The 230,686-nt window shown below is 37.6% G+C and carries 191 protein-coding genes, 1 tRNA gene and 8 pseudogenes (2 of these 200 cut by a window edge); 107 read left to right on the forward strand and 93 right to left on the reverse strand.

What is annotated here, in order from left to right; genetic code table 11:
- On the forward strand, positions 1–5,662 hold the 3' portion of the coding sequence (locus IPL24_14095) for a hypothetical protein (GenBank protein MBK8364743.1). The gene continues 1,193 nt to the left of window position 1, outside the view; the window shows 5,662 of its 6,855 coding nt (coding positions 1,194–6,855); its start codon lies off the left edge, out of view; it ends in the stop codon at positions 5,660–5,662.
- Positions 5,663–5,716: 54 nt separating this feature from the next.
- Here IPL24_14095 and IPL24_14100 read toward each other — a convergent pair whose 3' ends face one another.
- Together IPL24_14100 and IPL24_14105 are read right to left on the reverse strand one after the other, a co-directional pair.
- Positions 5,717–6,133 (reverse strand): hypothetical protein, encoded by a 417-nt coding sequence (locus IPL24_14100; GenBank protein MBK8364744.1) that lies wholly within the window; start codon positions 6,131–6,133, stop codon positions 5,717–5,719.
- The gene (locus tag IPL24_14105) at positions 6,121–6,807 is read right to left on the reverse strand and encodes a hypothetical protein (protein MBK8364745.1); all 687 of its coding nucleotides are present in this window, start codon (positions 6,805–6,807) and stop codon (positions 6,121–6,123) included. Before IPL24_14105 ends, IPL24_14100 begins: the two co-directional genes overlap by 13 nt.
- Positions 6,808–7,021: 214 nt before the next feature.
- Here IPL24_14105 and IPL24_14110 point away from each other — a divergent pair.
- From IPL24_14110 to IPL24_14125, 4 genes and pseudogenes are all read left to right on the forward strand, one after another.
- Positions 7,022–8,613, forward strand: a pseudogene (locus IPL24_14110) (DEAD/DEAH box helicase family protein).
- A 234-nt stretch (positions 8,614–8,847) separates the two neighbouring features.
- Positions 8,848–9,144: a hypothetical protein gene (locus tag IPL24_14115; protein ID MBK8364746.1), complete on the forward strand. Its 297-nt coding sequence runs from the start codon at positions 8,848–8,850 to the stop codon at positions 9,142–9,144.
- A 4-nt stretch (positions 9,145–9,148) separates the two neighbouring features.
- Positions 9,149–9,538, forward strand: coding sequence for a hypothetical protein (locus IPL24_14120; GenBank protein ID MBK8364747.1), 390 nt, complete (start codon positions 9,149–9,151; stop codon positions 9,536–9,538).
- Between the two features lie 2 nt (positions 9,539–9,540).
- Positions 9,541–10,437 carry a hypothetical protein gene (locus tag IPL24_14125; protein ID MBK8364748.1) on the forward strand — a complete coding sequence of 299 codons (897 nt, stop codon included), beginning with the start codon at positions 9,541–9,543 and terminating at the stop codon, positions 10,435–10,437.
- 243 nt (positions 10,438–10,680) lie between these two features.
- Here the strand turns inward: IPL24_14125 and IPL24_14130 are convergent, their stop codons facing one another.
- On the reverse strand, positions 10,681–10,887 hold the full coding sequence (locus IPL24_14130) for an RNA-binding S4 domain-containing protein (GenBank protein ID MBK8364749.1): 207 nt from the start codon (positions 10,885–10,887) through the stop codon (positions 10,681–10,683).
- 31 nt (positions 10,888–10,918) lie between these two features.
- Between IPL24_14130 and IPL24_14135 the strand changes: the two genes are divergently transcribed.
- From IPL24_14135 to IPL24_14155, 5 genes and pseudogenes are all read left to right on the forward strand, one after another.
- Positions 10,919–11,215, forward strand: coding sequence for a DUF493 family protein (locus IPL24_14135; protein MBK8364750.1), 297 nt, complete (start codon positions 10,919–10,921; stop codon positions 11,213–11,215).
- A gap of 185 nt (positions 11,216–11,400) precedes the next feature.
- Complete coding sequence (locus IPL24_14140) at positions 11,401–14,199, forward strand: T9SS type A sorting domain-containing protein (protein ID MBK8364751.1); 2,799 nt, start codon at positions 11,401–11,403, stop codon at positions 14,197–14,199.
- Between the two features lie 46 nt (positions 14,200–14,245).
- Positions 14,246–15,303, forward strand: a pseudogene (locus tag IPL24_14145) (DNA topoisomerase IB).
- A gap of 95 nt (positions 15,304–15,398) precedes the next feature.
- A complete protein-coding gene (locus IPL24_14150; protein ID MBK8364752.1) occupies positions 15,399–17,438 on the forward strand; it encodes a TonB-dependent receptor in 2,040 nt (679 codons plus the stop codon).
- A gap of 449 nt (positions 17,439–17,887) precedes the next feature.
- Positions 17,888–20,212: an SBBP repeat-containing protein gene (locus IPL24_14155; GenBank protein ID MBK8364753.1), complete on the forward strand. Its 2,325-nt coding sequence runs from the start codon at positions 17,888–17,890 to the stop codon at positions 20,210–20,212.
- 220 nt (positions 20,213–20,432) lie between these two features.
- Here the strand turns inward: IPL24_14155 and IPL24_14160 are convergent, their stop codons facing one another.
- The 5 genes from IPL24_14160 to IPL24_14180 all read right to left on the reverse strand — a co-directional run bounded on the left by IPL24_14160 (position 20,433) and on the right by IPL24_14180 (position 28,268).
- Positions 20,433–24,275, reverse strand: a complete 3,843-nt coding sequence (locus IPL24_14160) for a T9SS type A sorting domain-containing protein (GenBank protein MBK8364754.1) — start codon at positions 24,273–24,275, stop codon at positions 20,433–20,435.
- Positions 24,276–24,345: 70 nt separating this feature from the next.
- Positions 24,346–25,239 (reverse strand): exopolyphosphatase, encoded by an 894-nt coding sequence (locus tag IPL24_14165; GenBank protein MBK8364755.1) that lies wholly within the window; start codon positions 25,237–25,239, stop codon positions 24,346–24,348.
- A 70-nt stretch (positions 25,240–25,309) separates the two neighbouring features.
- Positions 25,310–27,430 (reverse strand): polyphosphate kinase 1, encoded by a 2,121-nt coding sequence (gene ppk1 / locus IPL24_14170; protein MBK8364756.1) that lies wholly within the window; start codon positions 27,428–27,430, stop codon positions 25,310–25,312.
- Positions 27,431–27,443: 13 nt separating this feature from the next.
- On the reverse strand, positions 27,444–27,683 hold the full coding sequence (locus tag IPL24_14175) for a hypothetical protein (GenBank protein ID MBK8364757.1): 240 nt from the start codon (positions 27,681–27,683) through the stop codon (positions 27,444–27,446).
- Positions 27,684–27,770: 87 nt separating this feature from the next.
- Entirely contained in the window at positions 27,771–28,268 is a 498-nt protein-coding gene (locus IPL24_14180) for a histidine phosphatase family protein (protein ID MBK8364758.1), read from the reverse strand.
- Positions 28,269–28,335: 67 nt separating this feature from the next.
- Here IPL24_14180 and IPL24_14185 point away from each other — a divergent pair, with 67 nt between their 5' ends.
- The 8 genes from IPL24_14185 (at position 28,336) to IPL24_14220 (ending at position 37,514) form a co-directional block, all read left to right on the forward strand.
- The gene (locus IPL24_14185) at positions 28,336–28,971 is read left to right on the forward strand and encodes a YgjV family protein (GenBank protein ID MBK8364759.1); all 636 of its coding nucleotides are present in this window, start codon (positions 28,336–28,338) and stop codon (positions 28,969–28,971) included.
- 723 nt (positions 28,972–29,694) lie between these two features.
- Entirely contained in the window at positions 29,695–30,345 is a 651-nt protein-coding gene (locus IPL24_14190) for a hypothetical protein (GenBank protein MBK8364760.1), read from the forward strand.
- Positions 30,342–30,707 carry a hypothetical protein gene (locus IPL24_14195; protein MBK8364761.1) on the forward strand — a complete coding sequence of 122 codons (366 nt, stop codon included), beginning with the start codon at positions 30,342–30,344 and terminating at the stop codon, positions 30,705–30,707. The genes IPL24_14190 and IPL24_14195 overlap by 4 nt, the downstream gene beginning before the upstream one ends.
- A 13-nt stretch (positions 30,708–30,720) precedes the next feature.
- Positions 30,721–31,731: a histidine kinase gene (locus IPL24_14200; protein ID MBK8364762.1), complete on the forward strand. Its 1,011-nt coding sequence runs from the start codon at positions 30,721–30,723 to the stop codon at positions 31,729–31,731.
- A gap of 15 nt (positions 31,732–31,746) precedes the next feature.
- Positions 31,747–32,514, forward strand: a complete 768-nt coding sequence (locus IPL24_14205) for a response regulator transcription factor (GenBank protein ID MBK8364763.1) — start codon at positions 31,747–31,749, stop codon at positions 32,512–32,514.
- 348 nt (positions 32,515–32,862) lie between these two features.
- Positions 32,863–35,871 carry a proprotein convertase P-domain-containing protein gene (locus IPL24_14210; GenBank protein MBK8364764.1) on the forward strand — a complete coding sequence of 1,003 codons (3,009 nt, stop codon included), beginning with the start codon at positions 32,863–32,865 and terminating at the stop codon, positions 35,869–35,871.
- Positions 35,872–36,017: 146 nt separating this feature from the next.
- Positions 36,018–37,256: a DEAD/DEAH box helicase gene (locus tag IPL24_14215; protein ID MBK8364765.1), complete on the forward strand. Its 1,239-nt coding sequence runs from the start codon at positions 36,018–36,020 to the stop codon at positions 37,254–37,256.
- A gap of 12 nt (positions 37,257–37,268) precedes the next feature.
- Positions 37,269–37,514, forward strand: a complete 246-nt coding sequence (locus IPL24_14220; protein ID MBK8364766.1) for a DUF1456 family protein — start codon at positions 37,269–37,271, stop codon at positions 37,512–37,514.
- A gap of 69 nt (positions 37,515–37,583) precedes the next feature.
- On the opposite strand, the gene IPL24_14225 is transcribed toward IPL24_14220, so the two are convergent.
- The 4 genes from IPL24_14225 to IPL24_14240 all read right to left on the reverse strand — a co-directional run bounded on the left by IPL24_14225 (position 37,584) and on the right by IPL24_14240 (position 42,266).
- The gene (locus IPL24_14225) at positions 37,584–38,828 is read right to left on the reverse strand and encodes a T9SS type A sorting domain-containing protein (GenBank protein ID MBK8364767.1); all 1,245 of its coding nucleotides are present in this window, start codon (positions 38,826–38,828) and stop codon (positions 37,584–37,586) included.
- Between the two features lie 88 nt (positions 38,829–38,916).
- Positions 38,917–39,645, reverse strand: coding sequence for a response regulator (locus IPL24_14230; GenBank protein MBK8364768.1), 729 nt, complete (start codon positions 39,643–39,645; stop codon positions 38,917–38,919).
- Positions 39,638–40,651 (reverse strand): histidine kinase, encoded by a 1,014-nt coding sequence (locus IPL24_14235; protein MBK8364769.1) that lies wholly within the window; start codon positions 40,649–40,651, stop codon positions 39,638–39,640. The genes IPL24_14230 and IPL24_14235 overlap by 8 nt, the downstream gene beginning before the upstream one ends.
- A 115-nt stretch (positions 40,652–40,766) precedes the next feature.
- Entirely contained in the window at positions 40,767–42,266 is a 1,500-nt protein-coding gene (locus IPL24_14240) for a glycosyltransferase family 39 protein (GenBank protein ID MBK8364770.1), read from the reverse strand.
- 68 nt (positions 42,267–42,334) lie between these two features.
- Between IPL24_14240 and IPL24_14245 the strand changes: the two genes are divergently transcribed.
- Positions 42,335–43,750 carry a T9SS type A sorting domain-containing protein gene (locus IPL24_14245; GenBank protein ID MBK8364771.1) on the forward strand — a complete coding sequence of 472 codons (1,416 nt, stop codon included), beginning with the start codon at positions 42,335–42,337 and terminating at the stop codon, positions 43,748–43,750.
- A 7-nt stretch (positions 43,751–43,757) separates the two neighbouring features.
- On the opposite strand, the gene IPL24_14250 is transcribed toward IPL24_14245, so the two are convergent.
- The 7 genes and pseudogenes from IPL24_14250 to IPL24_14280 all read right to left on the reverse strand — a co-directional run bounded on the left by IPL24_14250 (position 43,758) and on the right by IPL24_14280 (position 50,075).
- On the reverse strand, positions 43,758–44,225 hold the full coding sequence (locus IPL24_14250; GenBank protein ID MBK8364772.1) for a hypothetical protein: 468 nt from the start codon (positions 44,223–44,225) through the stop codon (positions 43,758–43,760).
- Between the two features lie 89 nt (positions 44,226–44,314).
- A complete protein-coding gene (locus IPL24_14255; GenBank protein ID MBK8364773.1) occupies positions 44,315–44,515 on the reverse strand; it encodes a dihydroneopterin aldolase in 201 nt (66 codons plus the stop codon).
- 8 nt (positions 44,516–44,523) lie between these two features.
- Positions 44,524–44,664, reverse strand: a complete 141-nt coding sequence (locus IPL24_14260) for a hypothetical protein (GenBank protein MBK8364774.1) — start codon at positions 44,662–44,664, stop codon at positions 44,524–44,526.
- Between the two features lie 23 nt (positions 44,665–44,687).
- Positions 44,688–46,359 (reverse strand): annotated as a pseudogene (locus tag IPL24_14265) (glutamine--tRNA ligase/YqeY domain fusion protein).
- Positions 46,360–46,361: 2 nt separating this feature from the next.
- Positions 46,362–47,930 (reverse strand): glutamate--tRNA ligase, encoded by a 1,569-nt coding sequence (locus tag IPL24_14270; protein MBK8364775.1) that lies wholly within the window; start codon positions 47,928–47,930, stop codon positions 46,362–46,364.
- A gap of 423 nt (positions 47,931–48,353) precedes the next feature.
- Complete coding sequence (locus tag IPL24_14275; GenBank protein MBK8364776.1) at positions 48,354–49,226, reverse strand: class I SAM-dependent methyltransferase; 873 nt, start codon at positions 49,224–49,226, stop codon at positions 48,354–48,356.
- 117 nt (positions 49,227–49,343) lie between these two features.
- Entirely contained in the window at positions 49,344–50,075 is a 732-nt protein-coding gene (locus tag IPL24_14280) for a hypothetical protein (GenBank protein ID MBK8364777.1), read from the reverse strand.
- Positions 50,076–50,277: 202 nt separating this feature from the next.
- Between IPL24_14280 and IPL24_14285 the strand changes: the two genes are divergently transcribed.
- The 7 genes from IPL24_14285 to ybeY all read left to right on the forward strand — a co-directional run bounded on the left by IPL24_14285 (position 50,278) and on the right by ybeY (position 58,145).
- Positions 50,278–51,456, forward strand: coding sequence for a hypothetical protein (locus tag IPL24_14285; protein ID MBK8364778.1), 1,179 nt, complete (start codon positions 50,278–50,280; stop codon positions 51,454–51,456).
- Between the two features lie 134 nt (positions 51,457–51,590).
- Positions 51,591–52,217 carry a T9SS type A sorting domain-containing protein gene (locus tag IPL24_14290; protein MBK8364779.1) on the forward strand — a complete coding sequence of 209 codons (627 nt, stop codon included), beginning with the start codon at positions 51,591–51,593 and terminating at the stop codon, positions 52,215–52,217.
- Between the two features lie 281 nt (positions 52,218–52,498).
- Complete coding sequence (locus tag IPL24_14295) at positions 52,499–55,648, forward strand: hypothetical protein (protein MBK8364780.1); 3,150 nt, start codon at positions 52,499–52,501, stop codon at positions 55,646–55,648.
- 7 nt (positions 55,649–55,655) lie between these two features.
- On the forward strand, positions 55,656–56,069 hold the full coding sequence (locus IPL24_14300; protein ID MBK8364781.1) for an ATP-binding protein: 414 nt from the start codon (positions 55,656–55,658) through the stop codon (positions 56,067–56,069).
- A 368-nt stretch (positions 56,070–56,437) separates the two neighbouring features.
- Positions 56,438–57,010, forward strand: a complete 573-nt coding sequence (locus tag IPL24_14305; GenBank protein ID MBK8364782.1) for a transposase — start codon at positions 56,438–56,440, stop codon at positions 57,008–57,010.
- 28 nt (positions 57,011–57,038) lie between these two features.
- Positions 57,039–57,347, forward strand: a complete 309-nt coding sequence (locus tag IPL24_14310; protein MBK8364783.1) for a ribonuclease E inhibitor RraB — start codon at positions 57,039–57,041, stop codon at positions 57,345–57,347.
- A 369-nt stretch (positions 57,348–57,716) separates the two neighbouring features.
- Positions 57,717–58,145 (forward strand): rRNA maturation RNase YbeY, encoded by a 429-nt coding sequence (gene ybeY / locus IPL24_14315; GenBank protein MBK8364784.1) that lies wholly within the window; start codon positions 57,717–57,719, stop codon positions 58,143–58,145.
- A gap of 2 nt (positions 58,146–58,147) precedes the next feature.
- Here the strand turns inward: ybeY and IPL24_14320 are convergent, their stop codons facing one another.
- Both IPL24_14320 and IPL24_14325 read right to left on the reverse strand, forming a co-directional pair.
- Complete coding sequence (locus IPL24_14320) at positions 58,148–58,648, reverse strand: hypothetical protein (GenBank protein MBK8364785.1); 501 nt, start codon at positions 58,646–58,648, stop codon at positions 58,148–58,150.
- The gene (locus tag IPL24_14325) at positions 58,648–59,127 is read right to left on the reverse strand and encodes a hypothetical protein (GenBank protein ID MBK8364786.1); all 480 of its coding nucleotides are present in this window, start codon (positions 59,125–59,127) and stop codon (positions 58,648–58,650) included. The genes IPL24_14320 and IPL24_14325 overlap by 1 nt, the downstream gene beginning before the upstream one ends.
- An 81-nt stretch (positions 59,128–59,208) precedes the next feature.
- Here IPL24_14325 and IPL24_14330 point away from each other — a divergent pair, with 81 nt between their 5' ends.
- A complete protein-coding gene (locus tag IPL24_14330) occupies positions 59,209–59,376 on the forward strand; it encodes a hypothetical protein (protein MBK8364787.1) in 168 nt (55 codons plus the stop codon).
- Between the two features lie 52 nt (positions 59,377–59,428).
- Here IPL24_14330 and purD read toward each other — a convergent pair whose 3' ends face one another.
- Both purD and IPL24_14340 read right to left on the reverse strand, forming a co-directional pair.
- Positions 59,429–60,727, reverse strand: coding sequence for a phosphoribosylamine--glycine ligase (gene purD, locus IPL24_14335; protein ID MBK8364788.1), 1,299 nt, complete (start codon positions 60,725–60,727; stop codon positions 59,429–59,431).
- Between the two features lie 11 nt (positions 60,728–60,738).
- Positions 60,739–62,280: an acyl-CoA carboxylase subunit beta gene (locus IPL24_14340; protein ID MBK8364789.1), complete on the reverse strand. Its 1,542-nt coding sequence runs from the start codon at positions 62,278–62,280 to the stop codon at positions 60,739–60,741.
- A gap of 197 nt (positions 62,281–62,477) precedes the next feature.
- Between IPL24_14340 and trpS the strand changes: the two genes are divergently transcribed.
- A complete protein-coding gene (gene trpS, locus IPL24_14345; GenBank protein MBK8364790.1) occupies positions 62,478–63,479 on the forward strand; it encodes a tryptophan--tRNA ligase in 1,002 nt (333 codons plus the stop codon).
- 38 nt (positions 63,480–63,517) lie between these two features.
- On the opposite strand, the gene IPL24_14350 is transcribed toward trpS, so the two are convergent.
- Together IPL24_14350 and IPL24_14355 are read right to left on the reverse strand one after the other, a co-directional pair.
- Entirely contained in the window at positions 63,518–64,411 is an 894-nt protein-coding gene (locus IPL24_14350) for a DUF3179 domain-containing protein (GenBank protein MBK8364791.1), read from the reverse strand.
- Positions 64,412–64,511: 100 nt separating this feature from the next.
- Positions 64,512–64,769 (reverse strand): hypothetical protein, encoded by a 258-nt coding sequence (locus IPL24_14355; GenBank protein MBK8364792.1) that lies wholly within the window; start codon positions 64,767–64,769, stop codon positions 64,512–64,514.
- A gap of 423 nt (positions 64,770–65,192) precedes the next feature.
- Here IPL24_14355 and IPL24_14360 point away from each other — a divergent pair, with 423 nt between their 5' ends.
- The 10 genes from IPL24_14360 (at position 65,193) to IPL24_14405 (ending at position 72,396) form a co-directional block, all read left to right on the forward strand.
- Complete coding sequence (locus IPL24_14360; protein MBK8364793.1) at positions 65,193–65,789, forward strand: YceI family protein; 597 nt, start codon at positions 65,193–65,195, stop codon at positions 65,787–65,789.
- A 51-nt stretch (positions 65,790–65,840) separates the two neighbouring features.
- Positions 65,841–66,137, forward strand: a complete 297-nt coding sequence (locus IPL24_14365; protein MBK8364794.1) for a hypothetical protein — start codon at positions 65,841–65,843, stop codon at positions 66,135–66,137.
- 5 nt (positions 66,138–66,142) lie between these two features.
- A complete protein-coding gene (locus IPL24_14370; GenBank protein MBK8364795.1) occupies positions 66,143–66,547 on the forward strand; it encodes an OsmC family protein in 405 nt (134 codons plus the stop codon).
- A gap of 292 nt (positions 66,548–66,839) precedes the next feature.
- Positions 66,840–67,031, forward strand: a complete 192-nt coding sequence (locus tag IPL24_14375) for a CDGSH iron-sulfur domain-containing protein (GenBank protein ID MBK8364796.1) — start codon at positions 66,840–66,842, stop codon at positions 67,029–67,031.
- Between the two features lie 3 nt (positions 67,032–67,034).
- Complete coding sequence (locus IPL24_14380) at positions 67,035–67,628, forward strand: nitroreductase family protein (protein ID MBK8364797.1); 594 nt, start codon at positions 67,035–67,037, stop codon at positions 67,626–67,628.
- A gap of 12 nt (positions 67,629–67,640) precedes the next feature.
- Entirely contained in the window at positions 67,641–68,351 is a 711-nt protein-coding gene (locus IPL24_14385; protein ID MBK8364798.1) for a pirin family protein, read from the forward strand.
- 7 nt (positions 68,352–68,358) lie between these two features.
- A complete protein-coding gene (locus IPL24_14390) occupies positions 68,359–68,808 on the forward strand; it encodes a MarR family transcriptional regulator (GenBank protein MBK8364799.1) in 450 nt (149 codons plus the stop codon).
- Between the two features lie 363 nt (positions 68,809–69,171).
- Complete coding sequence (locus tag IPL24_14395) at positions 69,172–70,239, forward strand: SPOR domain-containing protein (protein MBK8364800.1); 1,068 nt, start codon at positions 69,172–69,174, stop codon at positions 70,237–70,239.
- A 79-nt stretch (positions 70,240–70,318) separates the two neighbouring features.
- A complete protein-coding gene (gene rpoN, locus IPL24_14400; protein ID MBK8364801.1) occupies positions 70,319–71,791 on the forward strand; it encodes an RNA polymerase factor sigma-54 in 1,473 nt (490 codons plus the stop codon).
- Positions 71,788–72,396 (forward strand): hypothetical protein, encoded by a 609-nt coding sequence (locus tag IPL24_14405; GenBank protein ID MBK8364802.1) that lies wholly within the window; start codon positions 71,788–71,790, stop codon positions 72,394–72,396. Before rpoN ends, IPL24_14405 begins: the two co-directional genes overlap by 4 nt.
- 109 nt (positions 72,397–72,505) lie before the next feature.
- On the opposite strand, the gene IPL24_14410 is transcribed toward IPL24_14405, so the two are convergent.
- From IPL24_14410 to IPL24_14420, 3 genes are all read right to left on the reverse strand, one after another.
- On the reverse strand, positions 72,506–73,204 hold the full coding sequence (locus tag IPL24_14410) for a PorT family protein (protein ID MBK8364803.1): 699 nt from the start codon (positions 73,202–73,204) through the stop codon (positions 72,506–72,508).
- Between the two features lie 190 nt (positions 73,205–73,394).
- A tRNA-Ile gene (locus tag IPL24_14415) sits at positions 73,395–73,468 on the reverse strand.
- A 209-nt stretch (positions 73,469–73,677) separates the two neighbouring features.
- On the reverse strand, positions 73,678–76,104 hold the full coding sequence (locus IPL24_14420) for a TonB-dependent receptor (protein ID MBK8364804.1): 2,427 nt from the start codon (positions 76,102–76,104) through the stop codon (positions 73,678–73,680).
- 102 nt (positions 76,105–76,206) lie between these two features.
- Here IPL24_14420 and IPL24_14425 point away from each other — a divergent pair, with 102 nt between their 5' ends.
- Positions 76,207–77,076, forward strand: coding sequence for an SdiA-regulated domain-containing protein (locus tag IPL24_14425; protein MBK8364805.1), 870 nt, complete (start codon positions 76,207–76,209; stop codon positions 77,074–77,076).
- A 411-nt stretch (positions 77,077–77,487) separates the two neighbouring features.
- Complete coding sequence (locus tag IPL24_14430) at positions 77,488–78,105, forward strand: HAD family phosphatase (protein MBK8364806.1); 618 nt, start codon at positions 77,488–77,490, stop codon at positions 78,103–78,105.
- Positions 78,106–78,202: 97 nt separating this feature from the next.
- Here IPL24_14430 and mce read toward each other — a convergent pair whose 3' ends face one another.
- Together mce and IPL24_14440 are read right to left on the reverse strand one after the other, a co-directional pair.
- Positions 78,203–78,610: a methylmalonyl-CoA epimerase gene (gene mce / locus IPL24_14435; protein MBK8364807.1), complete on the reverse strand. Its 408-nt coding sequence runs from the start codon at positions 78,608–78,610 to the stop codon at positions 78,203–78,205.
- Between the two features lie 9 nt (positions 78,611–78,619).
- Positions 78,620–80,650 (reverse strand): PAS domain S-box protein, encoded by a 2,031-nt coding sequence (locus IPL24_14440; GenBank protein MBK8364808.1) that lies wholly within the window; start codon positions 80,648–80,650, stop codon positions 78,620–78,622.
- Between the two features lie 713 nt (positions 80,651–81,363).
- Between IPL24_14440 and IPL24_14445 the strand changes: the two genes are divergently transcribed.
- Both IPL24_14445 and IPL24_14450 read left to right on the forward strand, forming a co-directional pair.
- Complete coding sequence (locus IPL24_14445; GenBank protein ID MBK8364809.1) at positions 81,364–82,380, forward strand: dipeptide epimerase; 1,017 nt, start codon at positions 81,364–81,366, stop codon at positions 82,378–82,380.
- 112 nt (positions 82,381–82,492) lie between these two features.
- Positions 82,493–83,224, forward strand: a complete 732-nt coding sequence (locus IPL24_14450; GenBank protein ID MBK8364810.1) for an endonuclease — start codon at positions 82,493–82,495, stop codon at positions 83,222–83,224.
- 2 nt (positions 83,225–83,226) lie between these two features.
- Here IPL24_14450 and IPL24_14455 read toward each other — a convergent pair whose 3' ends face one another.
- From IPL24_14455 to aspS, 4 genes are all read right to left on the reverse strand, one after another.
- Entirely contained in the window at positions 83,227–83,664 is a 438-nt protein-coding gene (locus IPL24_14455) for a DUF2721 domain-containing protein (GenBank protein MBK8364811.1), read from the reverse strand.
- A gap of 224 nt (positions 83,665–83,888) precedes the next feature.
- Complete coding sequence (gene pbpC, locus IPL24_14460; protein MBK8364812.1) at positions 83,889–86,222, reverse strand: penicillin-binding protein 1C; 2,334 nt, start codon at positions 86,220–86,222, stop codon at positions 83,889–83,891.
- 94 nt (positions 86,223–86,316) lie between these two features.
- Complete coding sequence (locus IPL24_14465; protein ID MBK8364813.1) at positions 86,317–91,737, reverse strand: alpha-2-macroglobulin family protein; 5,421 nt, start codon at positions 91,735–91,737, stop codon at positions 86,317–86,319.
- 337 nt (positions 91,738–92,074) lie between these two features.
- A complete protein-coding gene (gene aspS / locus IPL24_14470) occupies positions 92,075–93,826 on the reverse strand; it encodes an aspartate--tRNA ligase (protein MBK8364814.1) in 1,752 nt (583 codons plus the stop codon).
- Between the two features lie 209 nt (positions 93,827–94,035).
- On the opposite strand from aspS, the gene IPL24_14475 reads away from it, so the two are divergent.
- Positions 94,036–94,479: a nucleoside deaminase gene (locus IPL24_14475; GenBank protein MBK8364815.1), complete on the forward strand. Its 444-nt coding sequence runs from the start codon at positions 94,036–94,038 to the stop codon at positions 94,477–94,479.
- Positions 94,480–94,871: 392 nt separating this feature from the next.
- Positions 94,872–96,140: a T9SS type A sorting domain-containing protein gene (locus tag IPL24_14480; GenBank protein MBK8364816.1), complete on the forward strand. Its 1,269-nt coding sequence runs from the start codon at positions 94,872–94,874 to the stop codon at positions 96,138–96,140.
- Between the two features lie 95 nt (positions 96,141–96,235).
- Here the strand turns inward: IPL24_14480 and IPL24_14485 are convergent, their stop codons facing one another.
- From IPL24_14485 to IPL24_14495, 3 genes are all read right to left on the reverse strand, one after another.
- Positions 96,236–96,670: a response regulator gene (locus tag IPL24_14485; GenBank protein MBK8364817.1), complete on the reverse strand. Its 435-nt coding sequence runs from the start codon at positions 96,668–96,670 to the stop codon at positions 96,236–96,238.
- Between the two features lie 270 nt (positions 96,671–96,940).
- Positions 96,941–97,342 carry a response regulator gene (locus IPL24_14490; GenBank protein ID MBK8364818.1) on the reverse strand — a complete coding sequence of 134 codons (402 nt, stop codon included), beginning with the start codon at positions 97,340–97,342 and terminating at the stop codon, positions 96,941–96,943.
- A 420-nt stretch (positions 97,343–97,762) separates the two neighbouring features.
- Entirely contained in the window at positions 97,763–98,128 is a 366-nt protein-coding gene (locus IPL24_14495) for a gliding motility-associated C-terminal domain-containing protein (GenBank protein MBK8364819.1), read from the reverse strand.
- Positions 98,129–98,334: 206 nt separating this feature from the next.
- Here IPL24_14495 and IPL24_14500 point away from each other — a divergent pair, with 206 nt between their 5' ends.
- Positions 98,335–98,757, forward strand: a complete 423-nt coding sequence (locus IPL24_14500; GenBank protein MBK8364820.1) for a BrxA/BrxB family bacilliredoxin — start codon at positions 98,335–98,337, stop codon at positions 98,755–98,757.
- Positions 98,758–98,906: 149 nt separating this feature from the next.
- On the opposite strand, the gene IPL24_14505 is transcribed toward IPL24_14500, so the two are convergent.
- Positions 98,907–99,566, reverse strand: coding sequence for a 1-acyl-sn-glycerol-3-phosphate acyltransferase (locus IPL24_14505; GenBank protein MBK8364821.1), 660 nt, complete (start codon positions 99,564–99,566; stop codon positions 98,907–98,909).
- Positions 99,567–99,839: 273 nt separating this feature from the next.
- Here IPL24_14505 and IPL24_14510 point away from each other — a divergent pair, with 273 nt between their 5' ends.
- From IPL24_14510 to accC, 6 genes are all read left to right on the forward strand, one after another.
- Entirely contained in the window at positions 99,840–100,367 is a 528-nt protein-coding gene (locus tag IPL24_14510; GenBank protein MBK8364822.1) for a DUF177 domain-containing protein, read from the forward strand.
- Between the two features lie 46 nt (positions 100,368–100,413).
- Positions 100,414–100,602, forward strand: a complete 189-nt coding sequence (gene rpmF / locus IPL24_14515) for a 50S ribosomal protein L32 (protein ID MBK8364823.1) — start codon at positions 100,414–100,416, stop codon at positions 100,600–100,602.
- Between the two features lie 185 nt (positions 100,603–100,787).
- A complete protein-coding gene (gene plsX / locus IPL24_14520) occupies positions 100,788–101,738 on the forward strand; it encodes a phosphate acyltransferase PlsX (protein ID MBK8364824.1) in 951 nt (316 codons plus the stop codon).
- A 272-nt stretch (positions 101,739–102,010) separates the two neighbouring features.
- Complete coding sequence (locus IPL24_14525; protein ID MBK8364825.1) at positions 102,011–103,000, forward strand: ketoacyl-ACP synthase III; 990 nt, start codon at positions 102,011–102,013, stop codon at positions 102,998–103,000.
- Between the two features lie 301 nt (positions 103,001–103,301).
- Positions 103,302–103,790 (forward strand): acetyl-CoA carboxylase biotin carboxyl carrier protein, encoded by a 489-nt coding sequence (gene accB / locus IPL24_14530; protein MBK8364826.1) that lies wholly within the window; start codon positions 103,302–103,304, stop codon positions 103,788–103,790.
- A gap of 93 nt (positions 103,791–103,883) precedes the next feature.
- Positions 103,884–105,224: an acetyl-CoA carboxylase biotin carboxylase subunit gene (gene accC / locus IPL24_14535; protein ID MBK8364827.1), complete on the forward strand. Its 1,341-nt coding sequence runs from the start codon at positions 103,884–103,886 to the stop codon at positions 105,222–105,224.
- A 173-nt stretch (positions 105,225–105,397) separates the two neighbouring features.
- On the opposite strand, the gene IPL24_14540 is transcribed toward accC, so the two are convergent.
- From IPL24_14540 to IPL24_14550, 3 genes are all read right to left on the reverse strand, one after another.
- Complete coding sequence (locus IPL24_14540) at positions 105,398–107,254, reverse strand: sulfatase-like hydrolase/transferase (GenBank protein ID MBK8364828.1); 1,857 nt, start codon at positions 107,252–107,254, stop codon at positions 105,398–105,400.
- Between the two features lie 31 nt (positions 107,255–107,285).
- Entirely contained in the window at positions 107,286–109,592 is a 2,307-nt protein-coding gene (locus IPL24_14545; protein MBK8364829.1) for a T9SS type A sorting domain-containing protein, read from the reverse strand.
- A 218-nt stretch (positions 109,593–109,810) separates the two neighbouring features.
- Positions 109,811–111,730, reverse strand: a complete 1,920-nt coding sequence (locus IPL24_14550; protein ID MBK8364830.1) for a 1-deoxy-D-xylulose-5-phosphate synthase — start codon at positions 111,728–111,730, stop codon at positions 109,811–109,813.
- Positions 111,731–112,020: 290 nt separating this feature from the next.
- Here IPL24_14550 and IPL24_14555 point away from each other — a divergent pair, with 290 nt between their 5' ends.
- The 3 genes from IPL24_14555 to IPL24_14565 all read left to right on the forward strand — a co-directional run bounded on the left by IPL24_14555 (position 112,021) and on the right by IPL24_14565 (position 116,281).
- Positions 112,021–112,542 carry an ORF6N domain-containing protein gene (locus tag IPL24_14555; protein ID MBK8364831.1) on the forward strand — a complete coding sequence of 174 codons (522 nt, stop codon included), beginning with the start codon at positions 112,021–112,023 and terminating at the stop codon, positions 112,540–112,542.
- Positions 112,543–112,880: 338 nt separating this feature from the next.
- Positions 112,881–114,263 carry an asparagine--tRNA ligase gene (gene asnS / locus IPL24_14560; protein MBK8364832.1) on the forward strand — a complete coding sequence of 461 codons (1,383 nt, stop codon included), beginning with the start codon at positions 112,881–112,883 and terminating at the stop codon, positions 114,261–114,263.
- A gap of 167 nt (positions 114,264–114,430) precedes the next feature.
- Positions 114,431–116,281, forward strand: a complete 1,851-nt coding sequence (locus IPL24_14565) for a T9SS type A sorting domain-containing protein (protein MBK8364833.1) — start codon at positions 114,431–114,433, stop codon at positions 116,279–116,281.
- Positions 116,282–116,541: 260 nt separating this feature from the next.
- On the opposite strand, the pseudogene IPL24_14570 reads toward IPL24_14565, so the two are convergent.
- From IPL24_14570 to IPL24_14580, 3 genes and pseudogenes are all read right to left on the reverse strand, one after another.
- Positions 116,542–117,524, reverse strand: a pseudogene (locus tag IPL24_14570) (M28 family peptidase).
- A gap of 129 nt (positions 117,525–117,653) precedes the next feature.
- A pseudogene (locus tag IPL24_14575) lies at positions 117,654–119,140 on the reverse strand (cysteine--tRNA ligase).
- A 124-nt stretch (positions 119,141–119,264) separates the two neighbouring features.
- Positions 119,265–120,218, reverse strand: a complete 954-nt coding sequence (locus IPL24_14580; GenBank protein ID MBK8364834.1) for an NAD-dependent epimerase/dehydratase family protein — start codon at positions 120,216–120,218, stop codon at positions 119,265–119,267.
- Between the two features lie 123 nt (positions 120,219–120,341).
- Here IPL24_14580 and IPL24_14585 point away from each other — a divergent pair, with 123 nt between their 5' ends.
- The 7 genes from IPL24_14585 to IPL24_14615 all read left to right on the forward strand — a co-directional run bounded on the left by IPL24_14585 (position 120,342) and on the right by IPL24_14615 (position 130,296).
- Positions 120,342–121,775: a glycosyltransferase family 39 protein gene (locus tag IPL24_14585; protein ID MBK8364835.1), complete on the forward strand. Its 1,434-nt coding sequence runs from the start codon at positions 120,342–120,344 to the stop codon at positions 121,773–121,775.
- Entirely contained in the window at positions 121,772–122,917 is a 1,146-nt protein-coding gene (locus IPL24_14590) for a glycosyltransferase family 9 protein (protein MBK8364836.1), read from the forward strand. The genes IPL24_14585 and IPL24_14590 overlap by 4 nt, the downstream gene beginning before the upstream one ends.
- Before the next feature lie 275 nt (positions 122,918–123,192).
- Positions 123,193–125,553 (forward strand): T9SS type A sorting domain-containing protein, encoded by a 2,361-nt coding sequence (locus IPL24_14595; GenBank protein ID MBK8364837.1) that lies wholly within the window; start codon positions 123,193–123,195, stop codon positions 125,551–125,553.
- Positions 125,553–126,278: a DNA repair protein RecO gene (gene recO / locus IPL24_14600; protein MBK8364838.1), complete on the forward strand. Its 726-nt coding sequence runs from the start codon at positions 125,553–125,555 to the stop codon at positions 126,276–126,278. Before IPL24_14595 ends, recO begins: the two co-directional genes overlap by 1 nt.
- A 317-nt stretch (positions 126,279–126,595) precedes the next feature.
- Positions 126,596–128,650, forward strand: coding sequence for a T9SS type A sorting domain-containing protein (locus IPL24_14605; GenBank protein MBK8364839.1), 2,055 nt, complete (start codon positions 126,596–126,598; stop codon positions 128,648–128,650).
- A 283-nt stretch (positions 128,651–128,933) separates the two neighbouring features.
- On the forward strand, positions 128,934–130,001 hold the full coding sequence (locus IPL24_14610) for a fatty acid desaturase (GenBank protein MBK8364840.1): 1,068 nt from the start codon (positions 128,934–128,936) through the stop codon (positions 129,999–130,001).
- A 16-nt stretch (positions 130,002–130,017) separates the two neighbouring features.
- Entirely contained in the window at positions 130,018–130,296 is a 279-nt protein-coding gene (locus IPL24_14615) for a hypothetical protein (GenBank protein MBK8364841.1), read from the forward strand.
- Between the two features lie 293 nt (positions 130,297–130,589).
- Here IPL24_14615 and IPL24_14620 read toward each other — a convergent pair whose 3' ends face one another.
- The gene (locus IPL24_14620; GenBank protein ID MBK8364842.1) at positions 130,590–131,645 is read right to left on the reverse strand and encodes a flippase-like domain-containing protein; all 1,056 of its coding nucleotides are present in this window, start codon (positions 131,643–131,645) and stop codon (positions 130,590–130,592) included.
- Between the two features lie 14 nt (positions 131,646–131,659).
- On the reverse strand, positions 131,660–132,412 hold the full coding sequence (locus tag IPL24_14625; GenBank protein ID MBK8364843.1) for a segregation/condensation protein A: 753 nt from the start codon (positions 132,410–132,412) through the stop codon (positions 131,660–131,662).
- Between the two features lie 285 nt (positions 132,413–132,697).
- Between IPL24_14625 and IPL24_14630 the strand changes: the two genes are divergently transcribed.
- From IPL24_14630 to IPL24_14640, 3 genes are read left to right on the forward strand one after another with little or no spacing between them, the layout of a single operon-like run.
- A complete protein-coding gene (locus tag IPL24_14630; GenBank protein ID MBK8364844.1) occupies positions 132,698–133,507 on the forward strand; it encodes an MBL fold metallo-hydrolase in 810 nt (269 codons plus the stop codon).
- A complete protein-coding gene (locus IPL24_14635; GenBank protein ID MBK8364845.1) occupies positions 133,483–133,791 on the forward strand; it encodes a hypothetical protein in 309 nt (102 codons plus the stop codon). The genes IPL24_14630 and IPL24_14635 overlap by 25 nt, the downstream gene beginning before the upstream one ends.
- Positions 133,792–133,837: 46 nt before the next feature.
- Positions 133,838–134,266, forward strand: a complete 429-nt coding sequence (locus tag IPL24_14640; protein MBK8364846.1) for an SRPBCC domain-containing protein — start codon at positions 133,838–133,840, stop codon at positions 134,264–134,266.
- Positions 134,267–134,284: 18 nt separating this feature from the next.
- Here the strand turns inward: IPL24_14640 and IPL24_14645 are convergent, their stop codons facing one another.
- Complete coding sequence (locus IPL24_14645; GenBank protein MBK8364847.1) at positions 134,285–134,740, reverse strand: damage-inducible protein DinB; 456 nt, start codon at positions 134,738–134,740, stop codon at positions 134,285–134,287.
- A gap of 327 nt (positions 134,741–135,067) precedes the next feature.
- On the opposite strand from IPL24_14645, the gene IPL24_14650 reads away from it, so the two are divergent.
- Both IPL24_14650 and IPL24_14655 read left to right on the forward strand, forming a co-directional pair.
- Entirely contained in the window at positions 135,068–138,523 is a 3,456-nt protein-coding gene (locus IPL24_14650) for a PAS domain S-box protein (GenBank protein ID MBK8364848.1), read from the forward strand.
- An 8-nt stretch (positions 138,524–138,531) separates the two neighbouring features.
- Positions 138,532–138,918, forward strand: a complete 387-nt coding sequence (locus IPL24_14655) for a response regulator (GenBank protein ID MBK8364849.1) — start codon at positions 138,532–138,534, stop codon at positions 138,916–138,918.
- A gap of 165 nt (positions 138,919–139,083) precedes the next feature.
- Here the strand turns inward: IPL24_14655 and IPL24_14660 are convergent, their stop codons facing one another.
- On the reverse strand, positions 139,084–139,524 hold the full coding sequence (locus IPL24_14660) for a VOC family protein (protein MBK8364850.1): 441 nt from the start codon (positions 139,522–139,524) through the stop codon (positions 139,084–139,086).
- Between the two features lie 271 nt (positions 139,525–139,795).
- Between IPL24_14660 and IPL24_14665 the strand changes: the two genes are divergently transcribed.
- The gene (locus IPL24_14665) at positions 139,796–140,371 is read left to right on the forward strand and encodes a DUF4142 domain-containing protein (GenBank protein ID MBK8364851.1); all 576 of its coding nucleotides are present in this window, start codon (positions 139,796–139,798) and stop codon (positions 140,369–140,371) included.
- Between the two features lie 87 nt (positions 140,372–140,458).
- Here the strand turns inward: IPL24_14665 and IPL24_14670 are convergent, their stop codons facing one another.
- From IPL24_14670 to IPL24_14680, 3 genes are all read right to left on the reverse strand, one after another.
- Positions 140,459–140,836 carry a hypothetical protein gene (locus IPL24_14670; protein ID MBK8364852.1) on the reverse strand — a complete coding sequence of 126 codons (378 nt, stop codon included), beginning with the start codon at positions 140,834–140,836 and terminating at the stop codon, positions 140,459–140,461.
- Positions 140,837–140,932: 96 nt separating this feature from the next.
- Positions 140,933–141,349: a DUF3788 domain-containing protein gene (locus IPL24_14675; protein MBK8364853.1), complete on the reverse strand. Its 417-nt coding sequence runs from the start codon at positions 141,347–141,349 to the stop codon at positions 140,933–140,935.
- Positions 141,346–142,299 (reverse strand): hypothetical protein, encoded by a 954-nt coding sequence (locus tag IPL24_14680; GenBank protein MBK8364854.1) that lies wholly within the window; start codon positions 142,297–142,299, stop codon positions 141,346–141,348. The genes IPL24_14675 and IPL24_14680 overlap by 4 nt, the downstream gene beginning before the upstream one ends.
- Before the next feature lie 380 nt (positions 142,300–142,679).
- Here IPL24_14680 and IPL24_14685 point away from each other — a divergent pair, with 380 nt between their 5' ends.
- Positions 142,680–143,717 (forward strand): T9SS type A sorting domain-containing protein, encoded by a 1,038-nt coding sequence (locus IPL24_14685; protein ID MBK8364855.1) that lies wholly within the window; start codon positions 142,680–142,682, stop codon positions 143,715–143,717.
- Between the two features lie 22 nt (positions 143,718–143,739).
- On the opposite strand, the gene IPL24_14690 is transcribed toward IPL24_14685, so the two are convergent.
- Positions 143,740–144,222 (reverse strand): DinB family protein, encoded by a 483-nt coding sequence (locus IPL24_14690; GenBank protein MBK8364856.1) that lies wholly within the window; start codon positions 144,220–144,222, stop codon positions 143,740–143,742.
- Positions 144,223–144,423: 201 nt separating this feature from the next.
- Positions 144,424–144,966: a hypothetical protein gene (locus IPL24_14695; protein ID MBK8364857.1), complete on the reverse strand. Its 543-nt coding sequence runs from the start codon at positions 144,964–144,966 to the stop codon at positions 144,424–144,426.
- 759 nt (positions 144,967–145,725) lie between these two features.
- On the opposite strand from IPL24_14695, the gene IPL24_14700 reads away from it, so the two are divergent.
- The 7 genes and pseudogenes from IPL24_14700 to IPL24_14730 all read left to right on the forward strand — a co-directional run bounded on the left by IPL24_14700 (position 145,726) and on the right by IPL24_14730 (position 150,503).
- A complete protein-coding gene (locus IPL24_14700; protein ID MBK8364858.1) occupies positions 145,726–146,079 on the forward strand; it encodes a hypothetical protein in 354 nt (117 codons plus the stop codon).
- A 236-nt stretch (positions 146,080–146,315) separates the two neighbouring features.
- Positions 146,316–146,969, forward strand: a complete 654-nt coding sequence (locus IPL24_14705) for a DMT family transporter (GenBank protein ID MBK8364859.1) — start codon at positions 146,316–146,318, stop codon at positions 146,967–146,969.
- Between the two features lie 35 nt (positions 146,970–147,004).
- Positions 147,005–147,772, forward strand: coding sequence for a DUF1732 domain-containing protein (locus tag IPL24_14710; GenBank protein MBK8364860.1), 768 nt, complete (start codon positions 147,005–147,007; stop codon positions 147,770–147,772).
- A complete protein-coding gene (locus IPL24_14715) occupies positions 147,685–147,876 on the forward strand; it encodes a DUF1732 domain-containing protein (protein MBK8364861.1) in 192 nt (63 codons plus the stop codon). The genes IPL24_14710 and IPL24_14715 overlap by 88 nt, the downstream gene beginning before the upstream one ends.
- Positions 147,876–148,466, forward strand: coding sequence for a guanylate kinase (gmk, locus tag IPL24_14720; GenBank protein ID MBK8364862.1), 591 nt, complete (start codon positions 147,876–147,878; stop codon positions 148,464–148,466). Before IPL24_14715 ends, gmk begins: the two co-directional genes overlap by 1 nt.
- A gap of 142 nt (positions 148,467–148,608) precedes the next feature.
- Positions 148,609–149,181, forward strand: coding sequence for a nicotinate-nucleotide adenylyltransferase (locus IPL24_14725; GenBank protein ID MBK8364863.1), 573 nt, complete (start codon positions 148,609–148,611; stop codon positions 149,179–149,181).
- Between the two features lie 169 nt (positions 149,182–149,350).
- Positions 149,351–150,503: pseudogene (locus IPL24_14730) on the forward strand (cystathionine gamma-synthase).
- A 40-nt stretch (positions 150,504–150,543) separates the two neighbouring features.
- Here the strand turns inward: IPL24_14730 and IPL24_14735 are convergent.
- The gene (locus tag IPL24_14735; protein ID MBK8364864.1) at positions 150,544–151,155 is read right to left on the reverse strand and encodes a transposase; all 612 of its coding nucleotides are present in this window, start codon (positions 151,153–151,155) and stop codon (positions 150,544–150,546) included.
- Positions 151,156–151,621: 466 nt separating this feature from the next.
- On the opposite strand from IPL24_14735, the gene IPL24_14740 reads away from it, so the two are divergent.
- The 3 genes from IPL24_14740 to IPL24_14750 all read left to right on the forward strand — a co-directional run bounded on the left by IPL24_14740 (position 151,622) and on the right by IPL24_14750 (position 156,751).
- Entirely contained in the window at positions 151,622–153,664 is a 2,043-nt protein-coding gene (locus tag IPL24_14740) for a T9SS type A sorting domain-containing protein (protein MBK8364865.1), read from the forward strand.
- 177 nt (positions 153,665–153,841) lie between these two features.
- On the forward strand, positions 153,842–155,878 hold the full coding sequence (locus tag IPL24_14745; protein MBK8364866.1) for a T9SS type A sorting domain-containing protein: 2,037 nt from the start codon (positions 153,842–153,844) through the stop codon (positions 155,876–155,878).
- Positions 155,879–156,067: 189 nt separating this feature from the next.
- A complete protein-coding gene (locus IPL24_14750; GenBank protein ID MBK8364867.1) occupies positions 156,068–156,751 on the forward strand; it encodes a hypothetical protein in 684 nt (227 codons plus the stop codon).
- Positions 156,752–156,834: 83 nt separating this feature from the next.
- Here the strand turns inward: IPL24_14750 and polA are convergent, their stop codons facing one another.
- Together polA and IPL24_14760 are read right to left on the reverse strand one after the other, a co-directional pair.
- On the reverse strand, positions 156,835–159,657 hold the full coding sequence (polA, locus tag IPL24_14755) for a DNA polymerase I (protein MBK8364868.1): 2,823 nt from the start codon (positions 159,655–159,657) through the stop codon (positions 156,835–156,837).
- Positions 159,658–160,190: 533 nt separating this feature from the next.
- Positions 160,191–160,679 (reverse strand): YkgJ family cysteine cluster protein, encoded by a 489-nt coding sequence (locus IPL24_14760; protein MBK8364869.1) that lies wholly within the window; start codon positions 160,677–160,679, stop codon positions 160,191–160,193.
- A 235-nt stretch (positions 160,680–160,914) separates the two neighbouring features.
- Between IPL24_14760 and IPL24_14765 the strand changes: the two genes are divergently transcribed.
- Both IPL24_14765 and IPL24_14770 read left to right on the forward strand, forming a co-directional pair.
- Positions 160,915–161,436, forward strand: coding sequence for a DUF1761 domain-containing protein (locus IPL24_14765; GenBank protein MBK8364870.1), 522 nt, complete (start codon positions 160,915–160,917; stop codon positions 161,434–161,436).
- A gap of 121 nt (positions 161,437–161,557) precedes the next feature.
- Positions 161,558–162,316: a hypothetical protein gene (locus tag IPL24_14770; GenBank protein ID MBK8364871.1), complete on the forward strand. Its 759-nt coding sequence runs from the start codon at positions 161,558–161,560 to the stop codon at positions 162,314–162,316.
- 10 nt (positions 162,317–162,326) lie between these two features.
- Here the strand turns inward: IPL24_14770 and IPL24_14775 are convergent, their stop codons facing one another.
- Positions 162,327–162,503, reverse strand: a complete 177-nt coding sequence (locus IPL24_14775; GenBank protein MBK8364872.1) for a hypothetical protein — start codon at positions 162,501–162,503, stop codon at positions 162,327–162,329.
- 865 nt (positions 162,504–163,368) lie between these two features.
- Here IPL24_14775 and IPL24_14780 point away from each other — a divergent pair.
- The 4 genes from IPL24_14780 (at position 163,369) to IPL24_14795 (ending at position 173,102) form a co-directional block, all read left to right on the forward strand.
- Positions 163,369–165,495 (forward strand): elongation factor G, encoded by a 2,127-nt coding sequence (locus IPL24_14780; protein MBK8364873.1) that lies wholly within the window; start codon positions 163,369–163,371, stop codon positions 165,493–165,495.
- Positions 165,496–166,047: 552 nt separating this feature from the next.
- Positions 166,048–170,319 carry a T9SS type A sorting domain-containing protein gene (locus IPL24_14785; protein MBK8364874.1) on the forward strand — a complete coding sequence of 1,424 codons (4,272 nt, stop codon included), beginning with the start codon at positions 166,048–166,050 and terminating at the stop codon, positions 170,317–170,319.
- An 87-nt stretch (positions 170,320–170,406) separates the two neighbouring features.
- A complete protein-coding gene (locus IPL24_14790; GenBank protein ID MBK8364875.1) occupies positions 170,407–172,029 on the forward strand; it encodes a hypothetical protein in 1,623 nt (540 codons plus the stop codon).
- Positions 172,030–172,346: 317 nt separating this feature from the next.
- The gene (locus IPL24_14795) at positions 172,347–173,102 is read left to right on the forward strand and encodes a T9SS type A sorting domain-containing protein (protein MBK8364876.1); all 756 of its coding nucleotides are present in this window, start codon (positions 172,347–172,349) and stop codon (positions 173,100–173,102) included.
- Between the two features lie 112 nt (positions 173,103–173,214).
- Here the strand turns inward: IPL24_14795 and purQ are convergent, their stop codons facing one another.
- The 5 genes from purQ to IPL24_14820 form a co-directional block, all read right to left on the reverse strand.
- Positions 173,215–173,910 (reverse strand): phosphoribosylformylglycinamidine synthase subunit PurQ, encoded by a 696-nt coding sequence (purQ, locus tag IPL24_14800; GenBank protein MBK8364877.1) that lies wholly within the window; start codon positions 173,908–173,910, stop codon positions 173,215–173,217.
- A 91-nt stretch (positions 173,911–174,001) separates the two neighbouring features.
- On the reverse strand, positions 174,002–174,514 hold the full coding sequence (locus IPL24_14805) for an RNA polymerase sigma factor (protein ID MBK8364878.1): 513 nt from the start codon (positions 174,512–174,514) through the stop codon (positions 174,002–174,004).
- Positions 174,515–174,861: 347 nt separating this feature from the next.
- A complete protein-coding gene (locus IPL24_14810; protein MBK8364879.1) occupies positions 174,862–175,734 on the reverse strand; it encodes a MerR family transcriptional regulator in 873 nt (290 codons plus the stop codon).
- Positions 175,735–175,861: 127 nt separating this feature from the next.
- Positions 175,862–176,215, reverse strand: coding sequence for a hypothetical protein (locus IPL24_14815; protein ID MBK8364880.1), 354 nt, complete (start codon positions 176,213–176,215; stop codon positions 175,862–175,864).
- Positions 176,215–176,535, reverse strand: a complete 321-nt coding sequence (locus tag IPL24_14820; GenBank protein ID MBK8364881.1) for a (2Fe-2S) ferredoxin domain-containing protein — start codon at positions 176,533–176,535, stop codon at positions 176,215–176,217. Before IPL24_14820 ends, IPL24_14815 begins: the two co-directional genes overlap by 1 nt.
- A 56-nt stretch (positions 176,536–176,591) precedes the next feature.
- On the opposite strand from IPL24_14820, the gene IPL24_14825 reads away from it, so the two are divergent.
- A complete protein-coding gene (locus IPL24_14825) occupies positions 176,592–177,101 on the forward strand; it encodes a DUF421 domain-containing protein (GenBank protein MBK8364882.1) in 510 nt (169 codons plus the stop codon).
- Positions 177,102–177,583: 482 nt separating this feature from the next.
- Here IPL24_14825 and IPL24_14830 read toward each other — a convergent pair whose 3' ends face one another.
- The 9 genes from IPL24_14830 to IPL24_14870 form a co-directional block, all read right to left on the reverse strand.
- Positions 177,584–180,787 carry a PKD domain-containing protein gene (locus IPL24_14830; protein ID MBK8364883.1) on the reverse strand — a complete coding sequence of 1,068 codons (3,204 nt, stop codon included), beginning with the start codon at positions 180,785–180,787 and terminating at the stop codon, positions 177,584–177,586.
- Positions 180,788–180,867: 80 nt separating this feature from the next.
- Positions 180,868–181,434, reverse strand: coding sequence for a MarC family protein (locus IPL24_14835; GenBank protein ID MBK8364884.1), 567 nt, complete (start codon positions 181,432–181,434; stop codon positions 180,868–180,870).
- 84 nt (positions 181,435–181,518) lie between these two features.
- Positions 181,519–182,400: an ATP synthase F1 subunit gamma gene (atpG, locus tag IPL24_14840; GenBank protein MBK8364885.1), complete on the reverse strand. Its 882-nt coding sequence runs from the start codon at positions 182,398–182,400 to the stop codon at positions 181,519–181,521.
- A 48-nt stretch (positions 182,401–182,448) separates the two neighbouring features.
- Positions 182,449–184,029: a F0F1 ATP synthase subunit alpha gene (locus tag IPL24_14845; protein MBK8364886.1), complete on the reverse strand. Its 1,581-nt coding sequence runs from the start codon at positions 184,027–184,029 to the stop codon at positions 182,449–182,451.
- A 100-nt stretch (positions 184,030–184,129) separates the two neighbouring features.
- A complete protein-coding gene (atpH, locus tag IPL24_14850) occupies positions 184,130–184,687 on the reverse strand; it encodes an ATP synthase F1 subunit delta (GenBank protein ID MBK8364887.1) in 558 nt (185 codons plus the stop codon).
- A 36-nt stretch (positions 184,688–184,723) separates the two neighbouring features.
- On the reverse strand, positions 184,724–185,218 hold the full coding sequence (locus IPL24_14855) for a F0F1 ATP synthase subunit B (GenBank protein MBK8364888.1): 495 nt from the start codon (positions 185,216–185,218) through the stop codon (positions 184,724–184,726).
- 107 nt (positions 185,219–185,325) lie between these two features.
- The gene (gene atpE / locus IPL24_14860) at positions 185,326–185,583 is read right to left on the reverse strand and encodes an ATP synthase F0 subunit C (GenBank protein MBK8364889.1); all 258 of its coding nucleotides are present in this window, start codon (positions 185,581–185,583) and stop codon (positions 185,326–185,328) included.
- Between the two features lie 29 nt (positions 185,584–185,612).
- A complete protein-coding gene (gene atpB / locus IPL24_14865; GenBank protein ID MBK8364890.1) occupies positions 185,613–186,731 on the reverse strand; it encodes a F0F1 ATP synthase subunit A in 1,119 nt (372 codons plus the stop codon).
- 262 nt (positions 186,732–186,993) lie between these two features.
- Positions 186,994–188,253, reverse strand: a complete 1,260-nt coding sequence (locus tag IPL24_14870; GenBank protein ID MBK8364891.1) for a T9SS type A sorting domain-containing protein — start codon at positions 188,251–188,253, stop codon at positions 186,994–186,996.
- A gap of 157 nt (positions 188,254–188,410) precedes the next feature.
- On the opposite strand from IPL24_14870, the gene IPL24_14875 reads away from it, so the two are divergent.
- The 3 genes from IPL24_14875 (at position 188,411) to IPL24_14885 (ending at position 189,991) form a co-directional block, all read left to right on the forward strand.
- Positions 188,411–188,566 (forward strand): lmo0937 family membrane protein, encoded by a 156-nt coding sequence (locus tag IPL24_14875; GenBank protein MBK8364892.1) that lies wholly within the window; start codon positions 188,411–188,413, stop codon positions 188,564–188,566.
- Positions 188,567–188,596: 30 nt separating this feature from the next.
- Positions 188,597–188,887, forward strand: coding sequence for a YtxH domain-containing protein (locus tag IPL24_14880; GenBank protein MBK8364893.1), 291 nt, complete (start codon positions 188,597–188,599; stop codon positions 188,885–188,887).
- 282 nt (positions 188,888–189,169) lie between these two features.
- A complete protein-coding gene (locus IPL24_14885) occupies positions 189,170–189,991 on the forward strand; it encodes a phytanoyl-CoA dioxygenase family protein (GenBank protein MBK8364894.1) in 822 nt (273 codons plus the stop codon).
- A gap of 10 nt (positions 189,992–190,001) precedes the next feature.
- Here the strand turns inward: IPL24_14885 and IPL24_14890 are convergent, their stop codons facing one another.
- The 10 genes from IPL24_14890 to IPL24_14935 all read right to left on the reverse strand — a co-directional run bounded on the left by IPL24_14890 (position 190,002) and on the right by IPL24_14935 (position 196,657).
- A complete protein-coding gene (locus tag IPL24_14890) occupies positions 190,002–190,118 on the reverse strand; it encodes a T9SS type A sorting domain-containing protein (GenBank protein MBK8364895.1) in 117 nt (38 codons plus the stop codon).
- A complete protein-coding gene (locus IPL24_14895) occupies positions 190,115–190,270 on the reverse strand; it encodes a hypothetical protein (GenBank protein ID MBK8364896.1) in 156 nt (51 codons plus the stop codon). Before IPL24_14895 ends, IPL24_14890 begins: the two co-directional genes overlap by 4 nt.
- 73 nt (positions 190,271–190,343) lie before the next feature.
- Positions 190,344–191,609 (reverse strand): hypothetical protein, encoded by a 1,266-nt coding sequence (locus IPL24_14900; protein MBK8364897.1) that lies wholly within the window; start codon positions 191,607–191,609, stop codon positions 190,344–190,346.
- 126 nt (positions 191,610–191,735) lie between these two features.
- Positions 191,736–192,341 (reverse strand): outer membrane beta-barrel protein, encoded by a 606-nt coding sequence (locus tag IPL24_14905; protein ID MBK8364898.1) that lies wholly within the window; start codon positions 192,339–192,341, stop codon positions 191,736–191,738.
- Between the two features lie 165 nt (positions 192,342–192,506).
- Entirely contained in the window at positions 192,507–192,866 is a 360-nt protein-coding gene (locus IPL24_14910) for a hypothetical protein (GenBank protein ID MBK8364899.1), read from the reverse strand.
- Between the two features lie 67 nt (positions 192,867–192,933).
- Complete coding sequence (locus IPL24_14915) at positions 192,934–193,170, reverse strand: AtpZ/AtpI family protein (GenBank protein MBK8364900.1); 237 nt, start codon at positions 193,168–193,170, stop codon at positions 192,934–192,936.
- Complete coding sequence (locus IPL24_14920; protein ID MBK8364901.1) at positions 193,127–193,534, reverse strand: polymer-forming cytoskeletal protein; 408 nt, start codon at positions 193,532–193,534, stop codon at positions 193,127–193,129. The genes IPL24_14915 and IPL24_14920 overlap by 44 nt, the downstream gene beginning before the upstream one ends.
- A 188-nt stretch (positions 193,535–193,722) precedes the next feature.
- On the reverse strand, positions 193,723–193,920 hold the full coding sequence (locus tag IPL24_14925) for a KTSC domain-containing protein (protein ID MBK8364902.1): 198 nt from the start codon (positions 193,918–193,920) through the stop codon (positions 193,723–193,725).
- A 44-nt stretch (positions 193,921–193,964) separates the two neighbouring features.
- The gene (locus IPL24_14930) at positions 193,965–196,256 is read right to left on the reverse strand and encodes a tetratricopeptide repeat protein (GenBank protein MBK8364903.1); all 2,292 of its coding nucleotides are present in this window, start codon (positions 196,254–196,256) and stop codon (positions 193,965–193,967) included.
- Positions 196,202–196,657, reverse strand: a complete 456-nt coding sequence (locus IPL24_14935) for a hypothetical protein (GenBank protein MBK8364904.1) — start codon at positions 196,655–196,657, stop codon at positions 196,202–196,204. The genes IPL24_14930 and IPL24_14935 overlap by 55 nt, the downstream gene beginning before the upstream one ends.
- A gap of 321 nt (positions 196,658–196,978) precedes the next feature.
- On the opposite strand from IPL24_14935, the gene IPL24_14940 reads away from it, so the two are divergent.
- The 6 genes and pseudogenes from IPL24_14940 to IPL24_14965 all read left to right on the forward strand — a co-directional run bounded on the left by IPL24_14940 (position 196,979) and on the right by IPL24_14965 (position 204,181).
- Positions 196,979–197,842 carry a M23 family metallopeptidase gene (locus IPL24_14940; GenBank protein ID MBK8364905.1) on the forward strand — a complete coding sequence of 288 codons (864 nt, stop codon included), beginning with the start codon at positions 196,979–196,981 and terminating at the stop codon, positions 197,840–197,842.
- Between the two features lie 14 nt (positions 197,843–197,856).
- Positions 197,857–199,346, forward strand: a pseudogene (locus IPL24_14945) (GH3 auxin-responsive promoter family protein).
- 69 nt (positions 199,347–199,415) lie between these two features.
- On the forward strand, positions 199,416–199,919 hold the full coding sequence (locus IPL24_14950) for an ORF6N domain-containing protein (protein MBK8364906.1): 504 nt from the start codon (positions 199,416–199,418) through the stop codon (positions 199,917–199,919).
- A gap of 150 nt (positions 199,920–200,069) precedes the next feature.
- Positions 200,070–202,088 (forward strand): T9SS type A sorting domain-containing protein, encoded by a 2,019-nt coding sequence (locus IPL24_14955; GenBank protein ID MBK8364907.1) that lies wholly within the window; start codon positions 200,070–200,072, stop codon positions 202,086–202,088.
- A gap of 15 nt (positions 202,089–202,103) precedes the next feature.
- Positions 202,104–202,838 (forward strand): hypothetical protein, encoded by a 735-nt coding sequence (locus IPL24_14960; protein ID MBK8364908.1) that lies wholly within the window; start codon positions 202,104–202,106, stop codon positions 202,836–202,838.
- Between the two features lie 155 nt (positions 202,839–202,993).
- Positions 202,994–204,181 (forward strand): T9SS type A sorting domain-containing protein, encoded by a 1,188-nt coding sequence (locus tag IPL24_14965; protein ID MBK8364909.1) that lies wholly within the window; start codon positions 202,994–202,996, stop codon positions 204,179–204,181.
- A gap of 133 nt (positions 204,182–204,314) precedes the next feature.
- Here the strand turns inward: IPL24_14965 and IPL24_14970 are convergent, their stop codons facing one another.
- Positions 204,315–205,337: a hypothetical protein gene (locus IPL24_14970; protein MBK8364910.1), complete on the reverse strand. Its 1,023-nt coding sequence runs from the start codon at positions 205,335–205,337 to the stop codon at positions 204,315–204,317.
- A 279-nt stretch (positions 205,338–205,616) separates the two neighbouring features.
- Between IPL24_14970 and recQ the strand changes: the two are divergent.
- The 8 genes and pseudogenes from recQ (at position 205,617) to IPL24_15010 (ending at position 213,155) form a co-directional block, all read left to right on the forward strand.
- A pseudogene (recQ, locus tag IPL24_14975) lies at positions 205,617–207,804 on the forward strand (DNA helicase RecQ).
- 172 nt (positions 207,805–207,976) lie between these two features.
- The gene (locus IPL24_14980) at positions 207,977–208,390 is read left to right on the forward strand and encodes a hypothetical protein (protein MBK8364911.1); all 414 of its coding nucleotides are present in this window, start codon (positions 207,977–207,979) and stop codon (positions 208,388–208,390) included.
- A 164-nt stretch (positions 208,391–208,554) separates the two neighbouring features.
- Positions 208,555–208,836, forward strand: a complete 282-nt coding sequence (locus IPL24_14985) for a hypothetical protein (GenBank protein ID MBK8364912.1) — start codon at positions 208,555–208,557, stop codon at positions 208,834–208,836.
- 152 nt (positions 208,837–208,988) lie between these two features.
- A complete protein-coding gene (locus IPL24_14990; GenBank protein ID MBK8364913.1) occupies positions 208,989–210,170 on the forward strand; it encodes a 1-deoxy-D-xylulose-5-phosphate reductoisomerase in 1,182 nt (393 codons plus the stop codon).
- A 128-nt stretch (positions 210,171–210,298) separates the two neighbouring features.
- Positions 210,299–211,621 carry an RIP metalloprotease RseP gene (rseP, locus tag IPL24_14995; GenBank protein ID MBK8364914.1) on the forward strand — a complete coding sequence of 441 codons (1,323 nt, stop codon included), beginning with the start codon at positions 210,299–210,301 and terminating at the stop codon, positions 211,619–211,621.
- A gap of 158 nt (positions 211,622–211,779) precedes the next feature.
- A complete protein-coding gene (locus IPL24_15000; protein ID MBK8364915.1) occupies positions 211,780–212,001 on the forward strand; it encodes a DUF433 domain-containing protein in 222 nt (73 codons plus the stop codon).
- Positions 212,002–212,346 (forward strand): DUF5615 family PIN-like protein, encoded by a 345-nt coding sequence (locus IPL24_15005; GenBank protein ID MBK8364916.1) that lies wholly within the window; start codon positions 212,002–212,004, stop codon positions 212,344–212,346. It begins immediately after the preceding gene.
- A gap of 74 nt (positions 212,347–212,420) precedes the next feature.
- A complete protein-coding gene (locus IPL24_15010) occupies positions 212,421–213,155 on the forward strand; it encodes a hypothetical protein (GenBank protein ID MBK8364917.1) in 735 nt (244 codons plus the stop codon).
- Between the two features lie 182 nt (positions 213,156–213,337).
- On the opposite strand, the gene IPL24_15015 is transcribed toward IPL24_15010, so the two are convergent.
- Positions 213,338–215,611, reverse strand: a complete 2,274-nt coding sequence (locus IPL24_15015) for a T9SS type A sorting domain-containing protein (protein ID MBK8364918.1) — start codon at positions 215,609–215,611, stop codon at positions 213,338–213,340.
- Between the two features lie 302 nt (positions 215,612–215,913).
- Here IPL24_15015 and IPL24_15020 point away from each other — a divergent pair, with 302 nt between their 5' ends.
- A complete protein-coding gene (locus IPL24_15020; GenBank protein MBK8364919.1) occupies positions 215,914–216,090 on the forward strand; it encodes a hypothetical protein in 177 nt (58 codons plus the stop codon).
- 615 nt (positions 216,091–216,705) lie between these two features.
- Here IPL24_15020 and IPL24_15025 read toward each other — a convergent pair.
- From IPL24_15025 to IPL24_15040, 4 genes are all read right to left on the reverse strand, one after another.
- Positions 216,706–218,247, reverse strand: coding sequence for a T9SS type A sorting domain-containing protein (locus IPL24_15025; protein MBK8364920.1), 1,542 nt, complete (start codon positions 218,245–218,247; stop codon positions 216,706–216,708).
- A gap of 75 nt (positions 218,248–218,322) precedes the next feature.
- Positions 218,323–218,604, reverse strand: a complete 282-nt coding sequence (locus tag IPL24_15030; protein ID MBK8364921.1) for a hypothetical protein — start codon at positions 218,602–218,604, stop codon at positions 218,323–218,325.
- A gap of 88 nt (positions 218,605–218,692) precedes the next feature.
- Complete coding sequence (locus tag IPL24_15035; protein MBK8364922.1) at positions 218,693–219,625, reverse strand: hypothetical protein; 933 nt, start codon at positions 219,623–219,625, stop codon at positions 218,693–218,695.
- Positions 219,589–219,867 carry a hypothetical protein gene (locus IPL24_15040; GenBank protein ID MBK8364923.1) on the reverse strand — a complete coding sequence of 93 codons (279 nt, stop codon included), beginning with the start codon at positions 219,865–219,867 and terminating at the stop codon, positions 219,589–219,591. Before IPL24_15040 ends, IPL24_15035 begins: the two co-directional genes overlap by 37 nt.
- A gap of 300 nt (positions 219,868–220,167) precedes the next feature.
- Here IPL24_15040 and IPL24_15045 point away from each other — a divergent pair, with 300 nt between their 5' ends.
- Positions 220,168–221,967 (forward strand): aldehyde dehydrogenase family protein, encoded by a 1,800-nt coding sequence (locus IPL24_15045; GenBank protein MBK8364924.1) that lies wholly within the window; start codon positions 220,168–220,170, stop codon positions 221,965–221,967.
- Here IPL24_15045 and IPL24_15050 read toward each other — a convergent pair.
- Entirely contained in the window at positions 221,883–222,962 is a 1,080-nt protein-coding gene (locus IPL24_15050) for a T9SS type A sorting domain-containing protein (protein MBK8364925.1), read from the reverse strand. The genes IPL24_15045 and IPL24_15050 overlap by 85 nt on opposite strands.
- A 49-nt stretch (positions 222,963–223,011) precedes the next feature.
- Entirely contained in the window at positions 223,012–224,157 is a 1,146-nt protein-coding gene (locus tag IPL24_15055) for a hypothetical protein (GenBank protein ID MBK8364926.1), read from the reverse strand.
- Positions 224,158–224,609: 452 nt separating this feature from the next.
- On the opposite strand from IPL24_15055, the gene IPL24_15060 reads away from it, so the two are divergent.
- Both IPL24_15060 and IPL24_15065 read left to right on the forward strand, forming a co-directional pair.
- Entirely contained in the window at positions 224,610–225,812 is a 1,203-nt protein-coding gene (locus tag IPL24_15060; protein MBK8364927.1) for a TlpA family protein disulfide reductase, read from the forward strand.
- 211 nt (positions 225,813–226,023) lie between these two features.
- Entirely contained in the window at positions 226,024–226,908 is an 885-nt protein-coding gene (locus tag IPL24_15065) for a lysophospholipid acyltransferase family protein (protein ID MBK8364928.1), read from the forward strand.
- 16 nt (positions 226,909–226,924) lie between these two features.
- Here the strand turns inward: IPL24_15065 and IPL24_15070 are convergent, their stop codons facing one another.
- The 4 genes from IPL24_15070 to IPL24_15085 all read right to left on the reverse strand — a co-directional run bounded on the left by IPL24_15070 (position 226,925) and on the right by IPL24_15085 (position 230,079).
- A complete protein-coding gene (locus IPL24_15070; protein MBK8364929.1) occupies positions 226,925–228,478 on the reverse strand; it encodes a WG repeat-containing protein in 1,554 nt (517 codons plus the stop codon).
- 72 nt (positions 228,479–228,550) lie between these two features.
- A complete protein-coding gene (locus tag IPL24_15075) occupies positions 228,551–229,036 on the reverse strand; it encodes a hypothetical protein (protein MBK8364930.1) in 486 nt (161 codons plus the stop codon).
- A 66-nt stretch (positions 229,037–229,102) separates the two neighbouring features.
- The gene (locus IPL24_15080; protein ID MBK8364931.1) at positions 229,103–229,660 is read right to left on the reverse strand and encodes a lysophospholipid acyltransferase family protein; all 558 of its coding nucleotides are present in this window, start codon (positions 229,658–229,660) and stop codon (positions 229,103–229,105) included.
- A complete protein-coding gene (locus IPL24_15085; protein MBK8364932.1) occupies positions 229,660–230,079 on the reverse strand; it encodes an AAA family ATPase in 420 nt (139 codons plus the stop codon). The genes IPL24_15080 and IPL24_15085 overlap by 1 nt, the downstream gene beginning before the upstream one ends.
- A gap of 135 nt (positions 230,080–230,214) precedes the next feature.
- Between IPL24_15085 and IPL24_15090 the strand changes: the two genes are divergently transcribed.
- On the forward strand, positions 230,215–230,686 hold the 5' portion of the coding sequence (locus tag IPL24_15090) for an NAD(P)H-dependent oxidoreductase (GenBank protein MBK8364933.1). The gene runs 104 nt beyond the window's last position; the window shows 472 of its 576 coding nt (coding positions 1–472); the start codon lies at positions 230,215–230,217; its stop codon lies off the right edge, out of view.

A 230,686-nucleotide genomic window follows, 5' to 3' on the forward strand; every position in this document is an offset into this window, starting at 1 on the left:
TACAACCTCATTATTTGTTAAATTGACTGATCTGTTTGTTATTCAAGTCGGAGGTCGCGCGACCGGCTCAATGATCAAAGCAAGTGATGGACTATTTTATGGCCTTTCACAAGGTGGCGGTAATAATTTAAGTGGAACTTTGTATAGCTATAATCCTTCAAGTAATGTTTTATTAAAACTAGTGGATCTTCCGGCAAATTCAAATCCCGAAGGAGCTTTGGTTCAGGCTCCTGATGGTAAGTTGTATGGTATGACCAGAGGAGGAGGTTCAGGTGGTTTCGGAAGTATTTTTAGTTACGATATTTCTACAGCTACTTTTACTATTTTACATAATATGGCAAATGCTACTGGACGTACGCCAAGTGGCAGCCTAATAGTAGGCAATGATGGTAATCTTTATGGAATGACAACCTATGGTGGTGCAACTGGCGATGGAGTTATCTTTAAATTTGTTATTTCAACATCTACATATATTAAGCTCGCCGATCTTAATTCCTCAATTAATGGAGAAAGACCATATGGTAATTTACTTAAAGCCTCCAATGGATTGATGTATGGATTGAACATATTAGGTGGAGCAAATAATTTTGGAGTCTTATTTGAATTTAATCCTACAACAAATGTGCTGACAAAAAAACTGGACTTTGGTGGTACTATAGGCGCACAACCCTGGGGAAGTCTGATTCAGGCTACTAACGGACTTTTGTATGGTTTGACAACTATAGGCGGTGTATTAAATGGCGGTACTATTTTCAGTTACAATACTTCTACAAATACGGGAACGAAAATTCATGATTTCTCAAATATATTACCCTCAGGAAATACTCCATACGGAACTCTTTTTCAATCTGCAAACGGAAAACTTTATGGCGCAACACGAATTGGTGGAACAAATAACTTAGGAACTGTTTTTTCATACGATATAAATACTGCTACATTTACAAAAATTCATGACAACGCAACTTTTGATGGTATAAACTCTTTACATGCAGCATTCATAGAAACTGGTATGAGTCTTGCCGTTGGCACAATACCAACCTATTTATGCGAAGGAAGCACTATAAATATTCCTGTTGAAACCAGTGACTTGTTTAACGCAGGAAATGTTTTTACTGCACAACTCAGTAATTCATCCGGAAGTTTTGCAAGCCCAACCACCATTGGTACACTAACATCGCAAACAGCAGGAAATATTTCTGCAACTATTCCAACCGGATTATCGAACTCCGGATATAGAATCAGAATCGTTTCTTCAAGTCCTGCGATTACTACTGCAAACAGTCCTTCGCTGATCATAAGACCATTTAATAAAACAATCTTCTTCGAACAAATGGGAATTGTTGCGGGAACAACTACCACAAGTGCACACGAAACTGCAAATGGTTTTGATAACGATGGTCTCACAATGACCGGAAGTGCTGATGTAAGGGTCACTGTTCCTTCCAACGGTTACTCACAAGCATCCGGAAATGCAAATGTGTTTTTTAATATTACTTCTGGACTTAATTTTCAAATTAGCGGAATAAATACTACCGGACAAACCGGACTAGAGTTAAGTTTTGGAATTTACAAAAGCAGCACTCTCTCAATTGCTGACCTTCTAATTGTTGAAGTCAGTTCTGATGGAGTCAGCTATCAACCTCTTACATATACTTTACCAATAGGACCCGGAACCAATGTATGGCAACATCGTACTGCAACAGGGGTAATTCCTGCAACTGCCAATTTAAGGATTCGATTCCGTCAAAGTGCTGTCATTCCAACGAATCAATATAGAATAGATGATATAAGGTTATCAGCTGATAATTTAAATCCTTCTATTACTGCTGCTACCCCAACTTTCGTCTGTAACTTTAGCACTTTATCACTTTTTGCTCCGACCAATCAATCTTATTTATGGTCCAATGGTTCTACTATTCAAAATATAGTTGTATCAACTGCCGGAATATATAATTGTACAATGACAAGTTTCAATGGATGTTCAGCAACTTCAAACAGTATAAATGTTAATGACAGTACACCTTCTCAATTTTCTGTTACCGGTGGCGGTACTTATTGTTCAAGTCCCGGAACAGGATCATTAATTGGAATGAGTTCATCACAGGTCGGTTACAATTATCAACTTTACCTAGGAATTACTCCAGTGGGTGCTCCTGTGGCAGGGACTGGAAGCTCATTGAGTTTCGGATTAAAAACTGCTACAGGAAATTATTCTGTTATTTCTACCTACGGCACTTCAACGTGTACAAGAAATATGCTTAACACTGTTAATGTTGGTGTTGCCACTTCATCAACGTACTACGCAGATACAGATGGCGATGGATTCGGAAATCCCGCTGCTCCAATACAATTATGCGCACCTACTGTAGGCTATTCATTAAACAATACAGATTGCAACGATACAGCAGCTGTTGCATATCCTGGGGCAACAGAGATCTGTAATGGCATAGACGATGATTGCGATAACTATATTGATGAAGGATGCGGTGCACCGATATATTGTATCGGGCCAAGCGCTTCTTATATAGCACCATCAGGTCCATCGTATGTCAATCAATTCTCTCCCTTTCCAACACTTAATGCTGCCGTCACTTTTCTGAATTCATTTGCTCCTACTTCACATGTGATCTTTGAATTACAAAATGATTATACAAGTACAGGAGAAGCTTTTCCTATTATTATTAATTACCAGGGAAATGCTTCAGCGACTGCTGTTTTCAGACCAAGAAGCGATGTTTCAACCATGTTGACAATTTCAGGAGTTGGTGTAGGTGTTACCTCCGGATTAATTGAGTTTACGGGAGCTGACTATGTAACATTTGACGGATCTCCAGGAGGTGTGCAAGGAAATATTTCATACTTGAGGGTTCGCAATACAACTAACGGAAATGCAAATGCAAATTTTCATTTAAAAAGCGATGCTACACACAACACAATTAATGCCATTACAATTGAAGGTGGGAACAATTCATACCATTGCATCTTGTTAGGTTCTTCACTGGGAACTACAGGTAATGATTTTAATATTATCCGAAACAATGTCATCAGTAACAGGAGCGATGGAAGTCCCTTTCCACCTGAGATTGCCGTTCATTCTTCAGGTGCTGGCAACGGTGCTGCAGCGAACAGCGATAATGAGATTATAAATAATAAAATTGTAAATATCAGCGATGGAATAAAAATTGAGTTATTTGGAAATGAGGGTAACTGGAATATCAGCAATAATCATATCTATTTTACAAACAATTCTCTTACTACAAAAATCTCGGAGGCAATTTCTGTTTCCAGTATTGGAAACCTCACGGCAACAATTTCTTCGAATTATATCGGCGGAACAGCTCCATTTGCGGCAGGAGCACCGATGATAGAAACCAGTGGGACAATCGGAACAGGAAGCATCTATGTCCGAATATTAAACGCAACTACTAAATCTACTATATCCGGGAATGTTATTAAAAACATGCAAAGACCTAGTGTAGGTGGTGGGTCATTTACAGGGATTGTTGTGGAATCCTGCCCAACAGATATTATTGATAATGTCATAGGAGATCCAAATGTTTTGAATGATCTCTCATTTGGTGATAGTTGCGACATTTTATTCAAGGGAATAAACTATACTTCAGCGCAAGACTTAATGAATATCTCAATTTCAGGAAACAAATTGAGCAATTTACTTTTCAGTAGAACAGGTTCGACATCGAGATCGTTTCTGGGAATATATTATTCGAATCCCTTTCAAACATCCACAACATCAATCATCTCAAACAATCTTATCAATTCTATCGATTATAGAAGCCAAGGGAATGTCACATGTATTACTGCCGAAAGTTTGGAAAATGCAGCTCTGCCGTTAGTTTTTTCTGCAAATGTTATCGAGAATATAAAGATGTCAAATGTAGATGCCGGTTCATTCAAAGGCATTTTCTGCGAAAAAGCAAATGTTTCAATTATTGGAAACAGAATAGGTAGTTTTACAAATCCTGATGACATTTCTATTGCTTCGGCAACAACACATTATGGAATTTCATTGAACTTTAATTTCGAAGGGAACGGTTTAATTCAATATGATACTATTGCAAACTTTACTCTTACGAATACATCAGCTTCAAATAAATTTATTGGAATTTATGCAAGAATAAAAGGTTCACTAATTAATGAAGTCTCAAGTAATGTTGTAAAAAACATCTCATCGCATGCAATTGGTTCCGGAAATATTTATTCTAATTCTTCTGATTTCAATATTAATGGAATCTTGTATTTAAGTTTAGGCACCTCGGGCTTATCTGTTTCTAAAAATTCAATTTCAGGATTGAAAGCAGTTACGACTTCATCTCTGTCAAATACTGGAATCTCAGCGATCAGTATTTTGAGAAATTCGGCACCGTTGTTAAATGTTAATGGCAACAGCATTCATTCACTTACTAACACTTGCACTAGCACATCTTCATTTCCCATGATTTTCGGGATCAGATTTACCGGAATACAATCAAATTCGACCACATTGATTAATAATATGATCTCACTTAACAACGGCACGAATACTAATGCGGTTGACATCTATGGAATTTATGATGATGTTGCATATAGTGTTCAAAACGGAAATTCTAAAAACTACTATTACAATTCAGTTTCAATTTCAGGATCTAATTCAAATACAGCACGTTCATCTGCTTTCTGGCAAAGCAATAATGATGTTATTATCAGTTTAAAGAATAATATTTTCCATAATACCAGATCAGGAACAGGCAGTCACTTTGCAATTGTTAACGAATCCGGAAGCATAGGTGCATGGACTTCCAGCTCTTCAGATTACAATGACTTGTATACTTCAAACAGTAATAGTTTAGGTGCATTTCCATTGAATTCAACCTTAACTTTTGCAGGATGGAAATCAGTATCGGGAGGTGACAGTCACTCACAAAATGTTGCCGTAAATTTTGTTAACAACACTAACGATTTACACTTACTTGCTTCAGGAAATTGCACTCTTGAAGGTTCAGGTATTGCAATCAGTGGACAGACACTCGACTTCGATGGACAAAGCCGCAATATATCCACTCCGGATATTGGTGCAGATGAATTTACCGGTATATGTGCAACATTGGTTAATCTGAAAGCTTTCATTCAGGGGTTTTATATTAGCGCAGGTTCAATGCGTAAGACAATAGATCCAATTGCTGTTTCTACAAATTGTGATAGTGTGGTCCTACAGCTTGCACAAGCAACTCCACCTTACACCATCTTATTCACCGACACTGCGATTCTTCAAACAAATGGTGATGCACAATTCTCTTTTCCGTCTTCAGTTTCAGGAAATAATTATTACCTGGTCTTGAAACATAGAAATGCATTGAAAATCTGGAGTGCAAATTCAGTAACACTTGCAAATGGTTTCAGTTACGATTTTACTACTGCTGCGAATAAAGCATATGGTTCAAATCAGGCACTTCTTCAAACTGGAATATTTGGATTGTACAGCGGCGATGTTAACCAGGATGGATCAATTAACAATAGTGATTATACGTCGATTGAAAATATAACTCAGAATATAATCAACGGTTATTATCCTCAGGACCTTACAGGAGATCATCAAATTGAAAGTTCTGATTTTAGTTTAATTGAGAACAACGCTCAACTATTACTGAACATCGCTCATCCATAAACTCCAAAAAAATAATATTCGAATGAATTAATTTTTTTATTGAAAAAGTTCACATCATGGAACAAAAATAGAATACGAACGGGATTTCTTGGAGAGATCTCCATTAGCTGCCTTTAGCCCAAAACTAAATTCATATGAATTGTTATTCGAAACATTGATGTCAAAAAAGTAACTTCTTTGATTTGATGCTAAAGTATATGCAATATCACCATGAATTGAATGTTCGTACACAACAACGTTTTTAATTATTGACGGGTCTTTGAAAAGCTCTTCTCTAATGTGGAAATAACCTTTCACAAAAGGGAATGAAGAACTGGCTGTCGAAGCAACCAAGCTATCAACAATAAATATTTCCTCTCCGGAATTCACATCCAAAGGATTATATATCACTTCACTAAGACGGTCCTTTGTGCAGGATGAAACGATCATTGCACTCATAAAAACCAACCAGTATTTTTTTAGAATTTCCATACGATTTTTGCCATTGGTTGATTGAAGCCGTAAGAACCGAAACCGAAATTGACTAGTACCGGAGATTCATGATATTGTATTTTTTCCAACCTCTTCTTATGGAGAATAGTTTCATAAATACCAAATGCTATTACACCAACAGAAACAATTTTAAGAGTATTATCTGAAATCCGAAGAGCTTCATATCTGTCTTTATCCTTTTCGTAAGCTAATTTATATTCTGAAAGCTTATCAGGTGAAATTGCATTCTCATAAGCTGTTTTATTAACGATAGCTTTATCGTATGCATTGTTCATCATTCCGCTCATAAGGAAGTGACTTGCTACTGATGCTACTACGTAGGCAGAAGTGCCAAATAGATAACCTTTGTATATACCCAACTCCTTTTTATAAACCTTGTATTTATTAGTGTACTGCAATTTTTTTTTAAAATACAAAGTTGTATCACCGGAAATCTTGATTGTATCAATTGTCATTTCATGATTCGGTGCCCAGCATTTCAAAATATAATTTCCCGAATTAACTTTTAATAATGCCGCTTGTCGAATATGAGTTGTGTCAAGTAAAATAACTACATCGTTACAATTCGTCACAACCTTTAAATAACTCTCAGATCTTACCGGTTTTATCAGAATTAAAATTAAAAATACAATTAAACAACACTGTTTAAACATTCAAATTCGCTTTAGATGATATAACCGTAATGATAATAAAATTATCCTTGCTACAAAAAAATTTTAATTGATATACAATTGGCAAAACTTGTCAATGTCATAACATTATTGCTAAATTTGTGCCTTTCAGATAACTTTCTGACCATTTTGATCAAAAGAAACGTTGATCAGATGTCAAAATTCAATTAATTGTCCCGAAATCACATCAAATTACTTGGATAACTCGCATTCACTTGAAAATCCGGATCAAAGTTTCGGCAAGAAACTCTATGCCTACCAACATACGGCTATCGAAGAGATTCTGAAAAGAATCAAAGAGCATCCAACCAATTATAATTTACTCTATCAGCTTCCCACGGGTGGCGGTAAAACAGTTATCTTTTCTGAGATAGCAAGAAGATATATTGAGATCACAGGCAAAAAGTTTTGATCCTGACTCACCGGATCTAGCTTTGCGGACAAACTCATACTATGTTAAATGAGTTTGGTGTAAAGAATAAAGTGATCAACAGCGCTGTTAAGGAATTACCGGTTCCTAATGATTACATGTGTTTTGTTGCAATGGTGGAAACACTGAACAACCGTTTAAGAGATAAAATCCTTGACATTGATGACGTGGGATTGATGATCGTCGATGAGGCGCATTATAATTCATTCGGAAAACTATTCAAGTTTTACGACAAAGGTGTTGTACTTGGCGTTACTGCAACTCCGTTAAGTTCCAATATCAATTTGCCGATGAAAGATAACTATGATGAACTTATCGTAGGCGAATCCATTTCTTCTTTGATCGAAATGGGATTTCTTTCACGTGCTATCACTTACAGTTATCATGTCGGCTTAACTTCTCTGAAAGTCGGCATCAACGGAGATTATACAGTCAGTTCAAGTGAACGACTTTATAATAATCACGCAATGCAGGACAAGTTGCTTAGTGCATATCAGGAACAAAGCTTAGGTAAAAAAACACTTATCTTCAACAATGGTATCGATACGTCTAAACATGTTTATGCAACATTCAAGCAAGCAGGTTTTGATATCCGTCATCTCGACAACACTCATAACCCTCGTGAGCGAAGAGAAATTCTTCAATGGTTCCGGGAAAAACCGGATGCAATCCTGACATCAGTAAGTATCCTTACTACAGGATTTGACGAACCCACTGTAGAAAGTATTATTTTGAATCGCGCGACGAAATCATTAACACTATATTTCCAGATGATCGGTCGTGGCTCACGTGTTCTACCAAATAAAAAAGAGTTTAATGTCATTGATCTTGGAAACAACCTGAGTCGTTTTGGTTTATGGGAAGCAGAAGTGAACTGGATGAATATTTTCCGTTCACCTGAACTTTATCTTGAAGGAATATTAACCGATGAAGAAATTGAACTGGCTTATAAATATATAATGCCGGAAGAATTGCGCAAACGATTCAGTAATTCTGCAGACATCGATTTTGATGTTAAGAAAGAACACGAAGATGCATTGAATCACCATCATCGTCCAAGAGTTGTTATCGAAAAATCAATAGCACAACACTTGAAGATGTGCATTGAGAACAGCACGAATTTAAACGAGGCTTTAGCACTGGCTGAAATCCTGAAAGAAGAAATCGATTATCGCGTCAGAGTTTATGCCCGCTGCTTAAGTAAAACTTCTGAAAGCTATGTAAAATGGTTGCAGGATGAGTATAAAAGAAATCTGAAAGCAGGACTTTTCATGAACAACATCAAACCTGCAGATCAAAAGGGAATTGAAACAGAAACCGGTTCTGATTCTGCCGGCTCAGAAAATGAAATTGAATAACAAATTCAAAATGCGCCGGCATTCTATTCAACATGATTGTTATCAGCTAAACGGCATTATTCACAAATCGCACATACTTATGGTCTACTTTTGACTTAGAGCATCTATTACTGTCCAGTTTCCGGAGACTGTTCATTTACTATGCTCTTCGAAATTCTAAATGAAAAAATAATTCTTGTAACATTTTCCTCAATTTTAATACTTCCCTTTTTTTCTTGTCTGCACAAAAATGATTTGTCAACATTAAAGGAAGTCTCATTTGCAAATGACATTCATCCAATACTCGCTGCAAATTGCACACAGAGCAATTGTCATAGTAACAATGGAGGAGAATTCCCGCTAGTGACATACGAAGAAGTTATGAGTGGCGGTGAAATAAAAGCCGGAGATGCACATGGCAGCAACTTATATCAAACTATCAGTAATCATGGGTTTGTAGATGCAATGCCGCCAGATCCACTTCCACCTTTATCTACAGATCAGATAAAACTCGTTTATATCTGGATCGAACAGGGAGCAAAAAATAATTAACTAAATGAAATACATCTTCTCCCTGTTAATATTGATCTTGCTTCATAGTTGCTATTATGATAATGCAGATGAACTGAATCCCGGAACAGAACCTTGCGACACAACCGGTGTCGTTTCTTTTTCAGCAGACATACTTCCCATTATGCTGCACAATTGTGGGAGTCAGAATGACGCCTGTCATTCATCAACGGGTTCACAAAGCAATTATGGACTTGATAGTTACTCCTCTGTTATTTCAACTATCAATTCCAGCGGCACCTTTATTAAAACAATTACTCACGATCCGACAATTAGTTCCTCTAAATGGATGCCACTTAATTCTAATGCTAAGATCTCTGAATGCAATATTCAAAAAATACACGCCTGGTTGAACAGAGGACTTCCTAATAATTAATTATGAAAATAATATTTCGACAAATCTTATTAATTCTGAACTTACTTTTGATTGGCATAGTAGCTCATAGTCAGGATATCAATGATTCAATATTTTACACTACAAACAACAGATCAAACCTGACAATTTCAACTTTCAAGGCTACGAGATTGATAGATCAACATACAATTGAAGTACTTGGAAAAAGAACCCTTGATTTCAGAATCTCACATCGGTTTGGACCGATCAACAGCAAGGCATATAATGCATGGGGAATTGATGGTCCGGCAAACATACATTTAGGTTTAGAATATAGTTTTGACGGAAGATTAATGATCGGAATTGGAAGAACATCCTATGAAAAAATGACGAATGCATTCTTAAAATATAAATGGTTTAGGCAAACTGATGATAACAAAATGCCTTTAACTATTACTTTGTTTACCGGAATTTACAGAACAGCGCTCAAAGTTGACAACAGCCCTACATCAGGTTTTAATAAATATCAATATAGCGCAGACAGACTATCATATTGCTTTGAAATAATTGCTGCAAGAAAATTCAATAGTAATTTTTCCCTTCAGATTAACCCGTGGTTTGTCCATTACAACTTAGTGGACAATATTAATGACAGAAATGATTGTTTCGGTGTTTCCGGTGCAGCTAGATTTAAGTTCACTAAACGTTCAGCCATTACAATAGAATATGCTTACAGAATAAACAACTATTCGATTGAAGTAAAATATTTTGATAGCATGTCAATAGGTTATGAACTTGAAACCGGCGGGCATGTATTTCAAATACATCTTACAAATAGTTTTGGAATAACTGAAAATCAATTTTTAACCCATACAGATTCCAAATGGAATGATATGGGAATAAGACTTGGATTTAATATTTCGAGAGTATTCAGCTTATAACTAATAGCGAATTATTAATAATTGATTTTAATTGCATTGTCCGAGAAGGTAGTATACAACAACAAAAATCAGTATTGTACTGAAACACCCTCCGCCTAATTTTTTTGCACTATAACCTGCTATAAGGCCTTTGAATAATCCGTTCATAGTTGTGAGTTTTTAGAAAGTTAAATAAAAAGCATGCCTCTTTTTTTTACGAATAGTGAGTAACCTGGTATCACCAAGCCGGGTCCGGACACCCCGTTAGTTCACAAGAACCGTTTGCCCATCAAATTCAACCTTGGTTCCTTTCCGGATCTTATTTCTTTTGCGTAATTCCACCTCGCCGTTAACTTTCACTTCACCATTTTCAATTGCAGCATTTGCATCTGCACCTGATTCACACCAGTGAAGTAATTTTAACAACTGATTCAGGTGAATATTATCACCGGTGATCTCAAATTCTTCCATTTCATTTTGTTTACACAAAAATAAGAACAAAATGATTCATTATCTTTATGCCATGGAAATAAACGAACAATTCGACAACCTTCGGAATGAACTTAACAAAACCAAAACCTGGCCAATTGTCTATATGTTTAAATTTATTATTCCTGCTGACAATAAAAAGCAGGCTTTGGTGGAATCGAAATTTTCTGATGAATCAGTAATCACCAAAAAAGAATCAGCAAATGGAAAATACCTGAGTATTACTATTAAAGAAGTCATGCTTGATGCTGACTCAATCATCAACAAATATCTCGAAATGCAGGAGATCGACGGCCTGATTTCTTTATGAAAACCGTTTTCAAGAGGAACTGTTCAAAAATTCACCCTCCGATTAAGGATGTTCGCCATTAACATCTCTTAAATGAAACCATTTTTTTGCGGAATGTCATATAACACTATAACTTTGATTTTCCCGTTTACGATTCCTTCTTCTAAAAAAGGGATCTGAATACAAAGTGCTGTAAATAAATTACAATGTACTCCTCATTTAAAAATTACTTTTTCCGCATCGTTTTTGTTTTTATCGCACTGAATTTTTCTGCATCATTTTGCCAAGGCAATACCGGCGGCTGCGAAAATGATTCTACCATTGTTCATTTATTTACCAGAAACAATAGTGGTGATGTAAGTCATTCCATAACGATTTCATTATTCGACAGGGATTCCGGAATTGTTCAAAACTGTCAACAACAGCAAGCAGTCAATAGCGTCTGGTCAAATACAATTTGCCAAACTGATTTCTGGGAAAGGACCGACACAGTAGAAAATGCAAATGGTGATGTAATAGAGTTAATAACATCTAGAGGAAGTACGATCGGATGGACCAATAAACTTTCAAGAACTTTTAACTATACTATTTCCGGAAAACTAAGCCAGGAAACTTCAAGGATATGGAATGGCTCTTCATGGGATAGCACTAACTATAAATCCTATGGATATGACAGCCAGGACCAACTAATACTTACACAATCTTTCACTATAAATTCCGGAATCTGGAACAAAATTAATTTAGTTGAAATAAATTACTTATCCGGACAAATTCAATCCAAGAGATACGCAAGTGGAAATGCAATGAATAGTTGGGAGAATGATTCACTTTTCAATTTTAATTACTCGGGTTCAATCCGAAGTTCAGCGCAACTTAGTTACTGGGATACAATAAACTCGTCTTGGTTATTTTATGGACTACTTAACTACTCCATGTTATCAAACGACTGGAGTATTCATATTGACAAGACAAATTCAAAATTATTGAATGGAAATCTGGTCTATGATTCTCTTGCATACGAAATTGATTCTTCAGAAAATATTGTTTTTACTTTCAACAAGATTTTTACTCTTGCTCATCCTGCTCCAAGCGATTACTACGAATTTTACACTTATTCTGAAGACAAAGACAAAGTGGATAACGCATACATTACAAAAAGAACTGTAAGCGGCGATTACTTCATGGAAATTTCCACACCCGGTGATACGATGATCGCAGACTTCAGTCGTGATGTTGTAAATGAATTGTTTTACAATACTACATTGCAATTAACCGGAACAGAATATCACGGCGGGTGTACAAATCCGTGTGGAGGTGATTCGCAATATCTTTATGACTCTACAGGATTTTTAACAAACTACAATCACTATCGCTGGACAATGGTTTCGGATGATTATTATTATGATAGCTATTCGCATTATAACAACTCAACGCCAACTATAATCATACCTGAATGGGAGAAAAATATTGCAACATGTGATTCATCGGCATATCAGCCTAATCTGGTCATTGCAGGTGGATGTGCACCTTATCACATTCAATGGTTCCCTGCAACAGGTCTATCAAGTGACACGATTCTCAATCCTTCCATTTTTATAACCGACACAGTGGAGTATACAATTATGCTGACCGACAATAATGGAATTTCAGACACAGCAACGTTTTCGGTATTACCATTGATCACATCACCAGAATTATTGGTCGACTCGAGTGGCTGCCCGGGAAGTGTTACGCTTACTCTGCCTTATAATTTGAATAATTCGTACGCCTGGTATAAAGATAATTTAAGAATCGTATTACCGGATACAAATCAGATCGTAGTGACTGATGCCGGTGAATATTTTGCAATTTCATATGCAAGTCACGGTAGCCAGTACAGTAATTCAGTTTACTGTTCTATGCGATCTGACACATTCAGAATCACTATTCCAACGGCAATCAGACATTTTGAAGAAATCGATCTTTGCAATGGCTCAGCTTACATTTTACCGGATGGAAACATTGTTGAATTAGCGGGAACTTATATTTCAAATTTGGTGAATAGTGCAGGTTGTGATTCAATAATTGAAACAATTGTCCATGTAATTGACCTTCCGGTCATGACCACTGCAATAGATCCGATCTTATGTTACGGCGATTCAGCAGAAATTACAGTCTCAGCATCAGGAGGCATGCTACCATATAATGGAACCGGAACTTATAAATATCCTGCAGGCACTTTTGTCATCACTGTGACTGATTCAATAGGTTGCAAAGACATAGATACTTTATCTATCACAGAGCCATCTGAATTGATAGCTGATGCAGGAACACCACTCTACCTTTGTACTGCAGGACAAGTTTTATTAGGAGGAACGCCTACTGCTTATGGAGGAACTGGAAATCTTCAATACCTTTGGACACCCGGCGCTCTTTTAATTTCAGATATAGATTCAAACCCGATTGCAGCAGTATCCTTATCTACCATTTATCATGTTGTAGCAACTGATGCCAATGGATGTACTGCTTTTTCTGATGTATTGATTGAGATCAGCGATCTCATTGAACCTGTAATTACCCGTAACGGAAACATGCTTTATGCAAATTCAAATGCACATAACTACGAATGGTTTTATAATGGCATTTTAATCTTGTCAGGGAATTTTCCAAGTATCAATGCAACCCAGGATGGCGATTACGGTGTCCGCGTGTATGATAACGAAGGTTGTAATCTTACTTCTTCACTATTTACATACCTGCTGAATTCCACTCATTCAGTTTCACAAAATTCAACTTTCAGCATTTTTCCAAATCCTGCGAATGAAGTATTTTATATCGAACAAAAAGCTGCAACTTCTCAAAGTACACTCCGGATCTTTGACATAACAGGAAAAATTATTTTAACTGCTCCTTTGACCGAAACAATCATGAAAATTGATATTTCGAAGTTACCGGGCGGATTATATACAATTTCTGTTTCAAATGAAGCAACAATTTTTTATGATCAATTGATCATCGGTAAATAGTGGCTATTTAAATTTACTGGCACTGTTTTTAATTTCATATCCGAATATGAAGACTTCCGGACTATTTTATGATCATAAAGGATCAGCAAAAGCAGCACAACTTAGTTACATTAATGACAAGACTGAAGGAATTCAAAGGATATCCGATAAATCCGGATTTAAATATACTTATAAAGGCAAACCACTTACCACAAAATCAGAACTCGAAAGAATTAAAAAGCTGGCAATTCCTCCTGCATGGCAAAATGTATGGATCTGTAAATCTCCGAATGGCCATATTCAGGCAACCGGTTATGATGTTAAACACAGAAAGCAATACCGTTATCATTCAAACTGGAATTCAATTCGAAATGAAACGAAATTCCAACATATGCTTGACTTTGGAAAATCTCTTCCGAAATTACGAAGCAAACTTCGGTCTGATCTTTCACAAAAAACATTAACAAGCAGCAAAGTCATTGCAACTATTATAACTTTGATGGAACAAACGTACATCCGTATCGGAAACGAAAGCTATGAGAAGCAGAATGGATCACATGGAATGACAACATTAAAAGATCGCCATGTTAAGATCAGTTCCGGATCAATGACGTTTTGCTTTAAAGGCAAAAAGGGAATTCAGCACACGATAAAACTCAACAATAAAAGGATTGCTAAGATCGTCAAGCAATGTCGTGATATTCCGGGGAAAGAACTCTTTCAATATCTTGACGAAAAAGGGAAACATCATAAGGTTGATTCCGGAATGGTCAATTCATACATCCACGAAGCTACGGGAGGAGATTTTTCAGCAAAAGATTTCAGAACCTGGGCCGGAACATTACACGCTCTTGAAGCCTTGAAAAAATCGGTGTTGCACCTTCTCTTACGGTAGCAAAGAAAAATATAGTAGAGGCTTTGGATTTTGTAAGTGAAAAACTAGGTAACACACGAACCGTTTGCAAGAAATACTATGTTAATCCTGTTGTTTTGGAATTATATGAAAACAACAAACTGCTTGAATTAACAAAGAAAAATGTTTCACTTAAAAATGTCGCTACAAAATTAAGTGGTGAAGAAGCAATAATGCTTAATATTCTGAAAGTTAAAAGTGCAGCTTCCTAAATTTTTTAATCAAATAATTAAATATTAATTTTAACCATGCCAATGATATTAATTCAAACATAGTACTCGGATTTCATTAAACAAAATAAATAAAATTGTACAAAATCTTCATTCATCTTTTACTTTTTGCAACAAACATCTATGGACAAGACACAATTATATCATCCAATCTAAAAGAGATTGTAATAACTTCTTACTTCAAACCGGAAGAACAATTTTATCAACCGGTTTCATCCGCTGTCATTGATAGTGTTGATCTTTACAATTCACGTGACCAGTCACTCATCCCCGTGGCTAATTTGAAAGCCGGAATCCGAATGGAAGAAAGATCTCCGGGTAGTTATCGATTTTCTGTCAGAGGTAGTTTGTTAAGGTCTCCATTTGGTATCAGGAATGTAAAGTTCTATCTCAACGAATTTCCATTAACAGATGCCGGTGGTAATACTTATTTCAATTTGTTTGACCACACACTTTTTACCGGGATTGAAATTCTGAAAGGTCCGGATGGAAGTATTTTCGGTGCTAATTCAGGCGGAGTTACCAGATTATTACTTGCTCCCCCTTCAGATACCTTAGCTCTGCAACTGAAACTCAGTAGCGGCTCTTTCGGCGAAGCATATCAATCAGTCAGAGCTAACCTGATCAAAGGCAAACACAGACTTACTATTTTTGAAAGCTATCGCAGGAATGATGGTTACAGAATGAATAGTGCTCTGAAAAAATTCAATGCTATGATCTACGATAATGTTAATCTGTCGGAAAAATTATCTCTTGATGCTTTTGGATTTTTTTCTAACCTCAACTATAGAACACCCGGCGGTTTAACAATGCTTCAGGCCGAAAATGATCCAAGACAGGCAAGACCCCGAACAGCTACTCTTCCTTCAGCGAGAGATCAACACTCAGGAATAGAAAACAGAACCGGTTGGGGAGGTGCGCAATTAAAATATAAAATTAATCAACGATTCACTTTTTTAATTGACGCAAGTACAACTTACACAGATTTCAAAAATCCTTTTATCACTAATTATGAAACAAGAATAGAAAGCGGTGCAAACGGAAGATCATGGTTCATGGCAGAAAACAAAAATGTAAATTTGTTCAGATACAAACTGGTTGCAGGAATTGAATTCTCAAAATTACAATCAAACATAAATAATTTTGAAAACAATTCAGGGAATAGGGGTTCATTGATCTCATCAGACAAGATCACCAATCAATATCTGGTGCTTTTCGGTTCAGCACATATATTTATTGGCGATAAAATCGGCGGACAAATCAGTGTGAGCCAAAATCAGAATTCAGCAATCATTAGAAGTATTTTTCCAGACGAAATAGATCAGGAGATAAAATACAAAGCTCAACTGATGCCTAAATTTTCCCTTTCATATTCACCGAAAAGTTTTTTAATTGTTCGCGGTGTCCTTTCAAAAGGCTATTCAGTTCCAACAACTGCTGAACTCAGGCCATCAGGAAATATTATCAATACAGATCTTCAACCGGAAACGGGATGGAATCATGAAGCCGGTATCAGGGTTAAAACAAAAAATAAATTTTTCTATACTGACATTTCTGTTTTTAAATATGTTCTGTCAAATACTATTTCCCGAAGAACTTTGTCAGATGATACTGAGTTTTTTCTTAATAGCGGAAAGACTTCACAGAAAGGATTAGAAGTTCAAACAAATTTTAATTTCTCAGTCTCTGATGAAAATTTTATTTCATTAAACATTGGTAATGGAATTACACTCTATGATTTCCGATTTGTAGATTTTATTTCAGGAGAAACTGACCTGACAGGAAAAAAACTAACAGGTGTTCCTGAAAAGACAATTTCTTCTTCATTAGAAATATCTAAAAAAGAGAAATGGAATTTTTCAATTTCACACTTTTTCACAGGTAAAATTTTACTGAACGATCTAAACTCTGATTCATCCCCTGAATGCAATCTGTTAAACTTCAAAGCAGAAAAATATTTTAAAGGAAAAACTTTTTTATGGACAATTTATTTTCAACTTGAAAATGTCACAAACGAATTTTACAGTTCAGGTTATGATCTGAATGCTTTTGGCGGAAGATATTATAACCCTGCACCGGGGCGAAGTTTCTATGCAGGAATCAGTATTGAATATTGACAGGAATAATTAAAAATGAATAGTGGGGCTTTGACAGAAAACAGTTTCCAAAATTGAACGAGGTTTAATTGCTTTTTGGAGGAATTGTGGAATTTTAAAAAGAGAAAATCAATTTTAACAACAATCTCCCATACATCATGGGTTTTAAATGAACTAATAATTCAATTGGCTTGAATTACCCGAATAATCCTGAAATTGGCCATCAATTCGAATCCCCTGAACATCACTAAACATAGTACTTACAGGGATTCTGACATTGCACAACATTTAGTTAATATCAGCCGTCAATAAAGTTAAAATGATCCTGCGACCTTTAACTTCTGACTGTAATCCTTGAAATCAGAATAGAAACGAATTTTGCTCATAAATAAGCTAGAATTCAGACTAAAAACTGCATGAAAGGCATATAATTTTAAGTCTCCAATACAAACATTATTAAAACAAACACAATGCAAATCCGCACATGTCGATTAATATTATTACTTGTATTATTCGCCTCGGTAATTTCAAATGCCCAATCATTTCAATGGGCTAAGTCCATACAAAGTGAAGGTTTCGATGAAGGCTACGATCTTGTAACCGATCCTGACGGGAATACATATATAGCAGGAATGCTGGAATATGATACAGATTTCGGCAATGGAATAATTTTGTCATCCGCAGGAGTGCATGACATTTTTCTGGCTAAATATAGTTCAACCGGACGATTGGTTTGGGCAAAGAGAGCCGGAGGTAAAGGCGGTGACAAAATACAATCAATTGCTTTGGATGGTCTTGGTAATATTTTTACTGTAGGAGAATTTGAAGATACATCTTACTGGGAGACGATCATGAAAAGAACTCCCGGTCCTGAAGTAAATAATATGTTTATTGCTAAATACGATACTACCGGTTCTGTAACCTGGGTTAGAACACTGTCTACAACAGGTGTACAACATTCCCGGGGATACGGGGTTTCTTGCGATCCACAGGGAAATGTATATGCATGTGGTGGAACTCAAGGCGATACTTATTCCGAAGGAAATTATTTGTTTACTTCTGAAGGTGATTATGATGCCACTGTTGTAAAATTTGATGCGAATGGAAATTATGTGTGGGGGCGCAGTATGGGTGGATCCGAAAGTGATAAAGCCTATGGTGTTGCAAGCGATAATAACGGTTTCGTTTATGTTACAGGTTATTTTGTTGGTCACGCAGATTTTTCTTCAAGTGTAGATCTGAATGGTAATGGACACACAGAAATATTTCTTACGAAACTGAATGCAACCAGCGGAAGTTTACAGTGGGCAAAGATGGCCGGAGATACCGGATTTGATCGCGCCAGAGATGTAATGGTAAATGTCAATGGAGATATTATCATTACCGGCGAATTTCAGACAGGGTACTTTGGAAGTAATCAGGCATTCTCCCGGGGCAATCAGGATATGTTTCTTGCAGCCTACAATAGCAATGGCGACAATCTATGGGTTGTTGACGGTGGTGGTGAAGAAGATGATATCGGCCGTGGTTTAGCTCACGATAATGCAGGAAATATTATTGTGGTCGGAGATTATGCTGTCGCAGGAATTTTTTCACCAGATACAATTTATGGCATTGGCTTTGCATATCTTTTTATCGCTGCCTACTCTTCTGATGGCTCCAATTTAAACTGGATTCGTTCAGCAGGCGGACTCGATAGTGACAGAGGTAAGGGAGTAGGTGTCGATAATGCAGATAATATATATGTCTGTGGAGAATTTATTGATTCAATACGGTTTGGAAATTCAAATACTATTGGAGATTCGCTATTAGATGTATACCTCACTAAAATTTCTACTTCATCAAGTTTTTGTTCAACACAATTATCTGTTTCCAGTAATAATAAATGTACAGGACAATGTGATGGTGTTGCAGTTGCCTCGGTAATTGGGCAAGGTCCGTTCACATATTTATGGTCAACAGTTCCTGCACAGAATTCGGATACAGCGACAGGTTTATGCGCAGGCACCTATGAGGTTATGACAACTGATGCTAACGGTTGTGTTGCAACTGCATTTGTAACTCTTAACGATCCTTTGCCACTCGTACTCACTGCAACTCCATCTGATGCATTATGCGCAGGAGCATGTACAGGAACAGCAAATGCTTCAGCAACAGGTGAAAGTCCGTTTCAATATTCATGGAATACATCACCTGTTCAAACCGGTGAAAATGCAACCGGTCTATGTGCAGGAAATTACGATGTCACAGTAATTGACAGCCTTGGTTGTACTACTACATCCAATGTTTCAATTGGAGAACCTCAACCACTTCAAATGAGTGCAAGTGTTACGAACTCTACATGTATAGGTTGTGCGGATGGCAGCATTGATGTGACTGTAAATGGCGGAACTCCAACTTATAGTTATATGTGGGACATAGGTGAAACAACACAAGACCTTTCAATTTTACTTGCAGGTTCATATGAACTTTGTGTAACTGATGATAATGGTTGCACTACATGCGACACCTATTTTGTTCTTGATGCAGGAACTTCTGTTGAAAATATTACCGGACAGAATTTCTCAATTTATCCGAATCCAATTGCAGATTTTGCAACTATAAAAATTAATACAAAAGGAACAGAACCATCGCATCTGAAAATATTTTCATCCGTCGGACAAGTAGTTTTTGAAACTAAATTTAACGGCAATGAATATCTGTTTTCTGCTAAAGGATTAAGCAATGGAGTCTACTTCGTTCAGATTTTGAATTCTCAATCGATTGGGAAAATGGTTCCGATTATGATTGAATAAAGTCTTTAAATATGCTTTACATAAGCGACATTCTTTTTGAATGTCGCTTTTTTTATGTCTATAAATATTTGTCTAACCTAGCTTTAGGTTACATCTATAGCAGGAAATATTTCAATAACATTTTGTAAAATTTAAAAAATACTTAGGACGCGATCACATTATATGTTTCATCAAAAACTAAATCGTAATTGTTTGATCCCTTCGATAGTTAGATTGAAACTTAGTTTTTAATGACAGGGAACACTTTGTTTATCTTTCCTTCAATTTTCAGAAAGTACAATCCAACAGTAAGTTCTTCCAATGAGACTCTTGTATTTATTCCTTGCATCCGACCATCCAGCAATGTTTGACCAAGATTATTCACAATTAAATATCGTGCATCTTTAATTCCATTTTCAACTGATATTACAATTTCCGATCGAGCTGGATTAGGATATACAACTATCAATTGATCTTTTATATCAAGTACCATCGTTGGGTCTTGCAAAATTGTCAGGTTGTCACATCTGATGCAACCCAAGAGATCTGTTACACATATCTGATAAAATCCAGGTGGAAGTCCTGTTATAGAATCACCTGTAATTATTCCTTGCGGTGGATCAATTGAAATAGTGTATGAGCCAACCGGTTCATCTACATTCAGTAAAAAACTTCCATTACTACAGGCAATACATGAAGTGTGCCTGACATCTGTAGTAAAATTCATACTATCAGTTTCTATAACAAAATTAGAAATAGAATTACATCCCGTGCTATCAATCACAGAAATGGAATGATTTCCACTACATAAACCACTTACAGAAGAAGTTGTTGCGCCGTTGCTCCATAAATATTCAAATGGCGGAGTTCCTGTAGCAACAACATTGGCACTACCAATGCATGATCCGATACAAACCTGAGATGTTGAATTGATTAAATTTATAGTACAAGAAATAGCATTGATACTATTTGAATATTGGTAACAGGTACCAAAATTTAAGATCCGCAAAGTATACTCTCCTGATATAAGTGGAAAATAATAATTGTTCATTGCACCTGTTATCGGAACACCATTAAACAACCACTGATAACCGGTACCTTGAACAAATGGTCCATCATAAAATAGCATTCCGTTCAATGAATCAATAGAAAAGACAATTGAGTTAATGCCATTATAAGTATAGATACAATCGGTCTCACAGCCATCAGGTAAAATTATTTTACAATAATAATTGCCTGCCAATGTGATATTTACTCTATAAGAATTTCCACTATACCATGTTGAATTGTATTGCCACGAATAATTAGCACCGACAATTTCCGGCGCTTCAAGGAAAACAGAATCACAATTTCCCGAATGAACTAATACCAGATCCATATCCGAACGAGACATGGTTGGGATCACCTGAAAATCTGACGACTGTTCACAACCATTGACATCGGTTTCAAATAGTGTATACTGATCAGGATAAACAATATTTACAAGTGTATCTGTGCTAAATGTATTCTGATCTACTTCCCAACGATATGTACTTCCCGGATTTGAATTAACCCAATATGTTCCTACACCTGTTTGGCAAAACCCAGTTGTAGGTTCAAGGAAAATATGCGGACCAGGAATGACCTGATTAAAATAGAAAGTATCTGGTTCTGTTGTAATAAGACAATTATTCGAATCAAGATAAATAACCTGACAGATTGAAGAAGCGGTCAAATTATAAGCTCGTGCACCGGAGTTCACTGTATCTCCATTAACGATCCATTTCTGCACCATTGCTGTTGAATAATTTAACTGTACAGTTTCAATATTGCTTTGACAAAATGGTAAGGTTGCTTCTGAAATTGTAGAAGGTACGACTTGATACACAAAAAAATTAACCTGATCTGTTGCAACCTGCCCTTGACTGTCTGTTACAGTAAGTGTAAACGTTCTGTTCGAAGTAGCATTCGCAATCTTCGCTCTGCCATTTCCCAAATTGACAACGCCGGAACTCCAGGAATATGTAAACGGGGCAACACCTCCTATAAAAGGATTAAGAATTCCTATAAGAACATCAGTGCTACCATAGCAAGCCCAGACATCTGCTCCTGCTGACACATTTAATATTGATGGATCAATATAGACAGTATCAGAAAATGTAGGGCAAGAAACAAAAGTTGAAACTATATAAGAATAATTACCGGCAATTGTCGGAATAAAATAACCTTGCGTCGCTCCGGCAATTGCAACCCCATCCAGGTACCATTGAATTGGTGTCACATTCGGAGAAGAAATTAAACCATTATTTGTAATTAATACAGTGCTTGTTGGAACAAATGTATGTTCAAACACCGATATGTTACTTTCGTTTGAACATCCGTCTGCATTTAAAACTTCAACTTCGTAGGTTCCTGAATTACTAACTGTAATTGATTGTGTCGTTTCTCCACTCAATAACCACAAATATGAATCAGCACTTGAACAAGTGAGAATTAAACTATCGCCTTCGCAAATGTCGAGTGGACCTGAGGCCGTGATAAAAGGTGTGGGATTTTGATGAACAACCAATTGACTTATTGATGATGTATCACTTCCGCATCCACTGGTTGCAACTAAAAAATAATCCCCTTGCTGATTCCCCGAATATAATTGTATTAGATTTTCATTTTGCGATGACAATAGTAAGCTTCCTCTGTACCATTGATACGACACGCCATTTTCATGGATGGAATACAAAACCACATTTTCTCCCATGCAAAGATTGACAACACTATCTGCACTTTGATAAACAATAGGAAGCGAACCGGAAATCTCTACATGAATTTGAGGGGTAGTAACTACCCAACCATCCGGTCTGGTAATTGTCACTTGAAAATATCCAGATGAATCTACTAAAACACTAGTAGTGGTATCTCCTGTATTCCATAGATAAGTACTGCCGGGACAACTATCGACTGATAAAACATTTGAAAGACCTGCACAAGAAATAGTATCACCAAACAGTTCTGCATAATAATAATTAAAAGTCTGATCACTAATGAATCCACCCATAGTTTCAGTGTGAATATAAACAGCACTTAAAACACCGTTTGAATAGTGGTAAGAACCATTTCCAGGTCCACCTGGCGAAGGGTCTGATTCCCATGAAAGTATATTACCTAATGAATCGTTAACCTGTGAGTAGGAACCCATTTCTGATGACCAAACAAGAGTGGGTGTATAGTATGCATAATATGATTCCCTATATGATAAATAGCCATAGGCATCTACATCGGTAAATTCATCATGCTCATAAAGCCATTGAGACATATCCCAAGTAAGAGTATAATGGTGAATTTGTTTGTTTAAAATTCCATAAGTATAAACTTCCATCTGGTAATTCTCCCATACACCAAGAGTTTTTTTCATTGTATAACTTGTATCAAGCAATGAATTAGAATTGAAATGAAAATACTCCACCATAGTTGAATCCCAGATTCCGGTGATAAATTTCATTGAATAGTTTTCAATCTTTTGTCCGGAAACATTGTATACTTTGTCTTCTCTTAAAGAGTCGTTCCACGAAGTGCCACTCCAACTTTGAATTATAACACTAATATCATTGCTGTTCAAATCATAACTGTGAAGCGCCTTATAGATCTGACTCGGATAGATCGAGAAATGAACTGTACTAAGTAAATTATTTTGCAGATCATAAACATTGGTATCTGATTGAAAAATGTACCATCCAGCATTGAAATTACTTCGTGTTTCTGTCAATTTATTTCCTGAAACATCGTAACTATATTCATATTTATAAATAGTTGGATTAGGAAATTGAATTGAACTCTTTGAAATATGATAGATCAGACTATCATTTGAATCATATTGAAAAGAATCAATTGCACTGACAACCCAGAACGCACCCGGCTCACTTTGGCCTGCATAAGTTATGTCGAGTACTTTTCCTGTGGAAGAATAATGTGTAACCTTCTGCCTGTATGAAGTATAAAAAATGTCATCTACGTCGGTTTCTTGTTCAATGACCACCGAATCACATTGAGAAAATGCTTTTGAAGAAATAAAATTAATTATAAAAAGGGTAAAAAGAATATTAATTCTCATGGAAGTTAAGGTTAAAATTATTAGTTCAATAAATGTAAACAATAATTTTAATACTTCCGGTCAGGAAATTTCAGATTCCGGTCAAAGATGCATTTACGCTTCCAAAATGCAACTCATGCACAATCCCATCTGATAATCCGAATTGCGGGACGATGATCTCTGCAGCATTAGCAGCTTTCATCTGACTCAAATAGATCTTCGCTGCAGGGACGATCACATCAGCTCTGTCAGGATTCAAGCCCCAGATTTCCATACGGTCGTCGAGTGTCTGATCTTTCATTTGGCCGTAGAGTTCTTTCAGTTTTTCAAAGGGCCATGATTTGCTTTTTCGGCCAATCATTTTAAAGATCTTATTTATATTTCCTCCGGATCCGATGGCTGTGATCGGCTGATGAAATGCAGTATTGCTACGCGTCCATTCCTTCATTTCGTCCCAGATCTCTTTATTGACTTTTCCTTCCAGCCAGCGAATTGTTCCAATGTTGAAAGAATTTGATGCAACAATCTTCATTTTATCAAATATGGTCAGCTCTGTGCTTCCGCCACCAACATCAATATATAAGTACGAATGATCATTACTTAAAAATTCTTCAACATGATTTGAATAGATCAACTCAGCTTCTTCTTTTCCGGAAATGATTTCTATTTCCAGTCCACAAGACTTTTTTACTTTATCTAAAAGCTCTTTGCCATTTCCGGCTTCGCGCATTGAAGCTGTTGCACATGCACGATAGGAAATAGGTTGAAAAACATCTATGAGTAATTTAAAAGCTTGCATTGTTTTCATAAAATCAGCAGACTTCTTCTCGCCGATTTTTCCGGTACGAAAAACATCTTCTCCTAAACGTAAAGGGATTCTTACAAGCTCCGACTTTTTAAAATGGACAACTCCATGCTCATTGACAGCATTACAAAGTAAAAGCCTGACTGCATTTGAGCCAATATCAATTGCAGCATATTTCATTACCCTATTCCCCATTTCCATTTTATAAAACTACATTAAAAAACGAAACACACGCATTAAAAAAACCAATTCACTTCCTGACTTTTACACTTTTAACGTTCACCTTCTGTGGCAATGAAGCAAGTTGTGATTGTGACCTCATACTTAAGATCCATTTGAAAATTTCATCCTGAGCCTTAAATGAACGGCCATTTCGTCTTTGATACTCATTTAATTTGTCTTTCGAATGAATTCTCGCTTTAGTATTATCTGTGAATTGAATTGTAACATATTTCATTAACTGAGATTGCAAATCGGCATCATATACAGGAACTGCCACTTCTGATCTGAAATCAAGATTTCTATTCATCCAATCGCCGGATGATAAATAATATTTCGAATCTCCGCCATGACAAAAGATAAAGATTCGGCTATGCTCCAGGAATTTATCGACAATGCTGATGGCTTCAATATTTTCACTTAATCCGGGAACACCGGGAATCAATGAACAAATTCCACGAACGATCAACCTGATCTTTACTCCGGCAGAACTTGCTTCATAAAGTTTTTCAATCATATCCTGATCAACGAGGCTATTCATCTTTAATATCATCCAGGCCTCTTCACCTTGTTGTGCATTCTCAATCTCTTTGTTGATCAGTGACACAAAACGCTTTCTGGTATTGAATGGCGAAACGATCAAATGTTTGAAGTGTCCCGTTTTGTAATTATTTTTATAGAAAGCAAAAAGTTTCTCGACTTCACGTGTTATCGATTTATCTGCTGTCAGCAATGAATGGTCGCAGTAAAGTCGTGCAGTTTTCTCATTGAAATTACCTGTTCCAATATGTGCATAATGAACAATCTTATTCTCTTCCTTACGGGTGATCAGAAATAATTTAGAGTGAACCTTTAATCCGGGAACACCAAAAATAACCTCTGCTCCTGCTTCCTGGAGTTTATCTGCATAATAAATATTTGTTTCTTCATCAAAACGAGCCTGTAATTCCAGAACAACAAACACTTGCTTTCCATTTCGAACAGCATTGATAAGCGCATTTACGATACTACTATTTGTAGATGCTCTGTATAATGTAATTTTTATCGAACTTACTTTCGGATCGATAGATGCTTCACGCAATAAATCAATGATATGTAAAAACGACTGATAGGGATATGCAAGTAAAATATCTTTTTTATGAATGACAGGAAATAAACTTTTCTGTCCGGCAAATGCTGGGTGATCCAGTGGTTTTGGAATCCGATACCACAATTCCTTTCTGCCGATCTTTGGGAAGTTAATAAAGTCCTTAAAGTTATGATACTTTCCGCCCGGAGTTAAGTACTCACGGTCTTTAAGTTTGATCTTCTTCACGATGAAATCCAGCAGATCACCCGGAATTCTTTCATCGTAAATCAAACGTACAGGATCTCCTTTTTTTCTCTGCTTCAAACCCTTTGTTACCTTTTCCAACCAACTCTTCGACATATCACTATCAATGTCAAGTTCAGAATCGCGTGTGAGTTTGATCGTATATCCTTCTATTGTTTCATAATCAAAAATAGAATAGATATCATTCAGACAAAAACGAATAATATCTTCTAAAAGGATTATACTTTTCTTATCTGTTTTTGAAGGAAGGACAATAATTCTGGGAAGTACATCGGTTGGAATTTCAATCAATGAAAACTTATTTTTATTTTCCGATTTTGAGCTGTACTTAATTCTTACAGCCAGATAGATCATCCTGTCTTTCAGATACGGGAAATGTGGTGCCGAATCGATCATGATCGGCATCAGATGCGGATAGATCTTTTGATGAAAATAATCGCGAACGAACAATTCCTGTGAAGGATTCAATTGTTTGTCACTTAAAAAATATATATTTTCCTCCTCAAGCTCAAGAAGAATTTTACTGAACAGTTTATCAAATTTCTTTTGCTGAGCAATAACGATCTCCTGTACATTTTCAATCAGCTCAACAGGATCAGTTCCTATGATCTCCTTTCCTCGTTTTCCGAACTTCATCATTCTACGGATCGTTGCAACACGAACCTTGAAAAATTCATCGCGGTTGTTACTGAAGATTCCTAAAAAGCGCAGCCGCTCAATTAAAGGTACTGTATCATCTTCCGCTTCCTGAAGGACGCGGGCATTAAACGACAACCAACTCAGATCACGGTTGATCAAAGTACTGTCTTTCTTTTTCATAAATTAAATGAGACTATTTTTTCTTCTTAACGACTCTCGCTTTTTTCTTCTTTACAACGACTTTCTTTTGCAAACGTTTCTTTTCTTTCGCTATTGCTTTGATCGTTTTTGAAAATTTCTTCGCGACAAGTTTTCCGGCCTGATCGATTGCCTTTTTCGCTTTAGAGATCGCTACTTTTTGTTCAGCAGGTAATGCAGAAGAAATGGCTGCTGATATTTTTGCTTCAAGTTCTTTTCTTAATTCTTTTTTCATAGATAATTGTTAATACGTGGTAAGATTTCTTAAATTTACGAAACTGCCAACTTGAACACAAAGACTTAATGATAATTTAATACTGACTTATGTTAGGTTTATTGTTTTTGGGGTGATCATTTCGAGAAATTTGATGCTTTCCCTTGATAATGAGTTCCATTTATCACCCTCAAGAGAAAATCGGGCCACGGCACAGGTAGGCATTTCGATTGCCTGGCCTGACAAACTACTGCTTAAGTCGCTAACAATAGGGTTATGCCCAAAAATTCCAACTGATCCCACTTCTTCGGGCAAAGACTTCAATATATCCAAATACTCATCTATACCAGACTCGTAAAGTGATGCCTCAATCTGTACCCTGTTTTTTGGAAACAATAATTCTTCAGAAATAATTAAAGCAGTAGTCAAAGCCCTTATTGCCGGGCTGCTAATAATAGCCTGCGGAATAAAATTTTTCTTCTTGAAATAAAGCCCCATGTTATGCGCATCCTTATATCCCCGGGCATTTAATGGACGATCAATATCACCTTGTCCTTCGATTGACCAATCGGATTTGGCATGGCGGATGATGTAAACAATTTTCACATTGCAAAGATATGTCTTAGGTCCTTTACTTTGACTTTATTCTTTACTTTCGTGAAAAATCTCATGTGTGAATGACCTCCTAACCCAATCTTTCGGCTACCTCGCCTCCGTACTTCTCGCCTTTTCTCTAATTGTAACAAACGACATCCGATTCCGCTGGTTGAACAGTTTGGGGTGTGTCGCTTTCATTGTTTATGGAATTGCATTATCTGCATTTCCGATCATACTTACTAATTCACTATTATTAGGGATCAACTTATATTATCTGATCAAGATCTATAACACCACTGAAAACTTCGATTTGCTTGAATTCAACAAGGATGATCTTATAATCCGGAAGTTTCTTTTTCACTACAGGAAAGACATTAAAAATTATTTTCCGGAATATTCTATTGACGAATCGGGAGACCAGTTGCGTTTTGTTGTGCTGAGAGATCTCGTCATTGCAAATATTTTTGCAGCGCATATAACTTCTGACGGAACTGCATTTGTTAAGATCAATTACACGCTGGAAAAATTCAGAGATTTCAAAGTGGGCAAATTTATTTTTGAAAAAGAAAACAATTACCTTTTTTCAAAAGGTGTGAAGCAGATCGCTTACAAATCTGTCGACAATAAAAATCATTTGCGCTTTCTCAGGATCATGGGATTTGAAAAGAAAATTATAGATGGAAATGAGTGTTATGTAAAAATTCTATTCTGACCTTTTATATTTAAATCCCGTTAGAAGAAAACATTATTACAATGAAAATATTTCCGGAATTGCTGAGTTAATTTCTGACACATATTTATCCCCGTGGGGCCGCCGAAAAAGTAAAGCTTTGTTTATTTTTTGTAATTTCAATAAAATAGTTTTTAATAGTTGAAATTGCTGACGCCATGCGTTGAGTCCCCTCAATTTTCCCCTCTCGCATGGCTATCCGCCTGGGGCCGACAGTTTTTTTTAAATAATAAAGGGAAAATACTCCAAATGAAAATCGTTACCGCATAGATGGATATTTTTTGCTATAGAAAAACAAATTAAAAGTCCCAAAACAGGCCATTTCTGATAGCCGAAATAAATTGTTTACGTGCACTTCGACGGCTTATTCAAGCACTTCATCGTCCTTTATACTATGGTGAAAAGAAAAATGTTGTTACTCCTTCAAAAAGGAAGTTAATTTACACCAGAAAATAAATTCAATATCACTCAGATCATGTTTCTTTTACCCATCTTCTTTATTTTATTTCTCCTTCCGCCGTTTCTGAGCGGAATAATGGCGCATTCATTTGGCAGGTCATTCTGGAAATGGTTTCTTATCGGGTGCTTTCTCCCTTTTATTGCAAATTTTATTCAGGCATTTTTACCGGATAAATCTTCTTCTGCCAAATTAACAAACAAAAAATAATATTTCTGCATTTCTAATAAATCAAAAAATAAATTGTCATGAAAAAATTCACACTATTCCTTTTAATCTTTGCATTTAATAATTCGACCTTTGCCGGACATAAAACTATTGTCCCGAATTCTGATAAAATCAGTGAAACAACATACTTCGATTTCAGAAGTAATTATGTTCTCAATCTACATCACTTTCTTTTAAAAAAAGCATCAACTTTCGGGAGGATGACTCATGAAAGTCAAAAACAATTTGACTCATTGTTCGCTGAAATAAAAGCTCCCATTGATATAAAAACGAAAACAGCAGTTATGGACGCTGTTAAATTCTATACCGATAGTCTTGCAAAGAAAAATATGCTCTTCGATCCGGAAATGACTTTTCTAAAGTATGAAATGGAATCTTCCAGGAGTTTAGAAGAACTGGCAACGAAAAATATTTCTAAAAATATTCTATCCGCACTCAATAATTGTTCAGATTTTTATTCGCAACACTTATGGAATGAACAGGATAAATTAAATCGCGAATTTATTGCTTCACGAATTGACTTGATCAAAAAAATTGAAGGTGAAGTGATCCGGAATTCATCTAAATATTATCTGTATAAGTATAACGGCACAAAATTCAGGATCGACCTTGTTGATTACGCTACTTTTTCGGAGCATATACTACAACCGAACCTTATATCAGTGCAGTGATCTCTTCAACCTACCGTTCACATTCAGGAACTCAAGGTGTAGAAGTGATTTTCCACGAAGTTGCACATGGTATGATTGACGCAATTTATAATGCTCAGGAAAATGCCTGTAAAGACCAGAATATGGAATTTGATCATAATGTCTGGCATACCATCCTCTTTTATTCCACCGGAATGTTTGTAAAAAATGAATTAAAGAAGCAAAATATCGATCACGAAATATATATTTATAAAAACAAACTTGCTGATATAAATCCGGCTGTTAAGAAAACAATTGATGCTGTGGCCGCAAACTGGCAAATGTATCTCGATGAAAAGGCAACAATGAATGAGGCAATGACTAATATTCTATCAAATAAATAATCAAGGATCATTAATGCAAACAAAACTCATAAGCAGAAAAAGTATATATATTCTCTTTTTCGTTCTTGACATAATTACCTCTATTGAACGTGGGTTTTTGTTTCCAAACATGAACGCCTTCTTTCATATTTCTTTGTTCATTGGAACATTTCTCGTCCTTTTAATTAATTGGGAATTTCTTTTGTTCATAAGCAGCGTTTTGAATAAACGATTGCCGATTGTAAACAATCCTGTGAAAAGAATAATTACACAGGTTTTACTTTGTTTTATTGTAATAAATATATCCGGCTTTAGTTTATTCAATTACGCTGAAAGTTATTTCAAAATTACAACACCGGAAATTCTTCAGAAAATAATACCTGTTCTGTACCTGTTTATGTCAATGATAATTAATCTGATCTACTTTGGCTCGTATTACTTCAGAGAATGGAAAGAAAATCTAGTCCGTTCGGAGCGTCTGCAAAAAGAACAAACACAAGTAAAATATGATGCGCTGAGAAACCAACTCAATCCACACTTCCTTTTTAATGCACTGACTTCACTGAATAGTCTTATCTTCGAAAATCAGCAACTTGCAAGTGAATTTCTACAACAACTTTCAAAAGTTTATCGTTATACATTACAGAATAAAGATAAAGACACTGTCTCACTGAGTACAGAAATTGATTTTATCAATAATTATATCTTTCTGTTTAAAACGAGATTTGAAAACGCTATTCACTTCAAGATTGAAATAGATAAAGATTCACGTGACAAAGGTATTGTGCCTGTTACGATTCAGGTGCTGATTGAAAATGCCGTTAAACACAATATTGTGACTGACAAATCCCCGCTCATCATTTCAATTATTGCAAAAGGAAATTTTCTTACTGTTGAAAATACAGTCAATAAAAAATCACAGGTAGAAGCCAGCAACAAACAAGGACTGGAGAACCTGAAAACACTATATCAATATCTATCGGATACAGATGTTGAAATAACAGAAACTGATTCACTATTCAAAGTCAGAATTCCACTAATTTAAAATCAGCAGAATAAAATGAAAGCAATTATTATTGAAGACGAACCACTGGTTGCAAAAGATCTTATCAATATTATTAAACAAATTGATTCTAAAATCGAGATCGTAACAATACTTGATTCTGTCAAATCCAGCATTGACTATTTCAATTCAAATCCTGAGCCTGAATTATTATTCATGGATATTCAGCTGAGTGATGGTGTTAGTTTTGATATTTTCAATCATATCCAGATATCTTGTCCGATAATTTTCACAACCGCTTATAATGAATTTGCTATCCGGGCATTCAAAGTTAACAGTATCGACTATCTTCTGAAACCCATAGACAAGTCGGAACTAATTATTGCGTTGGATAAATTTTCAAAATATCGTTCAACTCAATCCGAAATTATAAAAGATCAGATCAAGTCACTAATGAATCATCTTACTATTCCGGGGCAAACAAAGATCTATAAAGAACGGTTTACGGCAAATTCGGGCAAGACACATCTTGTCATCAACTATACAAATATTGCCTGCTTTCAAAAGGATGCATTGATCTATATTCAGACAATAGATAAAGAACAATATATTACAGACTTTCAGACAATGGAAGAAATTGAGGAGGTGTTAAACCCTGCAATTTTTTTCAGGGCAAACAGACAATTCATTATAAATATAAATTCTGTTGAATCATATAGAACTGACTCCTACGGAAAATTAATTGCAAAATTGAAAGCGCCAAATGTAATTACTATTGATATCAGCAGAGAGAAAGCACAGGCGTTTAAGAGTTGGCTGCATTGAGTTCTTTATTAAAAATTTAAGCTTTTTAGGTTTAAGAAAATATTCTGTTTTTAATTTTATAGTTTTGAATAATATTTAAATAAAAGTGAATACAGAGTAAAGAGTATGAAAAATTGAATAATTTAAATACCCTTTTAGCTATCAAACCCGAATCATTTTTTTCGAAAACAGTAAATTTTCCCCTTTTTAAAGTCTCTATAGATTGGATTTTTCGTGGTTTTTATTAGAATATTACATATTTCGGCTTTCTATTCTGTTCATTAAAAAATTAATTTGCCATTTTTCAGAATATTAACTAATTTGTCCATCGCGGGGATTTGCGCCCAATACAATAAATCAACTTGAACTTTGCTGAAAAAATTACTACTTGCATTCATTCTATGTTTGACAACATGGAATTCCAATGCCCAAACTTTCAGCTGGACGGGCAATGAACCAATCATGGACAATCAAACGGATACTATTCCAATTATAGTTTCCGGACTTCCAACTGTTATTGATACGACTTTTGGTTTGGCCCATGTGTGTATGGATATAACACATACTTACAAGAATGATCTTGTAATGAAACTCATGTCGCCGGATGGAGTGATCATCACATTGATCTCTGGTGTGGGTGGTTCTGCGAATAATTTTTTAGGTACTTGTGTTGGTATGGATGGAACTGCTTTCAGCAATGGCCAGGCTCCCTACACAGGAATATATCTACCTACAGGCAATACAAGTTTATTTAACAATGGACAAAATCCTAATGGTACATGGAAATTTATTGTAAGCGATCAGGCAACTACCGATACAGGATCTATCCATACTGCCAGCATTGTGTTTGTTCAAAATCCACCTAACCCCGGACAAACGACTGTTGGTAGCGGGCCACAAGGCACTTACACTTGCGCAACTTGCGTTTGTCCGGGTGGTGCTTCTGCCTGTGATCTTTTACCGGATATGACTGCTTCAGCAAAAGAAATTACAGTAAATCACACTGAAGCTCCGGGATTTCTTTACATAGCGAATGCAACTCCGAATATTGGATACGGACCAATTGATATTTTTGGTGTAGACTCATGTTATTGCGGAACCACTCTTGTTCCTTGCGGAACGGTCTGCCCTAACGGAGATGATATAAAACATCTTGTTAAGCAAAGAATTTATCAGAAAGTTCCCGGTACAGATACTCTTACTTATTATGATCGGGAAGCAGGTAAGATGACTTATCACGCAGCGCATGGCCACTTACACGTTGATCATTGGTCTAATTACACTTTGAGAACTGCAACTTCAAATCCCGATGCAAGAACATGGCCTATAGTTGGAACAGGTGTGAAACAAAGTTTCTGTCTTATCAATCTTGGTCATTGTTCAACTAATCCCGGACAATGTGTCGACAACAACGGTAATCCAATGACAACTTTTCCAAACAACAACTTCGGATTTCACACCGGTTGTGGTTTAACTCAGGGAATTTATCCGGGTAATTATGATGTTTACAGTATTTCATTGAATGATCCGATTCCTCTTAATAATATTTGTAACGGAACATATTATGTAGTCTCAATTACAGATCCTGAAAATAATTTCCTTGAAAGTGACGAGAATAATAACTGGGTTGCTGTACCAATTACTTTAACTCAGCAAAACTCTGCACCTACAATTACTGCTGCAGGACCAACTCTTATCTGTGCCGGCGGAAGTGTGACCTTGAATTCAAGTGTTGCAAGTAATTATTTATGGTCGACCGGTGAGACAACTCAATCAATTACAGTTTCTGCACCGGGTAGCTATACTGTTTCTACAAATTGCGGATCATCTGTTTCTACATCTACACCTGTCGTTGTTTCTACAATTCCAATTACTGCAAGTGCAACAGCAACTGAACCTTCTTGCAATGGCAACACTGTTCAATTGAATGCTACAGGAACTTCGGGTGGAACGCAAAATGTTTCAACTACATTTTCTACAAACGTTCCGGTTGTTATTCCTGATAATAATTCAACCGGTGTTACTTCACCAATCGTTGTATCGGGAATTAGTCCTGCTACATTAACAACTACTTCTGTTGTTTCAGTAAGAATTAATCTTACTCACACTTATGATGGCGATCTTGCAATATCACTTGTTGCACCGAGCGGAAATACAATTCTGTTAAGTAATCGTCGTGGTAGTGGTGGCGATAATTTCATCAACACCGTTTTTTCAATGCCGGCTACTACACTGATCAGTACAGGAACCGCGCCTTTTACAGGGACATACAGGCCTGATGGAAACTTCAATGCTTTGACAGGAAATGCAAACGGTACTTGGTTACTGAAAGTGCAGGATCTTGCAAACGTTGACACCGGAAGAATTCAAAATTGGACACTCAACATCAACAATGCAATTCCGGAAACAATAAGTTATTCATGGACTTCAACTCCGAGTGGATTTACTTCTTCAGTTCAGAATCCAACTGATGTTCCTGTTGCAAACACAACTTACACAGTTGTTGCTACCAGCAGCGCTACCGGATGTTCTGCTACAAATTCTGTCAGCGTTGCAGTTCCTGACACTCTTTCGATAAATTCATTTGCGCCAGTAAGTGGTGTTGCAGGAACACTTGTTACAATTATTGGAACAGGTTTTACCAATGCAAGTGCAGTAACTTTTGCAGGAAACAATGCTGCTTCATTTACTGTTATAAGTGCAACAGAAATTCAAGCGGTTGTTCCAAATGTTAGCCCGGTTATTGGAGCAATATGTGTCACAAACGACAAAGGATGCATAGTTTGTTCTGCTTCAACATTTGCAATCACAACAGGAATAACACTGAATGTAAAATTATATATAGAAGGATTTTATATTTCTGCAGGACAAATGAAAGCAGTTGCAGATCCTATAGCGAATCCGTCGATCTGTGATACCATTGTTGTAAAATTACATCAGTCTGTTTCTCCTTATTCTGAAGTTCAAAGTTTCAAGAGCACTATCAACACAATTGGTGAAGGAAGTTTTGTTTTCCCTTCTGAATTGTTGAATGGAAGTTTCTACATTAGTGTTCATCACAGAAATGCATTGGAAACATGGAGTTCATCACCTGTTACTTTCACAGGAGCTGTAACAACATATATCTTCAGTGATGCAATCACAAAAGCACTTGGAAGCAATATGCGGAATCTTGGTGATGGCCGGTTTGCATTGTTCTCCGGTGATGTTGATCAAAGTGGTACGATCGAAGTTATCGACATGAATAGCATTCAGAATGCAGCACAGATCAATGCATCCGGTTATATTCCGGAAGATCTGAATGGAGATGGAATCGTAGAATCTTCTGATTACAGTTTGTTTGAAAATAACATGAATGTTTTCAGAGTGCATCCGTAAGAGGGTGTGAATTGGTTTTCGTCTTTCGTTTATCGTCTTTCGTGTTTAAGAATTACTTTAGACGAAAAACGAGAAACGATAGATGAAAAACGAAATTTCACTCCATCCATTAGAAATTCGTATCTTCGCACAGAATAAAAATACGAATGGAAGATTTAGGATTTGAAGCATTTAATTTCAGTGATGATTTATTAGATGGTCTATATACAATGGGGTATGAAAAACCCACACCAATACAAAACAGTGTTATTCCCGAAATTTTAGCTAAGCGCGATGTTTTAGCATGCGCTCAGACAGGAACAGGCAAAACTGCTGCATATCTATTACCCACTTTACAGCAAATTTCTGACAGCAAAACTCCACATACTGCAGCTTTGATTCTTGCCCCGACACGTGAACTTGCAGTCCAGATCGATCAGGCATTTCAGGGCTTTGCATATTTTACTCATGCAAATTCAATCGCAGTATACGGTGGAAATGATGGCTTTTCTTTTGACAGAGAAAAAAAAGCATTGATGGAAGGAACTTCAGTAATAATTGCTACTCCGGGCAGATTGCTAAGTCATCTGAAACTTGGTTATGTAAAAATGGATCAGCTGGAAACATTGATCCTGGATGAAGCGGATAAAATGCTTGACATGGGTTTTTACGAAGACATCATGACGATCAATAAATTTTTACCGGAGAAAAAACAGATCCTTTTATTCAGTGCAACGATGCCTGTGAAGATCCGTCCGCTGGCAAAAAAGCTAATGAACAATCCGGTAGAGATCAATATTGCAATCAGTAAACCTGCTGCCGGTGTCGATCAGAAAGCTTATGTTGTTTTTGATGACCAGAAAAACAATCTTATCGTGAATTTACTGGCTGAAAGAAAGATCAGCACTGCTTTGATATTTGCATCAACAAAAATTGCAGTGAAAACGCTTGAGAAAGAATTACAGAGAAGAAATCTTCCTGCTGCTGCTATTCACAGCGATCTTACTCAAGAGATGCGTGAAAGCGTTTTATTGAATTTCAAAAATAAAAAAGTTCCTGTGCTTATCGCTACTGATATCCTGTCACGCGGAATTGATATTGAGAACATCGCACTTGTGATCAATTACGATGTTCCGGGAGATGCAGAAGATTATGTACATCGTGTCGGCAGAACTGCCAGAGCAGAAACAACCGGAGAGGCAATTACTTTTATAAGTCCGAAAGATCAGTCACGTTTTGTACAAATTGAAACATTTATTGAAAGTACAATTCCGAAGATCCCATTACCTGAGGTTTTAGGAAAAGGTCCCGAGTGGAATCCTGTTGAACAAAAAAGAAATAATTTTGGCGGTAAGAAAAGAAATTTTTCAAAAAAGAAAAAACCTAATCATAGCCAGAAAAAATAATCTCTCAATACGATGCTTACCAATAACGATATCTTCAAAAAATTACGCGTCGCACTTGAATTACGTGACGACGATATCATTAAAATTCTGAAGCTTGTAAATTTTGAAATCAGTAAAACAGAATTGAGTGCTATTTTCCGCAATGAAGACCACCCTAATTATAAACCTTGCGGTGATCAGCTACTGCGGAATTTTTTGAATGGACTTGTCATTTATAAGCGAGGGCCGATGCCGAAAAGAATGAATGATGAAAAGTGAATAATATCCGGGCTCATTTAAATATTGAGACATTGTTGCAGCACTTTTCACCATTCATTTTTATTTTAATTAATTCAATTTAACAATTTGCTTATTGACCACAATTCCGTTTTTATACTTCAGTGAGAGGTGGTAAATTCCGGGATTCAGATTTTGAACATTGATGTTTTCAAAATTTCCTTCTTCCATCAAAACCAGCTTTCCACTTACATCATAAAATTTTACTGAACCGATTTCTTCTTCCGACTGAATTGAAACTCTATCCCTCATTGGATTTGGATATAATATTGCTTTGTTATCAATTGCAATTTGATTTCCATCAATACCTGTCTGAATTGATGCTATTTCCCAGAGATCACTTCTTGTTACAACACTGGCATTGTATCCTGTTCCCACAAAAGCAGTAATACCATTTGTCCCACAGATCGCTCCTGCTATTGCTCCACCGGAAAAATCAGGCAACTGAGTCCATGTATCAGAGAATGGTTCATACTTGTAGAATTGATTTGACAAAGCAACTGGGTTCAGATTAACTCCTCCGATCAGATACAGAGTAGTGTCTAAAACAAATGTGCTTGCATCAGTTGTAAAATTGTTTGGAAAATCTGATTTAGCTGTCCAGTTATCCGCAACAGGTTCGTATTCCCAGAAACTCGTACGATTGATATTCTGATCAACATTACAACCCATTCCAACATATCCTTTGTTGTTTACAGTAACTCCGATAGACATATTTCTGCCAATTGCATCAGGAATACTTGATTTAGGAATCCAGTTATTAGTATTCGGATTATACTCCCAAAGATCAAAAAACGCATAATTCCACGTTTGATTTGCACCAAAAACAAATCCATCTCCCCCACCTAAATATGCTTTATTTCCGATAGTAAAGGCAAAAGCTTCACGTCTCTGATTTTCATGTTGTGCCGATCCGGCTGGTAATCCATTTCGCTGAGCCCACGTATCAGTTAGAGGATTGAATTCCCACAGATCATCAAGGAAACCAAAGTCATTTCCGCCTGTCGCAATATACCCCCGGCCATTTAAAACAAAAGTGGCAGCTCCATATCTTTCTTCGCCGGGAAAATTTGCTTTCTGTGACCAGCTATTAGTTGTTATGTCATATTCCCAAAAATCCCTCAGGACTACAACTGAATTACTGATTCCACCAATTACATAAATTTTATTTCCAATTGTAAACGATGCTGCTTTTGCTCTTGATACTCCCGGGAACGCAGCCCGCTGCACCCATTGGGCCATTACAAAATTTGAAAAAAATAAGATTGTAATGATAGTTGTGATTCTTAATTTCATGACTTAATTTTTATAAAATCAAAAATATTCAGATTTACAACACTGGGATTTTAATTACACCAAACTGTACTTTTTCTTGATGTAGTGATTACCTCTTGAGTATTTTCCCATTCGTGATCTTTTGTTCCACGATTTCTTTAAAGTTCATTCCGATCGGTATAGTGAGACCTGCAACAATAATTTCATCGTGATCAATCTTACTGATTTTATCACAGGCTACAATATAACTCTTGTGAACTTTTAAAAACTGATCAGCCGGCAAATACTCATTGATCTGCTTTAATGTCAGATAAGCCACAACTTTTTTATCATTGCAATAGATAATGATATAATTAGACATGGCTTCAACCGCTAAAATTTCTGAAAGAACAATTTTCTCCAGCACACCATTACTTTTTACAAAAAAATAATCTTTGGCTATTTCAGATGAAATACCAACAGTCTCACCCTTGTAAATTTTAAAATAGTCGATCGCCTTTGTTGTAGCTTTTAAAAAACGGGGGAAGCTAATGGGCTTCAATAAGTAATCAATAACATCCAGTTCATATCCTTCCAGTGCATATTGCTGATAGGCTGTAGTTATAATTGTCAATGGCGGATTCTTTACCTGCTTCAGAAAATCAATTCCGGAGATCTTTGGCATATTAATATCAAGATACATCAGATCCGTGTCGGGTAAATACTTGATCGCATCTGCCGGAGCATTGACAACAGCAATTAAATTCAGACTGTCTACTTCTTCAATGTATTCGACCAGGCCCTTACAAGCAAGGGGTTCGTCATCAACCACGATACAATTCAATTTCCTGTTATTCATTTTCAACTTTCATTTTCATTTTTACACAGAACCGATCATGTGAATTTGTAATTTCAAGTTCATGTTTATCCGGATATAGCAAAGCTAACCGTCGTTTCACATTTGCCAAACCAATTCCTTTATTCTCCATCAATCCGGTTACAGAGTGATTATCCTTATCATTAGAAATAGAAAATATAAATTCCGAATTTACATAATCTAATTCGATACGAATTGAATTCTTTCCCGAAGCATGGTTACTTATATGCTTAAAGGCATTTTCTACAAATGGTGCCAATAAAAGTGGTGCGATCTGAAACCGTTTTACACGATCAGTCACTGTCAGATCACACGAGTACCTTTCCGTTTTTCGCAGCATCTGGATCTCAATGTAATTTTTTATGTAGCTGACTTCCTTCTCAATTTCAATCAGGTCGGACCCACATTCATACAATTGATACCGTAACATTTCGGAGAAGTTTAAGAGCGTATCGCGCGCATCCTTGTTCGACTTATCTATCTTAAATAATATATTGTTGAGCGAATTAAATAAAAAATGCGGGTTAATCTGCGCTTTCAGAAAATTCAATTCAGCACTCATCTTTTCCTTTTCAAGTTTCTCAAGTTCATTCTGGACTTTCATTTTATCTCTTAAAAACCGAAAACTCAGTAACGATGAAGTTACCAATAAAACGAGAACGAAATTTGAAGTAAAGAAAACCGGTTCGTTCCAGTAATTTTCAACAAAAAACTTATTCTTTTGCCAGACGTAAATCTGATAGCTTCCAAAAATACTGATCACACTTAAAACTGATATTGTCAGAAAATAGAATACTCCGAAAACTACCGGTCGTCCTTTATATATCAACCGTTTAATAAGTATAAGGTATGAAAAATAATAACCAATTGTAAACAAAAAGGAATTCAATGCCTGGATCAGTACGGGATAAAACTTGAAAGAAGTATTGAACAGACAAAACAAAATTGTCAGGATTGCCCATAGTGCAATAAACTTCAAGATCCGCATGAAACTACTATTTTTTGGCAAATTAAGAAATGATCCAAACAAAGTTACTTATTTACATGAAAAGGTTTGATTCCTTTATGAAATGAAAACAATAGAATGACAAAATACAGATATCTCATTCAAGATTTAAAATTACAGGAATGCCGGTTTTGAATTTTGAATCAAATTCAGATGGATTATTAATCAGAATCAGATATCCTTTTTCGCTTAGCTCTTTTACAGTTATAGAATCAGGCATTTGGGAGTAGGCCGTTAGATTTGTATAAAACATAGCTGTTACCGGATCTGAATAATTAAAAAGAACTGCGTTTTGATATTCATTTCCAAGATTCTTGAGCCTGATAATTTTCTCCGGATTTCTATCTGTTCTTGAAAATGGCTTGATCCTCTCAATTGAATATCGGATTGGTAAAATAATTAAACTAACTGCCAGAAGTGTTCTGAACAATTTAAAAAAGTTTCTTTTAAATTCAACTTTCAAAAGAAAATCAAAAAATGCTGCCGTAACTATGAATAGCGCCGGGGCGATAAAAGCAATATAACCCGGCATTTTTGTTGAAACAAAAGAAAAGAAAACCAATGGGAGAGTTATCCATAAGCAAATTGCCCAGTTTTTATAATTTTTGGGATTCAAATAAATTTCTCTTCCAAACCAAATTAAAGGAAGGTAAATGAGTTCGCCGTAGTTGATTCGCAACTTATTGAAAAAATAAAAAAAAGAACCGGAATGATTTTCAACAGACTCATATAAGTGTTTAGTATTATATGCTTGCTCCCAGAGGTACTCTAACGGATAGTTCATATACGAATACAATTGCCATGGGAGGAAAACAGCAACAGCGGTCATGATTAAGATTATCAGATTGAAAATAATTTCTTTTCTGCTGAATGTTCTCACATCATAAACTAAAAATAACCAGACCGGAACAATGATCAATGCAGGGAGCCACTTACAAAGTATGGCTATTCCCATACTCATTCCTGCGAGAATGTTTAAGATCAATAATTTCTTTTCTGAAAATTTCACACTTAAGTAAATTCCCATCAGAATAAAAAATATGAAGAAACTATCAATATGATCAGTTGGTATTCTGCCTGAACTTAACTCTATCAATAAACCGTTGATAGAAAATAAAAATGCAGCGATAAAAGCAATCTTTCTTGAAAAGAAATATTTTCCGATCGAATAGGTTAACACAATTGAAAGAGATGATAACAATATCGACGGAAAGCGCAATGCAATTTCATTACAACCAAATAGCCACATACTAAATGCCATTGACCACAAAGTGAATGGTTGTTTATGCAACCAAACATGATTGGAAGTCCAGTTGGTATAATCATACGGCAAAACTGGATTATCGTAAAGCGTAGGTTTAAATGGATGTCCGATTAAATTCTTGGCTACTAGCGCATGGAACTTTTCATCCCAGGAATGCAGATAAAAATCGAACGAACAATACAAGCGCAGAAATAAACCCAATATTACCAATAAGAAAATGGCAATCTTAAAGTTACTTTTTTGATGCGCTTTGAACGATAAATAATATCCACTGCAACTCAACAGCACCAATATTATTCCAAATGTCTGGGAAGTAAATAAGTTTAGAAGCATCTGAATTAAAAGATGCCGGAAGGTACAATTAATTCAATGCTTTTGTATATTTGAGAAACTGATTTCTCATGAAACATCTGGTAAATTTTTGTCTTGTTCTCATCACCACACTGACAAATTCTTTTGCGCAACCTTACTTTGAAAAGTACTATGGCATTGCGGGCAGAAACAATGCTGCATCCTATTTTCAGATCTTACCTGATGGCGGTTATATATTATCGGGTTCATCAGATGGTGAAGGATATCTGATCAGGCTTAATTCGATTGGTGACACATTGTGGACCAGACTTTATCCGGATGCTACTGCTGATTGTATAAAGATTCAACCGGCAGGTGATTTTTTTATGGCAGGAAGTTATAGTATCACGCCGCCACCTACAGCAGTACTTACGCATTGCGACTCTGCCGGAAATTTGATCTATACAACTTCACAAAGCTCATCGCCATTCAGCAGATATGGAATTGCTGTTGAAGCACTCAATTATCAACATGTCGGTTTTTTGGATAATGATCTTTATCCGTTTCAGGAATTCCTTCGGTTGCATTCTTATGACAGCCTATGGAATCATAATTGGGAATATCCGATAGGAAAAGTTTCTGATTGCAGCAATTCAGCTTTGAGAAAAACAAACGATGGATTTGTAGTTGCATGCGGTTCATTTGATACTCCATATCCGCATCTTCGCGTTTGCAGAATTGATTCAACGGGAAACGGACTTTGGAATAAAGATTTTCGATACGATTCAATTGCAGAAACCGGACAAGCAGCTTGGTCGATGTGTGCAACTGCTGACAGTGGATTTATGATTTTGGGTTATCGGACCTACGGCAATCCTTCTTTGCACTATAGAATTTTGCTGATGAAATTAAATTCTGCAGGCGACAGTCTATGGTCGAAAGAATATGATTTCCGAAATTCAAATTCATTTCGCTCTATACAACAAATGCCTGACGGTGGATTTATTGCTGTCGGAACTGTGATATATCCACCGGTCGGAACTTTCTTTGATTACAGAGTTGTGTTACTGCGGACTGATGCAAATGGAGATTCTCTCTGGACAAAAGAATTCACCGGACTTGGACTTTGTAATGCTTCTCATGTTGAAGTTGGAAGCAATGGAGATATTTCTGTCTTAAGCACAACTACTGATCAGAATACCGGTGAAACTTATTTCTATCTCCTGAAGACTGATAGTACAGGTTCACTGATTACATCTCTTCCGGAAAATAATTTTTCGCGTTTGCATATTGGTCCAAATCCGGCAAATGACAAAATCTATTTGACAGGAAATGAAGATCTCAAAAAACTGAATATTAAAATCACTTCACTATCCGGTAAGATCATTAGCGAATTCTTTTCAAATGAAAGCAGAATCAATATAAATACCGATCCTTTTGCGGATGGAGTATATCTTTTACAGATATCCTATGAAGAAAACTTTCTGGAAGTGAAAAAGTTTGTTGTATTACACCGGAAAAATTAATCTGTGATCAAAGAGAATTCAACTCCTTTTCATAGTCATACTGGAGATCCTCATGTAATTTTGAAATTGCTGTTGCAATTTTCTTTTGCTGATTATTATACATATTAATCAACACCTGACTTTCATAATATCGGATTCCGGAAGCTTTAAGTGTTTTGCAAAAATGAATCAATAAAATTGCTTCTGTTTCTTTGCTTCCTGAAAATCTGCAATTCTTATTGATCGTACGTAAGATCTTTCTCAGACTTTTTTTTGCCAGATACAAATTACTCGAATTCATTTCAGCAAACTGTTGTTCTGTGTCCGCTTTTATCCGCTCGCGAAAACTTTCTTCATCATCTGACTCATTGAGTAAATAATCCAGCAACTCCTTATTCTCTTTCTTATGCTTAGAAATACGGATGCAAATTTCCGCAACCTTTTTGGGAGGGAGTTTTTGGAGTTGTTTGCTTAGGTCAGATATGGATGCAGTCATCTTAATAGGTCAAGGTTCAAAGTTCAAAGTTCAAAGTTGGCTTCGTAGGTGACTACAAAGCCAACTTTGAACTTTGAACATTGAACTATTTATCGATCAACGACTACCGAAACCATCCCCACATCCCCATTCATCGGAGGAGCCATCTTCGTTACTTCGACACTTAGCTGTTCTATGCCTTTGAGTTCGTTCATCATTGAATCTGCAATACGGGCTGCTGCATGTTCGATCAGTTTGGAACGGATCTTCATTTCTCTTACTACAATTGCATGAACATCACAATAATCTATTGTAGCTTTTAAGCTGTCATTTTTTCTGCTTCTGAAAAATCTGTTTCTATTTCAACTGTAACATCGTAATGTCCGCCGATCTTTTCTTCTTCCGGCAAACACCCATGATAAGCATACATACGGATTGGTCCGACTTTTATGATTCCCATTTTTTTCTTTTTACAAAATGAAATTATTTTTTACCGGCTTCTTTCGCCCAGGAATCTTTTAAGCCAACTGTTTTATTAAAAACAGGATTGTTCTCTGTCGAATCAGGATCCATACAAAAATAACCTTTGCGAATAAACTGAAATTTATCACCTGCTTTTGCTTTCTTCAATTCTGGTTCTGCATAGGCATTAGAAATTACTTCCAGACTATTTGGATTGATGTGATCTTTGAAATCACCTTCAGCATTTGACGGGTCTTCCGGAATAAATAATCGGTCGTACATTCTTAATTCACAACGAATTGCCTGCGGCGCACTTACCCAATGGATCACTCCTTTTACGCTGATACCACTTGTATCATGTCCACTTTTACTTTCCGGAAAATAGTTGCAATGAATTTCTGTGACATTTCCATTTTCGTCCTTTTTTGAATGAAGTGCATTCCACAATGAATGCATGTTTCAACCGAACTTTTAAACCCGGTCCTAATCGAAAATATTTCTTTGCAGGCTCTTCCATGAAATCATCGCGTTCGATCCACAACTCATTTGAGAATGGAATTTCACGGATGCCACCTTTGTCTTCTGCTTCGGGATTGTTTTCACCTGGAAGCATTTCAACTTTACCTGTTTCGTAATTATCGATGATCAATTTGATCGGATCAGTAATTACCATTGCCCTGTTTGCAGTTCTGTTCAGATCTTCGCGAATGAAATATTCAAGCAATCCCACATCAATCATATTCTCTCTTCGTGCAACTCCGATTCGATCGCAGAATTCACGGATACTCTCCGGTGTATAGCCTCTGCGACGATAGCCGCTTAATGTCGGCATTCTCGGATCATCCCATCCACTTACATGTTTCTCGTTCACTAATTGCAATAGCTTGCGTTTGCTCATTACTGTGTAGGTAAGATTCAAACGCGCCATTTCATACTGGTGACTTGGAAAAATATTCAGTTTCTCAATGAACCAATCGTAAACCGGACGATGCACTTCAAACTCGAGTGTGCAAATTGAATGTGTAATATTTTCAATCGAATCACTTTGTCCGTGTGCGTAATCGTACATCGGATAAATGCACCATTTATTTCCTGTGCGATGATGTGCAACATGACGAATGCGATACATCAACGGATCACGGAAATGCATATTCGGCGAAGCCATGTCGATCTTTGCACGAAGTGTTTTGTCACCGTCTTTAAATTCACCGGCACGCATTCTTGCAAAGAGATCAAGATTCTCTTCTACACTACGATCGCGGTACGGACTATTCTTTCCCGGCTCTGTAGGTGTGCCTTTCATTGCAGCAATTTCTTCTGCTGTAGAATCATCAACGTAAGCCAATCCTTTTTTGATCAACTCGCATGCATACTCATAAAGTTTTTCGAAATAATCGGAAGCATAGAATTCATTGGCCCAGTTAAAACCTAACCAGCGAATATCATTTTTAATGCTCTCAACATATTCTGTATCTTCTGTTACCGGATTTGTATCATCGAAACGAAGATTTGTTTTACCACCGAACTGCTGCGCTAAACCGAAATTGAGACAAATAGATTTTGAATGGCCGATATGCAAATATCCATTCGGCTCAGGCGGGAAACGTGTAAGTACACGACCACCATGTTTTCCATTTTTCACATCTTCCGCAACGATCTCTTCAAGAAAGTTCGGACCTTTTTCGATTGACATAATTAAGATGATTTTGCAGTCATTGACTGCATTATTTTATTTACTCCTGTATTAATTCTATTTATCACTTCTTCTTTGCCCAGCAATTCCATCATTCCTAACAGGTCGACGCCTGTTCCTGAACCGCTGACAATAACTCGTAACAATTGCAATATTTCACCGGGCTTTAATTGATTTGCTGCAGAGGTTTCTTTATTCTTCGCATCAATATCAGCTGAAGTGAATGAATTCATCTTTCCATATTCAGTAGAAAGAGCAGTGAAGAAATTTTCAAGACCTGGTTTCCATTTTTTTGCAACCACATCCTGATCGTATTCTGTAGGTGCAATGAAAAGGTAACTTCCTTTTTCTGCAAACTCATTTTCAAACTGAACCCGCTCAAGAAGTAATGAAACTACTTTCGACAAATATTCATTCGACAATCTTTTATCGCCTTCAACTATCTTGTATGTTTCAATGATCATTGGCTTAAGCAGCGAAACGAGTTTTTCAACTGGCTCATGACGTAAATATTCCTGATTGAACCATTTTGTTTTATCGGGATCAAATTTAGCTCCGCTCTTGCTTACTCTCTCAAGTGAAAAATCGTGGATCAATTCTTCCATTGTAAAAATTTCCTTGTCACCACTCGGATGCCATCCTAAAAGTACAAGCATGTTTACAAATGCAGCAGGAATATAATTTTTCTCCCTGTAACCTGACGATAATTCTCCTGTGACAGGATCTGTCCAGTTCAGAGGAAAGACAGGAAATCCGAGACGATCACCATCACGTTTACTGAGTTTTCCATTTCCATCAGGTTTCAATAACAACGGAAGATGCGCAAACTGCGGCATTATCTTTTCCCATCCCAAAGATCTGTAGAGTAAAACATGCAAAGGTGCAGAAGGCAACCATTCTTCTCCGCGGATCACATGTGTGATCTGCATCAGAAAATCATCCACAACATTTGCAAGATGATAAGTCGGCATTCCGTCACTTTTGAAAAGTACTTTATCATCGAGTTGCGAAGAATGTACACGGACTTCACCACGGATCAGATCATTCACAACTACTTCTTCATTCTCCGGGATCTGTAAACGAATTACGAATGAATCGCCGGCATGAATACGCCTATCAGTTTCCTCCGCTGATAGTGTAAGCGAGTTCACCAATTGCTTTCTTGTCTTTGAATTATATGAGAAGACAGATTTTTCTGCCTCCATTTTTTTTCGCAATGCATCCAGTTCTTCTTCACTGTCGAAGGCATAATAAGCAAAACCATTTGTCACCAGCTTCTCAGCATACTGACGATAGATTGCCATCCTTTCACTCTGACGATAAGGCGCATGCATACCATCTCCGAATCCAACTCCTTCGTTAGGTTCTATTCCGCACCACTTCAATGATTCAATAATGTATTCTTCCGCTCCGGGAACATATCGGTTCTGGTCAGTGTCTTCAATTCTAAGAATGAAATCACCACCATGTTTTTTTGCAAAAAGATAATTATACAATGCGGTTCTTACTCCACCGATGTGTAACGGCCCGGTTGGACTGGGAGCAAAACGTACGCGAACTTTTCTTTCCATTTTTTGGGTTATTCAGGGGGCAAAGATAGGATTTTGAGGGAGAAAAGAGAGTCAAATAAGATTACAGCTTTTTAGTGGACAAAGTAATTTTAATCCTAATTTAATTTTAAAATTACATAACCCGGTTATTCAACGCAGACCCCAGCGGGGTCAAATATTGGTAGAAAAAAAATAGCATGTGATTATATCGACCCCGGAGGGGTCGTATGTGATTTCGGAATAAAATTTGTTTATTGTTGATGATTCATATCAATATTAAATTGTTTGCCAATTCATATGCGACCCCTCCGGGGTCGAAAATTGATTTCCATCATTTGTTCTACCAATATGTGACCCCTCTGGGGTCAGGCGATTCAATTATTGAAGAAGTCGACATTATTACACTGCGACAAAAATGGCTTCTATACAAAGAAGGAATTGCCCTTATTTTGCAGTATTACAGAACCTCCCAAACACCCCCAAAGGCAGTTTCAGCCCAGAAGTAGATTTCAAAAACAATTCTCCCGTATGAAGATCCTTGAAATCGCGAAGCATATTTTCAACCACTAACGATGAGAATCCAAGCGAGTATGTATTCAGAATTAAAAACCGTTCTTCTTCATCGAGCAATTTGAAAACAAGATGCATCATTTCATTGATCATCTCTTCCAGTTTCCATTTCTGGCCTTCGGTTCCATGACCATAAGCAGGTGGATCGAGAATGATACCATTGTATTTCTTGCCACGCTTTACTTCCTTTTTTACAAAAGCCATTGCATCTTCGACGATCCAGCGGATGTCTTTCAGGTTACTCAATTCCTGATTCTCATTAGCCCAACTCACAACTTGTTTGATCGAATCGAGATGGATCGTATCGGCACCGGCTGCTCTGGCAGCAAGTGAAGCTCCACCTGTATATGCGAAAAGATTCAACACTTTCGGTTGCGGAGTTTTCATGCTCTTCACCGATTTAAAAATGTAATCCCAGTTAACAGCTTGTTCAGGAAAAATTCCAACATGTTTAAAAGATGTAAGCGCCAGACGGAAACGAATGTTTGGTCCTTTGTCGATCGGATATTCAATATTCCATCGATCCGGTGCATCACGCTTTTTCTCCCAGTCGCCGGTTGAAGATGACCTTGGGACAAACTGCATACTTGCCATTTTGTTCCACTCTTTTGTCGACAAAACCGGATCCCACAAAGCCTGTGGCTCCGGACGGATCGTTACATATTTTCCGAAGCGTTCGAGCTTCTCAAAATTGCCGCAATCTATCAGTTCGTAATCGGGAAAATGTCCGGGACTAAGAAGTTCCATGTTGAAAGGGGATTATAAATAAAATTGATCATTGAAATCAGTTTGCGACATTTGATGTTCGAAACGCGATTTCTATGATCAATTTATGACTATTAATATTCAATAAAGGATTTAGTTCTACAGATCTTCCTGATTCATCAGAACAGAACCGGAAGTAAATTTGCTTTTTAAAACCGGATTGTCAACTGCAGCGACTACAGGTTTTACGTTTTCCGAAGCGTTTTCATGAACCTGAGAAACGGGAGCATGTCCGGTGTTTTCTATGAATGAAACGCCTTTGGTCGTGATCTCATAATGTCCTTTTTTCCGGGCTCCTGTGTAACGGATCAAACCAAATTTTTTCAGAGTTGCAACATAGCGCGCACCTGTTACTCCACCAACTCCAACTAAATTGAACAATTCATTTGCTCTAAGTGTGGCAGTATTGTAAAGATGGAAAAGCATTAGCATCTGCTTTTTCAAGTTTGGACCATTCTGTGCTGTTTGTCCGGGGAACATTTTCCAACGATCATAAAGCACATCCATATCGAAATCGATCAATGCTGTATTTGCCAGGATAGATTGTTCCTGCGTAGACTGTGGATTATTGTTCACTGCAAAACGGCTGTCGCTGCGGGTCCGCAAGCGGTCGTTGATCTGCATCATATTACCATTGATCAACTGCAATTCCTCTATGCGGACATGCAGATCGTCGATGATCTTTTGCAGGTCGTCGACACGTTTCAGCATTTTGCCATTACGGATCATCAAGTGATTATACTGGTGGTATAACTCTTCGTTTTCGTTCGTTAGTTCCTTGATCAGCTTAGATTGATTTTCTACCTTCAATTGAAGTTTTTCGATTGTCATTTCCATGGAAGAGTTTTTTCTTTTGAAATTTGCGGCAATTTATCTTATTAATTGATGATAGAAAAAGAAATAACGAGTAGTTAGAAACATTAAATGTTAATAAGTGGCTAAAAGATTGGTAAATAAAGAAGTAAGACTTTCAAACAGTCAAATAAATGCTTTCTTTTTTTTATATTTGATACTCATCCCCAATTTATATCTTTTGAAAAATATCTTATTCCCCTTTCTGATTCTGATTTCTTCAGTTTGTCATGCTCAATGGCAGCAAGGTGATGGTCCCGGTGGAGGAACTATTACTTCAATATTTGCAAACGGAACTGAGTTTTTTGTTTCAACTTTTGAGGGTGCAGTCTATAAATCTGAACCAAGTGGCAGCAACAGGACTATGATTTTACATAATCAAGGAAATCCAATTGCCGATCAAATAATAAAACTTAGGAATCGAATATATGTTCAATATCGAAATCCGTTAGATCCTGTGTTTTCTGATGACGAAGGTGTAACTTGGATAAATGATACTACGAATGAATGTCCTCGTTACCATAAGGATGGAATATTTTTTAGAGATACTACTTTTACTCTTGACTCTGGAACTACATGGATAAATAATTCTGTCTTAGAAAATAGTATTGAAGATGGATTCCGGAGTACTAATGAAACTTTTCTTGTTGGGAATAATAAATTATTTCGCACATTTAATAATGGCCTTACATGGGATACACTTTTTTTCTCATCGATACCCGGAAGTCTTGTAAAAAGCGGTTCAAATTATATTTCAACTTCAGGAGAAATCAGTCTTGATTCAGGATTGACATGGAATCCAATCCCACTATTTTCTGATAAAATAATCAAACATATAGAACATGATAATTTCTCTGTATATATTCTAACTGACACTTCAGGCTTATTTTTTTCTCAGGACAATGGAATGAACTGGAGTCAGGTGACTTCTGTATTACCACAAAGTAGAAGTTTGAATTTTATGACCCGAGGAGGTGACAATATTTTTGTAACAGGTTACTTGCAGGGTGTATTTGTTTCATCAGATCATGGACTAACATGGAATATGGCAAACCAAAATCTGAACAGCTTATCAACTTATGTAATTGCCGGTAAAAATTCCACTTTGTTTGCAGGAACAATAAATGGGGTTTTTAAAAGCCTTGATCAAGGCTTGACGTGGGTCAAAATTGATGCAGGTACTGTTATTAATTCGTCAGTTATAACAGATATTTTCATAGATAATGGAAATATCTTTATTGTTTGCGGAAGAGAAGCATATTTAAGTACAGACAATGGAATCAATTGGTCAGAATTAAATCTTGGACCCTTTTTATATGATCATCATTGCATGGCTTCTAATGACTCATTGATTTTTTAAGTGGCCAAAACGGACTTTATATTTCTGCTGATCATGGTACTACTTGGTCATTCAGAAGTTCTACACCAAGTACGATTTCTATTAATTCGATCGCTGTTCTAAACCAAAATGTTTTTCTCTCTCAATGGGATTCATTGGTTATTTCGAATGACAACGGAATGACATGGGGAAGTTCACCTGTTATTCCCGGACCAATTTTAAGTGTAAATCAACACGACAATAAAATATACGTATGTTCTCAAACAGTCGGAATTCTTTGTTCATCAGATAGCGGACTTACATGGACAAATTTATTGAACCGAAGATATATAAATCATCTGTATGTCACCGATTCCATAATCTGGGCGCCGAATGTATTAAGATTAATTTTCTATTCTTTTGACGGAGGTATTACGTTTGACTCCGTAAACACACCAGATAATTTTTACACATCAATTGGTTTTACATTAAATTCCGGATATATTTTCGCTGGCATGGAAGCAGGTGGAATCTGGAGAACACCTTACATGAATCCTATCAATACCACTTCAGAATTGGTAGATGAACCTTTGACCTTATTTCCAAATCCTGCTGTAAATTCTATTACTGTTAAAGATAGAACCGAACTTTTTGTTTATGAGATTTCCGACCCCCTTGGAAGAAAAATAAAAAAAGGAATTTCATTTGGGACGATCGATATCAGCTTTCTGAAAGCCGGAGAATACTATTTATCTACCTACGACAATTCCGGACCTGCAGTGAAATTCATTAAGCAGAATTGAACTTCCCAATTAACAACCTCCCCGGCAAAGAAAGCAGTAATGGCTGATTTTCATGAAATTTCGATTAAAATCAACAATAATTTCTGCGGTTTTTCTGCGTATTCTGCGCATTCTGCGGGAAATAAATCTCTGTTATTTATCTCCCGCAGAATGCGCAGAATACGCAGAAAAACCGCAGAACTATGTATAATCATATTCGTATCCTTTAACCAAAACCCCAAGAATATTAACCCTTTCAAGCATTTATCCTGGGTCGGTTTGTTGTTATTCCTATGATGCACTTGTATCGCTTAGGAAAAATTATTTCTCACGAACAAGCCGCTGAAATTATTGGTAAACATTTTTCGAAAGTTCAGGACAAACTTCTGAATGTACTTCAACTTAAAAAGCAAGCCGACGAAAACACTTCCACTCATCCTGAATTATTACTTGCCGGGATCAATCAGAAAATTGAAGAATTAAAACCGGTTCCTTTTATTACTGCAATCAACATTTCTGAGAACCGCCGTTATCTTCGATTTGCAGTGATTCCTTTGTTTGCACTTATCGTTTTACTTTTTGCTGCACCTTCACTTGTTAAGGATAGCACTAAACGTTTGATCGAACATCAAACCTACTTTGAAAAACCTGCGCCATTCACATTTGAAGTGACAAACAAATCATTGCGTGCATTGCAGCAACAGGATTTTCAGATCGACATTCGCATCAATGGAAATGAAATTCCTGCTGAAGCTTTTATTGAGATCGACGGCAATCAATTCAAACTTGAAAAAGAAAATCTGACAACCTTCCATTACCTGTTCAAAAATCTTCAACGCACACAATCATTCAAATTATTTGCCGACGGATTTTATTCGCAGGAATATACGATTGAAGCATTGCCAAATCCGCTTTTGATGAGCTTTAATATCAATCTGGAATATCCGGTTTATCTGAATAAGCAGAATGAAACTATTCAAAACACGGGCGATCTGGTAATTCCATCAGGAACAAAAGTGAAATGGAATTTCAATACGAAGAATACTGAACAATTGAATCTTGTTTTCCATGATTCAACAATCAGTCTGACTCAGAATGGTGAAGATCAATTTATTTTCTCACGTCGCTTTACTAAAAATGATTCGTATGTAATTACAACCAGCAATCATTTCATCAATAGTAAAGATTCAATCCACTATACAATATCTGTAGTGCCTGATATTTATCCATCGATATCAATTGAACAAAGCCGCGATTCTTTATCAGGCAAACGGACTTTCTTCCGCGGAATGATAAAAGACGATTATGGATTTTCGAAACTGACATTCAATTATCGTTTTCTTAAATCGAATGACAGTCTGCAATCAAATGAAGGCAAACAATTCTCAGATGTGATTCCGGTAAGCAGATCATTGACGACTGACCAGTTCTTTTACTCATGGGATCTTTCCACTGTAAATATTGTTGCAGGTGATGAAGTTGAATATTACTTCGAGATTTCCGATAATGATGGCATTGCAGGTCCAAAATCTACACGTTCACAGTCACAGATCTTCAAAGCTCCATCTCTGAAAGAAATTGCAGAGAATACTGAAAAGAATAATGAATCTATTAAAGATGATCTAAAAGAATCAATTGCAAAAGCGAAACAGATCCAGAAAGACCTGAATGATCTTGGAAAAAAATTGCTTGACAAAAAAGAACTTTCATTCGAAGAAAAGAAAAAAGCAGAAGAGCTTTTGAATCGTCAGAAAGAACTGGAGAAGAAACTTGATGAGATCAGAAAGAAGAATGAAGATAAAAATCGTCAGGAAGAAGAATACAAAAGAGTAAATGAAGATATTGCTCAGAAGCAAGAGCAGTTGCAATCCATTCTTGACAAATTAAAATCGCCTGAACTTCAAAAACTTCTTGAGCAACTGCAACAATTAATGCAGAATGTAAACAAGGATCAATTACAGGAACAATTGAGTCAGATGAAGCTCGATAATAAAGATCTTCAGAAAGAACTTGAGCGTTCGATCGAATTGTTCAAGCAAATGGAATTTGAACAAAAACTTCAGGATAATATCGACAAGCTGAATGAGCTTGCAAAAAAGCAAGACGAGTTAGCGAAAAAGACTGAAGAAAAAGATTCTAAGGAGGGAAAAGATAGTAAAGAAAGTAAAGAAAATGAGTCGAAGGAACAAAAAGATCAGCAGGATAAATTGAACAAAGACTTCGAAGATTTCCGCAAGGATATGGATGAACTTGCGAAGAAGAATGAAGACCTGGAAGAGAAAAAAGATCTTGAAAATACTGATCAGCAAGAGCAGGAAATTCAAAAAGACATGGAAGAAAGTTCTGAGCAATTAGATCAGAAAAAAAGTAATAAAGCTTCTAAGTCACAGAAGAATGCTTCTCAAAAAATGCAACAGCTTGCACAAAAGATGAGCAAGATGCAGCAAGAAATGGAAGAAGAAGAGAATGAAGAAGACATGGATGCTTTACGTGCATTACTTGAAAACTTGCTTCGATTATCTTTCAATCAGGAGCAGTTGATGCAACAATTAAAATCGATTGATATTAATAATCCGCAATATTTGAAGTTGAGTCAGCAACAGCAGAAATTAAAAGATGATGCTAAATCGATTGAAGATTCACTTTTTGCATTGAGTAAAAGAGTTGCAGAAATAGCACCGAAAGTAAATCAGGAAATAACTGCGATCAATCAGAATATGGATGAATCGTTAGACAATCTTGAAGCGCGAATGGTTCCGCAAGCAAGAAGTCGTCAGCAGTTTGTTATGACATCAGTAAACAATCTGACGTTATTGCTGAGTGAAGCACTTCAGCAAATGATGCAACAGCAGGCGCAATCGCAGTCTCCATCCAGTTGTAAAAAGCCCGGAAAAAAGAAGTCATCTTCAATGGCTGAACTCCGCAAGATGCAGGAAGAGCTGAACAAGAACATGCAGAAAATGAAAGCCGGAATGAAGCAGGGCCAGCAACCCAAACCCGGAAAATCAGGCAAGGAAGGTCAGCAGATGAGTCAGGAGCTGGCAAAAATGGCAGCACAGCAGGAATTCATTAGAAATGAGTTAAATAAGTTGAATCAAAGTGATAATAAGGACGGTACTAAAAAGTTGGGAAATCTTGAAGATATCGCTAATCAGATGGAAGAAACTGAAAAGGACATTGTTAACCGGATGATCAGCGAACAAACTTTGAAACGTCAGCAGGAAATTACTACCCGATTGCTGGAAAGTGAGAAGGCGGAACGCGAGCGTGAGCAGGATGATCAGAGGAAATCAGAGGAAGCAAAAAATGCCTACTATCGTAACCCTTCCGAATTTGAAGAGTATAAGAGAATGAAGCAAAAAGAGATGGAATTGCTAAAAACAGTACCACCTTCTTTGAATTCCTATTATAAACAAAAGGTAAACGATTATTTCCAATCCATTGATAAATAATTCATTAATGCAACTTACAGGCGAAAGTCAGACACTGGAACTAGCGTCCACACCCGAAAGCATTTCGGTGGTTGAACGTATGATTGATGATATCCGCAACAAGTACAACGTGAGTGAAGACATGTTCGGAAACATGTTGGTTGCTATCACAGAGGCGGTGACCAATGCTATTTATCATGGCAACAAATCTGACGGAACTAAAAAAGTTAGCATCAGTTGTACCCATGCACCCGGCTCAATTGTTTTTACAATTGCAGACGAAGGAACAGGTTTCGATTACTACAATTTACCTGACCCAACTGCTCCTGAAAATCTGGAGAAAGAATGTGGTCGTGGTATTTTCTTAATGAAGCATCTTACAGATCAATTGATCTTCTCAGAAGACGGCCGCGTCGTAGAGATGAGTTTCAAGATCTCTTAATAAAATAGTTAGAGTTTGGTTAGACAAAAAAGGAGCTGGGAGAGCTCCTTTTTTTTTGTGCGGTTTTTTTTGCAAACAAGACTTCTGTTTGCCTATGAGGTGAGGACTAAACTTTTTGAAAGTGCGTGGGGTTGGCAGAGGGTAGCTGGCAGAAGTCCGGGGGCGTGGTTTTTCTAGTACATACAAGCTGCAAAATGATTTATGTAATTCTAATTTCTTTTTTCAATCGAGACTTCTGCCAGCCTTTGAGGCGAGGGCTGAACTTTTTTTTGAGTGCGTGGCGATTATATATGACTGCTTGCAGCTTCTATTAAAATCACCATCATATATTGGATGCATAAAAAAAGTTTTGTCTTTAGATTTGTCGAATGCCAAACGCTTATCAAATAGACAAACAGGATGGAATTTACTTTATGACCAGCAATCTGGTTGGGTGGGTGGATCTTTTTATCAGAGAGAGAAATAAGAGAATTTTAGCGGATAGTCTTAACTTTTGTATTAAGAATAAAGGCTTGAATGTTCATGCATATGTTTTTATGTCAAGTCATATTCATATGGTTGCAAGTTCAAGAAATAATAATCTGAGTCAGATCATGTGTGACTTTAAAAAGTTTACAAGCACCCAACTCATTCGTGAAATGCTGACAGTGAAAGAAAGCCGGCGTGAGTGGATGGTTCCCATTTTCAGGAATGCCGGTGAATTGAATTCAAAAAACAAGCATTTTCAATTGTGGCAAAATGGAAATCATGCCAAAGAAACATTTTCTCCTGAATTTACAGAACAAAAAATAAGATACATACATCAAAATCCGGTCAAGGAAGGTATAGTCGTTCGCGCAGAAGATTATTTGTATAGTAGTGCAAGAGATTATATGGGAATGAAAAGTCCTGTGAATATTAGTAAATTATATTTTGATCAGTTTGGCAAATGCACCTACTAGTTTATCATTTCATTCCAAATACATTTAAATGAGAATACGTAAAGCGAAAATATTAGACCGAAAAATAAAATACAGGCCAAGAAATAATTTTGAGTACTTTTTTTATGCATACGATTCCGACAATGCGGAATCACTAACTAAAGAACTTACTGCTCTTGGCTATAGTGCAGAAATTACGGACATCTCTGATTCATCCATTTTATTTCTAATAAATGGATTTACTTCTGACTACACTTCAATTGATAAGGACATTGCTTCCTGGTTCAATCAAATGACTAATCTTGCAAAAAAACACAAATGTGAATTTGACGGCTGGGAACGTCGGTTCAATATATAACCAACTCAAAAACTTACCTAAAAGAAACCCCTCACCTGCCGGGTGTAGTCTTGAAGATAGCTTACTCTTGAATTTTACGATTCAGTTGTTTGACAAGATGTCCCTGAATTTATTTCCACACAGACTACACCCTACACTCTCCTAAAATTACTTCCACAAAGTCTATACCCTGCAGCCCGCCGGGTGTAGTCTTCCAAATAAATTAATTTTGAATTTTACGAATACAATAGATTAATATGATGCCCTGCAAATTACTTCCACACAGACTACACCCTACACTCTCCTATAAAATTACTTACACAAAGTCTATACCCTGCAGTCAAATCAAAGCCCTCTTTCCTCCCCCATTTTCTTTCCCTATCTTCCCCCATGAAACCCGCCCCAATCACTTTCTTCAAACAAGAAATCTCTTTCCGTCTCAACAAAAAAGATCAACTCACAAAATGGATTACCTCCGCTGCGAAAAAAGAAAATTTCACCATCACTGAATTGAATTATATTTTCTGCTCAGATCCATTCCTAAAAAAAATGAATGTGAAATTTTTAAAACATAATTATTTTACAGACATCATCACATTCGACAATTCGATCGAGAAAGGAAAGATCATTGGTGATATTTTTATTTCTATCGATACTGTTCGCATAAATGCCAAACAATATGAAACAACTTTTGATGATGAATTGCATCGTGTAATGATTCATGGCTTGTTGCATCTCACAGGTTATTCTGACAAATCGCCGATGAAGCAAAAGGAGATGCGGAGGATGGAGGATTACTGGTTGAAGAAATTGAAGTAATTTTATTGGAGATGATTCCAAACGATCACTCCAATCACGATCCATATGAAAAGCTCATATAAACGGATGCGCTTTTTTGCAGACAATAAATAATACGCTGCAAAAATTGAAAATGGAATTGCAAGTAAAGAGAAATTAACAACTGAAATTTTTTGTCCCAGGAAAATTGAGCCTGCTCCGAAAAGGAAAAATGAAAATACTACCTGCTGTATAATTCGTGCACGGATCACATTCTTCAGATAATTCATCCGCAATTTTATTAATGCAAACAATAACCAAACTCCAAAGAGTATTGACAAGGTCATTAATGGCGGAGTAAATACAATGTTGATCTCCGGTTTTAAGTGTACAAATCTTTCAATATAATCTTTCCAGAAAAAAAGGAAGTTGTGATTCCAGAACATCCATACAGTAACAAAAAAGTATGGCAGTGAAAATCCGATAAACATGATCAGCCATTCTCTGAAATTAAATGGCCTGATGAGACTAAGGGAAATGATCATCACAGGAATAATAATAAAAGCCGGAAAAATATAAGAGCTGCTACAGCTGCCAGAAAACTACTGTCAAAAATTGCCGGAGTTGCAGAATCACTTTTGATCATTGCAAATGATTTGTCAAAAACGCGGAGTATGATCAGGTTTACAAAATGTATCGGATGAACCGTCAGAAACTCGGGAACTGAAGAGATGAATAATGCATAGACAAATGCAGGTAAATAGGAATTCTTATATAAGATCTCGTGTTTGTTGGTAATCTGGTTGATGTATATGGCACTGAATGAAACTAACGATACCATGATCAACCAATTCAACCCTGATGGTAGCTTTGCAAAAAGCACCAGAAATAGTTTCCACACCGGCTGCGCACTGACTTCCATCACCGGAAAACAATTCATAAAGGCTTGTGCCCACAATATCAATACGATAGCGGGAATAACCAATAATGAAGCCGGTTGAGGCGACTTAAAAAAGCGAATCATCGGTGTTAAAAATAGAGATTTTTCATTGTAGATTATCCGGAATCCTTTCTATATTTGTCACCGTATTAAACGGAAAAAAACATGACAGGATTCTGGTACTTTATCGGCGATATTTTTGAGGCAATTTTCACACTTGTTCCTTTCTTCGGCCTTTGGCTGAATAAAGCACTTATCGTTGTTGGATTCGTTGCATTCTTCGGATGGCTTTGGTACATGAATAAACACAAAGAGGTTACTAAATGGGATTAATCTCCCATTCATTAAATAGAAAAAGCCCGGTATCTCCTGATTCCGGGTTTTTTTATGCCTTTTCCTTGAATTCCAAAAGGTCCTTGCCAATATCACCTCTGAAATACGCGCCTTCAAATTTTATCGAAGAAATCTGCTCATAGGCTTTCTTTCTCGCTTCAGAAATAGTTGCTCCAAAAGCCGTAATACTCAGCACCCGACCGCCATTGGTAACAACTGAATTACCTGACATTGATTTTGTTCCGGCATGAAAAATCAGACTGCCGTTCGTACTTTCAACGGAAATTACTTTTCCTTTTTCATAATCGCCCGGATAACCTCCGCTAACCATCATTATCGTTAATGCCGTTCGGGGATCTATTTCGAAATCGATCGTGTTCAATTGAACATTTGCTGTTGCAAGAAATAATTCAACCAGATCATTCTTAATTCTTGGAACGACAACTTCTGTTTCCGGATCTCCCATACGAACATTGTATTCGATCACATATGGTTCACCGTCTACATTCATCAGTCCGATAAAAATAAATCCCTGATAGCGGATCTTTGCATTCTTCAATCCTGCAATTGTCGGTTTTATAATTCGCTCTTCAACTTTGTTCATGAATTCTGCATCAACAAATGGAACCGGTGACACAGCTCCCATTCCACCGGTATTCAATCCGGTATCGCCCTCGCCTATTCGTTTATAATCTTTTGCTTCAGGTAAGATCTTATATGAAACTCCATCAGTAAGAACAAAAACTGAACATTCAATTCCCTTAAGAAATTCTTCAATCACAACTTTATTTGCTGCGCTACCAAATTTACCTGATGTAAGCATGTCGGTCAATTCAGACTTCGCAGCTTCCAGTGTTTCAGGAATGATAACACCTTTGCCGGCAGCAAGCCCATCGGCTTTTAATACATAGGGCGCTTTCAACGATTCAAGAAATTTCAATCCATCATTGAGTGTTTCTTTTGTAAAAGTCTGAAATGCTGCAGTCGGAATTGCATTCTTCTGCATGAATTCTTTTGCAAAATCTTTACTTCCTTCTAACAAAGCGCCTGCTTTCGTCGGGCCAATAACAGGAATCGATTTTAATTTTTCATCGTCAAGAAAAAAATCTGTAATGCCATTGACTAAAGGTTCTTCCGGACCAACAATTACCAACTCAACTTTATTCTGAAGAACGAAATCTTTTATTGCGGAAAATGATTTTACATCAAGGTCAATATTTTCTCCGCAATCTTTTGTTCCCGCATTTCCGGGAGCTATAAATAGCTTTTCACATTTTTTACTTTGTGAAAGTTTCCATGCAAATGCATGTTCTCTTCCTCCGGAACCAATGAGCAAAATCTTTACTGACATTTTAATAATTGTTATAAAGGAATGTTTGCATGTTTTTTACGAGGTAATTTTACTGCTTTATTCTCCAGCATTCTGAATGCAGCGATCAGTTTAGTTCTGGTCTCATCCGGACGGATCACTTCATCAATGTAACCATGTTCAGCAGCTTTATATGGATTGGCAAAAAGCTGATTGTATTCATTCTCTTTTTCTTTCCATGCTGCAAGAGAATCTTTCGCTTCAGAAATTTCTTTTTTGAAAATAATTTCCGCAGCTCCTTTTGCGCCCATTACAGCGATCTCTGCACTTGGCCATGCATAATTCATATCGGCACCGATGTGTTTTGAATTCATTACATCGTATGCACCGCCATAAGCTTTTCTCGTGATCACAGTGATCCGTGGAACAGTTGCTTCGCTGAATGCAAACAATAGTTTCGCGCCATTTGTAATAATGGCATTCCACTCCTGATCAGTGCCCGGTAAAAATCCCGGTACATCTTCAAATACAAGTAATGGAATGTTGAAACAATCGCAGAAGCGAACAAAACGTGCAGCCTTTGTGGATGAATTAATATCGAGTACACCCGCCAGATGAATCGGTTGATTTGCAACAATACCAATACTTCTTCCTGCAAGTCGTGCAAAACCTACTACAATGTTTTCTGCAAAATCTTTATGTACTTCTAAAAATGAATCCTTGTCGATCACTTCGTTTATCACTTCGCGGATATCGTATGGTTGATTCGGATTATCAGGAATGATTGAATTTAGTTTTTCTCTTTTTTCATTTGTCACTTCATAAGCTAAACGTGGAGCCTCTTCTTCGCAGTTCTGCGGCATATAACTTACCAGACTACGCAAACGATTGATACAATCAATTTCATTTACACATGTAAAATGTGTCACACCTGATTTAGTTGCATGTGTCATTGCACCACCTAATTCTTCTGAAGTAACTTCTTCATGCGTTACGGTTTTCACAACGTTCGGACCGGTAACAAACATGTAGGAAGTATTTTCTACCATCATAATAAAATCTGTGATGGCCGGTGAATAAACTGCGCCACCTGCGCATGGTCCCATGATCGCAGAGATCTGAGGAATGACACCTGATGCTAATGTATTGCGGTAAAAAATATCTGCATAACCACCAAGTGAAACAACACCTTCCTGAATCCTTGCTCCACCTGAATCATTTAATCCGATTACCGGTGCGCCATTCTGCATTGCAAGATCCATTATGCGACAGATCTTTTTTGCATGCGTTTCAGAAAGTGATCCTCCGAATACTGTAAAGTCCTGAGCGAATACATAAACTAACCTTCCATCGATTCGTCCGAATCCGGTCACAACACCATCACCAAGATATTTTTCTTTATCGATACCGAAATCAGTAGCTCTATGAGTAACAAGCATTCCAATTTCCTCGAACGAATTTTCATCAACTAAAAAATGAATCCGCTCACGGGCAGTAAGTTTTCCTTTCTTATGTTGCGATTCTATTCTTTTAGCTCCACCACCCAGTTGTGCTTCCTGTATCTTTTCGTCCAGTAACTTGATTTTCGATTCCATAATGATCTTGTATGCGACGAAGATATAGGTTTTTAGCGATATGAAGGCACGGCAAAACAGACGTTTATTATCTTTCGAGTTGATTATAAACTGCTGAAATTCATGTATTAAATTGTCTTAAAGCCGATTGATCCGATAAAATTCCTTTCCGTTTTTAAATCCTTCGCTGTAAAGAATCAAAGTAGTAAATTCGCCCCATGCAAAAAGAGATCGTTGTCAGCGGCATCCGCAGTACAGGAAATTTACATCTGGGAAATTATTTTGGAGCGATTCAGAATTTTATAAAAATGCAACATGAGTACAATTGCTATTTCTTCATCGCTGATTACCATTCTCTCACTACACATCCCGTTCCATCGGATCTGCATAACACGGTGAAACAAGTACTCGTAGAATACCTTGCCTGCGGACTAGATCCTGAAAAATCTACACTTTATGTTCAAAGCGATCTGCCGGAAACAGCAGAACTCTATCTGCTTCTGAATATGAACGCTTATGTAGGTGAACTTGAAAGGTCAACTACTTTCAAAGAAAAGATCCGCAAGCAACCGGACAATATCAATGCAGGAATTTTAACTTATCCGGTTCTGATGGCTGCAGATATTCTTATACACCGTGCCGTTAAAGTTCCTGTCGGAAAAGACCAGGAGCAACATCTGGAATTTTCCCGTCAGTTCGGAAACAGATTCAACAGACTTTACAACACGGAACTATTTCCTGAACCATTTGCATTTAATTATGGAACTAATCTTGTAAAAATTCCGGGACTTGATGGCTCAGGAAAAATGGGCAAGAGCGAAGGCGAAGGAAATGCTATTTTCTTATCTGATACCCCGGAAGCGATCCGCAAAAAAGTAATGCGAGCTGTAACCGATGGCGGTCCGACGGAAGAGAATCAAAAGAAACCTGAAGTGATCGAAAATATTTTCACTTTAATGAAAGCTGTTTCTTCTGAAGAAACTGTAAAGCACTTTGATGAGCTTTATAATAAAATGCAGATCCGTTATGGTGATCTGAAAAAACAATTAGCGGAGGATATGATTTCATTCACTACACCTTTTCGTGAAAAGATTACAGAACTTAGTAAAGATGAAACGACGATCAGTAAAGTTGTCAGATTAGGTGCTGAAAAAGCACGTGCAAGTGCAGCTGCGACTGTGAACGAAGCGAGAAAAGCGATTGGAATAAGAAGTTTTTAATTGCGACAAGAACTGGTTAGTACTTTCTTAAATTATTTTTAATTAAACAACAAAATATTTTTTGAATACAACCTATTTTCTTCTTCAGAAGAAACTTTATAATTATCGGAAATTTCTATCCCATCATTTTTGAATGACCGCTTACTGATTTCAAATCCTTCAAACATTTCACCGAATTCGAACGATTCATTTTTTTTATATTGATCTGCGTAACGTTCATCAGGTTGTAAGATCAGCGACTCCGGATTATATGTCAGCCATTGTCTTAAGGTTGTTACGTAACACGGCCATTCCCGAAGTGACTCTCCTTTTCTTTTCCCCGCAATTCCTTTTCCGGTTGACTGTGACCACCAGGTTCCTGTTTTAAAATCTTCGTAGATCGCATCATTGTTGATCAAACCAAGGTAGCGATAGTAGTCGTTCTTGCCTTCATAGTCGGTCAGATAAGCCTTCGCTGTTCTTGTAACCGGACAGTAAGTCATCATAAATCTCTTTCCACACATGCCGTCGAATACTCTTTGATGATAGGCAAGAAACTGGATCGGATAGGCTCTTGCTTCGCAGTTCTTCACCATTCCAACGATCAACCTGTCGAGATCAACTTTATTACTATCGCTATTGACCATCAGCTTAGGTGCTGAACGGCGATACATTTTTGTTGCTGTGTATTTGAAATTACAGAAGAAAATAGTCACTACAGTTAATGTGGAAAGGATAACGACAGACAATCTGCTTTTTCTATAAGCACCGAAAATTCCAAAAATAATTCCTACCAATAATTCCAGACGTATCTCCCATCTGTATTTATAGATCCAATAGGCAACGGATACGTTTTCAAATTCCAGTTTTATGGGCAAGGGAAGAACCATCATACAATTGATGATCTCAAAAAACAGAAAAGCAATCGTACATATATAAAAGAAACGGTACATACACTTCGTAAGAAGTATGTTTTACTTATTGTCCGGGAAAAAGTTTAGTATATATACTATGAAATTGGCAAAATAAACTGTTACTGATCTCTTTCAGGAATCAATTCGGAACTACCGGAATCAACTCACTGAATTCAGGACAACAAAATTTCTTCTCAATCTGTAAACCTTGTTTTGATGCCTGGATGATGATCGTTTGATCAGCATTGGGATGCTTTTCACATCTTTTATTCCGCACACTGTTCCTTACCAAAATTGCAAATTGATCTGCTTTTGTATTACTGACTTCTTTTGAAATCTGTTCTTTCAGATCATCGCTTGCATCGGAAGCTACACTACGGGTGATTACGTTTATCATTCTGGGATTTTGCATAAAGGTAGTCTAATTTGAGGTAGCGGGAGGGAATTATCTTGATTAGTTTTTTTAAGGGATGAAGTGGAATGAAGTGGAATGAGGTGGAATGAAGTGGAATGAAGTGGAATGAAGTGAAAAGAAGTGGAATGAAGTGGAAAGGGTTGGGTGGCATTTTTGGATTGATGTTGCAACACTGACTTAGAAAAGTACTTAGATAAATTATCATTTTTTTCGGGAAGTTAAGTCTACTACACCACACTTTAAACCCTTTTTAAGCCTATATAAATGATCGCCCCTAAAACTAATTAGGTTGATAATCAACATTATAATTGCCTAAATTCAATTACATGTTGCAACATCTATTGTTATAACATATATTTGTACCCGAAATCAGAAACTATATAAAAAACTCATAAAATTAATCAGATGAAAAAAATCACACTTATGGCCGCTATGTTAGTCACAATGACAGCATCAGTGTTTGCACAACAAAACTGGAAGCTCGATGGAGCACATTCGAAAATCCGTTTCACTACGAAATATCTGCTGATCTCTGATGTAGATGGTGAATTCAAAAAATTTGTCGTAACAGCAAATTCTTCTGCTGCAGACTGGTCAGATCTTAAAGTAACTGCTTCAGTTGACGTGAATAGTATTACAACAGATAACGAACAGCGCGACGGGCATTTAAAAGGTGACGATTTCTTCAACGCAGAGAAATATCCTAAGATGACTTTTACAAGCACAGGCATAAAAAGTCTGGGAAATAAAAAATACTCTCTCACCGGACAACTTACGATCCGTGATGTCACAAAAACAGTGACTCTTCCATTAGTATATGGCGGAACAGTTACTGATCCTTGGGGAAATATAAAAGCCGGCTTTAAAGCAACCGGTTCAATCAATCGCCAGGAATATGGTTTAAAATGGTCTAACAAAGCTGCAACAGGAGAAGCAGTCGTTAGCGATGATGTGGACTTCACGATCGACTTGATCCTCATCAAAGATGTTCCAAAACAATAATTAATCAAAAGCCGGTCTCTTACAAGAACCGGCTTTTTTTAACTTCATACCATGAAAGAATATATGATCATTGTCGGTTTACCCGAAATTTTTTCACCACGATTCATTTCATTGATACCCGAACATCGAGCAGTAGTAAATGAAATGATGAATGAAGGAATAATCCTGAGTTATGCTCTTGCAGCAAACAGAAGTAACCTCTGGATTGTTATGTCAGCAAAGGGTGAAGCAGAAGTCTTAAGAAACATTGCACGCTTCCCGCTTGCACGCTACATGCAGCACGAAATAAAGGAACTGATGTTCCAGCACAGCGCTACATTCATTTTACCTGAACCATCACTAAATTAATATCAATGAAATTCGTAGAACACATCAAGGTCACCAACATCGGTCAACATTACGAAACAAAAGTAATTGCAGGCAATCATACCCTCACAACTGATGAACCTGTCGATCACGGTGGAAAAGATCTTGGCCCGACCGCACACCAGATGCTGCTCTCTTCACTGGGCGCATGTACTGCCATCACTCTGCGAATGTATGCCGACCGCAAACAATGGGACTTGCAAAAAGTTCATGTGTATCTGAATATGGAAAAAGTTATGGAAGGCACTGAAGAAATAACAAAGATCTATACCAAACTTGAATTCGAAGGAAATCTGGATGAAGAACAGATCAAGCGACTTAAAATTATTAGCGAGAAATGTCCGGTGCATAAGACGCTGGTGGGGAAAGTGGTTGTGGAAGAAATGAAGTGAAGTGGAATGAAGTGGAATGAAGTGGAATGAAGTGGAATGAAGTGGAATGAAGTGGAATGAAGTGGAATGAAGTGGAATGAAGTGGAATGAAGTGGAATGAAGTAAAAATAAATTAGTTAGTACCCAAATGAAAATTATCAAAAAAAATAAACACTGAGAACACAAGTTCACAAAAGAACACGGAATTATCTGCGCTAAATCTGCGAGATCTGCGGGAAACAAAATCACCTTGAAATACTTCAACTCTTAAATCAAAGCAAGAATCAAATTAAAAATTATACAGTAAAAATAAATGGAAAATAAAATCACAGTAACAGGAACCGGACCTTACATGGTCACAGGTACAATGACATTAACTGATGCGAACGGAAATCAGATCGAGAAAAAAGAAACTTTCGCTCTTTGCCGTTGTGGACACAGTGCTAACAAACCATTCTGCGATGGACAACATCGTACGAATACAGACTGGTTAAACCAAAAATAATAAATGACAATTCACAATCTCATAAGCAAACGAAAAAGCATCCGTGCATTCTCTGAGCGTCCGATCGACGATGAAACAATGATCAGTCTTTTCGAAGCTGCACGTTGGGCACCGTCATCGGCAAATGAACAACCGTGGCGATTTATTCTTGCCCGAAAGCAGGATAAAGAAGCTTTTGCAAAAATGCAGGAATGTCTGAATGAAGGAAATAAGATCTGGGCGAAAGATGCAGCAGCATTGATCATAACGATTGCTAAAAAACATTTTTCTTTTAATGAAAAGTCAAATGTATATTCATGGCACGACGTAGGATTGGCGACTGCAATGTTATCAGTGCAAGCGACAGAATTGAATTTGTTCCTGCATCAGATGGGCGGATTCAATTCAGCTAAGGCGAAAGAAGAATTTCAGATTCCTGATGAATACGAAGCAGTAAGTATTATTGCAGTAGGTTATGAAGGAAATCCTGAAGCATTACCGGAAAATCTCCGGGCCAGAGAAGTTGGCGAAAGAAAACGTAAACCATTATCTGAACTCGTTTTCTCTGCTAACTTTGGCGAAGAAAATGAATTATTCAAAACAGAAACCAATAAATAAGAAAGGAATAAAATGAAAACCATTTTTCACGCAGCTTCATCACGCGGACATGCTGATCACGGCTGGTTAAATGCACATCACAGTTTTAGTTTTGCGAGCTGGTATGATCCTTCACGCGTACATTTCGGAATGCTTCGTGTTCTGAACGACGACATCGTTGCCGGTGGACAAGGGTTTGGAACGCATCCGCACAACGATATGGAGATTATCACCATTATATTGAAAGGTGCACTTGAGCACAAAGACAATATGGGTAATGGTTCCGTTATCAGACCAGGCGATGTGCAGGTCATGAGTGCAGGAACGGGAGTGATGCATTCGGAATTTAATCCGTCGAAAGACGAAGCGACCAATCTGTTTCAACTCTGGATCTTTCCGAAAGAAAAAGGGATTAAACCAAGTTATGATCAACGTACATTCGATATCAATGACAGAAAGAATAAGATCCAGACGGTAGTTTCCGGATTCAAGACCGGCGATGAACTTTATATTCATCAGGACGCAGCTATATCATTATCTGACCTGGATAAAGGAACTGAATTGAAATACGCAATGAAATCGAAGGAAAATGGTGCTTACATTATGGTAATAAACGGTGCTGTTGAAATCGAAGGACAGAAACTTCAACAACGTGATGCAATCGGTGTCTGGGAAAATGAAAATGTTTCCATAAAAGCATCAGAGAATGCAGAAATTATTATCATTGAAGTTCCAATGAACTAAATGAAAAATGGAGTTAGAAAAAGAAATCAATCAGAAGAAGTTTCGCAATGAAAGCCATAAACTCATGGTCAATATTATTTATACGTTCAATTGGTTGAATGGACAACAAAGTGATTTTTTAAAACCATTCGACATCACCTACCAGCAGTTCAATGTCCTCCGCATTTTACGCGGACAACAGATGCAACCTGCCAGTATCAAATTGATCCGTGAACGTATGCTTGACAAAATGAGCGACGCTTCCCGCATCGTAGAAAAACTCCGCATGAAAGGCCTGGTCGAGCGACACATTTGTCAGCACGATCGCCGTTCATGTCAGGTCTTCATCACTCAAAAAGGAATGGACCTGCTAAGTAAAATTGATACTAACGAAGTGAAACAAACTGATCTGATGATTGCGCTTTCTGAAAAGGAGAAGGTGGAGTTGAATTTGTTGTTGGATAAGTTGAGGGGGTAAGTATAATGTTATAAAATAAAGTTTCTTTTTTGTTGAAGATTTTTTCTGAATAATAATTTGAAAGGAAACATTCGGCTCCGATTTTTTTAACACTGAGTTCACTAAGAGCAAAATGAGAGCACGGAATGGCAGACGTGCTTTTATTAGAAAGATGTTTTAAAATTTCCAAGTGATTAACTTTTGCGCACAAAAGCTTTGAGTGTTTATTTCAGAAAAATTCACAATTAAACACATAGAATTTCTATGCTCTCATTGTGCCCTCCATGTTCTCTATGTTTAAAACTTCATAGTACACTGTTAATCAATTGCTACCGATTTTTTTTCACATCTTCGGAAATTATTCTACTTTAGCGACATCATTTGATGGCCACAGTCGAACAACATATCTCCGAATTGCTTTTTGATCACGATTGCGTGATCGTTCCTTCTCTGGGAGGTTTTCTGGCTTCGAATCAGAATTCAATGGTGACATCGAATCTGGTGCTTTTTCCGCCGTTCAGGAAAATTGCTTTTAATGTTTATCTGAAAAATAACGACGGACTTTTAGCGAATCATCTGGTCGAATACGAACACATTTCTTATCAGCAAGCTTTAGTACAGATTGAAAAATTTGTTGCTAACTGTATGTCGGAGATGAATTCAGGGAAGAAAATATTTCTCAATACAATCGGAACTCTTTATTTCGATAAAGAACACAACATTCAGTTCGATGCTGCACGGAATTCAAATCACCTGAAAGACAGCTTTGGAATGGATGCTTTGCAACTGACTCCAATTAATCGCGAGAACGAGCCTGTTGCAAAACCTAAACCGGTTCTTACTGAGATCCGGAAATCTGTGAAACAACCTCGTCCGGAAACTCAACGCACCATTTCACCACGATTGAAAAAAAGTGGAATACTTGTTGGAATCGTTGCTGTTGCTGCTACTGCACTTTGGTTCTCATTCAACTTATATCTTGTAAATCCAAAGTCATACGAATCTGCTTCTTTAAGTCCGTTCGACAGTCAGACGATCTCTTTGAAGATCAAAGACACAAGCACGATGCCGACTACCATCAAACAAGAAGAGCCGGCAAAAGCAGAAACTGTGTATGTTTCCAATGCAACTCCTGAAAAAACGGATACACAAATTGCGGCTGTTCCATCAAAGCCGGAAACTGTCGTTCCTGCAAAACCTGAAGTTGTTGCCCCTGCTTCCCCATCAGCAGATCTCCACCACTTTGTTATAGCCGGAGTTTTCAAAATCCACGAAAACGCCCTTTCGCAACTGGATCAATTACAGAAATTGGGCTTTAAAAATGCTGCTGTTACTGAAGCCAATAATCGCTGGTATGTTTATTATCAAGGCTTTGAAAAGCGCTCTGACGCAATTGCCCTCAACGATAGCCTGAAAAACAGCGATCTGCAAGGCTGGGTCTGGAATTATTAATTTTCCCGCACAACTCTATTTATATTTGTTACTACGCAAAAAACTATCAATTTTGCAGTAGCAGTTTTACGCATCATTTATGAGTAATTTACGTCAAGGGTTAAACCAGAAACTTCTTCAGAAATTATCACCGCAACAAATTCAGTTGATGAAATTGTTGCAGATCCCTGTTGCAAATCTTGAACAACGGATCAAAGAAGAAATGCAGGACAATCCTGCACTTGAAGAAGGTGCCGATCAGGAAGAAGATGAATACGATACAGATGCTGACGATGATACTTCAAATGATGATGACGAAGAACTGAGTGAACGCGAAGAAGACATCAGCATCGACGAATATTTAGTCGACGACGAAATTCCTGATTACAAAACTTCTGTTAACAATTCTTCACCAGACGATGAACGACGGGAAATGCCTTTGAGCACACAAGGCAATTTTCAGGATCAGGTACTTGCACAACTTTATCTACTCGACTTTGATGACCGTGAATATCATATTGCCGAACAACTGGTCGGTAGTATTGATGACGATGGTTATCTGCGTCGTGAGTTAACTGCAATCGTCGATGATCTTGCCTTTTCACAAAATATTTCTACAACAAAAGAAGAATTAGAAAAAATTCTGACAGCAATTCAAACACTCGATCCTCCGGGTATCGGTGCACGTTCATTGCAGGAATGTCTGGAGTTGCAACTGGAAAGAAAAGACCAGAAGCGTGAATCAATCGTTCTTGCGAAAAAAATCCTGAACAAACAGTTCGACGAGTTTTCGAAAAAACATTACGAAAAAATTTCGCGTGAAATGGAGATCACTGATGAGCAATTGAAAAAAGCCATCGATGAAATTCTTAAACTTAATCCTCGTCCGGGAAGTGCAGCTAATCAGGGACAGCGATCTATTGAACATATCATTCCTGATTTCATCATCAACAATACCGATGGTGTACTTGAACTTACTTTGAATTCGCGGAATGCTCCTGAGTTAAGAATGAGCCGTGACTACAAAGAAATGCTTGATCATTACAGCAAAGACAAGAAGAATGTAAAAGCAAATAAAGATGCCATAAGTTTCGTTAAACAGAAACTGGATTCTGCGAAATGGTTCATCGATGCATTGAAGCAACGTCAGCATACACTTTTTCAGACGATGCATACGATCATGGATTATCAATATGAATATTTCCTCGAAGGCGATATGCGTAAACTGAAAAAGATGGTACTTCGTGATATTGCTGAAAAGATAGGCATGGATATTTCTACAGTTAGTCGTGTAGCGAATAGCAAATATGTGCAAACCCCATTCGGAACTTTTTTACTGAAGAGTTTCTTCTCTGAAGGATTGTCTACAGAAAGTGGCGAAGAGGTTTCGAGTAAAGAAGTGAAACAGATCCTTACAGATTGTATCGGTGCAGAAGATAAACGCAAGCCATTAACTGATGATGCGCTCACAAAGATCCTGAATCAGAAAGGATATAATATTGCCCGGAGAACGGTGGCAAAGTATCGCGAAATGCTGGATATTCCCGTAGCGCGATTGAGAAAAGAACTATGAACAAAAAAGTTGCTCAATTTTTATCGGTTGCACTACACCCTGTGCTCATGCCGACCTATGCTTTACTTTTCATTTTCCAGAACAAAACTTTTTTCTCCTACTCTATTCCCTATCATGCAAAACTTGCACTTTTTCTGATCATCATTCTGAATACACTTATTTTTCCTGTACTGGTTTCATTTATACTGGTTAAAAAAGGAGTGATCAGATCTTTTGAAATGGAAAAAAGAGAAGAACGATTGATTCCCTTTGCAAGTAATTTATTATTGATGATGGTTGCAGCATATCTGATCAATGCATTGCGATTACCACAGGTATTCTTTCAACTGATCTTAGGTGCGATTGCTTCAGTTGCCATTGCTATCACGATCAACTTTAAATGGAAGATCAGTATTCATATGATCGGTGTAGGTGCAATGGTGGGAACGCTTTTCGGATTGTCGACTTTTATGCTTGTCGACTTACGATTTCCAATTATCTTGTCATTCTTTGTTGCAGGTTTACTTGGTTCTGCAAGAATGACTCTGAGGGCAAATAGTGCGGTGCAAATTTACCTGGGGTTTTTGATTGGGTTCTTTTGTGAGTTTCTTTTCTTGAGCTTGTAAAAAATAAAACACTAAGATCACTAAGTTTTTGTCACAAGAACACAAGTGATACTCCCTTTGTGCTCTTGTGACAAAAACTTAGTGATCTTAGTGTTAAAATTTTCCCCTTCTAAAATGTAAAGGATATCCCCACATTCAACGGCGTCAACTCCGGTCCTTTATCTTTTTTGAAAACATCTACAAGTGAATAGTATCCTGATAATGCAACACTACCATAACCGATTCTTCCTGTAACTCCGTATTGAAAATAATTCAATCCTATCATTCCATACGATTTGAATTTTCCGGATCTGTCTTCATATTTCGTATGTGACTGAATCAGATAACCACCTTTTAATCCGGCAGCAACTTTAAATCGTTTTCCTTTATCATTCTCATTAGTCCTTGCACGAAGTTCTAAAGCGAAGTCGATAAAGTTCAATGAAAGTTTATTTGTTTCAAGATCGAATGAATCAGGAACAACTGCAAAATTATTTCTCTTCGCAACATCATCATAATAAAAAACTGCATCAGTATGAACATTCTGAGAACTGATACCAAATCCATAGCCTAATCCAAAATGTCCGGCTTTGCCCATTTTTTCTTTCATGATCAAAAAACTAAATCCTCGTGAGCGAAGTGGTTTCGCTTCGATGGTAGAGGGAAGATTCATCCAGTTGTCTGATGTGATTGAAACGATAAACAGATCGTCAGCTGCTGCAATTTTTCCTAACGCACCGGGCATTGATGATGATGGTGCAGGAGTTTCCTGTGCGTTGGTCGACAGACTAAAGATCACAATAGCTGCCAGACTGAATAATTTTTTCATAATGTATAGTTTGTTGTTTGCTTAAAATTCTTGTTGCTTTTGGCAAAGACCAGGCCGAAATAAAATTGACTTATCCGAATGTAGTAGAAATTTAAAAACGAAAATGATGATGAACAATAAATCATTTCAGTAGAGAACATTAATTTCTTTAAAAAAAACGGGTGTAGCCTGTAATGACTACACCCTTACGTGGGCCCTGATGGAATCGAACCATCCACCCACAGATTATGAGTCTGTTGCTCTAACCGAATGAGCTAAGGGCCCGGTAAATTTTGGGTGACAAAGGTATCTTTTAAGGGGAATAATTACAAATTGTGTAGTTCTTTTTGTATCAGGTCAGGTCAAAAGGGCAAGGGTCAAAGGTCAAGGGTTAAACTTGTACTTCTTAATATTCAAAATATTGGTAATCAGATTATTGTTGAATAATTGTTGTTTCCCGGATCAGTTTCTTATACATATATATATGTATGAACTTAAAACTGGAAGATAACTCCTAAAGCCGGAGTGAAATTTTTGTCGACGTTTTCGAGCAGGACCGGAATGGCATTGGAGCCGTCGGATCTCAGAGGATTTCCATCTGTAGTTTCAAAAGCAGTATTATCTGCATTTCGTTTGAATGTATAGTAGTCTTTTGAAACAGACTTTGACATTAATGCATTTTGAAAATCGAGATAGATATTCAGTGACGTCCGTTTAAAATTGAACTTCTTGTCAATACGTACATCAAGTTGATTGAATGCAGGCAATCGTTCACTATTTAATTTTGAATAATCAGATACTCCTTGGCCTGTGATCGTATATGTTTTCTTCGATTCATCGAGATCATAAGGAGTATAAGGTGCTCCTCCTGATAAACGATATTTCAAACCAAGCTCCCAGCCTTTTTTGAATTTTTTACCTGCTATCAGCGAAACTAAATTTCTTGTATCCCAACTTGAGGCAACATATTTATTATTGAAACCGGAAAATTGAGAATAGAAAAATGTAAAGGAAGCTGTAACATAAAAATCCTTCTTTAACTTTTGTTGAACAAACAATTCAGTTCCGTAACTGCGACCTTTGCCCTGACTTGATACCGCCTCATTTCCTATCACACCAAAATCATTTCCGAGATTGGCCAGTGAGATTGCTGAAGCGCGTGATACAGGATAATTATCATACTTTTTATAAAATCCTTCTACTGTAATTCGGAGAGAACTTGTCGGAAGAATCTCGAATCCGCCGGCAAGGTGATCGCAGATTATATTCTGTGCTCTTGAATTTTCCAGATTGCCCAAACTGTTTCTATATCCCAATACAGTATACGACGGCATTTTAATATAACGACCAACGGTTGCATTGATATTTACTTGTGGCGAGACTGAATAAGAAGCTGTAAAGCGTGTAGAAAAACTTTCTTCAAAATAAATTTCTGTTACTGGAAAGCTATTAAAGTCAAGCCTTACTCCCAGCGTCATTGAAAGTTTTTCCTGAAACATTTTCTTACTGACCGATCCGAAAGCACCATACTTTATAAACTCGATGGCAGTATTAAATCCTGTAAATACCGCAGGAGAAATAACCGTTCCGTTAGAATCAAAGACTTCATTAGCGACCTTTGCAAAAAGATCATTATCATACTTTACATACTGAAAACTTGCGCCATAAGAGAACTTCCAGTTACGAATCAGTTTGTTGACATCAAGTCGAAGTTTATTTTCGATCTCATTGGAATTAGAACGAAAAGTTCGCTTACTCTCATTTCCGAAATCAGCATCGGCAAACTGATCTAGTTTGTTATTAAACATATTTCTGCTGATCGTAAGATTGTAATAACCGTTTTCAAATAAATGTTTGAGAGTAAATCCTACAGTATAATTCCATTGACTGATCGTTGGATAAGAACGGATGATATACTCCTTGGTTGCATCCGATTTTTTAGGAACTGCAAATGTAAACTCATCGATTGCACCTAGTCCAATCGCCGTTAAAGATGTTTTCTTATTGAATTTATGTGTGACCTTATATTGAAAATCCCAGTAGTTCGGCCGAATGGGCAAATCGATTAGCTGAAAAAAATATTGCAGATACGACCGACGCGCAGAAGCAAGGTACGTTGTCTTTTTGCTAATCGGACCTTCCATTGACAACGCTAATTCTGTACTGCTCAACCGAACGTTTCCTTCTGCCTTTTCAGGATTACCATCTCGCTGTCTTATCTGAAGAACTGAAGAAAGTACATTATCATATTTAGCTGCGAAACTGCTGGTAGAAAGCGAAACATCTTCGATAAAAGATACATTTAAAATTCCCTGTGGTCCGCCGCTACTTCCTTGTGTAGAGAAGTGATTGATCTGCGGAACTTCCACTCCATCCAGATAATATACATTCTCACTTGGTGCGCCACCACGGATGATAAGATCATTTCGGGCAGCATTTCCGCCGGTACCCCCAACACCCGGAAGAGCTTGAATCACTTTTGAAATATCATAATTGCCTCCTGCATTATTTCTGATCTCTTCTGCCGATAAACTTTGAATTGACAAAGGTGATTCCAATTGCTTACCAAATGTGGTTGCAGTAATATTTACTTCTTTCAGTTCTTGTGAGGAAGGTTCAAGCAGTATATTCAATTCATTTGAATTTCCTGTTGTGACTACAATGTTATATAGCGTCTGACTAACATAACCAAGTAAGCCAATTCTTATATTATATGATCCCGGGGGGATGTTTTCAATCTTAAAACGACCGTCAACATCGGTAACAGCGCCAATTTGTGTTCCCTCTATCTGCAAGGTGACACTGAATAATAGCTCTTGTGTATTCCTGTCTTTCACTGTTCCAAAAATCTCACCTGTACTTTGAGCATGTACTATATTTGATAACACAAAGAATGTGACTAAAAGAAATCGATTGATCATATTGGATGGCATAGAAACCTGAACAAATGTAGAAGAAAAAAGTTTGGACAATATTCCCACAATTCATGGGAAATTAACAAGAAAAGTTAACCTTTGCACTTTATGAAGTTCACGCTGATCGCTATTATTTCCATCTTTCTTATCTCCTGTTCTCAGGAGAATAAATCTTGTGGCGATTTTGACTTGAACCAAACATATGAACAGATCAAACTTCCCGTCGCGCTCAAAGAAATTTCGGGAATCACATTTTTAAGCAAGAATAAGATTGCCTGTGTTCAGGATGAAAAAGGAATTGTTTTTATTTACGATATACATAAGGATAAACTAAAACAATCTATCGATTTCGCCGGTGATAAGGACTATGAAGCAATTGCCAATGTAAATGATACAATATATGTTCTGAGAAGTAATGGGGATATTTATGAAATCGATAATCTTGAATCAAGCGAAGTCTCTTCGATTACACATCATACTTTTTTATCAAAAGTAAATAACTCTGAAGGGATGTGTTTCGATTCTAAACATTATCGTCTGCTGATTGCCTGCAAAGGCAAACCCGAAAAAGGAAGTGCAAAGAAATACCAGAAAGTTGTTTATTCATTTGACCTTTCAACAAAAACTATGTCAGAAGAACCTGTACTTGTAATAGATCCAACTTCTATTATAGAAATGGCTGACCAGTCAGCTTCAAATTCGTTTTTTGGGGAATCAAAGAATGTTGATCAATTTGATCCGGCTGAAATTGCCATCGATCCAAAAACAGGAAACTATTTTGTTCTTTCTGCTGTAGGGAAAAGACTTGCCGTTTTTTCGGAAAATGGTATGCTACTGTGCTCAGTAAATCTGAATCCTGACATTTACAAACAACCGGAAGGACTTGCTTTCAACTCAGAAGGCGATTTGGTGATCTCTGATGAAGGAAAAAATTCCAAAGGGAATTTGGTGGTACTGAAAAGGATTTCTAATCAATAACGAATAACGGATCACCACTGTCCTATATAAATATTTTCATATGAAAGTAATTTCCCGCATTCAAGCCGTTACTTTCAATTTTTCTTTTTTTGTTTGGCCAAAAAAAGAAACAAAAAAAGGCCACCACGCGCACCAAATCATTTGAAATCTTCGATTATTGGTTACATCCCTGATTCAACTTTTCAAATGATTTCGCGCAGCGCGTGGACTCCACGCACAAGAACTGCTTTATCTCTGATTCAAAAAGATGTATGTCAACAAAATGAGGGGGCTTGCTAGAAATTTATTTTGCGAACAGTTGGTAATAACGAATAGTGAATAAATGAAAAATGGAGGGTTTGGATGTGGCATACATATGGTAAATAGTATACGAATTCGAATCTCTAAATACGAACAAAAAAATTGAAACACATGAATAAATCAATCCACAAAAATCTGATTCTCGACCTTGGTGGAGTGATACTGGATATAAATTATCAGAATACGATTGATGCATTTAAAGCTATTGGGATTGAGCAGGCAGAGACTTTGTATTCACAGCAAAGCCAGAATCCACTTTTTGACTTGCTGGAAAAAGGAATGATAAGTGAAGGCGATTTTTTTTCTGAGCTTCGGAAGTTAAGTAAGACAGACCATAGTGACGATGTACTCCGCAAATGCTGGAATGCAATTCTTGTCGGACTGCCGGAGGAAAATCTGAAAACACTTTATGAACTCAAGAAGAACTACAGACTTTTTCTTTTAAGTAATACCAATTCAATCCACGAAAGTGAATACCGGAAGATGATCATCATGCAATACGGGTCATTTGTGTTCGATGATATTTTTGAAAAAATGTATCTCTCACATCATATTCATCTTCGCAAACCTTCAAAAGAGATCTTCGAATTTGTTCTCAACGACAGCCATCTGAATAGAGAAGAGTCTTTCTTTATTGATGATTCCAAACAACATGTTGAAGGGGCGAGAAATGCAGGTATTGAATCGATATTAATGCCGGGGGGGAAATTATTGAAAGATGTAGTTTAAAATTTTTAACACAGAGAAAAAGGAGAAAAAAAATTGAGGGAATAGAGATTGCTCTGTGTTCTCCCTTTTTTCTCCTCTTTCTCTGTGTTTAAAAAATCTAACTCAAAATCTCCTGACACAACTCCACCAATACACCATTTGTAGATTTAGGATGCAGGAAGCAGATCAATTTATTATCTGCGCCCTTTTTGGGAACATCCGACAATAATTCAAAGCCTAAATTTTTAAGTCGTTCCATTTCCTTTACTATGTCATCGGTTTCAAAGGCAATGTGATGAATACCTTGTCCTTTTTTCTCAATAAACTTTGCAATCGGACCGGAATCTGAAGTCGATTCCAGTAATTCAATTTTTGTTTCTCCTGTTTTAAAAAAAGATGTTGCAACATTTTCGCTTTCAACACTTTCAACTTTGTAATTTGAAATCCCTAACAAGGCCTCGAAAAGTGTGTTTGCACCTTTCATATCTTTGACGGCAATGCCAATATGTTCAACTCTTAAGATCATCTTGAAATTTTAGATATGTTCTGTTCTGGCATTTGGAATATTTATAGTGAAAGTCGTACCTTTGCCAACTTCACTTTCAAAACTAATATTTCCCTTCATTTTTTCCAAAGCATTCTTTACAATAAACAATCCTAATCCGGAACCTGTCGAATCAGGATGTCCGCGATAAAACATTTCAAATACTCTGTCACGAATTCCTTCCGGAATGCCATGACCATTATCGATTATCTGTAACTGGATTCCATTATCATGCTTCTCCACTTTGATCTTTACATGAGGACTATCCTGATTACAGTAATTGATAGCATTATGGATCAGATTTTGAAACACAGACAAAACCAACACTTTATCTGCTTTCAGTTCAAGTAAATGATCAATCTTCACTTCAAAATTAATACTTCCGAAATCAGGAAGATGCCGAAGTGAATGCAGAATATCCTGGACCATCGACATAATATTGATCTGTGAAAGTTTGCTCGTCCCTTTTCTTGTCCGCGCAAGTTCAATCAGATCGAGTAACGTCCTGTCAAGTCGTTTTACACTTGTCTCGATCATTGTAAAATACTTTTCGTTCAGCGGATCCGAATTTTCCAGCCGCGCAAGATTCACAATTCCCATTACACTGGCCAACGGACCTTTCAGATCATGTGATGCTTTATAGAAAAAAGTATCCAGCTCCTGATTGGTTTCTACCAGTTCCTTTTCTGTTTTCTTCCGGTCTGTAATATCTGTTTGTACTCCCCAGGTTCTTATCAGGCAACCATTTTCTACAACACCAATATTGTTATTCAACATATACCTGACAGCACCTGACCTGTCGAGTTCTTTAGATTCTGCATTGCTGATCCTGTAATTATTCAGGACAAAACTCTGCATCAGTTCGCGGGTGCGTTCTTCATCGAAATTATTTTCCATGTAATAAAAATCCCGGATGCGACGACCGATCAGGTCAGTGGAGATGTTATGTCCATACATTTTAGACATGAAATCGTTGCATTCAGTAATGATTCCGGTATCCAGTAAAAGATCTATTTGTTCAGACACGGGCAGATTGATCGGTATTGGTTGCCTGTATTCGGCACGCCAGATTCCAACTGCACTTTGATCAATGAACGTTTTATATCCCTCTTCTCTTTTCTTCAGTAGTTCTTCAATCTCTTTCAGACTTGTTATGTCAGTATAAACGATCATGCAACCATTTCTGGAACCATCTTCATCATAATAAGGAGATCCTACCAGTTGAACCCATACTTTTTTCCCATTTTGCTTTTTCATGACAGCTTCTGTCTTGATTGTGCGGCCTGACAAAAGATTTTCGAATTCATTACGAACTTCCTTTGCATTGATGATCGGTTCGAACAGCGCTTCAAAAAGCTGATTCTCCAATTTTTCTTTGGGTATATCTGAGATCCGGGTAAATCTTTCATTCACGAAAGAGATCAGATTAGATTTATCAAGATAAATAAGTCCATCGTTCATATTTTCGACCAGAGAAACATATCGTTGCTCCTGTTTCTTGATCTCTGACTGATATTCACCTTTCCTTTTCAGAATCTCTTCGGAAAGAAATGCGCCTGAGTACAAAGCAACGATTGCAATTGCGAATTCCGGTTTCCATTGACCTGAAAGAATCATCAGCGCCATTAAAAGTGTGGTGATGACGAAAATAAAGAACAAACTTTTGTAATATCGATCAAATACAAGGGAAAAAGTAAAAGTTGAGATCGATAAAGGCAAGAGTATTGTGATCTCAAAGTCCCGAACGTATGCTACATATGCTGCCCAGAAGTGTAAAAGAAAGATTGAGGCAGTAGTGAGATTCATAAAATTTCTTCTGTACCATTCAGAATAGAATGATAAAAAGTAATTTGAAGTCAATATCATTGAAACAGCAAGTCCGGATGTAAGAATATATCCATCATGATATGAAAATTCAAAAATGAAACCCAATAACGTGACGAAAATGGAGCTGAACACATTTAGCAAACGCAAATTCCGCATTTCTTTCTTGCGAATCTTATCGTTGAAGTTGGTTAGCATTTAATTTGGGGATCTATTGCGATCAAAATTATCAATTTTATCGTCGACTGAATTTCTGAATGGAATCTTTTGTAAGATTTGGTAAAATGTTATATCGTTTTAGCTTACTTCGGCAAAAAGGTTCGATATGTAGCATCATTTTTTTCATTTCATATCGTTTCGAAGACATATTTTGGAGAAAAGTTGACGTCCGATTTTGGAAATCTTCCGTCTTTTTGGTCAAAGAGGCAAAAATCAAATTGTTAATAACGTTGATTTTTTTTCGATATCGAAGCACATTTTTTTTTGTTCAAGAAAAATAATTTTAAAAATATTTTTTGTTGAATGCTCTGAACAATGCGCCAACTGCAGCTTTCAGGGCATCGTTGTTTTTTCAAAATAAATTTTTCGCAAATCAAAATCAAAAAAATGAGGGTCTCAGAAATCAACAATTAATTGTGCAAAAAAAAATCCCAAATGTTGTTGTAACCTTTTTTTATTTATTAAGTTTGAGTAGTCATTAAACAAACATAAAATTAAAAACTATGGCAAAAGCAAAAAAAGCAGCTAAGAAAAAAGTTGCGAAAAAAGCAGCAAAGAAAAAAGTTGCTAAGAAAAAAAAGTAAGCTAACGCTTCCCGCACTAAAAGCGGTTATCAAAAGTCCTTCGCTCTTCATGATCGAGGGACTTTTGTTTTAAAGACCATTCCATTTCCAATCCAAATTCTGCCGAATATGCTCCGCTGGTCAATTGAAATTATCCATCTCGATTTAAAATATACCTGGAAAATCTCGCGAAATGCAACAGATTTCAAGAAAAACATAATCGTAACGGTTACCGATGGAAATATTTCCGGCAAAGGAGAAGGTGCTCCGAATGTCAGGTATGGTGAATCTGCAGAAGCCTGTGTTGAAGAATTCAATCGGTTCGTTTCTGTTTTGAAATCAGATTCAGACCAGCTCACATCTATTCATAATGCAATAAAGTCCGTTTCTGTTTCGCATGCATTGTCTTTTGCTATTGAATCTGCCTGGTTTCATTTTCAATCTCTCAAGGAAAAGAAAACCGTCTCCGAACTTCTCAATATTCCAAATCCAGGTCCTATCTCCACATCTTACACCATTCCAATTATGGAAACCGGTGTATTGAAGAAATTTTTTCTGGAAAACAACCTGAATCGATTTCCTTACATTAAACTAAAGGTCAATGCAGATGATGCATATGACTCACTGACTGAGCTCACCTCATTTTGCAACCTGCCAATCATGGTTGATGCCAATGAAGCATTCACAGACGTTGAGAAGTGTATCCTGTGGCTTGAAAAAATAAAAAAGATCCCGCTTGTATTTGTTGAACAACCATTGCCGTCTGAGATGAAAGCAGAATCAGAATATCTGAAGCAACATTCACCTTTTATTATGATGGCCGACGAAGCTGTTACTGATTCGGCAGATTTTTCTGAACTGAAGAAATCATTTGACGGCATCAACATGAAACTGATGAAAGCCGGTGGATATGTCAATGGATTGCGATTGCTTAAAGAGGCCCGTCAGCATCAGATGAAGACCATGATCGGGTGTATGGTGGAAACTACTTTAGGAATTTCATCGGCGATGAACTTGTGTGCAATGACAGATTATGCCGACCTGGACAGTTTTATAATTTTGAAAGAAGAACCTTTTGGTTTGATAAAAGAAGAAGCCGGAATTCTATACCAAGTTCAAAGTTCAAGGTTCAAGGTTCAAAGTTAGCTTCGTAGTCACCAACGAAGCCAACTTTGAACTTTGAATTTTGAACTTTAAGAATAAATCACTCAAACTTACCTTTGGCACATTTTTCTAATTGAAGTTGTTTTTGAACTTCATGCCGGAAGGACCAACAATCGTAATTCTTACAGAAGAAACTGCCAAATTTACCGGCAAGAAGATACTTGCGGTTAAGGGGAACAGTAAGATCGATCAATTACGACTGGTCAATAAGAAAGTCATTGCTTTAAAAAGCTGGGGCAAGCAATTTCTCATCTGCTTTGACAAGTTTACTGTCAGAGTTCATTTCTTAATGTTTGGATCCTATCTGATCGATGCTGAAAAGGACAGAGAACCACGTCTTAGTTTAAAGTTCAGGAACGGTTCGATCAACCTTTATTCGTGTTCGATCAAAGTCCTGGAAGGAAATTACAAAGAACTCTATGATCTTTCAGGAGATCTGATGAGCAAGAAATGGGATCCGAAAAAAGCCAAGGCAAAGCTTAAAAATATTCCAGATGAAATGATCTGTGATGCTTTGCTGGAACAAGACATTTTTGCCGGACTTGGAAACATTATTAAGAATGAAGTTCTGTACAGAGTCCGGCTACATCCTGAATCTAAGACAGGAAAAATTCCTGATACCAAACTTAGAACTCTGATCAAAGAATCCAGAAACTACAGTTTTGAATTTCTGAAATGGAAAAAGAAATTCGTGCTGAAGAAACACTGGCTTGCACATACTAAAAAGACCTGTTTAAGATGCAATCTTCCTTTTACTAAAAAGCAAACCGGAGTTAAGAAACGAAGGAGTTTCTATTGTGAGAATTGTCAGAAACGATATAAATAATGCTAGTCAAATTTTTTCTTGATATAATCAACTAAACCTGTCTCTTCCAGTCCTTCAATATCGCTGAGTTCAAGTTCAAGAGCTTTTGTACTTAACTGGATTTCGAGTAGCGAAACAATAAGAGAAGCTGTAAAGAGTATCAATGAAACCGCGAATGAAAATTTGGCAAGTTCCATATGGCCTGAATAAATCAGAAACATTGTAACAATGGCCAGTAAAATACTTAATGAACCCAGAAATTGCATGTTCTTGATCAATCGAAGTCTGTATCTCAGACTTTTTATCTGGCCATGAATGACGACATTCCTTTCATTTGCATTATAACGTTCATGCAAATTTCTGATCCGGTTAGAAATTGCCAGAAACCTGTTTCCATAAGCAAGCATGATCAAACTGATGGCCGGAAAAAGTAAAGCAGGGGTGTTGATGCTGATTTCCATGGGTTCGGAGTTGTGATTTGGTGAGATGATGATTCGAAATTAGTAAATAGAAATTAGAATAATGGCGCTTATTTATTTCCCGCAGAGATGCGCAGAATTCGCAGAAAAACCGCAGAGATTCCTGCGGAATGTAAATATTTATTTTTGTCTAACACAACAAAAAAAATCTGCGGTTATTCTGCGTTGTCTGCGTTTTCTGCGGGAAATATTTCTGTCTTTAAGAGTCAGAAGTTTTTTACTGTGATGGATATATTACTGTTCCGACCTTTGTCATCACTACATGAAATCTTTACCTTCCCTTCTTCAGGAATGAAAAAAACATCTTCGCCGGCATTTGCGGCCTTATAAAAGCGATCATTTATATACCAGAAGATCTGACTCACATCATTTGAAACAGTTGCTGCTAATAATAACTGTGGCGGATGTTTTTCGTCGCGTTCAACAGTGTATTCTTTTTTATTCAACAGAGAGGTTATCCGCGGTTCGTGCTCAGAAAAAACTCTTTCACATTTAGGATTGTGAGGTGGAATTTTACGGTATGAAATTTTTTCAGATTCGTAATAAGAAATGATGTCGGGATTCAGATTCGGATATTCTGCAGTCTTAAAACCATTTTCAGGAAGACAGGAGGTGCAATAGGAGAAAGAAGAATCTGCTGTAATAAATACTTTCTTCAGATGATTACACCTGACAACAGAGGTTACTTGCGGGATATAATAGTCAATCACACGGTTCGTACAATTCTCTTCAGGGAGAAGACCTGTTTCGGAACACACTAACCGAAAATCAAGTTCGGCCGGTGGAATCAATCTGCTCTTTCCTGAATTGTAATCAATCGTATTGAAAAGTTCAAACAAAAGTGGTGTGGCCATTTCTGCTCCTGTGAGTTCCGGAACTCCTTCTCCGGAAAAATTTCCTATCCATACACCAATGGTATAATCACTATTGAATCCAATGCTCCATGCATCTCTCCTTCCATATGACGTTCCCGTCTTCCATGCGATCTTTGGAAGATGCATGGCAGAACTTGCAACTTCTGCCGGCATTTCAGGGCGGTTCACTTGCGATAATATATCAGCTGTCATATAAGATGCAGAAGGGGTCATCAATTGTACCGGTGCATTAATTGTATCTGACTTCAGATAATGCGGGCGGAAAAATTTTCCGGCGTTTGCATACGTACTGAAAAGCGCCGTGAGTTCTTCAAGTTTTACACCGCATCCACCCAATATAACTGACAATCCGATCGAACCTTCAGAATGCAACACTTGTCCAAAGCCGGCAAGTTTCATTTTATCTGTAAGGGATTTCAGTCCGATCATATTCAGCGTTTTCACCGCCGGAATATTCAGTGAGTTGGCTAAAGCATGTTCAACAGTTACATTGCCATTGAATTTTGAATTGTAATTTTCAGGTGCATAGCCATCATAGTTCACAGGAACATCAGCGATCATTGACTTTGGCGTCAACAATCCATCGTCAAATGCAATTGAATATACCAAAGGCTTTAAAGTTGAACCCGGCGAGCGGACAGCTGTCACTCCATCGACCTGTCCACTGTGTAACATATCATTGAAATCAGATGAACCCAGATAAGCTTCTATTGAATGCGTTCTGTTGTTCAACACAACAACAGCAGCATTGTAAATTCCATAACCGTGTAGTCGCTTTGAATAATTCGATGCGATCTGATTCAATTGTTGCTGATGGTGAAGATTGATCGTTGTCTTTACAATGGGAAGATCAGGATACTGAACATGCATCCGTAAAGAAAAGTGGGGAGCCAATCGCGGGAGTTCTGAACGTTTTGCATCGATGGGCTCTTTCAGTGCATCTTCAATCAATTCATCAGAAAACAATTTATCATGCTTCATTCTGCTCAACCATTTGTTTCTTGCCTTTACAAGTTCACCTGTGTTTGCACCGGGTCGTAAAGTACCCGGTCGGTTTGGAATGATTGCCAGTGAAACTATCTGAGCCAATGACATCTTATCCGGATTCAGGCCAAAATAAATGAGCGATGCTGCTTTAATTCCTTCGATGTTTCCACCGTAAGGAACAAGATTGAAATACATATTCAGAATCTCTTCTTTGGAATATTTCCATTCAAGTTGAAATGAACGGAACATCTCAGTGAATTTATTCAGATAAGTTCTCTTCTGTGGATATAACAAACGCGCAACCTGCATGGTGATCGTACTGGCACCGGAAGTTCGTTTTTGGTAAACAATATTGTTGAACGCTGCACGTATAATTGCAACAGGATTCACGCCGAAATGATAGTAAAAAAACCGATCCTCTTTATATAAAATTGCCTTACGTAATTGTTGATTGATCTCTTCCGATCGAACAAGCATGCGCCATTTCTCATCGTCACTTAAAAAAGCATACATTAAAGTGTTGTCTGCTGCGAGAATCTGCTGCGAATATGGAATTTTTTCACGGACAGGGAAAATTATATTCATCAGAAAGAAAAGGAAGAACATACCGAATGCGGTCAGGAGAATGAACTCTCCCCAACCGGCTAACTTTCTGATTAGTTCTTTCCTTTTTATCATCCTCTTTAGGTCAAAGGTCAAAGGTCAGGCAACATTCGACAGTCTGCTCACTGCACTAACCTTTGACACTTGACCTTTGACCCCTTTTCAGAAACTATCGCACAATTATCGTCTGCGCCCCATGGTACGAATGATACTCTCCATTATACATTGCATCGGCAGATACCGGTCCCATTTTAAATGTTCCTGTTGAAACGGCTCTGACCAGATAATAGAATGATCTCGGTTTTGGTTCTGCGTGAGTGAAGAAAGTGATCCTGTCATCACGAACATCCAGATAATCTTCGAATGCCTGATCTTTGATCCAGTTCATATCTGCTACTTCTCCAATCCTTGAATTTTCAATTTCAAAACCTGCGGGAAGTATATCGGCAAGAGCGATGTTCTCAACTTTCGAACGCTCCATATTTTCCAATGTAAGTTTCACTGCGATCAGATCACCTTGTTTTACATTCGAAGGATTGATCGGCTGACCAAATCGGTTGAAGAATGATTTTCTTGCTTTTATGAATTTGTCTTCTTCTTTCACATCACCTTTTGCATTCATACCACTGACTTCTCCGAAATAATACAATTTACCATTTCCGGTAATATTGACATTGATATTTTTCCCGGCAATTCCTTTCTTTAAAACCAATTCAGGTCCGTTGAAATTACCTATTGTCTTTCCATCGGCCGTAATAGTGGCTGTAACTTTGTCCTGAGAAATTCTCCGCATGAATTTTCCTAATGCAAGGAATGAATATGCCGCTTCCTGAGTATTCAGGTAATCGGTTTTGTTCAGTTGTTGTGAAAGATGACGAACCATAATTGGGATCTGGATGTTATCCGGATCTACATCAAGAAGAACGTTTAAAGCAAGTGCTTCATCACGCAGATAAGAATAGAAACTTCCGTCGAATGAATGTTTCGACTTTTCTCCGTCAAATGATTTAGGAAGAAGCTGCTCGTATGTTTTTCTTTCACCAATTGCCAGATATGTACAGGCAAGCATATACCTAGAATCAAGAGCAAGCATTTCGATCTGCGATTTATAGAAATTCATTGAAGCAATGTCAGCCTTACCATACAAAGCAAGTAAGTACAAAGAATAAATATTTTCTTTCTTGTAGATCTTCTTGATCTTTCCAACATTCATATAGTCCCAATAGTAATAATCATTCTCTACCTGATGTTCTTTTACTTTCTGTCCCATATAAGCTAAACACCGGTTAATGATTTCCTGATTCACTTCATAACCTGCTTTCTTTGACTCTACAAGGAAATGAGTTGCATAAGCTGTTCCCCACCAGCTTTCATACGTTCCGCCCGGCCAGTAGCTGAGTGAACCATTGTACAATTGCATTCCTTGTAGTTTTACAATTGCAGCTTGTACATTCTGAACCGGACTCTGTCCGCGATTATTTGCAAATTGCATGTTCTTTACAAGTTCAGAAAAATAGATCTGCGGGAAGGCTGTTGAAGTTGTCTGTTCAACACAACCGTACGGATAACCGATCAGATAACTGAGTTGTTTTCCAAGTCGCATCATCGGATTTGCACTTATGGTTAAAGTTGCAGATGCAGAAGAAGGAATAAATTCATGCTGCAAAGAAATGGCTCCTGTTCCTGAGATTTCTCCATCCAGACTTTTCTTAACCAAAGTAGTTGCAGGACGAATTGTAATATCAGTACTGTCGGTAAACGTTTCGTTCATTGCAGTCACCGACACTACAATTTTCCCTACTCCCATTGCTAAAGGTGCAACAATAGAAAATGTAACTTTCTTTTCACTGTTCGCAGGGATCACACAATCTTGTTTTGCCGGGCCATTGATCGATAATGATCCTGTAACTTTTACCAGTGCACTTGCATTCGCAGGTTTGTTTGTAGTATTCGTAAGTGTAACCGGCATGACAAGTGAATCACCAGGTGACAGGAAACGCGGAATCGACGGACTGATCACAATTGGGTCTGCAACTTTTATGTGCTTATCGCTGCTTCCAAATGAACCTGCTTTATAGGCACAAGCCATTACTCTAAGATCACCGGAAAATTGAGGAATGTCTATCGAATAAGATGCTTCTCCTGCTGAATTAGTTTTCATGATTCCACTCCAGAGTGATACCAGCTTCACGCGTTTATTTGTCAACGGATTCACCCGTTTATCCATTGCCATTGCCATCTTCATATCCATATCACCTCCAGTAGAAGAACGGCGAAGCTTCAGATCCGGTAAAAGAGATGCATACACATCATAACCATCAACCATCAATGCTTTCTTCTGATAAAAATAATTGTATGGATCTGGAGTAACGTATCTGCGAAGTGCAAGTATTCCTTCATCCACAACAGAAACCGTAAATTCGGAATTAGGAACGCTCTTCAATTTGATCGTCTGCTTTGTGCGGCTTCTTGAATTTGCAACGCAATTAATATCTACTGCCAAACGATTACTTGCACGTTCAACTTTTAGCGGAAGAAATCCATGAGCCACTGTCAAAGGAATTGAACCATCATCAACCGGTCTGAATAAAGTCGCTGTTACATAAATATTAGGCAGGTAATTTTCCTTCAGAGGTAATTCAATAAAGCATGAACGATTTTCTGTTTTTAAATAGCGGGTTTCAATGACCTTGTCACATTCAACAGTGATCAGAACTTTTCCGTTGAAAGGCGTCTTAAAGATCAGCTTTGCCTTATCGCCTACTTTATACGCTTCTTTGTCAGCCTGAATATCAATCTGCCCTTCCGTATTCACTTCAAAAGAAGTATTGTTTGTGAAGCCCCATCCATATGCATAAAACTGACTTGAAACATAACGGCTACTTCCGGGTTTCTGAATTCTTATTTCATATTCTCCTGATTCACGAGGAACATAAGAAAAATTATGTCCTGATGCAGGAAGAGCGATCACCTGATCAGCAAGCAAAACTTCTTTCTTCTTGGAAATGTAATGATATCTGCTACCATACGAATCTCTCTCCAACGATGAATACCAGTCATATCTTACGATCTGTACTCTGGCTTCTGTTGCAATACTTTTTCCGTCCTTATTGGTAGCAATTAATGGAATAATAAATTTCTCACCACGATTCACATAGTAATCATTCATCTTTATTCCGAAAAATTCTTTCTGAGTAAAAATCGGAAACGATACTGCACGATTTACCGGACGACCTGTTTCATCAGTAACGGTTGCAAATGCTTTTACAGAAAGTAATCCCTGATCACTCCACTCTTCAGGAGCAGTGAAAACTTCTGTTGCATTCCCTTTTGCATCAGTTTTACCCTGACGTAATCCACCTGTTTCAAATGGTGAAGCATTTTCAGTCTTAATGCTGAAATTATATTGCGGAAAACTTTTACTGTAAAAATTACCACGATCAACCGTAAACTGCAATTCGTAATTCCTATCGCTTGCCGGGGGACCAAACATATTTGTTGCTGTAATAGTTGCTTTCAAACTATCGCCAACAAACATTTCAGTTTTTGTCAATGCAAGTTTAACATCAATTCTGTCCGGCATAAATTCTTCGATGGAAATTTGCTTTGAATTAAGCAGGACATCATTTGCTGAAAATATTTCAGCAGAATAACTTCCTGTCAATGCAGCTTCAGGAATAAATATTGAAGTTTCATAAGCTCCTTCTTTATTCAGTTTCCCACGAATGGTTTTAAATTCCTTTCCATCCGGTGCAATGAGTTTGATCTTCACAGGAACATCTGTCAATGCTTGCCACTGTTCTGTTCGGATCACTGTATTCAAATGGATCGTTTCGCCCGGGCGATAAATATCACGATCGCCATAGATGAATGCCATCAACTGCGACTCATTTACTCTTCTTCCACCGACTTCAAAACGTGAAGCATCGACACGCGTATCAGAGAAGAGTACGTAATTAAAATCTTTGTCGATAGAAGCCGTAACCATAGAAGGTACAAATCCCTTTCCTTTTGATTTCAGGTCTTTGAAAATTGCGATTCCATCACTGCCGGTTTTTACAGTTGCTATTGTCTGATTATTTGTACTCACAAGATTTACAGCAACACCACTCATTGCTTCTGCAGTCTTGATTGAGTTTGCAAAAACAAAAACTTCATTGTCGACAGCTTTAACGATCAAGCCAATATCAGAAACAGAAACAAGTTTTGTTGCTTTCACCCATTGATCTTTCGATGATGATGCTACGACAACATAAATTCCTTTGTAAGTTGAAACATCATCAAAAGACAAGTTGAGTAAATGAATTCCATTTAACACTGCAAGGTCTTTCGTTTCATAAACACGATCAACGATCTTGTTTGCATACCTTTCAATGTCATATGTATTGTAAGAAACTCCTGAATTCATGTATTCACCTTCGTCGTCATAATAGCCATCGCTATATCTTCCTGTACGCAGATAATGCTGAATGTTATTTTCAAAAATGCGGTAGATCTGCACATTTACTTTTGGCATATTCACAACATTCAATGCAAGGTTTCGTGTACCTTTTGAAGTCATATAAATTCCCTTCTGATTTACAAAAGAAATTGCCGGCTCCATTTCTCCGAACGAAACCTGAGTACTGTATTTACTTTCAAGATTTCCACCAAGAAAACCTTTCAGCTTTTCGCTTATGTCCAGTCTGTAATTTGAACCACTCACAAACGGACCATTAATATAAAATCCGCTGAACCCTTCTTCAACAGTAAATTTTATTGCCGGATCGAATGAAATAGCGGCTTGAGCAGTTGAAAGATCGATCGACTGTGTTGTAAAAATATGAATGCGTGCCTGGAGATCTTCGTATTCTGCTACTGCATCTGTGATCTTTAATTTGTCAGGCGAAGGAATTGACAATGATTTTTCGAAAGCAGTTGTCGTCATATATTTACTATCAACCATCCGCAGACCTTTTTCTATCACAAATTTCAAAGGCAGTTGTTCAGCTACTTCAGGAGAAAGATTATCAATAACCACTGTGATCACTTCACCGGGTGCAGACGTTTCCATCTGATATGCTGTAAGAGCATCTTTCATTGTGATCTTCAGCAATGACGACAACATTGTCGGGTCTACTTTATAATTGAACTCTATTGAAATTTTCAAAGCAGCTTTTCCCGGATGATTTGCAGATGCAGCCCAATACCCATTTGCATTGGTCATCTGTAGATAAGGTGTGTGAAAAGCGATCTTACCATCATTCACTTCAAAAGCATTCCCTGCTTTTTTCGCTAACGACTTCTGAAGTTGCATCGTATAATCTGTTGCAGCTGCAAATCCCACTGAAGGTGAGAAAACCAACTCAGATGCAGAAGTCCACCGGAACTTTCCGGCAACCTCAGGAGTGAATTTTATAAATGGAATGGTGTCCCACGATTCTAAAAGCGAATCAGCAACAATCGGCCGGTTAAAAGTGAAAACTAAATTTTGCTGCAGCTGCACTTCCTCACCGAAATTCCTCGAACTGATTTCAATTTTATTCCGGTTTGAACATGAGACTAGCACGGCAAAGAGAATTACAATGCCAATTTTAGAAATGGTTTTCATATGTGTGGTTGGGGTTAGCTTTTGCAAAGCGAAGTACGATAAAATCTTGAATAGAATGAATTAAATTGAACAGAGAACGGTGGATTTTGACCTATATTTTTAAGTAAACCAAATTATTACCTGTCTGCCTAATATCCAAAAAGATTCCTAAAGGAATGACAGTCTAACCGTTTATATTTGCTGAAAGGGATGAAAAAGAAAAGTGCGTCTTTGGTGCACTTTTCTTTTTCATCCCTTTCAGCAATATCGCCAATCTACGATCGTCATTCCTTTAGGAATCTTTTTGGATTTTGGTCACTATTCTAAAATGCACAAGTTCAATTTTCCCGTTCGTTTTTTATTTTTCAATACTTACCTCGATAGCCAATTCTTTCAGTTGCTCATCTGAGATCCGGGAAGGTGAATCAATCATCACATCGCGTCCTGAATTATTCTTCGGAAAAGCGATATAATCACGGATAGAATCAGAGCCACCGAACAAAGAACACAACCTGTCAAAGCCAAAAGCTAATCCGCCGTGAGGTGGAGCTCCGAATTCGAAAGCGTTCATAAGGAAACCGAATTGTGCTTGTGCATCTTCAGGAGTAAAACCAAGAATGGAAAACATCTTGCTTTGGAGTTCCCTATTGAAGATACGGATCGAACCACCACCGATCTCCACACCATTGATGACAAGATCGTATGCATTGGCGCGGACTTTTCCGGGATCAGTATCTAACAAAGAAATATCTTCCGGTTTAGGTGAAGTGAATGGATGATGCATGGCATGCCAGCGTTTTGCATCGTCGTTGTACTCAAGTAATGGAAAATCCAGAACCCATAGCGGACGGAAAACATTTTTATCGCGAAGCCCTAAACGGTTTCCCATTTCAAGACGCAATTCGCTCATTGCTTTTCTCGTCTTCGAATCATCGCCTGCAAGGACTAAAATTAAATCACCGGGAGCTGCATTGCATTTTTCTGCCCAGACTTTCAGATCTGTTTCAGAATAAAATTTATCGACTGAAGATTTTAAAGTTCCATCACCATTGTATCGAAGATAAACCAGGCCGGTTGCTCCTATCTGCGGACGTTTCACCCAGTCTGTAAGTTCGTCGAGTTGCTTGCGTGTATAAGATGCACAGTCTTTCGCACAAATAGCGATCACCGATTCTGCATCGTCAAACACTTTGAAATTTTTTCCTGAAGTTGCAGATTTGACATCAACAAATTTCATTTCAAAACGGATATCAGGTTTGTCATTTCCGTAATCGCGCATGGCCTCCGCAAATGTCATGCGTGGAACTTCACCAAGCTCAACATTTTTCACATGCTTGAATAAGTGAAGAATCATTCCTTCGAATGTATTGAGAATATCTTCCTGCTCGATGAAACTCATTTCACAATCGATCTGAGTAAATTCAGGCTGACGATCAGCGCGAAGATCTTCGTCGCGGAAACATTTTACGATCTGATAGTACTTATCCATTCCTGCAACCATTAGGAGTTGCTTGAATGTTTGTGGTGATTGCGGCAATGCATAGAATTCACCGGCATTCATTCGTGAAGGCACAACAAAATCACGAGCACCTTCGGGAGTTGATTTGATAAGCACCGGTGTTTCCACTTCAATAAATTCCTGGGCGTTAAGATAATTTCTTGTCTCTGCAGCCACTTTTGCACGTAGCAACAAAGCTTCTTTCACAGGATTTCTGCGAATATCTAGATAGCGATATTTCATTCTGATGTCGTCGCCACCATCAGTATTTTCTTCAATTGTAAAAGGCGGAGTTTGCGCTTTATTTAAAACAACAACTTTGTCAACGATGATCTCAATTTCACCTGTCGGAATATTGAGATTTTTATTACTTCGTTCAGCAACTTTTCCTGTCACTTGCAAAACAAATTCTCTTCCGTACGAACGCGCTTCTTCACAAATTGCAGCATTGGTTTCCATATTGAAAACTAATTGAGTGATGCCATAGCGATCGCGAAGATCAATGAAAGTCATTCCACCGAGATTCCGTGAACGCTGAAGCCAGCCGCAAAGAGTTACATTTTGTCCGATGTGCTGCATTTTGAGCTCACCGCAGGTGTTGGTACGAAGCATACTTTTGGTTGTGAATTGCGAATTTAGGAAAAATAGTGAGTAGTAAGTAGTGAGTAGTAAGTAGCACAACTTTCAAAATTCTAAAATTTGCCATTTATCTGCCTTAATACTAATTGGTTAACAAACCCTTTAAAATCTATTTTAAAAGTTTAGCACTCAAACCAATCCGAAATCCGAAATTCGAAATCCGAAATAAATCATTCAAATAAATGGTATTAGATAACACCCCCGAACATTTCATGCGTGAAGCCTTAAAAGAAGCGCAACTTGCTTTTGATGCTGATGAAGTTCCGATCGGCGCAGTGGTCGTGCATGGAAACCGGATCATTGGTCGCGGACATAATTTAACTGAACGATTGAATGATGTGACTGCTCATGCAGAAATGCAGGCCTTCACTGCTGCAGCAAATTCTGTGAATGGAAAATATCTGACAGATTGTACTCTTTATGTAACAATAGAACCATGTGTAATGTGTGCCGGTGCTTCGTACTGGACACAGATAAGTAAAATTGTTTATGGTGCGAGAGATGAGAAGAGAGGGTTTCAGAATATTTCAACTTCTATTTTACATCCGAAGACGGAGTTGGTAGGTGGAGTTATGGAAGATGAATGCAGGGGGTTGATGCAGGAGTTTTTTCGCTCGAAACGGTGAGTCGTGATTGGTAAGAGGTGAGTAGCAATGTATTTTTGCTTATAAGTATTTATTTCATTTTACCTATTGATAGTATGAATTCGCCAAATACTGGAATTTGGAATACTATTTCATTGTTACATTTGAATAAATTGTTTGAGATGAAAAGAATTTGTTTGATGATTTTTTTATTGTGGAGTGCACCCGCTTTTTCACAAGACACTTTTTTTAGAAACATTTAATCTTCAAAACAACGGGCAAGCTTTTTTCATGAAACAAACAGAAGACGGAGGTTTTTTCTAATTGGAAATGATTTATTCCCTGCAAGTTATTTTTATACAAAAACTGATTCCCTTGGAAATATCGAGTTCAGCAAAGTTATTGCCGCAAGTGAATCATGCAGAATCAATGATATGATCACTATAAATGGTACAAATATTTTACTAGGATATGATAATGATGGAATTTTTTTTATGACAAAGATCGACTTTGATGGCAACCCTCAATCCATAAAATCATTGACTTCCTCTCAAGGAGCTGATCTAAGATTTATTGATAAAACAGACTCAACCATCCTTTGGACAGCCAATTTTAGCTTACCACTTTATAACAATGTAATTATAGCCAAAACGGATACAGCAGGAACTTTTTTATCTGGCCAAATTTTAACGAATACTAATTATCTTGGAACATACGATTTTGTGAGTCTTGGTAATGATGGGTTTTATTTACTTGGAAGCATATATGATAATACTCTTTTTATCTCATTTACTTCAGTAGTAAAATGTGACATGTCGGGAAATATAATTTGGAGTAAGCAATATGATCTGATTTCACAGGGAAAAATTAGTGCTGACAAGACCATTTATAATGGGATGATTATATGTTCTGATATTCGTGATTCAATTACAAATAAGACTGTTTTATTAAAAATTGACTCAATTGGAAATATAGAATGGAATAAGGTCTACTCGACACCACTTCCAGGAAATATCACTCAAACAAAAGTAGTAAGTGTACCTGAAAGTGGTTATGCGGTTTCCGGCTGTATAGATGAATCATTTGGCAAATATGCCTTTTTGTTTAAGACAGATCTTTCAGGAAATATTCAATGGGCAAATAAATATGAAGGATCGTATGAATACGTTCACAGTATTTGTGTAACATCAGATTCTGGATTTGCATTGAGCGGTTCAACTAATGGATTCGGAGGCTCGAGCACTGGCACAACAAGCTTTTTAGGAAAAACTGATTCATTAGGACAACTTGGTTGCTTTGATTTAACTTTAGTTATCGATACAAATTCAATCCAAATCAATTCAACAAACATAAGTTTTACATCCTCTCCTTACACACTCGTAGGTACAGTACGTACATTTCCTTCAACAACAGATGACACTGGTGTCTTTCTTTGTTCGTCTACGTTAATAACTTCGGAGATAGAAAAACCATTTTCTACAATTTATCCAAATCCAATTCATGATAATGCCACACTAGTACTTTCGCAAAATGAAAGTTATACGTTTATTGCCTATGATGTTTTTGGGAAATCAACTTTCGAGAAGAAGATAAATTCTATAAAGTCGGAACTCGATTTCAGTCAGCTCCCAAATGGAATCTACTTCTACCAAATAAGCAATTCAGAAAATAATTTTACAGGAAAATTTATTGTTGCGCATTAAATGGAGTGTGAGTTTGAGTGTGGAGTGTGCAGTACTCGCTTTCAAATAATCCAGCTCGCGTGACCCTTGACCCTTGAACTTTGACCTAACTAAATTTAAAGCGACGACACAATCCCTACCGACTTCTTATGCGCAATATCCAGCAGCGCTTGTTGCGTCAAAGGTTTTTCAAGTTGTCCGGCTACAAAAGTATTTTCAAAAATTTTCTTCAAAGCATCAGGCTTATTGAAAACGGACAGGACAATGATCTTAGATTTTTTTGTGATGAAATCAGGAAGTGTTTTGAATTCTTCTACGAAATCATAACCACTCATCATTGGTAAATGCATGTCAAGAAAGATCCAGTCGGGAGCATATTCCGGTTTGGTGCATTCTTCACGTAAAATTCTGATGGCTTCTTCTCCTGTGCCACTGATCATGATATCAGCGACAAAATTTGTTAACTGCATCAATCGACGATTTACCAATACATCGATCTCACTGTCGTCGATAATTAATGCACGTTGAAAATAAAATCCGGTTGATGCCATTTGTTTGTTTAACCGGTTAAAGATACCAAATTCTTCGTGAATTGTGAATCGTGAATTGCGAATCGAAAAAAGCTATGAACAGAGAGTGTTGGTAATTCTTGTGATTGGTAAGTGGTGAGTAGCATCGGCTACAGGATTTGAAAATATTTTCATTAATCAAAACAGAAAGAGGTCATTGGAAATTCCCAACAACCTCTTTCTGTTTTATTTTATAAAGAAAGTAAACGTTTAGTAACTGATGCTAATCACCACTTACTATTTACTACTTATTCAAATGTTAATAGCATCCAACACCGGTTTATTCAACGGCTTGTTAAGAAACTTGTAAACGTAACGACTTTGATTAGCGCGGTTCAGATCTTTGAAACTTTCTGAAGTGGAAAGCATGATGATCTTTGATTTACCTTTCACTTCTGTCTGAAGTTTGTCGAACTCTTCCAGAAAAGCAAAGCCATCCATTCCCGGCATCATGATGTCAAGAAAAATAACGTTGGGAAGTTTGTCGGGACTCGTTGCTAACTTTCTCAATTCTTCCAATGCAGCTTGCGCTGACTGATGAACATAAACGTTCGATGCGAATTGCTCATTCTCCAGTAACTTTTTGTTGATGAAATTATCTAACTCATTGTCATCAATCAACATCACTGAAGGGTAACGTGTTCCTGAACTCATACATTCGGTTTTTTTAGACGAATTCGGTTTACGTTGTGGGGGGCGAATTGTTACAAGCCTGCGGCTTGGTGAGTAGTAAGTGGTGAGTGGTAAGTGGCACAGCTTTCAAATTGAAAGTGTATTTCTAAAATTCAGATCGTAATTGGACAAAAAAAAAGAAGCAAAGGCCCAGTTTTGCTTCTTTTAACAATACATGAAATTATCTTTGATAGTTATTCAAACGTCCTGTCTTGGTTGCCGTAATTCGAATTGCGGATTTGACCTTTGACCTTTGACCTAACTTTTTTCTTTTCGATTTTTAATTTTAACTTCTCTTCTAACGCCGTTTAGTTAAAATCGTTACACTCGACATTAATATACCACCGTGACAGCGCCAATCTTGCCTTTGGACTCCAGTCCTTTAGCGAAAACTTGCACCACTTAAGTGCCGGTTTCGACGGGTTCGCCCTGGTATTTTCCATCCCACTGATTTTTTGCAGTGGTCGATTCAAAGATCACAGTTCCCCAACGATTGTATATCAACAAATGGTAATCCTGAATACCTTCGCCTTTCACACCAAACATATCATTCAGGCCATCACCATTCGGAGTGAATGCTGATGGAATGTAAATGCTCAATGGTGGAATTACCTCTGCATAATTGGAAGTACTACGAATAGTAGTGTCGCCTTTTTTATAACCGGTGACACGGTAGATCTTATTGTCTAAGACATTTTGCGCTCGTCCTTCTCCGATAAAAGAAAGCAGAAGAGCTCCAATTGTAACGATGCGTATTAGTGTGTTCATGTTCATATTAAAAAGGTTACATGCAAATTAAAAATATAGCACCTCCGCGCGGGTTACATGGCCCTTGGTCCTTGCAGTTGTAAGAAAAATGCCTTTTTGTTGTATAAACGCAGAAAATCGCTAAAATCGGCCCGAAATTTTGGAATAAATTGATGTCTTCATAAAATTGAGGGAAATGTGTTGTAATTTTGCACTCAAATAATCTTATAAATATGCCTTATCCGGAATATATCTGCGCTCCAATGCGCGATGAGTTAACAAGTGTCGGCTTTCAGGAACTAAAAACCCCTGAAGATGTCGATAATTCTATCCCAAACAGTGAGGGAACAGTATTATTAGTAATGAATTCAGTTTGCGGCTGCGCTGCAGGAACTGCCCGTCCGGGTGTCCGTCTTTCATTGAATGCCGGTAAAAAGCCATCAAAACTGATGACCGTTTTTGCAGGACAGGATCTTGAAGCTACTTCACAAGCAAGAAAATATACTTTTCCTTATCCGCCTTCATCACCGGCAATTGCTCTGTTTAAAGATGGAAAATTAGTACACTTTATAGAGCGTCATCATATCGAAGGCCGCAGCGCAGAAATGATCGCTGAAAATTTGAAAATGGCTTTCGACGAGTTTTGTTGAGTGATTCTTTTAACACAGAGAACATAGAGGAAAAAAGGGAGAAAAAGGAGAATTGTTTGTTCTCTTTTTTTCTCCCTTTTTTTCTTAGTGCTCTCCGTGTTTAATTTTTTTAAGCGTTAAAATTTTTTTAAAACAGATTGTATCACTACTTACTTCTTCCCAAAATACTCCGGATACTTCGCCTCTATCGGACCATTGATCACACGATAAACTTTTTCTTTTAAAACATCGAGATCATTTTCTGTTAACCCGATCGTAGGAATCGGATCGTGCAAGATCACATGTGCAATACCGGGATGACCAATGCGACGATAAAAATCATCCGGCAGCAAAAGCCAGTTATTCATAAAAGTAATGGGAACGATCGGAACTTGTTTTTCTATTGCCAGTCTGAACGGTCCGTTTTTAAACCGACCCATAACCGGTCCCGTGTGATGAATTGTCCCTTCAGGAAAAAGAGTGATGCTGATCTTTTTCTCCAGATCGGAGGCCGCCCTGAGAAATGCCCGATGCGAATCTTTCCGGCTCTTTCTGTTTACAGGAATATTCATCCGGTCGAAAAAATGTCTGAACAATGGCACCCGGCGTAATTCTGCTTTCCCCATCGTATGAAAATAGACAGGTATTGATATGTAAATCAACATGATATCCAAATACGACGTGTGATTTGGACAAAATACATACGACTTATTCTTATCCAGCTTAGAGCTTTTTTCAATCTTATAAAAGATCCCAACCGGCCAGATGATCAGGTGAGCCCAGATCTTTTTTAGCGTAAAAACATATTTAAACCAGCTTTTGCTCCTCAAAAGGATAAAAAATACCGGAAAAAAAATAAAAAAAGTGATTACGGCATTGGTGAAGAAGAGTGATCGCCACAGCCACTGAAAAGGAAAAAGGAGGTATTTTACTATATTTTGCAGAATTTTACACTTTTATTCATGCGAAGGTAGTTAACCAAAACCGATCTGAGGTTAACACAGGTTCATTTCTTCAAATAATGAACACAATTGCCTGAATCTCTTGACCGAAAAGTATTTTTTTTTACCTTTGTCCCCCTTGTAAAAAGGAGGTTTGAAACAATGAGTGGCGCACGGGAATATGTAATCAATTACGGAAGTCTACCATTCGGCGAACATGAGTTCGAGTTTCATGTCAGTGATTCGTTCTTTCAAAAATTCGAAAACTCACTTGTTCAGAAAGGTGACATCGATGTCTTAGTTGTCTTAGACAAAAAAGAAGCAATGATGTTGCTTGACTTCACAATGGAAGGACACATTATCGTTGAATGCGATCGTTGTCTGGAAGATCTTGAACTACCAATCGATTCTTACGATGAGTTGATCGTAAAATTCGGTGACTCAGAAGAAACTGAAACCGAAGAAGTGATTGTAGTTTCTCCGAAAGAATATGAACTGGATGTTTCGCAGTATATCTACGAATACATTTCACTTCAACTTCCGATGAGAAATGTGCATGATGAAGAAGAGAACGGTCAGACTTGTGATCCGGAAATTCTGAAAGCACTTGAAAAACTTCAACCGCAACAGGAAGAAACTCCACCGGAAGATCCGCGTTGGGATGGTTTGAAAGGAATAAACTTGAATTAAATCCCGCAGGGACAAAAAATTAAATACAATATAATACAGAAATAAAATGCCAAATCCGAAACACCGACACTCGAAATCCAGAAGAGATAAAAGAAGAACTCATTGGAAAGCTGAAGTTCCTACTATAGCTACGGATCCTACTACAGGACAACCTCACCTTTTTCACCGTGCTCACTGGCATGATGGAAAACTTTACTATAAAGGTAAAGTGGTGATGGAAAAAGAAAATGCGTAATATAAATTAGATTGCGTTTGAAAAGCAGTTGTGGGAATTTTTCGTTTCCGCTCAACTGCTTTTTTTAATTATAATGGTCTGATGGTTTGTTAATAGAAGGATGTTCATTTATCCATCATTTTTAGACGAGTACCTGTCAACAAATTCATTACTTTCGTTATACTCTTAATTCAGGAAAAGCAAAGATGAAAATCGGTATAGATATTATGGGTGGCGATTTTGCGCCGGAACAAACAGTACTTGGTGCGATCGAAGCTCGTAAAGAACTTCCTACTAACGTGGAACTTGTTCTGATCGGCGACAGAGATGCAATGCTGCCAATCTTTCAACGAGAAAATTTTTCTGCTGATAAATTTACGATCGTTCATTGTACTGAAGTAATTGGTATGGGCGAACATCCTACCAAAGCAATACAACAAAAACCAAATTCAAGTCTTGCAGTAGGTTTTCAATTACTGAAAGAAGGAAAAATAAATTCATTTGCATCTGCAGGAAATACGGGTGCAATGCTCGTCGGTTCTATGTTCAGCGTAAAAGCTATTCCCGGAATTCATCGTCCTGCAATTACATCGCCGCTTCCGAAATTTAATGGTGGCTGGGGAGTAATACTGGATGTTGGTGTAAATGCCGATTGTAAACCGGAGATCCTTCAACAATTTGCTACACTGGGCTCTATCTATGCAGAAAGTATTCTGAATATTAAAAACCCTTCTGTTGGTTTAATGAGCATCGGTGAAGAAGAAGAAAAAGGAAATTTACTGGTTAAAGAAACTCATCAGCTTTTAAAATCTATGTCGACGATCAACTTTATCGGAAACGTTGAAGGCCGCGATCTTTTTAATGAAAAAGCCGATGTAGTAGTATGTGATGGCTTTACAGGAAATGTTATTCTTAAAGAAGCAGAATCTTTTTATGCAATGATCCGCAAACGCGGAATCCGCGATGAATATTTCGACCGTTTCGATTTTGAAGATTACGGTGGTACACCTATTCTTGGTATCAATTCAAATGTGATCATCGCTCACGGAATCAGCAAAGCAAAAGCGATTAAAAATATGATCCTTCTTTCTAAAAACGTGATTGATGCAAAGCTTTCTGAGAAGATAGCGAATGCGTTTACAAAAGAAACTGTATAATTTGTAGATAATATTTGGGTCAAGGGTCATAGAATTTTTAGATAATATTTGGGTCAAAGGTCAAAGGTCATTAGTACCTTTTAACCCTTGACCTTTGACCCAAATCTCCTTATAGAAATGGTAAAACCACCATTGTCAAGAGTCACAGGTCAGTTAATACCTACTTAACTTTTGACCCTTGACCTTTGACCAAAATCATCCTACAGCTCGCATCGGTCATTTCAAAATTGAATAAAACAACTACATTTGCCCCTCAATTTAATAAGATAAACATGTCGAAAATTACTGCTGCAATCACGGCTGTTGGAGGTTATGTACCGGATTACATTCTGACGAATGCTGAACTGGAAAAATTGGTGGATACTACTGATGAGTGGATCACTTCCAGGACCGGAATTAAAGAGCGTCGAATTTTAAAAGGTGAAGGTCTCGGTACTTCCGATCTTGCTGCGCCTGCAGTACTGGAACTTTGCAAAAAGCGTGGCATCGATCCAATGGAAATTGAGCTCTTGATCTGCGCTACCACAACTCCCGATCACCAGTTTCCTGCGACTGCAAATATTATTACCGATAAAATCGGAGCAAAGAATGCATGGGGATATGATATCTCTGCTGCATGTTCCGGTTTTCTTTATGCATTAGCAACCGGTTCTAAATTCATTGAATCAGGACAATATAAAAAAGTTGTAGTTGTTGGAGCTGATAAAATGTCGAGCATCGTTGATTACTCTGATCGCTCAACGTGTGTGATCTTTGGTGATGGTGCAGGTGCTGTTTTACTTGAGCCAAACACAGAAGGATTAGGAATTCTTGACAGCATTCTAAAAAGCGATGGATCAGGTCGTGTTTACCTTCATCAAAAAGGTGGTGGATCTGTTCGTCCGGCTTCTCATGCTACAGTTGATGCCGGTGATCATTATATTTTTCAGGACGGACAACCGGTTTTCAAATTTGCTGTAACTAATATGGCTGACGTTTCTGCTGAGATCATGGAAAAAAATAATCTCAAAGCAGAAGATGTTGCCTGGCTTGTTCCACATCAGGCCAACAAAAGAATCATTGATGCGACAGCACGTCGTATGGGTGTTGGCAGTGAAAAAGTAATGTTGAATATTGAAAAATACGGTAACACTACCAGCGGTACTATTCCACTTTGTCTCTGGGAATGGGAGAAACAACTCCATAAAGGCGATAATATAATCCTTGCCGCTTTTGGTGGTGGGTTCACCTGGGGCAGTATCTGGATCAAGTGGGCATATTAAAATAGGTCAAAGGTCAAGGGTCAAAGGTGATTAAGAGCACGGTTCTCGGTCACCTTTGACCCTTGACCTTTGACCAGCTTCCTTAATACGACCAATAATCCCCTATCTTTAAACAATTTGCAGAAAAGCAAGCCTTTTATTCCCGGAAAAGTTCAAAACGGTTTTGTTTTTTTTGCAAAAATCATTAGGTTTGGTATTCTAAAGAATTTTGGGAGTCTGCAAACTCAAGCCCAATTAACTAAATTTCAGAATGAAACAGAAAACAACCGTTGCTAAAACTAAAAATGCAACAGAACCGACAATGAACATAAAAGACATCGAAAGTTTAATAAAATTTGTACAGAATAGCGGCGTCGCAGAAGTTAGCTTAGAGCAAAAAGATATCAAAATCACTATCCGTACAACTCACGGACAAATGATGATGGCATCAGCTCCGTCGACTTCTGCTCCTGTTCAGCACTATGTTGCTGCGCCAGCTGTCGCTCAATCAGCTGCCAACTCTACTCCACCGGCAGCCGATAAACCAAAATCCGGTGCTGATGAATCCAAATACATTACGATCAAATCGCCAATGATTGGAACTTTCTATCGCACCCCTTCACCTGACAAACCGGTATTTATTAATGTCGGTGATGAGATCAAACAAGGTAAAGTTCTTTGCATCATTGAAGCAATGAAATTATTCAATGAGATCGAATCAGAAGTTTCCGGTAAAATTGTAAAAGTGCTTGTTGACAATGCTACTCCTGTAGAATATGATCAACCACTTTTCCTTGTAGACCCAAGCTGATCAGAACTTCAGCAGAATTTAAAATTCTGCTCTTTTTAAATACACTTTCAAAAGCTGTATCAATTATTACTCCCACAAATTTGAAACATCTCTATGTTTAAGAAAATTTTAATTGCTAACCGTGGTGAAATTGCTTTGCGAATCATTCGTACCTGCAAAGAAATGGGAATTAAAACGGTTGCCGTTTATTCTACTGCCGATAAAGACAGTCTGCATGTTCGTTTCGCAGATGAAGCTGTTTGTATCGGTCCTCCACCCAGTAAAGATTCATATCTGAATATTGCAAGCATCATGGCTGCGGCTGAAATTACTAATGCAGATGCAATACATCCCGGTTATGGTTTCCTTTCAGAAAATTCTAAATTCAGTCAGATCTGTGAAGAGCATGGCGTGAAATTCATTGGCGCAACACCTGAACAGATCGATCAGATGGGTGACAAGTCGAATGCAAAAGACACAATGAAAAAAGCGGGAGTTCCTACAATTCCCGGAAGCGAAGGACTTTTAACTGACCTTAAAGAAGGATTGAAGACTGCAAAAAAGATCGGATATCCTGTGATCATAAAAGCAACTGCCAGTGGTGGTAATCGTGGTATGCGTATCATCTGGAAGCCGGAAGATTTCGAAGGACTGTGGGATTCTGCTCGTCAGGAAGCCGGAGCTGCTTTTGGAAATGATGGTATGTATCTTGAAAAATACATTGAAGAACCAAGACATATTGAAATTCAAATTGCCGGTGATCAATACGGAAAAGCTTGTCACCTAAGTGAACGCGATTGTTCTATTCAACGTCGTCACCAGAAACTTACTGAAGAAACTCCATCACCGTTCATGACGAATGAACTTCGTGAAGCAATGGGTGAAGCTGCTATCAAAGCTGCATTAGCTGTGCAATATGAAGGTGTAGGTACGGTAGAATTTCTTGTCGACAAACACCGCAAATTCTATTTCATGGAAATGAATACGCGGATCCAGGTAGAACATCCTGTAACGGAAGAAGTGATCAACTATGATCTTATAAAAGAACAGATCAAGATCGCTGCCGGTATGCCGATCTCAGGAAAAAATTATTTCCCTTCTCTGCATGCAATCGAATGCCGTATCAACGCTGAAGATCCATATAATAACTTCCGTCCTTCACCGGGTAAGATCACTGTCTTACACGTTCCCGGCGGACACGGAGTACGTGTTGACTCGCACATTTATGCAGGCTATATCATTCCTGCGAATTACGATTCAATGATCGCCAAACTGATCACTGTTGCGCAATCACGCGAAGAAGCAATCAATACAATGGAACGCGCATTAAGCGAATTTGTTGTTGAAGGTGTAAAAACTACAATTCCATTTCATCAGCAACTGATGCGTAATGAAGATTTCCGTAAAGGAAATTATACTACGAAGTTTATGGAAACGTTTGTACTTGAAGAATAGAAAATGGTAATTAGAGATTAGTAACTAGATATACTTTCTTGATACTGGTTATTAGTTGAAAAGATATTTTGATTAGCATGAAACACAAAAATGAAAGCCGCTCCGCAATTTGGAAGCGGCTTTTTTATTGATAATTATTTTGCACGGCCCTTAAGGGCCGTGCAAAATAATTATCAATACTCCTGATACTGCGAATACAGCCTTTGCAAATATGATTTCCCTTTCAACAATAATGAATCCTTTTCAATTGTTGTCATAGGGCGCGAGTGATTAACTACTCTTTCTGTATTGTATGAATATGCAACCCATTTAGCATCTTCAACAAAACCAATTGTTTCCTCGAACTGATAGAATGCATATGACTGCGTGAGAGGGTTCAATAAATTTTTACTCCACTTGTATGCAGTTGCATTGATTGCCATCTGATAAAGTAATGTTGCAGGAACATCATGATGTCCGCCGGCCATGTGAATTTTTGTACCTCTGTATTCCGGTTTGATGACTTCTCCATAAAACAACAATGGAATTCTTCTGCTATGCGGTTCGAGAATTAAACTGTGGCTTGGTAAATAATGTCCGTGATCTGCGAGGATCACAAATAATGTATTTTTAAACCAAGGTTGCTTTGATGCTTTCCTGATATAATCGCCCAGACAAGCGTCTGAATAGGCTGCGGAGTTGCGGAATTTATCAGGTTCACTGTTACCGGGAATTCTTGGTTCACCCGGAACATCAAATGGTTCGTGATTACTCAATGTCATCAATGTTGAAAAGAATGGCTCCTTGACTTTCGAGATTTCTGCAAGATGTTTTTCAAATAGAAATTCATCGGCAACTCCCCATCGACTTAGTCCAAGACCCGGATCGAAATTTTCTTTGTTGATGATCTTGCTGAATTTTTGTGTGACGCAATATGCATCCAGATTAGAAAAATTACCTTCACCGCCATAATAAAAAGAAGAAGTATAATCAAACAATGCCAGCGTCTTTACAAGTGAAGGTAACCGCATTGACTTTTCACTGGAACGCATAATAGAATGATAAGGTGTGGCAGGCCAGCCATTCAAGACGGACACTATTCCCTGATCAGTACGTGTTCCGGTAGCAAAGATGGAATCAAAAAATACTCCGTGCTTAATCAGCTCTTCCAGATTAGGATCTGTACGTTTATCTCCACCCAGAGAAGCAACAAGATCTGCTGTAAAACTTTCGAGAAGAATCATTACAACATTTGGCCGCTGAGTTGTGAGCACTTGCGGGAAAGTCTCATAAGAAACCTGAAGCAATTTATCCACTATGGGATCAGCTGTTTCAACAGGAATTTTTTGAAATGGATTGGATGTTGAAAGTCCGGCCGTGTAGACGTCATACGATAAATGCCACACGGGATTTACTGCTGATTGATTTAAGAAATTATTCTTCGAATAATAAACCAGACTCTCATTCATTGGCAACATCTGCACTCCACCTCGGATCCCAATCACTGTAAGTCCGATAGTAATTATCAAAGCACCAAAACGGACAAAATAATTTGATGTGCCTGCATCAAATTGCATGTAGAAATATTTCCGGAAAATGAGAATCGTTCCTGTTAGCAGTATGAACATTCCTATAATTACACCAACAGACTGGCCGGGAGATAATGATGAAAATACTTCTGTCGGATCAACCAGATACGAAACAGCTCTGAAATTGATCATTGAATTCCAGAAATGGTAAAGAGCCACATTTCCTGCGACGACATGAATTACAACTATTATCAGAAATGCATGAATCCAGAAATTTATCCGGCTGAAAATTCTTTTTGGAAAAAATGAGAAGAGTATGTGAAGTAATAAAGTCGGTATTAAAAAATAACACGACATTGAAATGTCCATTCTTAAGCCATAAAAGAAAGAAGGAGTAGAATCTTTTAATGTAACACTTCCATCGTCAGGAATATTCACAAGCAGGAATACAAGACGCCATAATGAAAAAAAGATCACATAGAATAATGTGATCTTTAAATAGGTTAAAAGTGTTTTTTTCAAGTGACTTCTCGGTTTAACCGGAAGTCTGCTATCACTCTTTTACAAGTCGTAGTTTAGAAACCTCCGGGCCATTTTCCAGTGTTACAAAATAGACACCTTTTGCAAACTGTGCAACATCTATCGGCAATCTATTTATCCCTTCATGAACAGTCCACCCCTTTTCGAATATAATTGCACCCATTGCATTCATTATGCGTACGGGAATTACTTTTTCAGAAGAAATGTATAACACTACTTCAACATTCGCTGTCGCCGGATTGGGCTGAATTGTACAAAGTTGTTTTGAAGCTGCAAATTTGACCGGTAAGATATCGGAATATGTAAACTTGCCATCGAAGTCAACTTGCTTTAAACGATAATATGATGTCCCTGTAAGCGGTTCAAAATCCGTCAGATTATATTCCAATGTTTGAGTGCTTGTTCCGCCACCGCGCATTTTATGTATAGATATAAATTCGCTTCCATTCGAACTCCGTTCTATTTCAAAATAATCGTTATTAATTTCTGTAGTGGTGATCCAGTTCAACCGGACTGATGAATTTTCAGGCTCAGCATTGAATGTCAATAATTCAATTGGCAATGGAACCGCACAATCAAGCGAAGCACCATTTGACAGGATCCAGTTCAAAGCGAAACCATTTCCACCCGGACTCCATTTACTTACAACAACAAGATATGTTTCGCCGGCATTTACTGCGATCTCATCAGCAAAACCATTTCCTTCTGCGCCTTCTGTTTGATCGCTACCGTTATTTCCTGTTCCTGTATTTGTCGATAAATTCAAGGTTGAATTCATTCCTGTATTCGGGTAAGAAGACCAGTTTGCAGCATAAGAACAACGGACCGGAGAACCCAATGTACCGCAATTTGGATAAGGACCATAAAATGCAAAATCATAATCATCAGTACTGGTATTAGGCACCAGAGTAAATCCGAGTTTTCCACCCGATACTACTTTTATTGCATACCAGTTGGTATAATTTTCTGTTGGAATACATCCTGCTGTTATATCAGAAGAAAGTCCCGGACCAAAGCTTGCATCCGTGATCGATTGATTATCACACACAGTAGTTGCTCTGATACAATCGAAATTTTCTGTACCAACAGGTGCTGATGGAAATGGCACACAGTCGATGGTAGCTACCCAACCTGCAGCATTTGTAAATGTACTGGAATAAAACCTGAAGGTCAGACAACCGCTTTGATCTGTAGAAATGTATGGGCCCATACCTGCAGCCATTGTTGCTGCATAAGATGAGTAAGTTCCACTCCATACTGAATTCGAACCGAATTCAGGACTATTCTGTGTTGCTCCATTTAATACAGAAAGCTCATCAACGCCTGACTGAGTTGCAAATGACCAGAATGAAACACGCAACGCTGTTCCTCCGGTTTCAGGACAAAATGTTCTGTAGTAATTTCCAATGCCGTTAGAATAATTCGACGATGTACCGCCATCATCAGTAAATGTAAAGCCGCAATCATTTACCATTTGCGCTCCGGCAAAACTTCCTGCTATTCCTGAAGTTGGTTGGGTATAATCTGCTATTGCAGCAGGAGCTGTCGGACATGTTACGCAGGAAATTATAGCTGCCCATCCATTTGCACGATTACTTCCATCAGTTTTGAATCTGAACGTCAGACTTCCGCTTGTCGATATGATTCGTGGAGGAAATGTAGTTCCGCTCCATACTCCGATTCGTGTTGCTGAAGTTGATGCACCGTCAAAAATAGTGAGTGTATCTTTTCCTGACTGAGTCGAGAAAGAAGTAAATTCAACCTGAAGACATGTACTGTTATTAGAAGTAAATGTTTTTACAAAATTTTCATTGTGATTGTATTGACCTGATGGTCCTCCGCTGTCGTAGAAATTTGCATCACAAGTACTGACTGAAGTATTGTTCATGTTGTAAGATGAATTACAAGTTACACATGAAAGACTGATAGCCCATCCGGATTTATTCTGTGAATTGTTGCTGACAAATTTGAATGTCAAACAACCACTGGAAGCGACAAGATCTGCCGGCACACTATTTCCCGAAAAAGTTCCCAGCAATGGCGCAGAAGTATTTGATCCATCATATACAGAAAGTACATCATTCCCGGCTTGTGTATTGAAAGCAGTAAAGTCCGCCATAATACATCCGGATGTTGCACAAAAAGTTATTGTGTAATTTTGATTTCCGGAATAATTACTGCCACTACCACCGGAATCATAGAATGTTCCTGAACAGGTATTAACAGTAGTTCCATTCGAAGTTGAATTTAGAACATACTGCGCTGATGCCATTTCAACAAATAGCATAAGCAAGGCGAAAACGCCAATGTATTTTTTCATAGAGATAAGATTCATTGCCCAACACGGACTATTACAATCTTATTCTATGGAGAAACAAAGATATTGTTATCTGAAAATGACCAGTTTCCCTACATGCATTTTAAAAAGAACAAGGAGTTTTAATTGTTAAATTTTAACATTTGATCAATTATAAAAAACAAAAAGGAGAAAATCTTGCAATTCCTCCTTTGACAAATTTGAAATATTTTTTGATTTCCTCAGACCAAAATTGCCTCGCCGATTGCCTGACGGACAGCCTCTTTGATCGCCTTTGCATCAAAATGACATTCGTCATACAACTCTTTCGGTTCGCCATGATCAATGAACCGATCGGGAATTCCTAACCGGGTAACACGTGCAGAATAATTGTTGTTCATCATGAATTCGCCGATAGCACTTCCGAATCCACCCATCAGACATCCATCTTCAACAGTGATGATTTTTTTAAACCTTGAAAAAATATCGTGAAGTAATTCTTCATCGAGAGGTTTTGCAAATCGCATATCGTAATGTGCAGGAAGTAATCCTTCCTTCTCAAGTTCTTCACATGCTTTCACTGCGAAATTCCCGGGATGACCTAATGAAAGAATTGCCACTTCTTCTCCATCACGAACCATTCGTCCTTTTCCGATCGGAAGTTTTTCAAAAGGAGTTTTCCATTCCGGCATAACACCATTACCACGAGGGTAACGAATGGAGAACGGAGCATTTGTTTCAGGAAGTTGCGCTGTATACATTAAGTTACGAAGCTCTTGTTCATTCATCGGTGCAGAAACGATCATGTTCGGAATACATCGCATGAATGCAATATCAAATGCACCATGATGTGTCGGACCATCAGCACCTGCAAGACCGCCGCGATCAAGACAAAAAACTACATGCAGATTTTGTAATGCAACATCATGAACTACCTGATCATACCCTCTTTGCATGAATGAAGAATAGATATTACAAAACGGTATCAAACCTTGCGTTGCCATACCTGCTGAAAAAGTAACAGCATGTTGTTCTGCAATACCAACATCGAATGCACGATCCGGCATTGCTTTCATCATAATATTCAACGAACATCCTGATGGCATTGCAGGCGTAACACCAACTATCTTATCATTCTTCTCTGCTAATTCTACTATGGTATTTCCAAAAACATCCTGATACTTCGGAGGCTGAGGACCATTGCTTGATGGTTTAATAATCTCCCCGCTGATCTTATCAAACAATCCCGGTGAATGCCATTTCGTTTGATCTTTCTCGGCAAGTTCATAGCCTTTTCCTTTTACAGTAAGAACATGAAGGATCTTTGGTCCGGGAATATCTTTTAAATCATTCATCACTTTCACCAAACGATTTACATCATGTCCATCTACCGGACCGAAATAACGAAAGCGTAGTGATTCAAATAAATTACTTTGTTTTAATAATGTCGTCTTAACTGCATTCTCAACTTTGGATGCGATCTCTTGTGCATTCGGTCCGAACTTACTGATCTTACCAAGCAACTTCCAGACTTCATCTTTTACTTTATTGTATGTATGTGAAACAGTGATGTCTGTTAAATATTCTTTCAAGGCTCCGACATTCGGATCGATACTCATGCAATTGTCGTTCAAAACAACGAGCAGATTTGAATTCTCAACACCGGCATGATTCATTGCTTCGAAAGCAAGTCCTGCTGTCATAGCACCATCACCAATCACTGCAATGTGCTGACGATTTTTATCGCCTTTCAATCGCGAAGCAACGGCCATTCCCAATGCTGCAGAAATGGAAGTCGATGAGTGTCCGACACCAAATGTATCAAACTCACTTTCCGAACGCTTTGGAAAACCACTGATGCCTTTGTAAATTCTGTTAGTATGAAAAATATCGCGACGCCCGGTCAGGATCTTGTGGCCATAGGCCTGATGACCAACATCCCATACGAGTTGATCATCTGGAGTATTGAACACATAATGAAGCGCCACCGTTAATTCGACCACTCCCAGAGATGCACCGAAATGACCTCCGTTAACAGACACAATATCAATGATATAATCTCTAAGTTCCTTAGAAATCTCCGGAAGGTCCGATTCTTTGAACTTTCTAAGATCTTCAGGGAACGTAATCTGTTTTAAATACTTACCGGCTTTGATGTCCATTATTTTCAGAATCTACAAATATAGAAAATTTCGAGTGATGACAGGGTGTTTTCAGGAGGGGAAAACGGACTTTTACGGGAGTTGTTTTAAATATTGGGTGTAATTCGAGGGTATTAACAAAGATTTAGGGAATTTGTTTGCTAAAGGTAAAATCCTAATAAAAGCGAAAAGGTGCCGCCTTCAAGCTCTTTTGATTAAAAATTACCTGATCTTGTATTTAATTCGACATTCTTTAGGTGGTCGCAAAATGCGACCACCTCTAAAAAATTAAATTGATTCAAACAAAATTAATGGAGAAAATCAAAGACGAATTTATCGCTAATCAAATTATTACTTTAAGAGGTAAAAAAGTAATGATAGATTCAGATTTAGCTAAACTATATGGAGTGAGCACAAAACGCTTAAATGAACAAGTAAAACGAAATTTAAAACGGTTTCCGGAAGATTTCATGTTTCGAATATCCAAGGAAGAGAAAAATCAAATAATTCTACAATTTGTCCATTTAAATAATCTGAAATTTTCATCAGTGCTTCCAATGGTTTTTACAGAACATGGTGCTGTAATGCTGGCAAGCATAATAAACAGTGAAAGAGCTATAGAAACTAATATTCAAATTGTACGTGTGTTTACAAATATTAGACAAATGCTTTTTGATAATTCTGAGTTAAGATATGAAATTGAAAAAATAAAAAAGAAAGTCGATAATCATAGTAAAAACATTGAACTTGTTTTTCAATACCTTGATGAATTATTAGAAAAAAAAGTAAAACCTCGAAGGTTAATTGGATTTAAAATTCCCAAGAGAAATTAAGCTTCGATAAATAAAAATATGTCCAATGTAAGACCATAAAAACATCAAATTGAATATCGAAAGCTATTTATTAACCCGTTGTTCGAAATTATTGCCCCTCGACTTCGCTCGGGGACCGTCTTAGAAGTGGTAATGTGTGAATTTTTTGCGAAGAAAATTCTCTTAAAATTGAAGTTAAATTTTCTTCGCAAAAAATTCACACATATTCTGCCCAAAACCCACGGTCCCTGAGCGAAGTCGAAGGGCGAACGTTTTGAATTTCGAACAACGGGTTAATTAGTGCTTAATGGTAATTTTCAATATTATATCTCACCTAAATTTCCCTACATTTGCCGCCTATGAAAAAGCTCAGAGTCATTGATCTGCTCCAATCGACAGATTACAACACCACTACAGAAATCAAAGGTTGGGTACGTACCAAACGCGGAAATAAACAAGTTGCTTTTATTGCTGTCAATGACGGCTCAACGATAAATAATATTCAGCTGGTTGTTGATCTTTCGAATTTTTCGGAAGAAACACTGAAGCCTATAACTACCGGTGCTTGTATTCATGCGAAAGGACTTTTGGTGCAGTCGCAAGGACAAGGACAAACAGTAGAGATCCAGGTTTCGGAACTCATTTTACTTGGTGGTGCCGATGATACTTTTCCGTTACAGAAAAAAGGTCATACGTTGGAATTCCTCCGCGAAGTAGCACATCTTCGTCCAAGGACAAATACTTTCGGTGCTGTACTTCGCATTCGTCATAACATGGCTTTTGCCATCAACAAATATTTCAACGACCGCGGATTCTTTTATCTGCATACGCCGATCATCACAGGTTCTGATGCTGAAGGTGCAGGAGAAATGTTTCGTGTAACTACTCTTGATCCGGTGAACCCGCCGAAAAATGAAGATGGTACAGTAAACTTCAAAGAAGATTTTTTCGGTAAGTCGACGAATTTAACTGTGAGTGGACAGTTGGAAGGTGAACTAGGTGCAATGGCATTTGGTCGCATCTATACTTTCGGTCCGACATTCCGTGCAGAGAATTCAAACACTCCACGACACTTAGCAGAGTTCTGGATGATCGAACCTGAGATGGCATTCTATGATATCGCAGACAACATGGATCTTGCAGAAGATTTTTTAAAGTATCTTATTCAATATGCTCTCGATAATTGCAAAGACGATCTGGAGTTTTTGAATACGATGTATGATAAAGAACTTGTCGCTCGTTTGCAATCGGTTGTTGCAAATCCATTTGAACGATTAACATACACTGCAGCAGTTGAAGTTCTGAAATCAGCAAAAAAGAAATTCGAATTCCCTGTTGAATGGGGAACTGATCTTCAGAAAGAACATGAAAATTATTTAGTAGAACATTTCAACCGTCCTGTAATTCTTACTGATTATCCGAAAGACATCAAATCATTCTACATGAAACTGAATGAAGATGGTAAAACAGTTCGTGCAATGGATATTCTTTTCCCATGGATCGGCGAGATTATCGGTGGATCGCAGCGTGAAGAAAATTATGACAAACTTGTTGAGCGTATGCGTACCATGCATGTTCCTGTAGAAGAGATGTGGTGGTATTTAGATACCCGTAAATTCGGTGCTTGCGAGCATTCAGGATTCGGATTAGGCTTTGAACGTTTGATTCTTTTTGTGACGGGGATGACGAATATACGGGATGTGATTCCGTTTCCGAGGGCGCCGAAGAATGCGGAGTTCTGAGTCAATTCAAAAAATGATTGTGCTTAAAAATTAACACGGAGTTCCCAAAGAAAAAAGGGAGAAAAAGAGACTGCTCTCTTTTTCTCCCTTTTTTCTTTGTGAACTCCGTGTTAAAATAAAATCATCTCTCATAATACTTTTTATATCTTTATTCAAAATCTAACCGCATGAAAAAATATATTTTACTCTTTTCCGTATTCTTTACTTTTCATATTCATGAACTATTTGCTCAAAATTGCACCGGCGATTCGGTAGTAATAACAACCAGGTATGATGATGCTTATGATCTTCTAACAAGAATTGTTACTGATTCATTTGATATCAATACTGGAATTCAAACACAATGTACTTCTGCAATTGACCAAATGGGAAATATCGGTCCGGCTACGTGTACAACACAAACTTTTATCCGTTTTTATCTGGAAAGAAATCATAACATGGACACCTTAGTTTTTGTTAGAATGCAGGGAACTGGATCCGGGTTTACTAATTTTAAAAAAACCGAATATATCTATCAGCCAGTAATCGACAAACCTTTAACTAGAATTGAATATCTCTGGAACGGAGTTAATTGGATTCCAAAATTTAGCGAGACTTGGAATTATGATATTAATAATAATTTATCAGGCTATTTAAAACAAATTGACAAAGGTTCAGGTCTTGAAAATGTACAGCGAAGAACATATGCCATAGCAAATGGAATAGCCACGGAGTTATTATTTCAAAATGATTCTATGGGAAGCTGGATAAATCAACAAAAGTATCTGATCACGCATTCAATTTCCGGAGAACGTGACTCACTTTATATCCAATTTTGGAATCAATATAATAGTAATTGGTTTGATAGTATTGCCTGCAATTATCAAATTCAACCAATCAACAATGAACTTGGTGTTGAAATAACCTGGGCAAGTGCTACTTACGACTCGGAATTTGGCGCATGGTATTATGATACGCTAATTTCAATAATTGACACATCCGACAATATCATTTTTCAGGAACACCCGGGACTTTATCAAAACAGCCACCAACAATATAAGTATTACAATTATACTCAACTTATAAAATCTGATGTTTCAGATGACTATGGATGTATAAGTAATGACTCATACTTTTACGACAACCATGGTGTTCTAACCGGAACATATTATCATGGGGCATGTTCAATGCCATCATCCTCCGGATCTAGCTTTAGTTATGACAGTTTATACAGACTGACAGGATATTCTGGAAATATTAGTTCAAATATTGGCACTTATATAATTCATGACGAAATATATTATTCCGACTTCAATCAAATTGGTTTATCATATTTGGATCCTATGCAATATGCCGGGCATTTATGTCCAGGAAATACAGTTAATACTGTACCCTTAGTTTCAGGTGGATGTGGACCATATCATTTTCAATGGTATCCAGCTACTGGCTTGAGTTCAGATACATTAAGTAATCCGGAAATTACTATTCCGGAAGATTCAATAGCATATAATGTATCAGTAAGTGATTCTATTGGGAATAGTACTTCAATTACATTTTACGTTTATCCATTTACACCGGATATTCCTGTGATTTCATATCAAGCTCCGCTACTTGTTTCATCGTACGCAAGAGATTATCAATGGTATTACAATGGGACAATGCTGATTAACGATACCAATCAAAGCCTACTCCCCATTAACGACGGAATCTATACTGTTGTCACGCATGATTTCTTCGGCTGTCTATCCGATACCGGTGAATTCATTTATATTCATACAAGTACAGGTGAGGTAAATAATAATAGACTACAAGTTTTTCCTAATCCGGCAAATAATGAAATCATTTTAGATGGGCTTTATGCGAAGTCAGAAATTTTCATGTGCGACATTACCGGAAAAATTATTGAAAGATATTCTGAAAAAAATATTGCAAATGGAAGAATGAAAATCAGTTGCGCTGAACTTTCAGATGGAATTTATTTTTTAAGAATACTTAGCGATAAAATTCGGACCGATAGAAAAATAATAGTGCAACATTAAAATATTAAACACAAGTTCACTTAAAGTCGTCACAAGAACACACATGTGACTTTGAAAGATTAGTTCCATTAGTGCACTTGTGATGACTTTAAGTGATATTGAGTTTAATATAATCACGAAGACAAACACTTAAAAAAAATTAAAAACGGAGAAAAAAAAATAACCATAGAGAACACAAAGAAAAAAAGGGAGAAAAAAGAGTTGCGATAAATCTCTGTTTTCTCCCTTTTTTTCTTTGTGCCCTCTATGCTTAAAAAAAATCACGAAGAAACCTTCTCCTTAAAAATTACACTCATCAACGTCTGCCCCACAGCCCTCAATGTATTCGTATCGATCACATCCATATTATCTGCATGCGTATGCCAGTGTTTTGCAAAGCCATTGCGACTTGAAAGATCGCTGTTAATGATATCGATTGCAGGGATGCCGATGTTGTTTACATACACATGATCATCAGTTACCCAACCGCCATCCTGATGCAGGAAATAATTGCTGTAACCAAGTGACTCGGCTGTCTTCCATACGTTCTGTACAACACCACTTGCACGTTCATAAGACAAACCTTCAAATCTAAATTGCGCATTCTTTGCTCCGACCATATCTAACAAAATTCCGTAGTTAGCTGTATATCCGGGAACGTGTAAATTCTTTGCCCAGTATTGAGTGCCCAATGCATAGCTGTCTTCTGCTTCACTTCCACCGCCTTCTTTACCATAATCTTCTGCATCAAAAAAATGATGTCGATTCCGATTTCAACTTTATTCAAGTTCAACTGACGCGCAATCTCCATAAGCACTCCTACTCCACTTGCACCGTCATCGGCTCCCAAAATAGGTTTGTCTATATCTTTTTCATCTTTGTCTGCCCATGGACGAGTATCCCAGTGCGCAAATAATAAAACGCGATTCTTCGCTTGCGGATTGAATGATGAAATGATATTTCTGAAATTCAGTTTGGTACCGTCGTAGGCATTTACAATTCCTTTCTGGACGATGACTGTATCGGCCCAGGATTCCATCTTTTCAATCAGATAATCACCGCAGGCGATGTGGCCTTTTGAATTCGGTACGCGCGGACCGAAATCGCATTGGGCTTTAACGAATGCATAAGCAGAGTCGGCAATAAATTCCGGGACAATTACCTGTGGAGTATTATTTGTGACCGGAGTTTCAACTGGTTTTTCTGTTTTTGTATTGCAGGAAAACAGGAAGGAAATAATTATTGCTATTGGAAGTAGTTTCATTGGAAAGTGTTCGGCTCTGAGTTTTTTTTAACACAGAGTACACAGAGAAAAAAAGGGAGAAAAAAGAGAGCTCCTTTTTCTCCCTTTTTCCTCTGTGTACTCTATGTTAATTTTTGCGATAATATTAAATTAACTTACTGACCACGATACTTCACCATTCTTCTCATCCTTCAACTGAATATTCAGCTCAAGTAATTGATTGCGGATCTTATCGCTGGTGGCGAAATCTTTTTTGGCTTTGGCTTCTTTGCGGATGTCGATCAGCAATTGAATTACTCCCGGAAGTTTACCGTCTGAAGTAACAGATTCAACTTTCAATCCGAATACATCCTCAAGATATGATTTGAATTTTGACTGAAGTAATTCAACAGTCTTGCCGGTAATAACATTTATATTTATAATTCCTTCTTTGATCGAATTGATAACAGGAACCAGTTCAAACATATTCGCTACAACTTTCGCTGTATTGAAATCATCGTTCATGCTTTCGTCGAAACCATTTATAAGTTTCAGCACTTTCGTTTCAAGTTCTGCGTCTGAAGCGGCAGCATTCGTAGCACTGAAATTTTTCAGCGCTTCATAGGCATCCCACAATCTTTTCAAACCTTTTCTGATGCCTGCAATGCTTCATTACTAAAATCCAAAGTGCTTCGGTAATGTGTTTGCAACATAAAGAAGCGGACTGTCATCGGAGAATAAGCTTTTTCCAAAAGAGGATGGTCACCGGTAAATAATTCTCCTGGCAAAAAACCATTTCCCAAAGATTTACTCATTCGCGTACCATTTACAGTAAGCATATTGGTATGCATCCAGTATTTCGCCGGACTTGTATGGTAGCATGCTTCGCTTTGTGCAATTTCATTCGTATGATGAGTAGCAGCAAGGTCCATTCCACCACCATGAATATCGAATTGTTTGCCTAAATATTTTTCACTCATTGCAGAACATTCAATATGCCAACCGGGAAAACCACTTCCCCATGGACTCGGCCATTGCATCAGATGTTCCGGCTTTGCTTTTATCCACAATGCGAAATCAAGTCGACCACGTTTTTCATCCTGACCATCCAGATCACGTGTTCCTTCTAACAGGTCTTCGAGTTTGCGATTCGTAAGAATGCCGTACGGTTTCTCTTTGTTGTATTTTTCTACATCAAAATAGATCGTTCCATTTACTTCATAAGCATAACCATTTGCTATGATCTGCTTAGTCATTTCGATCTGCTCAAGAATATGTCCGGTTGCTGTAGGCTCTATTGATGGCGGCATGTTATTAAACAGATCCATCACCTGATGGAAGCCCACAGTATATTTCTGTACGATCTCCATCGGCTCCACTTGTTCCAGTCTTGCTTTCTTCGCAAACTTATCATCGCCCTCATCTCTGTCACCTTCTAAATGTCCCGCGTCAGTAATGTTCCGCACATAACGAACTTTATAACCTAAATACTTCAGGTAACGATAAATGATGTCGAAAGAAATAAACGTCCGGCAATTTCCAAGATGAACATCACTATAAACAGTAGGTCCGCAAACATACATTCCGACATAATCAGGAATGATGGTTTCAAAAGTTTCTTTTTCGCGGGTAAGGGTGTTGTATATTTTAAGTGACATAAGTGGGTTTAAACTAACTGTTCGAATTACGAATCGGTTATTTATTTTGGTTACTGTTATAGGTTTCAGGTTGCAAGTTGCAACCTGAAACCTATAACCTGAAACCTGTAACAATTAACAAACATCAATGATGCTGCACCATCGCCTGAATATGCTGAAGCATATCCTCTGTCATTGATGAAAGATCGAATTCAGGTTTCCAGTTCCAGTCTTTTCTTGCTTCTGCATCATCAATACTTTTCGGCCATGAGTCAGCGTATTGTTGTCTGACATCAGGCTTATAGGTAATGGTAAAATCAGGAATATGTTTTCTGATCTCAGCGGCAAGTTGTTTCGGAGTAAAACTGATCGCACTCACATTATAAGAAGAACGGATCTTTACCTGCTCTGCCGGCGCATCCATTAATCCAATCGTTGCGCGCAATGCATCATGCATGTACATCATCGGGAGTTCAGTATTCTCTGACAAGAAACATTCATACGTTTTATTCTTGATAGCTTCATGAAAAATATGTACTGCGTAATCTGTAGTTCCACCGCCCGGCTCCGATTTATAACCGATCAAGCCCGGATAACGGATTGAACGAACATCAACATTGAATTTCTGGAAATAATATTCACACCAACGTTCGCCGGCGAGTTTACTGATTCCGTAAACTGTAGATGGCTCAGTCACCGTAAACTGTGGTGTATTGACTCTTGGTGTATTGGGACCAAAGACAGCAATTGAACTTGGCCAGAACAATTTGAATTTTTCTTCGCGGGCAAGTTCAAGTGTTCCTAACAAACCTTCCATATTCAGTCGCCACGCTGACTTCACTTTTTGTTCAGCTGTAGCACTCAGCAATGCTGCAAGCAGATAAACCTGTTTTACATTGTGCTTGCGGATGATCTCCGAAACTTTCACAAAGTCCAGAACATCGAGCTGATAAAAAGGACCACTATCCAGAAAACCTTCCGAAGGCATTTTGATATCTGTAGCGATCACATTTGAATCGCCATAGATCCTTCGAAGTTCTTCCACCAACTCTGAACCGATCTGCCCTTTTGCACCTATTACTAAAACTGATTCTTTCATCGCTTTTTATTTGCCTTGCAAATGTACGTTTTTAGTCATTTGCTAACCCTGTTTTGTATACTTCAAGTACACATTTAAGCCAATATGAAAACATTTTTTTACCCTATCTTTCCATCAGATTTTATGAAATTCAGGCTCCTACTTGTTCTCTTGCTACTGCCACTTTTTTGGATTGGCATCAGTAATTCCCATGACTGGGGCGATGACTATGCGCAGTATCTTTTGCAGTCAAAAAACCTGATTGAAAACCGTCCGCAAACAAACTCTGATCTTGTATTTGCTGAAGGCCAATTACCGTATGCGATTATCGCTTATCCGGTTGGATTTCCTGCTCTTTTAGCACCGGTATATTCAACTTTTAAACTCTTCATTCCGCCTTACCTTTATCTCCAAACACTAATTCTCATTTTATCGGCAGTGCTTCTTTTTGATTATCTAAAAAGGTCATTTGATATTAAATTGAGTTTATTGATAGCCATATTTTATGCTTATAATATCATTTCACAAATCCTTAAAATGGAGATTCTCTCAGAATTTCCGTTTACTCTGATATTACTTCTGATTGTTTTATCACTTGGATCCAAAGACAAAAGAGCCTTTTTATTTGCCGGAATTTTAAGTGGTTTTCTGATGTCATTTCGGGTGTCGGGACTGGTCATATTACCGGCTGTTTTTGGATGGATTTTATTTATGCAAAAGGAGATTCCGATTCAAAAAAGGCTGCTGAATTTTGGCGTTTTTTCATCTCTGGCAATTGCAGTTTTCATAATCTTAAACTGCATTTTATTTGACATTGACATCCGGAATTTCGTCCAGTTTTATGCTGGTCAATTTGAAGCGAATCGGATGAGGGTTCCTTCTAATTTTGTCGGCTTCTTTGAAAAAATTGCTGCAGCATTTATTCCAACATTTACTTCAGTCATTATCACTATTCTTTTTCTAATCCTGACAATAACCGGATTTTACAAAAAGTTTAAGGAGAAAGAAGTTGCTGAATGGTTCTTTATCTGCTACCTGCTGTTGATCGTTCTTTACCCATATTCATCGTCCGGTCTCAGGTTTATTTATCCGGTCCTTCCGTTTATCTTAATTTATTTTGTCAAAGGATTTCAAACGTTCTATCATCTTTTGTCTTCAAAAGACAGGTCTTTTTCAATTTTGACAATCATCTTTTCTGTTTCAATTATCTTATCCTATAAAGCTCTCAACTCTTTGCCACCTGCTGATGGTCCATATGCAAATGATGCAAGAGCGATGTTGAATTTTATCCGAGACGAAACCCCTGCTGATGCAATTGTCCTGTTTTCAAGAGCCCGCGCAATAAATCTGTATTCTGAAAGAAGATCTACTTTTTTAATTCAGCACAAAAACGAACAGGAAAATCTTGCAAATCTCCGGGCATTAAGTTGTGATTATGTACTTTATCCTGACGAACGTTCGGGTGCTTTTAATCAAAGTCTGCAGGATTTTTTAATGATCAACAAATCAGAATTCGATACTATCTACAAAGAAAACCGATATCTGCTTTTGAAAATGAAAGCTGTTAATCATCCATGAACACATCTACCAAAATTATCATAGATAAATTTGCAGGTGGATTTATCGTTTTTCTTCTAAATAGTCTGGATAAACTTTTAAGACCAACGGGAAAGAAGTCTGCAAAATCTCCGGAAAAAATTATTGTATGCAAATTTCTTGGAATGGGTAGTATCATCCAGTCTACGCCACTTCTAATGACTTTAAAAAAACAATTTCCGGAAGTTAGAGTTGTTTATCTCTCAACTTTATCGAATAAAAAATTCCTTGAACAGATCTCTGTTATTGATGAATTAATAATCATCAATGACAAATCATTTTTTTCTACCATCATTTCTTCTCTTTCAAGCATCAAATTACTTTTTAAAATAAAAGCAGATGTCTTCATTGACCTGGAAACTCATTCTCATTTTAGTAAGATCTTTACGATCTTAAGCGGAGCGCTATTAAAATTCGGATTGACGAAAGATGCAAAAGGGCAAAACAATATTTATAGCGTCACGTCTGAATTGCACATTGATCGGCCTGTCTCGGAATCTTATCTACAAATGTGCAGTTCAATTATTAATGTGCCCGTCATAAATGAACTTTATAATTTTACAACAACTGAAAGTGATTTTCAGAAGCTAAAACAAAAACTTTCACTTCAGGAAAATTACATCATTATTAATCCAAATGCTTCTGACCTCAGGATCGAAAGGCGTTGGCCAAAAGAGAAATATTCTTCTCTGGTTGAAAAAATTATAGAACGATATCCTGATTGCCAACCAATTCTTATTGGCTCAACAGGGGAGGCAAAATATGTAAGAGAGGTTTTAGAAGGAGTTAATTCAAAATTCGAAAGTAGTATTTTGAATACTGCAGGAAAACTAAGTATTGAGGAATTGACTGCCCTGATCAGCAGAACAAAATTGATGATCACAAACGATACCGGGCCAATGCATTTATCGTTTGCAGCACACCGACCGACAATCGCTTTGTTTGGTCCGGCTTCACCGGTTCAATTTGGCAATCATCCTTCTGTTTGTGCCGTTTATAAAAAAGTTGAGTGTAGTCCATGTGTACATGATCACATTAAACCGCCATGTCAGGGAAACAATATTTGTATGAAGCAGATTGAAGTAACAGAGGTTTTTGAAGCGGCGGTTATGAAACTAAGTTAAAGGTCCCCAAATTCTGCGGATTTTCTGCGTATTCTGCGCAAGTCTGCGGGAGATAAATACGCTAAAATTATTTCCCGCAGACTTGCGCAGAATACGCAGAAAATCCGCAGAGATCCCTTCGGGATTGAAGTTGGTTTCAACCAGTTTAAAAACCATTGGAGCAAGGAAACTGAATGGGTTTCCGCAGAAAATTTCCCTAACTTTGATTCTCTGATTTTTGGCAGAAACCACAATAATCTCCCTAATCTGCCGTTTTCAGATACTCTTCTCAACCTATGAAAAAAAATCTCCTCTTCACATTAGCAGCTTTTTTGCTTTTTATTTCAGTCAATGCTCAGATCGATCCAATTTCTATTGGAAACTGGCGGATGCACATTCCTTATAACAAAGGAGTACAGGTTGCTGAAGATTATCAAGGTCGTATTTATTGTGCTACGCAATTCGGAATGTTCAGCTACAATAAATCGAATGGAGAGTTTGATTATTTTACAACACTGAACGGACTTTCCGATAATGAGATCTCGAATATCCGATTTGATCAGACCACAAAAATTCTTTTGATCACTTATCTGAATTCAAATATTGACATCATTCTTCCTGACAAGACCATCATTAACTTGCCCGATATAAAACAAAAAAGTATTGTAGGCGGGAAAAAAATTAACAGCATTACTTTTATAGATGGCCGTGCTTATCTGGGTTGTGAATTTGGGATCGTTATTATTGATCTGAATAAACAAGAAGTGAAAGACACTTATTTCATTGGTCCAAATAGCAGCAACATCAATGTAACCGATGTTGCATACAACGGCACAGACATCATTGCAACTACTGAAACCGGAATTTACAAAGCGAACTTTAATGACCCTTCGATTTTTAATTATAATGCGTGGACAAAAGATCTTTCACTTGTTGAGCCTAATGGCAATTACACATCAGCTGCTGTTGTCGGCAATAAATTTGTGGTAGTTAAAACTAATCTTGTTACTGAAAAAGATTCTGTTTTTATTTATGATGGTAGCAACTGGAACTATTTTATCAATGAAGACTCTAAAGGTGCTTACGTTGATGATCACAATGGAAAAATAGTTTATCGCAATAATTATCGTCTTGCAACTTATGATGAATCCGGAACATGGCTCAATGAGGTCAATGCTTCCAGTGGTGTTAGCCTGAATCTACGGAGAGGTTTTGAAGATGTAGATGGGAATTTTTGGGTAGCTGATCAGAACAACGGATTGTATGGAAAATATACCGACAACTCTTACCATATGATCATACCGAATGGCCCGGGAGCGGAATCAGCTTATAGCATGCAGGCTTTGCATAACAGATTGTGGGTCGCTTCAGGTTCAGTTGATGGCGACAAACCATTTTTTAATATACAGAATGGTATCTATCGTTTTAAAGATGGAAACTGGAAAACATTTAATCGATTAACCGATTCACTTTATAATAAAGCCTGTCAAATTTCTTCACCTGCAGTGAGCGCAGTTGCCATTGATCCTAACGATCCGGAACATGTTTTCATTGCAAGTTATGGTGTTGGAATTCTTGAATATCAGAATGACAAAGGAGTGCAGATTTACAATACACTTAACAGTTCTCTGTCACACGTTACTGTTTCCGATTCAAATGATATCCGTGTTGGCGGATTAACTTACGATCCTGAAGGAAATCTATGGGCAGTTACAGGTTATACAATTCGTGCCGTTACTGTTAAACGTGCAAGTGATGGCGGATGGCATACATATCAGCTGCCTGATCCGAGTTTGATAGATATTGTTTGCTTTAAACCAGTGGTTGATGATTACGGACAAAAATGGTTTATCGGACACAAAGGTGCGAGTAATGGTGCCGGATTATTTGTAATGAAAGAAGGCAGCCTGACTAATGATAACGGACTACAACTGAAACAATATACAAACCTCAAAAATAATGGAGCCTTACCGGATCTGTTTGTGCGCTCATTAGCAAAAGACAAAGACGGTGCTATCTGGATCGGAACCAATCAAGGAGTAGCGGTGGTATACAATCCGGGAAGTGTATTTGACGGAACTAATTACGATGCACAAAAAGTGATCATTGAACAGGATGGATATGCGCAGTATCTCCTGGAAACTGAATATGTAAATGTAATTGCAATTGATGCTGCTAACAGAAAATGGTTTGGCACTGCCAATGGTGGAGTGTTTTTGATGTCAGCTGACGGAACAAAGCAATTACAGAATTTCAATACCGAAAATTCACCGCTTCCTTCTAACAATGTTACAGAGATAGCTATCAATGATGTTTCAGGAGAAGTTTTTATTGCAACAGAAAAAGGTTTGATCAGTTATCAAAGTGATGCTACGCAAGGTGGCGACGCCTGTAGCGGATATCAGGTTTTTCCTAATCCTGTTCAACACGATTATTCAGGACCAATCGCAATTAAAGGACTGGTAAATAATGCTGATGTAAAAATTACTGATGTTGCAGGAAATATTGTATATCATACAAAAGCGAATGGCGGTCTGGCTGTGTGGAATGGCAAGAATTACAGAGGTGAACGCGCACAGACGGGAGTTTATATTGTATATGTTTCCAATGAAGACGGCTCTCAGACCTGTACAACTAAAATGATGTTTTCAAGATAATGCTTCACAAGACCCGGGGGATAGTTTTTTCATATACAGAATATCGCGAAACGAGTCTGATCGTAAAAATTTATACTGAACTCTTCGGGATTCAATCTTATATTGTAAACGGTGTCAGAAAAAAAAATGCAAAATTAAATGTTGGCTGGTTTCAACCTTTGACTCTTGTTGAACTTGTTGTCTATCATAAAGAACGCCATGGCTTGCAACGCATTTCGGAAATTCGTCCGATGCCGCCATTGCGCGATATTCCTTTTGATGTTATTAAAAGCACGATCACATTATTTCTGAATGAAGTTTTATGCAAAGCAATTAAGGAAGAAGAAGAGAATCAGCTGCTGTTCGAATTTTTATTCAACACCATTCAACTTTTCGATGTTCAGCAACCTGTTTCAAAAGATTTTCACTTACTCTTTCTCATTCGATTGACACGCTATCTTGGATTTTATCCTATTCAAAATTACAATGCAGACCAGACATGCTTTAACCTGATCGATGGAAAATTTCAGTCTGAAATTCCTTTGCATCCATATTATTTAAATGAGAAATCTGCGACTCATTTTTCAAACCTTATCTTTCAATCTGCCGACCTTTCAGGAAATCTGAATATTAATTCGGAAGACAAAAAAATTCTGCTGGAAAATATCCTGGAATATTATCGTCTGCATGTAGCAGGATTTTTTGGAGTGAAATCGCATAAGGTGTTGGAGCAGGTTTTTGAATAATTCGTTAACCGAGATTTGTAATTCGAGATTCGAATTATTATTTCAAAGGGAGTTTTTGAAATAACATTTGGAGTGGATAAATAGGTTGTAATATTTTCCCGCAGAATTGCGCAGAATACGCAGAAAAACCGCAGATTTTTTTTGATTTTAATCTTGTAAAGAAAACTTATTCCGCAGGAATCTCTGCGGATTTTCTGCGTATTCTGCGCAATTCTGCGGGAAATACTTTTAAGCTTTGATGCAGTCACTTTTAAAAATTCCGCAACTACAAAAAAAATCCTAATTTCACTCTCGATAAACACACAAAATCCACCACCATGAAAAAAACATTTACACACACATCTCTGACTTTCATTTTACTGTTCTTCTGCTTCACCAATGTTCATGCACAATGGCAACAAACCAATGGCCCATTCGGTGGTGTTATTTCTGCAATTGAATCCGATGGTACACACTTTTACGCTTCCTGCAGAGGCGGAGGTTTATACCGTTCCGATGACAATGGTCTTACCTGGCCTAATCACTTTTTTGATGGCACCTTCTTTTCATTCACCGATCTTTTGGCTGATGGATCAAAACTTTATGGCGCCAGTAACAACGGTTTTGCGATGTCAACCGATAATGGCTTGACCTGGACAATCAGCAGTACCGGCCTTACATCAACTTCGAATTGTTTACTTAAAAGCGGCTCAAGTTTATTTACAGGAACACTTGGCGATGGAGTATTCATTTCAGGTGATGATGGCACAACATGGACACCTTCAAATACCGGAATTACTGCAAGTAATATTTATTGTTTTCTACCCGACGGAACAGATATGTACGCAGGTACTGAAGATGGTGTATTTAAATCCGATGACAATGGACTCACGTGGACTGCTGCAAGTACCGGACTTCCTACTGGCAGTACTGTAAAAAGTATTTCTGCTGTAAGTGGTACAATATTTATCGGAGTCGACAGCTATGGAGTTTACCAATCAGATGACAATGGCGCAAACTGGAACATTACCGGAACAGGAATACCACCATCAGCATATTATTATACAACTATGTTTTCAAAAGGAACCGATGTATACGTTGGAATTTATGGATTAGGAATTTATAAATCTGCCGACAATGGTGCAACATGGAATGCTGCAATTTCAGGAATTTCAAATTTGTATGCTATTTGTTCTGCTGCATTGGGAAGCGACTTATATGTAGGTACAGAAGCAGGATTTTTCTCATCGATAGACGATGGAGCAAATTGGGATCTTAAAGTTGAAGGTATGAAAGCAAGTTATATCACTTCTCTTAATTATAATGGTTCAGTAATCATTGCAACTTCTAATGGTGGTGGATTGTTTACTTCTTCAAACAGCGGACTAGATTGGATTACTGCCAATAATGGTTTTGCAGAATTTGAGCAACAGGTAATTTTGAGTGTTGGAACAAGAATCTTTTGTGGAACAGCAACAAACGGTATTTATATTTCTGATGATGACGGACAAACCTGGACTATTTCTTCAACCGGATTATCCAGTTCAAGTATATACTCAATGACTGCCAAAGGTGGTCTTATCTTCGCAGGTTCTTTAGGAAATGGTGTGTATGTTTCTGCAGACAATGGAGCAACCTGGACCCCAACAAACAATGGACTTCTTTCTGCAAACATTTCTTCACTGGTATCGGAAGGATCCAATCTTTATGCAGGAACATTTGGTGATGGAGTATTTCTTTCTACTGATGATGGTGCCAACTGGAATGCCGTTAATACAAATCTTCCTGAGCCTACAGTTTATAGTTTAACTGCAATCGGCAATGAAGTGTATGCCGGAACAAATGCAGGAGTGTACATGACAAACGATGCTGGAGTAAACTGGACACTCATGGACAATGGACTTTCATCAATGGTACTTAGTGTTTCTAACGATGGAACGAATTTGTTCGCATGTCCTAACGGTGGTGGAGTTTTCATTTCAACTGATTATGGAGCAAGCTGGACAGAATTCAATAATGGCCTTGAAAATAACCCTTATGTTTATGGAGCACTTAACATATCCGGTATGCTTTACATCGGTACGGGCGGAGCAGGAATCTGGTCGAGACCATTTAGTGAATTGACTAATATTTCAGTTGCAAATTATGACAAGTCGCTGCAGATCTTTCCAAATCCAACATCCGGAAAAATCAACTTTACATTAGAAAACAATTCCAGTATTGAGAAAGTTGTCCTTTCTGACATCTCAGGGAAAGTTCTACTTGAATTAAAACCACAAATTTTCAGTGGAAGGATTTTCGAAATTGACGGAACTAAATTTAGTAAAGGAATTTATTTTCTGAATGTTTATTCAACTAACAGAATAGATTCCCGAAAAGTAATTATTGAATAATTCCTTTATCGCTGCATTTGTTTTGCTGATTTATAGTCTGCATTTATAGCGGGGTGTAGTCTGCATTTTTATAGTTGGGGTGTAGTCTGCAGACTACACCCCAACTATAAAAATGCAGACTACACCCCGTCTTTACATTACAAGCTATTCTTCACCAAAGTGCAAAAAACCATTTTTCAAAAAATCCTCATTTTCTCAATAAAACGCACATTAACAAAATCATTTTCATCAAAATTATGCGGCTTTAAGTGCTTTTTTTACCTTGCACGCTAAGTTAATTCAAATGGCATTTATAGACGAAATTCTCGAGAAACCAAGCTATGGCTGGACCGACGATAAAGGAAATTTTTACAAACCTTCTCCGAAAGAACTGATTAGAGAATTTTTCAAAAGGACGAATGTATTCAAGAATAAAAAGAACTGGCTTGCCTTTACATCATGGGTGTCAATCCTGATCCTGTTTCCATTTTTCCTTCTTTTCATCTTTAAATTCTTTACCTGGAAACTTCTGATCGCTACATTTATCTATAGTATGATCATCATGGGAACTCACGGCACGATCTGGTATCACCGTTACTGTACTCATGGAGCTTATACTTTCCGCAATCGCTTCTGGAGAATTCTCACACAGAATTTTGTATTGAAAATAATTCCGGAAGAAATATATGTTGTCTCGCATCATGTTCACCATGCAAAATCTGATACTCCCGGTGATCCATATAATGCATACGGTGGATTTCTGTATTGCTTTCTTGCAGACGTAAATCATCAACTGATCAATAGAAATTTAACTGAAGCAGAATATGAAAAAGCTTCAGGATTGATGGAACGTGTGGGTATTTACCGAAACACATACAAGCAATACCAGAAATGGGGATCAATTGCAAATCCATTTAATACAGCTTTCTTTATCTTACTTAACTGGACATTCTGGTTTTCGATTTTCTATCTGATTGGTGGAATTCCTCTGGCTGTAGCATTATTTGGCGGAGCATTCTTCTGGGCAGTTGGTGTTCGTACTTTCAACTATGAAGGACATGGAAAAGGAAAAGATAAAAGAGAAGAAGGAATGGACTTCAACAGAAATGATATGTCTATCAATCAATACTGGCCGGGAATTGTTGCCGGCGAATGGCATAATAATCATCACCTCTACCCTTCAAGTGCACGCGCAGGATTTCTGAAATATCAAATTGATTTTGCATGGTATTATATTTATACGCTTTATAAAATTGGCGGAATCAAATCTTATCATGATTCTAAAAAACAATTTGACGAACAGTATTATGCGCCTTATATTCAAAAAACTGTTCAAGGCAAACATGAAGTTCAGGAAACTTCAAAAGTCTGACTAAAAATATTTTTTTATGGAGTCTGTAAGTTTTGTCAAAGCTACGCATGCTGATGTCGAAATGATCAGCAGAATGAGAGTTGATTTCCTTACCGAATATTGGGGAAAGCAAAGCGATCATAAGGAAAACATGCTCCTGGAAAATCTGCATAATTATTTCAGACAAACGCTAAATAGTTCTTCGATGTGCTGGTATGCAAAAAGTGCTGAAACAATAGTTGGTATCGGCTTCATTGAAATTCATGATCAACCGGGAAACTTTAAAAACCCTTCCGGAAAAAAGGGCGGATGTTGAAGATATATTAAAAAACTTCTTTCCGGAAAAAGAGGGATTTGTACTATCTTAAACCAAACACTTTTGAATCTTGAAATCCGAGTTACCGTTTTGAATTGCATGCTTAAGCGGCCCTGCTGCGCGGGTGTAAGAAAAACGGATTTAAATTGCAATCCGGCAAGGTCCGACGTCGAGGAATTTGGGCCTGGGGGATTTTAGTGGTGTAGGGTTTTAGGCGGTTTTTAAAGTTGCGTGGTTAATTGAGTTTAAAACAGTTAATAACCTTTTTAATTTTTAAATTATTTTTTTAATAATCAAAAAGCCGTCTTCCGAATCCATCTTGGCAAAATAATCGCTCCAATGAAAAGATACGGATAGTAACTGACGAGTCTCCACAACAATCCTAAAGATGCTGAAAGTCCGTGCGGGATGAATTCACCCAGAAAATCGGAGAACATGAATTCGGCAATTCCGCTTCCCCCCGGTGTTGGACTGAAAAGAATGATAATACCCATTACGATCTGTCGGCCGAAGATGAGATAGTTATCGATATTCACATTATGAAATGCGAGGATAAGACAATTTACAATACAATAGCGTGCTGTCCACGAAACAAATGTTCCCGCGAATGAATAGACCCAGAATTTTCTGCTTTTATTTTTTAAGCCCTTCGAAGCAATAATTAATTGTGATCCTGTTTCAAGTGCATTCGTTTTCCATCGTTTAAGGAGTGGTAGTGAAAACAATTTCAGTAAAAGCCATTTTACAAATCTTGGATTTACGAAGAGTGCATAGGCAACAAAGATCTTATAAGCAAGAATGATATAATATACAGCCCAGAACGAATAGAAAAATCCACTTCCGAATTTTACCGGATTAATCGCATTTACATCAATGGTTGAAAATAGCTGGTCCTTCCCAATTGTATAATAGACCAATGGAGCCATGATGGCCAGAAAAACACCATCCTGAAAAGAAGAAAGCATAATTGCTGTTATACTTTTTCCCATATTTATTTTCTCGCGATTCAAAATAAAGATCGCAAAAACAAAACCTCCGCCTAACATTCCGGGCGCTAATGCCGAAGCAAATTCCCAAAGCATGATAACGTTGAATGCATTTCGCCATTTCAACTGATCATCGGTCAATGCACGGATCCGGACCATGTATGCTCCATCGCGAATAACCATCATGACCAATGCCATGAAAATCCAGAATGTGGAATTCCATGTCCATTGAATATTATCAAATGCCTGTTTATCGAAATTGCGAAGCAACAAATAGGTCGCTGCTCCCAAACCAAGGATCACCGGTATAAAAATTCTACCGGGACGAAATGCTTTTAAGAGTTGCTTGGTTTCTGTCTGCATTCAATGCTTGTTGATCACGCTTCCGGCTCAAGATTCTCGCTTAGCCAGAAATTGTTGAAGCCCATGCCCAACGTGATCTTGATCAATTGCTCTTGTAACAACTCTAAAACTCCTAAGAAAGTAAAGATGGCCTGAACTTTATTTTCACACGAAAATATTATATCAGTAAAAGGTACTTTCTCCTGCCCTTTTAACATCGTTTTTACGATATTCTTCTGGTCAGAGATAGTATATGGATAAGCTACGACATGATGAAAAACTTTGTTCTTCTCTGCATCAAAACGTTTCAACACTTTATTGAAACTATTCAGTAATTGATAAAGTGTAAGATTCATCAATTCTTCTGCATGAGAATTCTGCATTGCTATTGTTGCAAGTTCTTTCTGGATATTTCCGCGATTGGTTTTCATACCACGGTCGTCTTCCATTACTTTCAACTCTTCACACGATTCTTTATATTGTTTGTAAAGCAATAATCTTTCAACAAGATCTTTCCGCGGATCAACTTCATTGCCCTGATCATCTAACTCAGGACGAGGCAACAACATCTTTGCTTTGATACGCATCAAGGTTGCTGCAACTAAAATAAATTCACTCGCAAGTTCAATATTCAATTCATTCATCCGGTGGATGTACGAAAGAAAATCGTTCGTGATATTGGAAATAGGAATATCGTTGACATCGATCTCATCGCGCTCAATAAAAAAGAGCAACAGATCAAACGGACCTTCGAATTGCGGTAATTTAATTTCAAAAACTTTTTCCACTTTAACCGGGATTTACTTTGATTACTTTAATGAAGTGATTACCGCAATTAGAATAACGGGTAATTATATTAGGATTCAAACTTAAGGAAAAATTATGACTTTTTCAGGGGTAGATTGCTACTGCTTTTCAACAAAACCAATCCAAATCTACCTGATTTTCAATAATATATAAAAGTGCTATCCCGGCAATGTGGTTTCCATGTGGTTTTGCTTTCTGAGAGCATTTCCATATCCTTTTTAAATAGCTTTGGTTTTTCATTCTTACCAAAAAAGAAATTTCATTCAATGAATCGATTCACACTTACCTTTCTGCTTGTGCTTATAACACTGTTTGGTTTTTCGCAAACTATTCAGACAAGAGACAGTACAGCTATAATGTATAAATTGACTGAAAATGTTTTTGTCATAATTCACGACGATGCTACTGATGAATGGCCGCATGGTAACACCGGTGTTATCGTTGATGCAGAAGGCGTTTTTGTAATTGACGCATGTTATCTGCCTTCTCGTGCAAGAGCTGATATCGAACTTATCCGCAGTGTTACAAAAGCTCCTGTAAAATATTTAGCATTTACTCACTGGCATTTTGATCATAACAATGGAGCGATTGCATACAAAGAAGCATTTCCTGACATAACGATCATCAGTGAACGGGAATCACAGAAGTACATTGAACTAAATGCAAACTGGTGGAGTAAGATGTCGACAAAGGCTAACGGACAAAGAAATAAATCACTTAACGAATTGATCGCTGAAACTGAAAAGGGAATCGATACGGTTTCCGGAAAACCATACACCGCTGAAGAGATCACTAAAAGAAAAAGATCAATTGCCATGCGTAAAAATGAAATGCAGGAATTGAAGGACCTTACAGTGATCAAACCTGATAAAACATTCGACAATGAACTTACCATTCAACTTGGCAAAAGAACTGTTATATTAAAGGATCATATTTGTGCTAACAGTCCGCATGATGTCACCTTTTATTTACCTGATGAAAAAATTCTTTTTGCAGGCGACATTATTGTTCAGACACCTTTGCCATATGTTGGAGCTTCATGGCCGGTTACATGGATAGATGCATTAAAAAAATAGAAAATACTCCTGTTACATTTTTAATTCCGGGACATGGACCTGCTTTACGAGATCATTCATACACAAATCATCTCAGAACTTTTTTCGAAAGCATTAATTCAAAAGTTGAACTTTTTATACGTGAAGGATTAACACTGGATGAGATTCAATCCAGAATTGACATGAGTGATTTTAATTCAGGAATCTGGGCTCCACCATTAGTCACAAAAGACGACTGGAATTATACCGTTTCAACAATCACCGAAAGAGCATGGAGATGTATCAGAGGACAAGGCGGAAAGTAAAATATTCTTTGGCACATCTTTTTCCTTAAGTAAAGAAATTAATGTGATGAAAAACGATATTACCGGAAAAGTTTCCATACATATAAATGCTACAACAGATAAGGTCTGGGAAGCATTAACTACACCCGAAATTATAAAAAAATATTTCTTTGGTACTGATGCTGTTTCTGACTGGAAAGTTGGGAGTTCATTAATATTCAAAGGTGAATGGGAAGGAAAAAAATATGAAGATAAAGGAACGATATTAGAAAATATTCCCGGTAAAACTTTTCAATATGACTACTGGAGCTCAATGTCAGGAATTGAAGACAAACAAGAAAACTATCTGATAATTACTTACTCTCTGGTAAAGAAAGATGATGGAACAGACCTGACAATAACACAAGAAAATATTCAGGATGAAAAAACGAAGGTGCATTCCGAACAGAACTGGACCAAGGTAATTACCGATTTAAAAAACCTTCTGGAAGAGTGATTCCCTTTTACATTAGAACTATTCTGATATTCTTTCCCTTTTTAAAAAAATATAATCAGAAACTAATGGTGAAATCCCGTTTAACTTACACTCAGTAGCTATCTGCGCTCTGTGATAAGTTGAATGATTCACAACATGAAATAAAATATCTCCGGAAGTACTTATAAATGTTTCACCTTTTGAATTTGTATACTTAATTTTTTCATCAAAATTTTGTGACTGTAGAATTTCAAGTGTTTTTAAAAAATTAGACAGATCATACTTTTCAAGTTCTTCATATGAATGAATCTCCCATACTTCAAAAGGTGTTTCACCTGTAATTCTACTGTTCCAGATCTGATGTGCATTTATAATATGATTAATCAACTGAATTGACTTTTCTGAAACCCTGTCCGAATTTTCAGTTAAGAGTTCTATCAACTTCTGATTATAGTGATGGCTGTACTCAAATAACTCTTTGAAAAATGCTTTCATATGCTTTTAATATTAGATTGGTTCAACACCAGAGGGCTGAAATTTATGAAAATTGTTTGTTTCAATTTTACAATATTGACTCAGAAATCAAAAATTCACACAATTATTTGAATTCCATTCACCAAATCACCCCGAAGTGTTAAAATAATGATTATACTTGTGTATAACTAGTGGTTCTTTGATCCGGATTCCGCCCGGGAGCACATATTAAATAGTTTTTTTTGCAGTGATTAAGATCAAGAAGTATTATTTCCAGGCAAATGAATTCGCTAGAAACAGTTAACGGTTTTCAATTTAAAGAATTTTGGGAATAAAAAAAATGGGGAAATGAAAGGGAAACAATTTACATTGAAAGAAGGGTTAGGTGAACTGTCAAGAATAAACAAGGAACAAGCCGATATTCTTAATACAATTCCAACAAGTATCGTTTTGCTCGATAAAAATGGAATCATTATTAAGGTAAATCAAAAATTAATCCTTGCAGGGAGGGAAACTGGAATCCCTGAAAATTTTATTTATCCGGGAAAACACTTTTCGGCTATCATTGAAACCTCACTCGATTCCGGCAAGGAAACTGTTGAACTAATTTCAGAAGGAATTCAGGAAATTCTTTCACTGAAGAGCGACAATTTCAAAATAGAATATAGAGGAATTTCAATTTCAGAAATCAGATGGTACAAAATGGAGGTGCATCCACTTACCGGAGTTACGGATGGCGAAATTGTTATCATGCGGTCTGAGATCACCGATCAAAAGCGCACTGAAGAAGAAATGAAACTTCTGATCAATAATACAGAAGAGTCATTTATATTATTAGACAAGGATCTTAAAATTGTTTCATTCAACAACCAATTTCAAAATTTGTATAAAAAATATTTAAGACTACATGTTAAGAAGGGCGACTTTATAATAAATTATGCGCAACCCGATAGAAAAAAAGCTGTTATGGAAATTTATCAACGTGTCTTAAAAGGCAATGTTGAATTTTCTTCAATTGAAATTCCGATTTCTGAAACAGAAATCAAATCATTTTCAATGAAGTTTAATCCAGCCAGAGATAATTTCGGAAACATCTTTGGCGTATTCGTGACGGCGGCAGATATTACAGAAATAAAACAAGCAGAGCTTCTGAAGGAATTTGAAAAAAGAGATAAAGAAGCACTTATTAATAGCACAGATGATCTCATTTGGAGTGTATCCAAAGAATTCAATCTTATTGCAGCCAATAATTCTTTTCATAATAGTTTGAAATATTTTAGCGGCAAAACACTTCAAGCCGGTGACAATTTATTGCAGGAAGGAGTTTTTCCAGATGACTTTCTTAAACTTTGGAAAAGTTTATACTTGAAAGCATTGGATGGCCAGACTTTCAAAACTGAGATCTTTACTGATTCTGCCATTAGAGGAAATGAAATGTGGACAGAAACCAGTTTCAATCCAATATGGAATGACAGCAAAGTTGTTGCGATTGCATGCTACTCCAGAAATATTACTGACAGAAAAAATACTGAAGAAAAGATCAAGCGTAATGAAGCATTACTGGCAGAAGCGCAAAAACTTGCAAAATTAGGTAGCTGGGATTTCGATTTTAAGGCAAACAAATTAACATGGTCTGAAGAACTTTATAATGTTTTTGGCATTAACAAAGACACTTTCATTCTCACTCATGATTCATTTGTAAAATTAATCGATCTTGAATATAGGGAACTTGTAGTAAAAAATTGCGATAACACACAGCATACAGGCGAACCTTTCTCAATTGAATATACTATTTCTGACGCTTTTGGTGAACAAAAATTTATTCAGGAAAGAGGTTATGGCAAAAAAAATAAATCCGGAGAAGTTGACAGGATGTTTGGAACAGTTCAAGATATAACTGAACAGAAAAAAGCCGAAGAAAAACTTATCAATACTTCCAAAGAACTACAACGTGCATTGAATGATTTGCATAAAGTGATGGATTCATCACTGGATGTGATCTGTGCTGTAAACGAGCAAGGTTATTTTGTCAAAGTAAGTGCAGCCTGTAAAGCAGTATGGGGATATTCGCAGGAAGAAATTATCGGAAAACAAGTATTCGATTTAGTTTTTTCGGAAGACCATGAAAAGACCAGAAAAATTGCCAATAAAGTAATGTCAGGCACTAACATTTCTCACTTTGAAAATAGATATGTTCGTAAAGATGGTTCCCTTGTGCCAATTTCATGGGCAGTAAGGTGGGATCCGGTTGACAAAATAAGATATGGTGTTGCCAGAGATATTACAGAGAAGAAAAGACTTGAAAGTGCTTTTGAAACTGAGCGACTACAGTTTTTTGATCTCTTCTCAAAAGCACCATCAAGTATGGGATTTTTAAAAGGCCCGGATCATGTCTTTGAAATGGCAAATCCTCTATATCTGCAGCTTATGGGCAAAAAAGATATCATTGGCAAAACTGTGAAAGAAGTTGTGCCGGAAGTTGAAGAACAAGGTGCAATCGCTATGTTGGATCATGTATACAGAACCGGTGAAACATTTACTGCAAATGAAATGCATTTTCGCTTCGATAAATATAATAATGGAACTTTGGTTGACCATTTTCTAAACCTTACTTACCAGGCGCATAAAGGAAATGATGATAAAATTGACGGCATTCTGTTTTTTGCTGTAGATGTTACAGAGCAGGTTGTTTCTCGTAAAAAGATAGAAGAAAGTGAAGCCAGATTAAATGAGGCTCAAGCTTTAGCAAAAGTTGGTAACTGGGAAACAGATCTGGAGTCATTGCATGTAACCTGGTCAGCAGAAACATTTCGAATTTTCGAAATCGATCCAGCAGAATTTCAATCCTCTCACCCGGCTTTTATTCAATATGTACATCCTGATGATGTAGAAAAAGTAAACAATGCATTCTTTGAATCATTTCAGACAGATTCTGTTAACTCAATTGAACACAGAATCATTACTCCAACAGGTCATGAGAAAATTCTCGAAGAAAGATGGCAAATAACAAAAGGTAAAAACAATAAACCAATTCGTGCAGTTGGTACTTGTCAGGATATTACTGAAAGGAAAATTGCTGAATTAGAAAGATCAAAGATCACCAACGACTTAATTCAACGAAACCGGGATCTGGAACAGTTTGCTTTCATCATTTCCCATAACTTGCGCGCACCTACTGCTAACATAATCGGATTCGCTGAAAATTTATTAAATGAATCGCTGACCCCGGAAGAAGAAAAAGATTTTTTAAAGGGGTTATCTATTTCTGTTGATCGCCTCGATAATGTAATAAAAGATTTAAATAAAATTCTTCAGGTCCGTCGCGAATCTGATGGAAAAAAAGAAATAATTTCTCTTCAAGGTTTAGTGAATGACATTTCAATTAGCATTGAAAACTTAATTGATAAGTACAATGTCATCTTTAAAATAGATTTTTCAAAAGTTTCAGAAATTTATAGCTTGAAAGGATATCTACATAGTATATTTTTCAACCTTATCAGTAACAGTATAAAATACAGAAATCCGAATGTTGATCCCGTTATTGAAATAAGCAGCAGTTCTGAAAATGGAAAAATTAAAATTATCTTCAAAGACAACGGATTAGGAATTGATCTTAAATCTAAAGGGGACAAGATCTTTGGTTTATACAAACGGTTTCATTCTCATGTGGAAGGAAAAGGACTTGGCTTATTTATGGTAAAAACTGAGGTAGAGTCCCTCGGAGGTACGATCAATATTATGAGTGAGCCTGACAAAGGAACAATGTTTACGATTGAATTTCAATCTCAAAACAAATCATCATGAAAACACTTATTAAACAATTTTTAATTGTAGATGATGATCCTCAGAACAATTCTCTCTCCAGAATGGCTATCAGAAAAGTTTTAGGAAATGTTCCGGTAAAAGATTTTGAAGTACCTGAAACCGGATTGGAATATATTGGAAAAGATTTCGAAACCGGAAGCAGTGATGAAAAAACAGTTTTACTTCTCGATATAAACATGCCTACCATGACCGGCTGGGAGTTTCTTGAAGAGTTTGACAAATTAAACGAGAACATTAAAATGCAGTTTCAAATTTATATGCTTTCTTCATCCGTAGATCCATCCGATATAGAGCGTGCTACTTCTAATCCGCTTGTTACAGATTTTATTGAGAAGCCTTTGAATAAGGAAGCTTTGGAGAGAATGTTTGGGTGAAATGAAAAATGAATTTTTATATAAAATAAATTTTTTAATGAAATTTCAAAATAAAAATAAAACACTAAGACCACTAAGTTTTTAGCACAAGAGCACAAATGATGCATTTTTCATAAGTGCTCTTGTGCTAAAAACTTAGTGAACTTAGTAATCTTTTTCTCTAAATTATTTCTGAGGATTTTCGTTAAAGCTCATCATCCAGTTAATTCCGAATTTGTCTTCACACATTCCAAAGTAATCGCCCCAGAATGTTTTGTTCATTGGCATCGTTACTTTTCCGCCCTTTGACAGACCATTGAAAATTTTATCAGCTTCATCTTTTGATTCTGCATTGATGGAGATCGAAAAATTATTTCCCTTTATATATGAGGCTGCCCACTCACCGCCGGTATCACTGCCCATAAGCGATGTATCTTTGCCTACAGGAAGAGAAATGTGCATGATCTTATTCATCATTGCATCCGGCATTGGTGGTTGACCTTCCTGTGGTGGCATATCCTTAAAACGACCCACATAACTAAAATCACCTCCAAAAACTGATTTGTAAAACTGGAATGCCTCTTCGCAATTTCCATCATAATTAAGATAAACATTTACTGATGCCATTGTAGTCTCTTTTTGAGTTAGGGAACCAAAATTAGTAATCTATCATCAGAAATCAATAAATTAATGCGAAATGAATCATTTTTGAACCTACATAATAAAGTAGTGTTTTCATCAATTTTCTATCAGAAATCACCATTCGCTGCTTCCATACTTTTCGCTAAAATTCCCCTGAATAGGGTAAAAATTACACCATTTTAAATGTAATTCCTACGTGAAATGTCAATTATTATGCAGGAATACAATTTGCAGTACTGAAAATTAAAAAACAACAATGAAAAAATCACTCAATATTTTGTTTGTGGCAGTTGTCACAAGTTTATTCTTCGCTTGCGGGTCAAGCAATACCGATAGTGTCGAACAAGCAAACGACATGAACGATAAAAAAGACTCATCAGGTTCTATGATGACCATAGATGATAATGATGCTAAATTTCTTGTTGAAGCTAGCGATGCAAGCATGATGGAAATTGAAGCCGGAAATCTTGCTCAACAAAAAAGCACAAACAAGTCTGTTGTTGATTTCGGTAAAATGATGTCTACTGAACATGCTAATGCAAATACTGAAATTCAATCAGTAGCATCAATGAAAAGCGTGACTATGCCAACTTCTATGAGCGAAGATCATATGAAAAAAATTAACGACCTCCGTGAAAAATCAGGAAAAGACTTTGACAAAGATTATATGTCAATGATGGTCGACGGACATAAAAAAGTTATAAATGATTTTGAGAAAATGTCAACTGATGCAAAGGATGATGACATCCGGGCACTGGCTGCAAAATTACTCCCTACGCTTCGTACACATCTTGAAATTGCAGTTAAGATCGAAGATGGTCTTAAGAAGTAATTAGTGAAATGTTTAGTTAAGATGGTTTAATTGGTTAAAGGAGTTTATGGTGTTGTGGTAGACCTTAAACTCCTTTTCCAATTTTTTTTATTTAACCACATCATTCGTCATTCTATCAATTGAACGACGCCAGTTATTATAATCAGAAACTATCCTTTTTAAGTCTTCAAATTTTAGATTATTATTCAAAATATTTTCAGAAATTTCAACATTATCACCAAAGTAGTCAGATAGCTGCTTTTTGCCTGTTGATTCGTACAGTGATTTTTTAAGTTCAATTGGTTTTGCACCTTGAATTTTCACAATAAAACGGTCTTCCGCAGTTTCATTTCCTTCAAAGATCGTTAGCTTAGCAAATCCGTCAACAAGAATTTTGCCCTTGTCTTGTCGATGTAATGAATCAACCTGGCCAAAAGTTATTTGAGAAATAAGTATTGAGAGTATTATGAGGATTTTTGCTTTCATAAATTGTGTGAGTTAAAATATGCAAGATAAGTTCTTTATTTTATACTTATTTCAATTGACTTGATTATACAGCGATTCTGCCTTAATTCAATAAATTCACTTTTCAATTTTAAATGATATTAATTTCTGAACATCGTTCACAAGTGTTTTATCAGTAACAGATATTCTGATACCGCGCCCTTCTGAATATACTTTTGCCGACTTCAATTCATTCATTATCTCTGATGAAATCTTGCTTTTCAGAATTGAATCTGTAGCTTTTTGACCAAACACAAAAGCTACTTTAAAATATTTGTCGCGAGGCAGCAAATAAATGATCACTCTTTTTTTATCGCTTATCCGAAAACTCCAGCCAAATTTTTCACTTGAAAATTTCCATTCATCAGTCGAATCCGGAGCAACTTTTTTCACATATTCTCTTAATTTATTCCACAAAACATAAGTCGACCCTAATGCAATTTTTAAATCAGCATCACCGGGAGTTTTTGTTTTGTCAGTAAAAATGCTTTTCATTTTAATTTTTTTATGGAAAAATTATTAAACGATCTGTTATCATATTTGACAACACCACCGGCAGTTCCAAACCAGATGTTTCCTTCCTTATCTTCGGTTATCCCAAAAACCTGTTTGTCAATTTCTCTAAGTCCTTCAATAAGGCTATTGTTTTTCGAAATTACTTCTGTAAAGTTTTTGCCATCGAATTTAGTTAATGCGATGTCCGGGCTATTTGCACCACCGCCACTGAACCACAGTATCCCTGCTCTGTCTTCGTAAATATTGCCGGAAAAATTTGTTGTAATGTTAGAAATGTTTTTTCCATCAAACCGGTCAATTCCTTCCCGGCTACTGATCCAGATCTTTCCTGTCCTGTCAGAATGAATAAACCGGACATTATAAAATGAATCACCTGTTGCATTTTTAAAATTTGCAAATGTCCCATTGTTGAAAATACTGATTCCGCTATGAGTACCTATCCAGATCTTTCCACTTTGATCCAAAGCAAGCGCCTGGACTGAATTTCCACTTAAACCTTGATGCGTAGTATAATTTATAAATGTATTGCCACTATAGCTACTTAATCCCTGATCTGTACCAAACCAGATGTTGCGACTATTATCTTCCAACATAGAAAAAACAGTATTCCCGGCAAGATGGTCGGCAGTTGTTATATTGATAAAATTTTTTCCATCGAATTTATAAACTCCGGCACCAACAGTTCCAAACCATAAGTTACCGGACCTGTCTTCCAGAATTGAGCAAATATGAAATTGCCTGAGTCCGGCCTTTAAAGTATAATTAATAAAATGTTTGCCATCATAACAAATGATCCCTTCCCAACTTGCCAGCCAGATATTCCCATTTCTGTCATTGAGAATATTACGCGTAATACTATGCGGTGCATATTCAGAAATAGTGTCCAGGTTTTGTTCAAATGCAGGATCGCCATCAACCTTACTATTCATTTTTTCAATTTCATGATTCGGATTTTCATCTTTCAAAACTGTTTTATCCCCGGAAGTGCAGGAATAAATAAAAATTAAAAAAGTATAAATGATTAACCTGATAATAAACGAAGGAGAATATTTACTATGTTTAAATGTAACCATAATGCATAGGGCTATTGCCAATGAAGTTACAAATCTAATCCAATTTCGAGAAATGCCTTTACTCCATTTTACAAATTCTTGTTATTAATTTGTTATTGTAAAAAAAGAAACTCTCCGGAATTCTATAAATTAAGCTTTAAATTAAAAGAAACTGATTTTTCACCAGAACTTTCATCTCCTTGTTACTCTTATAAAATTTATTGGATATTGGGAAGACATTATCTAAATTTATGACCATGAACAGATTTTGGCTAATCGTAATTACTTTACTCTTTCAAAACACACTCTTTGCGCAACGTGAATATAATACCTGCGATTCAACTCAATTCATTTTAAATAATGACACAACTATAATTGCCGGTAAAAGAAATTTGTACGTATATACCAATTCTGTCACAAGTCACTTGTATGATTTTTCAACTTCAGATACAAATCAATATATCCGGGACTTTGATATCGTAAAGCCGGATTTGTGGTTTACAGTTGTCGGAAGCAGATACATTGGAGGCCTCACGCAATTATATAAAAGCATTGACCACGGACAATCATGGAATATAGACACCGCTCACTTCAGTGCAAGCAATGCGCAAACTGTTAGTTTTAATTTTTTAAGATCGATAAATAATTTGCAACATATCAATGGAGATACACTGATCATGTTTATGCATTATTATGAATCCGGCATTATTTATTCTACCGATGCCGGCAATACATGGACAAAATGGTTTGATAATTTAATAGTGCATTATCAGGGAATGCTGACCTGCAACGACAGATATTATCTCTATAGTTTCGAAGGAGATGCCTTTCGTCCGTGGATGTTCGGTTTCGACAAAAACCTGCTTTTTACACCCGATACAAATGGCGCATGGAATTCGTTTTTGCTTTCGTCGAATCACCCTCTCTGTTCTACCGCAAATGATACCGTCAACTGTATCTATGCACCAACTAGTGGTTCGCGTTGCGATCAGTATAATTATTTTAAAGATTTCATTGATTCGGTTTGCATTTCCTCAGACATAAATCATTTTGAGAATGCGCTTTTCCATATCTATCCAAATCCTGCGACGAATTACCTTACCGTAAATGTTTCGTTGTTCGAACCGGCAAGTATTTCTATCTACAACTTATTTGGCAATATATTGTCAACTACTTCAATAAGTAAACCGGATTCTGAATTTATTATTGATGTAAAAGATCAACCGGCAGGAATGTATATTTTACAATTAAAATCAAAAGGGAAAATTTATCAGATAAAATATATCAAGATTTGATTTTTTATTTTTCAGGTTAAGATTAGTTTTTCAACAGTGCTAATTGCCCGCTATGATAAGAAAGATGACTTATACGTGTGATCATGACATTTAATTTATTGCGATGAGGTTCTTTTGCAAAATCTTCAGCAGATATTGAATTGTGTTTCTCAAACCATTGTTCAGGGGTTAAACTTTCAAACTTTTTATTCAGAACTTCATTCTGCTTTCTCCACATTTCACGAAGTTCTTTTGCAGAAGGTATTGAGCTTGTTGCTTTGTCAGGGAATTTAATAAATGGCTCTTCCAATTGTGGAAATAATTTATCTCCTAAATTTAAAATGGGCAACATGTCATCATGGACAGCTATAAGATGACCGAATAAATAAATTCCGCGGTTCTTTCCGGGTGCTACTTCCTTTTCCAGTTTTTCATCTGAAACTGAATCCAGAATTGTATCAAATACTTTTAGTAAAGAATACCATCTGTCTAATACCATTTTGACCATTATTTGATTTGCTTCCATGTTCGTTTATATATTTCTGAATTAATAGTTATTCTGAATCATTAGAGAATTACACTAAATATCAGAATCATTTGAGGTATAATGTAGAAATAATTAAACATAATCCAAAAACTAATAAAGTTTGTCAAAAAGTAATTTTAAAAACAGGTTTTATTTAATGATTACTCAATCTTCTTGGTTTCTGTATTGGAGTCGCCCAGCCTACTGCAACCTGAAACTATTCAGGATCTTTTCTCCAACATCCTGATATTTGTCAAATTGATCCTGCTCGCATGTCAAAGTAAGAATGTACGCTTTCCCTTTCTTCACAAAAATGTCTTGTTCAAATTTGTATTTAGTTTCGCCTTCATTTCCGGTATAATAAATTTTATGATACTCCGATTCACCGCTCAATTGCCGTTCACTTTTAACTATAGAACTTCCCGGAATTATATTCTTGATCTGAGTTTCAGAAATTGTAATGTACTGATCCATATTCATACCATCCGGAATATCCTGTACTAACAAATTTACATTCTCCCGGACTTTATCGTTTTCAGAAAGTGCAGGCGACAGAATCATAAAGCTCATTCCATTTTTTTTGGATTGATCAAGATCCCAATTCGCGGGATAATGGATAGAATAATTATTTTCTGTAAGCGTTTTCCAGTCTTTTTCGTTTTCACCTATTTCCTTTTTAGAATTTCCACAGGAAAATAAAGCGAACAATAAAACCGACAATGCGGATAAATGAATGATTTTCATAGATTATGTTTTTAATTAATTAATGTGGTTTAGTCCGAATATGAATCGGAACCAAAATTTTTAAATAAAGAATCGTACCAGAAGGAAGATCGTTAGGGTGTAATTCGCAGAAGACGGGCGGGATCGTTGGGGTGTAGTCTGCAGACTACACCCCAACGTCCAAGCCGGAAGCTGTATGCTGTTAGGCGAATCTTAAGCGACATTACTTCTGCTGTTTCAATGACTCGAACACTGAGCGTGATTCCGCCGGGGGCAATGGAAAGAAACTGATAATAAAATTTTCGTTTTAATTTCCCGGACGAAGTCTGTGCACGGCGCATTGAAAGTGTGTTTTTTAATAACAAGACTTCGTCCTGCAGAATGTTTCAATTACAGTTTGTAATTAATTAGGAAGAGTTTAATAATTGAATGTTCTTTCGGTATACAGATTAAATATCAACACTTTTCTCTTCTTGATATTCAAATGAGTTTGATTTATAAGCCTGCAACTCAGGTTTAAACTCATTGAGAGAAAAAGGAATGAGTTTTGCACTACAGAACAGTCACTCAGGAGGAAACTTTTCGCAAATTTGGTAGACAGCATGCAGCTAGGTGATTTTTTAAGCGACATTATCCGGGAATATTCCCGTTTGCAAAGGGAATATTCCCGTTAAAAATATTTAATTCATACTTCACATAGTATTTCCATCCTAAAAAAGAAGCACTACCTTTGCAAAACCGACTCACACACGGTTTTCGTACTTTTCAAAAACACACACAATGAAAAAAATCTATCACTCCGCCACATGTACTACCTGCCAGCGTATTCTTAAAGACTGGAAACCCGGAAATGATGTAATTTTGCAAGACATCAAAACTGAACCGATCACCGCTTCGCAGATCGATGAAATGAAAAATCTCGCAGGGACATATGAATCGTTGTTCAGCAGGATTGCTATTAAATACCGCGGAATGGGATTGAATGAAAAAACATTAACGGAAAAGGATTATCGTAAACACATCCTGGACGAATACACTTTTTTGAAACGGCCGGTGATGATTCTGGACGACAAAATATTTATTGGCAACAGCAAAACAAATGTTGCCGCAGCTAAAGCTGCTTTGAATAGATGAATTCAAATACAAAGCTCACGTTGCAGCGTTCTCTGCTAATCTTATTTATGGCGTGAATTTCAGTGTCGCCAAGATCGTTATGCCTGCCATGATCAAACCCGCAGGATTCGTTCTGTTACGGGTCTTCTTCGCAACACTACTTTTTTTCTGATGCGATTCCTTTATAAAGTTTCTATTCAGAAAATGGAACGGAAAGATGTTTTCCGGTTTTCCTCCTCGGACTTTTCGGAGTTGCCATCAATCAGCTTTTATTCTTCAAAGGACTTTCTCTTACTTCCAACATCAATGCTGCTCTCATCATGACGAGCAATCCGGTCATGGTTGTACTCATTGCCGGTATTCTCATCAGCGAACGAATCACTTTGATCCGGCTTATCGGAATTTGTCTTGGGGTGATCGGTGCCGTTTCCCTCATCACCATGAGTCAGAAGCATGGAGTCGGTTCATTTTCAGGGGATTTGATGATTTTTATCAATGCCGCATCTTACGCTGTATTCATCGTTATGGTAAAACCAATGATGAAAAAATACGATCCGTGGTTCGTTCTCAGCTGGACGTTCTTCTTCGGATTGCTCATCGTCGCTCCTTTTGGTTTTGAAGATGTACTTGCTATTCAGTGGGAAGCGTTCACTGCAATCCACTGGTCTGCAATCATTTTCGTGATCTTCTTCACAACTTTTCTGGCTTATTTGCTCAATACTCTGGCCCTCAAAGAATTGAGTCCGGCCATCGTGAGTTATTACATTTACCTGCAGCCGATCTTCGCCACACTCATCACACTCTATATAATGCATGAACCCATAAAGTGGATTCACGCATTCGCTTGTGTGCTGATTTTCACAGGTGTGTATCTGGTATCGAACCCCACATTTGGCAAAGCGAAATCTTAAGCTAATTTTGCCTCACCATTTTTTAAACTAAACCCATGATCCGCTCAATGACCGGTTTCGGTACCTCGTCTATCGAATTTGAAAACAAAACCATTTCCGTCGAGATCAAATCGGTCAACAGCAAGTTCATGGATCTTAACCTCCGCCTGCCTTCCTCCTATAAAGAGAAGGAAATGGAACTTCGCACCGATCTCGCCCGCTTCATCGAACGCGGAAAATGTGAAGTGGCTTTTTCAGTTGAATCGCAAGAGGCTGCAAAGAAAACTGTCATCAACCGTCAGCTCGCAAAAGCATATTTCGAAGAACTCAAAATGCTCGATGCTGAACTTGGAATCTCTACTCCGAATTATCTGCAGATCATTCTTCCTTTACCGGATGTAATGATGAACGATAAAACTGTGTTATCGGAAGCCGAATGGAATGCTGTTCAAAAAGCAATGAAGCAAGCATCTGATGCATTTCAGAAATTCCGTTTGAATGAAGGTGCAGCTTTGCAAAAAGATATTGAACAACGTTTGCAGGCAATACTCGATGGACTGAAAGAGATTGAAAAATTCGAAGCAGGAAGAATTGAACTTGTTCGCAAACGTCTGCAATCGAATCTTGAAGAATTTATTCAACTCAATAACATCGACAGAAACCGTTTCGAACAGGAACTTATTTTTTACATAGAGAAATACGATATCTCCGAAGAGAAAGTGCGTCTGAAAAGTCATTGCGATTATTTCGTGAAGACAATGAAAGACGATCCATCAGCAGGAAAAAACTTTCATTCATCGCACAAGAGATCGGAAGAGAAATAAATACCATCAGTTCCAAAGCAAATGATGCCGATATGCAGAAGTCTGTTGCGATCATCAAAGACGAACTGGCAAAAATAAAAGAACAGATACTGAATGTAGTCTAATGGGGAAAGAGAATAAATTACTTTTATTCTGCGGACCATCGGGCAGTGGTAAAACTACCATCGTTCATGATCTGCTGGCGTCAGATCCCCGGTTGAAATTTTCTGTTTCAGCTACTACACGAAATAAACGCGCGAATGAAACTGATGGTGAAGACTATCATTTTATTTCTGTTGAAGAATTTAAACGCCGGATCGCAAACGATGAATTTGTTGAATGGGAAGAAGTGTATACGAACGGCTACTACGGTACATTAAAATCTGAAATAGAAAGCATCTGGTCTGAAGGAAAAATTCCTGTCTTCGATGTTGATGTTGAAGGTGGAATAAATATCAAAAGTATTTACGGTGAGCAATTGCTTGCTGTCTTTGTTCGTCCACCTTCGATTGAAATCCTTCATCAGCGTTTGAAAGCAAGAAATTCCGAAACTCCGGAATCATTTAAAGCAAGAATAGCAAAAGCAGAACATGAGTTAACCTATGCTGATAAATTCGATCATATTATCGTTAATGATACGTTGGAGAAGGCCCTGGAAGAGGCGCATCGGTTGGTTAATGAATTTGTGAAGGTAACGGTGAAAGGTGAAAATTAGGACAATGTGAATGCTTAAAATTTAACACAGAGAACACTAAGAAAAACAGAGAGTACACTAAGACATATCGAAAAGAGGAAAAAGTTTCAATATAGTAAACAGTGCTACTTACTACTCACCAATTACTACTCACCAAAAAAGAATGAAAATAGGTCTCTTCTTCGGCAGCTTTAACCCCATCCACAACGGCCACATGGTCATTGCAGGGTATATGTCAGAATTTACGGATCTGGAACAGGTATGGTTTGTGGTGTCGCCGCATAATCCACTGAAGTTAAAACAAACTTTACTGCAGGATTATCACCGGCTGAGTATGGTGAAGATCGCTATCGGCGACTATAGAAAACTAAAGGCATCCGACATCGAATTTAAATTACCGAAACCTAGTTACACAATAAATACACTCGTACATTTGTTTGAGAAATTTCCACAGCATCAGTTTGCTCTGATTATGGGCAGCGATAACCTGGATAGTTTTGCAAAATGGAAAAACTACGAACAGATCCTTGAACAAGTCGAACTCTATGTTTATCCGAGAAAAGATTCAACAGAAAATGAATTCACTACTCATCCGAAAGTAAAGATCATCCCTGCGCCACTGATGGAAATCTCTTCAAGCTTCATTCGTGAAAGTATAAAAGCAAAGAAAGATGTAAGATATATGGTACCGGAGAAAGTGTGGGAGTTTTTGGAGGAGATGAATTTTTATAGGTAATGTTGAGGTTAAAAGTCAAAAATCAAAAGGTCAAAGGTCAAAGGTCAAAGGTCACTTTGCGAAAGTTTGATCAACTTAAAATTAACGAAGAAAGTAACATGTGATTATTTCGAATTACGAATCTCGAATTACGAATTACAAATTACAAATTACAAATTAATAACCAAAAATGTCAACAACAAAATACAAATTCGGCACCCGTGCAATTCATGCAGGACAAGAACCTGATCCATCAACAGGAGCTATCATGACTCCTATTTACCAGACTTCTACTTACGTTCAGGAAAGTCCGGGGAAACATAAAGGTTATGCTTATGCACGTGGTAAAATCCGACGCGGGTGGCTTTGGAAAAATGTATTGCTTCTCTTGAGAATGCAAAACATGGTTTGTGTTTCTCGAGCGGACAAGGTGCTGAAGACGCTATTATCAAATTACTTCGTCCCGGTGATGAAGTGATTGCTACTGATGATCTGTATGGCGGTTCATATCGTATGTTCACAAAAGTGTTCGCTCACTTCGGAATCGTTTTCATTTCGTCAACATGGATAATGTGAACGACATTTCGAAACACATCAATGCAAAAACAAAAATGATCTGGCTCGAAACGCCGACGAATCCGTTGATGCGTATCATCGACATCAAGGCAACTGCTGAGATCGCAAAGAAAAATAATCTGATACTTGTTGTAGACAATACTTTTGCATCACCCTATTTGCAAAATCCACTGGACCTTGGTGCGCATATCGTTTTACATTCAGTTACAAAATATATCAATGGTCACTCTGATATCGTTATGGGTGCGACATGCACTAACGACGATAAGATCCAGGAAGATCTTGCTTTCATTGCCAACTCATGCGGCGCAACGCCGGGACCGCAAGATAGTTTTCTTGCACTGCGCGGAATAAAAACATTACACGTTCGTATGGACAGACATTGTGAGAATGGCAGAGCAGTTGCTAATTTCCTGCGTTCACATCCGAAAGTTGATGCCGTTCATTGGCCGGGATTTCCTGATCATCCGAATCATGAAGTTGCAAAAAAACAAATGCGTGACTTCGGCGGAATGATCTCATTTACTCTGAAAGGAAATTCTATGGAAGAAGCATTCCGTATGGCTTCTGCAACGAAAGTATTTTCATTGGCAGAATCGTTAGGTGGTGTTGAATCTCTAATCGGTCATCCGGCATCAATGACGCATGCTTCGATTCCAAAAGAACTTCGTGAAAAATCAGGTGTACTTGATTCGTTACTGCGGCTGAGTGTTGGGATTGAGGATGAGAGTGATTTGATTGAAGACCTGCGGCAGGCGATTGGATAGTAGAAATGAAAGTTGAAAAGTGAAAAATTTAAACACAAGTTCATTTAGGTTTGGCACAATCCCGATACCTATCGGGATTGTGCTGAGAACTTAGTGCTTGCAACCATTTTCTAAACGAAAGACTCCAATTTCCATTCTCGTATTCCTTTTCGATTTGAGTCCCGTTAAAAAAAAGAAGAGAACGAATATTGTTTTTTACAACCCTCAATTGTTTTACTAATTTATTTCGCTGACGAAACAAGTTTCGAAATCCTTGTTGTGCTCTGTCTGGTTGAAAGATTCCCTGTACTTCACCTTTGCTTAATTCGCGGGCTATTTTCCTGCAATCAACACGATCGGTTTTTCTTTGGGTGTCTTTATCGCTTCCGGGAATATCAACTGCATTTAATACCAAGCATTCAAAACCATACGATTTTAACTGTTCACTGATCCAGTAACCGCAGAAACCGGCTTCGTAAGCACATATAACTTGATAACTTGAAAAATTCTTTTGGATGTAATCGTACAAAATCTCAGGATTTGGTGGCTGAGTAAAGGTTTTGTGTTCAAATTCCTCCGTCCGCATACAAACTGACCATTGATTTTTGTGTACATCTAATCCAACATACAATTGATTGACTTTCTCAGAGAACATTTCTACATTTGTTTTCATAGCGTTGAGTTTATAAGTTTACAGCATTCAAGGTAGTACTTGAAAAGACTGTTTAAAAACCCTTTGGGTTCTCAACGTTTTTCTTTGCATAGATACTTGTGTTTTAAAAAAATCAAAGAGCATACTTTAATATCTGTAACTGCAATCTTCTCCATGCCGGAATTAGCAGTTTTTGACAAACAAAACTTCCTTAAGATTGGCTTTGGAATGATCCAGGTCATCTTAATGTCCGGGGCAATATTTATTTCCTCATAGAAGTCTTCGAAATTAATTCAAAAATTGATCTTTTTTTTCAAAAATTCACTTTAATGAAGGGTCGTCGTGCTTTTGTCATTCCAACGTAATTATCCATTGTTTTAGCCCTTTATAACATCCTCTTAACTATAAAAATTCAGTAAATTATTCTAAATTTGTAATTCATCAGATTATAGATGGTCCTCCTGAAAATAACACTACTAAAATTATCATGAAAAAAACTCTACTCGCATTTGTAATTGCAGCTTCAGTAGCTACCGGTTCATTTGCACAAGAACTTCGTTGCTATACAACAGAAAAGCATAACGAGGCGATTAAAAACAATCCTGCTCTTATACGTCAAATGGAAGAGCTTCAGAAATTCACTCAAGAATTTGGCAGAACAACAAGAACCAGTGGAGTTGTTTATACAATTCCTGTCGTTTTTCACATCCTTCATAATTACGGTCCTGAAAACATTTCCGATGCTCAGATCTATGATGCAATGAGAATTTTGAATGAAGATTATCGTAAGCTGAATGCAGATACGACATCTATCGTTGCTTCATTTCAAGGTATCGCTTCAGACAGTGAAATTGAATTCAGATTAGCTACCATCGACCCGAATGGAAATTGCACGAATGGTATCGATCGTATCGTTACTCAGTTAACTTATCTTGCTGCTGATCCTGCAAAACTAAATCCATGGCCAAATAATAAATACCTTAATATCTGGGTAGCAAATTCTCTTGAGAACACGGGTGCTGCTGCTTATGCATATTATCCGGGTGCCGCTCCTACTGCATCTGTTGATGGAGTAATGAGCCGCCATAATTATGTTGGTAGTATTGGAACAAGTTCTTCAACCGGTGCTCGTACACTTACACATGAGATCGGACATTGCTTTAATCTAGCTCACGTTTGGGGAAGCACAAACCAACCGGGTGTTGCTTGTGGTGATGACCTCGTTACTGATACACCTGAAACTATGGGACATACTTCTTGCGATCTAAGTAGTTCTATTTGTAATCCTCCGTTAATCGAAAATGTTCAGAATTACATGGAATACTCTTTCTGCGAACATATGTTTACTCAAGGGCAATCTGCAAGAATGCGTATAGCTTTGAATAGTCCGATAGGTGGTCGTAATAATTTATGGCAGCCGAGCAATTTAACAGCAACCGGAGTTAGCGGACCACCGCAATTATGTACGCCGATCGCAGATTTCGATTTAAACTATCAACTAGTATGCGAAGGTGGCGATATAACTTTTTATGACTTAAGCTGGAATGGCCGTGTTGGAAACTGGAATTGGTCTTTCCCGGGTGGTGTTCCATCGACTTCAACTGATTCTTCTCCGACAATTAATTATCCTACAGCAGGTATTTATCCGGCAACATTAAGTGTTAGTAATGCCACAGGAACTGATTCTATTACACGTACATCCTTGATCTATGTATCAAGTTCACAGGTTGCAAGTGTACCATATATCGAGAATTTTGAAGATACAGCATCTGTGCCGGGCAATAATGGATTTCTTTTAAATCCTGATAACGGCACAACATGGACCCGCGTTACTAATGCAGCAGTTTCCGGTACGGCATCAATTAAGATCAATAACTTTACTAATGTTAAAGGACAAATTGATGAATGGATCATGCCTGCTATGGATTTCTCTAACATTACAGCACCTGTTTCTATGACATTCTATGTTGCTAATGCAAGAAGAAGTTCAACAAGTGAAGATGAATTGAAATTTGCAGGAAGTGTCAATTGCGGAACTTCTTGGCAGACCAGATATAATAAAAGCGGCGCAACTCTTGCAACTGTTGCAACTGTTGTATCATCGAACTTTACTCCAAATGTATCGCAATGGAGAAAAGAAACTGTAACACTGAATCCTTTCAAACTTCTTCCAAACGTTCGCTTTAAATTCACAAATACAAGTGACAGAGGAAACAATACCTATATCGATAGCATTAACATTACAGGTACAATAGTAAATGTTGATGAAATGGATGAGATTCAATTGGGATTTGCTTTGTATCCGAATCCAACAACGGAATCAAGTACAGTTCAATTCAAATTATCTACTAAACAGAATGTAATCCTTGATGTGAAAAACATTTTAGGTGAAACGATCAGGAAAGTAGTTAGTGATGAATTGGAAGGCGGTCTTCATGAGATCATGCTTCCTGCACTTCCAAAAGGAATCTATATGATCGATCTTTATACCGGCAACAAACATCACGTTCGCCGATTGATCGTTTCATAAATCTTATTTTAAAATTACAAAAAAGCCTGCTCAACAGCAGGCTTTTTTTTTGCAACAAGTCCGACTTTGTAAACTTAACCACAACAAGAATTCATTAAGTCAATAATTATTCCGCTGAAATTCTTAATTTCGTAACCTAAGGGATGATTAAATCATTACTTGCCTCTTAAAATTATCATGAAAAAAATTCTACTTGCATTCGCACTTGCAACAAATATTGCGACCATATCTAATGCTCAGGAGCACTTTTGTGTTACAACAGAAATGAATGATAGAGCAAAAGCAAATGATCCCGGTGTAATACGTCAGAAACAAGAACTTGAAAACTTCATTCAACAGTATGCAACCACTGAACGGAGAAATAGTGGTGTTGTATATGTCATCCCGATTGTTTTTCATATCCTGCACAATTACGGAGCTGAAAATATTTCAAATGCACAGATTTTAGATCAGGTAAATATTCTGAACCGAGACTTCCGCAGATTAAATGCTGACACAGCGAATCTTGTTCCGGCATTTCAGGGACTTGCTGCCGATTGTGAAATTGAATTCCGTTTACCAAGTATAGATCCTAATGGCAATTGCACAAATGGCATTGATCGGATTCACACCATGCTTACCTATCGCGCCGGAGATCCATCCAAGTTAAACCCGTGGCCGAATAACAAATACTTCAATGTATGGGTTGCAAGCTCTCTTGAATTTGCCGGCGCAGCGGCTTATGCATATTATCCCGGTGCAAGTAGCAATGTTGATGGTGTTCTTTGTTTGAGTTCTTATATCGGAAGCATTGGAACAAGTTCTGTAGGTAGAAGCAGGGTTATGACTCATGAGATCGGCCATTCATTGAATCTTTCACATGTTTGGGGAGATACGAATGAGCCTGGAGTTGCTTGTGGTGATGATAATGTCAGCGATACTCCTGAAACTAAAGGCTGGACAAGTTGTACCCTGAATGGCTCTGTTTGTAATCCACCAATAGTTGAAAATGTTCAGAATTATATGGAGTATTCATATTGTGATGTCATGTTTACAGAAGGACAAAAAACCAGAATGCATGCAACCTTGAACAGTTCAATTTCCGGTAGAAATAATCTTTGGACTCCGGCAAATCTACTTGCCACAGGAGTTTCGACAAGTCCTCAACTATGTACTCCAATCGCAGATTTCCAAAACAATAAAAAAATGGTTTGCCCGAATGGTGAAGTAACTTATTTCGACCTTAGCTGGAATGGATCTGTGTCAAATCGCAATTGGTCTTTTCCTGGAGGCATCCCTTCTACATCCACCGATTCAATGCCAATGGTAACATATCCTAATCCGGGTACTTATTCTGCAACTTTAGTGGTGAACAATGCTACAGGAAGTGATTCAATCACTAAACAGATTATTACTGTTTCTGAACCACTAGTAAACAATATTCCATACACAGAAAGTTTCGAAGACACAGCTTCTTTCCCCGGTGTCACCGGATTTATTTATAATTATGATAATGGTACAACCTGGACGCGTGTAACCAATGCCGGCATTTCAGGATCAGCATCAATAAGGATAAATAACTTCTCAAATACAGAAGGAGAGATCGATGAGTGGGTAATGCCATCAATGGATTTTTCGAATATTGTTCCTCCTATTGAGATGACTTTTTATGTGGCCAATGCTCAAAGAAATTCAACGAGTAATGACCAATTGCAATTTTTAGGAAGTAAGGATTGTGGTACTACTTGGATGCTGCGTTACAACAGAAGCGGAGCAAATCTTGCTACTGCAAATAGTATAGTTTCATCAAGCTTTACTCCCGACTCAACTCAATGGAGAAAAGAAACACTGGCTCTGAATCCTTTCAAACTTAATCCGGATGTGCGTTTCAAATTCATAAATACCAGTGACAGAGGAAACAATACCTATATCGATAACATTAACATCACAGGAACAATTGTAAACGTCGATGAAATGGATGAGATCCAATTGGGATTTGCTTTGTATCCAAACCCAACTAATGAATCAAGCACGGTTCAGTTCAAATTATCTGCTAAACAAAATGTTATTCTTGAGGTGAAGAATATCTTAGGAGAAACTTTGAGATCTGTAATTAATGATAATATGGAAGGCGGGCTGCATGAGATAAAACTTCCGGCTCTTCCTAAAGGAATTTATATGATCGATCTTTATACGGGTAACAAACACCACGTACGTCGTTTAATCGTTGCCTAAACAACTCAATTACCATAAAAAAAGCCGGCTGTAATGGCTGGCTTTTTTTATGCACTTCTGCTAATAATTCATTGGTGAAAACGTTTTTCCTGAATCTGAGTATGCCCTTTCATATGTCATATTTTTTTTCAAGATTTGTAACATCTCATACACTTCCAAAGTACCACTAGTTTACCGTATCTTACCCGAATGTTCATATCGCGATTTAGTATCATTTTATTGGTTTTTAGTTTAATTTCCCACTTTGCAGGTGCCCAGGAAACTCCTGAATATCGCAAAAATGCTTTTTCAATCAACATTACCCGTTGTATTTCAAATGAACTGAATCTTAGCTTCGAAAAACGGTTGTCTGTTCGTCGTGCTCTTGAATTCAATCTGGGTTTAATTTACATAAATGATCCGCTTCAGGAGTTTGCAAAAACCTGGGCCAATACCCAGTATTTTTATGAGCGTGGTTTTGCTGCGCGTGTTCACTACAAGATCTTCAAAAAACCGGAAGACGATAAAACAAAATGGCGTGATTATATCTCTCCCGGAATTGCTTACAAATATCTTTATTACAACAACCAATGGTTTGAGAACGAACTAACAGATGACAACGGTGTTACTTACAACGAGCGTTTGTTTCAACATCGTTTCAGAAGTAAGATGAGTCTTGAATTTATCTGGGGAAAAGTATATGAAATGAACCAGACCTTTGCATTTGAATTTTATTACGGCGCCGGTTTAATGGGAACAATCTCTGACCGATATGTTGTCTCTATCCAACCCGACGATCGATCACCAAAGATCATCACCGTTAATGATCACGACAAATCATTCTACGTCCGCCCTTCTTTGTTGGTGGGAGCGAAGTTGCGTATATCACTTTAACGAATAACTAATAACGAAAAATGGCAGTCAGGAAAGTACTATCCGGACTGCCATTTTTCGTTATTCACTATTCGCTATTCGTTCTAGTGCGCTTCCAACCAATTCCTCCCCGTCCCCATTCCAATCTCAATCGGTACTTTTAGTTTGAGAGCAGTTTTCATTCTGTGACTGACGAGTTCTTTTAATTTATCTACTTCCGTATGATATGCATCAAAAACAAGTTCATCATGAACCTGAAGCAGCATCTTCGATTTCATTTTCTCTTTCTTTATGTCGTTGTGAATATTGATCATGGCAACCTTTATCATGTCTGCTGCGCTGCCTTGAATAGGTGCATTGATAGCATTACGCTCAGCAAAACCGCGGACAGTTGCATTAGCAGAATTAATATCGCGCAAATGACGACGGCGGCCCAGAATCGTTTCTACATATCCTTTCGACCGCGCATTTTCAATGCTTTGGTCCATGTATTCTTTTACATGTGAATACTGACGGAAATAATTATCGATGATGCTCTTTGCTTCGCCACGGGAAATATTCAACCGCTCCGCTAAACCGAATGCAGAAATTCCGTAGATGATTCCGAAGTTCACCATTTTCGCATTCCGCCGCATATCTGATGTCACATCTTTCAATTCCACTCCGTACACTTTCGCTGCTGTAGCAGCATGAATATCTTCGCCACTATTAAAGGCCGAAAGCATTCCCGGATCTTCACTCAATTCTGCAATGATCCGTAATTCAATCTGCGAGTAATCGGCAGATAGCAAAACATGATCGTCATCTCGTGCAATAAAAGCTTTGCGGATCTCCCGGCCGCGCTCTGTACGAATGGGAATGTTTTGCAAATTTGGATTATCGGAACTCAATCGACCGGTTACTGCTACAACCTGATTGTATGATGTGTGAATTCTTCCTGTTGATGGATCGATCAGTTCCGGAAGCACATCAACATATGTATTCTTCAATTTTACCAACTCACGGTAATCAAGTATTCGTCTTACTATAGGATGCTTGTTCTCCAGTTTACTCAAAACATCTTCACCTGTAGAATACTGACCTGTTTTAGTCTTCACAGGTTTTTCCATGATCTTAAGTCGTTCAAATAAAACTTCTCCAACTTGTTTCGGTGAACTGATATTAAAAACTGATCCTGCCATCGACTGAATTTCTTTTTCAACCAAACCTATATCAGTTGCAAGTACCTGTGAAAGTTCTTTTAATGACGAAGTATCTAAACGAATGCCTTCTGTTTCCATTTCCATCAGCACATTCACCAATGGCATTTCAACATCAAGAAATAATTTTTCCAGTCCGGCTTTTTTCAGCTTCGGCTCAAAATTCTCTTTAAGCTGCAAAGTAATATCTGCATCCTCCGCAGCATATTCCGCTACAGCATCTACAGGAACATCGCGCATATTCAACTGATCCTTTCCTTTTTTTCCGATCAACGTTTCAATTGATACGGGAGAATATGAAAGATAAGTTTCGCTCATGATATCCATATTATGTCGCATCTCCGGCTGAATTAAAAAGTGAGCGATCATTGTATCGAATGTAGGTCCGGAAATTTTTACTCCGTAGCGTGTGAGAATTGCAAGATCATATTTCAGATTCTGAGCGATCTTTTCAATTTTTTCATTCTCAAATACAGGTTTGAATTCAGCAACGATCTTTTCTGCTTCTTTCCTGTCAGGAGGAACCGGAACATACCAGCCTTCATGTACTTTACTACTGAAAGAAATTCCGACCAGCTCAGCTTTGCCGGCATCAATTCCTGTTGTCTCTGTATCAAAACAAATTGATTTCTGTTTCAATAATTCACCGATAAGTTTTTTTCTTTCTTCAGGGGAATTAGCAAGAAAATATTTATGCTCTGTAGTATGAATTGTCCTAAGATCTTTTTCAGGACCTGCTTCAGTCACTTCCTCTATTTCAACTTTTACAACAGTGTCATTCGTTTCATTACCAAACAAAGATGTCTGCGAAGCCTGAATCACTACAGGCTTTGATTTACCCGGCTCTGCAGGAGCATTTGAAAGATTGAGTTGTTCTGCAAGACGACGAAACTCTAATTCAGTAAATAATTCACGAAGCTTTTCTTTGTCAGGTTCACAAGCAACAAGATCGTTGATGTTATCATTCACTGGCACATCAAGCAAAATCGTAGCAAGTCTTTTTGACTGAATTGCCATTTCTTTATTCAACTCTACCTTCTCTTTTAATTTTCCTTTAAGCTGATCAGTGTTCTGCAATAAATTTTCTATGCTTCCGAATTGCTTCACGAGCTGGATCGCTGTCTTCTCTCCTACTCCGGGAATTCCGGGAATATTATCGGAAGCATCACCCATCAATCCTAAAATATCTTTTACCTGTTCTACTCTTTCAATATCCCAACGCTTACAGACTTCCGCCTTGCCGAGAATCTCTGCACCATTTCCTAAACGTGCAGGCTTATAAATGAAAGTATGTTCGTCGACAAGCTGTCCGAAATCTTTATCGGGCGTCATCATATACGTATCATATCCTTCTTTCTCCGCTTTCACAGCAAGTGTACCGATGATATCATCTGCTTCATATCCAACCTTCGTAAGAAGTGGTATACAAAAACATTCGCACAAGCGATAAATATATGGGATACTCTTAGCAAGATCTTCCGGCATTTCTTCACGATGTGCTTTGTATGCAGGAAACTCTTCATGTCGTGCAGTTGGGCCCGAAGTATCGAATACAACAGCTATGTGTGTCGGATTTTCTTTCCGCAAAACTTCAAGAAGTGTATTTGTAAAACCAAAAATGGCTGATGTATTCAGTCCTTTGGAATTGATCCGGTGATTATTCGAAAACCCGAAATATGCACGATAGATCAGCGCCATTCCGTCGAGAAGGAAAAGTTTTTTAGACATCTGTTTTGATTTATTGGATGGTAAAGGTAGAAAAATTTAGTACGTGGGAGGAGGTGAGTAGCGCCAGTAGCGAATTTTCATCCGTATCCTCAATTCAGAAAAAATGCTTTGAATATTGAAATTATAAAACTCTGAGATAACTACGGGGAAAAAATGATCGCTCAAAATATCTCCCGCAGATCTCGCAGATCACGCAGAAAAAAAAATCAATTATATCAACAAATCTCTGCGCAAAATCTGCGAGATCTGCAGGAAAAAAAACATCAGTAAATAATTTCCCGCAGATTACGCAGATGAAGGCGCAGATAAATTCGCAGATTTAGGTCTGTACTATACATTATTATCTTTGACTCTGAAAATTTATTAACTATCAAAGATCTGCGACCTTTTCTGCGCCTTCATCTGCGGAGATCTGCGGGAAAAAAATTGTAATTTATATCCCACACATCCCGCAGAAAAAATATCAATTACATCAACAAATCTCTGCGCAAAATCTGCGGGATCTGCGGGATCTGCGGGAAAAATTTTTGATGTTAAATTTCGCGCTTCAACTCCTCCACCACAAAAGCCACAGCCGGACAGATCATAGAATTCAAAAACGTCAAAGGTAAAATTGAACGGATATCTCTTTGATCAGTATGCGGATATTGCCGGCATGCATTTGGACGAGCAGAATAAACGGAACAACAATTGTCTTCCTTCAGAAAAACACAGGGCATTTTTTTAAATACATAATCATTGTCTTCGTCGATCCGCAAATATTCACTTACAAAATTCGCAGGCTTCACTCTTAAATGTTCTGAAAGTTTTTCAATGTCTTTGTTTTTCAAAAGCGGTCCGGTCGTTGAACAACAATTTGCACACTTCAGACAATCGATTTTCTCAAAAGCTTTTTCATGCAGGTCATGTACAAGGTGATCGAGATCCCTTCCTGGAATTTTTTTTAACTTTTCAAAAAATGATTTGTTTTCCTTCTTTTTCGCTCTGGCAACTTCGAGAAGTTTTTCGTACTCGGGTAACATGGGTGCAAATTAACGAATAACTTAAATTAAAAAATGAAACCCTTCCAACAATGAAGTGATGATCTCTAATTACAAATTAATAACATTCTTCTAACTCAATCACGAACTGCTTCCAGCTTCGAATTACGAATTATTACCTGTTAATAACACTTTCTACAGGCTTCTAACCAAACGTAACAAAATTCGAAATTAACGTTTAACCAATCACACAATTTAACCTCAAAATCTAAACAAAATGTTAGAATTAAACTGGACCATTATCCTGATCTCTGCCTTGGTTCCCACCATTACAGGCATGATCTGGTATAATCCAAAAGTATTTGGAACTGTCTGGATGAAACTGAATGGTTTCACAGAAGAACAAATGAAAGGTGGAAGTCTTCCTAAAATGATCATTTTATCGATCATCTTCAGTTTGTTCATCACAATGGCTATGCATCCGATCGTTATTCATCAGATGGGAATTTACTCGGTTCTTGCAAATGAGCCTGGAATTCAGGGTGCAAACGGTGCTATTGATGTTAATTCAGAAGCCGGAGCATATCTGACCAATTTTTTTGCAACCTACGGAGATCGCTTCAGGACATTTAAGCACGGTGTTTTTCACGGTGTTTTAGCAGGATTTTTTCTGATATTCCCAACGTTTGCAATCAATGGCATGTTTGAAAGAAAACCATTCAAATTAACTCTGATTCATGCGGGTTATTGGATGTTAACACTTGGTATCATCGGTGGACTAATCTGCCAGTTTACATAATATTCAAAACTGCCGTTTTCTTTTATGAAGACGGCAGTTTTTTCAACATTTTAAATTTTAAGACTTTTAAATTTTATCTTCGCTGCCCCTTAAGACCTTATTTGACGAGGGTTCAGAATAAATGAGAGCAGCAAAACGCGGATTACTTTTTATTGCAATTGTATTCACTACAAATTTCCTGAATGTTTCCGGTGCTTTTTCGCAAGTATCGTTACCGGAAAGAAATCCACTGAAACTAACCATCAGAGCCGGTGCCATGTCGAACAATGGTGACCTTGCTGCTGAATTGAAGATGAGATCAGATGGCGAATTAGGCTACACAGTTGACATGGATTACACTGCCATCGGTGAAGCTGAATTATCAATCGACCTTTTACATTTCCGTGGTGCAGGATTAGGAATTCAATTCGCAGGAATGTTTGCCCGTCCTGAATTCATTGCCACAGATGCTTACGGTGTAAGTCAACGTGTCGCAATGACTCAGATCGAAATTGCTAAGGCAACTGTTGCATTTTCTTTCAATGGTTCTGATCCTTATACAATGTTTGAATTGCCTTATCACAGTAACAAAGAAGCAGTTTTAGGTGTGACGGGTATGATCATTCGTACACAAAATACAAAACTGACTTCATATGCTACTGACTCACTTGGAATCAAAGAGATCAGCGGCGATTATTGTCAGGCGCTTGGAGTCAATTTCGGATGGAACTGGAGACTGGGACAATCGGGATGGGTTTTAGGAATCAACGGTGCCGTAATGTTTGTTATCAATAAAAGTCATCTCGTTGATGTTATCACAGAAGAAAATGCTCTTTATAGTTCCGGGAAAATGGAATTTGCCCCGCGTGTGATCACTGCCGGATTAGGATATCATTTCTAAAAAAATAATTTTATTCGAGTTCCTTATCCAGACGAATTTTTTTTCGCGCTTTGGTTTTACTCTCTTCTTTCTTTTTGTCTTTTACAACTTTCTCTTTGAATCTTCCATCATAAAACCCTGCTTGTATTGCAAGTTTACGCTGCAATTTTTTTGCAATGTTCATTGAGGAATTTTTGTCCTTTTTCATTTTTGGATTAGAGATATTCATTAAATAATACCACCGGACAAAGGTACTGTTTCTTTGAAATGCTCGTTTAATGCTAAGCATTTATAATCCTAGGTGTGTTGATTAATCTGGTGCGGAATTTTTTATTTTCTTTAAATTTATATTGACCCCTGGTTCATATACGATCCCTCCGGGATCGTTACGCTGCACGATTTTATTTTTCTACCGATATGCGATCCCTCCGGGATCGATGTGGAACGTAAATTTATTTTTCTACCGATATGCGATCCCTCCGGGATCGATGTGGAACGTAAATTTATTTTTCTACCGATATGCGATCCCTCCGGGATCGATGTGGAACGTAAATTTATTTTTCACCAATATGTGATCCAAGCTAGGGTAAATATTCGAAAACAATTAGAAAATTAATCCAACACACGATGATGAACTTAAGTAACAGCCGATCCCAGCGGGATCAAATATCGGTAGAATAAAAAATAAAGCAATCACCCATGACCCCAGAGGGGTCATATATTAAGCAACGCATTGAATTATTTGATTACAATAAAAATCAAGCAGATAATTTTAATTCACCTAGTTGACTTGGATTCATCCCGTTCCAAATGGAATAACAAATTGGTATACACCCACTTTTACAATTTGAATGTCTCGATTCCCTTTGACCATATTTATCACCCAAATTCCTGACTTCCCGCAGTTTTCCATAATAAAAAATTCCCTATCTTAGTCTAAACTTTTACACTATGCCTTTTCCTTGACGCATAGATCTTTTAACAAAAGCTCACCGATGTAGGTCAGCATGGAATTTTTTGGTCTGATCTCATCCTGCAAAATTTTATTTACTAACCACAAAAATATTTCGCAAATGAAAATCTACGACGACAAACACATTAAAAACGTGGTGCTCGTGGGCGCCCCGAAATCCGGCAAGACCACATTGGCAGAAGCCATGATCTTTGAAGCCGGATTAATTAACAGACGCGGTACGGTTGAAGAAAAAAATACGGTCTCCGATTACCACGAAATAGAACACGAAAGAGGAAGCTCGGTTTATGCAACTTCAATGCATACCGAATGGAAAGACTACAAAATTAATCTCATTGATACTCCCGGTTTAGACGATTTTATTGGTGAAGTAATCTCTTCTCTACGAGTTGCCGATACAGCAGTTATGCTTCTGAATTCTGAACATGGCGTTGAGATCGGAACAGAACTCATCTGGAATTACGTTGAAAAATTTAACAAGCCTATCATTTTTGCAATCAATCATCTCGATCATTCTAAATCTGATTTTGATTCAACTTTAGAACAGGCGAAACGCCGCTTCGGAAAAGCAATTACTGTGATGCAGTATCCCATCAGACAAGGCGACAACTTTGATTCGATTGTCGATCTGTTGAATATGGTCATGTACAAATTTCCTGAGAAAGGTGGTAAGCCGGAAAAACTTCCTATCCCTGCCGATGAAATTGAACGCGCAAACCAATTACATAATGAACTCGTTGAAAAAGCTGCAGAGAATGATGAGAAATTAATGGAACTTTATTTTGAAAAAGGCACTCTCGATGAAGATCAGCTCCGCGCCGGATTAAAAGCCGGAATGTTACATCATGATGTTTATCCGGTCTTCTGCTTATCTGCGAAAAAAAATATGGGCAGCGGCCGACTGATGAGTTTCATCGACAATGTTGCACCTTCTGCAACAGAATTATTTCCTGAAAGCCTGGTCGATGGCGATGAACTGGAATGTAAAGCTTCCGGCCCTGCAACGCTATTCGTTTTCAAAACACTTATCGAACCTCATCTTGGAAAACTTTCGTTTTTTAAAGTGATGTCAGGTGAAATAAATGCAGGAATGGATCTTGTAAATTCTGTTACCGGACAAACAGAGAGACTGAATCAGTTGTTCATTATGGATGGTAAGAACAGAAATGTTGTTTCCAAATTAACAGCAGGCGACATTGGTGCTACATTGAAATTGAAAGATACATTGACAAATCAGACACTTTGTACTGCCGGGAAAAGGATAGAGATTGAACCGATCCATTTTCCTGACGCACGACTTCGAACAGCGATCATTGCAAAAAATAAAACAGACGACGAAAAACTTGGAACTGTTCTCGCTGAAATTCATCAGGAAGATCCGACTTTGAATATTGAATACTCCCGAGAATTAAAACAAGTGCTCTTATCAGGCCAGGGTGAATTACATCTTGCAGTCACAAAATGGCGTCTTGAAAAAATTTACAGACTCGATGTAGAATTTATTAAACCACGTATCCCTTACCGTGAAACAATTCAGAAACTTTCAATCGCTTCTTACCGTCATAAAAAACAAAGTGGAGGTGCCGGACAATTTGGCGAAGTGAATCTGAAAATCGAACCATACTTTGATGGAATGTCAGAGCCGGAAGGCCATAGCATTCGTGAAAAAGAAATTCTCGAATTACCTTGGGGTGGTCGATTAGTATTTTACAATTGCATTGTAGGTGGTGTGATCGATCAGCGTTTTATTCCTTCGATTCAAAAAGGCATTATGGAAAAAATGCATGAAGGTCCGCTAACAGGAAGTTATGTACGCGATATCAGAGTGATCGTTTATGATGGCAAGATGCATCCTGTCGATTCAAATGATATCTCATTCAAGATAGCGGGAATGATGGCTTTTAAAGAAGCATTCCATTTAGCTGATCCGAAAATTCTTGAACCTATTTATGAAGTCGAGATAAAAGTTCCCGAAGAATTGATGGGAGATGTTGTTACAGATCTTCAATCACGAAGAGCAATAATTCTCGGAATGGATTCTGTTGGAACATACCAGATCATTAAAGCAAAAACTCCGCTCGCAGAACTGGACAAATATTCCACTTCGCTTCGTTCTATCACTCAGGGCCGTGGAAGTTATTCCGGAAAATTTACGGAATACGCACCGGTGCCTTCTGATATTCAGAAGAAACTCGGCGAAGAATATAAAAAGACAGAGGTTCATTGAACTAACGTGGAAATGCGAAAGCGTCCGGTAGAGTTTGCCGGACGCTTTTTTTATTAATGTCAAAATGCGAAATTAAAAATAGTTTTTAAAACGAAATTAACTTTAGAACTCCCTTTCGAATGTAAAATTGTCCCCTTTTCTACATGAAGATCGAATTTTATTCAGACCCGCGCCCCTCGAGATCAAAGTGTTAAAAAGTCCTGAAAATCGTGACTCAACGATAACAAAATGCAGGGTTTAAGTGTTTATTTTTATGGAGATTATTATTGTCCTGAATTGGACTAAAAATACTGACCTCGGGTATTAACCGATATGCGAAGTCACTTCATTTTACATGCAGTTTAAATGTTGAAATTTGCAACAAATCCGGATTAAAATTTGTGTCCTTTATATCAAAAATCATCTTAACGGTCTTTTGATATCAGGAAATTGAAAAAATCCAAGTCCTCCGAATATTTCAAATATTCACCCAAAAAATACCATTATCTACGTAAATAACTACGAATTTACCTAGTATATCAGTACTTTTACCAAGTTATCTCACAACAAATTATGAAAAGAAAATTATTACTCCCGGTATTCTTCTTGTTACTTCTGGTTTCTGCGTCAAAAGCCCAAATTCAGTTCTCTACAGAATATGGCGGACAATATAATGAAGATGGCAGATGGATGGAACAACTTCCAGACAGCGGATTCATTATGGTTGGTGGAACGGCAACTTATAGCAATGGACAAACAGATTTCTGGTTAGTGCGTGCTGATGCTTATGGTAACCAGCTTTGGACGAAATCTATTGGCGGAACAGGTTTCGATTTTGCAAATATGGTAAAGCCGACACCGGTTGACAATGGATTTATCATTTGCGGATTAACTAATTCATATGGTGGTGGTGATAATGATGGTTGGATCGTAAAGACAGATGTTAATGGTAATACTCAATGGTCAAGAACTGTTGGTGACGCCGGACTTCAGGAACTGGAAGCGATCGTACTTACTTCTGATGGTGGTTATGCTGCTGTCGGTGTTAATTATACTACCGGTACTCAATATTATGATATCCTTCTCGTAAAATTAAATTCTGCCGGAGTTAAACAGTGGCAAAAAAATATCGGTGGTCAGGGTTATGAGATCGGAAACTCTATTCAGGAAACTGCTGATCATGGATTTATTCTTTCAGGTCAAACGTATAGTTACGGTCTTGAAGACGGCGATACATATCTTGTAAAAACTGATTCTGCCGGAAATGTTGAATGGGAAAAATCTATCACCAACAAAGGAATTCAGGAATCACATTATGTTGCTATTGCGCCTGATGGTGGTTATGTAATGATCGCTGATGCTGATAGTCTTGACAATGCCTTAGGACAAACAGATATCTGGTTGATCAAAACTGATTCCAATGGAGATACATTGTGGACAAAAGCTGTTGGCGGAAATAAAAAAGATGGCGGTAAAACAGTTGAGATCACTGCCGACGGCGGAATGATCCTTGGCGGTATTACAAGAAGTTTTGGATTGATCAATCCAAATTATTATTTTATTAAAACTGATAGTCTCGGAAATATTGAATGGCAAAATACATCTTATGGTTCTATTTATCATGACCATGGATATCGTGCTATAGAAACTTCTGATGGTGGCTTTGCACAATTCGGATACTTCCGGAACTCCGCCGGATTCATGAATTATTGCTTAGTTAAGGTTGGACCAAATGGCGGTGTTACGAAAGACATTGGTATTGATGAATTCATTACTCCTTATACTTCACTTTGCAGAAGCAATAATATTCCACTTGAATTAAAGCTTACAAATTATGGTGCAACAAATGAAACAAACATTGTTGTAACAATCGATATCGACAATGGAACAAATGTAACAACCCTCCGCGATACACTTACCGGTTCTTTGGCAAGCGGTGTAAGCAGAAATTTAGTTTTCGATGACACATACAATTTTAATGTTGACGGGATTTATACTGTAACAGCACATACGTCTCACAGAAACAGTGATATCAGTTATTCAAATGATACAAACATCGTAACTGTTACTGTTCTTCCACCAACAGTTGACCCACAAACTACGAGTGGTATAAGTTGTTCTGCAGCTTCATTAACGCTTTCAGCAACTCCTGCATCTTCTGATGATTCTTTGTTCTGGTATGATTCACCGGTTAACGGAGATCTCATTATGTCAGGTAATGCATACACAACTCCTACTCTGACTTCTTCTGAAAGTTATTATGTTGAAGCAGTAAAAGGAAAAGGAAGTAAAGTTGGTCCGGTAGACAACAGTATCGGTAATGGTAATACAAACAACAACGGATATCTGAAATTCGATACTCGTTTAGCATTGAAAATTATTTCCGTAAAAGTTATTGCAAACTCTGCGGGTAATCGAACAATTGAATTAAGAAATTCTTCCGGCACTGTACTTCAATCTAAAACTATAAATCTTCCTGCAGGTGAAAGTCGTGTTTATCTTGACTTCGACGTTCCTCAGGGAAATGATTTTCAATTAGGTCTTGGAAGTGGTAGCGGAAATTTATTCAGAAATACCAGCGGCGCAAATTTTCCATACGACATCTCTAAAACAATTGAGATCTATGGATCAAGTTCTACAAGCAGCAGCGTATATTATTATTTTTACGACTGGTATATTTTTGTTCCATTTGAAAACTGCGGAAGCAACCGGGTAGAAACTCAGGCAAATATTGGAACATCTACTCCAACCAATGCTTACGATCAGACACGTTGCGGTCCCGGAACTGTTACTCTTACTGCATCCGGAGTTTCCGCTGATCTTGACTGGTATGATGCACCAACAGGTGGAACATTGGTTGATCCCGGACAAAATTTTACAACACCTTCTCTATCTTCAACAACAACATATTATCTTGAAGTAGCAGGTTGTTCTCCGCGAATAGCTGTTCAGGCAATTATCAGTTCACAACCTGCTGTTCCAACAACTGCGGATGTTACAAACTGCGGTCCGGGACAAATTGTATTAACTGCCACATCATCAGATTCAATTTTCTGGTATGATGCTGCAACAAACGGAACACTTCTGGGAACAGGATCATCCTTCACAACACCTTATCTGAATTCAACTCAGACATATTATGTTTCTGCAGGTGCTGATTGCCCAAGTGCGCGTGTTCCGGTGAGAGCTGTCATCAATTCAGTTGCTGCTCCTGTCGTATCAAATGTCGTTGCATGCGGACCAGTTTCAGTTACATTGAATGCAACATCTGCAGATCCTGTTGGCTGGTATGATCAACAGATCGGCGGTACATTGCTGGCTACAACTTATAATTTCGTTACTCCGGTTCTTGGAACTTCAACAACATATTTCGCTCAGTCACTTGGAGCTTGTCCGAGTTCAAGAGTACCCGTCATTGCTGATATTACTACAGTAGCATCTCCTGTTGGAACAGATGCAGACAGATGCGGACCGGGAACTGTAGTTCTTTCGGCACAATCAATTGATACTGTAACATGGTGGACAGATATCACTGCAGGAACACAATTGAGTTCAGGATTGATTTATACTACTCCTGTAATTTCTGCTACCTCAACTTACTATGCACAGGCAGCAAATAATGGCTGTACAAGTGTCAGAATTCCGGTTACGGCTACAATTACCTACACTCCCGCTCCTACTGCAAGTGATAGCGCGAATTGCGGACCGGGGACGATCGATCTTGCCGCTGCTTCAACTGATACAATTTACTGGTATGATGCACCAACAGGCGGAACATTACTATTCACAGGAAATGTTTTCACTACTCCATCATTAACTACTACTACAACCTATTATGCTCAGGCAAGTCTTGCTTGTCCAAGTCCGCGTACTGCTGTTGATGCTATCATTTCAACCACAGCTGCAGATCCGATCGTTCAGGATACTGCAATTTGCGGTACTTCGAGTGTGACCATTTCTGCTTCTGCAGTAAATCCGATCACGTGGTATGATGCACCGGGCGGGACTGTGCTTGGAACGGGAAGTACTTACACCACTCCTTCTATTTCATCATCGACAACTTACTATGCGGTAGCCGGAATTCCGGGATGTATCAGCAATGCAATACCTTTAGAGGTGACTGTAAATACAGTTCCTTCTGATCCAACAGTTACTACTGCAAGTAATTGCGGCCCGGCACAACTTTCAGTAACAGCAACTGCTGCCGATCCAGTTTCATGGTATTCTGCTGCAAGTGGCGGAACATTGCTTTCATCAAATGCAACATATACTGCAACATTTAACACGACCACGACTGTTTATGCAATTTCTTCAAATGGACTTTGTAATAGCGCAGCTATTCCATCAACTATAACAATTCATACAGTACCAAATATCAATATCGGTCCTGCCGTGATCAGTATCAATAGCGGACAAACCGTAACTCTTGATCCCGGTGCAGGCTTCACTTCTTATCTGTGGAGTACAACAGCAACCAGCCAGACAATTACAACCGGAATCGCAGGATTTTATTATGTAACTGTGACGGATGGAAATGGATGTCAGGGCGCAGACTCCGTTACAATAAATGTTATTATCGGAATTGAAGACCCTGAAGCAGAAAACGCTGTCACCGTTTATCCGAACCCTACAAGAGGTGTTTTCCGACTGGTTGTAAGAGACCCTTCATTAAAATTCGAAGTCAGAATTACAGATGTGTTAGGAAAACTGATAACAAGCGATAAACACATGGAAAATACACTTTACAGCAAGTCGTTTGATCTGACGAATGAACCTAATGGTGTCTATTTTATTTCGATTATAAGTATAAACGGAATTGTAACAAGAAGTGTAATTATTGAGTAAACAATTAAACGGTAAAAGTCATAAACCTGCCGTGAAAACGGCGGTTTTTTTTATTTTAATTTAGTCCCATAATTCCCTAAAAACAATATGAAAAAAATCTATCTCTTTACTTTATCCTTCCTGGTGATGACGTTCATTTCAAATGGTCAGACAACCTGGGAAAAATTATTCAGTGCAAAAAATACGGATGTTTTCAGAAGTGTTAAAGAAGTACCGGCAGGCGGATTTGTTGCTGTTGGATACACTTCTGATTCAACTGTCAGTGATTCCGATGCCTACGTGGTACGAATGACTGCACTTGGTGACACACTATGGACTTTCCGTCAGAATATAGGCCTAAGTAAAAAAGACCTTTTCTATAAAGTCATTGTCGCCTCTGATGGCGGATTTGTAATGTGTGGTTATACAAGCAGTATCACCGGAATCTCTGATGATATACTTATTGTAAAACTGAATTCTGCAGGACAAATGGTTTGGACAAAAACTCTTGGTGGAGCAGGACGCGACAGGGCACAGGATATTATTGAACTTAGTAATGGTTCTTTTGTTGTGACCGGTTATACCACTTCATCGCCGGCATCATACTATGATGCTTTTCTTTATAAAATAAATTCCAGCGGCGATTCTTTATGGTACAAATTATATTCAACCGGTTCGTTTCTGTATGATGATGCAAACTCTGTAAGAGCACTAAGTAATGGCGGCTTTCTTATGGGTGGACAAAGTGCAAATGGCGCAAATGGTTTCGATCAGTTTTTAATTCGCACTGACGATTCAGGAAATGTACTTTGGACAAAAAAATTCGGTACGGCAGCAACAGACAACATTGAATATATTGCTGTTGGAAATAATTGCTTTTATCTGGCAGGTGGAACTGCTGGTGCAGGAATGGGTGGTGATGATGGCTATGTTGTAAAAACAGATACAGTTGGAAATGTTATCTGGGCAAAAACTTATGGCGGATCTTTTCCCGATGATTTTCATACTGTTCAAATTACAGGTGATGGTGGATTGATCATGGCCGGTACTACAAGTAGTACAGGTCCGCTTCAACCGAATATGTGGTTGATGCGTACCAATTCCGATGGTGATTCACTTTGGTCGAATACTTATGGTGGTGATAATCATGATCACGGTTATAGCGGAATCCAATCAAGTGATGGCGGGTATGTTATCGTCGGACATACAGGAAGCTTTGGTTTCAATGGAGAAGATGCTTACATTGTCAAAACAAATTCCTCAGGAAATGTAATTAATGAATTAGTTTACACAACTGTGTCCGCTTTGATTACTCCAACCTCCGTTGGTTGCGGAACAACAAATGTCCAGGTAAAAGTTTTGCTCAGGAATTTCGGAAATGCAATAGTTCCAAATGTTCCTTCTACTGCAGACATTACAGGTGCCCTCACTACAACACTTACCGGATTGTACAATGGAAATTTTCATCCGCAAGATGCTGATACACTTATTTACTCCACTACGATCAATACCACTGCAGGTGGAACCTATACATTTGTACTTTCTACAAATAATGACAACGATGTTTTCCCTGCAAGAAATAGTTTAACTGTTACACTCAACATTGAAGGCAATAATGGTGTACCAGTGACAAGCGGCGGAATGAATTGCGGACCGGGAACTGTAACACTATCCGGAACTTCAACAGGTACGATCTACTGGTTTGATGTTCCAACCGGGGAACTTCGATAGGATCAGGTACAACATTTGTTACACCTTCCATTTCTGCAAATACAAATTACTACGCACAAAGCGGACTGAATTGCCCGAGTGCAAGAAGTACTGTTACAGCTACTATAAATGCTATTCCGACTGCACCAACAGTTACTGACGGCTCCCGATGCGGTACAGGTACAGTTGATCTTGCCGCAAGTTCTGCGAGTCCGACGATTGAATGGTATACTGCTTCTTCAGGTGGCAGTTCCGTTGCTTCAGGTACAACATTTACAACTCCATCTATTTCAAGCAGTGAAATTTACTATGCTCAATCAGTTGATGCTTCAACATGCGTGAGTTCACGGAGTGCAGTAAATGCAACGATCAATCCAATTCCCGCTGACCCAACAACTACCGGTGGTAATCTATGCGGAACAGGAAGCACCACTACACTTTCTTCTTCAGGTTCGGATATTTTCTGGTATGATGATGCAACTGGAACAAATCAAGTTGGAACCGGCAACAACTTCGTAACACCTGTCTTGAGTGCAACAACTATTTATTACGCACAATCATCTAACGGTACATGTGAAAGTAACTTCGTTCCTGCAACTGCAACTCTGGTAAGTTTACCAACTGTTTCTGTCGGACCCGACACTGCAATTGAAATCGGAACAGCATACATACTTGATGCAGGTCCGGGATTTGTAACTTATTTATGGAATACTTCAGATCAAACACAACAACTAACGATTTATGCTCCCGATACATTCTGTGTAGAGGTTACCGATGCCAATGGTTGTTCTGCTACAGATTGTGCAATCATTGATTTCTTTGTTGGTATAAATGATGACGCCGCAATCAGCATTTTCAGTATTTATCCAAATCCTTCTTATGGAAATGTAAATATCACTTTCAATGAAAAAATGAAAAATGCTACATTGTCTGTTGTCGATGTTTCTGGTAAAATAATTTTTAATTCACCGGTTTCAAATACTGTTGCCGGAACTACAATATCAATCAACACTTCTGATTTTAGTTCAGGAGTTTATTTTGTAAAAGTCAGTTCTGATGAAAAACAGTTTAGTGGAAAACTAATGATTGAATAAGTTTGAATAAATTGGAATCTATTCTCAATTTGTCTTAAATAAAAAAAAGGCTGCAATGGAATTCATTGCAGCCTTTTTTATTTCTATGATTAAAGTATCGCTTAAAATAACTTTATCTGGAAAGAGTTCCTGAAGTCACACACTCAAATATAAGTTTGCCATCAGTATTTCCTAAAACACCTTCCGCAGCACGCTCAGGATGTGGCATCATTCCAAACACATTTTTTCCTGCATTACAAATACCGGCGATGTCATCAAGAGTTCCGTTTGGATTTGAAAGCGGTGTAATATTTCCTTCTTCGTCGCAGTAACGGAATAAGATTTGACCGTTTGCTTTCATCTCTGACATTGTTGCTTCATCTGCATAGAACCTTCCTTCGCCATGAGCGATTGGAATTTTCAAAGCACGATCTAATGGGATTGAAGCTGTGATCAATGAATCATTATTATCAGCTTTGATAAAAACATTTTTACAAACGAACTGGTGATGCTCATTGTGAGTCAACGCTCCCGGTAAAAGTCCGGCTTCACATAAGATCTGGAAGCCATTGCAGATTCCTAAAACAAATCCACCCTGGTTTGCAAATGCAATTACTTCTTTCATGATCGGAGAAAAACGTGCTATAGCACCTGATCTTAAATAATCACCATATGAAAATCCGCCGGGTAAAATTATGAAATCACATCCCTGAAGATCGTGATCCTTGTGCCATAATTTAACAACTTGTAATCTTAAAACATTGCGAAGCACATGCACAATGTCTTCATCGCAATTGGAGCCGGGGAATACTACAACACCTATTTTCATGTGACGAAGGTACTAAGGGGAATCGTCAATAAGAACTGATGTAATGGAAATTTTTATCAGCGACTGAAAAAATATCAGGGCGTAAATTTCCTTAATTGTTATTGTATTGGTAAGATGAGAGCTTTTTCATCAACTCCTTACGGGCATTGTGAATCCGAACTTTTACGGTTCCTAAAGGAATCTTCAAAAATTTCGAAATCTCCTCGTATTTATACCCTTGATAGCTAAGCATAAAGGGAGTTCTCAGGTTATCAGATAATTCTCCAAGTGCTGTATTGATATCCTTCATCACAAGATTCCCTTCGCCTTCATTTCCTCTGTTTGATGCAGCTGAATTCAGATAATATTGATCTTCCGTAGTGTCATTGAAGATCTTCGACTTCATCGCTCTTCTGTACTTGTTGATAAAGATGTTTTTCATCATCGTATACAACCACCCTTTCAGATTTGTCCCGGATGAAAATTTATCTTCATTTATAAAAGCCTTCAACATCGTGTCCTGAACAAGATCTTCCGCTTCCATCTGATCATGCGTCAGTTTGATCGCATAATTCTTTAATGGTGATTCTTCTTGCGTAACCTTAGCTTGAAATTCTTTTGTCATTTCCATGGCATTATGTTTAATCTTTTGTTGTTTTTCTTAGACAAACATAGTGCACAATTTCTGATAATGCAAGTATTGTTTATTATTTAACAATAATGTTTAAACAACAAATGCCCGGGAATTAGAAGGGTTTTCGTAAGTAATTGGCTTTAAAGCGTTTGAACTGCAGCAGGTTAAAAATAAAACACTGGGATCACTAAAATTCGTCACAAGAACACTTTGCTGATACTTCTAAATTTGTAGTGTTCTCGTCTTTCGCTTTGTAATGAGTAAAAGAATCCGGAGACCTTATAGGAACGACACGAAAGATGAAAAACGAAAAACGACTAAAGTTTCTTCGAAATGATTTAAAAGTACTTACTCAGATCTGCCGGCTGTTTAATCACTTCCATACCTTCTCCTACCATGTCAGGATACTGATTAAAAAAACGACCGGTAACTAATACAATGGATGATTGAAATTTATCTCTTAGCGTAGTAAGCATTTCAGACGCAAATTCCAGAGTATAAGTTGTAGTCATTGACACGATAATATAATCCGGCTGATAACGTAAACCAATTTTCTCCACATCGACCAATGGAACATTTTGCCCAAGGTAAATTGAGTGGTTTCCGGATTTACGAATCATATAATTTCCAAAAAGTAATCCAAGTTCGTGTAACTCTGTTTCAGGTAAAAACAATAGAAACTTTTTTCCTGCAGCATCTCTTCGAACAGGCTGACCTTCGATTGCTACAATTAATTTCTGCCGGATAAGGTTTGTAATGAAATGTTCATAGGCAGGATTAATAGTTCCGGTTTGCCACATCACACCAATTGCTCCTAAGAATGGAAACACAACATCCATCATTGTATTCTCTAATCCAAGTTGCAGAATACATGTTGACAATGTTCTTTCAAACGCAACTTCATCCAGTTCGATCATTGATGAGATCATTGTCTGAATCACTACCGGATGTTTCTCTGTCTGTAATGAATACGTTACAATCAGGTCACTGATCTCTTTTGCATTCAAACGAATAATCTCGGAGATCTTGTGTCCGTTATGATTGAGCAATGAAATGTTGAGCAAAAGTTTCAGGTCGTTGTCATCATAATACCTGATATTGGTTTCAGTACGCTTCGGGAGTGGAATGCTGTAACGTTGCTCCCAGATACGGATCGTATGGGCTTTAATACCGGTTAACAGTTCTATGTCTTTGATCGAATATCGTCCCATACTAACTTATGATAACAACAGTAACTTAAAATTGTTTGATGTTTCCTGTATCAAACCTTTCCTCCAGAGTTATCTCGCCGGCGAATTTATCAAATTTTAAAAAAGAACCGCATGAAAAATAGGTCCTTCAAAGATTTTTACTGAAAAACTTGCGGGTCAGCACCTTCTGAAACTCGCGCTGGACAACCATTTCGGCAAGTTTTGTCGTAAAGTCACCGCCGGAGTGTGCTTGTACCAGTTTTCTGAAAGCTCCTTCGCTGATATCTATCTGATAAAGTAAAGCCTGAAATCCGCTCCTGTTGGTCTTATACATTAAACTCAGAATCGGCTCTACCTGAGAAACAAGTTCATCGTATGCAGAATATTCGTTCCCGCTGAATGTAATCTCTGCTTTGTGCATACTGAAATCACGGATAACCTGAGCTGCAGTCTCACGAATGATCTCAAGGTCACGCCGATATTTTTCAGGAGAAAGATCCATTATTCGTCTTTTGAAAAATCGATAATTAACCGCTCTACCGGCTTGTCACTCAGAATATGTTCATCTATGATCTGACCGATATCACTTTCTTTAACTCCACCATAAAAAATTCCTTCCGGATAAACGACCATTGATGGTCCATGTTCGCAGGCATCCAGACAACCTGTGCGTTGCACTCTGACCGGGAAATCGATTTTCTTTTCCTTTATTTGCTTCTTAAATTCCTGTACGAGTTTCATTCCGCATTCCTCGCCACACGATTTTCTCTGGCCCTCTGCTCTTTGATTGGTACAAATAAAAATGTGTTTCTTATATTTCATTCACCAAAGATAACTAAATTGGAAAATTCCGTTCACAAAAAAATTAATTACTAATTATGGATCCCATATCATTACTTGAAATAGCAGGAAGAAGCGTTGCGGTATATGTAGCAATTATATTAGGTATAAAGATTTTCGGCAAAAAAGAACTATCGCAATTATCAGTAATTGATCTGGTATTTATCCTGCTGATCAGCAACTCAGTGCAAAATGCAATGGTTGGTTCCAATACCTCTTTGGCGGGAGGTGTTACCGCAGCCGCATCACTTTTTATCGTCAATTATATTTTGAAACAATTTCTTTTCCGCGAAAAAAAAGTCAGTCAATGGATACAAGGTTCACCTGTTATTCTCATTCATGAAGGAAAAATAGTTGAAGAACATTTGAAGAATGAACGGATCACACACGATGAATTGGATGCGGCTATAAGAGAACATGGGGTTAGTTCAATGGAAGAAGTAAATCTTGCAATCCTGGAAGTAGATGGCACAATCAGTATTTTGTCTGATAATTATAAAATGCATTCAAAACGAAAACGGAAACCGAGGAAACAGTTTTTGAAATGAAAAATGAATCCTGATAGCTATCGCTTAGGCGTAAACTTTATTATATTTATTTGTATCGAAATTAAGTGTGCGGTCGCCAACTTTATTGCCGTCAGCTTTATTGCCGTCTGCTTTAGCTGACGGACTAAAAAATAAATGCAGTACCCTGGCTTTAGCCACATGAACACACTTTAGATCTATTATATGTAATTAAAAAAATGTGGCTAAAGCCGCTATAATTCTATTCTTATTACTCAGTCAGTTAAAGCTGACGGCAATAAAATCTAATCTCCTAAATTCCTTTTTTTAATAAATTTCCTAGCAAAAAAAATACTTTTTTTTCTTACTTTATGTTGACGCCTATGCGATAGCTATCGGAATGAAAAATGATTTTTTTTAAAAAATTTAATTCTTAACTGATGCAAAACAATAATCAGTTATTAGTTATAAAAAAAGGTCCCGCCGTTACCGACGAGACCTTTCTATAAATGAAATAAGTTGAATTACATCTTAACTACTTTCTGAACTGCTGTTTTGCCATCTGCAGTAACTTTTACATAGTATACACCGGAAGCATTTCCGTTGAACTGGTATGTATGTTTTCCTGCTGACTGAAGTTCGTTAGCTGCAAAGTTCTGTACTTTTGAACCCATGATGTTGTAAACTTCTACTGATACTTTTGAAGAATTTTTCAAAGTGTATTCAATACTTGCTGACTGATCATATGGATTTGGATATACAGAGAATCCGATTTCGCTGGCTAATTGTTCAATACCATCATAGAATGTTACAAAGATCGAGTAATCTTCTATCTGGCCATACTGAAGATCAAGACATGGAGTTGGAACAGGATTGTTTACGAAATCTGTTGCAACGCGCAAGCGCAATGGAGAACCAAACACTGTTCCAGCATCAGGAATAGAAATCGTTGACTGGTGATTTGTTAATGCTGAATCTGAATAGATCAATTCAGTTACCGGATCCAATGTTCCATCATCATTCATATCTAACCAAACTCTTACCCATTCTGCATAAGTAAATCCTGTGCTAACAGAAATGTTGTAAGGAAAATTAGTAACCAATGTTACCGGAGCATTACAAGTGTAATCAGAATAACCGTCGATTGCATCATTTGAAGAGTTGTTGATCTCCTGACCACCCGGCTCACCAAATCTGAAGTTTGTAACTCCAATTCCACAGCAATAAGCTGTTGTCACAGGATAACATGAAGTAGTTTGTGGACCAGTGATAGTTGCTGTAAGTGATTGTGTAACTGTATCACATCCGGCAGCATTACAAGCGATCAATGTTACAGTGAATGTTCCATTATTCGGGAAGTAATGTGTTGGATTCTGAACGTTTGAAGTATCACCATCACCAAAATCCCAATGATAAGTATCAGGAGTATTGATCTGTGTTGTTGCGAAGATTGATGAACCGTTACAAGTATTAGATGTAAAAGTATAATCCATACATGGATTGAAATCGACGTTCAATGTCAATGGAATTGATTTTGAAAGATTCAACGGATCATTTGTATTAACTATTAAGTTAGATACCTGAGGTCCGCCTGCAAGTGTACCACTGGAGAATACCACACTAATTCCAACTGAATCACCAACGTTGATTATACCACTTGTTGGATTTGCAACAGCCCATGCAGGTAAGTTTCCAAGATTGTAAGTTAAATTGCTACCACCTGTATTATACAGCCAAACGACTGTCGAATCTGTTGTACCGCAAGCACGAAGCGCTTGTGTAACACTATTTGAAGAAGTGACCAACACCGGTGCCGGGAATGCAGTTGCATTCAGACAAACCGAAGTATCGATATCATTATTCTGAATTGAAATTGTTCCTGTGAACGATCCAATAGTTGCACTGCTGAAAGTAATTACAACATCAGCATAACCACCAGGTAATAGATAAGAAACACTTGATGAAACCTGAAATTCAGCTGCATTAGATGTGATCGAAGAAATGAATAATGTATCACAACCATTGTTGATCACCTGGAAAGTATCAAGAGCAGAAGTATTCTGCATGATGCTGTCATAAGTTAAACACTGTTCTGATAAACCTACAATTGGTAAACCGGATACTGTAAGTGTACATGGTAACAATACGATAGGGGTCAATGGGTCATTACTTGCAACACCAAGATTTGCATAATATGTTCCTGCAGGTAATCCTGTAGTCTGGAAAGTAACAACTGCATTTGAAGTATTTCCAGCACCTACTGTATCTGATACGGGAGCTACACTGATCCATGAAGGAAGAGCATTTTCTCCACCCCACTGAATTGCATTTGCAATGATCTGAGAACTTTCAGTTGAAGGTGAGAAATAATCGAAAGCGATAAAGATTGCCTTACCTGAACCATAATAACGGTAAGAAACAACATCACGACCGCTTGCAGTCACTACTTGTACCTTATCAGGATTTGTTAAGTTCATAGAGAAAGTTGCACTTGGAGGTGCGAATGAATTTCCTACAAGACCTGCAGCAAGTGGATGTGCAGGAAGTACAATATCTACATCCGTGAAAGTAGAAAATTCATCCTGGCCATAAGTTCCTGAGAATACTCCTGTATTGAACATACAATCTGATTCTGAAGAATAAGATCCAAGGAAAATTACTGAACCACCATTGTTAAGGAATTGCTGAATTACCGGAGCAAGAGCTGCCCAAGTAGAACTAACACCTGTCTCTTGTTCAGGTATCAAAAGAACATTTTGTCCAATCAATAAACCACTTAAGATTCCAGGGTTTGTAGTTGCTGTTGTTGTAAGTGTATAACCTGTAAACACAGAATTGATCGCATTGATCGTACTAGGATATTCTGCAAACTGATCTGTACCATATGTCATTGCCAGAACTTTTATTGCTCCGACATTTGAACCATCAACAGTATAGACCAATTCTCCACCTGCAATATTGCTTATGTCTAACGGGAATGCAACTGAATCGCCGCAAGCAGCACTGATGCTGAAACCTGTTTGAGCAACATCGATCTGAGGTGCCCCTTGAACAGTCAGAGTTTGTGTGATTGTATCTGATTCATTACAAGTAAATGCAATCAGAGTTACTGTGTACGTTCCTGCAGCAGCATATGTATGTAATGGATTCTGACTACGTGCAGTATCACCATCACCGAAATCCCAAAGCCATGAAGTTGGTCCTCCTAAAGAAGTATCCGTAAAAGCAACGTTCACACCTAGTGGCGGCGTAACATCGCCTATGACAAAACCTGCATTTGGTGCAATGCTTGGTGCAATAACTGAAGTCCAGTTCACTTCAAAACCTGAAGATACAATTGAAACGTCAGAACGCCATTCTATAAACATAGCTCCTGAAGTTGCAGTAACAGTGCTGGGCGAAGGCATAGTTGGACCATCTGCTTCAAGCAATAATATTCCGGTATTTGAAGTTCCATCGTATATTCTTAGAAAGTCAAAACCAGATTCCGTTGAAAATGAAACAACGTTCAATGTTATGCTTGTAGCACAACTTGGCTGTACTAAAAGTGAACAGTCTTCGTTTACAAGATAGTCTCCGGTTGGACCACCGGTATCATAAAGTGTACCGCTCGTGTCCGTAGTAGACGTGATTGAGCAAATGTTGTATACTCCTTGTGAGAAGGCGCTCGTTTGGCCTGCGATCACTAAAGCAAATACAACTAAAACATTAAGTAGTAGTTTTTTCATAGCAGTATGAGTAATTTGGATGATATTTCAAATGTAGAACTTATTTTTCATATTTCAAGGGCGGAAACCCGTATTAACACTCATATTCCGATGTTTGTCCGAAATAACTTTACAGCTATTGCCAGTAAGATGATTCCGAATACTTTTCGCAATATGCTGATCCCTGCTGTACCAAGGAAGCGTTCCAGTCTGTATAAATTTCTTAAAACCACATAAACAAGCACCAAATTGAGGAAAATGCCTGATATTATGGTGATTGAGTCGTAGGCTGCTCTTAAGGAAAGCAAAGTGGTCATGGTTCCAGTTCCTGCTATTAATGGAAATGCTATCGGTACAATACTGGCCGTTTCCGGAATTTCATCTTTGTACAGTCTGATCCCTAAAATCATTTCAATAGCCAAAAAGAAGATGACCAGTGAGCCGGCAATGGCAAATGACTTGACATCGACTCCCAGAAATTTAAGGATCGACTCTCCCAGAAAAAGGAAGAGAATCATGATCAGAAGTGAAACGAATGTAGCCTGTTCGGCTTTTATATAGCCCACTCTTGACTTGACCTGCAAGAGCACAGGTATTGACCCTACTATATCGATGACAGCAAAAAGAATGGTCGAAACCGTCAGTATGTCTCGTAAATTCAAATCCATTTAGGGCTGGAAAAAATAGTTTGTTTTTCGATTAACAATGATACAAAATAAAAAAGTCCTGACTCACATCAGGACTTTTTTATTTTAACCATTTAATGCTTCTGCACCGGCAACGATCTCGAGGATTTCCCCGGTAATCGCAGCTTGTCGTGCTTTGTTATATGACAATCTTAATTCTTTAAGCAAATCTCCGGCATTATCCGTGGCTTTGCTCATCGCTGTCATCCGGGCTCCATGCTCGGAAGCATTGGAATCCAGAACTGCTTTGTATAACTGAACTTTTACAGATTTTGGAATCAAGTCCAATACCAGTTCTTCTTTCGCAGGTTCGAAAATATAATCGTTTACAGCTTTGCTTACATTAACAGTTGTCGGAGGTACGATCGGAAGTACTTGTTCAACCATTACTATCTGAACAGCTGCATTCTTGAATTGATTGTAAACAACTTCTACTCTGTCATATTCTCCTGCAGCGAAACTCTTCATAACGCCTTCAGCAATTTTAGATACCGCTTCGAAATTAATATTGGCATAAATTTCATTGTGATTACCGCCATTCAGGTTTCCCATTTTTGCAAAAAAGTCTGACGATTTTTTTCCGATACTCATCACTTTTACATTTCCTGACTGCGCCTGACTTGCATAATTTTCACGGATCATTTTGCTTATCGTACGATTGATGTTCGCATTGAACGCCCCACACAATCCACGATTTGAACTGACCGCAATGATCAATACTTTATTCACAGGACGAACAACAGAATATTGTCCACCAACACTTGAATCAAGTGAGCCGGAAATGTTTTCCATGATCTCGCGAAGTTTCGAAGCATAAGGTCGCATCATTACAATTGCATCCTGTGCTCTGCGCAGCTTTGCAGCACTTACCATTTTCATTGCCTTCGTAATTTGCTGTGTAGAAATTACTGAAGTAATGCGGCTACGTACCTCTTTTAAATTTGCCATGCTTATTCCTTTTTCAATCCTTCTCCGCCAAGGCGGAGAAGAAAAGAATTATGATTTATATTTTGGTGTTAACTCAGAAGCTACTTTCTCAAGTACACTTGTAACTTTATCATCGATCGCTCCTCCGCGGATTGCGTCAAGAGTCGGACGATGTTGTGCATCAAGAAGTCCAAGGAATTCAGTTTCGAATTCTTTTACTCTGTTCACAGGAACATCACGCAACAAACCTTTTGTTCCGCAATAGATAATTGCAACTTGTTTCTCTACTGTAAGCGGAGAATATTGTCCTTGCTTAAGAATCTCAACGTTACGTGAACCTTTATCGATCGTAGCTTTTGTTGAAGCATCAAGATCAGAACCGAATTTAGAGAAAGCCTCTAACTCACGATACTGTGCCTGATCTAATTTCAACGTACCTGCGATCTTTTTCATCGACTTGATCTGTGCATTACCACCCACGCGCGAAACAGAGATACCTACGTTGATGGCAGGACGAACACCTGCGTTGAATAAGTTTGCTTCAAGGAAGATCTGGCCATCGGTGATGGAGATCACGTTCGTTGGAATGTATGCTGATACGTCACCTGCCTGCGTTTCGATGATCGGAAGTGCAGTCAATGATCCGCCACCTTTTACAAGATGTTTGATCGAATCAGGAAGATCGTTCATTGTTTTTGCAATTGCATCAGAGTTGATGACTTTCGCAGCTCTTTCAAGAAGACGAGAGTGAAGGTAGAATACATCACCAGGATATGCTTCACGGCCCGGTGGACGACGAAGAAGAAGTGATACTTCACGGTAGGCAACTGCTTGTTTGGAAAGATCATCATAAACGATCAATGCCGGACGACCTGTGTCACGGAAAAATTCTCCTATGGCAGCACCTGACATTGGAGCAAAGAATTGCATCGGCGCCGGAGTTGATGCGGGGGCAGCAACGATCACCGTGTATGGCATTGCACCAGCTTCAGTAAGTGTCTTCACGATCTGCGCAATTGTAGAACCTTTTTGTCCTACCGCTACATAAATACAAAATACGGGTTGGCCTTTTTCGTAAAATTCTTTCTGGTTGATGATCGTATCGATGGCCACAGCTGTCTTACCTGTCTGACGGTCACCAATGATCAATTCGCGTTGTCCACGACCGATCGGAATCATTGCATCAATCGCTTTGATACCTGTCTGAAGTGGTTCTGTAACCGGTTGACGGAAGATTACTCCCGGAGCTTTACGCTCGATTGGCATTTCGTAAGTGTCGCCTGTGATCGGTCCTTTACCGTCGATTGGATTTCCCAATGTATCGACAACACGACCTAACATACCTTCACCAACACGAATTGATCCGATCTTTCCGGTACGTTTTACAATATCACCTTCTTTGATGTCCGAAGAAACTCCAAGCAATACGGCACCGACGTTATCTTCTTCAAGATTCAGTACGATTCCTTGCAGGCCGTTTTCGAATTCGATCAATTCACCTGACTGAACACGAGTTAAACCATAGATACGGGCGATACCATCACCTACCTGTAATACAGTTCCTACTTCTTCGAGTTCTTTTTCTGTTTTGAACCCTGCCAATTGCTGTCGCAATATGGCTGATACTTCATCGGGTCTTACTTCTGCCATTTTTATTTAGATTTTATTTTTGTTCGTTATAATTGAAACTGCTCTATTAATTATTGTTGCAGGTTTTCAGGTTTCAGGTTGGGTGACCTGAAACTTGTAACTAATTCTTTCTTACATACGGATTAGAAGAGAATGCCTGTGTAAGTTTGCGAAGCTCTGAAGAGATAGAAGCATCGTATTGTTTATCATCCATACGAAGGATAAATCCGCCGATGAGTTTGTTGTCGATCTTCTCTATCAATTCCACTTCTGAATTTGTGCTGTTACGGATAAGATCGTAAACTTTTTTGCGGAGATTATCGTCAAGTCCGACTGCAGAAGTGATCTCTGCAGTCTGAATGTTCTTTAACTGCTTATATTTTGCAACGAATTCTTTTGCGATCTGAACAAGATATTTCTCACGACCTTTACGTGTTACGATCTCAAAGAAAGAGATAGTAAGCTTATTTACTTTGCCGTTGAAAATGCTGTTTAACACATTCATTTTTTTATCAGTGGCAATGATCGGATTCAAAAGCATCAATACTAAATCGTGATTCTGTTCGCACACAGTTATGAATAACTTCATATCATCGCTGACAGCATCCACTACTCCATTTTCTTTCGAAAGCTCGAGTACTGATTTAGCGTATCTTTTTGCAACTTGTATATCTACCATTTGTCTAAACTTAGTTGATGAAAATTGTTTTCGTTATTAGTTAAGCGAAATATCTTTCATCAGATTATCCATCAAAGTCTTTTGTTTTTCGTCGTTGCTTAATTCCTGACGAAGGATCTTCTCAGCAATTTCAATCGACATAGCAGCAACCTGATTTTTCAATTCAGTGATTGCAGCATTCTTTTCATTATTGATGGTCTCACGCGTAGTTGCAAGAATTTTATTTGCCTCCGCCTGAGCTTTATTTTTTGCTTCAGATACAATAGCATCTTTTGTATCACGTGCTTCTTTTAACATAAGATCACGTTCTGCTCTTGCCTGAACAAGCAACTTTTCATTGTCAGCTTGTAAAGCTGCCATTTCTTTCTTTGCTTTTTCTGCAGCACTTAATGCATTTGTGATAGAATCTTCACGTTCTTTCAACGACTTCATGATTATCGGAAAAGCAAATTTTCCCAGGATAAACATTAAGATAAGGAATGACAAAGCCATCCAAAAAATAAGTCCGAACTGTGGTTTTATTAATTCCATTGTATTTTGATTTTTTTCTTTTTAATGAATTTACTCTTTAACTCCCGAATGGATCCTTTACAGGATAAAAACATGCTCAACCAACCGTTGAGCATGTTTTTAATTTCTTACTTGAAGGTAACAAGAAGACCTACAACCATTGCGAAGAAGGCAGCACCTTCCACAAGAGCGGCTGTAAGGATCATGTTGGCGCGGATGTCGCCACTAGCCTCAGGTTGACGAGCGATTGATTCCAATGCAGAACCACCGATACGACCAATACCAACACCTGCTCCTAGAGCAGCAAGTCCGGCACCTAAAGCAGCAACACCATAACCAAGACCAAGGTTTCCGGCTACTTCTTGAAGGAGAATTGAAGATAACATAGTAATTATTATTTAAGGGTTTAACTAATTCAAATGATAAGGGCTTCTTCTACATGAGCATCTTGACCATGGTGATCGTGATCGTGCTCTTCAATTGCTGCTCCGAAATAAATTGCAGAAAGCAATGTGAAAACAAAAGCCTGTAAGAAGGCAACTAATAATTCAAGCACTGTCATGAAGATGACAAAGCCGACTGATACTATCGATACGCCGAATCCTAATCCTGTATTCATTTCACCGAAGATGAAAATGAGTGAGAAGAATGACAAAGCGATAATGTGACCTGCAGTGATGTTTGCGAAAAGTCGAATCATCAATACGAATGGACGTAAGATAACTCCAAGCAATTCGATAGGAGTTAACAACACCAATACACCAACCGGTACGCCCGGCATTGCAAAGATGTGTCTCCAGTAATGTCTGTTTGCTGAGAATGTTGTGATCAGGAATGTTATAACAGCAAGCGTCATTGTTATTGCAATATTTCCTGTAACGTTTGCACCAAACGGCATGATCGGGATCAGACCTAATAAGTTGTTAATCCAGATAAAAAAGAAAACAGTAAGTAGATACGGCATGAAACGCGCATAGTTTTTCCCGATACTTGGTTTAGCGATTTCATCACGAACAAAAACAACAAGTACTTCAATCAATGACTGAAGACCTTTCGGTGCCATTCCTTTTCTTCTTCCATATGCTTTTGCAACTGAAAGAAAAATTACCAGCATCAGGATCACACTGACTAAAAGTGCAAATACATTTTTTGTAATTGAAATATCGTACGTAGCAGCAGTCAGTTCTTCATTAACAGTTGCAGTATGTGCATCTGTTACTTCCGTTTCATTCACTGCTTCGATATGGTTTTCGTGTAAACGATATCCATCGTATGTTTTATGTCCGTGCTCAAAACGACTTGACATAAACATTGAAAAGCCACGTTCTTTATTGTAAACTATAACTGGAAGCGGAACAGAAACAGAATGTTCTCCTTCTCCCATGATATGCCAGTCATGTGAATCTGAAATATGCTCTACGATCATCTTTCCGGCATCAAACTTTCCGGCTGCCTTAGGAGCATGTTCCTCATTTGCCAACACACTTGTTGTTGCAAAAAGGCAAACCAGCATTCCTATCAATTTTAACTTCATATATTCCACGTTTTGAATGCATTACACTGATTTGGGATCAGCGTTTTTTAAAGAGAGCGCAAAAGTAATATTTAAAGGGTTACTTACCAAAACTTACCGGGATTAATCTGATTTAACTGATTAATATGATTTCATTGTTCGTGCCTTAATTGGACCTAGTATTAATTAAGTGACTGTGAAAAAAAGGATTTTTACCGGGATTTAATGGATTTCGGGATTGCGGGATTCAATCCGGGAAATCCCAAAATCTATTAAATCCAGGTCAATACCCGGTCAAACACACCTTTTTGGTTGCATTCAAATCCTTCTGATTAAAATGTAATAAATAAGTTCCTGCTGAAAGACCGGACAAATCGAGTTCGGATTGGAGTGCGGGATTTTTGATGGAAAAAGATTTAATTAACCTTCCGGAAAGATCAGTGACTTGAACCAACAGGTTACTAGAAGCAGGATTTTTAGTTCCAATCCTTATAATACCTGTTGAAGGATTTGGGAAAATACTTATGCTTTCACCAAACAATGTATTCTCATCAATCCCCGGATTAGGGGTTGAGCAACCATTTGAAGTAATCAAAGTACTTCGCTGACTGGTAAGGGCTGCGTTCATTCTTGTTGATTGTCCATCGGTAAACATTACCATACACCTGTCGTCAACATAATCCATATAGTTCATGAACATCTCCCCGTTTGCATCGGAACCGCAGATACTAAATGCATTGTGTGGAAATGATGGACAATTGGAATTATCCATTTCCTGAGGTGGTGTATCTGAAATCAGATCGTTTCCACAAGTTGCATCGCCCCAGATATGACGTAATCCTAACCAATGACCAACTTCATGTGTTCCGGTCCGGCCATTGTCGTATGGTGGAGTTACATTTCCTCTGTATCCAAAATACTGATAGCCGATCACAACACCATCCGTATTTGCACTTCCTCCCGGAAACTGTGCATAGCCAAGCAGATCTGAATTTGCTCCACCCCAGTCAACAGACCATAAATTCAAGTAACGGCTTGGATCCCAGAAGGTCGATGGCTTCAATACCGTTTCGCAGTCTGACATTTCCCAATCCAGCCCGCCATAGAAGCGTTCTATACCTGTAGAAGGTTGACCGCCCGGAGTTTGTCTGGCCAGACAGAATTCTATCCTTACATCCGCCTGATATTGCCAGAAGGGATGTCCGGGCGTTAATGAATCATCATTCATCAGACGAAAATCTTCGTTAAGAGCTTCAATCTGCGAAATGACCTGATCATCGTCGATATTTGTTCCGCTTCCGATCGCTTCATTATCATGTATGACGTGCACTACTACAGGAATTGTAATTACAGCTCCTGAGGCGCGCTGCACTTGACCTTCACTTGCGATAATTTTACTGAAGGCATCTTCATAATGCTTTTTCAACAATGGGTCCTTTCCGGTTTGGTGATCGTAATTCTCCATTGTACCACAAGTTCGTTGTGCTTGTGTTTGAAAGGAAAAACAATATGTAATTCCCAATATGAGTAAAAGTTGACGCATGATAATTTATTTGTGGTTATACAATATAAGCTAATTTTCTTCAAATTAACAATATTTTAAAAAGCAGAATTCAATTCATAGAAAAAATCTATTCTTTCGAAGATATGGTGATTTATTCAGGCATGGATATTTATATCTATTAAAAAAACGATATATCATGAACAATCTATTGTACACAATTGCTGTAATTCTGATCATTGTCTGGGCATTAGGATATTTTGCTTTCAGTGCAGGTGGAATTATTCACGTACTGCTTGTCATCGCTTTGATTGCAGTCATTCTCCGGGTTATTCAAGGAAAGAATCCGGTTTAATATTAAAAAGAATTTTAAACAGAAAAAATTATGGAAGAAAACAACGGTTCATCAATTAAAATCATCGGCGCATTAGTAGTAGGTGCTATTGCCGGAGCTGCTCTTGGAGTATTATTTGCTCCTGATAAAGGTAGTTCTACCAGAAGCAAAATCATAGACGGTGCTGATGATCTTGCAAGAGAATTTAAACGTAAAATGCGTTCTAAAGCAAATGACCTGCGTCAGAAAGCGGAGGAACTTGAACATCTTGCAGAAGAAAAACTTGACGATCTTAAAACGGATATTAAGTCGAAAGCGACTGACTTTGTGAATTCAAAGTAAAATCAAAGCCGGAAGTTATCTTCCGGCTTTTTTTATTGTCTTCAGGTTAACAGGTTGCCGCTTTCCAAACCTGATAACAAAAATAAAACACTAAGATCACTAAGTTTTTGTCACAAGAGCACAAAGGGAGTAACGCTTGTGCTCTTGTGACAAAAACTTAGTGATCTCAGTGTTAAAATTTCAACCCGTTAACCAAAAAAAACAATCACTTACCATTTTCTTGACAAAAATCATCTTGCATCTTTTCTGAATAAATAATTTTGCTCTATTAAAACCAGACTTGTGAGCAAAACGATTTCTTACCCGAAGTTTGAATTAAAAGATACTCTTTCAAAAGAGGAAAAAGATTTTTTTAATGCAAATGGGTTCATTCATTATAAAAATTTTATCACACGTGAACGTGCGCAAACTGTTTCAGCAGCGATCGATGAAAAACAAAAAGTATTGATCTCGAAAGGAGTCAGTAAGATCAATGGTATTCCTATCAAATTCGGTGAAGACGAAAACAAACAACCGATCATTCAACGTTTCCCTTATACTTCACACAATGTTCCTGAAGTCGCTGCACTGTATGATGATTCACGTTTACAAAACCTGAAAGAATTACTTCCTGATGCCGGTTATCCGAGACGAATTGGGTTGAATGAAAAAGACGGTGTTGTTGCAAATCACTATGTGAACACTGAAACAAGTAATTACAAACAACTCGGCTGGCATACAGATGTTGCACGCGATTTTCTATTGGGAAAAGGTTTGTATCCAATGCTCAACATCGGTATTTATCTGACAGATTCCGGTCCGGAAAACGGTGGCCTCCGCACGCTTCCCGGTACTCATAAGCAAAATGCATTTCAAACTATGTTTAAAAAACTTCAGGTACTGAATACAAAAGAAGATCCGGATGAAGTTTCTATGGAAGCTGAATCCGGCGACTTGTGTATACATGATGGAAGATTATGGCATCGTGTTGCTATGTCGCCACACATAGGAGAAAAAAGTCATAGACGCGTGATGTATGTTTCTATGCTCTCCGGTCCTGCTGATGAAAGAAATAGTAAGAGTAAGACCCCGTTTTATCTGAGGTTTTTGAAACTGGCGAAATAATTAATACGAATTACTTTTTAACAAGCATCTTCGAAAACTGCTGCTTGCCATCGCTGACGATCTGAACGAAATAAATTCCTGATGGAAAATTTGAAAGAGAAAGTTTTGTCGTTGTTGTGGTAATCAATACGCTTTGAATTTTTCTCCTAAAGAATTATAAATTACTGCGAAAGCATTTCCGGTAATTTCTTCACTCATGTTAATTGTGAATTCGCTTTCAGTTGGATTTGGAAAAATTGTGAAGTCGGAAAGTAGACTTGTATTTTCTATAGAGCTCAACGGACCTGAATTATACTTTTCAGTTATATTAACAGTATTGAAATTACGGGTGAGATAAATATCACAACTGTGATCAAAACTTATGAAGCCCGGGGGTAGTATAGATCGAAGCGGTATCGTGCCATACAGTAACACCTGATAGGTCGGCTTTGTGAAGAAGAAGAATATTGTTAACCTGATCTAAATGTTGCGCTGAAAGCAAATACAAAGATGCATCACAAACTTCAAATTGCACAGCGCCACCGAAACCATCCTGAATCGCCATTGAATCGAATTCTGTGAAATATTCTTTCTGCCACTGTAGAGCTCCTGATGAATTGAGTTTACTTATCTGGTAATGTAAATTGTCCCAGGTACCTCCGGAATTAAAATAAGTAAAATTTGTTGCTACAAAAATTTCATTCCCGACAATTTCAAAGCCAACATTTGAAAGTTCAGCAGAATCTTTTTCAATTCCTTCCGACCATATCAGCGACCCTGATAAATCGTTATACTTTTCAACTTTTGGTTTAGTTCCGGAATGTCCGAGTGTATAAAAATTTCCGGACGCATCAATTGCAATTGAATGATTACTTGAATTTAATCCGTCATATGTATTCTCAAAAAGGTAATCCAATGTTCCACTATCATCAATCTTGAAATAATAATTTTTTACGTCGGTGCTATTTGAACCTGTACCAACACAGTAGATATTATTATTGTTATCAATTACAAAATCAGAAATCGTTTCTGATAGTGGATTCAATATTGTTCCGGTATCAGGCAACTCAATATGCCAGTCAAGCAATCCACCGGCAGTATCAAATTTTGCAAGACAAAAATCTTCCAGATCTGTCAGGTTGACAACAGCATTCATACCTACAATTAAATCACCGTTATTATCAAGCTTTGATTTAACAGGCTGAACAGAAAGGAAAGGTGTGATCCAGTATTGCTGCCATACTAATGAACCTTGATTATCGATTCGTTTGATCCGGACCTGCGTACCTGTTATATCGCTATATGCACCGATGAAAATTGCACCGTCATTTTCAATGGGAATAATATTGAAATATTTGTCATTGCAATCGAGAAGACAACTGTCATTTACATATTCCCACATCTTCACGCCATTGGCGTCATGTGCATAAAATACATAACTTGTAAATAACGAAAGTGCAGACTGTGTATAATTTACAGAGTAGCTGTTACCATTTCCATCGACAGCGAAACTTCTTGGATCTGTAGTTTGCGAATTAAGCAAAGCAGATGTCGTTGACCAAATCAAACGACTTTGAGCAAATGTTTCTGTGGAAACAAAAATGAAAAAAGAAATAATGAATAACAGGGCTTTTTGCATCTGACTAGATTAAGTGGGATAATAGAGTTGTAAAAAAAAGCGAATGCAAAGTTAATCTTAATTGCTTAGTAGCCAAAACGAAAAAAGGGCAACTCCTCATCGGAATTGCCCTTTTTAAAAAAAAAATTATTTTTTAAATTTGAATGATGCGCCTAAAGAAAGGTAAGCAACACCGTAACCAAGTTCTGCATGAAGACCGAAATTATCAGATATCATATATCTGGCACCACCGAAACCTGTGAAACCTACACCACCATAGCTGTATGTTGCGCGAAATGAAGGATCATCATTGGGATTATTTGTAGTATAAGAATCGCTGAACATGTTATATGATAACATTGCACCTAAATAAAGATCCCAAGCGTCGCTGTTAATATCAAAATGATATGCTCCACGAACACCTATGATTGTAAAGTTCCATTTATATTTATAATAATAAGAACCGAAATAATTATCTTCCCATGTATACGCTTTGTAGCCAAGGTAACCACCAAGTGACCAAACTCCATTTCCCAGTTCACCCATTCCATGATCAAATGCAACTGATAATCCAGGTGTTTGCGAGAAGCCTGTACTATATGATGTTCGAATCAAAGAGCTTCCTATACCAACACTTGCGCCCAGTATATTAGTTCCTTCATCCCAAACTTGTGCGTTGGTTGTTCCAAAAGTGGAAACCAAAATAATTCCTGCAACAGCAGTTGTTTTCAATAATTGTCTAATTGTTTTCATGTGATTGTAATTTATATTTTTTTATGGTTTAATTTTTCTAAAAGAGGAATATGCGTGCGGCCGCCTATTTGGTCGTAAATGTATGACTTATCTAATAAAATGCAAATTTCAAGTGAAATGTCATTTAATTATTGCAAACACGTTAATGACTGAAAATGTTAAAACTTACGCTTTTTTCTGTTTCATGGCCGTAACTACTTCAAATGCAGTAAATATGGCATAAGCTACCATGAATGAAATTATGAACGGGATTGCATTTGACCGATGTGTTAAAGCGTAAACCAGTATAACACCAAGATGAACAAACAACTTAATAGTAGTTGCTGCCATGTAATAACGAATAAAATTTTGCGGCCTGCCCACAGAACTTTTAACAAGACCATAATGAAAAGAAAAAGAAATCACAGAATAATATATAAGAATCTGCCAACGCAATAATACTTCTGCTGCCGAACCACCAACAGTCAGAATAATTGCTGCACAAAATGCTATAACAAGAAGAAAGTAAAGAGAATATTGTTTCATGCTTTTTTATGAGTAAAAGTATCCGGAATTTAATGAGCATTGCTACTCACCACTTACTACTCACCACTTACTTTTTAAGAAAATCTTTTATGCTTAAATAAATCGCAGCGCTGACAGAAAGTAAACTCAATACAAGAGTACATACAGGAATTTTCCAACCCAGGTATTCATCTAATTTTACTCCACCGAAAACGCCCAATCCGATGATGACCATCATCTGCGTGCCCATTGATGCATAACGCATAATGGCATTTCTATCTTCAGGCGGTTTTTTCTTTGTTGATTTCGATTGATTTGTCGGCATCCTTAATGTCTTTAATGACCGGACCCATATTACATGATCCCGTAAATGTTGCACCTACTTCAACAACCAATTTACCGGTAACGATATCGCCAATCACTTTAGAAGACGATTTCAGAAAGAGTAATTCGGAAACAGCAGTCTTTCCTTTAATCACACCGGAGACATCAGCGTTTTGACTGTTAACATCGCCTTCCACCACACCTGTAGCACCAATTACTACTTTAGCCTTTGAAATGACATGGCCAATTACGGTTCCATCAATTCTGATATCACCATTCGAACGAATATCTCCTTCGATAACCGTTCCTGCTCCGATCAGATTGATCGAAGAATTTCCGCCTTCAACAGTTTTTGATGCAGGCATGTTCTCTTTGTTTCCTTTGTTGTTAAACATCTTGTCCCAATTTTAATAATTAATAAATGAACCTTCAAATTCCCCGTTTTCAGGTTCAGGATTACAAATATAGAATATAATTTGGTTTTAGTATGACGGCTAATTTAGCGGAATTTGCATCATAAATGGATAAAATGCGAAAGATCATCTTCAAAAAATTAATCAATCCGCTCAAAAACAAAATTTCTTTTAATAAACTTATTCAGAAAAGCACCTTTGGAGGTATAGCCTTTCATTCTTAAAAATATTTCTTCAGGCACTTCTCTATATTTATAGATCAATCCTGAAACAAATACAATTTTTAACTCTTTGGTTTCCGGATCATAATGATATGTTTTAATGACAGAAGATGGCATGTATAAATACAGAAAAAATAATGCCTTGATTCACTCTGACAAAACTAACGGTAAAAGTTTCTGTAAAAATCTTCGTACTCTTCAATTTTAGCCTGGCTGATCAGGGTAGCAAGATTATTTGCAGAGATAACATACTGATGGTACTCATCCGTACTCACGCTTCCATAAACATCATCATTATCATACAAAGTAGTATTGTAGGCTAAAGCATCCGCTTTATTGGTAAATGCCCTAAGGATAAAGATTTTATTCCGTGGTCCGAATAACAAGTCCTGCACCTGAATTGCTTTCGAGCCGAAATTTGTAGAATTGAAATTGGATAGCTTTGTTTTGAATCGGTTTGGTTCAATTGCACCGCCAATGTTCTGGAAAATTACCACTACAAAATGTGTCGTATCCGGATTGTAATTAAAAGCACTGACAGCAATTTCAGGGTCTTTCGGTCCGGGAACAGTACCGGTTGAAGGTGGCGGAGTAACTGTTCCTTTTGCATGAATTGCATCCAGAATTTCCTGCGCACGGTCTTTCACCGGGTGCTCTGCATTATTGCGGATCACTTCCAGTAACGAAGCTTCAAAAGTTGGTAATGGTTGTGTCTTACCAATTGCAAGTGCTTTCAACAATTCAAACTGTGGCGACAGAATGCTTTTTGGAAATTGTGAATCTGCTTGTGCCTTTCTCTGAATCACTGCCTGATATTCGCCGTTCAGGTATTTTCTGTACGTTTCTTCGTAGAATAATTCCAATTCTGTTTTACGGTTGGCTTTATCAGCTGCATAATTCGGATTACGGATGATCTCTGCATATTCAGTGTCTCCGTATTGTGAAAGAATAATGTTCTTGAAATAATCCGAACGTTCTTTGTTGATCACAGTAGCACCTGAAGTTGTATTGCTGCCAAAGTTACCGGCATACAACCGATACAACTGATAGTAACATTGCAAAGTATATTTACTATCAGGAAATCTTTTGATCAATATTTCAAAAGTTTCTGCCGCTGCTACAGGGTCATTCAATTGTTCACGATAGATCAATCCAACATTATAGTACGCTTCAATGATCTTCGTAGTTGACTTCTCAATTGATTCGGCATCTCCCGGAATGCTTTTCAGCATATCCGCTTTTCGTTTTTCAGCACTGGCTACAGCACCAAGTGTATCCTCTTTTGAAACTTCTTCAATTTGTTCTAGTTCCGGATTCTCTTCAGTTGTGCCGGCTGTTTGTTTATTGCTTCTTCTCCAGTTGTCTTCTAAAATTCTGTCACCAAATTTTTTCACAAATTCATTCATACCAAGACCAACCGACTGAATATTGTAAAAATACCAGCTGGAACCTGTCTCTCGATTCATCTCATTAATTTTCTTCGGATCTGATTGCTGAAAGATCTGATTCGCCTGGCGTTCTTCATTGATCCTTTTCGTCTCCGCTGCTTCATTGGCAAGAACCTGATCAACCATACGCTGTCTTTCTTCAGGTGATAACCTTGCAAGTGTCTGAAGACTGTCTTCATTCTCAATCACCCGTAAATTTTTTACGAGTTTTGTCAGACTGTTTCGTCTGTTCAATATTTCTGTGTAATCAGGATAATCGTTGGAAAGACTTGATGTGGTACTATCGTAATAAGCTTGCGCCTGAATGTACTCTCTTTTTGCAAAAGCTATTTTTCCTAATTCAAGATATGACAGTCCTTTCTGATTCACATTTGCCAGACTTGAACGTATCGACAAATTCAAATTATCAATTTGCCCGACTTCGTTGCCTTCATTTTTTTCTAAACCGGCCAAAGCATAATAGATCTGATCCAGATAATCTTTATTCTTCGGATCCGATTTCATTCTTTCCAATTCTTTCCGGACAGTAAGATTGTTTCCTGAAGTTCCATCAGAGCAACGCGCACGATTCAAGCGAGCATTGAATCCAACTTCATACTTCGGATTCATTTTGATCACTTTTGTATAAAGATCAAAGGCTTGTTTGAAATTTCCTTTTTGCTGATGTAATTGTCCGAGTATAAATAACCAACGAATCTTCGTGTCACGCTTTTTTACCAATGCAGCAGCGCGTGTTAAATGATCGATGGCTTTGTCGTAATTTTTTGTCTGGAGATAGAAATCAGCATTCACTGCTTCAAGTTCCCACTTACTGCTCTTAGGAAAATCGCCTTGATTGCGAACAAAGTCAAGCTTCTCTTCTGCTTCGCGTAATTGCGTTAGTTCTAAATATGTTTTAGCCAGCCACAAAGATCCTAAATGACGTCCGGCTTCTTTTCTGTAAGTTGATTCTACATACTTAAATGTTTCAATCGCTTCAAAATAGTCGTGTTTGAAAACTGACATTTTCCATACAACAAATGGTTGTCGTCAATCCATTTCTCCGAATCCGGTTTTTCATTTCCACGTTTATCGATGATCGTATGTCTTTCGATCACAGTCTTAGTCCGTTTCATAGCATCTTCCAACTGCGGATAAATAGCCTTTGCTTTTGTAGCATCAGCATATTGGAAAACTGATAAAATACGGTCGTAATGATCTGTATGCGACTCCGCTAATTTATCTGTGGCCTCTTCAAGTTTTAATCCGGCATTATAATAACCATTATAATGTGCGCTAAGATTATGGAAAGTCCTGGTAATCAACGAGTCCTTCGTATTTGAGCACGATGACCACGCCATTACCAGTGGCAACAGCGCAACAAGGCCAAACCTTGCCGTTCGACGAAAAAGATGATCAGGAATCATTGAATTGGGTATAACTGCAAATTTGCGAAAATATTTTAAAATTCCAATGGAATTTAGTGACTGGTCCGTAGTAATTAGTGAGTAGCAAAGCACAACTTAAATCAGCTAAAAATCAAGACGCACCAGGTTATTAAAATTAACAAATCATTTTGTAAGCCGCTTGTAATGTGAGCTTTAAAACTCAATCGACTTGACTTGAAAGGAGTAATTAGTTTCAAGATTTTTGCTTTGCTACTTACACTTACTACTTACAACTCACCAATTCAAGTAGTCACCCTTGAAATACGCACAAAAAAAAGTAGCTTGCACCTCCTTTAAAAAATGAAGTTCCGAGATTTAAAATACATCCGCAAACTGCGAGGCAAGTTTCGATTGGTCATTATGAACGACGAAACGTTTGAAGAAAAAGCTTCTTTTAACTTGCGACCGCTTAAGGTTTTTGTTGCAACAGGAATTGTTATCATTTTACTTATTACAATCACAACTTTCATAATAGCATTTACGGGATTGCGGGAATACATTCCCGGGTATGCAGATCTGAAAACTCAGCGCCATGTTTATAATATGGTATTAAAAACAGATTCCCTGCAGGCTGAGATCGATAACAGAAATGCATACATTGAAAATATCAGGAATGTAATTAATGGGACTTTACCGAATGATGATACTGCAAAACAGAAAGAAGGTGCAACAAAGTATGATACCATTCATCATCTGAATCGTTCGCAATCGGATGAAGAATTACGAAAACAAATTGAAACACAGGATGCATATTCTTTGACAGAAGGATCTGCTTCTATCAGAAATAGTATAAAGAGTTTTTTATTTTTTCCGCCATTAAAGGGAAGTATTACAAACCGGTTTGATCCGGTAACCAAACATTATGCAATAGACATTGTTTCGAATCCGAATGAAGCCATTAAAGCAACTCTTGACGGCACAGTGGTTTTCGCTAACTTTACTTCGGAAACAGGATATGTCATAGGTATACAACATTCGAACAACCTCTTCTCTCTTTATAAACATAATTCAGCTCTTTTAAAAAAGGCCGGTGATTTTGTAAAAGCCGGTGATGTTGTTGCAATTATCGGAAATTCGGGCGAACTTAGTCAAGGTCCACACCTGCATTTTGAATTGTGGTTCAACGGTACTCCGATTGACCCGATGCAATTTGTAGCATTTTAATTTTCATACTCTATATGGCATTTCTTCCACTACTCAGCAAACCGCTTGCATCGTATATGACGAAGCAAACTATGCTATGGTCGAAAAATGCGGCACTAATGCAAAAGCGGATCTTCGAACAGTTGCTTACAGGGAGTAAAACAACATCGTTTGGAAAAGATCATTGGCTGTCTTCTGTGAAATCGTATGAATCTTTTCGTGAACAAGTTCCCATTCGTGATTACGAAGATTTCAAAACTTATATTGAACGAATAAAACTCGGCGAAGAGAATGTTCTTTGGCCCGGAAAGCCGCTGTATCTTTCAAAAACTTCAGGTACTACTTCAGGTGTAAAATATATTCCGCTTACACGTGCCTCCATTCCTAATCACATTAACTCTACAAGGAATGCATTACTAAGTTACATTCATGAAACCGGAAAAGCAAAATTCCTGAATGGTAAATTGATCTTCATTTCCGGAAGTCCTGCATTGGAAACAATCAATGGAATTCCTGTTGGCAGGCTTTCAGGAATTGTAAATCATCATGTGCCTTCTTACCTCCGCAGAAATCAACTGCCGACTTATGCCACAAATTGTATTGAAGACTGGGAAAAAAAAGTAGATGCAATTGTTGAAGAAACCGTAAGTCAGAACATGACACTCATTTCCGGAATTCCGCCTTGGGTACAAATGTATTTTGATAAACTTACTGAGCGCACAGGAAAAAGATCAAAGATATTTTTCCGGATTTCGACTTGTTCATTTATGGTGGAGTGAATTATGAACCATATCGCAACAAACTTGAACAGAGTATCGGTAAAAAAGTTGACAGTATAGAATTATATCCGGCTAGTGAAGGATTTATTGCCTATCAGGATAAGCAAAATGATCCGTCGTTATTACTAATGGTGAACTCCGGAATTTTTTACGAATTCATTCCTGCGAGTGAATACTGGAATACAAATCCGACACGCATTTCACTGAAAGATGTAGAACTTGGAGTTAACTATGCAATCATCCTGAATACGAATGCAGGGCTCTGGGGATATAGTCTTGGCGATACTGTAAAATTTGTTTCAAAAGATCCATACAAAATTCTTGTAACGGGTCGCATCAAACATTTTATTTCTGCATTTGGCGAACATGTGATTACAGAAGAAGTGGAGAAAGCATTGATGCATGCAGCACAGCAACAACATGCAGAGATCGTTGAATTTACTGTTGCGCCGCAAGTAACTCCTGAAAACGGTTTGCCATATCATGAATGGTTCATTGAGTTTGCAAAGCTTCCCGACAATATGGAAAAGTTTGCAGCAGCAGTTGATGATAGTCTGCAGCGCCAGAATATTTATTACAAAGATCTCATCTCCGGAAATATTTTACAGCCATTGAAGATAAGACATCTTCGTAAAGATGCATTTATTTCTTTCATGCGTTCACTGGGAAAACTAGGTGGACAGAATAAAGTTCCGAGGCTGTCGAATGACAGGAAGTTAGCAAATGAACTAGAAAAATTTTTATAGTGCTTTTAGAGAAAAAAGTCGCTTTTATGAGGTTTTATTTTTCTTTTTTTGATTGTACTTTTGCCTTTAATGTATCTTCAAAATATTGAAACAAAAATTTACGAAATCAGGGGTCAAAATGTTATGTTAGATTTCGACCTTGCAGAACTGTATGAAATTCAGACTAAGAATCTTAATCTCGCTGTAAAAAGAAACATAAAACGATTTCCAAATGATTTTATGTTCCAATTGACAAAAGATGAATGGAAAAGTATGAGGTTACAATTTGAAACCTCAAAAGGCAGAGGAGGAACAAGATATTTACCTTATGCATTTACTGAACAAGGTCTTGCAATGCTAAGTGGAATATTAAATACCGACAAGGCCATTAATGTTAACATTTCAATTATGAGAGTCTTTGTCTTCATCCGAAAATATGCGATAACACATAAAGACTTAACTTCAAAATTATTGGAGCTAGAGCATAAATACAATGGGCAGTTTGAAGATGTTTATGAAGCCTTAGAATATTTATTAAAACAGGATTCTCAAGTAATAAAACAGAATGAAAGAACAAGAATAGGATATAAATAATTTACAAATTTACTTATTGTGCAATTTATTAAAACAAAATTCGGTTTGTTTTACCTAAATAACCTATGATTTAGACCTGTTCACCAAATAACAAACTAGTACTCTCCATAATATCAAATCGATTAATTACATTAGCTGAAATCATACTTCATGAAGACAAAATTATTCTTCGTCTTTTTCAACTTCTTAATGTTTTTTAGTTGTTTGTGCTTTGGTCAACATCAATCTACATGGGTGAAGACATTGCACTATGAGACTATGCCATCAACAGGTCAGACTCAAGATTCATTGTGGATAGGGCCACAAAAAATTGTTCGGGCATCTGACGAGACTTATTTTGTTCTGAACAAAGATGCCCCAGGTTATAGTCAATCGATTTATCATGTTGATAGTATGGGAAACATTCTTTCCTCGATACTTGTAGGTTACAGAACATCATCGACCGAAACGACAGCATCAAATTTATACGCCACACCCGACAGCGGCTGCATTTACCTTGAGACTTTTTCTTTCTTGTGGCCACCGGATTTTAAACTGTATAAAATCTCAAAAAATGGAGTAAGAAGTCTGATTCACAACTGGGCAAATTCAATTAGTGGTCCTATTGATATAATTTCTTCTGTTGTTCCCAATCAGCATGGCGGGTTTTATTGCAATATTGATTCAAATTTTATCGACTTACCATCAACAATAATGACCCCCGGTAAGATCTGTTTCGTTTTTGCCAATGACGACTACATTGTTGAAGATTCATTGCTTTCAAGAATAGATACTGCCGGAAATATTATTTGGACAATTCCCAACAGGCCAATAATTGCTTGCTCTGAAACATCCATTTATTTTGCTGACGATTCATTAGTCAAGGTAAATGCTGTTACAGGAAATAAATTATGGACTAAAACCAAACCTCCGGGAAATTGGTACGATATTATGCACTCGACAGATGGATTAGTTTCCGTAGATAATCGAATGATATTTGTTCTTGATTCTTCCGGATCAATTGTTGATTCCAACCTTATTACTTTAACCTTATCGCGTCTCACAACAGTCGCTTCCGGAATTGATGGTTCAATATTTACAGGGGGAGGTTTTGTCAACTATAATAACTTTGATTTTTACAGAAGATATTCTTCATTTTTAATCAAAGTAAACGAAGAAGCAAATGGCACAGTAGACTCATGTAATTTTTTTCTTGCCGGTGATGCTAACAATAATTCAGATGTCTTGTATATTGAAGATGGACTATTTGCTGCAGCCGCACTTGGCCAATCGACAAATATCAATCAGGTTAATGAAAATATGTCAGGCTATCTTACTTACTCTGAACTATGGCCGGAAGAATCTGATTGTGGAATCAATTACCGATTTTCAGATGGAGTAATGGACGGGACAATTAATATAGATGATATAACATTTTTAGATCAACATAATAATCATTACGCACATGAAAACAATGATTCAACAGGGTCTCTTGTTCGAATAATTTACGATAACGCCACTGTAAATCCGGGTGATACTATTCGTGCAAGCGTAATATTGGGATCTACAAGTAATCCTACTGATAGTATTTACGGTTTTTCCATTGAGCCAATAGTCTCTTATGTTCAATATTTTGGAAGTACATTTGAAGTAGAATATAAAAACAATGTAATTGGAGATACTGCAACGAATCTGAATATCTATGTTTCAGATACCTCTTTGTCCAACTCATATTTGGGAATGATATTTTGCAGAAACGATCATCAGAATATTTCCATTGCCGGTGACACAATTTTCAGAATCAGTGCTATTATGCCTCCTTTTATGCCTGTTGGCAATTATATGTTTCCCAATCCATCGTATATGATAACCGAAGGGGGTTGCTTTGTTCCTGTTAATGTAATTTCTGACACACTGAATATTGTTCTTACCACCTCTGAAAATTTAGATAAATATAGTTCAGTAAAAATATTCCCAAACCCTGCGAATGAAGAATTCACCATTGAAACAGAAAGTCGTCCTTTTGAAAAAATAAAAATTACAGATTTGTTTGGGAAAATTGTATTGGAAAAAAGTACAACAGAACGTAAAAATATTGTTTCAACAACTTATTTAAAGAACGGCATCTATATTATTGAAACAAGAACTGGAATTACGAGTAATTTTCATAAATTAATTGTATCGCATTAGACTATAAATAAATTCATGAGACCAATCATTCTAGTTTCCCTGCTTTTTATCTCTGTTTATGTATCAGGACAACATCTAAATTTTGCCGGGCACTTGATCGAGAATAGCAGCAACACTAATAATCATTCATCCGCACAAGTAGATAATTCCGAACAGATAATTACACTTCCTCTAATTGGAAATACCAAATTCAGGACTCATTTTGGATATATCACATTGCAATCAAATGACGATGATGCAGTGAGTGTGGTACGGATATATAATTTGCAAGGGATACTGCAGAAGCAAATGTCTTTCCGGCAGACGATCAATTTCAAATTGTCGAACGACTTAACATTTGCGGCATTTCATGACACACGTTCAATTCAATTGATAGACTTTGAAAAATTATCTGTCACACAAATTGACGGATCAACTATTTTTGAATTCTCTGAAGATAATTTCTTTGCTTATTACAATGAAGAAAATCACGCTGTTCATTTTAAAGGGAAAATTTTTTCAGTAACTGAACAGGTAAACAAATTACTTTTTTTTCAGAATAAATTATTGATTACTTTGAGAAACAATCTCAGCATTGCAGAGGGAAATTCTCTTAGGAAAGTGTTTTCAGAACCATCAGAAAATATTTTTGATGTAGAAGAAATCGGAAACAAACTTTTCATTAGTACAAAAAAGGTGTTTTCGGAAAATTTTGAATTTAAGTCTTACTTCACAGTGATCTTATTTCATTCGAAAAAGATGAAACAGTAATTTACCCGCTAAAGCATTTTGCAAATAATAAAACACCTAACAACACTCGTACCTCTACTCTACCGGGAGAACAGATCCGTAATCCGATCAATTATTATCAGGATACCGTTTATCAGCCTGTAGGAAACAGCTATGACGAGATCCAGGATTATTCTATGGGTGCAAATATTTATCCTCATCCGGGAGTAGACTTGCTTGGAATATTTTTTCAGGATGTTTATTCTGTCAAGCCGGGTTTTGTAAAAGCTATTCTTACGACGAGTGCAGAATTTCATTGGAGAATAGCAATTGGAAATGAAAATATCCCTGACTCTTCAACCGGATATCTGTATGCGCACCTTGAAGAAACGAGTATTCCTTATGTTGTCGGCGATTCGGTAGCAGAAGGAGAACTGATCGGGCAACTTGTAGATTTTCCTGTCGCCGGTTTTGTGCATTGTCATTTTGCCAGGATCTACGATGAAGGTTTCATATGGAATGGCGGTTGGTGGACTTACGACAATCCTCTTTCGTATATGACAAATTTTTATGACAGTATGCCTCCGGTCTTTGAAAAGACAATTGGCAATGATGAATTTGCTTTCCGGGATTCGTCAGGAATTTATTTGTCACCCGACAGTTTGTTTGGAAAAGTAAAGATCATTTCGAAAGTATACGATCAGATCAACTCAACATGGAAAGTTGATGTGAATAAGTTGCGTTACAGTTTATCGCCATTATCGAGCCCTCAAACAATGCTGCTTGACACTTTCGCATATGAATTCAATTTCTTCAATGACAATTACAATTCCGGTCCGTATTTACAACTGCTTTTACAAACGATCTATTCATTTGACCAGACATGTTACTCCATCGGCAATTATACAGACCGCGACTTCTATCACATCATAACCAATTCCGATGGTAACGATACAATTGATGCAACAGATTCATTGTTATTTTTTGATACACGGATTTTTGCAGATGGCGACTATATTTTTCGTGTAACAGCTTTCGATCCCAGCGAAAACAGCACTTCTGATTCCATGATCATACGCATCAGAAATCTGAGCACAAATTTGAATGGCCTCAACGAAACTTCAGATGTTTCTATTTCTCCGAATCCATTTGATCGTTACGTTCAAATAAATTTTGAAAAAGAAATTACCCGAATTGAAAATTTATCCGTCAAGGATCTATCGGGAAAAGAAGTTTACTCAAAACCAACAGTACATACCCTGAACGAGAATAAAATACAAATTGGTCTTGGATCACTTGCTACGGGAGTTTATTTTATTTCGTTTAATTATGGAGATGAGGTTTTTTTCGGGGAAGTTGATTTGCAAATAAGCAGTAATCATTAAAACACTAAGAACACAAGTTCACAATAAGAGCACGGAATTAGCTGTGCACTTTTGTGTACTAAGTGTTAAACTAGTGTTCTTGTGTTGAGAAAAAATCAAAGCCATACAATTCCAATTTCCTAAAAGTGCAATATTATCTTTGCAATAAATCCGTCAATGCTACTCTCCCATTCTTAAACAAGACGCTCTTGTATTCTATCTTCAATTTATCCATCAACCGACAAAGATTAAATCCGGTAACATAAAAGTAATAGGCCATCATTTCTTCCCGTTCTTTAAAATGTTTGCCTTCAGAAAAATTCTTTTTATTGAAGGCTGAGAAATTTTTAAATAGCGGGTCAGTAATTTTCATCTTTGATTTACTATAATGATAAAATATATCTCCGCAATAATATTCAACATACCTGGCAGTTCCTTCTATTTTTTCCCAGAAATTTTCGTAAGTCGTAATATCATACTCATACTTCAATCGAAAGTAAGTCCGCCTTAAAGCTCTTTCTTCAACGAATTTTTTGTAATAATACCCTGCTGAATCAATAGAATTTGTGCGAATTGCAGCCAGCAAAAACCTGTTCTCTTCACGCAATGAATTTTTAAAGACTGAATCATTCAGATAAAAATAGGTAAGTGTATCTGCAGAAAACTTTATCGTGTCCGCAAGATAGTCGATCACTGCTTTGTTTCGAAACTGAAATGAATGGAAGTATTCATGCAATACAAGTTGAGACCATTCTTCGCTGGTTGTAAAGTCAGGAATGTTTTTCAGCATGATCTCCACACTGCTGCACATCATAACAGGATTGTAGAAAAATGGCGAATTCCGATCACTGAAACTCATTCTGTTTTCCATTACAAATGGCCTGGTATCAACATTCCGAATTTTTTTTAAATTCTTTTCCCCACATTTAAATGCAGACAACACAGAATCTTTCAAAAACTCCGGATCAGAATTAAAAACATAACTGAAAGAGTCCGTTACATATATTAATGGCGATTGATTTGTATCCCTTCCGAATTCTGGCCAGTATTCTGCCGCTACATCTTTTTTTATTTCGTTGAAAAGGGATAGGCGTTCGCAGATTACCGTAGTCTGCGCAATGCCAATTTTTATAGAGCAAAAAATATAAAATAAACAAAAAAGAAATTTTTTTTGCATAATCAATGTTTTCAATCTGATTCTTGGCAAATGTAAGAGAATATTAATATTCGCAATATCGACAATTTCAAATAAAACACAGAGAACATAGAGTTCACAATGAGACCATAGAATTGGGCTTTCGACTCTTATGCTCTCCATGTTAAACTTGTGTTCTCTATGTTAAAGAAAATCGAAGTCGGACACTTCCAAATAAAAAACCTCTTTTTATAACCATAAAAAATGTATGAAGTGCATATTCCATAAAAATCTCCGCCCGAAAATCCCTACTTTCGCATCATGAATTCTTTATCAATTTTAAAACAATACTTCGGCTTCGAGAAATTCCGGCCAATGCAGGAAGATATCGTCAATGCTGTTGCCCGGGATGGTAAAGATTGCCTGGTGCTGATGCCAACAGGTGGCGGGAAATCGCTTTGCTTTCAGGTACCTGCATTAATGTTGCCTGGAATTACAGTTGTCATTTCTCCGCTCATCGCTTTGATGAAAGACCAGGTCGATGCATTGCGATTGAATGGCGTGAAAGCAGCTTTTCTGAATTCATCGCAAGACAGTTTTACGCAGGATCAACTTACACAGGAAATAATCAGAGGTGGAATAAAATTACTTTACATCGCTCCGGAAAGATTGAATGCGGGCGGCGACTTTTTTGAATTTCTGAAACGGCTCAACATTTCGCTTTTTGCTATCGATGAAGCACATTGTATCTCACATTGGGGACACGACTTTCGGCCCGACTATCTTACGTTGTCGAAACTAAAATCTAATTTTCCCTGATGTACCTGTTATTGCTTTGACAGCAACAGCAGATGAGTTGACCCGTCGTGATATTCTTGAACGGTTACATCTGAACGATCCCGAAGTTTTTGTTTCAAGTTTCAACAGAGCAAACATTCGGTATATCATTGAAGAAAAAAATGATCACTTCAATAAACTCACTGAGTTTTTATCTGCACGAAAAGACGAAACTGGAATTATCTATTGTCTGTCGCGGGCCAACACGGAAGGTTATGCTGAGAAATTAAACGAAGCCGGTTTTAATGCACAAGCATATCACGCAGGACTCGACGCAAAAACGCGGACAGAGCGCCAGGAGAAATTCAAGAATGATGAAACAAAGATCATCGTTGCAACAACTGCTTTCGGAATGGGAATTGATAAATCGAATGTGCGTTTTGTTGTGCACACCAGTATGCCGAAAAATATTGAAGGGTACTATCAGGAAACAGGTCGTGCCGGTCGCGACGGCTTACCTTCGCAAGCATTGCTATTCTACAGCATTGGCGATCTGATGAAACTGAAAAAGTTTGCATTCAATGAAACCAGTGCTGCACAAACGAAGATCATGATGCAGAAACTGGAACGCATGGCAGACTTTTGTTCTACGTACAAATGTCGCAGAAAATATCTGCTGAATTATTTCGATGAAGCTTTCGAAGCACCTTGCGGTAATTGTGATATCTGTCTGAATACAAAAACGGAAGAAACATTCGATGCGACTGTTATTGCACAGAAAGCATTGTCGGCAATTGTCAGACTGAAAGAAAAATTCGGCGCATTGTATGTGATAAATTTTCTTAAAGGATCTGCAACAGCAAAAATTTACGACGAACATAAATATCTGCCTACCTATGGGAAAGGAGCTGAATTTTCTCTCGAGGAATGGCGGCATTATTTCAAACAACTTCAAGATTATCATTACATAGAAAAGTATGGCGAATATTCTGTTTTGAAAATTACTGCAAAAGGAAAAGATGTTTTATTTAACGAAGCAAAAGTTGCATTACATCCTTTCAAAACGAAAAAAACTGCGCGTACTGAACGCAAAGGCAAGTATGAAGAAGTTCAGGAGAATGATTACAACAAAGAACTCTTCGACGAACTTCGCAAATTGCGACTTGCGCTTGCTTCGGTTGAGAATGTACCATCGTATGTCATCTTCACAGACAAAACGCTTGTTGAATTAAGTATGTACATTCCAACAGAAATGAGTCACCTTGAACATATCTCAGGATTTGGAAGTGTGAAGATTGCAAAGTATGGCGAGCAATTCATTTCTGCCATTAATGATTTTTGCAGACGTACAAGTACACACTCCCGGATGAGTGAGATTCTTCCAGCTGTTTCCGCTCCGAAAAAATCTATTTCCAATTCCACAACATTTCTTCAAAGTCTTGAGCTCTATCAGAGTGGTATGTCCATCCAGGAAATTGCCCGAAGAAGAAATCTAAAAGAATCAACCGTCAGCGACCATCTTTTACAATTTGTTCTCACCGGCGAATTGAACGTTCTGAAATTTGTTACCAAAGAAAAACTGCAAACGATTCAAACGAAAATTGAAGAGCATGGGAATGTAAGTTTGACATTGCTCAAAGAACAACTTGGCGAAGAGTTTACTTATAATGAAATTAAGGCAACTGTTAATTATAGGAAACGGGTTAGCGAATTGAAACAAATTAATAAATGAAATAATTTCGGATTGCGGAATTCGGATTGCGGATTGTGTTACTGCTTATCGAACGATTGATCGAAAAGTATTGCAAAATCTGAAATTTAAATAATGTAGAAGGTCTTGTTAGATGCCTAATCCGAAGTCCGCATTCCGAAATCCGAAATAAAATCCACCAAAGCACTATCAAATGAACTTGAAAGATGAAATCCTCGATCGCCTCGACGAAGCAGGCTATCCGGAAAATGAATTTGCATTACACTACGACGAATTTTTTACTGACATAGAAGATCAGGAAGTTATCGGTGTAAATATTCCTTATAACAAACCAACTACTCAGGAATTTTATCAAGTTTTGCAATTGATTGCAGAATATCCGGAAGTCGATAGTATATATGTCCGAATTGCTGATGCTGATTATCCGCAGGATTGGTTTTATTCTGACGCAGTTTACATCATTGGTCAAATGTCTGTTGATCTCGTACGTAAGCTGACTGAGAATTTATATCCGGATGAAGTTGATGTCGGATGGATGTATGGTTTTCCGGCGAATCTGGAAAAGAGTCTGGAGAAGAAGAGAGTTATTAGTCTATGGTGGGACTAAGGTTAGTGTGAGTGTGGAGTGTGAAGTGTGGGCTATCTTGCTATAAACTTACTCTTAAATTCAGTTTGAGTGTGGATGCAGTTTTTTAAACACAAGTCCACTAATTTTCAGCACAAGAACACAATATTGAGCACGGGGAAGAAAAAATTTTTAGAAAGAAAGACTTGGGGAAGAGAAAGGAGAAAGGGGGGGACGGGAGGGAGAAGGAAAGAAAATGGGGAAAGTGGGAGGGAAAGTGGAAAAGAAAGAGAGAGGAGGGAGGAAAAAAAGGGAGAAAGGAAAATAAAAAAAAGAGAGAAGAAAAACTCTATGTCTTTATACAACGAAGCCTCCTGAGCACCTTTACCCCAAATCACACCCAATCCAAAAACCAAAAGAAAAGAGGGGCCGGGAAAAAAAAAAAAAGAAAAAAGGGAAGAGGCAAAACCTATATCAGGATTAACTAACAAACTGTAAACTTTTTTCAGGACGAGTCAGCGACAATCATCGAACTATATTGCCTTGTATTAACTTTTGTGTTAAAATTACCACTTACAAGAGCGCACTTCGAATCTCGAATTACGAATCTCGAATTACGATTTTTACTACCTTCGCATCCATGCCCACACGCAAAAATATCGCCATTCTAGGCTCCACAGGAAGTATTGGAACACAAGCCCTGGAAGTTATTCGCGAACAGTCGTCACATTTTAATGTGGAAGTGCTGACGAGTAATAGTAATTCTGCTTTGCTTATCCGACAAGCAGAAGAATTCAGGCCTGAAGTGGTGGTCATTGCCGATGAGAGTAAGTACGTAGAAGTTCGTGATGCTTTGCGTGAACTACCGATAAAAGTTTATGCAGGATCCGAAGCGATCTGTGATGTAGTGACTTTACCGGATGTGGATATGGTACTGACGGCTTTGGTTGGTTATGCCGGATTAAAGCCGACACTCAAAGCACTTGAAGCAAAGAAAAATATTGCGCTTGCGAATAAAGAAACATTAGTTGTAGCAGGTGAACTTGTCACTTCGCTGGCGATTGAAAACAATTGCAACATCTTTCCAATTGATTCTGAACATTCAGCAATCTTTCAGTGTCTGGTTGGTGAAGCGAATAATGCAGTAGAGAAAATTTATCTCACGGCTTCCGGCGGACCGTTTCGCGGGCGCGACAGGGAATTTCTTTCTACAGTACGGAAGGAACAAGCGTTGAAACATCCAAATTGGGATATGGGTGCGAAGATCACGATCGACTCGGCTACCCTGATGAACAAAGGATTGGAAATGATCGAAGCCCGGTGGTTATTCGGACTTAATCCGGAGCAGATTGATGTAATCGTTCATCCTCAGAGCATTATACATAGCATTGCACAATTCGAAGACGGTTCTATGAAGGCGCAAATGGGCTTGCCGGACATGAAACTGCCGATTCAGTATGCATTGGGTTATCCTAAACGTCTGAAATCGACTTTCCAACGATTCGATTTTCTGAATTATCCGTCGTTGACCTTTGAATCGCCCGATACAGAAACTTTTCGTAATCTTGCAATGGCAATGGTAGCTATGAAAAAAGGCGGAAATATGCCTTGTATCATCAATGCAGCAAATGAAATTGCAGTAGCTGCCTTCCTGAAAGACCAGATCGGTTTTCTGGAAATGAGCGACCTCATCGAAGACTGCATGAACAAGATCCCTTTCGTCAAAAAACCTTCTTATGAAGATTATGTAACGACCGACGAAGAAACACGTAGAAGAGCACTCGAATTTTTAAGTGTTCAATCCGTTTCGAAGATAAAATAACAACTCCAATTCAAAATTCATCAATCCTAAAGCCTCCCCTCGAATCTTCGCTTAAGCACTAACAACAATCCGCAATCCGAAATTCGCAATCCGAAATAATTAAACAACTCAACAACCAATTCCTATAAATGTCAGCTTTAATCATGGCCGCTCAGCTAATTCTGGGCCTTTCAATTCTCGTTACACTTCACGAATTAGGACATTATCTCGCTGCACGTGCCTTCGGTATTCGTGTAGAGAAATTCTATCTGTTCTTCGATGCGTGGGGATTTAAATTTTTCAGTTTCAGAAAAGGCGATACAGAATATGGACTTGGATGGTTACCACTTGGCGGTTATGTGAAGATCGCCGGAATGATCGACGAGAGTATGGATAGTGAAGCAATGAAAAAGCCCGCTGAACCTTGGGAATTCAGAAGCAAGCCGGCATGGCAACGATTGATCGTAATGATTGGTGGTGTGACTATGAACGTAATACTTGGTATTGCAATTTACACAATGACATTGCTGAATTTCGACAAGCAATATCTGAGTAACGATAATGTAACGGACGGAATATACGCTTACGACCTGGGACAAAAAATCGGTTTGCAGAATCACGATAAGATCGTTGCAATAGATGGAAAAAAGTTTGATCGATTCAATGACCTGGTTTCTTCACGTGTAATTTTAGGATCAACGATCACAGTTTTACGTGACGGAAAAGAAATTACGCTTCCTGTTCCTGATGGTTTTTATCGAGAAACAATAAAGGCAGGAAGGGGAAGTTTTATCTCGCCTTATCAAGCCCATTTAGAAGTTGACAGCATCATCAAAGATATGCCTGCGGAAGCTGCAGGGTTACAGATGAAAGACAAGATCGTTAGTGTAAACGGTGTGCGTACATTTTCAATGGAAGCATGTCGTCGCATCATCAGCGAGAATAAAGGCAAGCCTATTACATTACAAATAGTGCGTGGTGCAGATACATCAATGATCCAGCCTGTCGTAAATGATTCCGGTTTGATCGGCATTCGTTACCACGGTGAAATGGGAAATTATGCTCTGACAAAATACTCAGCAGGAACAGCTTTGAAATATGGAGCGAGTGATGCTAAAGAAGCAATCGTTTCTAACATCAAAGGTCTTAAACAAATTTTCACAGGAAAAGAAAAAGCAAGTGATTCGCTGCAAGGTCCGATCGGAATTGCAACGATCTATGGTGGAGTCTGGGACTGGTACCGTTTCTGGACCATCACCGGATTACTTTCAATGGTACTTGCCTTCATGAATATTTTACCAATACCTGCTCTCGATGGCGGACACGTTGTGTTCCTTGTAATCGAAGCTGTAACCCGCAGAAAATTCTCCGACAAATTTATGGAGCGTGCGCAAGTTACAGGAATGGTGATTTTACTTTCTTTGATGGTGTTTACAATTGGTAATGATATCTGGAAGCATTTGATCAACTAGTGTCAGAGCTTGCCACTTATTAGTTGCGCGTTTATTGAACGTGTAAAAATGTTTGGAGTACGTGGCAAGGGTTAGGTAAGTGAATTCTGCACAACAATTGTTGGCATCAAGCTTCGGAAATTTAACTTGATTTATGTATATTTGACAAACAGATTCTTATGGCAGACTATAGAGAAATCATAATTATAAATCCTGAAGTCAGGTTTGGTAAACCATGCATTCGGAATACACGTATTTCTGTTTATGATGTATTAAGTTGGATGGCATCAGGTATGACTGTAAAAGAAATATTAGCAGATTATCCGGAGTTATCCGAAAGTGATATACAAGCCTGTTTGGCATATGCGGCAGATAGAGAGCATAGAACCAGAGTTGCGTAAATGAAACTACTTTTTGACCAGAATATTTCCTTTAGAGTTATAAGTAAACTTGCGGATTTTTTTCAAGGTTCCGGTCAAGTTAAAAATCTTGGACTTCCAGATAATTCCGATTTGGAAATTTGGAAATTTGCTAAAGAAAATAATTTTTCAATCGTAACATTTGATTCTGATTTTTTTGATTTGGCAAATTTATACGGCCATCCACCCAAAATCATCTGGCTAAGAACAGGAAATTGCACAACACAAGAGATTGTAGATTTACTAATTTCGAAAAGTGAAGTAATTAACGACTTTATTTCGAATCCAATTTATATGGAACTGGCATGTATCGAAATCGATAAATGATTTATTAATGTATAACACTGAAATAAACACTACTCAAAATCTTCGCCAAAAAAACTTCCCAAAATTTCTTCCCCGTGCGTAAACTCTCCTTCTTCCTATTACTTCTTACAAACTCACTCTTCGGTCAAACTCCAGACTCTCTTCCTGAGCGAAAGATCTCCGTCATGGTAATTCCTTATATGCCAGCGATGCACATGTCCGATGCCGATCAGGATATCGCTGAAGAATCGCAGATGGAAATCGGACAAGTACGCGCAGAATTCCGCAAAGGCATTATCAGAAAAATGAATCAGCGTTTTGTAGAAGTGTACGATGCGCAGGTACCCAATGAAAGTTTTGTTTCGAGCAACACCGGCGATATCGATATGATCTATCATTCGCTAGCTTTCGAAAGCGACAGTACTTCACCAATGAAGAACCCGAAGAAATTCGCTGTTGTCGATACAGCCATTACCGGAAAGAAAACAAAGAAGAAAGAGATCGACAAAACATACATCAATGCTGTTCCCCGTGACCCGCAGTTGCTTCCTGATTTTGCAAAAAAATACAATGCCGACTATTTCGTCATGCTTAACGAATTCGACATTAAAACTCACTTTGATGATTGTATCGACCTGGCTTTAAAAATTTATCGTCGTGATCTGAAATTCCATTACACCATTTACAATCACCGGGGCGAAAAACTGTATGGCGATGTTGCTGTTGTACATTTTCCTTCGAATGAAAACAATGTAGACAGGATTGTTGAGGCGAATTTTGGGAAGGTGGCGGATTATGTTTTTGAGTCGTTGAAGAAGGTGAAAGAATAAATTTTTTCTTGATCAAGTAGTCAAATATTATCGCTCTCAGGGATTGGGTAGGGATTGTAAGTTGTATCCTTTTAATTTTTTTTAACACTAAGATCACTAAGTTTTTAGCACTAGTGCACAATGCTTTTTTCATAAGTGCTCTTGTGACAAATTTTAGTGATCTTAGTGTTGAAAATTTCCTGCTACTGAGCAAGCAAAAATTTCTCAATTGCTTTTACCCCATTCTCATTTGTTACTTCCATAAAATAAATTCCTGCTACAAGATCATTTACATCCATCACAAAAGTACCACTAACAAAATGGAATTCATTGACAATACTTCCTGTTAATGATACAATACGCACCGTGTTTACAGAACCTGATTTCATATCCGCTTTTAAAACAGTTGTCACCGGATTTGGATAAATTGAAGATGATATCGAATTATTTTCATCAATGGAGGTAATTGTATTCATGCTCACACCATAATCCTCCACTTCACCTGCAGCAAAAACTTCACAAGAAGTCTGCGCTGAACCATTCTTCATTGAGACCCGCATTTTTGTTTGTCCGGTCAATGCGGTGATGGGAACATTTATTATGCTTGTCTCCCAACCTATTTGTTGTGATGAATAAGAAACCACTTCTTCACCCGGATCTGCGAAACTGCCGTTTTGGTTGAAGTCGATCCAGACTTTCCAGAATTCAGTAGCGCCACTGCCGAGAATTTCTGCACTTAATGTTATGTTGTAGGTATTGCCGGAAGTCATGTTAATAATCATAGATGTGTAATCACCATAGCCGCTATCTGATACCGTGCTGTTAAGCATAGTTCCAATGTAAACAAGATCGATGAAATCATTTGTTGCATCTACTCCACTTGATGCGCAATAACCGGATCCTGTTGTATTGAATTGCTGAACGGATGAATAGCCGGTTGGACCGCTGTTGCAGATGGCTTCTACCTGGTATTCGTAAACTGTTCCCGAGTACAGTGGATAGATCTGCAGTTGCGTTTGATTAGTTGAATACGTTTGCCAGATAAGCGATGAATCAATTCTATATTGTACGTGATACAAATATGCATTCGGAATTGCATTCCATGTGATCGTCGAAGAATTACCTGTTATATTGATTGCATTGATGCCGGTAGGCACACTGCACGGATCACTTCCTGTGTGATCAAGATAGTGTACAATGAATGTGTTCACATCACCTAAAACAAACAGACTGCTGTCAAAACCTTTTGCAATTGAAACACCGCTCAGGTATTCATTGATCGTATCGATCGCATTTACCCACTCACGCGCTCCGGTTGAATCGTATTTCACTGTAACCATTTGTCTCGCACTCAAAGTAGAGCCACCTGGAAATGGTCCGCCAATGCCTGTTACAAATGTATTACCGCGATTGTCAGTTGCCAGATCATACGGAATTTCATCGTTGCCTGAATGTTCATTGTATCGATCTTGCCAGAGAATATTTCCGGAGGTGTCTACTTTCACTGTCTGCCAGTCAACGTAATTGCTGCCGCCGGTTGTTGTACTGTATGCCATGATTATCAGTTTCCCATCAGAAGTTGTCCGGAGTTTAGAAGAGATATCGTAACCGCCAAGATCATATTGTCGTGTCCATAGAAGATTTCCGGCAACATCATACTTATATAGCAATACATCTGCCACAGGTATCACTGCTTCCCATGAAAGAATGTAAGAGTTTCCAACTGTATCTATGAAAAGATCTTTTCCCTGCACACCAACATTTATAGAATCCCAAAGTGTTACTCCGCTTGTATCCATCAACCATGATGTTGAATTGGCAGATGAATAACTTGTTACTCCGGTTACTCCTACTTTATCATGATTCAGAAAAATATTACTGATGAAATGAAAATTGGTTGATGAAGGAAATGTATTGGTGCTGATGCGTACAATATTTCCTGCAGGATCAATTTTGATTATGTTCATGCCAATGGGATTATTGTCCACATTACCACCTGTAGCCAGATATAGATAACCGTCAGCATCCATCTGTCCTGTAAGCTTTGTCCAATAGGTACTGTTGTTATGCGGACTGTAATTCCCATCGATATTTTTTTTATAGATAAGATTACCATTCTGGTCGTATTTAAGAATGATCAGTGAATTGGAAATTCTTCCGCTACTGGAATGCTGATACCGGAAACCGATCACAACCGGATTTGATTGCGGATCGAGAAACACTTTACTCGGATATTCATAATTCAATGGGATCTGCGAAACGGAAGTCGCGCGCCAGATAAAATTTCCAAAGCGATCACGTTTCTCGAGTACAATGTCATTGTCTAATGTTGTTGTGTAGACATTGTTGCTTGAATCAACAACCAAGTAAGTTCCGAGATTCGCAGCAAGGTCGGGAACTTTTGTCCAGTCGATTGAGAAATCGGCTTTGGTAAATAAGGGCAGGGTCAATAGTAAGAGGAGGAGAATTTTTTTCATTTTCTGTTATTTACTTTAGATTTTTTTTATTTCCCGCGGATCTCGCAGATTTAGCGCAGACGTTTTTACTTAATAATAAAAATGTCTGTCCGTTAAGTTTCCTGCGCAATGTGTCAACATTATCAATCCTTCTATAAAAAAATATGCTCAGCAGGTAGGAATGATGTTTGAATTGGGAAGAGATGAGAGTTTTGAGGAAATACCTACATTAATTATGTAGTATTGTTTAGTCTCTATTTCACTCTTCAAATCAAAGAAAGGTGGCATATTTTTATATATTAATCCGATTAAAACAAATACTCATGAAACAAACCAAAAAGGACACTACAACTCCGGAAAATAAGGATATGATGAAAGAAAAAACCAATCAGGATTTTAATAAACAAAAACCTGATCCGAAAGATCCAAATCAGAAGGGTCAGAATAATGAGGCTGAGATGGAGAAAGCGGTGAAGGTGACTAAGGAATTGGAAGAGTAATAAATATTGCAGGGACAAGTTCACAAAGATTGCGTAATTATTATTTTTGTTTAAAGTGTGTAAGGGGTTTAAAGTGTTTCAAAGCACTTTAAACCCCTTACACTTTAAACAAAAGAATATTTATATCTTCATCCGGGTAAACTTTGTATATTTAAAATCATTGCATATTGAATACTATTTTATTACTTTTTCTTTTTGTTCTAAATCAGAAACCTGAACCGGTCCATCAAAAAATCAGTCACGAATGAATCTCATTTGAATTTACCGAGCATGATCTTAATTTAAAGTCTCACTTAACGTATAAAATTAAATCGGAAGATTGCGACAGTCTCAGGATGCTTAGCAATTTTACTTTCGAACGAATAAACCATGAAATAAAATATTTGGGGCAATGGAAATTAAAAAACTATTCTTCTAAAATAAATATTAACCCAATAGGATCATTTGTAGACAATGGCAATCCTTCCCTGAACGATCTGACAATATTCGAATTATCAGACTCTTTAATGATCTTAAAATATGACAATGATATGAATGGAAAATCCACTGTAATAAAATACAGGCGAGTTCACAGGGAGATTATTTGCCAATAGCATAATGATGCAATTACAGAGATTAATCTTTGATTAATATCGCTGAATATATTTTATTCATTGAAGTAATCTTTGCAAAATAAATACCATCAGGATATTCACTTAAATCCACTACATGATGTGAATCAATTGTATTGCTTTTAATTATAAGGTTTCCAATTGACGAATAGACGCTAATGACATCCGATTTCAAAAGATTTAATTTTTCTGTATCTATCTGAAATTTTCCATTTGACGGGTTCGGATAAAATTTCAGAGTTGAGGCAGATGAGACAGGAATGACAGAGGTATGGAAACTGCATGTACAGCTACAGGAATCATATATATTCTGAAGTGTTGCCGACCTTGTTCTTACATTCTGTATAGCATTCTCATGGCTACCGTTTCCAAATGCAAAAGGAAAAGCAAAATCGTAGCATCTTTGTTCCTGTGATTCAAAACTGAATGGCCCAAATGTCATTAAGCCACGCCTGTCACCAGGAGTATTGAGGACATCTATTTCTGTCCAGCCAAATCCCCATTCAGGAAATCCTGTGTACATATAATTAGTAACTGAATTTCCTCCTATACCATTTCCGCCAAAAGTAAGAGGTGATTCATCCAGCCATTTCCCTTTCAAATAATTATAATAATCGTTTGCAGATACAGGATTTCCCTGATTCGTATTATCATTATTATAAGTAATAAATCGGGAAGGAATATTATTCAAACTCAAACAACCTTGTGCCGGAACGATACTTCCATAAACAAGATCAAATGAAGATGCATTATAAGTATAAAAGATTTTTTTTAGAGAATCATATCCTACCAAATCATCTTGTGATCCACCCAAGTCCATATCAACGAATAATCCAAAATATGTTGAATCATAATTTAAATCAGATCTGTTATAAATTTCCAGATTCAAAAAAACACTTTCATTTAAAGCAGGATCCGGCGAATTATAGCCATACAACATAGCATGAAATTCAAGGCCTAAACTTGCTCCTCCGGTTTCAGTATGAACACTTTTAGCATCATTAAAAATAAAGTAAATTGCCTGATCTCCCCGGATCAACGGATAATCACCATTTGCCGGATCATATGTTCCGTTTAGATTTATATCGGCATATGGCGCCAATGATGCAGCTTCTCCGTTTGCAACATTTCCGTTCCCCGGCCATCTGCTCAGTTCGTTCGGTACAATATATCCTGAATTTTGATAATTCAATATATGATCGTTTATCGTTGTACGGTTAATTTTATATACTGCATCATGCAGTAGATAGGATGGGTCAGAATAATTGGTTGCAATCGGACCATAAAAAAGATCGTTTCCTGCTTGGCCGTAAACCTGTGAAGCTATATGTAATTGCCCTGTAGAATCCTTGCCGCCAATCCAAAAACTTGAGAGATAAATTGAGTTTTTAAAACTCCCTGCAGGGACTTCAAATGCTCCATCAAACAAAGTTCCATTTGAATAAACATTAGCGTTGATGTTATTAATGTTTAGTTGACCACTTGCTTGTCCAAGTACTTTTGAAGCTGTAATAACAATTAAAAAGGAAAGTAATTTTAATTTCATGATTTATAATTTTATACTTTGATGTTTAGGTTGTCAATGTATTAAATATTTCAGACTTCTTAGTACTTAACAAAACTATCTCAGGAAAATCTTCACGCCTCTCTCCGAATCAAAAACCTTCTCCCCCTTTTCTTCCTTCCACGAAACTAAATATCCCTTGAAAGTTGAATCAACTTCGAAAGACTGTCCGAGATATTTTCCTTTTAACTCATATGCCATCAGCAGAGTTTGTGCATAACCGTCTCTTTCATTGTCGGTTTTTTTTATTGAAGCAAAAGTAGAATTGGCAGGAATAATGCGACGTAGTTTTTCAATGTCGTTGTGGAACTTTATGTCCGGGCGATAGAAAATGCTCATTGTGGTTTGTGGCGAAAAGAATGCGTGGAATAGCTGGAGACTGTTGACCTTTCGGTCGCCGCACATTAAGACTTCCTTTGCAGGGCGTTTAAGTAACAATCAGAATCGGGATTAATACGATTATTTTGAATTCACTGATTCTGGTATGTGTAGGTAATGATTTTTCTACAAAATAAAATGTCAATGGAATGAATAACAATGTGCAAATCCAGATGTACCTTTCGTGTACAAGGATAAGACTATATCCAAAATACATTGAACAAATTACAAGTAATGAAATCTTGATCCACAATGGAATTACTTCGTGTGATTTTTTTCTGATCAGATAAATGATGAAGAAGAAAATAAAAACCCATCCAAGTTGATTTCTGAAATCGTGGAAGTAAATGCTTTGTAAATTTCTGTTGATGATGCTGAGATAATATTTAAAGTCTCCTATTGGATCAAGTGGAGTAAGTTGAATCTGCGAAGCGGGTTCTTCCCATGCTGACAAAGCATAATCATTTGCCGGTGGCAATAATCCATTTCCTATTACAGGAAGTTGCACTTGCTTTCCAACGGTTGGTGCAACTTCGTATGTGAAATTGAATTTCGCTGATTCGGAAATCGTGAACTTTCCGTACTTCACTGACAACAATAAGATCCACAATAATGATATTGTTCCGAATGGCAACAGAATTTTCTTCAATGTAATTTTTGGAATGCGTTCACTTTTCATCCAGATCGAAAAGCAGAATAGAAAAATAAAAAGCGGTAAGCCAAAAGATTTTGTCAGAAATAATAATGCACCAATTTTCCCAATCTTGCTGCCGTCAGATTGTTTATCGAGCCAACGGATCAATTCGATGATAAGAGCAAACAGAAATCCGACAAACAAAAGATCAGGTGTGAGATTGAGAAGGGAATAGCTTACCATAAACGGAATGATAGCAAAACCTAAATAACGCTTCCACTTTATATCAATATCGACAAACGTCAAAAAGGTCAGCCATTTTCCGATAACAAAAATACCGATGGCCATCTGTAGAAATTTGAATGCGACAATTCCATCGTCAAAAAAATCATGAATGGTAGCAGGAACCATGAAATCAGTGGACTCCAGTAACCATTTACTGCAAGCGAAAACCGGCCATCGAGAATGTGCTGCACAACATTTATATATTGCAAACTATCCGGATTATCGACATACCATTTCACAAAAGGCATAACTGCCATGCAAGCGAGGAGGTAAAGAGCGATTATGAGGAGGGAGTCTTTTTTCACCAGGATTTTGACCGGGATTTAATGGATTTTGGGATTTTCAGGATTGTTTATAAATCCAGTAAGCTTTTAATTGGTCTGACTCTAATTTAGGGCCAATATCAAGATAATCCCTGAAATTCAGATTATTAATACAATAAATCATTCAATGCTGAAAGAAATCAAAAAAATCCCGGCAATCGGGGAAATTCATTAGATTTTGGTCAAAATCCTTTCCTAAATCCTTGTTTAGGCCTATTCTAAAATCAACACATATTATGCTCTTTTGGTTACCTTTGCATTCTCAAAAAATACAAATCCTATATGAAATCTGAAACAGTAGCTATAAAAGATTACGGCATTGCTGAAGTATTAAAAACACTGGGAATCCAGGATGTAAACCGCGGTGCTTGTACCGGAACAGTTTGGCTGGATACGCAAGGTGAAGAGATAGAATCTTATTCTTCTTCTGATGGTGCATTGATCGGTAAGATCAGACAAGCAACTACTAATGATTATGAAGCAGTAATTGTTAAAGCACAGGAAGCTTATAAAGTATGGCGGATGATGCCGGCACCTAAACGTGGTGAGATCGTTCGTCAGATGGGTGACCAGTTACGTAAATATAAAGAGCCACTTGGTAAACTTGTTTCGTATGAAATGGGAAAAATTTATCAGGAAGGGTTAGGAGAAGTTCAGGAAATGATCGACATCTGTGATTTTGCAGTGGGACTTTCCCGTCAGCTTTACGGTTTGACAATGCATAGCGAACGTCCGCGTCATCGTATGTACGAACAATATCATCCTATCGGAATTGTAGGAGTAATTTCCGCTTTTAATTTCCCTGTTGCTGTGTGGGCATGGAACTCAATGCTGGCAATGGTTTGCGGTGATACAGTAGTATGGAAACCAAGTTCGAAAGTAATGTTGTGTGCAATTGCTGTTCACAATATTCTTGCTGATGTTCTTAAAAAGAACGATGTTCCTGAAGGTGTGATCAACTTAGTTGCAGGTGGTTCAAAATATATCGGAGATAATTTCCTAGCTGATCATCGTGTTCCTCTTATTTCTGCAACAGGATCAACTCGTGTCGGTAAACGTGTAGGAACAATCGTTGCTGAACGTTTCGGTCGTGCGCTTCTTGAATTAGGTGGAAACAATGCAATCATCATCACTGAAAATGCTGATCTTGAAATGGCATTGCGTGCTGTAGTATTCGGTTCGGTTGGTACTGCAGGACAACGTTGTACATCGACACGTCGTTTGATCATTCATGAATCGGTTTACGAAACTTTCAAAGCAAAACTTTTAAATTCATATAAACACATTCGCATTGGTCATCCTTTGGATCCAAAAACGCTTGTTGGTCCGCTTATCGATAAAGGTGCAGTGAAAGATTTTTCAAATGCAATTGAGCGTGTAAAAAGTGAAGGCGGAAATATTATTTACGGTGGCGAAGTAATGCATGGTGAAGGTTACGAAAGTGGATGTTATGTGCGTCCGTGTATCGCAGAAGCTCCGGGAAATTTACCTATCGTATGTGATGAAACATTTGCCCCACTTCTTTACATGATGAAATACAAAACTCTTGATGAAGCAATTGAATTGCACAACGGTGTTCCGCAAGGATTATCTTCTGCGATCTTCTCACGCAACATGCTTGAGACAGAAAAGTTCCTTTCACACGAAGGAAGTGATTGCGGAATTGCAAATGTAAACATCGGAACCAGCGGCGCTGAGATCGGTGGTGCATTCGGTGGTGAAAAAGAAACCGGGGTGGTCGTGAATCAGGAAGTGATGCATGGAAAGTATATATGCGTCGTCAGACAAATACTATCAACTATTCAACGGAGTTGCCGTTGGCGCAGGGGATTGTGTTTGATACTGGTGAGGAGATTGTTGGGTGATTGGAAAGCTCCATGCTTTTATTTTTTTAAACACGGAGGGCATGGAGAAATAAGACACAGAGAACATGGAGTTCAATCAATAAAAAGGACCGGAGGCATTGATTGCTTTCGGTCCTTTTTATTTATAGTACATCAATTAGATTTCACAAAGCGTGTCTGGAAAATTCCTGATTTTGAAATTATTTTAACTATATATACACCTTCGACAAGAGACTGACTATTCAATTGCGCTTCAGATGGGTTTATTTTTATAGGAATATCACAGCGACTTCCCAATAAATTATAAACATACAACTTGTCGATTAAATTCCTTCCGCAAGAGATAGATACTTCATTCTTTGATGGATTTGGATAAACAACTGGAATATATTTATCTCTCATCAATTGATTATCTGCTGAAAGTATCGCCTCAATTGTTACAGAACAGATATTAGTTTCTATGGGCTGATTGAAATCAAAATAAATATTTGCTTTATTATTTATTTCCGAACCGACTCCGGTATTAGCTTTTCTGTTAATACTAAATTTATAAAATCCGTGACTTGCAAGTTCATTGGAAAAACTATCTGCAAGATTAATATTTGGATAATTAAATCTTAATATGTTTCCGGGAAGCAACTGCGTAACAACATCATGACTTGATGTTATAAATTGAAAAGTGTTTGGGTCAAGATCGCTGTCAAGAGTATCGATGATATAAATATTATCCGCAAAGACATTTCCTGTATTTTGAAAATAAATGGTATATGTAAAAAGATGGACAGAAGTATCAGCTTTTTCAGGTGAAACGATCTTCTCATTTGGATCGTAAGATGATCTCACCAGAAAATATTGGGCTTTAAAATTATTGGATAGGTTAGATTCTACACCCGAAGAAATATTCAACGTTGTTGAAATTGTATCTCCGTTTTGTGCTGCACTATCGGTAGACAGCATTATATTAAAAGCAACATTAGGATCAATCAATGAGAAATCAGAAACTACCCAAATAACAGAATCCGAATTCTGATAGTCAGGAATTAATGCACCAGTAGATGGTCCTGCATAATGAACAGGTCCATTAAATGTAGCGGTTACTCTCCCTGAATCAGAAAAACAATTTCCTGAAAAGTTCTGACTGATCTCACCTGCATTCATATATAACTCTACAAAATGATTCGGACGAAACTGAGTTGATGGCGTAATGGAATTTGAAACATAGTCTGCATACACATTACAAGCGACTGAAAAGTCTACTGAATCAACTGTGAGTTTATAGGAGTTAAAATAACACTGTCAATTCCGTTAAAAGGACAAGCATAAAGAAATGGAAGCGGAGCAGCATCAATTCGCAACTTATAATTCCGGGTTCAGCACGAAACGAATAATTTCCTGAGCCATTAGGCAAAAACGTTTGCAAAGTTATTCCCGCAGAATCAAGAACGACCGGAATTTGACTTAAACCATTCTCCAAAGGGTCAGCAATGCAATTCAAATTATCATCCTGATAAATTTTTCCGGAAATATTCCAATTGACAGGACAAAGAGAAGAAGGTTCACACAATGGAAAAGTATCAAGGTCTACATCAGCTTGATTATATTGAATGTAATTTGGAAGACAATGTATATGTGTTCCACCTATCCTGATCCAATCGACACTATTTAGAGGAGGTAGACATGAAATTGGATTATCATCTATCCACAGCCAATCAAGATTTAATGGAAGAACCGGTAATTCAGTAATGTTATTACCATAACATTCAAGATCAGTCACAGATTCTGGAATCGGTTGCAAAACAGAAATATTATTGTATGCAATAGCAATTTTTTCTATTCTTTCAGGAAAAGGAGGGGTTGAATCCAGGTTATTAAATGAGATATTTAGCGATCTCAAATATTTCGGGAAAGAGTCTATTTGGGAGATATTATTCTCCATTAATCCAAGCAGTTCAATACTATCTGGTAATTCCGGAAAACTTGTAAGTAAATTGAAACTACTAGACAAGTTTCTAATCGAAGCGGGTAAAGGAGGCAACGAACTAATTCCATTATTATCTATATCTAGCAATTCTAACTGGGGTGGGAATAATGATATGGATGAAATTTGATTGAAACCAGCATAGATTTGTTTTAGGTTTGGTGCATATGGAAAACTGGTAAGGCTGTCACTACCACAATGCAAATATTCAAGACTAGATGGTAAATTTCCAAGACTATGTAAGGAAGGATTTTGGAAAGTATGTAAGTTGACTAACCTTGGCGGAAGCTGTGGAAGTGAAATTAGATTATTATTATTACACGTCAGTGTAATGAGGCCATTTGGTAAGGTAGGTAAACTTGTAATGCTACTATCGTAAGCAACCTGTAGATAAGACAAACTATCAGGTAAAGCAGGAACAAAACTTAACGGGCAATGAGTTATTGTCAAACTTTTTAAACCAGTAAAATATTGTAAGCCTGCTAAATTGTATATAGGCATGGCATCTATTATCATAGTATCAACTGTAACCAGATCTAGACAATTAATATCCAAAGAGTCATTAGAAATACATCCTCCAATTCCAATACTAATCAGATAATTTCTCCAAACAGTGTCGGGTAAGTATACATTTTGCGCGTTGATTCCTTTTGCTGATATAAAAAAAAAAAAATATAAAGATAAATAGCGTTTTAATTTTCATCTTGTAAAATCTAGAAATTGATCTGAATGTTTGCAGTACAATATTAATTGTTATTATATCAAAATCTAATTAATATGTATAAAAAATGGCGAGAGTGTGGATTTGTGCTGTAAATGTCCTAAATAAGCTGTTGTAAGGATACCCTAAATCTATTAGCAAATTTTTCTTGTATCTTTGTATCGGTCTTATATCCGACGCAATGAGAAAATATCTTTCACTTTTATTTGCAATCTTTACTCAAACCCTTTTTGCACAAATCGCTCCCGGCACATGGCATGGAGAACTTATCCTGCATGACACACTTGCCCTTCCTTTTAACTTTGAAGTAAGAGGTCAAACGGCTACTATCATAAATGCTGAAGAGCGTATCGATGCAACTATATCGCAGATGAAAAGCGATAGCATACTAATTCGTCTGCCCGATTTTGATGCTGAATTACATGTAAAACAAACTCAGGACGTATTGACAGGTGAGTTTTTTAATCTCTCACGAAATGAAAAAAATATAATTCCATTTCGGGGAACTGCAAATACCGGTTACCGATTTAGCGATAAACCTGAAAAGACAACTTTGAATATTTCCGGAAGATGGAAAGCAAAATTTGATGGTGAAGACGAAGAAAATAAATTTTCAATTGGAATATTTAAACAGGAAGGCAATAGAGTTACAGGAACTTTTCTTACGAATACCGGCGACTACCGTTATCTGGAAGGCGAAATGTCGGGCAACCATCTTTCACTTTCTACATTTGATGGCGCTCATGCTTATTTGTTCACTGCCGATATTGTAAACAATGAGATCGTCAATGGCCATTATTTCTCCGGACTACATTGGCACGACACATGGACAGCAGTGCGCGACGAGAATTACAAATTGCAGGATGAACGTTCTTTTTCACATCTGAATCCCGGATATAAAAAAGTTGAGTTTACGTTTCCGGATATTAACGGAAAAAAAGTCTCCCTTTCTGACAAAGAATTCAAAAACAAAATTGTGATCGTTCAGATCATGGGAAGCTGGTGCCCGAATTGTCTGGACGAAACCAGATTTTTATCTGACTGGTACAATAAAAACGATCCGAAAGATGTCCGCATCATCGGACTTGATTATGAAAAAATAACGGATTCCACAGTAGCTCATAAAAACATCCGGCGGCTGATCGACCGATACAATGTGAAATATCCGATCCTGTTTGCAGGAAGTTCGAATCGCGAACTTGCAAGTAAGACTCTGCCGATGCTGAATAAGATCTTTGCTTTTCCTACAACGATTTATATTGACAAAAACGGAACGGTTCGGGAAATTCATACCGGGTTTAACGGACCGGCTACTGGGGAGTATTATGAGGAATTCAAAAAGAATTTCGAGAAACTAATAAAGGATATGCAGGTGAAAAAGTAGTTTTATATTTCCCGCAAAATTGCGCAGAGTACGCAGAATAGCCGCAGATTTATAAATCTTATCGAAGACTATAAGTATTGATCTTCATTCCGCAGGAATCTCTGCGGATTTTCTGCGTACTCTGCGCAATTCTGCGGGAAAACCCCTTGAGATAATTTAATTATAATTGGAATAAAGTCTCGACTACACGCCTTTTTTATAAATTCGCATCATGTCATCTATCATCAGCGCCCTACTCTACTATTGCATTTTAATTCCGATTTCGCTTTTGCCATTTCCGGTCATGTATTTCGTGTCGGACATTTTCTTTGTAATTCTTTATTACATTTTTCCTTACAGAAAGAAGCTTGTTATCGCTAATCTTAAACGTTCTTTTCCGCAGAAATCAGAAAAAGAAATTCTACAGATCACAAAAGAATTCTACAAACATTTCTGTGATATTGTATTTGAAACCCTGAAAGTATTTACGGCATCACCGGGAACAATTAAAAGCAGAGTAATCTTGGAGAATACCGACATCCTCAGAAATTATTATAAGCAAGGAAAAAGTGTGATCGTCGTAACCGGACATTATTCAAACTGGGAGTGGCCTGCTGTTACTCTGCCATTTCATTCTGATCATAAAGGTTCGGGAATATATTCTGTTCTTTCGAATAAATTCTTCGATAAAAAATTGCGATCTACACGTGCGCGATTCGGAACTCAACTTATGTCGACCAGACAAGTGCATGAATTTTTTGAAGAAACAAAAAACGAATTGTTCACATACGGTTTTATAAATGATCAGAGTCCTTCGAAACCGGAAAAAGGTCATTGGATGAATTTCCTTGGACAAGATACTTGCATGCTTCTAGGAGCAGAGAAATATGCTTTGCTTTACAACTATCCTGTTGTTTATGGAAAGATCACAAAAGAGAAACGGGGGCATTATAAACTTTCGTATGAATTAGTTTCTGATAATCCGAATTCTGAGAAACCATTTTTTATAACAGAACAGTGTGGAAGGATAAATGAGAAGTTGATTACTGCGAAACCGGAGTATTGGTTGTGGACGCATCGGAGATGGAAGTTCTCCAGAGTCAGGACAGAGTCCTGATTACATCGAGTCCTGACTACTCGTCCCCCAGGTGTATGATTCTCCCGTTAAGATCGACATAGATCAACCGGTGTTCATTCATTCCACGAAGAATCTTCGATCCAATCATATCGATAGAACGGTAAGCACATGGAAGAATTAATCCGGCCGACTTCGACAACGCACCAAATTTTCCTTCTTTCACAACGCTGATGTAATCGTTTTGCAGTATGACGTTGTCGTAAAGTGGCTGAATAATTTGAACACCATTCGTATCAATAACTCCAAACAGCCCTTTACTTTTCACAACTGCTAAACCGTTTATGAAAGATTCTACCTGATCGAACTTCGGCTGGATCTTTATTTTACCGGTCATGTCACTATAACCCCATTTCTTATTCTTCATAACCGGAATCAAACCATTTCCGGGAATACCGTATTGTTCAATGCCGGGAAACACTGTAATTACTCCGGCAGTATCTGCCAGAAGCACTTTGTTCTTTAATCGCAGAAGAGTATAACCGTTCGTGAATTTTCCGGTACTGAGCAATGAAGGAGAATATAAATATTTCAATGGAATTTTTTCTACTCCATTCTCATTGATATAACCATACTTCCCATTCATTGCTGCTAAGGCAAGACGATCGCTGTATTCTCCAACATCATCATAAATAAAAGCTGCCACAGTATTTCCACGCAAGTCAATAACGCCCCACTTCTCATTGTTTGATGCTTTCATTCGTTCCTTACTGATTGAGATCAGTTCATCATACAATGGTTCTATAACAAATTTACCCAACGAATTTATCAAACCAAATTTTTCATTGACTGAAACTATTGCGTATCCTTCATGGAAATCATTTGCTATGTCAAAAACAATTTCTGTCAATTGCTTTCCTGATTTTGAAAAATATCCTGATTTACCATTCTTCATAACAATACAAACATCTTCAACAAAATCACTGATATCTTCGTACTCCGGCTTGATCACAAACTCACCTTTTCTGTTAATTACACCATACAGGCTATCGACTAATACTAGAGCAAAACCATTGTGAAAGGGATCTGCTTCAGTAAATGAAATCGGCAAAACGATTTTTCCTGACTTTCCTATATATCCGAATTTATCATTCATTTCAACTACTGCAAGGCCTTCCGAAAATAATGATGCATCATCGAATTGTGGCGAAATCAACTCCGTACCTTCTTCATTAATGTAACCCCATTTGTCATTTTTCTCAATTGGCAAAAAAGTATAATTCTGTAATTTGTAATCCGTTTCCATTTCGCTTACAAAAGGATAATCCGGATAGTTACTTTTAAAACTTTTGAATGCCGTTTCAGTAAAATCTTTCAGTGACAGAGCATAAACTTGTCGCCAGGCATCTCCGGAATATTTCGACTGAAGATATTTCCTTGCGAATCTCGCATACTCGTCTATGGTATGATTTGTAGTAGACAATTTGTAGATCATTCTGTCAGCTTCATCAACATATGGACTTTCAGGATGCGCACTGATAAATTTTTCATATGAAGGAATTGAATTGTCTGCAGTCTTTTCTTCAAATAATTTCTGTTGATATAATTCCATTGCTCGCTGCGCATCTTCCGCTTCCGGATATTCCCGGGTAAATTTTAAGTATGCTTCTGATGTATTTTCTTTTCATGCAGCTTTGAACGCTGCAACATTTCTTAGCCGAATGACTTCGTCGTTTTCTGTACAAGTGGAAAAGCTTGAAAGAAAATGTTCGTACAAAAGTAAATTGTCTGATTTCTGCACATACATAAAATATTTTGCGCAAATCAATTGTGAAGTTGAAATAATTGAGGAATCAGAAACTCCCAATGCAGAATAATATTTATGTTCTTTCTGCCTGATTGTTTTAAAGGCAGAATCTGAAATTAAAATATATTTCCTGGCTGAATCGAGATTATAAAACGGGTTGTTTTCAAGACTAAAGATCACACTTAATCCAAAAGCAGCACCCGGAGTTTTTTTCTCCAATGTCTTTTCGAAATATTCCTTTGCCTTAAAATAATCGTGAACTTTCAAACGCTCAAAACCATCTTCCAGTTTATCGGCAGAGACTTTACTTATGAAAATCGTGACCATCAAAAGGATTAAGGCTTCTTTCTTTAATCTATTCATTTTACAAAATTAAGGTTTCGATTTTAAAATTCAGATTGAATTTTAAAATTTCGATTAAGAAACGAATTATACACCGAATAAACTATCAGGAAGCTTTTTCGGATATTTTCCTTCATGTCCGGCATAGAAACTAAGAATATTCTTTGAGTCAATTTCCTTATTTCCGGTTGGAAAATATGGCTGCGAAAAATAAACTGTCTTCTTTTTGTAATCTATCGCAGCTAATAATAAAGGAACCTTTGCTTTCAATGCCATATAATAAAATCCGGATTTCCACTCTTTAACATATTTGCGTGTTCCCTCCGGGGCAATTGCAATAGCAAATTTATCATGAGCATCAAAAATAGCTGCAACAGCATCTACGAGATTCGTGTGCTTTGATCTATCGACAGGATAGCCGCCAAGTTTACGGAACAACCATCCAAATGGCCATCGAAATAGTTCTTTCTTTCCGAGAAAACTAGCTTTGAATCCCATTATACTTCTTACAGCCAAACCAATCATAAAATCGTAATTGCTTGTATGAGGAGCAACAACGATGATATACTTTTTTTCTTCAGGCACTTGTCCGACAATCTTCCATTTTAATGCCTTCAGGAAAATCAGTTTATATAAAAATTTCATCAGTCGCAGATCAGTTTTACTTTGTATTTTTCGGCCATCTTTAAAATTTGTTCTTTGCTTACATCATGAACATTTTCACTGCCATGATAATTTTCAACAGTGATCACATGCAACACACAATTATACTTTTCTGCTAATTTAAAATACGGCTCCATTTCCCATTCAATTGTAAAGGTGTGATCAACAAATACAATTTCTATTCCGGAAACAATAGCATTCTCAGTGTTTTCTTCGCAGGCTTTATACGCTAAATAATTTTTTGAATAATCAAAAGTGTAATTACCATCTTTATCCGTAAAATATTCGTCAATAGAAAATACCGGAAACTTTCCGTTATTCGACAATGCCTTAGACAAAGTAGTCTTTCCACTTCCCGGCAAGCCTCGAAGTAAAATCAAATTGACGACAGGATTACTCATTCTTTTATTGATTGGGCAATTTACAGTAATAACCTTTGAATTTGTAATTATTTGAGTATTTCTTATTAACTTAGTACTTGTCAATATGTCTCAATTTTAAAAGTTATAATTGAACATTACCGAAAATATTTAAATATGAAAATCACACTCCTAATTAGTTCTGTCCGGGATGGGCGTTTAGCAGATACTGTTCTGCAAAAAGTTATAAAACTCATCGGTGATAAATTTGAAGTTGCTATTATTGACCCGAAAGAATATGTTCTCCCTCTTTTAAATCTGAGATATTACGAGATGAAAGAGCCTACAGAAGTTTTTCAGAAGTTACATACAATTTTTATGGAGACAGATGGTTTTATTATTGTTACTGCTGAATATAATCACGGAATTCCGCCTGCATTAAAAAATATGCTTGATCACTTTGGAAAGGAATTTAAAAGAAAAGCATGTGGAATAGTTTCCTATTCAGATGGAGCTGTTGGTGGTGCAAGGTCAGGTGAGCAATTGCGGCTTGTTTGCTCAACTCTAGGAATGCCACCGGTTCCAATTTCACCTGCATGGGGACTGGCAAATAAAGCAGGCAAACCGGAAGGTAAATCTTTTGAAGATA

Source organism: Bacteroidota bacterium (assembly GCA_016711505.1).
GTDB lineage: Bacteria > Bacteroidota > Bacteroidia > AKYH767-A > 2013-40CM-41-45 > JADKIH01.

Bases quoted from the DNA above. Each gene is read 5' to 3' on its own strand.
- IPL24_14100 (MBK8364744.1), bottom strand. From the start codon at position 6,133: ATGGAAATTCTAAAAAAATACTGGTTGGTTTTTATGAGTGCAATGATC.
- IPL24_14105 (MBK8364745.1), bottom strand. From the start codon at position 6,807: ATGTTTAAACAGTGTTGTTTAATTGTATTTTTAATTTTAATTCTGATA.
- IPL24_14120 (MBK8364747.1), top strand. From the start codon at position 9,149: ATGAAATACATCTTCTCCCTGTTAATATTGATCTTGCTTCATAGTTGC.
- IPL24_14125 (MBK8364748.1), top strand. From the start codon at position 9,541: ATGAAAATAATATTTCGACAAATCTTATTAATTCTGAACTTACTTTTG.
- IPL24_14130 (MBK8364749.1), bottom strand. From the start codon at position 10,887: ATGGAAGAATTTGAGATCACCGGTGATAATATTCACCTGAATCAGTTG.
- IPL24_14135 (MBK8364750.1), top strand. From the start codon at position 10,919: ATGATTCATTATCTTTATGCCATGGAAATAAACGAACAATTCGACAAC.
- IPL24_14140 (MBK8364751.1), top strand. From the start codon at position 11,401: ATGTACTCCTCATTTAAAAATTACTTTTTCCGCATCGTTTTTGTTTTT.
- IPL24_14155 (MBK8364753.1), top strand. From the start codon at position 17,888: ATGCAAATCCGCACATGTCGATTAATATTATTACTTGTATTATTCGCC.
- IPL24_14160 (MBK8364754.1), bottom strand. From the start codon at position 24,275: ATGAGAATTAATATTCTTTTTACCCTTTTTATAATTAATTTTATTTCT.
- IPL24_14165 (MBK8364755.1), bottom strand. From the start codon at position 25,239: ATGAAATATGCTGCAATTGATATTGGCTCAAATGCAGTCAGGCTTTTA.
- ppk1 (MBK8364756.1), bottom strand. From the start codon at position 27,430: ATGAAAAAGAAAGACAGTACTTTGATCAACCGTGATCTGAGTTGGTTG.
- IPL24_14175 (MBK8364757.1), bottom strand. From the start codon at position 27,683: ATGAAAAAAGAATTAAGAAAAGAACTTGAAGCAAAAATATCAGCAGCC.
- IPL24_14190 (MBK8364760.1), top strand. From the start codon at position 29,695: ATGAAAAAATTCACACTATTCCTTTTAATCTTTGCATTTAATAATTCG.
- IPL24_14200 (MBK8364762.1), top strand. From the start codon at position 30,721: ATGCAAACAAAACTCATAAGCAGAAAAAGTATATATATTCTCTTTTTC.
- IPL24_14205 (MBK8364763.1), top strand. From the start codon at position 31,747: ATGAAAGCAATTATTATTGAAGACGAACCACTGGTTGCAAAAGATCTT.
- IPL24_14215 (MBK8364765.1), top strand. From the start codon at position 36,018: ATGGAAGATTTAGGATTTGAAGCATTTAATTTCAGTGATGATTTATTA.
- IPL24_14220 (MBK8364766.1), top strand. From the start codon at position 37,269: ATGCTTACCAATAACGATATCTTCAAAAAATTACGCGTCGCACTTGAA.
- IPL24_14225 (MBK8364767.1), bottom strand. From the start codon at position 38,828: ATGAAATTAAGAATCACAACTATCATTACAATCTTATTTTTTTCAAAT.
- IPL24_14230 (MBK8364768.1), bottom strand. From the start codon at position 39,645: ATGAATAACAGGAAATTGAATTGTATCGTGGTTGATGACGAACCCCTT.
- IPL24_14235 (MBK8364769.1), bottom strand. From the start codon at position 40,651: ATGCGGATCTTGAAGTTTATTGCACTATGGGCAATCCTGACAATTTTG.
- IPL24_14240 (MBK8364770.1), bottom strand. From the start codon at position 42,266: ATGCTTCTAAACTTATTTACTTCCCAGACATTTGGAATAATATTGGTG.
- IPL24_14245 (MBK8364771.1), top strand. From the start codon at position 42,335: ATGAAACATCTGGTAAATTTTTGTCTTGTTCTCATCACCACACTGACA.
- IPL24_14250 (MBK8364772.1), bottom strand. From the start codon at position 44,225: ATGACTGCATCCATATCTGACCTAAGCAAACAACTCCAAAAACTCCCT.
- IPL24_14260 (MBK8364774.1), bottom strand. From the start codon at position 44,664: ATGGGAATCATAAAAGTCGGACCAATCCGTATGTATGCTTATCATGGG.
- IPL24_14270 (MBK8364775.1), bottom strand. From the start codon at position 47,930: ATGGAAAGAAAAGTTCGCGTACGTTTTGCTCCCAGTCCAACCGGGCCG.
- IPL24_14275 (MBK8364776.1), bottom strand. From the start codon at position 49,226: ATGGAACTTCTTAGTCCCGGACATTTTCCCGATTACGAACTGATAGAT.
- IPL24_14280 (MBK8364777.1), bottom strand. From the start codon at position 50,075: ATGACAATCGAAAAACTTCAATTGAAGGTAGAAAATCAATCTAAGCTG.
- IPL24_14300 (MBK8364781.1), top strand. From the start codon at position 55,656: ATGCAACTTACAGGCGAAAGTCAGACACTGGAACTAGCGTCCACACCC.
- IPL24_14305 (MBK8364782.1), top strand. From the start codon at position 56,438: ATGCCAAACGCTTATCAAATAGACAAACAGGATGGAATTTACTTTATG.
- IPL24_14310 (MBK8364783.1), top strand. From the start codon at position 57,039: ATGAGAATACGTAAAGCGAAAATATTAGACCGAAAAATAAAATACAGG.
- ybeY (MBK8364784.1), top strand. From the start codon at position 57,717: ATGAAACCCGCCCCAATCACTTTCTTCAAACAAGAAATCTCTTTCCGT.
- IPL24_14320 (MBK8364785.1), bottom strand. From the start codon at position 58,648: ATGATCATTTCCCTTAGTCTCATCAGGCCATTTAATTTCAGAGAATGG.
- IPL24_14325 (MBK8364786.1), bottom strand. From the start codon at position 59,127: ATGATTCGCTTTTTTAAGTCGCCTCAACCGGCTTCATTATTGGTTATT.
- IPL24_14330 (MBK8364787.1), top strand. From the start codon at position 59,209: ATGACAGGATTCTGGTACTTTATCGGCGATATTTTTGAGGCAATTTTC.
- purD (MBK8364788.1), bottom strand. From the start codon at position 60,727: ATGTCAGTAAAGATTTTGCTCATTGGTTCCGGAGGAAGAGAACATGCA.
- IPL24_14340 (MBK8364789.1), bottom strand. From the start codon at position 62,280: ATGGAATCGAAAATCAAGTTACTGGACGAAAAGATACAGGAAGCACAA.
- trpS (MBK8364790.1), top strand. From the start codon at position 62,478: ATGCAAAAAGAGATCGTTGTCAGCGGCATCCGCAGTACAGGAAATTTA.
- IPL24_14350 (MBK8364791.1), bottom strand. From the start codon at position 64,411: ATGTACCGTTTCTTTTATATATGTACGATTGCTTTTCTGTTTTTTGAG.
- IPL24_14355 (MBK8364792.1), bottom strand. From the start codon at position 64,769: ATGATAAACGTAATCACCCGTAGTGTAGCTTCCGATGCAAGCGATGAT.
- IPL24_14360 (MBK8364793.1), top strand. From the start codon at position 65,193: ATGAAAAAAATCACACTTATGGCCGCTATGTTAGTCACAATGACAGCA.
- IPL24_14365 (MBK8364794.1), top strand. From the start codon at position 65,841: ATGAAAGAATATATGATCATTGTCGGTTTACCCGAAATTTTTTCACCA.
- IPL24_14370 (MBK8364795.1), top strand. From the start codon at position 66,143: ATGAAATTCGTAGAACACATCAAGGTCACCAACATCGGTCAACATTAC.
- IPL24_14375 (MBK8364796.1), top strand. From the start codon at position 66,840: ATGGAAAATAAAATCACAGTAACAGGAACCGGACCTTACATGGTCACA.
- IPL24_14380 (MBK8364797.1), top strand. From the start codon at position 67,035: ATGACAATTCACAATCTCATAAGCAAACGAAAAAGCATCCGTGCATTC.
- IPL24_14385 (MBK8364798.1), top strand. From the start codon at position 67,641: ATGAAAACCATTTTTCACGCAGCTTCATCACGCGGACATGCTGATCAC.
- IPL24_14390 (MBK8364799.1), top strand. From the start codon at position 68,359: ATGGAGTTAGAAAAAGAAATCAATCAGAAGAAGTTTCGCAATGAAAGC.
- IPL24_14395 (MBK8364800.1), top strand. From the start codon at position 69,172: ATGGCCACAGTCGAACAACATATCTCCGAATTGCTTTTTGATCACGAT.
- rpoN (MBK8364801.1), top strand. From the start codon at position 70,319: ATGAGTAATTTACGTCAAGGGTTAAACCAGAAACTTCTTCAGAAATTA.
- IPL24_14405 (MBK8364802.1), top strand. From the start codon at position 71,788: ATGAACAAAAAAGTTGCTCAATTTTTATCGGTTGCACTACACCCTGTG.
- IPL24_14410 (MBK8364803.1), bottom strand. From the start codon at position 73,204: ATGAAAAAATTATTCAGTCTGGCAGCTATTGTGATCTTTAGTCTGTCG.
- IPL24_14420 (MBK8364804.1), bottom strand. From the start codon at position 76,104: ATGATCAATCGATTTCTTTTAGTCACATTCTTTGTGTTATCAAATATA.
- IPL24_14425 (MBK8364805.1), top strand. From the start codon at position 76,207: ATGAAGTTCACGCTGATCGCTATTATTTCCATCTTTCTTATCTCCTGT.
- IPL24_14430 (MBK8364806.1), top strand. From the start codon at position 77,488: ATGAATAAATCAATCCACAAAAATCTGATTCTCGACCTTGGTGGAGTG.
- mce (MBK8364807.1), bottom strand. From the start codon at position 78,610: ATGATCTTAAGAGTTGAACATATTGGCATTGCCGTCAAAGATATGAAA.
- IPL24_14440 (MBK8364808.1), bottom strand. From the start codon at position 80,650: ATGCTAACCAACTTCAACGATAAGATTCGCAAGAAAGAAATGCGGAAT.
- IPL24_14445 (MBK8364809.1), top strand. From the start codon at position 81,364: ATGCTCCGCTGGTCAATTGAAATTATCCATCTCGATTTAAAATATACC.
- IPL24_14450 (MBK8364810.1), top strand. From the start codon at position 82,493: ATGCCGGAAGGACCAACAATCGTAATTCTTACAGAAGAAACTGCCAAA.
- IPL24_14455 (MBK8364811.1), bottom strand. From the start codon at position 83,664: ATGGAAATCAGCATCAACACCCCTGCTTTACTTTTTCCGGCCATCAGT.
- pbpC (MBK8364812.1), bottom strand. From the start codon at position 86,222: ATGATAAAAAGGAAAGAACTAATCAGAAAGTTAGCCGGTTGGGGAGAG.
- IPL24_14465 (MBK8364813.1), bottom strand. From the start codon at position 91,737: ATGAAAACCATTTCTAAAATTGGCATTGTAATTCTCTTTGCCGTGCTA.
- aspS (MBK8364814.1), bottom strand. From the start codon at position 93,826: ATGCTTCGTACCAACACCTGCGGTGAGCTCAAAATGCAGCACATCGGA.
- IPL24_14475 (MBK8364815.1), top strand. From the start codon at position 94,036: ATGGTATTAGATAACACCCCCGAACATTTCATGCGTGAAGCCTTAAAA.
- IPL24_14480 (MBK8364816.1), top strand. From the start codon at position 94,872: ATGATCACTATAAATGGTACAAATATTTTACTAGGATATGATAATGAT.
- IPL24_14485 (MBK8364817.1), bottom strand. From the start codon at position 96,670: ATGGCATCAACCGGATTTTATTTTCAACGTGCATTAATTATCGACGAC.
- IPL24_14490 (MBK8364818.1), bottom strand. From the start codon at position 97,342: ATGAGTTCAGGAACACGTTACCCTTCAGTGATGTTGATTGATGACAAT.
- IPL24_14495 (MBK8364819.1), bottom strand. From the start codon at position 98,128: ATGAACACACTAATACGCATCGTTACAATTGGAGCTCTTCTGCTTTCT.
- IPL24_14510 (MBK8364822.1), top strand. From the start codon at position 99,840: ATGAGTGGCGCACGGGAATATGTAATCAATTACGGAAGTCTACCATTC.
- rpmF (MBK8364823.1), top strand. From the start codon at position 100,414: ATGCCAAATCCGAAACACCGACACTCGAAATCCAGAAGAGATAAAAGA.
- plsX (MBK8364824.1), top strand. From the start codon at position 100,788: ATGAAAATCGGTATAGATATTATGGGTGGCGATTTTGCGCCGGAACAA.
- IPL24_14525 (MBK8364825.1), top strand. From the start codon at position 102,011: ATGTCGAAAATTACTGCTGCAATCACGGCTGTTGGAGGTTATGTACCG.
- accB (MBK8364826.1), top strand. From the start codon at position 103,302: ATGAACATAAAAGACATCGAAAGTTTAATAAAATTTGTACAGAATAGC.
- accC (MBK8364827.1), top strand. From the start codon at position 103,884: ATGTTTAAGAAAATTTTAATTGCTAACCGTGGTGAAATTGCTTTGCGA.
- IPL24_14545 (MBK8364829.1), bottom strand. From the start codon at position 109,592: ATGAAAAAATACATTGGCGTTTTCGCCTTGCTTATGCTATTTGTTGAA.
- IPL24_14550 (MBK8364830.1), bottom strand. From the start codon at position 111,730: ATGGACATCAAAGCCGGTAAGTATTTAAAACAGATTACGTTCCCTGAA.
- IPL24_14555 (MBK8364831.1), top strand. From the start codon at position 112,021: ATGGAGAAAATCAAAGACGAATTTATCGCTAATCAAATTATTACTTTA.
- asnS (MBK8364832.1), top strand. From the start codon at position 112,881: ATGAAAAAGCTCAGAGTCATTGATCTGCTCCAATCGACAGATTACAAC.
- IPL24_14565 (MBK8364833.1), top strand. From the start codon at position 114,431: ATGAAAAAATATATTTTACTCTTTTCCGTATTCTTTACTTTTCATATT.
- IPL24_14580 (MBK8364834.1), bottom strand. From the start codon at position 120,218: ATGAAAGAATCAGTTTTAGTAATAGGTGCAAAAGGGCAGATCGGTTCA.
- IPL24_14585 (MBK8364835.1), top strand. From the start codon at position 120,342: ATGAAATTCAGGCTCCTACTTGTTCTCTTGCTACTGCCACTTTTTTGG.
- IPL24_14590 (MBK8364836.1), top strand. From the start codon at position 121,772: ATGAACACATCTACCAAAATTATCATAGATAAATTTGCAGGTGGATTT.
- IPL24_14595 (MBK8364837.1), top strand. From the start codon at position 123,193: ATGAAAAAAAATCTCCTCTTCACATTAGCAGCTTTTTTGCTTTTTATT.
- recO (MBK8364838.1), top strand. From the start codon at position 125,553: ATGCTTCACAAGACCCGGGGGATAGTTTTTTCATATACAGAATATCGC.
- IPL24_14605 (MBK8364839.1), top strand. From the start codon at position 126,596: ATGAAAAAAACATTTACACACACATCTCTGACTTTCATTTTACTGTTC.
- IPL24_14610 (MBK8364840.1), top strand. From the start codon at position 128,934: ATGGCATTTATAGACGAAATTCTCGAGAAACCAAGCTATGGCTGGACC.
- IPL24_14615 (MBK8364841.1), top strand. From the start codon at position 130,018: ATGGAGTCTGTAAGTTTTGTCAAAGCTACGCATGCTGATGTCGAAATG.
- IPL24_14620 (MBK8364842.1), bottom strand. From the start codon at position 131,645: ATGCAGACAGAAACCAAGCAACTCTTAAAAGCATTTCGTCCCGGTAGA.
- IPL24_14630 (MBK8364844.1), top strand. From the start codon at position 132,698: ATGAATCGATTCACACTTACCTTTCTGCTTGTGCTTATAACACTGTTT.
- IPL24_14635 (MBK8364845.1), top strand. From the start codon at position 133,483: ATGGATAGATGCATTAAAAAAATAGAAAATACTCCTGTTACATTTTTA.
- IPL24_14640 (MBK8364846.1), top strand. From the start codon at position 133,838: ATGAAAAACGATATTACCGGAAAAGTTTCCATACATATAAATGCTACA.
- IPL24_14645 (MBK8364847.1), bottom strand. From the start codon at position 134,740: ATGAAAGCATTTTTCAAAGAGTTATTTGAGTACAGCCATCACTATAAT.
- IPL24_14650 (MBK8364848.1), top strand. From the start codon at position 135,068: ATGAAAGGGAAACAATTTACATTGAAAGAAGGGTTAGGTGAACTGTCA.
- IPL24_14660 (MBK8364850.1), bottom strand. From the start codon at position 139,524: ATGGCATCAGTAAATGTTTATCTTAATTATGATGGAAATTGCGAAGAG.
- IPL24_14665 (MBK8364851.1), top strand. From the start codon at position 139,796: ATGAAAAAATCACTCAATATTTTGTTTGTGGCAGTTGTCACAAGTTTA.
- IPL24_14670 (MBK8364852.1), bottom strand. From the start codon at position 140,836: ATGAAAGCAAAAATCCTCATAATACTCTCAATACTTATTTCTCAAATA.
- IPL24_14675 (MBK8364853.1), bottom strand. From the start codon at position 141,349: ATGAAAAGCATTTTTACTGACAAAACAAAAACTCCCGGTGATGCTGAT.
- IPL24_14680 (MBK8364854.1), bottom strand. From the start codon at position 142,299: ATGAATAGTAAGGTTGATGGCGATCCTGCATTTGAACAAAACCTGGAC.
- IPL24_14685 (MBK8364855.1), top strand. From the start codon at position 142,680: ATGAACAGATTTTGGCTAATCGTAATTACTTTACTCTTTCAAAACACA.
- IPL24_14690 (MBK8364856.1), bottom strand. From the start codon at position 144,222: ATGGAAGCAAATCAAATAATGGTCAAAATGGTATTAGACAGATGGTAT.
- IPL24_14695 (MBK8364857.1), bottom strand. From the start codon at position 144,966: ATGAAAATCATTCATTTATCCGCATTGTCGGTTTTATTGTTCGCTTTA.
- IPL24_14700 (MBK8364858.1), top strand. From the start codon at position 145,726: ATGAAAAAAATCTATCACTCCGCCACATGTACTACCTGCCAGCGTATT.
- IPL24_14710 (MBK8364860.1), top strand. From the start codon at position 147,005: ATGATCCGCTCAATGACCGGTTTCGGTACCTCGTCTATCGAATTTGAA.
- gmk (MBK8364862.1), top strand. From the start codon at position 147,876: ATGGGGAAAGAGAATAAATTACTTTTATTCTGCGGACCATCGGGCAGT.
- IPL24_14725 (MBK8364863.1), top strand. From the start codon at position 148,609: ATGAAAATAGGTCTCTTCTTCGGCAGCTTTAACCCCATCCACAACGGC.
- IPL24_14735 (MBK8364864.1), bottom strand. From the start codon at position 151,155: ATGAAAACAAATGTAGAAATGTTCTCTGAGAAAGTCAATCAATTGTAT.
- IPL24_14740 (MBK8364865.1), top strand. From the start codon at position 151,622: ATGAAAAAAACTCTACTCGCATTTGTAATTGCAGCTTCAGTAGCTACC.
- IPL24_14745 (MBK8364866.1), top strand. From the start codon at position 153,842: ATGAAAAAAATTCTACTTGCATTCGCACTTGCAACAAATATTGCGACC.
- IPL24_14750 (MBK8364867.1), top strand. From the start codon at position 156,068: ATGTTCATATCGCGATTTAGTATCATTTTATTGGTTTTTAGTTTAATT.
- polA (MBK8364868.1), bottom strand. From the start codon at position 159,657: ATGTCTAAAAAACTTTTCCTTCTCGACGGAATGGCGCTGATCTATCGT.
- IPL24_14760 (MBK8364869.1), bottom strand. From the start codon at position 160,679: ATGTTACCCGAGTACGAAAAACTTCTCGAAGTTGCCAGAGCGAAAAAG.
- IPL24_14765 (MBK8364870.1), top strand. From the start codon at position 160,915: ATGTTAGAATTAAACTGGACCATTATCCTGATCTCTGCCTTGGTTCCC.
- IPL24_14770 (MBK8364871.1), top strand. From the start codon at position 161,558: ATGAGAGCAGCAAAACGCGGATTACTTTTTATTGCAATTGTATTCACT.
- IPL24_14775 (MBK8364872.1), bottom strand. From the start codon at position 162,503: ATGAAAAAGGACAAAAATTCCTCAATGAACATTGCAAAAAAATTGCAG.
- IPL24_14780 (MBK8364873.1), top strand. From the start codon at position 163,369: ATGAAAATCTACGACGACAAACACATTAAAAACGTGGTGCTCGTGGGC.
- IPL24_14785 (MBK8364874.1), top strand. From the start codon at position 166,048: ATGAAAAGAAAATTATTACTCCCGGTATTCTTCTTGTTACTTCTGGTT.
- IPL24_14790 (MBK8364875.1), top strand. From the start codon at position 170,407: ATGAAAAAAATCTATCTCTTTACTTTATCCTTCCTGGTGATGACGTTC.
- purQ (MBK8364877.1), bottom strand. From the start codon at position 173,910: ATGAAAATAGGTGTTGTAGTATTCCCCGGCTCCAATTGCGATGAAGAC.
- IPL24_14805 (MBK8364878.1), bottom strand. From the start codon at position 174,514: ATGACAAAAGAATTTCAAGCTAAGGTTACGCAAGAAGAATCACCATTA.
- IPL24_14810 (MBK8364879.1), bottom strand. From the start codon at position 175,734: ATGGGACGATATTCGATCAAAGACATAGAACTGTTAACCGGTATTAAA.
- IPL24_14815 (MBK8364880.1), bottom strand. From the start codon at position 176,215: ATGGATCTTTCTCCTGAAAAATATCGGCGTGACCTTGAGATCATTCGT.
- IPL24_14820 (MBK8364881.1), bottom strand. From the start codon at position 176,535: ATGAAATATAAGAAACACATTTTTATTTGTACCAATCAAAGAGCAGAG.
- IPL24_14825 (MBK8364882.1), top strand. From the start codon at position 176,592: ATGGATCCCATATCATTACTTGAAATAGCAGGAAGAAGCGTTGCGGTA.
- IPL24_14830 (MBK8364883.1), bottom strand. From the start codon at position 180,787: ATGAAAAAACTACTACTTAATGTTTTAGTTGTATTTGCTTTAGTGATC.
- IPL24_14835 (MBK8364884.1), bottom strand. From the start codon at position 181,434: ATGGATTTGAATTTACGAGACATACTGACGGTTTCGACCATTCTTTTT.
- atpG (MBK8364885.1), bottom strand. From the start codon at position 182,400: ATGGCAAATTTAAAAGAGGTACGTAGCCGCATTACTTCAGTAATTTCT.
- IPL24_14845 (MBK8364886.1), bottom strand. From the start codon at position 184,029: ATGGCAGAAGTAAGACCCGATGAAGTATCAGCCATATTGCGACAGCAA.
- atpH (MBK8364887.1), bottom strand. From the start codon at position 184,687: ATGGTAGATATACAAGTTGCAAAAAGATACGCTAAATCAGTACTCGAG.
- IPL24_14855 (MBK8364888.1), bottom strand. From the start codon at position 185,218: ATGGAATTAATAAAACCACAGTTCGGACTTATTTTTTGGATGGCTTTG.
- atpE (MBK8364889.1), bottom strand. From the start codon at position 185,583: ATGTTATCTTCAATTCTCCTTCAAGAAGTAGCCGGAAACCTTGGTCTT.
- atpB (MBK8364890.1), bottom strand. From the start codon at position 186,731: ATGAAGTTAAAATTGATAGGAATGCTGGTTTGCCTTTTTGCAACAACA.
- IPL24_14870 (MBK8364891.1), bottom strand. From the start codon at position 188,253: ATGCGTCAACTTTTACTCATATTGGGAATTACATATTGTTTTTCCTTT.
- IPL24_14875 (MBK8364892.1), top strand. From the start codon at position 188,411: ATGAACAATCTATTGTACACAATTGCTGTAATTCTGATCATTGTCTGG.
- IPL24_14880 (MBK8364893.1), top strand. From the start codon at position 188,597: ATGGAAGAAAACAACGGTTCATCAATTAAAATCATCGGCGCATTAGTA.
- IPL24_14900 (MBK8364897.1), bottom strand. From the start codon at position 191,609: ATGCAAAAAGCCCTGTTATTCATTATTTCTTTTTTCATTTTTGTTTCC.
- IPL24_14905 (MBK8364898.1), bottom strand. From the start codon at position 192,341: ATGAAAACAATTAGACAATTATTGAAAACAACTGCTGTTGCAGGAATT.
- IPL24_14910 (MBK8364899.1), bottom strand. From the start codon at position 192,866: ATGAAACAATATTCTCTTTACTTTCTTCTTGTTATAGCATTTTGTGCA.
- IPL24_14915 (MBK8364900.1), bottom strand. From the start codon at position 193,170: ATGCCGACAAATCAATCGAAATCAACAAAGAAAAAACCGCCTGAAGAT.
- IPL24_14920 (MBK8364901.1), bottom strand. From the start codon at position 193,534: ATGCCTGCATCAAAAACTGTTGAAGGCGGAAATTCTTCGATCAATCTG.
- IPL24_14925 (MBK8364902.1), bottom strand. From the start codon at position 193,920: ATGCCATCTTCTGTCATTAAAACATATCATTATGATCCGGAAACCAAA.
- IPL24_14930 (MBK8364903.1), bottom strand. From the start codon at position 196,256: ATGTCAGTTTTCAAACACGACTATTTTGAAGCGATTGAAACATTTAAG.
- IPL24_14935 (MBK8364904.1), bottom strand. From the start codon at position 196,657: ATGATTCCTGATCATCTTTTTCGTCGAACGGCAAGGTTTGGCCTTGTT.
- IPL24_14940 (MBK8364905.1), top strand. From the start codon at position 196,979: ATGAAGTTCCGAGATTTAAAATACATCCGCAAACTGCGAGGCAAGTTT.
- IPL24_14950 (MBK8364906.1), top strand. From the start codon at position 199,416: ATGTATCTTCAAAATATTGAAACAAAAATTTACGAAATCAGGGGTCAA.
- IPL24_14955 (MBK8364907.1), top strand. From the start codon at position 200,070: ATGAAGACAAAATTATTCTTCGTCTTTTTCAACTTCTTAATGTTTTTT.
- IPL24_14960 (MBK8364908.1), top strand. From the start codon at position 202,104: ATGAGACCAATCATTCTAGTTTCCCTGCTTTTTATCTCTGTTTATGTA.
- IPL24_14965 (MBK8364909.1), top strand. From the start codon at position 202,994: ATGGGTGCAAATATTTATCCTCATCCGGGAGTAGACTTGCTTGGAATA.
- IPL24_14970 (MBK8364910.1), bottom strand. From the start codon at position 205,337: ATGCAAAAAAAATTTCTTTTTTGTTTATTTTATATTTTTTGCTCTATA.
- IPL24_14980 (MBK8364911.1), top strand. From the start codon at position 207,977: ATGAACTTGAAAGATGAAATCCTCGATCGCCTCGACGAAGCAGGCTAT.
- IPL24_14990 (MBK8364913.1), top strand. From the start codon at position 208,989: ATGCCCACACGCAAAAATATCGCCATTCTAGGCTCCACAGGAAGTATT.
- rseP (MBK8364914.1), top strand. From the start codon at position 210,299: ATGTCAGCTTTAATCATGGCCGCTCAGCTAATTCTGGGCCTTTCAATT.
- IPL24_15000 (MBK8364915.1), top strand. From the start codon at position 211,780: ATGGCAGACTATAGAGAAATCATAATTATAAATCCTGAAGTCAGGTTT.
- IPL24_15005 (MBK8364916.1), top strand. From the start codon at position 212,002: ATGAAACTACTTTTTGACCAGAATATTTCCTTTAGAGTTATAAGTAAA.
- IPL24_15015 (MBK8364918.1), bottom strand. From the start codon at position 215,611: ATGAAAAAAATTCTCCTCCTCTTACTATTGACCCTGCCCTTATTTACC.
- IPL24_15020 (MBK8364919.1), top strand. From the start codon at position 215,914: ATGAAACAAACCAAAAAGGACACTACAACTCCGGAAAATAAGGATATG.
- IPL24_15025 (MBK8364920.1), bottom strand. From the start codon at position 218,247: ATGAAATTAAAATTACTTTCCTTTTTAATTGTTATTACAGCTTCAAAA.
- IPL24_15030 (MBK8364921.1), bottom strand. From the start codon at position 218,604: ATGAGCATTTTCTATCGCCCGGACATAAAGTTCCACAACGACATTGAA.
- IPL24_15035 (MBK8364922.1), bottom strand. From the start codon at position 219,625: ATGGCCATCGGTATTTTTGTTATCGGAAAATGGCTGACCTTTTTGACG.
- IPL24_15045 (MBK8364924.1), top strand. From the start codon at position 220,168: ATGAAATCTGAAACAGTAGCTATAAAAGATTACGGCATTGCTGAAGTA.
- IPL24_15060 (MBK8364927.1), top strand. From the start codon at position 224,610: ATGAGAAAATATCTTTCACTTTTATTTGCAATCTTTACTCAAACCCTT.
- IPL24_15065 (MBK8364928.1), top strand. From the start codon at position 226,024: ATGTCATCTATCATCAGCGCCCTACTCTACTATTGCATTTTAATTCCG.
- IPL24_15070 (MBK8364929.1), bottom strand. From the start codon at position 228,478: ATGGAATTATATCAACAGAAATTATTTGAAGAAAAGACTGCAGACAAT.
- IPL24_15075 (MBK8364930.1), bottom strand. From the start codon at position 229,036: ATGAATAGATTAAAGAAAGAAGCCTTAATCCTTTTGATGGTCACGATT.
- IPL24_15080 (MBK8364931.1), bottom strand. From the start codon at position 229,660: ATGAAATTTTTATATAAACTGATTTTCCTGAAGGCATTAAAATGGAAG.
- IPL24_15085 (MBK8364932.1), bottom strand. From the start codon at position 230,079: ATGAGTAATCCTGTCGTCAATTTGATTTTACTTCGAGGCTTGCCGGGA.